General features: G+C 64.4%; 228 protein-coding genes, 3 tRNA genes, 1 other RNA gene and 1 pseudogene. 91 read left to right on the top strand and 142 right to left on the bottom strand.

Annotation, left to right across the window (positions count from 1 at the left end):
• Window positions 1-645: 645 nt before the first annotated feature.
• A complete protein-coding gene (locus ACTXGA_RS06940) occupies window positions 646-3,720 on the top strand; it encodes a valine--tRNA ligase (protein WP_443392408.1) in 3,075 nt (1,024 codons plus the stop codon).
• An 87-nt stretch (window positions 3,721-3,807) separates the two neighbouring features.
• Here the strand turns inward: ACTXGA_RS06940 and ACTXGA_RS06935 are convergent, their stop codons facing one another.
• Together ACTXGA_RS06935 and ACTXGA_RS06930 are read right to left on the bottom strand one after the other, a co-directional pair.
• On the bottom strand, window positions 3,808-4,491 hold the full coding sequence (locus tag ACTXGA_RS06935; protein WP_443392407.1) for a fumarylacetoacetate hydrolase family protein: 684 nt from the start codon (window positions 4,489-4,491) through the stop codon (window positions 3,808-3,810).
• A gap of 192 nt (window positions 4,492-4,683) precedes the next feature.
• Entirely contained in the window at window positions 4,684-5,364 is a 681-nt protein-coding gene (locus ACTXGA_RS06930) for a FadR/GntR family transcriptional regulator (protein WP_443392406.1), read from the bottom strand.
• 142 nt (window positions 5,365-5,506) lie between these two features.
• Between ACTXGA_RS06930 and ACTXGA_RS06925 the strand changes: the two genes are divergently transcribed.
• Genes ACTXGA_RS06925 through ACTXGA_RS06905 form a run of 5 tightly spaced genes read left to right on the top strand, consistent with a single transcriptional unit; the run spans window position 5,507 to window position 10,249 of the window.
• Window positions 5,507-6,427: a fumarylacetoacetate hydrolase family protein gene (locus ACTXGA_RS06925; protein ID WP_443392405.1), complete on the top strand. Its 921-nt coding sequence runs from the start codon at window positions 5,507-5,509 to the stop codon at window positions 6,425-6,427.
• A gap of 58 nt (window positions 6,428-6,485) precedes the next feature.
• Window positions 6,486-7,514, top strand: coding sequence for an ABC transporter substrate-binding protein (locus ACTXGA_RS06920; protein ID WP_443392404.1), 1,029 nt, complete (start codon window positions 6,486-6,488; stop codon window positions 7,512-7,514).
• Window positions 7,515-7,522: 8 nt separating this feature from the next.
• Window positions 7,523-8,320, top strand: a complete 798-nt coding sequence (locus ACTXGA_RS06915) for an ABC transporter ATP-binding protein (RefSeq protein WP_443392403.1) — start codon at window positions 7,523-7,525, stop codon at window positions 8,318-8,320.
• On the top strand, window positions 8,317-9,183 hold the full coding sequence (locus ACTXGA_RS06910; protein ID WP_443392402.1) for an ABC transporter permease: 867 nt from the start codon (window positions 8,317-8,319) through the stop codon (window positions 9,181-9,183). Before ACTXGA_RS06915 ends, ACTXGA_RS06910 begins: the two co-directional genes overlap by 4 nt.
• The gene (locus ACTXGA_RS06905; RefSeq protein ID WP_443392401.1) at window positions 9,176-10,249 is read left to right on the top strand and encodes an Ldh family oxidoreductase; all 1,074 of its coding nucleotides are present in this window, start codon (window positions 9,176-9,178) and stop codon (window positions 10,247-10,249) included. Before ACTXGA_RS06910 ends, ACTXGA_RS06905 begins: the two co-directional genes overlap by 8 nt.
• Before the next feature lie 39 nt (window positions 10,250-10,288).
• Here the strand turns inward: ACTXGA_RS06905 and ACTXGA_RS06900 are convergent, their stop codons facing one another.
• Complete coding sequence (locus ACTXGA_RS06900) at window positions 10,289-13,159, bottom strand: FAD-binding and (Fe-S)-binding domain-containing protein (protein ID WP_443392400.1); 2,871 nt, start codon at window positions 13,157-13,159, stop codon at window positions 10,289-10,291.
• 142 nt (window positions 13,160-13,301) lie between these two features.
• On the opposite strand from ACTXGA_RS06900, the gene ACTXGA_RS06895 reads away from it, so the two are divergent.
• From ACTXGA_RS06895 to ACTXGA_RS06885, 3 genes are all read left to right on the top strand, one after another.
• A complete protein-coding gene (locus ACTXGA_RS06895) occupies window positions 13,302-14,468 on the top strand; it encodes a pyridoxal-phosphate-dependent aminotransferase family protein (protein ID WP_443392399.1) in 1,167 nt (388 codons plus the stop codon).
• Window positions 14,469-14,652: 184 nt separating this feature from the next.
• The gene (locus tag ACTXGA_RS06890; protein ID WP_443392398.1) at window positions 14,653-15,249 is read left to right on the top strand and encodes a TetR/AcrR family transcriptional regulator; all 597 of its coding nucleotides are present in this window, start codon (window positions 14,653-14,655) and stop codon (window positions 15,247-15,249) included.
• A gap of 237 nt (window positions 15,250-15,486) precedes the next feature.
• Window positions 15,487-16,140 (top strand): VPLPA-CTERM sorting domain-containing protein, encoded by a 654-nt coding sequence (locus tag ACTXGA_RS06885; RefSeq protein WP_443392397.1) that lies wholly within the window; start codon window positions 15,487-15,489, stop codon window positions 16,138-16,140.
• Between the two features lie 287 nt (window positions 16,141-16,427).
• On the opposite strand, the gene ACTXGA_RS06880 is transcribed toward ACTXGA_RS06885, so the two are convergent.
• From ACTXGA_RS06880 to ACTXGA_RS06870, 3 genes are all read right to left on the bottom strand, one after another.
• Entirely contained in the window at window positions 16,428-17,144 is a 717-nt protein-coding gene (locus tag ACTXGA_RS06880) for an LrgB family protein (RefSeq protein WP_443392396.1), read from the bottom strand.
• Complete coding sequence (locus ACTXGA_RS06875) at window positions 17,141-17,494, bottom strand: CidA/LrgA family protein (protein ID WP_443392395.1); 354 nt, start codon at window positions 17,492-17,494, stop codon at window positions 17,141-17,143. Before ACTXGA_RS06875 ends, ACTXGA_RS06880 begins: the two co-directional genes overlap by 4 nt.
• Window positions 17,495-17,641: 147 nt before the next feature.
• The gene (locus ACTXGA_RS06870; RefSeq protein ID WP_443392394.1) at window positions 17,642-18,433 is read right to left on the bottom strand and encodes a lysophospholipid acyltransferase family protein; all 792 of its coding nucleotides are present in this window, start codon (window positions 18,431-18,433) and stop codon (window positions 17,642-17,644) included.
• Window positions 18,434-18,831: 398 nt separating this feature from the next.
• Here ACTXGA_RS06870 and ACTXGA_RS06865 point away from each other — a divergent pair, with 398 nt between their 5' ends.
• Window positions 18,832-19,293 (top strand): hypothetical protein, encoded by a 462-nt coding sequence (locus ACTXGA_RS06865; protein ID WP_443392393.1) that lies wholly within the window; start codon window positions 18,832-18,834, stop codon window positions 19,291-19,293.
• A gap of 218 nt (window positions 19,294-19,511) precedes the next feature.
• Entirely contained in the window at window positions 19,512-19,928 is a 417-nt protein-coding gene (locus ACTXGA_RS06860) for a VOC family protein (protein ID WP_443392392.1), read from the top strand.
• A gap of 111 nt (window positions 19,929-20,039) precedes the next feature.
• On the opposite strand, the gene ACTXGA_RS06855 is transcribed toward ACTXGA_RS06860, so the two are convergent.
• The 5 genes from ACTXGA_RS06855 to metZ all read right to left on the bottom strand — a co-directional run bounded on the left by ACTXGA_RS06855 (window position 20,040) and on the right by metZ (window position 26,049).
• Window positions 20,040-21,626: a 5-guanidino-2-oxopentanoate decarboxylase gene (locus tag ACTXGA_RS06855; protein ID WP_443392391.1), complete on the bottom strand. Its 1,587-nt coding sequence runs from the start codon at window positions 21,624-21,626 to the stop codon at window positions 20,040-20,042.
• Window positions 21,626-23,074, bottom strand: coding sequence for a TrkH family potassium uptake protein (locus tag ACTXGA_RS06850; protein WP_443392390.1), 1,449 nt, complete (start codon window positions 23,072-23,074; stop codon window positions 21,626-21,628). Before ACTXGA_RS06850 ends, ACTXGA_RS06855 begins: the two co-directional genes overlap by 1 nt.
• Before the next feature lie 162 nt (window positions 23,075-23,236).
• Window positions 23,237-23,464 (bottom strand): hypothetical protein, encoded by a 228-nt coding sequence (locus ACTXGA_RS06845; protein WP_443392389.1) that lies wholly within the window; start codon window positions 23,462-23,464, stop codon window positions 23,237-23,239.
• A gap of 153 nt (window positions 23,465-23,617) precedes the next feature.
• Window positions 23,618-24,718, bottom strand: a complete 1,101-nt coding sequence (folE2, locus tag ACTXGA_RS06840) for a GTP cyclohydrolase FolE2 (protein ID WP_443392388.1) — start codon at window positions 24,716-24,718, stop codon at window positions 23,618-23,620.
• A gap of 137 nt (window positions 24,719-24,855) precedes the next feature.
• A complete protein-coding gene (metZ, locus tag ACTXGA_RS06835; RefSeq protein ID WP_443392387.1) occupies window positions 24,856-26,049 on the bottom strand; it encodes an O-succinylhomoserine sulfhydrylase in 1,194 nt (397 codons plus the stop codon).
• Between the two features lie 247 nt (window positions 26,050-26,296).
• Between metZ and ACTXGA_RS06830 the strand changes: the two genes are divergently transcribed.
• Both ACTXGA_RS06830 and ACTXGA_RS06825 read left to right on the top strand, forming a co-directional pair.
• On the top strand, window positions 26,297-27,214 hold the full coding sequence (locus ACTXGA_RS06830) for an alpha/beta fold hydrolase (RefSeq protein WP_443392386.1): 918 nt from the start codon (window positions 26,297-26,299) through the stop codon (window positions 27,212-27,214).
• Window positions 27,215-27,333: 119 nt separating this feature from the next.
• Entirely contained in the window at window positions 27,334-29,199 is a 1,866-nt protein-coding gene (locus ACTXGA_RS06825) for a monovalent cation:proton antiporter-2 (CPA2) family protein (RefSeq protein WP_443392385.1), read from the top strand.
• Between the two features lie 88 nt (window positions 29,200-29,287).
• Here ACTXGA_RS06825 and ACTXGA_RS06820 read toward each other — a convergent pair whose 3' ends face one another.
• From ACTXGA_RS06820 to ACTXGA_RS06800, 5 genes are all read right to left on the bottom strand, one after another.
• Window positions 29,288-29,794, bottom strand: a complete 507-nt coding sequence (locus ACTXGA_RS06820; RefSeq protein ID WP_443392384.1) for a CarD family transcriptional regulator — start codon at window positions 29,792-29,794, stop codon at window positions 29,288-29,290.
• Window positions 29,795-30,068: 274 nt separating this feature from the next.
• A complete protein-coding gene (fdxA, locus tag ACTXGA_RS06815) occupies window positions 30,069-30,407 on the bottom strand; it encodes a ferredoxin FdxA (protein ID WP_443392383.1) in 339 nt (112 codons plus the stop codon).
• Between the two features lie 54 nt (window positions 30,408-30,461).
• Window positions 30,462-30,842 carry an RNA-binding S4 domain-containing protein gene (locus tag ACTXGA_RS06810; protein WP_443392382.1) on the bottom strand — a complete coding sequence of 127 codons (381 nt, stop codon included), beginning with the start codon at window positions 30,840-30,842 and terminating at the stop codon, window positions 30,462-30,464.
• Between the two features lies 1 nt (window position 30,843).
• A complete protein-coding gene (locus ACTXGA_RS06805) occupies window positions 30,844-33,804 on the bottom strand; it encodes a helicase-related protein (RefSeq protein WP_443392381.1) in 2,961 nt (986 codons plus the stop codon).
• 57 nt (window positions 33,805-33,861) lie between these two features.
• A complete protein-coding gene (locus tag ACTXGA_RS06800) occupies window positions 33,862-34,413 on the bottom strand; it encodes a tetratricopeptide repeat protein (RefSeq protein ID WP_443392380.1) in 552 nt (183 codons plus the stop codon).
• An 88-nt stretch (window positions 34,414-34,501) separates the two neighbouring features.
• Between ACTXGA_RS06800 and ACTXGA_RS06795 the strand changes: the two genes are divergently transcribed.
• The 10 genes from ACTXGA_RS06795 to ACTXGA_RS06750 all read left to right on the top strand — a co-directional run bounded on the left by ACTXGA_RS06795 (window position 34,502) and on the right by ACTXGA_RS06750 (window position 44,922).
• Entirely contained in the window at window positions 34,502-34,792 is a 291-nt protein-coding gene (locus tag ACTXGA_RS06795) for an SCP2 sterol-binding domain-containing protein (protein ID WP_443392379.1), read from the top strand.
• On the top strand, window positions 34,792-35,754 hold the full coding sequence (locus ACTXGA_RS06790; RefSeq protein ID WP_443392378.1) for an alpha/beta fold hydrolase: 963 nt from the start codon (window positions 34,792-34,794) through the stop codon (window positions 35,752-35,754). Before ACTXGA_RS06795 ends, ACTXGA_RS06790 begins: the two co-directional genes overlap by 1 nt.
• Window positions 35,755-35,808: 54 nt before the next feature.
• A complete protein-coding gene (locus ACTXGA_RS06785) occupies window positions 35,809-36,840 on the top strand; it encodes a ligase-associated DNA damage response exonuclease (protein ID WP_443392377.1) in 1,032 nt (343 codons plus the stop codon).
• Window positions 36,837-38,429: an ATP-dependent DNA ligase gene (locus ACTXGA_RS06780; RefSeq protein ID WP_443392376.1), complete on the top strand. Its 1,593-nt coding sequence runs from the start codon at window positions 36,837-36,839 to the stop codon at window positions 38,427-38,429. The genes ACTXGA_RS06785 and ACTXGA_RS06780 overlap by 4 nt, the downstream gene beginning before the upstream one ends.
• 102 nt (window positions 38,430-38,531) lie before the next feature.
• On the top strand, window positions 38,532-39,395 hold the full coding sequence (locus ACTXGA_RS06775; protein ID WP_443392375.1) for a hypothetical protein: 864 nt from the start codon (window positions 38,532-38,534) through the stop codon (window positions 39,393-39,395).
• Window positions 39,396-39,481: 86 nt separating this feature from the next.
• Window positions 39,482-41,299 carry a M3 family oligoendopeptidase gene (locus ACTXGA_RS06770; RefSeq protein WP_443392374.1) on the top strand — a complete coding sequence of 606 codons (1,818 nt, stop codon included), beginning with the start codon at window positions 39,482-39,484 and terminating at the stop codon, window positions 41,297-41,299.
• A gap of 283 nt (window positions 41,300-41,582) precedes the next feature.
• On the top strand, window positions 41,583-42,179 hold the full coding sequence (locus tag ACTXGA_RS06765; protein ID WP_443392373.1) for a VPLPA-CTERM sorting domain-containing protein: 597 nt from the start codon (window positions 41,583-41,585) through the stop codon (window positions 42,177-42,179).
• Between the two features lie 435 nt (window positions 42,180-42,614).
• Window positions 42,615-43,211, top strand: a complete 597-nt coding sequence (locus ACTXGA_RS06760) for a VPLPA-CTERM sorting domain-containing protein (protein ID WP_443392372.1) — start codon at window positions 42,615-42,617, stop codon at window positions 43,209-43,211.
• Between the two features lie 144 nt (window positions 43,212-43,355).
• Window positions 43,356-44,030 (top strand): DUF6639 family protein, encoded by a 675-nt coding sequence (locus tag ACTXGA_RS06755; RefSeq protein WP_443392371.1) that lies wholly within the window; start codon window positions 43,356-43,358, stop codon window positions 44,028-44,030.
• Between the two features lie 349 nt (window positions 44,031-44,379).
• Window positions 44,380-44,922 carry an aspartyl/asparaginyl beta-hydroxylase domain-containing protein gene (locus ACTXGA_RS06750; RefSeq protein WP_443392370.1) on the top strand — a complete coding sequence of 181 codons (543 nt, stop codon included), beginning with the start codon at window positions 44,380-44,382 and terminating at the stop codon, window positions 44,920-44,922.
• A 185-nt stretch (window positions 44,923-45,107) separates the two neighbouring features.
• On the opposite strand, the gene ACTXGA_RS06745 is transcribed toward ACTXGA_RS06750, so the two are convergent.
• On the bottom strand, window positions 45,108-45,410 hold the full coding sequence (locus ACTXGA_RS06745) for a DUF4389 domain-containing protein (protein WP_443392369.1): 303 nt from the start codon (window positions 45,408-45,410) through the stop codon (window positions 45,108-45,110).
• A gap of 193 nt (window positions 45,411-45,603) precedes the next feature.
• Here ACTXGA_RS06745 and ACTXGA_RS06740 point away from each other — a divergent pair, with 193 nt between their 5' ends.
• Window positions 45,604-46,665, top strand: coding sequence for a dipeptidase (locus tag ACTXGA_RS06740; protein WP_443392368.1), 1,062 nt, complete (start codon window positions 45,604-45,606; stop codon window positions 46,663-46,665).
• A gap of 7 nt (window positions 46,666-46,672) precedes the next feature.
• On the opposite strand, the gene ACTXGA_RS06735 is transcribed toward ACTXGA_RS06740, so the two are convergent.
• The gene (locus ACTXGA_RS06735) at window positions 46,673-46,942 is read right to left on the bottom strand and encodes a DksA/TraR family C4-type zinc finger protein (protein WP_443392367.1); all 270 of its coding nucleotides are present in this window, start codon (window positions 46,940-46,942) and stop codon (window positions 46,673-46,675) included.
• Between the two features lie 218 nt (window positions 46,943-47,160).
• Between ACTXGA_RS06735 and ACTXGA_RS06730 the strand changes: the two genes are divergently transcribed.
• Window positions 47,161-47,685 (top strand): glutathione peroxidase, encoded by a 525-nt coding sequence (locus tag ACTXGA_RS06730; protein WP_443392366.1) that lies wholly within the window; start codon window positions 47,161-47,163, stop codon window positions 47,683-47,685.
• A 55-nt stretch (window positions 47,686-47,740) separates the two neighbouring features.
• Here ACTXGA_RS06730 and ACTXGA_RS06725 read toward each other — a convergent pair whose 3' ends face one another.
• The 8 genes from ACTXGA_RS06725 to ACTXGA_RS06690 form a co-directional block, all read right to left on the bottom strand.
• Entirely contained in the window at window positions 47,741-47,977 is a 237-nt protein-coding gene (locus ACTXGA_RS06725; RefSeq protein WP_443392365.1) for an HP1242/YdcH family protein, read from the bottom strand.
• Window positions 47,978-48,078: 101 nt separating this feature from the next.
• On the bottom strand, window positions 48,079-48,705 hold the full coding sequence (locus ACTXGA_RS06720) for a thermonuclease family protein (protein WP_443392364.1): 627 nt from the start codon (window positions 48,703-48,705) through the stop codon (window positions 48,079-48,081).
• 144 nt (window positions 48,706-48,849) lie between these two features.
• A complete protein-coding gene (gene betA / locus ACTXGA_RS06715; protein WP_443392363.1) occupies window positions 48,850-50,502 on the bottom strand; it encodes a choline dehydrogenase in 1,653 nt (550 codons plus the stop codon).
• A gap of 151 nt (window positions 50,503-50,653) precedes the next feature.
• A complete protein-coding gene (gene betC / locus ACTXGA_RS06710) occupies window positions 50,654-52,162 on the bottom strand; it encodes a choline-sulfatase (RefSeq protein WP_443392362.1) in 1,509 nt (502 codons plus the stop codon).
• Window positions 52,159-52,725: a choline-binding transcriptional repressor BetI gene (gene betI, locus ACTXGA_RS06705; protein WP_443392361.1), complete on the bottom strand. Its 567-nt coding sequence runs from the start codon at window positions 52,723-52,725 to the stop codon at window positions 52,159-52,161. Before betI ends, betC begins: the two co-directional genes overlap by 4 nt.
• A 407-nt stretch (window positions 52,726-53,132) precedes the next feature.
• Window positions 53,133-53,312 carry a hypothetical protein gene (locus ACTXGA_RS06700; protein ID WP_443392360.1) on the bottom strand — a complete coding sequence of 60 codons (180 nt, stop codon included), beginning with the start codon at window positions 53,310-53,312 and terminating at the stop codon, window positions 53,133-53,135.
• A 127-nt stretch (window positions 53,313-53,439) separates the two neighbouring features.
• Entirely contained in the window at window positions 53,440-54,339 is a 900-nt protein-coding gene (locus ACTXGA_RS06695; protein WP_443392417.1) for a DMT family transporter, read from the bottom strand.
• A gap of 64 nt (window positions 54,340-54,403) precedes the next feature.
• The gene (locus ACTXGA_RS06690) at window positions 54,404-54,997 is read right to left on the bottom strand and encodes a LysE/ArgO family amino acid transporter (protein ID WP_443392359.1); all 594 of its coding nucleotides are present in this window, start codon (window positions 54,995-54,997) and stop codon (window positions 54,404-54,406) included.
• A gap of 118 nt (window positions 54,998-55,115) precedes the next feature.
• On the opposite strand from ACTXGA_RS06690, the gene ACTXGA_RS06685 reads away from it, so the two are divergent.
• Window positions 55,116-55,829, top strand: a complete 714-nt coding sequence (locus tag ACTXGA_RS06685; RefSeq protein WP_443392358.1) for a DUF5765 domain-containing protein — start codon at window positions 55,116-55,118, stop codon at window positions 55,827-55,829.
• 6 nt (window positions 55,830-55,835) lie between these two features.
• On the opposite strand, the gene ACTXGA_RS06680 is transcribed toward ACTXGA_RS06685, so the two are convergent.
• Window positions 55,836-56,579 (bottom strand): hypothetical protein, encoded by a 744-nt coding sequence (locus ACTXGA_RS06680; RefSeq protein WP_443392357.1) that lies wholly within the window; start codon window positions 56,577-56,579, stop codon window positions 55,836-55,838.
• Between the two features lie 366 nt (window positions 56,580-56,945).
• Here ACTXGA_RS06680 and ACTXGA_RS06675 point away from each other — a divergent pair, with 366 nt between their 5' ends.
• The gene (locus ACTXGA_RS06675; protein WP_443392356.1) at window positions 56,946-58,082 is read left to right on the top strand and encodes a hypothetical protein; all 1,137 of its coding nucleotides are present in this window, start codon (window positions 56,946-56,948) and stop codon (window positions 58,080-58,082) included.
• Between the two features lie 239 nt (window positions 58,083-58,321).
• Here the strand turns inward: ACTXGA_RS06675 and ACTXGA_RS06670 are convergent.
• A pseudogene (locus ACTXGA_RS06670) lies at window positions 58,322-58,426 on the bottom strand (YebC/PmpR family DNA-binding transcriptional regulator); the annotation flags it as partial.
• Between the two features lie 282 nt (window positions 58,427-58,708).
• On the opposite strand from ACTXGA_RS06670, the gene ACTXGA_RS06665 reads away from it, so the two are divergent.
• Window positions 58,709-59,476, top strand: a complete 768-nt coding sequence (locus ACTXGA_RS06665) for a VPLPA-CTERM sorting domain-containing protein (protein WP_443392355.1) — start codon at window positions 58,709-58,711, stop codon at window positions 59,474-59,476.
• 77 nt (window positions 59,477-59,553) lie between these two features.
• On the opposite strand, the gene ACTXGA_RS06660 is transcribed toward ACTXGA_RS06665, so the two are convergent.
• Window positions 59,554-60,303, bottom strand: a complete 750-nt coding sequence (locus ACTXGA_RS06660; protein ID WP_443392354.1) for a YebC/PmpR family DNA-binding transcriptional regulator — start codon at window positions 60,301-60,303, stop codon at window positions 59,554-59,556.
• 123 nt (window positions 60,304-60,426) lie between these two features.
• Here ACTXGA_RS06660 and ACTXGA_RS06655 point away from each other — a divergent pair, with 123 nt between their 5' ends.
• A complete protein-coding gene (locus ACTXGA_RS06655) occupies window positions 60,427-61,161 on the top strand; it encodes a glutamine amidotransferase (RefSeq protein WP_443392353.1) in 735 nt (244 codons plus the stop codon).
• A 48-nt stretch (window positions 61,162-61,209) separates the two neighbouring features.
• Here ACTXGA_RS06655 and ACTXGA_RS06650 read toward each other — a convergent pair whose 3' ends face one another.
• From ACTXGA_RS06650 to ACTXGA_RS06610, 9 genes are all read right to left on the bottom strand, one after another.
• Entirely contained in the window at window positions 61,210-61,503 is a 294-nt protein-coding gene (locus tag ACTXGA_RS06650) for a Dabb family protein (protein WP_443392352.1), read from the bottom strand.
• 85 nt (window positions 61,504-61,588) lie between these two features.
• Window positions 61,589-62,743, bottom strand: coding sequence for an MFS transporter (locus ACTXGA_RS06645; protein ID WP_443392351.1), 1,155 nt, complete (start codon window positions 62,741-62,743; stop codon window positions 61,589-61,591).
• On the bottom strand, window positions 62,736-63,491 hold the full coding sequence (locus ACTXGA_RS06640; protein ID WP_443392350.1) for a DeoR/GlpR family DNA-binding transcription regulator: 756 nt from the start codon (window positions 63,489-63,491) through the stop codon (window positions 62,736-62,738). The genes ACTXGA_RS06645 and ACTXGA_RS06640 overlap by 8 nt, the downstream gene beginning before the upstream one ends.
• A gap of 124 nt (window positions 63,492-63,615) precedes the next feature.
• Window positions 63,616-65,394 (bottom strand): SLC13 family permease, encoded by a 1,779-nt coding sequence (locus ACTXGA_RS06635; RefSeq protein ID WP_443392416.1) that lies wholly within the window; start codon window positions 65,392-65,394, stop codon window positions 63,616-63,618.
• Window positions 65,395-65,415: 21 nt separating this feature from the next.
• On the bottom strand, window positions 65,416-66,339 hold the full coding sequence (locus tag ACTXGA_RS06630) for a DMT family transporter (RefSeq protein WP_443392349.1): 924 nt from the start codon (window positions 66,337-66,339) through the stop codon (window positions 65,416-65,418).
• Window positions 66,336-67,148, bottom strand: a complete 813-nt coding sequence (locus ACTXGA_RS06625) for a TIGR00282 family metallophosphoesterase (RefSeq protein WP_443392348.1) — start codon at window positions 67,146-67,148, stop codon at window positions 66,336-66,338. Before ACTXGA_RS06625 ends, ACTXGA_RS06630 begins: the two co-directional genes overlap by 4 nt.
• Window positions 67,149-67,221: 73 nt before the next feature.
• Window positions 67,222-68,841, bottom strand: a complete 1,620-nt coding sequence (locus ACTXGA_RS06620) for an FAD/NAD(P)-binding protein (RefSeq protein ID WP_443392347.1) — start codon at window positions 68,839-68,841, stop codon at window positions 67,222-67,224.
• Between the two features lie 149 nt (window positions 68,842-68,990).
• Complete coding sequence (locus ACTXGA_RS06615; protein WP_443392346.1) at window positions 68,991-69,680, bottom strand: FG-GAP repeat domain-containing protein; 690 nt, start codon at window positions 69,678-69,680, stop codon at window positions 68,991-68,993.
• A 113-nt stretch (window positions 69,681-69,793) separates the two neighbouring features.
• Complete coding sequence (locus tag ACTXGA_RS06610; RefSeq protein WP_443392345.1) at window positions 69,794-70,117, bottom strand: 2Fe-2S iron-sulfur cluster-binding protein; 324 nt, start codon at window positions 70,115-70,117, stop codon at window positions 69,794-69,796.
• 201 nt (window positions 70,118-70,318) lie between these two features.
• Between ACTXGA_RS06610 and ACTXGA_RS06605 the strand changes: the two genes are divergently transcribed.
• Both ACTXGA_RS06605 and ACTXGA_RS06600 read left to right on the top strand, forming a co-directional pair.
• Window positions 70,319-70,651 (top strand): OB-fold nucleic acid binding domain-containing protein, encoded by a 333-nt coding sequence (locus ACTXGA_RS06605; RefSeq protein ID WP_443392344.1) that lies wholly within the window; start codon window positions 70,319-70,321, stop codon window positions 70,649-70,651.
• 109 nt (window positions 70,652-70,760) lie between these two features.
• On the top strand, window positions 70,761-71,303 hold the full coding sequence (locus ACTXGA_RS06600; RefSeq protein ID WP_443392343.1) for a peptidoglycan-binding domain-containing protein: 543 nt from the start codon (window positions 70,761-70,763) through the stop codon (window positions 71,301-71,303).
• A 94-nt stretch (window positions 71,304-71,397) separates the two neighbouring features.
• Here ACTXGA_RS06600 and ACTXGA_RS06595 read toward each other — a convergent pair whose 3' ends face one another.
• From ACTXGA_RS06595 to ACTXGA_RS06575, 5 genes are all read right to left on the bottom strand, one after another.
• A complete protein-coding gene (locus tag ACTXGA_RS06595; protein ID WP_443392342.1) occupies window positions 71,398-72,864 on the bottom strand; it encodes a DegQ family serine endoprotease in 1,467 nt (488 codons plus the stop codon).
• Window positions 72,865-73,179: 315 nt separating this feature from the next.
• Window positions 73,180-73,371 (bottom strand): DUF2065 domain-containing protein, encoded by a 192-nt coding sequence (locus tag ACTXGA_RS06590; protein ID WP_443392341.1) that lies wholly within the window; start codon window positions 73,369-73,371, stop codon window positions 73,180-73,182.
• Window positions 73,368-74,423, bottom strand: a complete 1,056-nt coding sequence (gene hflC / locus ACTXGA_RS06585) for a protease modulator HflC (RefSeq protein WP_443392340.1) — start codon at window positions 74,421-74,423, stop codon at window positions 73,368-73,370. Before hflC ends, ACTXGA_RS06590 begins: the two co-directional genes overlap by 4 nt.
• On the bottom strand, window positions 74,423-75,586 hold the full coding sequence (gene hflK, locus ACTXGA_RS06580) for an FtsH protease activity modulator HflK (RefSeq protein ID WP_443392339.1): 1,164 nt from the start codon (window positions 75,584-75,586) through the stop codon (window positions 74,423-74,425). Before hflK ends, hflC begins: the two co-directional genes overlap by 1 nt.
• An 89-nt stretch (window positions 75,587-75,675) precedes the next feature.
• The gene (locus ACTXGA_RS06575) at window positions 75,676-77,118 is read right to left on the bottom strand and encodes an FAD-dependent oxidoreductase (RefSeq protein WP_443392338.1); all 1,443 of its coding nucleotides are present in this window, start codon (window positions 77,116-77,118) and stop codon (window positions 75,676-75,678) included.
• A gap of 158 nt (window positions 77,119-77,276) precedes the next feature.
• Here ACTXGA_RS06575 and ACTXGA_RS06570 point away from each other — a divergent pair, with 158 nt between their 5' ends.
• Complete coding sequence (locus tag ACTXGA_RS06570; protein WP_443392337.1) at window positions 77,277-78,230, top strand: calcium/sodium antiporter; 954 nt, start codon at window positions 77,277-77,279, stop codon at window positions 78,228-78,230.
• 97 nt (window positions 78,231-78,327) lie between these two features.
• Window positions 78,328-79,590: a SulP family inorganic anion transporter gene (locus tag ACTXGA_RS06565; RefSeq protein WP_443392336.1), complete on the top strand. Its 1,263-nt coding sequence runs from the start codon at window positions 78,328-78,330 to the stop codon at window positions 79,588-79,590.
• Window positions 79,591-79,720: 130 nt separating this feature from the next.
• Here the strand turns inward: ACTXGA_RS06565 and rpiA are convergent, their stop codons facing one another.
• The 3 genes from rpiA to ACTXGA_RS06550 form a co-directional block, all read right to left on the bottom strand.
• Window positions 79,721-80,503, bottom strand: coding sequence for a ribose-5-phosphate isomerase RpiA (gene rpiA, locus ACTXGA_RS06560; protein ID WP_443392335.1), 783 nt, complete (start codon window positions 80,501-80,503; stop codon window positions 79,721-79,723).
• Between the two features lie 79 nt (window positions 80,504-80,582).
• Entirely contained in the window at window positions 80,583-81,266 is a 684-nt protein-coding gene (locus ACTXGA_RS06555; protein WP_443392334.1) for an anti-sigma factor, read from the bottom strand.
• Entirely contained in the window at window positions 81,263-81,814 is a 552-nt protein-coding gene (locus ACTXGA_RS06550) for a sigma-70 family RNA polymerase sigma factor (RefSeq protein ID WP_443392333.1), read from the bottom strand. Before ACTXGA_RS06550 ends, ACTXGA_RS06555 begins: the two co-directional genes overlap by 4 nt.
• 91 nt (window positions 81,815-81,905) lie before the next feature.
• On the opposite strand from ACTXGA_RS06550, the gene cobS reads away from it, so the two are divergent.
• From cobS to ACTXGA_RS06535, 3 genes are all read left to right on the top strand, one after another.
• Window positions 81,906-82,892, top strand: coding sequence for a cobaltochelatase subunit CobS (gene cobS / locus ACTXGA_RS06545; protein WP_443392332.1), 987 nt, complete (start codon window positions 81,906-81,908; stop codon window positions 82,890-82,892).
• A gap of 97 nt (window positions 82,893-82,989) precedes the next feature.
• The gene (locus tag ACTXGA_RS06540) at window positions 82,990-83,400 is read left to right on the top strand and encodes a hypothetical protein (RefSeq protein ID WP_443392331.1); all 411 of its coding nucleotides are present in this window, start codon (window positions 82,990-82,992) and stop codon (window positions 83,398-83,400) included.
• Between the two features lie 89 nt (window positions 83,401-83,489).
• Window positions 83,490-83,885, top strand: coding sequence for a hypothetical protein (locus ACTXGA_RS06535; RefSeq protein ID WP_443392330.1), 396 nt, complete (start codon window positions 83,490-83,492; stop codon window positions 83,883-83,885).
• Window positions 83,886-83,890: 5 nt separating this feature from the next.
• On the opposite strand, the gene ACTXGA_RS06530 is transcribed toward ACTXGA_RS06535, so the two are convergent.
• Window positions 83,891-84,925: a hypothetical protein gene (locus ACTXGA_RS06530; protein ID WP_443392329.1), complete on the bottom strand. Its 1,035-nt coding sequence runs from the start codon at window positions 84,923-84,925 to the stop codon at window positions 83,891-83,893.
• Between the two features lie 118 nt (window positions 84,926-85,043).
• Here ACTXGA_RS06530 and cobT point away from each other — a divergent pair, with 118 nt between their 5' ends.
• Window positions 85,044-86,921: a cobaltochelatase subunit CobT gene (gene cobT, locus ACTXGA_RS06525; protein WP_443392328.1), complete on the top strand. Its 1,878-nt coding sequence runs from the start codon at window positions 85,044-85,046 to the stop codon at window positions 86,919-86,921.
• 83 nt (window positions 86,922-87,004) lie between these two features.
• On the opposite strand, the gene ACTXGA_RS06520 is transcribed toward cobT, so the two are convergent.
• On the bottom strand, window positions 87,005-87,487 hold the full coding sequence (locus ACTXGA_RS06520) for a hypothetical protein (protein ID WP_443392327.1): 483 nt from the start codon (window positions 87,485-87,487) through the stop codon (window positions 87,005-87,007).
• Between the two features lie 107 nt (window positions 87,488-87,594).
• Window positions 87,595-88,047 carry a DUF6841 family protein gene (locus ACTXGA_RS06515; protein WP_443392326.1) on the bottom strand — a complete coding sequence of 151 codons (453 nt, stop codon included), beginning with the start codon at window positions 88,045-88,047 and terminating at the stop codon, window positions 87,595-87,597.
• A 131-nt stretch (window positions 88,048-88,178) separates the two neighbouring features.
• Here ACTXGA_RS06515 and ACTXGA_RS06510 point away from each other — a divergent pair, with 131 nt between their 5' ends.
• From ACTXGA_RS06510 to ACTXGA_RS06500, 3 genes are all read left to right on the top strand, one after another.
• Window positions 88,179-89,945 carry an aminopeptidase P family protein gene (locus ACTXGA_RS06510; RefSeq protein WP_443392325.1) on the top strand — a complete coding sequence of 589 codons (1,767 nt, stop codon included), beginning with the start codon at window positions 88,179-88,181 and terminating at the stop codon, window positions 89,943-89,945.
• Between the two features lie 58 nt (window positions 89,946-90,003).
• The gene (locus tag ACTXGA_RS06505) at window positions 90,004-90,345 is read left to right on the top strand and encodes a DUF427 domain-containing protein (RefSeq protein ID WP_443392324.1); all 342 of its coding nucleotides are present in this window, start codon (window positions 90,004-90,006) and stop codon (window positions 90,343-90,345) included.
• Between the two features lie 199 nt (window positions 90,346-90,544).
• Complete coding sequence (locus ACTXGA_RS06500) at window positions 90,545-91,756, top strand: SH3 domain-containing protein (RefSeq protein WP_443392323.1); 1,212 nt, start codon at window positions 90,545-90,547, stop codon at window positions 91,754-91,756.
• A gap of 51 nt (window positions 91,757-91,807) precedes the next feature.
• On the opposite strand, the gene ACTXGA_RS06495 is transcribed toward ACTXGA_RS06500, so the two are convergent.
• Window positions 91,808-93,478 (bottom strand): chloride channel protein, encoded by a 1,671-nt coding sequence (locus ACTXGA_RS06495; RefSeq protein ID WP_443392322.1) that lies wholly within the window; start codon window positions 93,476-93,478, stop codon window positions 91,808-91,810.
• Between the two features lie 79 nt (window positions 93,479-93,557).
• Here ACTXGA_RS06495 and ACTXGA_RS06490 point away from each other — a divergent pair, with 79 nt between their 5' ends.
• Window positions 93,558-94,931: an FAD-binding oxidoreductase gene (locus ACTXGA_RS06490; protein ID WP_443392321.1), complete on the top strand. Its 1,374-nt coding sequence runs from the start codon at window positions 93,558-93,560 to the stop codon at window positions 94,929-94,931.
• Window positions 94,932-94,950: 19 nt separating this feature from the next.
• Here ACTXGA_RS06490 and recN read toward each other — a convergent pair whose 3' ends face one another.
• From recN to ACTXGA_RS06420, 14 genes are all read right to left on the bottom strand, one after another.
• Window positions 94,951-96,603, bottom strand: coding sequence for a DNA repair protein RecN (recN, locus tag ACTXGA_RS06485; protein WP_443392320.1), 1,653 nt, complete (start codon window positions 96,601-96,603; stop codon window positions 94,951-94,953).
• A 33-nt stretch (window positions 96,604-96,636) separates the two neighbouring features.
• Window positions 96,637-97,491, bottom strand: a complete 855-nt coding sequence (locus ACTXGA_RS06480) for an outer membrane protein assembly factor BamD (protein ID WP_443392319.1) — start codon at window positions 97,489-97,491, stop codon at window positions 96,637-96,639.
• 133 nt (window positions 97,492-97,624) lie between these two features.
• The gene (gene lpxC / locus ACTXGA_RS06475; protein WP_443392318.1) at window positions 97,625-98,554 is read right to left on the bottom strand and encodes a UDP-3-O-acyl-N-acetylglucosamine deacetylase; all 930 of its coding nucleotides are present in this window, start codon (window positions 98,552-98,554) and stop codon (window positions 97,625-97,627) included.
• Between the two features lie 386 nt (window positions 98,555-98,940).
• Window positions 98,941-100,551, bottom strand: a complete 1,611-nt coding sequence (gene ftsZ, locus ACTXGA_RS06470; protein ID WP_443392317.1) for a cell division protein FtsZ — start codon at window positions 100,549-100,551, stop codon at window positions 98,941-98,943.
• Between the two features lie 482 nt (window positions 100,552-101,033).
• Complete coding sequence (gene ftsA / locus ACTXGA_RS06465) at window positions 101,034-102,362, bottom strand: cell division protein FtsA (RefSeq protein ID WP_443392316.1); 1,329 nt, start codon at window positions 102,360-102,362, stop codon at window positions 101,034-101,036.
• Complete coding sequence (locus tag ACTXGA_RS06460) at window positions 102,359-103,270, bottom strand: cell division protein FtsQ/DivIB (RefSeq protein ID WP_443392315.1); 912 nt, start codon at window positions 103,268-103,270, stop codon at window positions 102,359-102,361. The genes ftsA and ACTXGA_RS06460 overlap by 4 nt, the downstream gene beginning before the upstream one ends.
• Entirely contained in the window at window positions 103,258-104,172 is a 915-nt protein-coding gene (locus tag ACTXGA_RS06455) for a D-alanine--D-alanine ligase (RefSeq protein ID WP_443392314.1), read from the bottom strand. Before ACTXGA_RS06455 ends, ACTXGA_RS06460 begins: the two co-directional genes overlap by 13 nt.
• A 167-nt stretch (window positions 104,173-104,339) precedes the next feature.
• Window positions 104,340-105,266 carry a UDP-N-acetylmuramate dehydrogenase gene (gene murB, locus ACTXGA_RS06450; protein ID WP_443392313.1) on the bottom strand — a complete coding sequence of 309 codons (927 nt, stop codon included), beginning with the start codon at window positions 105,264-105,266 and terminating at the stop codon, window positions 104,340-104,342.
• A 42-nt stretch (window positions 105,267-105,308) separates the two neighbouring features.
• Complete coding sequence (locus ACTXGA_RS06445) at window positions 105,309-105,590, bottom strand: hypothetical protein (RefSeq protein ID WP_443392312.1); 282 nt, start codon at window positions 105,588-105,590, stop codon at window positions 105,309-105,311.
• Window positions 105,591-105,593: 3 nt separating this feature from the next.
• On the bottom strand, window positions 105,594-105,875 hold the full coding sequence (locus tag ACTXGA_RS06440) for a hypothetical protein (protein WP_443392311.1): 282 nt from the start codon (window positions 105,873-105,875) through the stop codon (window positions 105,594-105,596).
• A 104-nt stretch (window positions 105,876-105,979) separates the two neighbouring features.
• Complete coding sequence (locus ACTXGA_RS06435; RefSeq protein ID WP_443392310.1) at window positions 105,980-106,231, bottom strand: DUF2484 family protein; 252 nt, start codon at window positions 106,229-106,231, stop codon at window positions 105,980-105,982.
• Window positions 106,232-106,675: 444 nt separating this feature from the next.
• The gene (gene murC, locus ACTXGA_RS06430; protein WP_443392309.1) at window positions 106,676-108,082 is read right to left on the bottom strand and encodes a UDP-N-acetylmuramate--L-alanine ligase; all 1,407 of its coding nucleotides are present in this window, start codon (window positions 108,080-108,082) and stop codon (window positions 106,676-106,678) included.
• 13 nt (window positions 108,083-108,095) lie between these two features.
• Window positions 108,096-109,235: an undecaprenyldiphospho-muramoylpentapeptide beta-N-acetylglucosaminyltransferase gene (murG, locus tag ACTXGA_RS06425; protein ID WP_443392308.1), complete on the bottom strand. Its 1,140-nt coding sequence runs from the start codon at window positions 109,233-109,235 to the stop codon at window positions 108,096-108,098.
• A gap of 99 nt (window positions 109,236-109,334) precedes the next feature.
• Window positions 109,335-110,501, bottom strand: coding sequence for a peptidoglycan glycosyltransferase FtsW (locus ACTXGA_RS06420; protein ID WP_443392307.1), 1,167 nt, complete (start codon window positions 110,499-110,501; stop codon window positions 109,335-109,337).
• A 242-nt stretch (window positions 110,502-110,743) separates the two neighbouring features.
• Between ACTXGA_RS06420 and ACTXGA_RS06415 the strand changes: the two genes are divergently transcribed.
• Window positions 110,744-111,919, top strand: coding sequence for a BaiN/RdsA family NAD(P)/FAD-dependent oxidoreductase (locus ACTXGA_RS06415; protein ID WP_443392306.1), 1,176 nt, complete (start codon window positions 110,744-110,746; stop codon window positions 111,917-111,919).
• Between the two features lie 10 nt (window positions 111,920-111,929).
• On the opposite strand, the gene murD is transcribed toward ACTXGA_RS06415, so the two are convergent.
• Genes murD through ACTXGA_RS06375 form a run of 8 tightly spaced genes read right to left on the bottom strand, consistent with a single transcriptional unit; the run spans window position 111,930 to window position 121,108 of the window.
• On the bottom strand, window positions 111,930-113,333 hold the full coding sequence (gene murD / locus ACTXGA_RS06410) for a UDP-N-acetylmuramoyl-L-alanine--D-glutamate ligase (RefSeq protein ID WP_443392305.1): 1,404 nt from the start codon (window positions 113,331-113,333) through the stop codon (window positions 111,930-111,932).
• A gap of 44 nt (window positions 113,334-113,377) precedes the next feature.
• Window positions 113,378-114,460, bottom strand: a complete 1,083-nt coding sequence (gene mraY / locus ACTXGA_RS06405; protein WP_443392304.1) for a phospho-N-acetylmuramoyl-pentapeptide-transferase — start codon at window positions 114,458-114,460, stop codon at window positions 113,378-113,380.
• Between the two features lie 12 nt (window positions 114,461-114,472).
• Complete coding sequence (locus ACTXGA_RS06400) at window positions 114,473-115,915, bottom strand: UDP-N-acetylmuramoyl-tripeptide--D-alanyl-D-alanine ligase (RefSeq protein ID WP_443392303.1); 1,443 nt, start codon at window positions 115,913-115,915, stop codon at window positions 114,473-114,475.
• Window positions 115,912-117,405, bottom strand: a complete 1,494-nt coding sequence (locus ACTXGA_RS06395) for a UDP-N-acetylmuramoyl-L-alanyl-D-glutamate--2,6-diaminopimelate ligase (protein WP_443392302.1) — start codon at window positions 117,403-117,405, stop codon at window positions 115,912-115,914. Before ACTXGA_RS06395 ends, ACTXGA_RS06400 begins: the two co-directional genes overlap by 4 nt.
• A 43-nt stretch (window positions 117,406-117,448) precedes the next feature.
• The gene (locus tag ACTXGA_RS06390) at window positions 117,449-119,245 is read right to left on the bottom strand and encodes a peptidoglycan D,D-transpeptidase FtsI family protein (RefSeq protein WP_443392301.1); all 1,797 of its coding nucleotides are present in this window, start codon (window positions 119,243-119,245) and stop codon (window positions 117,449-117,451) included.
• The gene (gene ftsL, locus ACTXGA_RS06385; protein ID WP_443392300.1) at window positions 119,242-119,589 is read right to left on the bottom strand and encodes a cell division protein FtsL; all 348 of its coding nucleotides are present in this window, start codon (window positions 119,587-119,589) and stop codon (window positions 119,242-119,244) included. The genes ACTXGA_RS06390 and ftsL overlap by 4 nt, the downstream gene beginning before the upstream one ends.
• Window position 119,590: 1 nt before the next feature.
• A complete protein-coding gene (gene rsmH, locus ACTXGA_RS06380; protein ID WP_443392299.1) occupies window positions 119,591-120,595 on the bottom strand; it encodes a 16S rRNA (cytosine(1402)-N(4))-methyltransferase RsmH in 1,005 nt (334 codons plus the stop codon).
• Window positions 120,596-121,108: a division/cell wall cluster transcriptional repressor MraZ gene (locus ACTXGA_RS06375; protein WP_443392298.1), complete on the bottom strand. Its 513-nt coding sequence runs from the start codon at window positions 121,106-121,108 to the stop codon at window positions 120,596-120,598.
• A 730-nt stretch (window positions 121,109-121,838) separates the two neighbouring features.
• Here ACTXGA_RS06375 and ACTXGA_RS06370 point away from each other — a divergent pair.
• The 8 genes from ACTXGA_RS06370 to ACTXGA_RS06335 all read left to right on the top strand — a co-directional run bounded on the left by ACTXGA_RS06370 (window position 121,839) and on the right by ACTXGA_RS06335 (window position 128,186).
• The gene (locus ACTXGA_RS06370; RefSeq protein ID WP_443392297.1) at window positions 121,839-122,486 is read left to right on the top strand and encodes a MotA/TolQ/ExbB proton channel family protein; all 648 of its coding nucleotides are present in this window, start codon (window positions 121,839-121,841) and stop codon (window positions 122,484-122,486) included.
• Window positions 122,487-122,864, top strand: a complete 378-nt coding sequence (locus ACTXGA_RS06365) for an ExbD/TolR family protein (RefSeq protein ID WP_443392296.1) — start codon at window positions 122,487-122,489, stop codon at window positions 122,862-122,864. It abuts the gene before it with no gap.
• Between the two features lie 19 nt (window positions 122,865-122,883).
• A complete protein-coding gene (locus ACTXGA_RS06360; RefSeq protein ID WP_443392295.1) occupies window positions 122,884-123,270 on the top strand; it encodes an ExbD/TolR family protein in 387 nt (128 codons plus the stop codon).
• Entirely contained in the window at window positions 123,267-124,364 is a 1,098-nt protein-coding gene (locus ACTXGA_RS06355; protein WP_443392294.1) for a hypothetical protein, read from the top strand. Before ACTXGA_RS06360 ends, ACTXGA_RS06355 begins: the two co-directional genes overlap by 4 nt.
• A 213-nt stretch (window positions 124,365-124,577) precedes the next feature.
• Window positions 124,578-125,399, top strand: coding sequence for a TatD family hydrolase (locus tag ACTXGA_RS06350; protein WP_443392293.1), 822 nt, complete (start codon window positions 124,578-124,580; stop codon window positions 125,397-125,399).
• The gene (locus ACTXGA_RS06345) at window positions 125,396-126,196 is read left to right on the top strand and encodes an MBL fold metallo-hydrolase (protein ID WP_443392292.1); all 801 of its coding nucleotides are present in this window, start codon (window positions 125,396-125,398) and stop codon (window positions 126,194-126,196) included. The genes ACTXGA_RS06350 and ACTXGA_RS06345 overlap by 4 nt, the downstream gene beginning before the upstream one ends.
• Before the next feature lie 33 nt (window positions 126,197-126,229).
• The gene (locus tag ACTXGA_RS06340) at window positions 126,230-127,165 is read left to right on the top strand and encodes an AEC family transporter (protein WP_443392291.1); all 936 of its coding nucleotides are present in this window, start codon (window positions 126,230-126,232) and stop codon (window positions 127,163-127,165) included.
• A gap of 97 nt (window positions 127,166-127,262) precedes the next feature.
• On the top strand, window positions 127,263-128,186 hold the full coding sequence (locus ACTXGA_RS06335; RefSeq protein WP_443392290.1) for a DMT family transporter: 924 nt from the start codon (window positions 127,263-127,265) through the stop codon (window positions 128,184-128,186).
• Here the strand turns inward: ACTXGA_RS06335 and ACTXGA_RS06330 are convergent.
• The 3 genes from ACTXGA_RS06330 to nthA are packed head-to-tail and all read right to left on the bottom strand — an operon-like array spanning window position 128,183 to window position 129,794.
• The gene (locus ACTXGA_RS06330) at window positions 128,183-128,506 is read right to left on the bottom strand and encodes a nitrile hydratase accessory protein (RefSeq protein ID WP_443392289.1); all 324 of its coding nucleotides are present in this window, start codon (window positions 128,504-128,506) and stop codon (window positions 128,183-128,185) included. The two genes, ACTXGA_RS06335 and ACTXGA_RS06330, sit on opposite strands and share 4 nt — an antisense overlap.
• On the bottom strand, window positions 128,503-129,177 hold the full coding sequence (nthB, locus tag ACTXGA_RS06325; protein ID WP_443392288.1) for a nitrile hydratase subunit beta: 675 nt from the start codon (window positions 129,175-129,177) through the stop codon (window positions 128,503-128,505). The genes ACTXGA_RS06330 and nthB overlap by 4 nt, the downstream gene beginning before the upstream one ends.
• Window positions 129,174-129,794, bottom strand: a complete 621-nt coding sequence (gene nthA, locus ACTXGA_RS06320) for a nitrile hydratase subunit alpha (RefSeq protein WP_443392415.1) — start codon at window positions 129,792-129,794, stop codon at window positions 129,174-129,176. Before nthA ends, nthB begins: the two co-directional genes overlap by 4 nt.
• 131 nt (window positions 129,795-129,925) lie before the next feature.
• On the opposite strand from nthA, the gene secG reads away from it, so the two are divergent.
• The gene (gene secG / locus ACTXGA_RS06315; protein ID WP_443392287.1) at window positions 129,926-130,306 is read left to right on the top strand and encodes a preprotein translocase subunit SecG; all 381 of its coding nucleotides are present in this window, start codon (window positions 129,926-129,928) and stop codon (window positions 130,304-130,306) included.
• Window positions 130,307-130,379: 73 nt separating this feature from the next.
• Here secG and ACTXGA_RS06310 read toward each other — a convergent pair whose 3' ends face one another.
• Window positions 130,380-130,757: a hypothetical protein gene (locus tag ACTXGA_RS06310; RefSeq protein ID WP_443392286.1), complete on the bottom strand. Its 378-nt coding sequence runs from the start codon at window positions 130,755-130,757 to the stop codon at window positions 130,380-130,382.
• A 259-nt stretch (window positions 130,758-131,016) separates the two neighbouring features.
• Between ACTXGA_RS06310 and pyrG the strand changes: the two genes are divergently transcribed.
• Window positions 131,017-132,660 carry a CTP synthase gene (pyrG, locus tag ACTXGA_RS06305; RefSeq protein WP_443392285.1) on the top strand — a complete coding sequence of 548 codons (1,644 nt, stop codon included), beginning with the start codon at window positions 131,017-131,019 and terminating at the stop codon, window positions 132,658-132,660.
• A gap of 98 nt (window positions 132,661-132,758) precedes the next feature.
• Here the strand turns inward: pyrG and ACTXGA_RS06300 are convergent, their stop codons facing one another.
• On the bottom strand, window positions 132,759-133,484 hold the full coding sequence (locus tag ACTXGA_RS06300) for a hypothetical protein (RefSeq protein WP_443392284.1): 726 nt from the start codon (window positions 133,482-133,484) through the stop codon (window positions 132,759-132,761).
• A 581-nt stretch (window positions 133,485-134,065) separates the two neighbouring features.
• On the opposite strand from ACTXGA_RS06300, the gene rlmJ reads away from it, so the two are divergent.
• The 5 genes from rlmJ to ACTXGA_RS06275 all read left to right on the top strand — a co-directional run bounded on the left by rlmJ (window position 134,066) and on the right by ACTXGA_RS06275 (window position 137,426).
• Window positions 134,066-134,857, top strand: coding sequence for a 23S rRNA (adenine(2030)-N(6))-methyltransferase RlmJ (rlmJ, locus tag ACTXGA_RS06295; RefSeq protein WP_443392283.1), 792 nt, complete (start codon window positions 134,066-134,068; stop codon window positions 134,855-134,857).
• A 51-nt stretch (window positions 134,858-134,908) separates the two neighbouring features.
• Window positions 134,909-135,352 (top strand): tellurite resistance TerB family protein, encoded by a 444-nt coding sequence (locus ACTXGA_RS06290; RefSeq protein ID WP_443392282.1) that lies wholly within the window; start codon window positions 134,909-134,911, stop codon window positions 135,350-135,352.
• Between the two features lie 38 nt (window positions 135,353-135,390).
• Window positions 135,391-135,831: a tellurite resistance TerB family protein gene (locus ACTXGA_RS06285; protein ID WP_443392281.1), complete on the top strand. Its 441-nt coding sequence runs from the start codon at window positions 135,391-135,393 to the stop codon at window positions 135,829-135,831.
• Entirely contained in the window at window positions 135,828-136,553 is a 726-nt protein-coding gene (locus ACTXGA_RS06280) for a PhnD/SsuA/transferrin family substrate-binding protein (protein WP_443392280.1), read from the top strand. Before ACTXGA_RS06285 ends, ACTXGA_RS06280 begins: the two co-directional genes overlap by 4 nt.
• Window positions 136,554-136,640: 87 nt before the next feature.
• Window positions 136,641-137,426, top strand: coding sequence for an ABC transporter ATP-binding protein (locus ACTXGA_RS06275; RefSeq protein ID WP_443392279.1), 786 nt, complete (start codon window positions 136,641-136,643; stop codon window positions 137,424-137,426).
• On the opposite strand, the gene ACTXGA_RS06270 is transcribed toward ACTXGA_RS06275, so the two are convergent.
• On the bottom strand, window positions 137,391-137,975 hold the full coding sequence (locus ACTXGA_RS06270; RefSeq protein ID WP_443392278.1) for a CBU_0592 family membrane protein: 585 nt from the start codon (window positions 137,973-137,975) through the stop codon (window positions 137,391-137,393). The two genes, ACTXGA_RS06275 and ACTXGA_RS06270, sit on opposite strands and share 36 nt — an antisense overlap.
• Here ACTXGA_RS06270 and ACTXGA_RS06265 point away from each other — a divergent pair.
• The 9 genes from ACTXGA_RS06265 to ACTXGA_RS06225 all read left to right on the top strand — a co-directional run bounded on the left by ACTXGA_RS06265 (window position 137,953) and on the right by ACTXGA_RS06225 (window position 147,543).
• Window positions 137,953-138,678, top strand: a complete 726-nt coding sequence (locus tag ACTXGA_RS06265) for a transporter substrate-binding domain-containing protein (RefSeq protein WP_443392277.1) — start codon at window positions 137,953-137,955, stop codon at window positions 138,676-138,678. The two genes, ACTXGA_RS06270 and ACTXGA_RS06265, sit on opposite strands and share 23 nt — an antisense overlap.
• 45 nt (window positions 138,679-138,723) lie before the next feature.
• On the top strand, window positions 138,724-139,605 hold the full coding sequence (locus ACTXGA_RS06260; protein WP_443392276.1) for an ABC transporter permease: 882 nt from the start codon (window positions 138,724-138,726) through the stop codon (window positions 139,603-139,605).
• Window positions 139,602-140,408 (top strand): ABC transporter permease, encoded by an 807-nt coding sequence (locus ACTXGA_RS06255; protein ID WP_443392275.1) that lies wholly within the window; start codon window positions 139,602-139,604, stop codon window positions 140,406-140,408. Before ACTXGA_RS06260 ends, ACTXGA_RS06255 begins: the two co-directional genes overlap by 4 nt.
• A gap of 148 nt (window positions 140,409-140,556) precedes the next feature.
• Window positions 140,557-140,976 carry an acyl-CoA thioesterase gene (locus ACTXGA_RS06250; protein ID WP_443392274.1) on the top strand — a complete coding sequence of 140 codons (420 nt, stop codon included), beginning with the start codon at window positions 140,557-140,559 and terminating at the stop codon, window positions 140,974-140,976.
• 140 nt (window positions 140,977-141,116) lie between these two features.
• Window positions 141,117-142,463, top strand: a complete 1,347-nt coding sequence (locus tag ACTXGA_RS06245; RefSeq protein ID WP_443392273.1) for a glutamine synthetase family protein — start codon at window positions 141,117-141,119, stop codon at window positions 142,461-142,463.
• Window positions 142,464-142,516: 53 nt separating this feature from the next.
• A complete protein-coding gene (locus ACTXGA_RS06240; RefSeq protein WP_443392272.1) occupies window positions 142,517-143,215 on the top strand; it encodes a type 1 glutamine amidotransferase in 699 nt (232 codons plus the stop codon).
• An 18-nt stretch (window positions 143,216-143,233) separates the two neighbouring features.
• The gene (locus ACTXGA_RS06235) at window positions 143,234-144,607 is read left to right on the top strand and encodes a glutamine synthetase family protein (protein WP_443392271.1); all 1,374 of its coding nucleotides are present in this window, start codon (window positions 143,234-143,236) and stop codon (window positions 144,605-144,607) included.
• Window positions 144,608-144,710: 103 nt separating this feature from the next.
• Entirely contained in the window at window positions 144,711-146,012 is a 1,302-nt protein-coding gene (locus ACTXGA_RS06230) for an NAD(P)/FAD-dependent oxidoreductase (RefSeq protein WP_443392414.1), read from the top strand.
• Between the two features lie 325 nt (window positions 146,013-146,337).
• Window positions 146,338-147,543, top strand: a complete 1,206-nt coding sequence (locus ACTXGA_RS06225; RefSeq protein ID WP_443392270.1) for a DegT/DnrJ/EryC1/StrS family aminotransferase — start codon at window positions 146,338-146,340, stop codon at window positions 147,541-147,543.
• Window positions 147,544-147,607: 64 nt separating this feature from the next.
• Here ACTXGA_RS06225 and phaR read toward each other — a convergent pair whose 3' ends face one another.
• Window positions 147,608-148,141 carry a polyhydroxyalkanoate synthesis repressor PhaR gene (gene phaR, locus ACTXGA_RS06220; RefSeq protein ID WP_443392269.1) on the bottom strand — a complete coding sequence of 178 codons (534 nt, stop codon included), beginning with the start codon at window positions 148,139-148,141 and terminating at the stop codon, window positions 147,608-147,610.
• A 102-nt stretch (window positions 148,142-148,243) separates the two neighbouring features.
• Entirely contained in the window at window positions 148,244-149,785 is a 1,542-nt protein-coding gene (gene xseA, locus ACTXGA_RS06215) for an exodeoxyribonuclease VII large subunit (RefSeq protein ID WP_443392268.1), read from the bottom strand.
• Between the two features lie 141 nt (window positions 149,786-149,926).
• Between xseA and purD the strand changes: the two genes are divergently transcribed.
• Complete coding sequence (gene purD / locus ACTXGA_RS06210; protein WP_443392267.1) at window positions 149,927-151,192, top strand: phosphoribosylamine--glycine ligase; 1,266 nt, start codon at window positions 149,927-149,929, stop codon at window positions 151,190-151,192.
• A gap of 168 nt (window positions 151,193-151,360) precedes the next feature.
• Here the strand turns inward: purD and guaD are convergent, their stop codons facing one another.
• Window positions 151,361-152,647 (bottom strand): guanine deaminase, encoded by a 1,287-nt coding sequence (gene guaD, locus ACTXGA_RS06205; protein ID WP_443392266.1) that lies wholly within the window; start codon window positions 152,645-152,647, stop codon window positions 151,361-151,363.
• A gap of 105 nt (window positions 152,648-152,752) precedes the next feature.
• On the opposite strand from guaD, the gene mgtE reads away from it, so the two are divergent.
• Both mgtE and ACTXGA_RS06195 read left to right on the top strand, forming a co-directional pair.
• Complete coding sequence (gene mgtE / locus ACTXGA_RS06200) at window positions 152,753-154,147, top strand: magnesium transporter (RefSeq protein ID WP_443392265.1); 1,395 nt, start codon at window positions 152,753-152,755, stop codon at window positions 154,145-154,147.
• Window positions 154,144-154,704 (top strand): 5-formyltetrahydrofolate cyclo-ligase, encoded by a 561-nt coding sequence (locus ACTXGA_RS06195; RefSeq protein WP_443392264.1) that lies wholly within the window; start codon window positions 154,144-154,146, stop codon window positions 154,702-154,704. Before mgtE ends, ACTXGA_RS06195 begins: the two co-directional genes overlap by 4 nt.
• 4 nt (window positions 154,705-154,708) lie before the next feature.
• Here ACTXGA_RS06195 and ACTXGA_RS06190 read toward each other — a convergent pair whose 3' ends face one another.
• The 4 genes from ACTXGA_RS06190 to ACTXGA_RS06175 form a co-directional block, all read right to left on the bottom strand.
• Entirely contained in the window at window positions 154,709-155,230 is a 522-nt protein-coding gene (locus tag ACTXGA_RS06190; protein ID WP_443392263.1) for a CAP domain-containing protein, read from the bottom strand.
• 24 nt (window positions 155,231-155,254) lie between these two features.
• Window positions 155,255-156,601: an 8-oxoguanine deaminase gene (locus ACTXGA_RS06185; protein ID WP_443392262.1), complete on the bottom strand. Its 1,347-nt coding sequence runs from the start codon at window positions 156,599-156,601 to the stop codon at window positions 155,255-155,257.
• Between the two features lie 87 nt (window positions 156,602-156,688).
• Entirely contained in the window at window positions 156,689-157,498 is an 810-nt protein-coding gene (gene hisN, locus ACTXGA_RS06180; protein WP_443392261.1) for a histidinol-phosphatase, read from the bottom strand.
• A 52-nt stretch (window positions 157,499-157,550) separates the two neighbouring features.
• Window positions 157,551-157,922 (bottom strand): helix-turn-helix domain-containing protein, encoded by a 372-nt coding sequence (locus ACTXGA_RS06175; protein WP_443392260.1) that lies wholly within the window; start codon window positions 157,920-157,922, stop codon window positions 157,551-157,553.
• A 286-nt stretch (window positions 157,923-158,208) separates the two neighbouring features.
• On the opposite strand from ACTXGA_RS06175, the gene ACTXGA_RS06170 reads away from it, so the two are divergent.
• Complete coding sequence (locus ACTXGA_RS06170) at window positions 158,209-159,177, top strand: NADPH:quinone oxidoreductase family protein (protein WP_443392259.1); 969 nt, start codon at window positions 158,209-158,211, stop codon at window positions 159,175-159,177.
• A gap of 81 nt (window positions 159,178-159,258) precedes the next feature.
• On the opposite strand, the gene ACTXGA_RS06165 is transcribed toward ACTXGA_RS06170, so the two are convergent.
• Window positions 159,259-160,236 carry a Gfo/Idh/MocA family protein gene (locus ACTXGA_RS06165; protein WP_443392258.1) on the bottom strand — a complete coding sequence of 326 codons (978 nt, stop codon included), beginning with the start codon at window positions 160,234-160,236 and terminating at the stop codon, window positions 159,259-159,261.
• Window positions 160,237-160,388: 152 nt separating this feature from the next.
• On the bottom strand, window positions 160,389-161,285 hold the full coding sequence (rpoH, locus tag ACTXGA_RS06160) for an RNA polymerase sigma factor RpoH (RefSeq protein WP_443392257.1): 897 nt from the start codon (window positions 161,283-161,285) through the stop codon (window positions 160,389-160,391).
• Between the two features lie 300 nt (window positions 161,286-161,585).
• On the opposite strand from rpoH, the gene ACTXGA_RS06155 reads away from it, so the two are divergent.
• Window positions 161,586-162,227 carry a DUF4386 domain-containing protein gene (locus tag ACTXGA_RS06155; RefSeq protein WP_443392256.1) on the top strand — a complete coding sequence of 214 codons (642 nt, stop codon included), beginning with the start codon at window positions 161,586-161,588 and terminating at the stop codon, window positions 162,225-162,227.
• Window positions 162,228-162,279: 52 nt separating this feature from the next.
• Here ACTXGA_RS06155 and ACTXGA_RS06150 read toward each other — a convergent pair whose 3' ends face one another.
• Window positions 162,280-163,302 carry an RluA family pseudouridine synthase gene (locus ACTXGA_RS06150; protein WP_443392255.1) on the bottom strand — a complete coding sequence of 341 codons (1,023 nt, stop codon included), beginning with the start codon at window positions 163,300-163,302 and terminating at the stop codon, window positions 162,280-162,282.
• Here ACTXGA_RS06150 and ACTXGA_RS06145 point away from each other — a divergent pair.
• A complete protein-coding gene (locus tag ACTXGA_RS06145; protein ID WP_443392254.1) occupies window positions 163,301-163,612 on the top strand; it encodes a DUF6476 family protein in 312 nt (103 codons plus the stop codon). The two genes, ACTXGA_RS06150 and ACTXGA_RS06145, sit on opposite strands and share 2 nt — an antisense overlap.
• Window positions 163,613-163,727: 115 nt before the next feature.
• Here the strand turns inward: ACTXGA_RS06145 and hpaH are convergent, their stop codons facing one another.
• From hpaH to ACTXGA_RS06115, 6 genes are all read right to left on the bottom strand, one after another.
• Window positions 163,728-164,525, bottom strand: a complete 798-nt coding sequence (gene hpaH / locus ACTXGA_RS06140) for a 2-oxo-hept-4-ene-1,7-dioate hydratase (protein WP_443392253.1) — start codon at window positions 164,523-164,525, stop codon at window positions 163,728-163,730.
• Complete coding sequence (locus tag ACTXGA_RS06135) at window positions 164,522-165,385, bottom strand: fumarylacetoacetate hydrolase family protein (protein ID WP_443392413.1); 864 nt, start codon at window positions 165,383-165,385, stop codon at window positions 164,522-164,524. The genes hpaH and ACTXGA_RS06135 overlap by 4 nt, the downstream gene beginning before the upstream one ends.
• Window positions 165,385-166,782, bottom strand: a complete 1,398-nt coding sequence (locus ACTXGA_RS06130) for a pyridoxal phosphate-dependent decarboxylase family protein (protein ID WP_443392252.1) — start codon at window positions 166,780-166,782, stop codon at window positions 165,385-165,387. Before ACTXGA_RS06130 ends, ACTXGA_RS06135 begins: the two co-directional genes overlap by 1 nt.
• 111 nt (window positions 166,783-166,893) lie before the next feature.
• Window positions 166,894-167,874: a 3,4-dihydroxyphenylacetate 2,3-dioxygenase gene (gene hpaD, locus ACTXGA_RS06125; protein WP_443392251.1), complete on the bottom strand. Its 981-nt coding sequence runs from the start codon at window positions 167,872-167,874 to the stop codon at window positions 166,894-166,896.
• Between the two features lie 178 nt (window positions 167,875-168,052).
• On the bottom strand, window positions 168,053-169,564 hold the full coding sequence (gene hpaE / locus ACTXGA_RS06120; protein WP_443392250.1) for a 5-carboxymethyl-2-hydroxymuconate semialdehyde dehydrogenase: 1,512 nt from the start codon (window positions 169,562-169,564) through the stop codon (window positions 168,053-168,055).
• A 9-nt stretch (window positions 169,565-169,573) separates the two neighbouring features.
• Window positions 169,574-169,963 (bottom strand): 5-carboxymethyl-2-hydroxymuconate Delta-isomerase, encoded by a 390-nt coding sequence (locus ACTXGA_RS06115; RefSeq protein ID WP_443392249.1) that lies wholly within the window; start codon window positions 169,961-169,963, stop codon window positions 169,574-169,576.
• A gap of 65 nt (window positions 169,964-170,028) precedes the next feature.
• On the opposite strand from ACTXGA_RS06115, the gene hpaR reads away from it, so the two are divergent.
• On the top strand, window positions 170,029-170,493 hold the full coding sequence (gene hpaR / locus ACTXGA_RS06110; RefSeq protein WP_443392248.1) for a homoprotocatechuate degradation operon regulator HpaR: 465 nt from the start codon (window positions 170,029-170,031) through the stop codon (window positions 170,491-170,493).
• A gap of 74 nt (window positions 170,494-170,567) precedes the next feature.
• Here the strand turns inward: hpaR and ACTXGA_RS06105 are convergent.
• From ACTXGA_RS06105 to ACTXGA_RS06085, 5 genes are all read right to left on the bottom strand, one after another.
• Window positions 170,568-170,644, bottom strand: a tRNA-His gene (locus tag ACTXGA_RS06105).
• 125 nt (window positions 170,645-170,769) lie between these two features.
• Window positions 170,770-171,699 (bottom strand): 3,5-dioxohexanoate:acetyl-CoA acetone transferase, encoded by a 930-nt coding sequence (kce, locus tag ACTXGA_RS06100; RefSeq protein ID WP_443392247.1) that lies wholly within the window; start codon window positions 171,697-171,699, stop codon window positions 170,770-170,772.
• Between the two features lie 5 nt (window positions 171,700-171,704).
• Window positions 171,705-172,601, bottom strand: coding sequence for an HpcH/HpaI aldolase/citrate lyase family protein (locus tag ACTXGA_RS06095; protein ID WP_443392246.1), 897 nt, complete (start codon window positions 172,599-172,601; stop codon window positions 171,705-171,707).
• The gene (locus ACTXGA_RS06090) at window positions 172,598-173,056 is read right to left on the bottom strand and encodes a MaoC family dehydratase (protein WP_443392245.1); all 459 of its coding nucleotides are present in this window, start codon (window positions 173,054-173,056) and stop codon (window positions 172,598-172,600) included. Before ACTXGA_RS06090 ends, ACTXGA_RS06095 begins: the two co-directional genes overlap by 4 nt.
• A 112-nt stretch (window positions 173,057-173,168) precedes the next feature.
• Entirely contained in the window at window positions 173,169-173,657 is a 489-nt protein-coding gene (locus ACTXGA_RS06085; RefSeq protein ID WP_443392412.1) for a GNAT family N-acetyltransferase, read from the bottom strand.
• A 90-nt stretch (window positions 173,658-173,747) separates the two neighbouring features.
• On the opposite strand from ACTXGA_RS06085, the gene ACTXGA_RS06080 reads away from it, so the two are divergent.
• Complete coding sequence (locus tag ACTXGA_RS06080) at window positions 173,748-173,939, top strand: DUF6324 family protein (protein WP_443392244.1); 192 nt, start codon at window positions 173,748-173,750, stop codon at window positions 173,937-173,939.
• Between the two features lies 1 nt (window position 173,940).
• Here ACTXGA_RS06080 and ACTXGA_RS06075 read toward each other — a convergent pair whose 3' ends face one another.
• The 3 genes from ACTXGA_RS06075 to ACTXGA_RS06065 form a co-directional block, all read right to left on the bottom strand.
• Window positions 173,941-174,327, bottom strand: a complete 387-nt coding sequence (locus ACTXGA_RS06075; protein WP_443392243.1) for a VOC family protein — start codon at window positions 174,325-174,327, stop codon at window positions 173,941-173,943.
• 71 nt (window positions 174,328-174,398) lie between these two features.
• Window positions 174,399-174,860, bottom strand: coding sequence for a hypothetical protein (locus ACTXGA_RS06070; RefSeq protein ID WP_443392242.1), 462 nt, complete (start codon window positions 174,858-174,860; stop codon window positions 174,399-174,401).
• A gap of 11 nt (window positions 174,861-174,871) precedes the next feature.
• Complete coding sequence (locus tag ACTXGA_RS06065; protein ID WP_443392241.1) at window positions 174,872-175,330, bottom strand: MmcB family DNA repair protein; 459 nt, start codon at window positions 175,328-175,330, stop codon at window positions 174,872-174,874.
• 110 nt (window positions 175,331-175,440) lie between these two features.
• On the opposite strand from ACTXGA_RS06065, the gene ACTXGA_RS06060 reads away from it, so the two are divergent.
• The 3 genes from ACTXGA_RS06060 (at window position 175,441) to ssrS (ending at window position 177,793) form a co-directional block, all read left to right on the top strand.
• Complete coding sequence (locus tag ACTXGA_RS06060) at window positions 175,441-176,769, top strand: hypothetical protein (RefSeq protein ID WP_443392240.1); 1,329 nt, start codon at window positions 175,441-175,443, stop codon at window positions 176,767-176,769.
• Between the two features lie 45 nt (window positions 176,770-176,814).
• Window positions 176,815-177,555, top strand: coding sequence for a COG3904 family protein (locus tag ACTXGA_RS06055; RefSeq protein ID WP_443392239.1), 741 nt, complete (start codon window positions 176,815-176,817; stop codon window positions 177,553-177,555).
• An 82-nt stretch (window positions 177,556-177,637) separates the two neighbouring features.
• A non-coding RNA gene (gene ssrS, locus ACTXGA_RS06050) (6S RNA) lies at window positions 177,638-177,793 on the top strand.
• Between the two features lie 99 nt (window positions 177,794-177,892).
• Here ssrS and ACTXGA_RS06045 read toward each other — a convergent pair.
• The 6 genes from ACTXGA_RS06045 to rlmB form a co-directional block, all read right to left on the bottom strand.
• Window positions 177,893-178,228, bottom strand: a complete 336-nt coding sequence (locus ACTXGA_RS06045) for a hypothetical protein (protein WP_443392238.1) — start codon at window positions 178,226-178,228, stop codon at window positions 177,893-177,895.
• A gap of 123 nt (window positions 178,229-178,351) precedes the next feature.
• A complete protein-coding gene (gene nusB, locus ACTXGA_RS06040; RefSeq protein ID WP_443392237.1) occupies window positions 178,352-178,825 on the bottom strand; it encodes a transcription antitermination factor NusB in 474 nt (157 codons plus the stop codon).
• On the bottom strand, window positions 178,822-179,373 hold the full coding sequence (locus tag ACTXGA_RS06035) for a 6,7-dimethyl-8-ribityllumazine synthase (RefSeq protein ID WP_443392236.1): 552 nt from the start codon (window positions 179,371-179,373) through the stop codon (window positions 178,822-178,824). The genes nusB and ACTXGA_RS06035 overlap by 4 nt, the downstream gene beginning before the upstream one ends.
• Complete coding sequence (ribB, locus tag ACTXGA_RS06030) at window positions 179,373-180,500, bottom strand: 3,4-dihydroxy-2-butanone-4-phosphate synthase (RefSeq protein WP_443392235.1); 1,128 nt, start codon at window positions 180,498-180,500, stop codon at window positions 179,373-179,375. Before ribB ends, ACTXGA_RS06035 begins: the two co-directional genes overlap by 1 nt.
• Before the next feature lie 109 nt (window positions 180,501-180,609).
• Entirely contained in the window at window positions 180,610-180,933 is a 324-nt protein-coding gene (locus ACTXGA_RS06025; protein WP_443392234.1) for a hypothetical protein, read from the bottom strand.
• Window positions 180,934-181,027: 94 nt separating this feature from the next.
• Entirely contained in the window at window positions 181,028-181,810 is a 783-nt protein-coding gene (rlmB, locus tag ACTXGA_RS06020) for a 23S rRNA (guanosine(2251)-2'-O)-methyltransferase RlmB (RefSeq protein ID WP_443392233.1), read from the bottom strand.
• 130 nt (window positions 181,811-181,940) lie between these two features.
• Between rlmB and ACTXGA_RS06015 the strand changes: the two genes are divergently transcribed.
• A tRNA-Tyr gene (locus tag ACTXGA_RS06015) sits at window positions 181,941-182,024 on the top strand.
• 46 nt (window positions 182,025-182,070) lie between these two features.
• On the opposite strand, the gene ACTXGA_RS06010 is transcribed toward ACTXGA_RS06015, so the two are convergent.
• The 4 genes from ACTXGA_RS06010 to ACTXGA_RS05995 form a co-directional block, all read right to left on the bottom strand.
• The gene (locus tag ACTXGA_RS06010; protein ID WP_443392232.1) at window positions 182,071-183,417 is read right to left on the bottom strand and encodes a hypothetical protein; all 1,347 of its coding nucleotides are present in this window, start codon (window positions 183,415-183,417) and stop codon (window positions 182,071-182,073) included.
• A gap of 144 nt (window positions 183,418-183,561) precedes the next feature.
• Window positions 183,562-184,362, bottom strand: coding sequence for a metal ABC transporter permease (locus ACTXGA_RS06005; RefSeq protein ID WP_443392411.1), 801 nt, complete (start codon window positions 184,360-184,362; stop codon window positions 183,562-183,564).
• On the bottom strand, window positions 184,352-185,128 hold the full coding sequence (locus ACTXGA_RS06000; protein WP_443392231.1) for a metal ABC transporter ATP-binding protein: 777 nt from the start codon (window positions 185,126-185,128) through the stop codon (window positions 184,352-184,354). The genes ACTXGA_RS06005 and ACTXGA_RS06000 overlap by 11 nt, the downstream gene beginning before the upstream one ends.
• Window positions 185,125-185,604 carry a Fur family transcriptional regulator gene (locus tag ACTXGA_RS05995; RefSeq protein ID WP_443392230.1) on the bottom strand — a complete coding sequence of 160 codons (480 nt, stop codon included), beginning with the start codon at window positions 185,602-185,604 and terminating at the stop codon, window positions 185,125-185,127. Before ACTXGA_RS05995 ends, ACTXGA_RS06000 begins: the two co-directional genes overlap by 4 nt.
• A 93-nt stretch (window positions 185,605-185,697) precedes the next feature.
• Here ACTXGA_RS05995 and ACTXGA_RS05990 point away from each other — a divergent pair, with 93 nt between their 5' ends.
• Entirely contained in the window at window positions 185,698-186,627 is a 930-nt protein-coding gene (locus ACTXGA_RS05990; protein WP_443392229.1) for a zinc ABC transporter substrate-binding protein, read from the top strand.
• 6 nt (window positions 186,628-186,633) lie between these two features.
• Here the strand turns inward: ACTXGA_RS05990 and ACTXGA_RS05985 are convergent, their stop codons facing one another.
• The 18 genes from ACTXGA_RS05985 to ACTXGA_RS05900 all read right to left on the bottom strand — a co-directional run bounded on the left by ACTXGA_RS05985 (window position 186,634) and on the right by ACTXGA_RS05900 (window position 200,201).
• The gene (locus ACTXGA_RS05985; RefSeq protein ID WP_443392228.1) at window positions 186,634-187,419 is read right to left on the bottom strand and encodes a LamB/YcsF family protein; all 786 of its coding nucleotides are present in this window, start codon (window positions 187,417-187,419) and stop codon (window positions 186,634-186,636) included.
• The gene (locus tag ACTXGA_RS05980) at window positions 187,416-188,423 is read right to left on the bottom strand and encodes a 5-oxoprolinase subunit C family protein (RefSeq protein WP_443392227.1); all 1,008 of its coding nucleotides are present in this window, start codon (window positions 188,421-188,423) and stop codon (window positions 187,416-187,418) included. Before ACTXGA_RS05980 ends, ACTXGA_RS05985 begins: the two co-directional genes overlap by 4 nt.
• Window positions 188,420-189,163 carry a 5-oxoprolinase subunit B family protein gene (locus ACTXGA_RS05975; protein WP_443392226.1) on the bottom strand — a complete coding sequence of 248 codons (744 nt, stop codon included), beginning with the start codon at window positions 189,161-189,163 and terminating at the stop codon, window positions 188,420-188,422. The genes ACTXGA_RS05980 and ACTXGA_RS05975 overlap by 4 nt, the downstream gene beginning before the upstream one ends.
• Before the next feature lie 122 nt (window positions 189,164-189,285).
• Window positions 189,286-190,530, bottom strand: coding sequence for an aminotransferase class V-fold PLP-dependent enzyme (locus ACTXGA_RS05970; protein WP_443392225.1), 1,245 nt, complete (start codon window positions 190,528-190,530; stop codon window positions 189,286-189,288).
• Window positions 190,530-190,718: a DNA gyrase inhibitor YacG gene (locus tag ACTXGA_RS05965; RefSeq protein WP_443392224.1), complete on the bottom strand. Its 189-nt coding sequence runs from the start codon at window positions 190,716-190,718 to the stop codon at window positions 190,530-190,532. The genes ACTXGA_RS05970 and ACTXGA_RS05965 overlap by 1 nt, the downstream gene beginning before the upstream one ends.
• A complete protein-coding gene (locus ACTXGA_RS05960) occupies window positions 190,715-191,746 on the bottom strand; it encodes a ribonuclease E/G (RefSeq protein ID WP_443392223.1) in 1,032 nt (343 codons plus the stop codon). Before ACTXGA_RS05960 ends, ACTXGA_RS05965 begins: the two co-directional genes overlap by 4 nt.
• Entirely contained in the window at window positions 191,743-192,333 is a 591-nt protein-coding gene (locus tag ACTXGA_RS05955; protein ID WP_443392222.1) for a Maf family protein, read from the bottom strand. The genes ACTXGA_RS05960 and ACTXGA_RS05955 overlap by 4 nt, the downstream gene beginning before the upstream one ends.
• Window positions 192,334-192,518: 185 nt before the next feature.
• Complete coding sequence (infA, locus tag ACTXGA_RS05950; RefSeq protein WP_023849011.1) at window positions 192,519-192,737, bottom strand: translation initiation factor IF-1; 219 nt, start codon at window positions 192,735-192,737, stop codon at window positions 192,519-192,521.
• Between the two features lie 126 nt (window positions 192,738-192,863).
• Window positions 192,864-193,748, bottom strand: a complete 885-nt coding sequence (locus tag ACTXGA_RS05945) for a carbon-nitrogen hydrolase family protein (RefSeq protein WP_443392221.1) — start codon at window positions 193,746-193,748, stop codon at window positions 192,864-192,866.
• Between the two features lie 9 nt (window positions 193,749-193,757).
• Complete coding sequence (locus ACTXGA_RS05940) at window positions 193,758-194,339, bottom strand: GNAT family N-acetyltransferase (protein ID WP_443392220.1); 582 nt, start codon at window positions 194,337-194,339, stop codon at window positions 193,758-193,760.
• Window positions 194,339-194,740, bottom strand: coding sequence for a ketosteroid isomerase-related protein (locus ACTXGA_RS05935; protein WP_443392219.1), 402 nt, complete (start codon window positions 194,738-194,740; stop codon window positions 194,339-194,341). Before ACTXGA_RS05935 ends, ACTXGA_RS05940 begins: the two co-directional genes overlap by 1 nt.
• Window positions 194,741-194,795: 55 nt before the next feature.
• On the bottom strand, window positions 194,796-195,239 hold the full coding sequence (locus tag ACTXGA_RS05930; RefSeq protein WP_443392218.1) for an arsenate-mycothiol transferase ArsC: 444 nt from the start codon (window positions 195,237-195,239) through the stop codon (window positions 194,796-194,798).
• 1 nt (window position 195,240) lies between these two features.
• Window positions 195,241-195,720, bottom strand: coding sequence for a UPF0262 family protein (locus ACTXGA_RS05925; RefSeq protein ID WP_443392217.1), 480 nt, complete (start codon window positions 195,718-195,720; stop codon window positions 195,241-195,243).
• A 168-nt stretch (window positions 195,721-195,888) separates the two neighbouring features.
• On the bottom strand, window positions 195,889-196,236 hold the full coding sequence (gene arsC / locus ACTXGA_RS05920) for an arsenate reductase (glutaredoxin) (RefSeq protein ID WP_443392216.1): 348 nt from the start codon (window positions 196,234-196,236) through the stop codon (window positions 195,889-195,891).
• Between the two features lie 9 nt (window positions 196,237-196,245).
• The gene (gene hisD / locus ACTXGA_RS05915) at window positions 196,246-197,547 is read right to left on the bottom strand and encodes a histidinol dehydrogenase (protein WP_443392215.1); all 1,302 of its coding nucleotides are present in this window, start codon (window positions 197,545-197,547) and stop codon (window positions 196,246-196,248) included.
• Between the two features lie 668 nt (window positions 197,548-198,215).
• Window positions 198,216-198,695, bottom strand: a complete 480-nt coding sequence (locus ACTXGA_RS05910) for a DUF2948 family protein (protein ID WP_443392214.1) — start codon at window positions 198,693-198,695, stop codon at window positions 198,216-198,218.
• On the bottom strand, window positions 198,692-199,963 hold the full coding sequence (murA, locus tag ACTXGA_RS05905; RefSeq protein ID WP_443392213.1) for a UDP-N-acetylglucosamine 1-carboxyvinyltransferase: 1,272 nt from the start codon (window positions 199,961-199,963) through the stop codon (window positions 198,692-198,694). Before murA ends, ACTXGA_RS05910 begins: the two co-directional genes overlap by 4 nt.
• Window positions 199,964-199,970: 7 nt before the next feature.
• Window positions 199,971-200,201 carry a hypothetical protein gene (locus tag ACTXGA_RS05900; RefSeq protein WP_443392212.1) on the bottom strand — a complete coding sequence of 77 codons (231 nt, stop codon included), beginning with the start codon at window positions 200,199-200,201 and terminating at the stop codon, window positions 199,971-199,973.
• A gap of 67 nt (window positions 200,202-200,268) precedes the next feature.
• Here ACTXGA_RS05900 and ACTXGA_RS05895 point away from each other — a divergent pair.
• Window positions 200,269-200,343, top strand: a tRNA-Thr gene (locus ACTXGA_RS05895).
• Window positions 200,344-200,472: 129 nt separating this feature from the next.
• Here ACTXGA_RS05895 and ACTXGA_RS05890 read toward each other — a convergent pair.
• The 4 genes from ACTXGA_RS05890 to ACTXGA_RS05875 all read right to left on the bottom strand — a co-directional run bounded on the left by ACTXGA_RS05890 (window position 200,473) and on the right by ACTXGA_RS05875 (window position 204,659).
• Window positions 200,473-201,144, bottom strand: coding sequence for an ATP-binding cassette domain-containing protein (locus ACTXGA_RS05890; protein WP_443392211.1), 672 nt, complete (start codon window positions 201,142-201,144; stop codon window positions 200,473-200,475).
• Window positions 201,137-202,771, bottom strand: a complete 1,635-nt coding sequence (locus tag ACTXGA_RS05885) for an ABC transporter permease (RefSeq protein WP_443392210.1) — start codon at window positions 202,769-202,771, stop codon at window positions 201,137-201,139. The genes ACTXGA_RS05890 and ACTXGA_RS05885 overlap by 8 nt, the downstream gene beginning before the upstream one ends.
• A gap of 67 nt (window positions 202,772-202,838) precedes the next feature.
• Window positions 202,839-204,035 carry an ABC transporter substrate-binding protein gene (locus ACTXGA_RS05880; RefSeq protein ID WP_443392209.1) on the bottom strand — a complete coding sequence of 399 codons (1,197 nt, stop codon included), beginning with the start codon at window positions 204,033-204,035 and terminating at the stop codon, window positions 202,839-202,841.
• 15 nt (window positions 204,036-204,050) lie between these two features.
• The gene (locus tag ACTXGA_RS05875) at window positions 204,051-204,659 is read right to left on the bottom strand and encodes a CDP-alcohol phosphatidyltransferase family protein (RefSeq protein WP_443392208.1); all 609 of its coding nucleotides are present in this window, start codon (window positions 204,657-204,659) and stop codon (window positions 204,051-204,053) included.
• A 175-nt stretch (window positions 204,660-204,834) separates the two neighbouring features.
• Here ACTXGA_RS05875 and ACTXGA_RS05870 point away from each other — a divergent pair, with 175 nt between their 5' ends.
• Complete coding sequence (locus ACTXGA_RS05870) at window positions 204,835-205,794, top strand: endonuclease/exonuclease/phosphatase family protein (protein WP_443392207.1); 960 nt, start codon at window positions 204,835-204,837, stop codon at window positions 205,792-205,794.
• Window positions 205,795-206,025: 231 nt separating this feature from the next.
• On the opposite strand, the gene ACTXGA_RS05865 is transcribed toward ACTXGA_RS05870, so the two are convergent.
• The 6 genes from ACTXGA_RS05865 to ACTXGA_RS05840 all read right to left on the bottom strand — a co-directional run bounded on the left by ACTXGA_RS05865 (window position 206,026) and on the right by ACTXGA_RS05840 (window position 211,783).
• Window positions 206,026-206,727, bottom strand: a complete 702-nt coding sequence (locus ACTXGA_RS05865) for an SDR family oxidoreductase (protein ID WP_443392206.1) — start codon at window positions 206,725-206,727, stop codon at window positions 206,026-206,028.
• Window positions 206,728-207,101: 374 nt separating this feature from the next.
• Entirely contained in the window at window positions 207,102-208,004 is a 903-nt protein-coding gene (locus tag ACTXGA_RS05860; RefSeq protein WP_443392410.1) for a 5-dehydro-4-deoxyglucarate dehydratase, read from the bottom strand.
• Window positions 208,005-208,033: 29 nt separating this feature from the next.
• On the bottom strand, window positions 208,034-208,846 hold the full coding sequence (locus ACTXGA_RS05855) for an NAD-dependent epimerase/dehydratase family protein (protein ID WP_443392205.1): 813 nt from the start codon (window positions 208,844-208,846) through the stop codon (window positions 208,034-208,036).
• A gap of 145 nt (window positions 208,847-208,991) precedes the next feature.
• The gene (locus tag ACTXGA_RS05850; protein WP_443392204.1) at window positions 208,992-210,170 is read right to left on the bottom strand and encodes a mandelate racemase/muconate lactonizing enzyme family protein; all 1,179 of its coding nucleotides are present in this window, start codon (window positions 210,168-210,170) and stop codon (window positions 208,992-208,994) included.
• A 4-nt stretch (window positions 210,171-210,174) separates the two neighbouring features.
• Window positions 210,175-211,056: an SMP-30/gluconolactonase/LRE family protein gene (locus ACTXGA_RS05845; RefSeq protein ID WP_443392203.1), complete on the bottom strand. Its 882-nt coding sequence runs from the start codon at window positions 211,054-211,056 to the stop codon at window positions 210,175-210,177.
• On the bottom strand, window positions 211,046-211,783 hold the full coding sequence (locus ACTXGA_RS05840) for a FadR/GntR family transcriptional regulator (RefSeq protein WP_443392202.1): 738 nt from the start codon (window positions 211,781-211,783) through the stop codon (window positions 211,046-211,048). The genes ACTXGA_RS05845 and ACTXGA_RS05840 overlap by 11 nt, the downstream gene beginning before the upstream one ends.
• 194 nt (window positions 211,784-211,977) lie before the next feature.
• Between ACTXGA_RS05840 and ACTXGA_RS05835 the strand changes: the two genes are divergently transcribed.
• From ACTXGA_RS05835 to ACTXGA_RS05795, 9 genes are all read left to right on the top strand, one after another.
• Entirely contained in the window at window positions 211,978-213,201 is a 1,224-nt protein-coding gene (locus ACTXGA_RS05835) for a 3-deoxy-D-manno-octulosonic acid transferase (protein WP_443392201.1), read from the top strand.
• Between the two features lie 62 nt (window positions 213,202-213,263).
• On the top strand, window positions 213,264-213,686 hold the full coding sequence (locus ACTXGA_RS05830) for a DUF1178 family protein (protein ID WP_443392200.1): 423 nt from the start codon (window positions 213,264-213,266) through the stop codon (window positions 213,684-213,686).
• 56 nt (window positions 213,687-213,742) lie between these two features.
• Window positions 213,743-214,387: an SDR family NAD(P)-dependent oxidoreductase gene (locus tag ACTXGA_RS05825; RefSeq protein WP_443392199.1), complete on the top strand. Its 645-nt coding sequence runs from the start codon at window positions 213,743-213,745 to the stop codon at window positions 214,385-214,387.
• The gene (locus tag ACTXGA_RS05820; RefSeq protein WP_443392198.1) at window positions 214,371-214,850 is read left to right on the top strand and encodes an SgcJ/EcaC family oxidoreductase; all 480 of its coding nucleotides are present in this window, start codon (window positions 214,371-214,373) and stop codon (window positions 214,848-214,850) included. The genes ACTXGA_RS05825 and ACTXGA_RS05820 overlap by 17 nt, the downstream gene beginning before the upstream one ends.
• Window positions 214,851-214,964: 114 nt before the next feature.
• Entirely contained in the window at window positions 214,965-216,203 is a 1,239-nt protein-coding gene (locus ACTXGA_RS05815; protein ID WP_443392197.1) for an aspartate kinase, read from the top strand.
• A gap of 316 nt (window positions 216,204-216,519) precedes the next feature.
• Window positions 216,520-218,760 (top strand): phosphoenolpyruvate--protein phosphotransferase, encoded by a 2,241-nt coding sequence (gene ptsP / locus ACTXGA_RS05810; protein ID WP_443392196.1) that lies wholly within the window; start codon window positions 216,520-216,522, stop codon window positions 218,758-218,760.
• Between the two features lie 94 nt (window positions 218,761-218,854).
• Complete coding sequence (locus ACTXGA_RS05805; RefSeq protein WP_443392195.1) at window positions 218,855-219,289, top strand: c-type cytochrome; 435 nt, start codon at window positions 218,855-218,857, stop codon at window positions 219,287-219,289.
• A gap of 7 nt (window positions 219,290-219,296) precedes the next feature.
• Entirely contained in the window at window positions 219,297-220,616 is a 1,320-nt protein-coding gene (locus ACTXGA_RS05800; protein ID WP_443392194.1) for a multicopper oxidase family protein, read from the top strand.
• The gene (locus tag ACTXGA_RS05795) at window positions 220,613-221,041 is read left to right on the top strand and encodes a c-type cytochrome (protein WP_443392193.1); all 429 of its coding nucleotides are present in this window, start codon (window positions 220,613-220,615) and stop codon (window positions 221,039-221,041) included. Before ACTXGA_RS05800 ends, ACTXGA_RS05795 begins: the two co-directional genes overlap by 4 nt.
• Window positions 221,042-221,297: 256 nt before the next feature.
• On the opposite strand, the gene ACTXGA_RS05790 is transcribed toward ACTXGA_RS05795, so the two are convergent.
• Window positions 221,298-222,062 (bottom strand): EcsC family protein, encoded by a 765-nt coding sequence (locus ACTXGA_RS05790; protein ID WP_443392192.1) that lies wholly within the window; start codon window positions 222,060-222,062, stop codon window positions 221,298-221,300.
• Between the two features lie 51 nt (window positions 222,063-222,113).
• A complete protein-coding gene (locus tag ACTXGA_RS05785; RefSeq protein WP_443392191.1) occupies window positions 222,114-222,599 on the bottom strand; it encodes a GNAT family N-acetyltransferase in 486 nt (161 codons plus the stop codon).
• A 93-nt stretch (window positions 222,600-222,692) separates the two neighbouring features.
• Between ACTXGA_RS05785 and ACTXGA_RS05780 the strand changes: the two genes are divergently transcribed.
• Window positions 222,693-223,298 carry a flavin reductase family protein gene (locus tag ACTXGA_RS05780; RefSeq protein WP_443392190.1) on the top strand — a complete coding sequence of 202 codons (606 nt, stop codon included), beginning with the start codon at window positions 222,693-222,695 and terminating at the stop codon, window positions 223,296-223,298.
• Window positions 223,299-223,417 lie beyond the last annotated feature (119 nt).

Here is a 223,417-nt window from a genome sequence, read left to right as displayed (position 1 = left end):
CCAAGTTTCCGGGGCAAACGCCCCAACAGAATGTCGGGCCCCTCTCCTCCTCCCTGGGGTCTTGCATAAGCGGCGGCACCTCTCCTCCTCCCTGGTGTCGCCGCACACCTAATCGGTTCGGGGCCCCTCTCCTCCTCCCTGGGGTCTCGTAGACTCAGCCCGCGGTGCCCGTCACCGCGGGCTTTTTTCACGTCGCCCGCGTCCCAGCGCGGGCGACGGGTGGGCAGGGGCATGTTTCTGCAAGAAACGTGACCGCCCACATCCTCACAAATCTGGATGCCCCCCTTGTCCCGCGTCCCATCGCGGACGACGGGTGGGCAGGGTCATGTTTCTGCAAGAAACGTGACCGCCCACATCCTCACAAATCTGGATGCCCCCCTTGTCCCGCGTCCCATCGCGGACGACGGGTGGAGATGGTGTCTTTGCGCAGCAAAGGTCACCCGCCACACCCCGCCAATCAAAGCGCCTCATTCCGCCCGGCGTCCCATCGCGGGCTCCGCCCCCGAGCCACGCCCAAGGGATGGTGGGTGGGGCGATCTGCGTCAGCAGGAGCGTCTTGCCGAAGGCAAGCCCACACACCGTCCCCCTTCCCCTTGGCGCGCCCTTGGCGTAGACCCTCCGCCAACAAGGACGAGGACAAAACCGATGCCGCTGGAAAAGAGCTTCAACGCCGCCGAGGCCGAACCGCGCCTGACCGAAAAATGGATGTCCGAAGGCGCATTTCGTGCTGGCGCAAACAAAAGCCGTGACGACAGTTTCACCATCATGATCCCGCCGCCGAACGTGACCGGCGCGCTTCATGTAGGCCATGCCTTCAACAACACCCTGCAGGACATCCTGATCCGCTGGCACCGGATGCGCGGCTTCGACACGCTCTGGCAGCCCGGACAGGACCACGCGGGCATCGCGACCCAGCTTCAGGTCGAGAAAAAGCTGAAAGCCGAAAGCAACCTGCGCCGCACCGACCTGACGCGGCAGGAATTCCTCGACAAGGTCTGGGAATGGAAGGGCCAGTACGGCGGCACCATCGTCAACCAGCTCCAGCGCCTCGGCTGTTCCTGCGACTGGGACCGCAACGCCTTCACCATGGCCGGCGCCCCGGGTGACCCGAAGACGGGGCATGAAAACAGCCCCAACTTCCACGACGCGGTCATCAAGGTCTTTGTCGATATGTACGAAAAGGGCCTGATCTACCGCGGCAAGCGCCTCGTGAACTGGGACCCGCACTTCGAGACCGCGATTTCCGACCTCGAGGTCGAGAACGTCGAGGTCGCGGGCCACATGTGGCACTTCAAGTACCCGCTCGCGGATGGCGTCACCTATATGTACGAGGAAAAGGACGAAGAGGGCAAAACCGTCTTCTCCGAAGAGCGCGACTATATTTCCATCGCCACCACCCGCCCGGAAACCATGCTGGGCGACGGCGCGGTCGCGGTGCATCCCGATGACGAACGTTATGCCCCCATCGTCGGCAAGCTCTGCGAAATCCCGGTCGGCCCGAAAGAGCACCGCCGCCTCATCCCGATCATCACCGACGAATACCCCGATCCCACCTTCGGCTCGGGCGCGGTCAAGATCACCGGCGCGCATGACTTCAACGACTACCAGGTCGCCAAGCGCGGCGGCATTCCCATGTACCGCCTGATGGACGTGGCCGGAAACATGCGCGACGACGGCGCGCCCTATGCCGAGGCCGCCAAAACCGCCATGCAGGTCGCCAAGGGTCACCGCACCCTCAGCGAATCCGAGGCTGACAGCATCAACCTCGTCCCCGATCACCTGCGCGGTCTGGACCGTTTCGAAGCGCGCGAAAAGGTGGTTGCCGAAATCACCGCCGAAGGTCTGGCCGTCATGACCACCTCGGACGATGCGCGCCTTGGTCCCAAACCCAAGCTGAAGAAGGGCGAGGAAGAACCGCCCGTGACGCAGGTTCCGCTGGTCGAGGCCAAGCCGATCATGCAGCCCTTCGGCGACCGGTCGAAGGTGGTCATCGAACCGATGCTGACCGACCAGTGGTTCGTCGACGCTGAAAAGGTCGTTGGCCCGGCGCTGGATGCCGTCCGCAACGGCGACATCACCATCATGCCGGAATCGGGCGAAAAGACCTATTATCACTGGCTCGAAAACATCGAACCCTGGTGCATCTCGCGCCAACTGTGGTGGGGTCACCAGATCCCCGTCTGGTACATTCCGGGCGAAGAAGACTGGTATCCGATCTGCGCCGCGACAGAGGAAGAGGCACTGGAAAAGGCGCGTGCCATTTCCGTCGACGGCACCGAATTCCGCATCGTGGACAACGCGCAGGAGGCCTCGGAGGTGCTCGAGGATATCCGCGAACACCTGCACCTGCGCACAGAGGGCCGCATCCGCACCGCCGACAGCCCCGCGCAGTTGCCCATGTTCCGCGACCCTGACGTGCTGGACACGTGGTTTTCCTCCGGTCTCTGGCCGATCGGCACGCTGGGCTGGCCCGAGGACACGGAGGAACTGAAACGCTACTTCCCGACCTCGGTCCTTGTCACCGGCTTTGACATCCTCTTCTTCTGGGTTGCCCGGATGATCATGATGCAGCTGGCCGTCGTCGATCAGATCCCCTTCCACACCGTCTACCTGCACCAGCTCGTCCGCGACGAGAAGGGCAAGAAGATGTCCAAGACCACCGGAAACGTCATCGACCCACTTGAAATCGTTGACGAATACGGCGCCGACGCGCTGCGGTTCACCAATGCTTCGATGGCCTCCATCGGCGGCGTGCTGAAACTCTCGGTCGACCGCATCGCCGGTTACCGCAACTTCGGCACGAAACTCTGGAACGCCTGCCGCTTTGCCGAGATGAACGGCGTATTCGAGGGCCACGCCACCAGTGCCGACGCCCCGCAGGCGACGCAAACCGTGAACAAGTGGATCATCGGAGAAACCGCCCGCGTGCGCGAAACCGTCGATCTGGCGCTGTCGGAATACCGCTTCAACGATGCGGCAAACGCGCTTTATGCCTTCACTTGGGGCAAGGTCTGCGACTGGTACGTGGAATTCGCCAAGCCGCTGTTCGACGCGCAGGATGCGGCAGTCGTGGCCGAGACGCGCCAGACAATGGCATGGGTGCTGGACCAGTGCCTGATCCTGCTGCACCCGATCATGCCCTTCATCACAGAGGAACTGTGGGACACGCTGGGGGACCGCTCCAAGCTTCTGGTTCACGCTGACTGGCCGACCTACGCGGCCTCTGACCTCGTGGACCCCGCCGCCGACGCGGAAATGTCCTGGGTCATCGCCCTGATCGAAGGCGTGCGTTCGGCGCGCGCGCAGATGCACGTGCCTGCCGGGCTTTACGTCCCGATGCTGGTCACCGGCATCTCCGCCGATGAACAGGCCGCGTGGGACCGCAATGAGGTGCTGATCAAGCGTCTGGCGCGGATCGAGGGGCTGGAGAGCGTCGCCGACTTCCCCAAGGGCTGCATCACCGTCCCCGTGGGCAACGCCACCTTTGGCCTGCCGCTGGCCGATATCATCGACGTGGGCGAGGAAAAGGCCCGTCTGGAAAAGACCCTTGGCAAGCTGGGCAAGGAAATCGGCGGACTTAAAGGCCGGTTGAACAACCCCAAGTTCGCCGAATCCGCCCCGCCGGAAGTGGTCGAAGAGGCGCAGGAAAACCTCCGCCTGCGCGAAGGCGAAGAGGCCAAGCTGAAAGAGGCGCTGGCCCGTCTGGCCGAAATCGGCTGACACCGGCAGCAGAAACGAAAAGGCCGGGCACCCTGCCCGGCCTTTTCTGTTTCACCCCCTGCGCACCTATGCGCAGCAGCAAAAGAATCAGACGACCTTGACCGTCAGCGTCCCTACGCCTTCGATCTCGGCCTCCATGACGTCGCCCCGCTCAATCGCGTTCACGCCCGAGGGGGTGCCCGCCATGATGACGTCGCCAGCCTGAAGCTCGAAATACTCGGACAGGTAGGAAATCATTTCCGGAACCTTCCAGATCATCTGGTTCAGGTCGCCCTCCTGCCGCGTTTCGCCGTTCACGCCCAAAGCAATGCGCCCCTGATCGGGATGGCCCACGTCCGACACAGGCCGCAGCGGCCCAACCGGACCCGACCGTTCAAAGGCTTTGCCGATCTCCCACGGGCGACCCATCTTCTTCATCTCGCCCTGCAGATCGCGCCGCGTCATGTCCAGCGACACCCCATAGCCCCAGACGTGATTCAGCGCCTCTTCCACCGGGATGTTCACGCCACCGGATTTGAGGGCGACCAGCAGTTCCACTTCGTGGTGGACGTCCTTGGAATGCGGCGGATAGGGAAACTCGCCCGACGGATCCAGATTGTTCGGGTTCTTCTGGAAAAAGAACGGCGGCTCACGGTTCGGATCATGGCCCATCTCCACGGCGTGCGCGGCAAAGTTGCGGCCGATGCAATAGACCCGCCGGACAGGGAAATCGCCGCCGCCGCTCACCGGGATGACGGGCGCCTGTGGCGCGGGAATGACATGTTCGGGCATTGCTTTCCTCCTCAGCAAGTTGGCGCCAAAGTTCCATTTCGGCTTGTCGGCTTCAATACATCCCCTGTCCGCCGCGGCAAAGCCGGGCGCGGACAGCGTGGGTGTAATCACGGTGTTTTGGTCAAGTTATGCAAGCAATTCGGCCCGGCCCGCCACAACCATTTGCCGAATTGGTTCAATTGCAGACGGGTGTCAGCGTCGGGCCGTCACGCTTTCGGGCAAGACGCGCGAATAGACCGATCTCAGATGCACATACATCGCATGCGCGGCAAGATCCCCGTCACCGGCGGTGATCGCCGACACGATCAGGTCGTGCTCCTTGAAACTGGAGTAGTCGTCGGGCGGTTTGCGCGTCTCGCGCGGTTGCCCCCAGACGATGGACCGCCGGACCGAATTGAGCGTTTCAAAGAAATACTGGAACAACTGGTTGCGCGTTGCGCGCGCGATGGCGTGGTGCAGGTTGTTGTCCCAGGCCTCGTAGCTCCGCCAGTCTTCGGCGGTCTTGCACTTGTCCGAGCATAGCTTCATCTGCTCACAATCCGCCCGGGTCGCCTGCGAGGCGGCCAGCCGGCACAGTTCCGGCTCGATCGTGAACCGCACCTCCACCACCTGCGCGGGTCTGATCTGATCGCGCAGATAGGTCACGTCCTTGAGATTGAGCACGGGCCGCGATCCCACAAAGGTCCCTCGCCCCACGTGCCGCCAGATCCGGCCCTGTGCCTCCAGTTCAGCCAAGGCCTTGCGCAACTGGTTCCTGTTCGTGCCCAGCCGTTCGCACAGCTCACGTTCGGGCGGAACCCGGTCGTTGTGCCGGTACCCGGCGTTATCGATCAGGTCTCGCAGTCGCTGGATGAGATCGGTGTTGTCGGTCATGGGTCCGCCCAATTCGGTGATTGGTTGGTTGATTGGGACCCTAACTAGGCCAAAACTGCAAGTGAAGAGGCGTCATGACGCAGCACCTGAGTGCGAGGGGCCCATACAGCACTGAAATATATACACGAGGGAGGAGAGCCTAGTGCGACTTGCAACCATTTCCGTTGCCGGAAACGCGGTCTGCGTTGTTATTCTTGACGACGGGCGCATGTTGGATATTGCACGGGCCGCCGCCAACCGGCCGGACAGCGCCGCCCTACAAGGCGCCTCCATGCTATCCGTCATAGAGGGCGGTGCCAAAGCCCTGTCCACCCTGCAGGCACTTGTCGCCGATGCCAAGGCGGGCAAGCTCGATGACGCGATCTTTGCCGAAGGCGCGCCGCTGATGGCGCCGATCCCCGTGCCACGCAAGAACGCATTCTGCGTCGGACGCAATTATGCCGAACATATCGCAGAGGGCGACCGCGCGCAGAAACAAAACGTCGGCGTGACCCAACACCCTGTGTACTTTACCAAACCGCCAACGGCCATCGTCGCGCCGGAAGGCGAAATTCTGATCTTCCCCTCGGTGTCAGAGGCGATCGATTATGAGGTCGAACTGGCCGTGGTGATCGGCAAGCCCGGTCGCAACATTGCCAAGGCCGATGCCTATGATCACATTTTCGGCTATACTATTCTCAACGACATCTCGGCGCGCGACGTTCAACGCCGCCACGGCGGCCAATACTTCAAGGGCAAGGGCATGGACGGCTCCTGCCCGCTTGGCCCGTGGATCGTGACCGCCGACTCGATTTCCGACCCACACGCGCTGTCGATCGGCCTGAAGGTCAACGGCGAACAGCGTCAGGACGGAAATACCAGGGACATGATCTTCGACATACCGACGCTGATTGCGTCCCTGTCCGAAGGTCTGACCCTGGAACCCGGTGACATCATTGCCACCGGAACGCCCTCGGGCGTTGGCTACGCGATGGACCCGCCGAAGTTCCTCAAAGAAGGCGACACGGTGGTTTGCGAAATAGCCGAAATCGGCACGCTCCGGAACACGGTGCGCGCTGTCTAAAGCCTCGTTCGCGGTCCAAGGCGGCCAAGGGGCGAAACATTCTCGGGAGGAGAAAAACATGATCAACAGAAGAGCATTTACAGCCTCATTGCTTTCATCCGTGCCGGCGGTCAGCCTGCTGGGGACAAAGGCGTTCGCCCAAAGCATGCGCGACATCACCTTCGTGCAGCCCAGCCCGTCGGCGATCAACTCGTTCCCGGTCTTTGTCGCCATCGGCGAGGGCTACTTCAAGGAAGAGGGGCTGAACGTCACCGTCGAGGCCATCAACGGCTCTGGTGCGGTCCTGCAGGCCCTGTCGGCCGGTCAGGCGCATTTCGGACGCCCCGGCCCCGGTCCGCTGATCGCGGCCCGCTCACGTGGGGTCAACGCCGTGCACATCTACAACGTGGCCGCGCGCAGCAACTTCGGCATCGCGGTACAGGAAGACTCTGAGTACCAGAGCGTCGAGGACCTGCGCGGCAAGGTGATCGGCACCGGGACCGCGGATGGCGCCGAGGTCGGCTTTGCCCGCAACGTGCTGACCGGCGCCGGCATGACGGAAGGCGAAGACTATGAATTCCTCACCGTCGGTGACGGCGGTCCCGCAACCGCTGCTTTCCTGAACGGCGAGATTTCCGCCTATTCGGCCTCGACGGCGGATACCGCCATCCTGAACCAGCGCGGCATGAAGGTGCGTGATATCACCCCCGCCGAATTCGGCCGCTTCTTCGGCAATGGCATCGCGACGATGGCCGACACGATCGCCAATGACCGCGGATTGGTCGAAGGCTGGAGCCGCGCCTTCGCCCGTGGTCACGCCTTTGCACTGGACGACGCGAACCGCGACGCCGTGCTCAAGCACCTTGCGGACGGCAACCCGCAGGAAGGCGAGGACAAGGAGTTCCAGTCGGCCCTCTTCGACGCGGTCCGCTCCAAGACGATCCCGCCAGAAGGCAGCCCGCATCTCGGCTGGTATCCTGCCGAAGTCTGGGCCGAGTGGCAGGACGCGCTTGTGGCCGGTGGCGAAATCTCGGGCCCGCTGGACGATCTGAGCGCCGCCTGGACCAATGAGTTCGCCGCCCTTGGCAGCGAGGCTGTCGGCGGATGAACTCAGCCGTGCCAGAAACATTTACCGGCGCACCCACGGGTGCGCCGGTTTATGAATTGACCCGTGTCAGCAAGACCTACGCCCGCAACCTTGTCGTTGCCCTCGAGGATGTCAGCCTGACCCTGCACAAGGGCAGCTTTACCTCCGTCATCGGGTCCAGCGGATGCGGAAAGTCGACGCTGCTCAAGATCATGGCGGGCCTGATCCCGCCCACCAAGGGACGGGTGATCCTGCAGGGTCAGCCGGTGACCGGACCGCGCCGCGATATCGGGATGATGTTTCAACAGGCGACGCTGTTCCCCTGGAAGACGGCGGTGGAAAACATCGTGCTTCCGATCGAAATCCGCGACGGCAAGGCCGCCGCCAAAAAGGCCAAGGAAAAGGCCCACGAACTGTTGGATATCGTCGGCCTGACCGGGTTCGAGAACGTCTACCCCAACGAACTGTCGGGCGGCATGGCGCAACGGGCCTCGATCTGCCGGATGCTGATCACCGAACCGGCTGTTCTGCTGCTGGACGAGCCTTTCAGCGCGCTCGACGAGCTGTCACGCGACATGATGAACATGGAACTTCAGCGGATTTGTCGGGAACAGAACGCCACGGCCTTCCTTGTGACCCACTCCATCCAGGAGGCCGTGATCTTGTCCGACCAGATCGTCGTGATGAAACCGCGCCCCGGCCGCATCGCCGAGATCGTGGAGGTGGATCTGCCACGGCCGCGCACGCTCGACATGATGACGACGCCGAAATTCGGTGAAATCGTGGACCACATCCGCGGTATGCTGGACAAGGGAGAGGACATGTGACCGAGGTGCAGACCAATCATCCCACGGACAACGCGGACGGGCCGGACACCGTCTGGGTGCAGGAAGTCGCCTTCATCGATTCCATCCCGCGCTGGATCGCGATGACCTTTGTCTTCGTCGTCTTCATCGGCACCTGGGACATTGTCACCCGGCTGGAGCTCGTCTCGCCGATCATCCTGCCGACCCCTTGGGAAACGCTTGAGGACATGATCTTCGTCGGCAAGAACCTCCTGTCCGGCGGCTACATGCTTGCGGCTCTCTGGATCACCATCAAAGAGGTGTTCTACGGCTTCGCGCTGGCCATCGCGATTGGTTTCTCGCTTGGCGTGCTCGTGGGAGAGACCGCTTTCGGCGAAAAGGCCGTGATGCCCTATCTCGTCGCCATCGACACCATGCCAAAGGTCGCCTTTGCGCCCCTCTTCGTGGCCTGGCTGGGGTTCGACATCGATTCCAAAGTGGCCCTTGCGGCCTTTATCGCGACCTTCCCCATCGTGGTGGGAACTGCGGCGGGGCTGCACGCGGCGGATGAAAACGCGCGCATGTTGTTCAAGACGATGGGCGCCAGCCGGATGCAGACGCTGATCAAGATGAAACTGCCCACCGGATTGCCGCAGATCTTCACCGGGCTCAAGATCGGCGCGGTCGGCGTCATGGCCGGGGCGATCACCGGCGAATTCCTTGGCGGCGGCAAGGGCTTCGGAGAGCTGATCCGGGTCGCGGCCTCTCAGCTCAACACGCCGCGCGTCTTCTCTCTGATCCTCTATCTCAGCCTCGTGGGGCTTGCCCTCTACCTCGCGGTCCAGTGGACACAGCGCAAGGTCGTGTTCTGGCAAAAGGAGAGCGTGGGCGCATACGATGGCTGACGGCACCCTGATCTCCACCGCCGACCTGCGCCAGTTCGTGTCTGACGCTCTGCGCGCAAAAGGGGTAAGGGCGGGCGACGCAGACAAGGTCGCCGCCCTGATGGTCGAGGCCGATGTCTACGGCTACGGCACGCATGGTGTCTTTCGCCTGCGGCAGTACCTCGCCCGGCTGGCGGGCGGCGGATGCAACCCCACACCTTCGGTAAGCGTGGCCCATGAAACCGTAGCCACCGCCGTGATCGACGGCGACAACGGACTTGGCCATCTGGCCATGGCCGCCGCCCGGGATCTGGCCATCGAAAAGGCGCGCACGGTGGGGATCGGCTGGGTCGGCGTACGGCGGGGCAACCACGCGGGCCCCCTTGCCCTCTATGTCCGCCCGCAGGCAGAGGCCGGGCTGCTGGGCATGGCGGCGGCGGTCGGCAGCGCCAATCACGTCCCGCCCTATGGCGGATCGGACCTTCTCATTGGCACCAACCCCATCGCCTTTTCCGCCCCGGTCAGCGGGGCCGATCCCTTCGTATTCGACATGGCAACCACCGTCGCCGCCATGGGCAAGATCAAGACGCTACTGCAACAGGGTCAGCCCATGCCCGAAGGCTGGATGGTCGGGCGTGACGGCAAGCCGCTCACCGATCCGGCCCGCAAGTCCGAAGGGTTTCTCCTGCCCATCGGCGGCCCGAAGGGGTTCGGCCTCTCCGTGGCCATCGGCCTGATGGCCGGCGTCCTGAACGGCGCGGCCTTTGGCTCGGACGTGGTCGATTTTACCAAGGACACCACATCCGAAACCAACACCGGGCAGTTCGTCATGGCGCTGAATCCCGAGGCTTTCGGTATCGGTGACGGTTTTGCTGAACAGGCTGCCCGCATCTTCGACGAAATGCGCGCTTCCGAACCGCTGCCGGGCCATGACCCGGTGCGCCTGCCCGGCGAGGGCAAGACCGCCTTCGCCGAGGCGCGCCGCCAGACCGGCCTGCCCCTCAATCCGGCCCTGCGGCGGGATCTGAATGCACTGGCTGCCGATTGCGGGCTGGAACCGCCGTTCCCGAATGAGGCAGCAGGCTGACCACAGCGCCGGCCGGCACACCGCCAGCCGGTCGCCCCCTCACCCGATCAACTCATCCAGCAGCCGCGCCACATGGATCGCGCGTCGGGCCGTCCCCTCCGCGATCTGGTGACGGCAGGACGTGCCGTCCGCCACGATGATCGCCTGATCCGGCGCGGCCTCCAAGGCCGGAAACAGATCCAGATTGGCCATCTTCAAAGAGACATCAATCGTATCGGGCGCATACCCGAACGCGCCCGCCATTCCGCAACAACCGCTGTCGATCAGCGTGACCTCCGCCCCCGGTATCCGCCTCAGCAGATCAAGCATCGGCGTCACCGCGTCATGGGCCTTCTGATGACAATGGCCGTGCACATGGATCGGCCGCGAAACCGGCTTCAGCGGCAGATCGGGCAAGGGGGCCAGAAACTCTTCGAAGGTGAGCGCCGCCTTGGACAGGGCCTCTGCCTCCGGTCCGGGACAGAGTGCCAGAAACTCATCCCGGAACGTCAGGATCGACGACGGCTCCAGCCCGACGACGCGAACGCCCTTGGCGACGGCCCCTTTCGTGGCCTCGATCACGCGCCGCGCCTCAATACGGGCCTCGTCCACGCAACCCACCGCCAACAGCGTCCGCCCACAGTCCAGCGCGCGGCCCGTGCCATCCCCTGCAACCCCCACGCGCAGCCCCGCAGCGCGCAGGACCCGGATGGCCGCGCGCAGGTTGTCGGGTTCAAAGTAGCGGTTGAAAACATCGGCAAAAAGCAGCACCTGCGGATCGCTATCCTGCGCCTCATCATCGCGAAACGGCTTCGCCGACCACTGCGGCAGGTCGCGGCGATGGGAAATCCCTGTCACCCCTTCGGTCAGTTTCCGCGCCGGACCGACCCGGTTGCGCAGGTTCATCAGCCACGGCACCTTGGCCGCCGTCGGGGCGTAGCGCGGCAGATAGCCGATCAGTTTGTCGGCAAATGTCAGGCCAGTGTCCCGACGCCGGGCCGCCAGCACTTCGATCTTCATGCGCGCCATGTCGACGCCCGTGGGGCATTCGCGGCGGCAGGCCTTGCAGGAAACGCAGTGCTTCATCGTCTCCGCCATCGCGTCAGAGGTCAGACCGCCCGGGATCTGCCCGCTGATGGCGAGGCGCAGGGTATTGGCCCGCCCGCGCGTCACATCACGCTCATTGCGCATGGCGCGAAAGGACGGACACATCACGCCGCCCTTCAGCTTTCGACAGGCGCCGTTGTTGTTGCACATCTCCACCGCGCCCTGAAAGCCGCCACCGGCCCCGGGCCAGGCGGACCAATCCAACGCGGTCTCGAAGTCTGGCACCGTGTAGTCCGGGCCGTACCGAAACAACCGGCGATCATCCATGGCGGGCGCATGAACGATCTTTCCGGGGTTCATCAGGCCCTTTTTATCAAAGCGGGCCTTGACCTCTTCAAAGGAGCGCACGATGCGCGGGCCGAACATCTTTTCATGAAATTCCGACCGCACGATCCCGTCGCCATGTTCGCCGGAATGCGATCCCTTGTAGCGCCTGACCAGATCAAAGGCCTCTTCCGCGATGGCCCGCATGGTCCTGACGTCCTTGTCCTGCCGCATGTTCAGCACCGGACGGACATGCAGACACCCGACAGAGGCATGGGCATACCATGTCCCCTTGGTCCCGTGCCCCGCAAAGATATCGGTCAGACCTTGGGTATATTCGGCCAGATCGGGCAGTGCGACGGCGCAATCCTCGACGAAAGAGATCGGCTTGCCCGCCTCCTTCATCGACATCATGATATTCAGTCCGGCCTTGCGATACTCGGCAATGGCGCCCTGCAAGGCATTGTCCGTGACGGGCACAACCCCGCCCCACCGGTCCCCCGCCCCGTCAAAGGCAAACCCCAGATCCCCGATCATCTGCGACAGGTCCGACAGCTTGGCTGCATTGGCCCCGGCGCTGCCCTCTGCGAATTCGACCAGCAGCAATGCCGCCGGTTCGCCCCGGACAAAGGCATCGATCGTCTTGCGGAACAGCGGGATGTCACGCCCCAGCGCGATCATCGTATCATCGACCAGTTCAACCGCCTGCGGGTTCAGCGTCACCAGATGCTGCGCGGCCTCCATCGCGGCGTAGAAGTTCGGGAAATGGCAGACGCCCGTGACCTTTTCGCCGGGCAGATGCGCAAGGCTCAGCTCCAATTCGGTGAAATAGGCCAGCGTCCCTTCGGACCCGACAAGCAGATGCGCCATATTCGCATCCTCGCCGGTCAGGGCGTCGATGTTGTAACCACCCACCCGGCGCAGCACCTTGGGAAACCGCGCTGCGATCTCCTCCGCCTCGCGCCGACCCAAGGCCCGCATATCCGCCACAAGATCCGCATAGGCCCCCGGCCCGGGATCGGCGCCGTCAAAGCGCGCCTTGCTGCCGTCGGGCAGAATGGCGGAAATGGCCCGGACATTGTCGCGCATGATCCCGTAGCGCAGCGACTTACCCCCCGAGGAGTTGTTGGCCGCCATACCGCCCAGCGTGCACCGCGACGCGGTAGAAGGATCCACCGGGAACCACAGCCCGTGCGGTTTCAAGGCCCGGTTCAATTCGTCAAGCACAAGACCCGGCTCCACCCGCGCCGTCAAACCCTCCGCATCGATCTCCAGAATCCGGTTCAGGTGGCGCGCATTGTCCAGCACGACGGCACGGTTCACGGTCTGCCCGCACTGCGAGGTCCCGCCGCCGCGCGGCAGGATCGGACAGCCCTCTTCGCGCGCCACGCTCATGGCCGCTTCGACATCCTGCACCGAGCGCGGAACAACCACCGCCTCGGGCATCATCTGGTAGATGGAGGCATCGGTGGCATAGCGCCCGCAAGAGGCAGGGTCAGCCATGACCTCGCCGGAAACCGCGGCCTTCAGCCTGTTGAAAAGACGGGTATTTTCACGCATCGTCCTTCGCCCCCCTGCCAGCGCCCTCCACCTCCGGACGGGCACCGAACGCGGTTTGGTGATCGAACCTTGTATTCATAGGGCCGCTTTGACAACATGATATCCAACCCACAACAGATCGCCCGGAAAAGGACTGCACCACATGCGTCAGGCAGGCAGACACTTCTTGCAAATCCCCGGGCCCAGCGCCGTCCCCGACCGCATCCTCCGGTCCATCGGCCAACAGACCATCGACCACCGCGGCCCCGATTTCGCAGAGGTCGGATTGAAGGCCCTCAGCGGCATGAAGACGATCTTCCAGACCGATCAGCATGTCTTCATCTATCCGTCTTCCGGCACCGGCGCATGGGAAGCGGCGCTGGTGAACACGCTGTCATCCGGGGACAAGGCGCTGATGTTCGAAACCGGGCATTTCGCGGCGATGTGGCACAAACTGGCGCGCAAGATCGGGCTGCAGCCAGAGTTCCTCGAAGGCGACTGGCGCGGCGGGGCCGAACCGGACCGCATAGAGGCGCGACTGCGCGCAGACACACAGCATGAGATCAAGGCCGTCTGCGTGGTGCACAATGAGACCTCGACCGGATCCGTGTCGCCGATTGCCGAAGTGCGCAAGGCGATCGATGCGGCGGGCCACCCTGCCCTGCTCATGGTCGACTCGATCTCCGGGCTTGCCTCGATCGATTTCCGGTTTGACGACTGGGGCGTGGATGTCTGTGTTTCCGGCTCGCAAAAGGGGCTGATGCTGCCCCCCGGTCTCAGCTTCAACGCCGTCAGCGCGCGCGCGCTGGAACATGCGAAAACCGTCACCATGCCGCGCAGTTACTGGGACTGGCACGACATGGTCGGCCCGAACCAGAGCGGGTATTTTCCTTACACGCCGGGCACCAACCTGCTCTACGGGCTGAACGAAGCCATCGACATGCTGCATGAGGAAGGGCTGGACAATGTCTTTGCCCGCCACGCCCGCCACGGGGCCGCCACACGCGCCGCCGTCCGCGCCTGGGGGCTGGAGGTTCTCTGCGCCAAGCAGGGGCAGGAATCCGGCGTCCTGACTGCCGTCATGGTGCCCAAAGACCATTCGGCGGACGCCTTCCGCGCCACGACGCTGAAACATTACGACATTTCCCTCGGCAATGGCCTGTCAAAGGTCGCGGACAAGGTGTTCCGGATCGGTCACCTCGGCGATTTCAACGACCTGATGCTGATGGCCACCCTCTCCGGCGTCGAAATGGGACTGGCCAAAGCCGGCATCCCCCACACCCCGGGCGGCGCACAGGCGGCAATGGAGCACCTCAAGAACACGTCCTGATCGCCCGGACAGAGGGGCCAAGGTCCGAGACGGCGCTTGACTCGCCGCCTGTTGATAAGTTGTTTTTGACAAGCAGCTTTTGAAACAAGGCGCGAGTTCGCGAAACAATCGCGCATGCCACTCGGATCTACGAATGTGATTTTTCATGAACGGCCCCAAAAGTAACGATACCACAAACAGGATCTTGGACAGCACATTGCTGGCGTTGCAGAAGCATGGATTGCCTCCGATTTCCTACGACTTGATCGCTGCGGAAACCGGTCTGTCGCGGCAATTGGTTCGCTATCACTACCCGGACGCCGATGACCTGATGGTCGCAGTCTGCGACCGGTTGGCAGCAGTGTATCGGCAGTTGCTGGTGACCAATGCCGCCCGGCTGGAAGGGCCAGGGCGGCTTGAAATGTTTCTGGATTTCTACTTTGACCTTCTGGACGGCACGCCCAAGCCGCGTGACGATCGGGTCTATGACGCCATGATGTCGCTCAGCGCCTCCTCGGGCGCTGTACGCGAAAACCTTCGTGGGCAGTACAAGCTGCTGGGGCAGGTGATCTCCCACGAGATCAACACGGCCCATCCCGAGATGCCCGCACGCGCGACCGAGGAACTGGCCTACATCTTCGTCTGCTTGATGTATGGCCACTGGAAGATGGTCGCCTCGCTCGGCGTCTCTGACGCGCACAAAAAGGTATCGCGTGCCGCGATGGATCGGCTGATTCGCAGCTATGTCGATGGAGGCAAGCCTTTGGACGATGTCGGCCAGATTTGGGGTGTCGGCACTTGATCAGCTTTTTTCATTTCGGAAAAATCGGTATTTGTTGACACATCGGAAACAGACAACCCCCCTGTCGCAAAAGGGTTAATCCGGTTCTGATCGTTACCACCGGACACAGGCATATGCGTGGCCCCTTTCATCCTGAAAGGAGCCACAAGAACGGTTTGATTGGAATTTTGGCTGCGGTGCAATCTGTAACGGTTGGTCCGGTCCGCCGGATGAAATTTTTGCTTGCAGGGGAAGAGAATGACTCAAAAGCTTTTTGTAACGACCGCGTTAGCATTGGCATTGGCCACTTCGGCCTCTGGTGCCACACTGTTGTCGAACGGTGATTTCGAGGCAGGAAACACTGGTTTCACATCAGGGTTCACTTACATCCCAGGCGGTAATTTCAACCCCGCCGAATACACCGTGGGCACCAATCCGCAGGCCTTCAATGGAGGTTTCGTTGCGCTAGGGGATCACACCAGCGGCGCGGGCAACATGATGATCATTAACGGTTCGACCACTGCAGGGGATCTGGTCTGGTCAGAGACTGTCAGCGTCACCGCCTCCAGCAGCTATACCTTCTCAGGCTGGATCGCGGACCTCTTTTCGGGTCAGAGCGCGGTTTCATTCGCTGTCAACGGAACCATTCTGGGCAATGTCACCGCACCTGCGGCGACGGCAGTCTGGGACTCTTTCAGTTTCAACTGGTCTTCGGGCTCCGCGACCAGCGCCACGTTAAGCCTGTTGCAGCAGACCACGGCCTTTGGCGGCAACGACTTCGCGCTGGACGATCTGTCTTTCACTGGCGGCAAGACACCACCTTCGCCGATTCCCCTGCCTGCGTCGGCGTTGCTCTTGCTCGGCGGCCTGGCCGGACTGGCAGGATTTGGACGCCGCCGCGCCGCGACCTGACAAGAATTGAACGAACACACATTGCCCCGCGGCCGGCCCTTACCGGCATGGGGCAATGCCGTTTCTCCGCGGCGCATGCATGATCTGCAGTCTTGCGCCACGGCGCAAAGACAGTTCGCAAGTGACCTCTTTGATCAGGAATTCCGGACAAACGGTTTTGCGCGGCGCGGAACCGGACTTTGGCTGCGACGCAAACCATCCACCGCATCGCTGCGGCAAGACAAGGCCCGGAACCGGCCTGCGCCCTGCAAAGCCGAACCACGTTCCCCCGAATTCAAACGGCCCCCTCAGATGAGCCAGCGCACCAGGACCGGGACGATCAGGCTTGTCAGCAAAGCGTTCAGGGCCATGGCGATGCCCGCATAGGCCCCTGCCACGGGGTTTACCTGAAATGCGCGGGCCGTCCCAATGCCATGCGCGGCGACACCGACGGCAAAACCGCGCGCCCGCCAATCGGCGATCCGCAGCAGGTTCATCAAGGGTGTCACCGTCACAGCCCCGATGATACCCGTCAAAATGACCAAAACTGCTGTCAGCGCCGGAATCCCTCCGATGGCCTCGGAAATGCCAAGGGCCACGGGCGCGGTGGTGGACTTTGGCGCCAACGACAGCAGGACCTCTATCGGCAGATCAAATGCACGCGCCAGCAAGATGGCCGAGCCTGCCGCGACGATCGACCCCGCCAGCAATGCCAGCCCGATCGGAACGACCGAGGTCCGGATCGTGTCCCGATTATCCCAAAGCGGCAAAGCCAATGCCACGGTCGCGGGACCGAGAAGGAAATGGATGAATTGGGCACCCTCGAAATAGGTCGTGTAATCCGTCTGCGTCAGCCACAGCACCGGCGCAACCAGAAGGACGGACAGAAGCACAGGATTGGCCCATGGTGGATTGCCCAGCTTTCGCGCCATCCCATCCGCCAGAAGATAGGCAAGGATCGTCGTGGTGAGCCAGATCAGCGGCGAGGTCGCCAGATAGCTCCAGAGACTTGCGACGTCAGTCATTTCGCCAAAAGTTCGGTTGCGTGCCGAACTCCAATGAACGTTCCAACCGCCGCCAGCATGGAAAGCACCGTCGAAACGATCAGCACAATCAAGAGCGCAATCCCGTCTTCCGACAGCACCTCGAAGTTGCCAATCACACCAACCCCCGCAGGCACGAAGAGGAAAGACAAGTTCGCCAAGATAACCGTGGTGGTCGGCCTGAGCCTTTCAGCAAGGGTTGGCATTACGCCAAGAAACAGCACAAGCAGGGCAAGACCCAGAACCGGTCCGGGCATGGCAAGCCCAATGCCCCGAACGGTTATCTCTCCCAGCAACTGGCAGCCCAACAGAAGCCCAAGTGACTGAAGCATAACCGTTCTCTCCCGAAGCATTCGTCACCGCCATCCTGACGCCAAATACACTTCGGAACCATGGAAATCTCGCCGGAGGCAGATCGGGAAAGCCGCGCTGCGCAGACAGACAGGACAACAAAGGTCGGCCAAGCGCCCTCCTCATCCTCAGCGGGCAGACATTGCGCACCCGTTGTCGAAGGCCTCGGCCATCACGCCTCGCAGGCGGGCGACATCGTCATCTACGGACGCGCTCAGGTCGCACACGAAGGGCGGCAGCACTTCCAGTCTGATGGTCCCGCTCTTGGGCACGAACCGCCCCCGGGGAAGCAGCCGGTCGGACCCGTGAATCACGATCGGGCGAATGGTTCGCCCCGTCTCGCGCGCCGTCAGGACCGCCCCGGCCTTGAACGCGCCAAGAGAGCTGGTCCGCGCGCGCGTCCCTTCCGGAAACAGGACCACCGACCGCCGCGCCGCCATCTGCCCCACGGCCTCGCGGAGCGTTTCCATGGCGCGTTTGCCGCTTTCTCGGTCGATCTCCACCAGCCCCGCTCCGATGAATCCGGTGCGCAGCAATGGCGTATCGAACAGCTCTTTCTTGGCGGCGAAGGTGAACCATTTCTGGTCCGGCACAGTGTCCATCAAGGTGAACCCGTCGAGATGACTGCGGTGGTTGATCACGATGATGCTGCCGGTATCAGTGCGCAGTGCCTGTTTGTCGGCCTCGGTCATATCCGCCCGAATGCTCAACAACCGCAAAAGCCGTGAGCATGCCCGCTTTACAAGCCGCCAATACCAGCCACCAAACCCTTTCCGCTTCGCACAGAGCAACGGCACCAATGCAATGAAACCGAAGTAAATGGGCCCCAGCAGAACCAGCACGGTCCGTTTGACAAGCCTGACCGGAAAGGGGTCGATGGCCACCGTTTCCGCGTCGCCTGTGTTCATGGTGTTCTTCATGGTGCCACTCCCATTTGGCCGTCCCTTCGATGGCCATGGGCAGGGAATGCCGATCGCATTCCCTTCAGTGGCTTGGCGTCAAGACATGATCTACATGCACCCGTTGCATCCAGAACCGACCCGTCCCTGTGGGGCAAATGCGGCAACAAATCAACGCTTTTCCCGCGTCATGCACCCGGACAAGCCCCATGCCGGTCTGGCAGACGACGCCCCCACCCGCCGAAATCAGCACCAGCCCCTCCGGCCCTGCCCGCCCGCCCGCCGGAGAACTGCAGGAACACCCCCGCCTTCGTCACCCGCCCCAAGGGCGACAGCGGCAGACGTCTGACGGCACGCTCTGGCGGCAGATGCCTAAATTTTGCCAAACCTGTTTTTTATCAAACTCACTGGAACGGCGAATGAGTGACGTGATGGAAGACGCAATCGAAGAGCGACCCGCGAAATTTGGCTTGGTTGGGGCCATGTTGGCTATTGCAAGCCTTGTGGTAATCCTCATCCAGCTTTCGGCGGTTTTTGAACCGCAGGGCAGCAGTGTCGGTTCTGTCATCGGCGAGATTGCAGCAGACATAAAGCAGTCAGTCGCCCGTGCATGGGCAGGAAAGCCCGCCCCGGACCCCACTCCGCAGCCCCGGGACTACGGCCAATTCATCACGATTGCCGCGCTCTGCGTGGCGGGTGTCGGGATCTTGCTAGGCGGCATAGGACTGTACCGCAATGAAGCATATCAGCTTTCATATCTGGCCGTTGCGATCGGCGTGTCAGCATTCGCCCTGCAGTATGTGTTCTGGGTGGCACTCTTGCTATGCGGCGTGGCCCTCCTGATCAGCATTATCGAAAATCTCGATAGTATTTTCGGCTAGCCCCGGAACCACTCACCAACAAGTCAGACCTTCGCCATCCGAAAACTGGCGGACGCTGCGTCCCGCACACGTTCGCCGCTCATGGGAAACTCCAAACACTGCACGCTCAATATCGGCCCCTTGATCCGCTCCAAGGCGCCAATATTGAGCCGATTGCCTTGTTGGCCTACAGTCTGCTCTCGATAGACGACCCAAACTCCCGGAAAGCAGGGCACCGCATGATTGCCTATGTCACGGTCGGCGCTGACGACATTGCCGGCGCAAAACGGTTTTACTCGGCCTTCCTGCCCGCCCTTGGCTACGGCCTGAAAGAAGGTCCAGAGGGATTGAGCTATGCGCTGCCCGTACCGCCGGGCCAGTCTCCCGTGCTGCCGGATTTCTACGTCAAACCGACTTTCGATGGACGCCCCGCCTCGGCCGGGAACGGCTGCATGGTCGCCTTCGAGGCGCGCAGTCAACGCGAGGTCCGCCAGTTGCACGCCGCAGCGCTCGCCGCAGGTGGCAGTGACGAAGGCCCGCCGGGGTTTCGCGCGGCCTATGGGCCGCATTTTTTCGTCGGCTACCTGCGCGATCCACAGGGCAACAAGATCGCCCTGTTCTCCAGCAATCCGGCCGAACCCGGTCGTGATGGATAACGCCCCATAGGCCCCAGCGGCAGGGGCCCATTCCTAAGAAAGGGTTAAAACGCCGCTGTAACCCCTTGATTCTGCATTCCCCCTAAGCTGTCCACGCGTGGACAGCCCCGCTCAGACCAGCGCCGGGGTCATCCGGATCAGGGTCGGCCCATCCGCCGCAAAGGCCCGGATCAGCGCCTGCTGCAACCCCTCCAGATCCGCAGGCTCCTCCGCCCCTGCCCCATAGGCCCGCGCGAGGGCCAGGAAATCCGGATTGCGGGCCACCACGGCATTGGGCGCGATCTGGGCGCCCACCATCGCGTCCCTGATCTCTCCCAGCTGGGCATTGTCCCAGACAAGGATCGGCAGGGGCAGGCCCAGTTCCACCGCTGTCCCAAGTTCCGGCAGAGTATATTGCAGGCCATAATCGCCAAGGATCGCACAGGTCGGCAGCCCCGGCCGCGCCACCGCCCCGCCAATCGCCGCCGGCAGCGCATAGCCCAGCGTCCCGAACCCGCACGGATGATGCCAATGCCCCGCCCGCGGCATGTCCCAGACCTCCTTGGCCCCATAGGCAAACTGAGTCATGTCCGAATAGATCATCGCCTCCTCGGGCATCACCGCCCGCAGCGCCTCGGCCACCTCGACGATGCCTGGCCGTTCCGCCATGACCTCAGCCCGCCAACGCGCCCGCGTCGATGCCACCCGCTCGGCGTCCCAACAGGCGGGACGGTCATCATTACGGGCCGGGATCGCGATGATCATCGCCCGGACCAGCGCTGCCACATCGCCGACAAACCCCTCATCCCCTGCCCGCAGCCCGGCCAGCACCTCCGGGTCCAGATCGACGCGGATCATCTTGCCCCTGTGGCCTAACTCGTCCCGCCAGAGATCGACTTCGGACAATTCCGTGCCCAAGGCCACCACCAGATCCGCCTCCGCCGCCACTTCCGCGCTGTCCGGCCGGGCAAGGAAGGACCCGTAGTGCAAGGGCGTATCCGGCGGCACGATCCCCCGCCCGGCATAGGTGGTGAAGCTGGCCGCGCCCGTCTGACGCAAAAGCGTGGGCACATCGCCCGCCGCCCCAACGGCCCCGCCGCCAAAGACGAACAGCGGCTTTTCCGCCTCGGACAAGGCATCGATCACGCGATAGATCTCGGCATGGCTCATTTTCGGCCGTGCGACGGGCGCCGGCGGCTGGGGTGCCGGCTCTGCCCGCGCGCCCAGCGCCGCGATCGGTACATGCAGCGCCCTTGGCCGCGGTCGCGCGGACCGGAACTCTCCCAGCGCCCGGTCCAGAAGAGTATAAACAGCCCGAGGGTCAGAGGCGCTCTCGGACCAGGCGCAGACGGTTTCGCCCGCCGCGCGCTGATCGCGCATCTGGTGCAACTGCCCACGCCGCGCCGCCGTCTCATCAAGGCAGGAGGCCAGCGCCAGAACCGGCACGCTGTCGGAATAGGCCTGCCCCAGCGCCGTCATTGCATTCACGAACCCCGGCCCGGTGATCAGGTAACACACGCCCGGGCGCCCGGTCGCCCGCGCATACCCATCCGCCATGAAGCCCGCGCCCTGTTCGTGACGGGTCAGAACGTGGGTGATCCCCGCCTCCTCGATACCACGATACATCTCGATGTTATGGACGCCAGGGATGCCAAAGATCACATCGACCCCGCGTGCCTTGAGGGCATGCGATATCTGCGCGCCGAGCGGTTTCTGCATCAGCTTCTCCAAAAGCGAATTGTGAACAGGGCAAAGACAACCATCAGTTCCAACCGTCCGACCAGCATGGCAAAGCTGAGGATCCACTTCGCGGTATCGCTCAGGTCGCCGAAATGGCCCGCAGGCCCGATCTGATCGCCCAGACCGGGGCCGATATTGGCAATGGCTGTCGCCGCGCCGGACACGGACGTGATGAAATCAAGGCCGGTCAGGCTGAGCGCCACGGACAACACGCCAAGGGACACGACGAAAAAGACGAAGAAACTCATGACAGAGCTCATGACGTCGTTCCCCACCGGTCGCCCCTGATAGCGCGGGATGAACACGCCATGCGGGGTGCGGATGCGGCGCAGTTGAACCCGGACCGAGGCAATCAATAGCTGATAGCGGAAGATCTTGACCGAACAGGCGGTCGACCCGGCACAGCCGCCGATCAGCCCGATGAAGAAGAACATCGCAATCAGGAACGGCCCCCATGTCATGTAGTTGACGCTGGAATAGCCGGTGCCGGTCATGATCGAGGTGATGTTGAACAGCGCCTCGCGCACCGCCTGTTCCGGATGGTGCGGGAAAATCGAAAGCAGCGTGATGGCCGTGACCACGGAAAGAATCCCGATGATGCTGACAAAGGCGATCACCTGGCTGTCACGGAACAGCGCCGTGTGATGGCCCGCGACCATCTGGACAAAGCGCACGAACGGCAGCGCGGCCAGCACCATGAAGACAGAGGCGACATATTCCGCCGGTCCCGCAAACGTGCCGAAACTGGCGTCATAATTGGCGAACCCACCGGTCGAGACAGTCGTCATCGCGTGCACAGTGGCGTCAAAGGCGTTCATGCCGCACAGCAGATAGCCCACCGTACAGGCCAGCGTCAGGCTGATGTAGATCGAAGAGATCGAGGACGAAATCTGTGTCGCCCGGGGCAGGATCTTGCCCATGGTGTCAAAGGCCTCGGACCGAAAGATCTGCATGCCGCCGACGCGCAATTCCGGCAGAAAGACCATGGCAACCACGATGATCCCCACGCCGCCCAGCCATTGCAGCAGACCGCGCCACAGCAACAGCCCCTTGGGCAGGTCGTCCAGCCCGGTGAACACGGTCGATCCGGTTGTGGTCAGTCCGGACATGGCCTCGAAATAGGCATCCGTGTAGCTGGCGTTGGTCTCGCCAAAGATAAAAGGCAAGGCGCCGAAGATCGGCAGGCAGGCCCAGACGCCCGTGGTCAGCAGAAAGGTCTGCTGCAGGGTCAGCCCCTCTTTCACCGCGTTGGAGCAGGAAAGCGCCGTCAGACCGCCCGCAAGGATGGTGATGACCGCCGATTCCAGGAATACGGGCCATTCACCCCGCCCTTCGGCGAGGTCGATGATGAGCGGCAAAAGCATGGTTCCGCCCAGACAGGCCACCAGCAATCCGATCACATAAGCGACAGGGCGGATATCGAACATGGATAGGAGCGTTGGCGCGGCTTCGTGGCACTGTCAAGCACGCCGCGACGCCGCTTAGCGGATACAGTCCCGGCCTCCGCCCTGACGGCGACGCCCGCGAAAAGCCGGCGGCCAAGGATTAGCCGCCGGCATGGAGATGGCGAAACGGGGTCTTATCCGGCGTCAGGCCGCCAGAAGATCCCGAAAAACAAAGGGGAGAATCTGGTCCCGGTCGATGCCGATCCCGGCAAGTTCCGCGTCACTGGCCGATTCGAGGGCGATGATCTGCCTCATCCGGGACCGTTTCAGCGTGGCCGGGTTCACCCCGAATCCCACTTCGGTCAGGTAGATATCGATCTTGCGCTTGAGGGAGGTGTGCCCCATCCCGATCTTCACGTTGTCTCGTGTCATTTCCGGAAACCTTTCCTGCTCTGGTCGGTTTCCTCCCTGCGCACAGCCTCTCACAAAATGGGTGACCAAGCCATGAACGCGGCGCGCAGGGGCGGCAGCCGGATCACGTCGCCCAATTATCGGGCAAAGTTTCGCCGGCTTCCGCCTGTGTTATCAGCCGACGTGAAACAGGGTCGAGAACAGCTTGGGGTCAAGGCTTTCCGCGGCGAAGAGGTCCCCTTCTGTCAGGACCGACACCGCGTCGTGGCTGTGCAGGCTTTCCTGATGGCTGGCCACCACGCGGAAATCACCGACACGCGGATCGGCCAGCAACTGCTCGGCGAACAGCCGCGCCGCATCCTCCACAAAGATCGGATTGGCGGCGTTCAGCTCGGCAAAGGCCTGTTCATCCTCACGCTTGACCATGACTTGCGTTTCGGTCGGCACGGCACTTCGGCACATGTCGACCAGATCCTCGAACCACAGGCACTTGCCCTCAGTCAATTCGACGGAAATCCGCGCGACAGAGCGCTGCGAATGCGGCGTCGCCAACTGCCCGCGCTCACGCCGGGCATGTTCCGACAGTTCCAGCGAACAGGGGCAGGTCGAGGAATAGACGTAATCAAGGTGCATGACCTTGCGGCGCACGCCGCCTGCCTCGACCAGCTCCAGCGCGATGTCGTAATACTGATAGCCCGACAGCCCAGAGCGCAGGCTGTCCACTTTCATCGGAAAGGAAAACCGCATGTTGATCCGCGCGTCAAAACTTTCGAGGTCGGACTTGTAGTCGTCCAGCGCCGCCTCGATCACTTCAAAGCTGAAGGTCTTTTCGGCATGGACATAGAAGGACCGCATGATGCGGCTCATGTTGATGCCCTTCTTGTCCGCCTTAAGGCTGACCGTCCCGGTGACAGAGGTTTCCAGCCTCAGATCGCCGTTGTCGCGTGTATGGTACTGGATCGGCAGGCGAAAATTCGAGATGCCGACATGCTGGATCATCCGGTTTTCACCCCGGATCAGCGAGGACGGGCCGTTCTGAAGATCCGGCAGCGTCGCCTTGTACCCCTCATCGACGGTGAAATCCGTGGGGTAATCGCGTGAAAGGATCGGGTAGCTGTCCGGCTTCGCATCCGGGGCAAGACGCGCCAGAGCGGGTTCGATGGCGTCGATTTCCGCATCCTGCGCCTTGGAGGTCCAGCGCCGCAGCAGCGCCAGCGCCTCACGGACCTCATCCACGCTGGGTTTGCGATCAATCTCAGGCGTATGGATATTCATGGCGGGTTTCCCCCCTCGCGCGTCATTGCTTGTAGTCACGTAGGAACGCCCCGGCTTGATTCCAATCTTTTCCTACAACTCAAGCATTATACGCCGAAGATCCCTAACCGGATCATACCACAACGGCATCGACATGCTCAGACCGACTCCAGCGCGGTCAGCAGATCCCGCACCAGATCCTCCGGGTCCTCGATCCCGACCGACAGTCGCACCATGCCCTCGCCGATGCCAAGGCTGGCGCGCTGCTCCGGTTTCAGACGCTGATGCGTCGTTGTGGCCGGATGCGTCGCGATGCTTCTCGCATCCCCCAGATTGTTGGACATGATGATGACCTGCAGCGCGTTCAGGAACCTGAACGCCGCCTCCTTGCCGCCCTCGACTTCGAAAGAGACAAGCGTTCCGCCCGCGCCCAACTGGCGTTGCGCCAGCGCGTGATGCGGGTGGCTGGCATGTCCGGGGTAGATCATCCGCGCAAGTTTGGGGTGATCGGCCAGCGCCTCTGCCACGGCAATCGCACCCTCGGTCTGCGCCTTCACCCGCAGCTTCAGCGTCTCCAGCCCCTTCAGCATGACCCACGCGTTGAACGGGCTCATGGAACCGCCGGTATGCTTCATGTAGGGCTCGACAACACCGCGGATATGCTCGCGCGTGCCAAGGATGATGCCGCCCAGGCAGCGGCCTTGCCCGTCCACGTGCTTTGTTGTCGAATAAACAACAATATCAGCACCTTGCACGATGGCCTTGGAGTAGATCGGCGTGGAAAACACGTTATCCACGATCACGGTGGCGCCATGCCGGTGCGCGACCTTGGAAACCCCTTCGATATCAACGAGTTGCAGCGTGGGGTTCGACATGGATTCGAAGAAAACCGCCTTGGTGTCCGGACGGATCGCCGCCTCCCACTGCGACAGGTCCTCGCCGTCGACAAACGTCACCTCGACCCCGAAACGGGTCAGCACGTCCTCAAGCACGTAAAGGCAGGACCCGAACAGCGCGCGCGCAGACACGACGTGATCCCCCGCCTTCAGCATCGAGGTCAGCGCACCGCTGACCGCCGCCATGCCCGACGCGCAGGCAAAGCCGTCCTCGGCCCCCTCCAGCAGCGCCATGCGCTCTTCGAACATTGCCACGGTCGGGTTGCCGTAACGGGCATAGATGAACTCATCCTCGCCCGCCTTGAGAAAGCGCGCCTCAGCCGCCTCGGCGGTGTCGTACACGAACCCCTGGGTGAGAAAGATCGCCTCGCTCACCTCGCCCCAATGGCTGCGTTTGGTGCCGCCGTGCACAAGGTTCGTGGCCTTGCCGCGTGCCGTAAAATCATTGCTGTTCATGGGTCTCTCCCCAACAAAAAAGCCCCGATCGCGGTCAAGCGAAAGGAGCCTTCCGTCTGACCTCTTTAGCGGATTTTGCCGAGTCGCTGCCCGACGTGGCCCGCAATCCGGTTACAAATCGCCACGGCGCTTGCCATAGAGCCGTTAAGAACACATTGCAAGAGCGTCACCGCATTGTAACCGGACCTTCACGAATTCGTCGCAGGCTTGGCTTAGGCCCACACACAAGATGTAGTGGAACGCTGCTATGCCATTGCTACGCATCACGGTTAACAAAGATCAGGCGCAGGTGCACGGAACAGGCCGCGCTCTGGCCCCGGTTCTGCGGAACGCTCTCCGACAGGAAGGCGGCCCTGTCACCATCATGGTGCACGGCTACAAATACCTGCCCGGCCATCCGGTTCATTGCCCTCATGGGTCGCTCCTGTCACACAAACCCCGGCAGGACGACTGGAAGATTATCAGCTGGCCCGGTCAACTTGGCCTTGGATCGGGCTGCGGAGAGGGGCTGGGCATTTCATTCGGCTGGTCCGCCCGTGGCTCGATCTGGGCGGCCCACAAGCGGGCAAAAGAGGCAGGCCACGCCCTTGCCGACCTGATCGCGCAGATCCGCGCTGCGGCCCCCACCCGCCCCATCAGCATCGTCGCCCATTCGCTGGGGGCCCGCGTTGCCCTGACCGCCATCCGCAACAGCGCGCCAGAGGCGGTTCGCCGCGCCATCCTGCTGGCCGCCGCCGAGTATGGCGCAAGCGCCCGTGCGGCGCTGGACAACTCCCACTGCGAGATGCTCAACGTCACCACCCGCGAAAACGACCTTTTCGATTTCCTGCTGGAACGGCTGATCGCCCCACCCGAACGCGGCGATCGCATGTTGGGGCACGGAGGCCTCAACCACGCGCGCCTCGTCACGCTGCAGATCGACGATCCGGCCAGCCTGACGGCGCTGCGCCGCGCGGGTTATCCCGTTGCCGCGCCCGAACGGCTGATCTGTCACTGGTCGCCCTACCTGCGGCAAGGGGTCTTTCCGCTGTATCGGGCCGTGCTGGGCGGGGATCTGTCCCTTGACGCCCTGCGCGACCTGCTGCCGGACCACTGCGCCCCCCGCTGGTCGCGCCTGCGTCCGCGCCTGCCCCGCGTGCAACCGCCGCTGCTTCCTGCGGAATAGGCGCGATCCCCCCGGCGGGCGGAATTTCGTGGACCACGCCGCCCGGCACATCATGTCACCTGTTGCCACCGGGGCGAGCGCACGCGCAATATGTAGCCGTCAAAACCCATGGGGCCGCGGTGGATTCGTTTCTCTTTCAAAGTTCTGTCCTGCTTCTGGCCGCCGTCGTCGCGGTGCCGCTGGCGGCCCGTCTCGGGCTTGGCTCGGTGCTGGGCTATCTCATGGCCGGCCTGATCATCGGACCCGGCCTCGGCCTCGTGGCCAATACCACCGACCTGCAGCACTTTGCCGAATTCGGCGTCGTCATGATGCTGTTCCTGATCGGGCTGGAGCTTGAACCGCGCGCGCTGTGGGACATGCGACACCGGCTGATCGGTCTGGGCGGGTTGCAGATAGCGCTGACCACCGGGCTGATCATGGTCACGGCGCAGATGCTGGGCCTTGCCTGGCAGACGGCGCTGGCCGTCGGTCTGGCGCTGGCACTGTCCTCGACCGCGATCGTGCTGCAGACCCTGAACGAAAAGAAACTGATGCAGACGAACGGCGGGCGCTCTGCCTTTTCCGTGCTGTTGACGCAGGACATCGCGGTGATCCCGATGCTGGTGATCTTTCCGCTGCTGGCGATCAGCGCATTTGTCAGCCCCAGCCGTTTCCTGACCGACCACTCCGATGACGCCCACCACGCCAGCATGTCGCTGGTCGAAGGGCTGCCGGGCTGGGGTGCCGCGCTGGTGACGCTGGGCGTCATCGCCGCGATCATAGTCGCGGGTGTCTACGGCGCACGGCCCCTGTTTCGCTACATCCACGCCGCCCGCCTGCCGGAGATGTTCACCGCCGTCGCCCTGCTGATCGTGATCGGCATCGCCTTTCTGATGACCCTGATCGGCCTTTCGCCGGCGCTCGGGACCTTTCTGGCCGGTGTGGTGCTGGCCAACTCGGAATTCCGGCATGAGCTTGAATCCGATATCGAACCTTTCAAGGGTCTGTTGCTGGGCCTGTTCTTCATCACCGTGGGCGCCGGTATCGACGTCGACGGGTTCATGGAGGCGCCGCTGGACATCATGGGCCTTGCGATTCTCGTGATCCTGCTGAAAGGCCTTGTTCTTTACGTCCTCGGACGCGCCTTTGGCCTGCGAAAGCGAGGTCTGTGGCTGTTCACCCTCGGGCTGGCACAGGCCGGGGAATTCGGTTTTGTCCTGATCTCCTTCGGCCGCCAGCAGAGCGTCTTTGACCAGGCGCTGGGGGATCAGCTCTTGCTCGTGATCGCACTGACCATGCTGATCACCCCCCTGCTCTTTCTGGTCTTCGATTTCCTGCGCAAGCGGTTCGAAGAAGACGGCGCGCCGCAAGAGCCCGACCAGATTGACGAAGAAGGTCCCGTCATCATCGCGGGCATCGGGCGGTTTGGCCAGATCGTCAACCGGCTGGTGCGGTCGACCGGGAACCGCACCGTGGTTCTGGATCATGACATGAAAACGATCCAGCTGATGCGCCGCTTTGGGGTCAAGGGTTTCTTCGGGGATCCGACCCGGCCGGAACTGCTGCACGCGGCCGGCATCGAAGGGGCGCGGGTTCTGGTGGCCGCGCTGGACGATCCCAAGGCCAATACCAAGCTGGTCGCCTATGCACGCCGCATCCGGCCCGACCTGCACATCGTGGCGCGCGCCAAGGACCGCAACCACACCTACGCTCTGTATCAGGCCGGGGCCAATGACATCGTGCGCGAGATGTTCGACAGCAGCCTGCGCGCCGGACGGTATGTTCTGGAAAACGTAGGCATGAGCGAATTCGAAGCGGCGATTGCCGAAGAGACCTTTTATCACCACGACCGCAAGACCATTCAGGAACTTGCCGAACTCTGGGACCCCTCGGTGCCGCCCGGTGAGAACGCCGCCTATGTGGCGCGGTCAAAAGAGCTGGAACGGGAGTTGGAGACCGAGCTGTATACGGCCCTGACCGAGCGCGGAAAGCAGGACGCGGCCTGAAAAGCGGTCAACAAAAGCGGCCGAACATCGGCAACAAAAAACCGCGCCCCGAAAGGCGCGGTCAGTCAAGTCTTACTGGGTCCGGGCGTTACGCCGCGCGCAACCCCAGAACATCGTCCACCTGCTTGGCCGCGGCGGCCTCGTCGCCGGACACGGCGGCGATTTCGCGGGTCAGACGTTCCAGAGCCGCCTCGTACAGCTGACGCTCAGAGTAGGACTGTTCGCGCTGATCGTCGGCGCGGTGCAGGTCACGCACCACTTCGGCGATGGCGATCAGGTCACCAGAGTTGATCTTCTGTTCGTATTCCTGGGCACGACGCGACCACATCGCGCGCTTGACCTTCGCCTTGCCCTTCAGCGTGCGCATGGCCTCGTTCACCACGTCCGGAGACGACAGCGAACGCATTCCGACTTCGGTCGCCTTGTGCGTCGGAACGCGCAGGGTCATCTTGTCCTTCTCGAAGGAGATCACGAAGAGTTCCAGGTTGATACCGGCGATCTCTTGTTTTTCGATCGACACGATCTGACCGACGCCATGCGCCGGATAAACCACGTATTCGTTCGGACGGAAGTCGTTTTTCTTGGTCTTGGTCATATAAGTCTTTCCTCGCAACTCAAGGTCGACAGGCGACAAAAAAGACGATCGGGGATCGCATGATTCCCGGTCATCTTGTTTCGGTCGGTGTGGTTACGCGCCGTAAGGCGCACGGGCAGGCTGCCCAGCGCATGCAGTCTTCATTTGAACAACGTTTATAACACAAAATGAGACGGCCTCCTAGCGGTCATCAAAATACGGAATAAAATTCCGTATTTCATAGACTTAGAAGGTCATGCTGCCGCCATGCATCAGCCTGCGGCGCGAATCGTTCTTATCCGCCTTCGCCGGGCGCCTCGCTGAAGTACTTGTCCAGCTTGTCGGTCTCGCCGTCACGCTCTTCTGCCTCGGGCAGCGGGTCTTTCTTGGTGATGATGACGGGCCACAGCTCTGCATACTTGCGGTTGAACTCGACCCATTTGTCCATGTCCGGCTCGGTGTCCGGGCGGATCGCGTCCGCCGGGCATTCCGGTTCGCAGACACCGCAGTCGATGCACTCGTCGGGGTGGATCACCAGCGCGTTCTCACCTTCGTAAAAGCAATCCACCGGGCAGACCTCTACACAATCGGTGTATTTGCAGGCGATGCAGTTGTCGGTGACGACGTAGGTCATGGGCTTTCAGTCCTGGGAAACGCGTTCTGGGGCTACCTAATCCAGCCCTCCGGATCATTCAAGCGCCGAGGGCCGTGCCTTGTCCAATTGTCGCCGGTCCTTTTTGGTCGGACGGCCCCCACCCTCGTACTTTGGCGCTTCGGGTTCGCGTTCACGCGGTTTGGGCGGGTCCAGATCCTCGTACAAGGCCTGCGCCTCGGGTGCGGGTCCGCGCCGGTCCCCGGGCGCGACCATGCGGATCACCCGCACATCCCGCATCTGCGGAAAGGTCAGCACGTCCCCGGAGTTGATCATATAGGCAGGTTTGGCGACGGGCACGCCGTTCACACGGCAATGCCCGGCCTGCACGACCTTGGCCGCCAGCGTGCGCGTCTTGAAGAAACGCGCATGCCACAGCCATTTGTCGAGACGGATCTTTGCACCCGCCTCAACCAAGTCAGGTCTTGTCCTTCAGCCCCATCAGGGCCGCCGCAAAGGGGTTGTCCGGATCGATGGGCTTTTCCTTGCGGGGCGGACGCGCCTCAAAGGTCTTGGCACCACCACCGGGCTTGCCGCCCTTGCCCTTGCCGCCGGGCTTGCCACCCTTGCCGCGCGGGCGGTCGCCCTTGTCACCGCGGTTCGGACGATCCTTGCGGTCGCCGCGCGGGGCATCGCCACCGCGCGCCTCGCGGCGCGGCTTGCCGGCACCGCGGCGGTTGTTGCCGCGGTTGCCACCCCAGGTGAAGGTAAAGAAGACCTCCATCTCCGGACCGGCCAGCGCCTCGTCCGGGGCCTGCCCCGGCTCCAGCTCTTCTTCCGGCGTCGCGGGAATCGGTGCCTCGGGTTGCGCCTCGGCGGGTTCAGCCGCGACAGGCGCCTCGCCCTCGTCGGGCAGCTTGGCGACCGGGTCGGCCACATCGGCGGGCGCAGGCGTTTCCGCCGCATCCGGCAACTGGCCGTCCGGCGTGGCATCGGCCACGTCCATCACCGGCACATCGCCCTCGGGGGTTGCGGTCTCGGCCACCACGGCATCCACCGGTTTGGCCTTGGCGCGCTCTGCCTTCTCGGCCTTGTAGCCCAGCCCTTCCATCAGGTCGGCGAACTGTTCCAGCGTCATGCCGGTGATCGACAGCATGTCCGCCTTGGCCTCAAAGCCCGCGCGGCTGTCCTCGGCCCGCAGCATGTCGGCCAGACGTTCCAGCATGTCGATGCGGATCGCCCGCGACCCGGCCTTGCGATAGCCCGCCAGCGTGTAATGCTGTGCCGGAACCGCGTCGATGTTCGGCACGGTGACCAGACCCGGCGGCGGCGCCTCGGGGAATTCGTCCAGCCCGCTGGACAGCGACCACAGCACCAGACGCAGCCGCGTCGGTGCCGGCTTCAGCAACAGCGGCATGAAGATCGTGTACTGACCAAAGCGCACGCCATGTTTGCGCAGCGATCCGCGCGCGTCCTGGTCCAGCGCCTTGACCTCATCGGCCACCTCGGAGCGCGGGATCACGCCCATCGACTCGACCATGCGGAAGGCAAACCCACGCGCCAGTCCGGTCAGCGCCTCGTCGCTCTGGATCTTCACCAGCGGCTCGAACAGCGCGGCGATCTTTCGATCCATGAAATGCTGCAAGCGGCGCTCGACCTTGCTGGCCACGTCCGCCCCGGCCTCGTCGTCGACAAAGGCCACGACGCGCGGCTTCAACGGGTCATCGCCCTTCGCCAGCTTGCCAACCGCCTGATCGCCCCACATCAACCCACCCTGCTCGGTAAAGTCGATCTCGGTATCGGGCGCGTTGTAAAAACGGTCCGCGCGCAGGTGGAAATGCGGCGTCAACGCCTGCAGCGATGCCTGCCGCAGCGTCTTGGCCTCCTGACCGGTCGCCTCTTTGTCCTGACGGAACCGGAACCCTTCGAGCCGCCCGACGAGATGACCCTCGACGGTGACTTCCCCTTGATCGTTCACTTCGGCCAAAAGGGCCTCCTTCTGCTTCAACCGGCGCAAAAGCACAGAGGTGCGCCGGTCTACAAATCTTTGAGTCAGCCGCTCGTGCAGGGCGTCCGACAGGGCGTCTTCTACAGCGCGAGTGCGCCCGCGCCAATGGTCTTCATCCGCAACCCAGCCCTTTCGTTGCGCGACATATGTCCATGTGCGGATATACGCCAGTCGTTTCGACAATGTGTCAATGTCGCCATCGGTCCGGTCGATCCGATTGACCTGTCGGCCCAGAAAATCGTCCGGAACGCTGCCGCGCTGGTGCAGATGCCCAAAGATAACGCTCAACAGGCCCGCGTGTTCCGCCGGAGAAATCCCCCGAAAATCGGGGATTCGGCAGACGTCCCACAACAGCTGCACCGACGGCCCGTCACTGGCGCGCGCCGCCACCTCCGCCTCGGCCGCCAATGTCCGCAGCGCGCGCAGGTCATCGGCCTCGCGCGCCTTGGTCAGCACCTCGTGGTCCGGGCTGGCGTCCAGACTGGTCTCCAGCGCCTTGATCGACCCGAACCGCAATTCCGCGCCGCGCCAGTTCAGTTTCTTCAGCGGCGTGAATTGGTGATTGCAGATCGCCTGCGCCCAATCCTCGGGGATCGGGCCCGCCTCTCCGGTGACGCCGAACGTGCCATGCGACATGCCGCGCCCGGCCCGCCCGGCGATCTGCGCCAACTCGTTGGGCTGCAGCGGGCGCATCCGGCGGCCGTCGAATTTCGTGAGCGAGGAAAAGGCCACATGGTCGATATCAAGGTTCAGACCCATGCCGATGGCATCCGTCGCCACCAGAAAATCGACCTCGCCGTTCTGATAAAGATCGACCTGCGCATTGCGGGTGCGCGGGCTCAGCGCCCCCATCACCACCGCCGCGCCGCCCTTTTGCCGCTTCAGCAGTTCGGCGATGGCATAGACGTTGTCGACCGAAAACCCGACGATGGCGGTGCGCGCCGGCAACCGGCTGATCTTTTTCGACCCCGTGTAGGACAGCTGGCTCATCCGTTCGCGACGGACAAATTCCACCCCCGGCACCAGCGCCGCAATCGGCCCGCGCATGGTGTCGGACCCCATGAACAGGGTCTCATGCGTGCCGCGCATGCGCAGCAGCCGGTCGGTGAAAACATGGCCGCGCTCGGGATCGGCGCACAGCTGGATCTCGTCCACCCCGACAAAATCCGCGCCCATGCCCTCTGGCATGGCCTCGACCGTGCAGACCCAGTACTGGGCGCGCGGCGGCACGATGCGTTCCTCGCCCGTGACCAGCGCCACCACCGATGGCCCGCGAATGGCAACGATCTTGTCATAGACTTCGCGCGCCAAAAGGCGCAGCGGCAAGCCGATCACCCCGGTGCGATAGCCCAGCATCCGCTCGATGGCGTAGTGGGTCTTGCCTGTATTGGTCGGGCCAAGGATGGCCGCGATCCGGGGTCTCTGGGCCATGGGCCGCCTATCCTGCGGGCTGTCCGCCCGCCGCGGTCCTGCCCGTACTTCCTGTGCTTACAAGGTGATGCCGATGGCCTCACGCTCCAGCCGCTGCATTGCCTTTTCGACTTCGGTGTCATGCGGCCTGAGTTCAAGTACCTTCTCGTAGGCGCGATAGGCAAGACCGGTCTTGCCGACCCGCTCGTTGATCGCCCCCACCCCGCGCAGCGCCCCGAAATGATCGGGGTTCAGCGCCAGAACCCGTTCCAGCGCATCCATCGCCGGGCCGAACCTTTCCAACGCGAAATAGGCCAGCGCCATCCCGTGCCAACCTTCGGCGAATTCCGGCGCATGGTCCGTCAGCGCGTGAAAATGCTCCAGCGCCTTGCCCGGGTCGTTGACTTCCATCGCGTCGCGCCCGCGCTTCAGCAGCAGGTCCATGCTGGCCGAACCGGTCTTGGACCACTCCGCCATGATCTGATTCTCAAGCCGTTGCGCAGCGGTTTCGCTCTCGGCGCCTTTCAGCTCCAGCATCAAGCCCGTGACATCGCCCTGAGCCGTCCCGAGGGAAGGTAGGGAAATCATGACTAGGGTGAAAAATGCCGCGAGGGTACGTTTGTAATTCATAAGTGCCGTCCTCATAACTTACGGTGAGTTTAGCGCCTGATCTCAGGTAAACCACCGCACGATTATGCGAGCAAGTCGAGGAGCAGAAATGAGCGACACAGTCAACGCGGCCGTCGCGGCCCTGAACGAAAAGATGGGCGGCGATGGATTTGACGGCACCGCGAAAATGACGATCGAGGACGAAGGCAGCCTGATCATCGATGAAAACGGCGCCCACGCCGGCGATGAGGCGGCAGATGTCACCCTGACCGCCGACGCAGACACCTTCCGGTCCATCCTCGAAGGCGACCTGGATCCGACCTCGGCCTTCATGTCGGGCAAGCTGTCGATTGACGGCGACATGTCCGCGGCCATGCGTCTGGCGCAGGTGCTGGCCTGATGTCCCCCGTCCCCGCTCCGTTCCATGCCGACCTTGCTGAAGGTCCGGCAGATTCCCGCGCCTGGTGGATGGAAACATCCGACGGGCTGCGGGTGCGCATCGCGCATTACGGCAGTTCGGGGACACGCGGTACGGTCCTGATGTTTCCGGGCCGCACCGAATATGTCGAGAAATACGGCCGCGTGGCCCGCACCCTGTCGGATGCGGGCTATCACACCTTGGCCATCGACTGGCGCGGTCAGGGTCTGGCCGACCGGATGCTGGACGAACGCCGCACCGGCCATGTCCATGTATTCGAGGATTATCAACGTGATGTGGCCGCCATGCTGGCCCTTTCGGACCATCTGGACATCCCGCAGACCAAACACATGATCGCCCATTCCATGGGCGGCTGCATCGGGTTGCGCGCGCTGAACGACGGCCTGCCCGTCGCCTCTTGCGTCTTTACCGGCCCGATGTGGGGCATCCGCATCTCGGACCCCGTGCGCCCCGCCGCATGGGCGATTTCGCGCGTGTCGAAATCCGTGGGCCTTGGCCATCTCTTTGCGCCCGGCACCGGGGCGGACAGCTACGTCGCCTCCAATGCCTTTGACGACAACCTGCTGACCACCGACGCCGAGGCATGGGACTACATGCGCCGTCAGGTGCTGGCGATTCCGGAACTGCAACTGGGCGGCCCCTCGCTGCACTGGCTGCATGAGGCCCTCGCCGAAACCCGCCGCCTTGCCCGTGCCCCCTCTCCGGAGCAGCCCTGCATCTGTTACTGCGGCACCAATGAACGCATCGTCGACGTCGACCGCATCCGCGCGCGCATGTCGCGCTGGTCCAATGGCCGGCTGGACATGGTCGAAAGCGGCGAACACGAAATCCTGATGGAAGCGCCGAAAAAGCGTGAGCGTATCCTCTCCGAAATCGCCGCGCATTTCGACAGCGCCAGCGAAGAGACCGCCCTGCGCGCCTGATCCCCTGACGTCACAGCACTGGCCAAGCGGCGATTTCCGCCTATCGTCCGGGACATGGCCGATCCTGTCCTGACCTTCACAGACCGTGGCATCTATTGCTCTGCCGGGGATTTCTTCATCGACCCGTGGCGCCCCGTGCCGCGTGCGCTGATCACCCACGGCCATGCCGACCATGCCCGCCCCGGGCATGGCTCCTACCTTGCCACCGATGCCGCGCTGCCGGTGATCCGCCACCGTCTGGGCGAGATCACGGCAGAGGCCATTCCCTATGCTGAACCCCGCCGGATCGGCGGCGCCTCCGTTTCCTTCCACCCCGCAGGACACCTGCCCGGCTCGGCCCAGATCCGGGTCGAGGTCGGCGGACAGGTCTGGGTGGTGTCGGGCGATTACAAGACGACGCCGGACGGGCTCTGCGAGCCGTTCGAACCCGTTCGCTGCCATGCCTTCATCACCGAATGCACCTTTGGCCTGCCGGTCTTCACCTGGCCCTCGCAGGCCGAAGTCGCGGCAGAGATCAACGCGTGGTGGGCCGCCAATGCCGCCGCCGGGCGCGCCTCTCTGCTGGGGGCTTATTCACTGGGCAAGGCGCAGCGCCTGCTGTCGCTGCTGGACCCGCAGGGCCCCATCCTGACCCATGGCGCGGTGGAAAACACCAATGCCGTGCTGCGCGCGCAGGGCTACGATCTGCCCGCAACCCTGCAGGTCACCCCGGACATGGACGTCAAGGCGCACAAGGGCGCGCTGGTCCTTGCGCCGCCCTCGGCGCTTGGCAGCACTTGGGCGCGGCGGTTCGGCCCGGCCTCCACCGGGTTTGCCTCTGGCTGGATGCGGGTGCGCGGCATCCGCCGCCGCCGCGCGATGGATCGCGGCTTTGTCCTGTCGGACCATGCCGACTGGCCCGGCCTGCAAGAGGCCATCGCCGCCACCGGCGCAGAAACCATATACGCCACACATGGTTACACGGACATCTTCGCGCGCTGGCTCCGGGATCAGGGCTATGACGCCCATGTTGTCCCGACCGAATTCGGGGGTGAGGACGGGGCCGACGACGGCACAGATGGCGGCACCGGTGAGGCCGCGCAATGAAACGCTTTGCCACCCTCTTCAACGCCATCGACCAGTCCACCAAAACCACCGTGAAAACAAAGGCCTTGGCCGAGTATTTCACGCAAGCGCCGGATGAGGACAAACTCTGGTGCATCGCGCTGTTTTCCGGCCGCCGTCCGAAACGCGCCGTGACCACAACCGCCCTGCGCGAATGGGCGGCGGAACGCGCGGGCATCCCGCTCTGGCTGTTCGAAGAGGCCTATCCCATCGTCGGCGATCTGGCCGAAACCATCGCCCTTGTCCTGCCGCCCGCCGACAGGACTTCGGATCACAGTCTTTCCCATTGGATCAATACCTTGCAGGCTCTTCATGACATCCCGTCCGAGGACCGCAAACCGCATATCCTGAGCGCATGGGACCAGCTCGACACCACCGAACGCTTTCTGTTCAACAAGCTGATCACTGGCGGTTTTCGCATCGGTGTCAGCCGCAAGCTGATGACCCGCTCATTGGCGCAGGCCACCGGGCAAGATGAGGCGGTGCTGGCGCACAAGCTGATGGGCAGCTGGACACCGCAGACCACCACCTATCACGACCTGATCGAAACCGACGACCCCGCCGCCGACCAAAGCCGCCCCTATCCCTTTTACCTCGCCTACCAACTGGAGGACGTGCCAGAGGCGCTTGGCGAACCGTCCGACTGGCAAGCGGAATGGAAATGGGACGGCATCCGCGGCCAGTTGATCCTGCGCGACCGCGATCACCACGTCTGGTCCCGTGGCGAGGAACTGATGACCGACCGGTTCCCCGAATTTGCCCGCGCCGCCGATTTCCTGCCGCCCGGCACGGTGCTGGACGGTGAAATCCTCACTTGGGACGGCACTCAGCCGCTGCCCTTCAACACCCTGCAACCTCGCATCACCCGCAAGACCGTGCCAAAGAAACTGCTGCGCGAGGCGCCGGTGATCATGCTCGCCTATGATCTTCTCGAAAAAGACGGCAAGGACCTGCGCGAACACCCCCTGTCAGCCCGGCGCGCCGCGCTTGACACGCTGCTGGCAGACCTCCCCGATGACGCCCCTGTCCGGCCTTCCCCCACCGTCGCCTTCGACACATGGCAGGATCTGGCCACCATCCGCGCCACCGCCCGCGATCAGCGCGCCGAGGGGCTGATGCTGAAACACCGCGCCGCGCCCTACCGCGAAGGCCGCAAGAAAGGCGACTGGTGGAAATGGAAGCTGGACCCCCTGACCGTCGACGCGGTGATGATCTATGCCCAACAGGGCCACGGCCGCCGCGCCAACCTGTTCACCGATTTCACCTTTGCCGTCTGGCAGGGCAACGAACTGGTCCCCTTTACCAAGGCCTACTCGGGCCTGACCGACAAGGAATTCAACCAGATCACCGCATGGGTGCGCAAGAATACGCTGCAACGCTTTGGCCCGGTGCGTCAGGTGCGCCCGGAACATGTCTTTGAAATCGCCTTCGAGGGCATTCAGGAAAGCCCCCGCCACAAGTCCGGCATCGCCCTGCGTTTTCCGCGTATGTCCCGCTGGCGACACGACAAATCCCCGCAAGAGGCGAACACGCTGGATGACCTGCGCGCCCTCCTGTTGAGCAATTCTTGAGCATGACTTCACGTTTTTGACAGGGTCGGGTTTCTCGCACTGGCCCTCGGCCACCCACCGTGTGTATCTACGCGGGTCTTCCATTACCGGCCTTATCTCAAAATGCTTCGTTCGCTCCTCCTTTCCCTCGGCCTGATCGGTCCCCTTGCCGCCTCGGCCCAGTCGCTGTCCTTCGAGGGCACGCTTGCCGTCGGCCTGACCGATATTGGCGACCGTGACACCGTCGGCTTTGTCGACGCGACGCTGGCCGTGCCCATGGGCCTCGGCGCACTCAGCTTTGAGCTTGGCGGGTATCTCTACGCGCTCGACGGCAAGCGCCCGCATGAGACCTACGCCGCCTTCGCTTGGGACGACACATGGCGCATCGGCGTCGTGCGCCCGGCCTATGACGCGGTTCTGCCCTCCGTCTTTCAGCGCACCGCCCCCTACCTGTCCTACCTGCGGACCGAATATAACCGCTCACACACCACGCTGGAGGCGATGCGCCGCACTGCCGTGCCGTGGGGCGCGTCGTGGCAGCAGAGCTTTGGACAGACGGATCTGGCCTTTTCCGCGCATGACGCCTCCAAGGGCGGGTTCAGCGCCGCCTCGCTTTCGGTCGCGCATCACGGGAACGGCTGGATGCTGGCGGGCGCGATCGAAACGGTCTGGTCCCCGCATGACGGCCACGAAGGCATCAACGCCAAGGTCGGCGCACAATTCGATATCCAGCAGGCCAAAGTCGGCATCGCCTGGCTGCACCCCGAGGCGAATGACCGCGACGAAGCGCTCTCGCTCGATCTTGCCATCCCGGTCACGCCGAAATTCGATGTCCTTGCCTTTGGCGAGTTCACCGAAAGCGGCAAGGATGACGCCTATGGCATCGCCGTCGATTTCAAGATCCGCCCCGATACCAGCCTGCTGCTGGCGGGCACCGACGGCGCCATCGGCCCCGGCGCGCACCTGACGCTGGAACGCCGGTTCTGATCCGCACGGCCATTTCTTGCCCGACCGCTTGCCTTTCCGCGGTGTCGGCCCCTATGTGAAGGGAACACGAAAACAGAGGCCGCATGATGTTCGACAAGACACGTTTCTTTGACGCCAACGCCAACGCCGGGGGCAAGGATCTGGGCGATCTGCCCGAATGGGACCTGACCGATCTCTACGCCTCCGCCGACGCTCCGGAACTGAAACGCGATCTGGACTGGCTCGAAGAGGCCTGCCGCAGCTTCGCCGCCGATTACGAGGGCAAGCTGGACACGCTCACGCCCGATGAATTCCTGACGCTGGTCAAGCGGCATGAGAAACTGGAAACCGTCGGCGGGCGCATCATGTCCTTTGCCGGCCTGCGCTATTACCAGGTGACCACCGACGCCGAACGGACCAAGTTCCTGTCCGACTGCCAGGAAAAGCTGACCAATTACACCACCCCGCTGGTCTTCTTCTCGCTGGAAATGAACCGGCTGGACGATGACCGCTACGCCGCCCTCTTCGAAGGCAACGCAGAACTGGCCCGCTACCGCCGCGCCTTTGACCGCATGCGCGCGATGAAACCCTATCAACTGTCCGATGAGCTGGAAAAATTCCTGCACGATCTGGGCGTTGTGGGCGACGCCTGGGAACGGATGTTTGATGAGACCATCGCCGGGCTGACCTTTGAGGTCGACGGCGAAGAGCTGAACATCGAGGGCACGCTGAACCTGCTGACCGAACAGGATCGGTCCAAGCGTGAGGCCGCCACCCGCGAACTGGCCCGCGTCTTTGCCGACAACATCCGCACCTTTGCTCGCGTCCACAACACGCAGACCAAGGAAAAGGAAATCCTCGACCGCTGGCGCGGGATGCCCACGGCGCAGACCGGCCGTCACCTGTCGAACGACGTCGAACCAGAGGTGGTCGAGGCGCTGCGCAACGCCGTTGTCGCCGCCTATCCGCGCCTCAGCCACCGCTACTACGCGCTCAAGCGCAAGTGGCTGGGACTCGACACCATGCAGGTCTGGGACCGCAACGCGCCCCTGCCGATGGAAACCACCCGCACCGTGACATGGGACGAAGCCCGCGAAACGGTGATGAGCGCCTACAACGCCTTTGACCCGCGCATGGGCGAAATCGCCACGCCGTTTTTCGAAAAGGGCTGGATCGACGCCGCCGTGAAACCGGGCAAGGCCCCCGGCGCCTTTGCCCACCCCACGGTGACAGAGGTGCATCCCTACGTGATGCTCAACTACCTCGGCAAACCGCGCGACGTGATGACGCTGGCGCATGAACTGGGCCACGGCGTGCATCAGGTTCTGGCCGCCGGTCAGGGCGAAATGCTGGCCTCCACCCCGCTGACCCTGGCCGAAACCGCCTCTGTCTTTGGCGAGATGCTGACCTTCCAGAAGATGCTGGAGGGCGCCAAGGACCAGAACGAGCGCAAGGTGCTGCTGGCGGGCAAGGTCGAGGACATGATCAACACGGTCGTGCGCCAGATCGCCTTCTACGACTTCGAATGCAAACTGCACGAGGCGCGCCGCAGCGGAGAGCTGACCCCGGACGACATCAACGCCCTGTGGATGTCGGTGCAGGCCGAAAGCCTTGGCCCGGTGTTCGAGTTCACCGAAGGCTATGAAACCTTCTGGTGCTACATCCCGCACTTCGTCCACTCGCCCTTCTACGTCTACGCCTATGCCTTTGGCGATGGCCTCGTGAACGCGCTTTATGCCGCCTACAAGGACGCGCCCGAGGGGTTCCAGGACAAGTATTTCGAGATGCTCAAGGCGGGCGGATCGAAGCACCACAAGGACCTGCTGGCCCCCTTCGGCCTCGACGCCTCTGACCCCGCGTTCTGGGACAAGGGGCTGAGCATGATCAAAGGCTTCATCGACGAATTGGAGGCGATGGAAGCTTGATTCGCGGTATTTTGCAGTTCTGCGTCCAGCTCAGCCAGCTGGATGCAAACTTGCCTCTGATCGTCAGCTCTTCAGACATCACCATTGGTCTGAGAAAGCAGGGCAATGATCCGAAGTAACATCCATTGTTCGTGAACCGTGTGCATACATTCAGTCAACCTTGACTTGTGTGCACTGCCCAAAAGATGGTTACCGCACGGCCCGTTCAATTTCCCGTGAACTAAAGGTTTGTTTAGACCTCGGGTGTTGATGTGGCACGATGGAACAGCACGGGGCTCGAGTAATGAAACATCTGATGGCTGCGGCCGTTGTCTTAACAATTTCCGCGACATCCGCGACCTCTGCGGTTGTAGATTTCGAAGGCATCCTAGCACCCGGCATAGAGATGGCCGGCAATCCGATCCTTCCCTACGTAGAGGACGGGTTCTTGGTCGTCGATGGCAACAGCGGGGGACGAAACGCCATTTTCGGACCGACGCACTATACCAATGACAATGGCAGCGCAGTTCTGGGTTGGGTTTCCAATTCGACAATTGCGATCTGCTCTGTCAGTGGTGGCGTTTTCGACTTCCTTGGGTTTGACGGAACAAACCTAACCCCCGGCGGTCCCGTTGGGCACTTCAAGGTAACAGGTTTTTTCTCCGGCGGCGGAAGCATTACCGAGACCTTTGCGAACACGGTCGATGCATTTTCCACCTTTAATGTGTCTGGCTTCACAGGATTGATTGCAGTGCACATCCGCAATGCGGAAATGTACGATGGCGCAGTGGACAACCTGCGTTTTGGGCCCTCTCCGGTCCCGATTCCGGCCTCCATCCCCCTACTCGCCCTCGCCCTTGGATCGCTAGGCGTCGTTGCCAGCCGCCGAAAGACAGGCTGATACTATCATCCTAAGCGCTCAACGCAGGTGTTCGAAGCACCACAAGGACCTGCTCGCCCCCTTCGGCCTCGACGCCTCCGACCCCGCGTTCTGGGACAAGGGGCTGAGCATGATCGAAGGCTTCATCGACGAATTGGAGGCGATGGAAGCCTGATCCACAGGCCCCACGCAACCAACGCACGAAACCCAAGGGCAACCGCAACTATAACCGGGCAAGAAATTGCCCGGTTTTCGTCGCTATTGAGCCCGTTTCCCGGTCAATGATGCAGTCAAACGACCACTGATTGCTGAAACATGCCGCCATCCGATCAACCTGGAATTGTGTCCATGGCCCGAAAGATGGTTAACGCGTGCCCCGCCAAGGACCGGAGAACCGCTGGCTCGGTTCACCCCGGTTTCTGACAGGGCACGGCACAAAACGAACGGGTTCGAGCGATGAAAAAGCTGACGGCTGCGGCCGCTGTCCTGATACTGTCCGCCACCTCCGCGTGGTCCGCGGTGGTGGATTTCGAAGACGTCCTTGCGCCGGGCGCGATTGTGGCTGGCGATCCGATCTTTCCCTATGTCGAAGACGGCTTTGTGTTCACCGATGTCAGCAGCGGTGGCAGAAACGCCATCTTCGATGCATCGGCCTCTTGGAATGACAATGGCACGGCGGTGCTGGGCTGGGTGTCCAATTCCACCTTCGCGGTCGCCTCGGCCAGCGGCCGGGTGTTCGATTTTCTAGGCTTCGACGGCACCAACCTGACCCCGGGCGGGGCAGTCGGACAATTCGAGGTGACGGGCTTTTTCGCCAGCGGCGGCAGCATCTCGGCGATCCTTGCCCATACGCTCGACCGCTTTGCCACCTATGACCTGTCAGGCTTCACCGGGCTCACCTCGGTGCAAATCCGCAACGCGGGCATGTACGACGGGGCGGTGGACAACCTCAGGCTCACCCCCACCCCGGTCCCGATCCCGGCCTCCATCCCCCTGCTCGCATTGGCGCTTGGCAGCCTGGGACTCGTGGCCCGCCGCCGAAAGTCGGGCTGAGGGTAGAACCGCTCCGAAACGGCAAATGTGTGCGGCCAAGGCTGCATTCAATGCGCTCAGGTCGGCAGCCCTCAGACACCCCAAGACCCTTTCGCCCCTGCGACAGATGAATTCTCGACCGGATCGGTCTAAGCTGAAACGGTTATGAAAGGTTGCGTCCTCTCAATCGCGCTAACACTGCTCGGCGTTGGGGTTTCAAGTGCCGAGGAAAGCTTCAGCTGCGCCGATTCAAAAGCGACCGTTCTGTCCACAGACAAAGAGCTGTCGTCCCGAATTTGCGAGGTTGTTTCGCGGTCGCTTCCGGTGCTCCGAAATTGCCACCTCGTGGCACGACGCCCGCTGGTCATCCGGGTCTCGCAGCAATTGCATGGGACGGGTTACATTGCGCGTTTCGCCCCTCATCGGCAAGAAATCCTCCTGCCCGCGCCACAGGATCTTGGCAATCACTTTGCGGCCGACAGCGCCTTTCTCACGGTGCCAAAGCGAGACCTCTTTGAAAGCATCATCGTGCACGAAATGGTGCATGCCTTATTTAGCAGCACCATCTGCGGGCGCGAAACCTGTCTGGCGGGGCACGAATACCTCGCCTATGCGTTGCAAATAGACGCTCTCCCAAAACAGTCCCGCGATCAACTGCTTACGGCGTTTCCCGAGGTAAAACCGCAGGGTTTGGAATGGTTCGACAACCGGACCCTCACAGAGACACCAGAGCTTTTTGCCGTGACCGCATGGCGGCATTTCAATCAGCCTGCACACGGCTGTGACTTGGTCTCAGGACTGGTAACGGGGAAGACCGTCTTTCCTTCCGATCAGGAATGATGCCCGCGCTTTTAACCCCTTGATCTGGCATTCCACCTAAGCTGCCCACGCGTGAACAGCCTCAATCCAGATCCGTTCAGGGCCGGGGCTTCACCGCGCTTGCCCCGGTCCGAAACCGCCCTGCCTTGGCCCTCCAGATGCCCAGATCCGTGCCGGATGCGACCGGCCCCTCCTTGGGCCCCGATTGTCGACCAGCAGCACGATCAGCCACGGCTCAGTTGCCCACGTGGAAACCCTCCGGTGAAAAATCGCGCGGGCGTCCCGGGCAAGACTGTGTGCGATATCGCTGTCCATTGCTTGACCATCCAGACAGACCGCCGGTAATCTTTTCGTGTTTGAGAGGGGTATCATGATACAGGCCGAAGACCGCATTAAATTGCCTATGCACTACGACGCCCCGCGCATGTTGGATGAGATTGCCAAGGATCTTTCCAGGCCATTTCTGTATTACTCCGTGGTCATGCTGGCTGTGCCCAAGGACATGAGCAAGCATACCGGAGCGTCGCGAGCGCCCTCGAAAGACAACGGAGACCTCAGCGACATTCCCTATATCAAGTCGATCATCGACGAGTTTCGGGCGCACACAGTGGTGACATTGGCGCGGTTGCTGCGGCTTGAAGGCGGAGCCGAGGTCAAGGAACACACCGATCCGACCCTGGGCCTTGACGTGCCCGACAGTGTCGTTCGCCTGACGATCCCCATCACGCCAACGGATGACGTGGACTTCCTGCTGAACGGCGCGCCTGTCCCGATGCAGCCGGGTGAGTGCTGGTACATGAAGCTGAACGATCCCCACCAGGTGCTGCACCATGGCATGGCCGAGCGGGTCAATCTGACAATCGACGTGGTCCCGAACGACTGGGTGCTGGATCAACTGGGCCTCGCGGCCTGACCACGGTCAGCCGCTTGGATCCTGCTGAGCGGAAGGCTGCGCTCGGGATCGGCCCGTCGTGCCTGCAGGGGCGGATGACGGTCCTGTCGACTCTGCGGTCGGCTCCAAATGTTGAGAGACCGTTAAAACGCCCCTGTAACCCCTTGATTCTGCATTCCCCCTAAGCTGTCCACGCGTGGACAGCCTCAATCCAGATCTGTCCAGGGCCAGGGTTTCACCTCGCTCGCCCCGGTCTGAAACCGCGCCGCCTTGGCCATCCAGATGCCCAGATCCGTGCCGAAATCGGCCAGCCTTTCGTTCGGCTCACGATTGTTCACCAGCATCACGATCAACTGCACCACCGTGGTCAGGGTCAGCACCGTCTGGGCAAGGCTCAGCATCAGCCAGATCAGCACCATGTGCAGCATCCGCATCGGCATGGCCTCGGCCTTTACCTTGGGTTGCTCCCCATGCATCCGCCCTTCGATATTGTCCTCATCCTGCGCCATATCCAAACCCTCATGACATGCCTGCCCGAACACTACCCACGCAGGGCCCACCCGCCAAGAGCCGCCGCCCCCCATTGCCCCCCAAAGCACGCAAATTCCGGCCGCCCCCGGTGCCACCGGCCATGACATTTCCCTTGCACCGGGCCGGGGGCGCAGGGTCTGATGCAGGCAACGCCCCAAAAAGGAGCCGCCCGTGACCGCCCCCATCCCCTTCTTCGACGGCCATAACGATTTCCTGCTGCGCCTGATGAAATCCCCGGCCCCACGAGAAGAGACATGGCTTGGCACCTCTGGCGGGCACCTCGACCTGAACCGCATGAAACAGGCCGGCTTCGCGGGCGGCCTCTTCGCCATCTTCGTGCCGCCGATCTCCAGCGGGCCGCCGCCGGACTTCAGGACGCTGATGGCCGACCCGCCCTACAGCCTGCCCTTCCCGCCGGAAATGGACCACACGACCGCACAGCCCACCGCCCTGACCATGGCGGGCCTGTTGCACTGGTTGGCCCGCGCCGCACCGGACGACTTCGCCCTTTGCCGCTCCACCGCCGAAATCCGCACCGCGATGGACACCAAACGCATCGCCGGGGTCATGCATATGGAGGGAGCAGAGGCCATCGGCCCCGACCTCGACGCGCTCTACCTGTTCCACGACATGGGCCTGCGCTCGCTCGGCCCGGTCTGGAGCCGCCCGACCGTCTTCGGTCACGGCGCGCCCATGGCGTTTCCCGGCGGACCCGATACCGGCCCCGGCCTGACGGACAAGGGCCGCGATCTGATCCGCCTTTGCAATACGCTAAAAATCATGGTCGACCTCTCGCACATGAACGAGGCCGGCTTTGACGAGGTCGCCAAACTGTCGACCGCGCCGCTGGTCGCCACCCATTCCAACGTGCACGCCCTCTGCGCCTCTCCCCGCAACCTGACGGATCGGCAGTTGCATGTGATCCGCGCCAGCGGCGGCATGGTCGGGTTCAACTTCGCCAGCTTCTACCTGAACGGCAATGGCACCGCCGATACCGGCACGTCGTGGGAGGTGATGCTGCGCCACCTCGACCACCTGATCGACACGCTGGGCGAGGATCACGTGGGCCTCGGCTCCGATTTCGACGGCTGTGTCCTGCCTGACCTGATCGGCGACGTGACCGGCGTGCCAAGGCTGTTCGACGCGATGGCGGCGCATGGTTATGACGACACGCTGATCGCAAGACTGGCGCGCGACAACTGGCTGGCCTGCCTCGACCGGACGTGGGGCTAGGCCGCGCCTACTTCAGCTGGCTGTCCTTCGATCCGCGCCGGTTGATGCCGCCACGGCGGGCGGCGCGCCCGTCCCGTTCGCTGGCGCAGTCGATGCACAGCTTGACGCCGGGGATCGCCAGTCGCCGCTTTTCGGGGATCTCTTCGCCACAGTCCGCGCATTCCGTCAGGCTTTCCCCGACCGGCGCGCGGCGCAGCTTCATCCGCTCCAGTTCCTCGGCAATGCTGGCCTCGATCTGTTCGCTGACCGCGCCGTCCTTGCTCCAACCGCCTGCCATATCCGCTGTCCGTTGCCACCGTCGATCCCGACAGTGCAGCACACCCGGCGGGCGCAATGCAAGCACCCGGCGCAATGACATGACTTATGGCCGCCGCGCCTGCCAAACCGCACAAGCGCGCCCGGCTCCGCGGGGTGGGCGGGCGGGAGAGGCGCCGGGCGCGCGCCCTTGACGCCGGGCCATCGGCCCTACTTCTCTTACAGACAGGAGTGTTCCCGATGCCCCATCTCGCCCGTATCCTGAGCCTGATTGCCCTGCTGCTGGCGGTTCCCGCCACCGCCGCGCCCGGCTTTACCTTCACCAACATCGACGGCGGCACGCTTTCGCTGGACGATTGGCAGGGCCGCCCGGTCCTTGTGGTGAACACCGCCTCGCAATGCGGCTACACCCCGCAATACAACGGGCTACAGGCGCTTTATGACCGTTACCGCGACCGGGGCCTGATCGTTCTGGCGGTGCCTTCCGATGATTTCCGGCAAGAGCTGTCCAGCGCCGCAGAGGTCAAGGAATTCTGCGCCGTCAACTTCGACCTCACCCTGCCCATGACCGATATCACCCATGTGCGTGGCCCGCAGGCGCATCCCTTTTATCAATGGGTGGCGCGGCAGAGCGGCTTCGCCCCAAACTGGAACTTCAACAAGGTCCTGATCGACAGGGATGGCAATGTTGCGGCAACCTTCGGCGCCTCCACCCGCCCGCTGTCGGGCAAACTGACACGCGCCGTCGAGGCGGCACTGAAATAGCAAAACGCCCCGGATCATCGTCCGGGGCGCCCTGCATTTCCGACAATCCGTGGGGTCAGGCCCGCAGGATCGTGTAGATCTGATCCTTCAGCGCGGCCCGCTGCTTGCGCAGCTGTTCTTCGGCCAACTGTTCCATCGGCTCCACGTTGGTTTCGGCCCGATGCACCTGCCGGTTGATTTCGTGATATTCATCGGCAAGCTTGGCGAAATGCGCGTCCGAGGTTTTCAGATCGTGCATCTTCTGTGCGAATTCCGGGAATTCATCGGCGAGCTCGTGCGGGGTATGCGACATGGGCGTTTCCTCCATTTTGTCTTGTTCGAAACTCACATGACAGGATATGGCGGGCGTCCACTTTGACCCGTGTCAAACCGCAGAAAAAATCACAGGTTTTTTCACCGCGCCGCGCGCTGCCAACCAGCAGCCCGCGCCTCTTCCTCTGAACAGAACCAACGCTCTCCCCGGGTGGCGGTAATCTTTGTCTTTGCGTACCAGTCCTGCCCCGGCAGATGATAGATCCGGCGCCCGCTGTTCTGGGAAATGTTACCCTTGATGACGCAGCCCTCCGGGGCCGATGCCATGATCCGCGCGGACCTGACATCGCGCTTCAGCGCACGGAAGGAAGCCGGCGAATGCACCCCCGTCGCATGTAACCCGGCCTTGCGCTGCGCCGCGCGCCGTTCCTGCGGCACATAGGCCTCGGAATACTTGCGATAGGCAAAGGCCAGCCCGCTTTCGACAAGCGCCGCCCCCATATCATCCCCACCGACCGAACAGCGCGCCACAACGCGCCCGTAATGATCCGTGTCCAGCGCCACGCAGCGGGTCCACCGCCCCTCATATCGCGCGCGCACCTCTCCCGTTACCCACGCTCCGCAGGGCCAGAGATAGCCGCCCTTGCCGCCGCACATCTGGTCGCGCTCCAGTGCGTCGATCCCGTGCAGACGGATGCGCGTATCACCTACGACCAAGGTATCGCCATCGACAACCCGAAGAGGTCCGGCGATGTCGGCAGCCGCCACACCCGCCGTCAGAGAGAGAACAAGAGCGAAACAGAGTCTTAACATACCGTTAAGATCGGCCGCTCCGTCTCGCATTTCAAGTCAAAGATTAACGAAAGGTAAACGTGAACCAAACGTGGTTAACACAAGTTAACCCCACAAACCTCAGCGTTGCGCCACCTGCCAGTTCGGGTGCACCCAGGGTTCCGCATTATCCGCAGGCAACCGCCGCTGCAGGATATGGTCGGCGATCTTCTCCCCCACCATTATCGACGGGGCGTTGAGATTGCCATTGGTGATGCGCGGAAAGATCGAGCTGTCCGCCACCCGCAGCCCGTCCACACCGATCACCCGCCCCTCGGGATCGACCACGGATCGCGGATCGTCCGTCCGGCCCATCCGGCAGGTGCCGCAGGGGTGATAGGCGCTTTCGGCATGTTCGCGGATAACCGCGTCCAGATCCTCGTCCGTCTGGGCCGCCGCTCCCGGCTGCAATTCCTTGCCGCGATACGGGGCAAAGGCCTCCTGCTGAAAGATCTCCCGCGTCAGCCGGATACAGCGGCGGAAATCCTGCCAGTCCTGATCCGTGCTCATGTAGTTGAAGAAGATCCGCGGTGCCTCGTCCGGGTCGCCGGACCGCAGCGTGACTTCCCCGCGCGACGGTGACCGCATCGGCCCCACATGCGCCTGAAACCCGTGCCCCTCTGGCGCCACCTGCCCGTCATAGCGCACCGCGATCGGCAGGAAATGGTACTGGATATCCGGATAGGGAACGCCCGCCTGCGACCGGATGAACCCACAGCTTTCGAACTGGTTCGATGCCCCCGGCCCGCTCCGTGCCAGCAGCCATTGCGCCCCGACCCAGGCCTTGCCCACAAGGCTCCAGTATTTCGCAAGGCTCACCGGCTGCGTCGCCGCCATCTGCACGTATAGCTCAAGGTGATCCTGCAGGTTCTGCCCCACACCGGGCCGGTCCGCCTGCACCGCGATCCCATGCTCCGCCAGATGCGCCCCCGGCCCGATCCCTGAAAGCATCAAAAGCTTGGGCGAGTTGATGGCACTTGCGGCAAGGATCACCTCGGCCCGCGCGCGGATCACCTCGGTCTTGCCACCGCGCAGGACTTCCACGCCCACCGCGCGTCCGTCCTCGAACACCACCCGCCGTGCCAGCGCCTGCACCAGTTCCGCGCCCTGCTTCAGCGCGGGCCGCAAATAGGCCTTGGCCGCCGACCACCGCTCACCTTGCCAGACGGTCATGTCAAAGGCGCCAAAGCCCTCCTGCTGCGCGCCGTTGTAGTCGCCCGTGACCGGATAGCCCGCCTGCCCGCCCGCCTCGACAAAGGCCTGCACCAGCGGATTGTCCCGCTTGCCCCGGGTCACATGCAGCGGCCCGCCCTGCCCACGCCACGCCGGATCCCCACCGTGGCCGCCGTCATGCCAATCCTCCATCCGCTTGAAATAGGGCAGTACGTCCGCATAGCCCCAGCCCTCGCAGCCCTCATCGCGCCAGTGGTCATAATCCATCGCATGGCCGCGCACATAGATCATGCCGTTGATCGAAGAGGACCCGCCGATCACCTTGCCGCGCGGACAGACCAGCCGCCGACCGCCCAGATGCGGCTCCGGCTCCGTCTTGTAGCCCCAGTCATAGCGCGCCATGTTCATCGGGTAGCTCAGCGCCCCCGGCATGTTGATGAAGGGCCCCCAGTCGCTGCCACCGTGTTCGATCACGATCACCGAATGCCCTGCCTCGGTCAGCCGCCCCGTCACCGCGCAGCCGCCAGAGCCCGCGCCCACCACCACGTAATCCGCTTCCATCACATCCCTCGAAACTGTCAGACGGGCGCCGCCGCAGGCGCCATATGTCGTTCTTTGCCGGTCAAGGCGTAGCCCCCATGCCTGTGCACGCGGTGCGCCGGTTTTGCGCACCGGGGTGGGCGGGCGGGAGGTGTGCAAAACCGGCGCACCCTCATTCGCCCCGCGGGAACCGCTGGTTGTCTTCCACCACGTTCAGATCCATGTGGTTGCGCATATAGCGCTCGCTGGCCTTCTGCAGCGGCTGGAAATCCCAGGGGTAATATCCCCCCTCGCGCAGGGCCTCGTAGACCACCCAGCGCCGCGCCTGGCTCTGCCGCACCTCGGCATCGAACTGGCCCAGATCCCACCGCCGCGCCGCCGCCACCCGGAACTGTTCCAACACCTCGGCCATGTCCTTTTGCCCGGCAAGGTTCACCATCTCATGCGGATCGCTCTCCATGTCGAACAGCTGTTCCGGGTCCAGTGCGCAATCGGTGTATTTCCACTTGCCATGCCGCAGGCAGATCAGCGGCGCATAAGAGGCCTCGGCGGCGTATTCCATCGCCACCGGCGACCGCCGCTCACCGCCTTGCATCAGCGGCACAAGGCTCTCGCCCTCGGTCCAGGGCATCACCTCGGACATATCGACCCCGGCCAGATCACAAAGCGTCGGACAGATGTCGATGTTCGACACCGGCGCCTCCACGCGCCGCCCCTCGCCGCCCGGCACGGCGATCATCATCGGCACCCGGGCGGAACCTTCGTAAAAGCACATCTTGAACCACAGCCCACGCTCGCCCAGCATGTCGCCGTGGTCGCTGACAAAGACCACGATCGCCTCCTGCCGCGTGTCTTCCAGCACCTGCAGCAGTCCCCCGATCTTGTCGTCGAGGTAAGAGATATTGGCGAAATAGGCGCGGCGCGACCGGCGGATATCCTCTTCGGTGATGTCGAAACTGCGCCAGTCGTTGGCGTCGAAAATCCGCTGCGCGTGGGGGTCGTGATCCTCGTAGGCCATCGCCGGGACCTGCGGCAGCAGGTGCTCGCAGCCCTCATACAGATCCCAGTATTTCCGCCGCGCCACATAGGGGTCATGTGGATGGGTGAACGACACCGTCAGGCACCACGGACGGTCATCCTGCCCCCGCGCCAGATCGTAGATCTTGCGCTCGGCGTGATAGGCGACCTCGTCGTCGTATTCCATCTGGTTGGAGATCTCGGCCACACCGGCGCCCGTCACCGACCCCATGTTGTGATACCACCAGTCGATCCGCTCTCCCGGCTTGCGGTAATCCGGGGTCCAGCCGAAATCGGCGGGGTAGATATCCGTGGTCAGCCGTTCCTCGAACCCGTGCATCTGGTCCGGCCCGACGAAATGCATCTTGCCCGACAGGCAGGTCTGATACCCCGCCCGGCGCAGGTGATGCGCATAGGTCGGGATGTCGCTCGCGAACTCGGCGGCATTGTCATAGACGCGCGTCATGCTGGGCAATTGCCCGGACATGAAACTCGCCCGCCCCGGCGCGCACAGCGGCGAGGCCGTGTAGGCGGTGGGAAACCGCACCGACCGCTTTGCCAGCGCCTTCAGGTTCGGCGCGTGCAGCCACTCCGCCGGGCCGTCCGGGAACAGCGTGCCGTTCAACTGGTCGACCATGACGATCAGGATGTTGGGTTTGCTCATCGTGTCCTCATCAGGGCATAGGCGGTGTCGGTGACCCGGGCTGCGGCATCGCCGATCCCGCCATCGGACAGGGCCGCGCGCAGATAGACCCCGTCGATCAGCGCCGCGATCCTCTGCGCCACCTCTTCGGGCTGCGCCGTGCGCCCGCGCAGGGCATGCACAAGGTTCGTGTGCAGACGCCGCTGATAGACATGCAGCAACCGCGCCGCTTCGGGCTCTCGCTGCGCCAACACGTAAAAGTTCAACCAGGCAGCGATGGTCGCGGGCTGAAACACGCTTTCAGTAAAGTTCGCGGCGATCAGCGTTTCCAACCGCTGGCCCTTCGGCGCAGCGGCCAGCGCCGCGCGCACCTCTCCGGCATAATCGGTCAGCACCTGCCGCATGGCCGCCAGAAAGATCTGCGCCTTGCCGCCGAAATAGTGGTGCGCCAGCGCGCTCGACATACCGGCGCGCTTTGCGATCCGCGATACGGTCACGTCCAGCGATCCGGTCTCGCCGATCTCGGCCACCGTCGCCTGCAGCAGCGCCGCGCGCCGTTTGGGTTCCTGTCCAATCTTGGGCATGGGCGCAGGATCATTTTTATTGACTGACGAGTCAATCAAGAACTGCGCAAAGGACATCGTCTCGCAAAGGCCCAACACGGGCGCGGCCGACATATGCCGCTTGCCGGGGCGCCCCGACGCAGACGGCAAGCCCGGTTTACGGCCTTCAAAATGAATGAAAGATGCTGATTGCGCGTCGCTGCGTGATCTCGGATGCCCTGACCCGCATCTGAACGGCCAAGCAGACCGCGACCGCCCCACAGCTTTTGGCGGCTCATGTGCCGGGACCGCTACCGGATGACATCACCCGCGCGCAAATTGGTCCGGACCTGCGCTTCGGCGCTCACCTCGCCAAGACAGGTCTCCCGCGTCCCCGCGCAGACATCCGACAGGTCGAACCGCGCCCCTGTCGGGCAGTTTTCGTCCGGTTACAGCGGCAGCGTGCAGAGAACGGTGTTCTGCGGCAGCCGTGCCACTTCGACACCGCTATCGGTCCGCCGAAGATTGTAGCCGTAGCCGCGCATCCGGAACCGCCATTCGGCCTCTGACAGTGATTTCTGCCGCTCGCGCACCAGGAAATCCTGGATCTCGTCCATATCGTCGGTCATTCGAAACTCCGTAAACATCCCTTATCCTCCCAATGCTGCCCCTGAATGCTTGCAGCATCGTTAACGATTCCGGCCGCATTGCGCCCGGATTGGGGATTTTTTGGAACCGTGGATAATCAGTCCGAAATCAGTTTTTTGTTTCCGAAACCACCGGAGTCACGCGCCGTTTCAGCTGCGCCTCGCGCAGGGTGATATAGACGACAGAGGCCATGATCACTGTCCCGCCCGCAATCACCCAGGGGTCCACCGCCTCGCCAAAGGCCACCGCGCCCAGCAGCACGGACCAGACCAGTTGCAGAAAGGTGATCGGCTGCGTGACCGTCACAGGTGCGGCGGCAAAGGACAGCGTCATGGCATAATGCCCCGCCGTGGCAAAGAACGCGACGCCGAAGAGGATGGTCACCTCCCACGCCGTCGGCCAGACCCAGACCGCCAGCGCCAGAGGCGCCAGCCCGATCGTCACCCCCAACGACATCATCCCCACCACCACCGCCGCACTCAACTCGCCCGACAGGATCTTGGCCAAGAGGTAGGACCCCGCAAACAAAAGCGCCGTGAACAGCATGGCGATATGGCCCGGGTCCAGTTCCCGGAACCCCGGCCGCAGGATCAGCATCGCCCCGACCAGCGCCGCACAGATCGCCAGAATGCGCCGCAGCGCCAGCCGCTCGCCCAGGAAAAACACGGCCAGAACGGTGACATATACCGGGTTGAGGTAGTTCATGGCCGTCACCTCGGCCAGCGGGATGCGGGTCATGGCATAGAACCACAGCGCCACGCCCCCGGTGTGAAACAGCGCCCGCAGGGAAAACAGCCGCCACTGCCGCCCGCTCAGCCGCACCGCCACCAGTTGCCGCGCCATCGGGATCAGGAACACCAGCCCCAGCAGATAGCGCAGAAAGGCGGATTCCGCCGCCGGAATGCGCGGGCCAAGGTATTTCACCAACGCCGTGACCGCGACAAAGCAAAAGCCCGTCACGACCATCCAGAAGACACCCCGCGCGGGGCTAGCCGAGTCTGTCACCATGCCCAAGGGATTACCCGATCCAACCGCAGGTTCAAGACCGGCAGGCACATGGCCCGCCCCTGCCTCACATCAGCAAGAGCTTGACCGCGATGGCCCACATGGTCAGCCCCACCAGAACGTCCAGCACCTGCCACGACTTGGGCCGCGCAAAGACCGGCGCCAGCGCCCGCGCGCCAAAGCCCAGACCGAAGAAAAACACAAAGGAGGCCGTCATCGCCCCGGTGGCAAAGTACACCGGCGCATTGTACTGCGCCGACACCGCACCCAACAGCACGACCGTGTCCAGATAGACATGCGGGTTCAGCCATGTCAGCGCCAGACAGGTCAGCACCGCCGCCTTCAGGGTCTGCGCACCTTCCCCCGCCTGCAGGGTCTCTCCGCCCTTCCAGGCCGAACGCAGCGTGCGGAACCCGTACCAGATCAAAAAGGCCGCCCCGAACAGCCGCATCCCCCATTCCAGCCCGGGGATCGCCTCGGCCAGCGCGCCGAACCCGGCCACTCCGGCGGCAATCAGCAAGGCGTCCGAAATCGCGCAGACCAGAACCACCGGCAGCACATGCATCCGCCGCAGTCCCTGCCGCAGCACAAAGGCATTCTGCGCCCCGATCGCAAGGATCAGGCTGAACCCCAAGGCAAATCCCGCAATTACCGCCTGCATGTCCATCCTCCTGTCGCCTTGCCGCGCCATACCCCCGAACGCAGGGCAAAGACCACCCCCGTTGACCTCTGCCCCGCCCCCCGCCCAATATGACGGCAGAACCGCAGGGAGACCCCGCATGTGCTGGAGTGAAGCCGCCACATGGACCATGGTCGGTATCGGCAGCGCCGGTGCGGCGCTGGCATGGCATCGCGACGAACCGGCGGCGATCTGGGGCACCATCGGGTTTTTCACGGGCATGGAGGCGCTGCAGGTCTGGGGCTACCAGGTGCTGGACCAATGCGGCGCGGCGCCCAACAGCGCTGTGACCCTGCTCAGTTACCTGCACATCACCCTGCAACCCCTTGTCATCAACATCTTCTGCATGGCGGTGGTCGGCTCCGTCGTCACGCCCCGGATGCGCAGGATCGTTCTGGCCCTGTCGGCACTGGCCAGTCTGATGCTGCTGGCGCGGCTGATCCCGGCGCCGTGGCTGGGCCAATGCCCGCCCAACGTGCCGCTCTGCGGGGCGCAGCTTTGCACCATTTCCGGCACATGGCACCTTGGCTGGACGGTGCCGCTCAACAACCTGTTCAGCCTGCAGCCGTTGCTGGGGCCGATGGGGCAATTCCCCGATTACATGCTGGCGGCCTTCCTGCTGCCCTGCCTCTACGGCGCATGGCGCTTTGCACTGTTCAATATGGCGATGGGGCCGGGCCTGTCCTCGATCCTGACCGACAACCCGCATGAAATGCCCGCCGTCTGGTGCTTTTTGTCGATCGGGATCGTGCTGATCGGGATCAGCCCCGCCTTCCGGCGTCAACTGCAGGGCCCGCCGCCCGCCACGGCCTGAGCGCGCTCACTTTCGCCCCGGCGGATGAAACAGGTATTCCGCAAGGATGCCCAGCTTGAAGGGCAGCCGCCCCTTGCGTTCGACCAGTTGTTTCAACGTCATGCGCCGCCGCCGCACGATCTGCCGCGCGATGCGGAACTCGGTCCGCCGTTTCCACTCTAGAACCGGCTTGGGCAAGAGCCGCCGAATGAACTTCCACAGCCAAGACAGCTGGAAGAAAGCCACCGCCTTGAACACCATCTTCTCGACGCTCTTGGACATCACCTTGATCGTCGCACTGGCCGTAGCGACCAGCCACAGCGGCAGCTGCACCGAGAACAGGATCAACCACAGCCCCAGTGAGGTCACAGACAGCGCCAGCGTGGCAAACAGGATCACCAGCCACGCCACCGCGCGTTCCACCCGGCTGAGGCTGTTGAACCAGTCGATCAGCCGGTCATAGCGCTGCCGCACGATGTCCAGATAGCCCTGAATCCTCAGTTGAATGCGCCGCAGGATCGCCTTGCCCACCATCAGGGGCACGACCGATGTCATGAGCCACTTCTTGAGGATCTCGAACCGGAAAAAGGCCGCGGCCTGTGTCTTGAGCCAGACAAGGAAAACCGGCAGTTCGATCCCCGCCAGCTTTTTCATCAGGACCTTGAGCTGCGTCAGGATCAGGCCAATCGCAACCAGCACTTCGTGCCCGAAAAAAAGGGTCGCAAAGACCGAGGCCGTGACGAAGACCGCCAGCAAAAGAAGTGCACGCAAGAGCATGAAACCGGATTAGGCGGTTTTTCGGTTGGCCCGCAAGGCAGGCATACCCTGCCCGCCCAAGCGCCCGGCAAAAGAAGCACATTTTTTTCCCCAAGCGCCGTTTCAGGACAAACCACCATATCGTTCTACGCCGCCCCCCAGTAGGCGTCATTGGCGCATTTTTCGGTGGCTTCTACGCAGGCGTAAAACATCCAGCGGTATTCAATTGGCTTCAGCGGGCAATCTCCGGCATGCGCGCGTCCGCGCCCCCGCTCTGCGCTCGGCGGCATCGACAGGGGCCCCCGCACCCGCCATACTGGACGCCTTCCACCCGCAAATGGCGGGCAGCGGTCAGGCTTTCTGACCAAAGGCGACGGATCTATGGGCACCGTGCTCAGACTTACCTTGCTTTGCTATAGCTTGCTGCTTGCACAAGCGGCCCAGGCGGAACGGGAGGTTCATGTCCTCGCCGTCGGCCACGGTCAGCCCTCGCAGGATCTCTATGCTCTTCCCGAGGCCCATGTTCTTGTGGATCGCCCGGGCCGGGAAGTCGGCCTCGTCCTGCTTGATGGTGGCACGCTGCGTTGGCACGTCGAGGCAACAGATGGCACCCACGTTACCGAAATCATCCGCAGTGGTCCCGGCCCCGAAGACAGCGAGGTCCTCTTTTCCGGGATTCCCATGGTCGGGGTGCAGGTTCAGGACCTGCCGCTGGTTTTTCGCCCCCGGGGGCGTGATTTCCGCCTTTTGGTAGATCTGCTCGCCGACAGGATGGGAACGCAGCGCATTGACAGCTTCCAGGGACGGAACCAATTCCACGGCCGGTCTTTCACGGTGGATCGGGTCGACACCCAGACGCCCGGACTTGCGCAGGACTATCTCGCGCATAGCCTGGGCGTGACCGAGGATCTTCCGGCGGCCCTTCGCACCTGGCTGGAATCGGACCGGACAGAGGGCGCGCATACCGTCGATTTCGATGAAACGGGGCTTACCCTGAACGGCCCGAACGGCACGCGCAGCTTTCCAGTGCCGCCTGATGTTCCCCCGGTCCTGCTGCCTGTCGCTGCCGTCTATGCGCCCGGCGAAGAGATGATCTACGGCCTCACCTACGGAGGCGAAGGTTACCTTTACGCGGTCGATGTTCAAACCGGAGACTGGGAGGTTGTTGCCAGCCTGCGCGAGTACGATGCCGCCGGTCTTCTTTACGTGGCAGACGAACGATTGCTCATCCTGACCGGCGCTTTCTCCCGGCCCGGTGACATCAGGGGAGTTTGGCTGGATGGCCGCCGCTTCGCCAGCTTCACCCCCACAATTGCCTTTCCCGGATTGTCCGACCTTTTCGACTATGGCAACGAGCACGGCCCGCCCCTGATCCCCCAGGCCTACGCCGATGGCTGGCTGCTCGTCGAAGCACTTGGCGAAGGCTTCGGGACGGTCCCGGACAGCGGACCGGATCGCATCTACGCGGTGCGCACCGACACCGGCGAGGTCCGCTTGCTGAGCTACCGAAACAACTGACCTTCGAAGCGGCTTCAACGGTCCGACACGGGATCGCCGCCAGACCCCGCTCTCCGGGTTCGGAAACGGGCCGTCGCCCTGCCGCGAAGACCCTCAACTCTTAAGACTTGGTAAATCCGTCCCTGTAACCCCTTGATCCGGCATTCCCCCTAACGTGTCCACGCGTGGACACCCGCCTGGCGCCAACGAAAAACCCCCGCCGAGGCGGGGGTTTCTTCTCGTTGCCAAGGCGCCGGAAATCAGGCGTTTTCCAGCTGTTCCATGACCTCATCCGAGGCCTCGAAATTCGCCGTCACCCGCTGGATATCGTCGTCATCTTCCAACGCCTCGATCAGCCGCCTCAGGCTAGACAGCCCCGTCAGGAACGGAACGTTGCCACGTCTTGACGGAATCCAGAGTGTTTCAAAGGCAGCACAACCGCGAATGAAGACCTGCGCCGTGAAACGGCTGAAGGATTGACGTCAAAGATGGGCGCACATCGTCCAACAGCAACCTTCAATTGGCCCAGCCTAAAGACGCGAAATCATAGGTTGAAAAAACCTGGTCGACGTAGGACAGGCCTCATTCTTGCCAATTTGTCTCGATAGCGAGTGCGTAATAATTGACACTTATTGGAGAAAGAAAATATGAAACGTTCCTTGATTGCGATTTGCGCCGGTGTTCTGTCACTGGCCAGCGTGCAGTCCGCAGATGCCGCCTCCATCCTCAGATACTTCGATTCCTACGGCGGGGTCAGTGACGGTGTTGTCGGCACGGCTCTCAGCGATCTGGGCGAAACTGCAACGGCCGCGAGCCATTCCGACCTTGCAACCAGCTTGTCGTCCCAAGCCTGGGACCTGCTGATCATCGACATCCCGGGCAGCAACATCAGTGCAGCCAATGCGGCGGCGATTGACAGCTTCATCTCGGGTGGCGGCTCGGCAATCCTCAGCTACTGGAACCTCGACACCCTGCCTGCGCTGGCATCGTCCTTCGACGTCTCCGTAGCCTCGTCCTTCAATTCCGTGCAGAGCGTTTTTGCCTGGGACACGGGGTCGCCCGCTGCCGGAAACCTGCTTGCAGGCATCGATTTCACTGACCAAGCCGGTGACAACGGCGACATGCTCGACGCCATCAATGGCGCCACCGCCGTCGCAGGATACTCACCGGTACCGGCACCCGGCCAAGGAGCCATCGTAATCGGTAACGGCGGTCGGACCATCGCCAACGGCTTTTTGTTCTGGGACATGGGCACTTCGCCGACATCGGCAAGCGTGGCTCTGGTCAAGGGCCAGATCGACAGCCTCCTCTCCGGCACCAGCGTTTCACCTGTTCCGGTCCCGGCATCGCTGCCGCTGCTGTTGGGTGGCCTTGCCGCATTCGGCATGATCCGCCGCAAGCGAAAGACGGCCTGACCCGCCAATCAACTCCTCACCAAATCAAAAAAGCCCGCTGTGATCAGCGGGCTTTTTCATGTTTCAAGACCTGAAACTCAGGCGTTTTCCAGCTGTTCCATGACCTCGTCCGAGGCCTCAAAATTCGCCGTCACCCGCTGGATATCGTCGTCGTCTTCCAGCGCCTCGATCAGCCGCATCAGGGACGTCATCCCGTCCAGATCCAGCTCCGTCGTGGTGGTCGGCTTCCAGATCAGCTTGGTCGATTCCGACTCGCCCAGCTCTGCTTCCAGCGCGGTCGACACCTCGTTCAGATCGGTGTCCGCACAATAGATCGTGTGCCCGTCCTCCGAGCTTTCCACGTCCTCGGCACCGGCCTCGATGGCCGCCATCATCACGTCATCCGCATCGCCCGCAGAGGCCGGGTAGACGATCTCTCCCTTGCGCTCGAACATGAAGCCGACAGAGCCGGTCTCGCCCAGATTGCCGCCGTTCTTGGTAAAGGTCGAGCGCACGGTCGAGGCGGTCCGGTTGCGGTTGTCGGTCATCGCCTCGACGATCACCGCCACGCCACCCGGGCCATAGCCCTCATAGCGGATTTCCTCATAGTCCTCGGCATCGCCGCCGATCGCCTTCTTGATGGCGCGTTCGATGTTGTCCTTGGGCATCGACTGGCCCTTGGCTTCCTTCACGGCCAGACGCAGGCGCGGGTTCTTGTCCGGGTCGGGATCGCCCATCTTGGCGGCGATGGTGATCTCCTTCGAAAGTTTCGAGAAGATCTTGGCCCGGATCTTGTCCTGACGGCCCTTGCGGTGCTGGATGTTTGCCCATTTGGAATGGCCGGCCATGGTGGTGAACCTCTTTTCGGGTGCCTCGTAAATCCGCGCCTCTATAATCCAGTGCGCCCCTGCTTGCCAAGGGCGCGCGGTCATACGTTGCGCGCCCGGCCCGGCTGAGGTAGCGATCAGGGCATGAGCCGATTTCTCCTCCTTCAGCTTCGCCCCGAAAAAGAGGCGAGCGATTCCGAGTACCGCGCCATGCTGGACAAGTCCGGTCTGGACGAGGCCCGCGTCCTGCGTATCCGACTGGATCAGGAACCCCTGCCCGCAAATCTCGACCCGGTGGATTACGCCGGCATCATCGTCGGTGGCGGGCCGGGCTGTGTCAGCGATCCGGTACAGACCAAGGACCCGATAGAGGCGCATATCGAACATACGATCCTGTCCCTGATGCCGCGCATCACGGCGCAGGACGTGCCCTTCATGGGCTGCTGCTATGGCATCGGTATCCTTGCGCATCACCTTGGCGCCGAGGTGTCCAAGAAACGCTTTGGCGAACCGGTGGGGCCGGTCACCTGCTACACCACAGAGGACGGCGCAGAGGATCCGCTGACCTCGACCATGCCGGCGCAGTTCGAGGCGCTGGTGGGCCACAAGGAAGCGGTGCAGAACCTGCCCAAAGGCGCGGTGCACCTGATCTCTTCGGGCCCCTGCCCTTACCAGATGATCCGCTACGGGCAGAACGTCTACGCGACCCAGTTCCACCCCGAGGCAGACGGCGCGGAGTTCGAAACCCGCATCCACATCTACCGCCACCGGGGCTACTTTGACCCCGAAGAGGCCGACCGCCTGATCGAACAGGTGCACGCCGCCGCGGTCACGGAACCGGCGCGCATCCTCGAAGGCTTTGTCGCGCGCTACGGGTAGAGGCCGACAGGCCCGTTTCCGGCGGCGCTGTCAGCGCGGCCTGTGCCGTCACAACTCATGCTGAATGGCGGCCAGCTTTTCCACCACATGCCGCGCATGGTTCATCACATAGTCCTTGTGCCGCGCGCCATCGACATACTGCTTGAACGATTTGTAGTCTTTGAAATCCGCCACCAGCGCCGTGTCATGGTGGTTCGGGCCACTGCCAACATTTGTGCCAAAGGTGTAGGACAGAACCTCCGGAGACTCCTCGCACATCGCGATCAAGTCGGCGCGCCAGTCCGCGCGCTGTTTCGGCGTCGCCTCAGGTTTGATGGTCACAAGGACGATGTGGCGCAGCATGATTTCCCCCCGTGGCAAGGGACAAACGGTGGCCGATGGAGCAATCGGCTGTCAATAGGCCCCGCCCTGCACAGGGCCTCGGCGTTCACCCTGCGGCCAGTACCCGGCTCCGCCCCAGCGCCGGGGCAAACGCCGCGATCAGCAGGGCAAGGCCCCCGACCATCACGAAGGACAGGCGCAGCGAGGTCGCCTCGGCGATGAATCCGATGGCAGGCGGCCCCAGCAACATCGCGCCATAGCCCAACGTCGCGACAGAGGCGATGGCCTGCCCGGCGGGCACCTCGGGATCATGGGCGGCCCGCGAAAAGGCCATGGGGATGACCGCCGCATAGCCCATGCCCATCAGCACGAACCCGATCAGCGCCACGGGCAAGGCATCGGTCAGAACGCAGAGGAAAAAGCCGCTGGCCGCCAGCACACCCGCCACCCGCGCCACCGCCTGCGGGCCAAACCGGGTGATGATCCGATCGACGCTGAGGCGCATGATCACCATGGTCACCGAAAAGGCCGCATAGCCCAGCGTCGCCTGCGACTCGGGCCGGCCCAACACGTCGCGCAGGTAGACCGCCGACCAATCCGCCGCTGCCCCCTCGCCCAGCCCGGCGGCCAGCGCCATAAAGCCGACAAGGATCAGCGCGCCGTGCGGAAAGGCAAAGATCGGCGCCTTGACCGGCGTCTGCCGGATGCGTGACGTCCAGGGGGCCTGCAGGAACGGCCAGAACACCATCCCCGCAACCACCGCCGCAATCAGGAAATGCGGCCCCGTCCCCGCGCCGATGCTGGTCGCCAGATAGCCGCCGCCCGCGCCCAGCCCGGCGCCAAGGCTCCACATCGCGTGAAACGAGGACATGACAGAGCGGCCCATGTGTTTCTCGACCTCGGTCGCCCAGCTGTTCATCGCCACGTCCATCGACCCGTGAAAGACGCCGAACAGGAACAGCGCCAGCCCAAGGAAACCGACAGAGGGCGCAAAGCCTACGGCAACCACGGACAAGAGATAGACCGCCCCGGTCCAGCGCGTGACCCTGACCGCCCCGTGCCGGTCGGACAGGCTGCCCGCCAGCGGGAAAGAGATCAGCGCGCCCACACCCATCAACAGCAACAGGACACCCAGCATCCCTTCGGACAGCGCCAGCCGGTCCACAAAGGTCGGCACGCGCGAGGCCCAACAGCCCAACAGCACGCCATTCAGAGCAAAAGCGGCGGAAACGCTGCGCCAAGGGGTCCGGATCCTAGACATTGCGCACCTCCAGCCCGGCCTCGGAAAAGCCTGCCGTTGTCCGGGTCGCCGCATCGGTGATCATCAGGTCCAACTCCTCGCAGGGGCAGACGCGGTGCCGGGCCCGGCGGTTCAGCTTGGCCGCGCCGGTCACGGCCACCGCGCGGTGGCTGGCGGAGATCATGGCGCGCTTCACATCCGCCTCGTCCCGATCATCGGCGCTGAACCCGAACCCGGGGTCGATGCCGCAGACGCCCAGAAAGACCAGATCGGCAGCGATGTCCTCCAACTCCCGCACCGCCGCATGTCCAACAGTGATCGCGCCCGAGGGGGACAGCCTGCCGCCGATCAGTTGCGTTTTCACACCGGCGGCAAGGCAGGCCAGCGCCACGGCGGGCGCGGGCGTCACCACAAGGCAATCCGGCAGCGCCGGCATGACCTGCGCCAGCGCCAGCACCGTCGCCCCGCCGTCCATCATCAGGACCATGCCATCCTCGATCAGCGGCAGGGCTGCCGCCGCCAGCGCCTCGTTCCGCGCGCCAGAGGTGGCCACCCGCGTCAGGGCGTCCGGCCCCGGACGGCTGACCGGCATCGCGCCACCGCGCACACAGCGCGCAACCCCCTGCGATTGCAGCAGTTTCAGATCGCGCCGCACCGTGTCGATGGACACGCCGAATTCAGAGGCAAGCGCCTGCACCTCCAACGGAAGACCGCGTTGCAAACGGGCGCGCAGCAGGCTTTGCCGCGCTTCGGGAACATTGCTGGACATGGATTACTCGACGGTTTCGAATCCGCATCATGCGGCACCTTGCTGCCTTTTGCCGCAAAATGCAGCGTAACGCAAGGGTCTACAAAGAGCCGCGCCTCCACAAGGACGCGGCATCACCCGCGGACTACAGCGGCCAGAAAAACGGGATCAACAACGAGGCCAGAACACCGATCAACAGGTTCATCCCAAGGCCGATGCGCGTGAAATCCGTGAACCGGTATCCGCCGGGACCATAGACCAGCGTATTTGTCTGGTATCCGATCGGCGTCGCAAATGCGCAGGAGGCGGCGATCATCACCGCCACCACAAGCGGGCGCGGGTCCACTCCGATTGCCTGCGCAAGACCGATGGCCACCGGCGTCACCACAACGGCAACCGCATTGTTGCTCACCGCCTCTGTCAGGGCCGAGGTCAGGAAGAAGACCGATGCCACCAACAAGACCGGCGGCAAATCCATCAGGTATGGCGCGATGGCCTCAACCAGCAGTTTCACGGCGCCCGACGCCTCCAGCGCCGCGCCGATCGCCAGCATGGAGAAGATCAGCGCCAGCAACTGGCCCTCGACAAAAGAAAACGCCTCATCCGAGTCGATACAGCGGGTCAACAGCACCACAGCGACCGCGATTACCGCCAGCGCCAGAATAGGCGCAATCCCCAGCGCCGACAGCACCACGATGGCCGCAAGCGCGCCGATGGCAACCGGCGCGTGACCGCGCCGGAACGCCCGGACCGTGGGATGCGCCACGTCGACCAGTTCCATTTCGTTGGCCAGCCGCTTGATATCGTCGGGACTGCCTTCCAGCAGCAGCGTATCGCCCACGCGCACCACCAGATCGTCCAGCTGACGACCGATGTTCTGGTTCCGGCGGTGCACGGCCAGCGGATAGACACCGAACCGGCGGCGCAGGCGCAGCGCGCCAAGGCTGCGGCCCACCATCTTGCAGCCCGGCGTGATCAGCACCTCGACCGTCGATGTTTCCTTGGCCGAAACCTGATCGACGCGCTTCAATTCCTTGTTGCGCTGCAGAGACAGCAGTTCCGTCATCTGCGTGCGCAACACCACCCGGTCGCCCACCTGCAGTTCAACCCCCTGCAGGTTGCGGCGCAGCGATTCATCGCCCCGGATCACGTCGATCAGCCGCACCCCGTCGCGCTTGAACAGCTGCACGCCCAGAACATCGCGCCCGACAAGGTTGGATTCCGGGGGAATCACCGCCTCGGTGAAAAACTTCATCCGGCTCCGGTCCGACAGCATCCCCGCCATCGAGGTCCGCTCTGGCAGCAGGAACGGCCCGGCGACCAGCACGAACAGCATGCCCGCAACCGCCAGAATGGCGGCAAGGGGCGTGACCTCGAAAATCGTGAAAGGCTCCAACCCGGCAGAACGCGCAACACCGTCCACCAGCAGGTTCGTCGAGGTGCCGATCAGCGTGGTCGTGCCGCCAAGGATCGCGGCATAACTGAGCGGAATCAACAGCTTCGACGGCGCTATGCCCAGAGATTTCGCGATCTGAACGAAGATCGGCAGCATCACCACCACCACCGGCGTGTTGTTCATAAAGGCCGATGCCACGACCACCAGCAGCAGGATCCCCCCCACCGCAAGCCGGGGATTGGTCGCAACCGCCGACTGCGCAAGGTTGGTTATGGCATCCAGCGCCCCGGTTCGCACCAGCGCCCCCATGACCACGAACATCGCCGCAATGGTCCAGGGGGCCGGGTTGGACAGCACGCCCAGCGCCGCCTCATAGGGCAGCACCCCCATGAACAACAAGACCGCGACTCCGCCGATGGCTGTCACCTCGGTCGGATAAGCCTCGCTCACAAAGAGCACGAACATGACGAAAACGACGCCGAGCGCCACAATTGCCTGACCCGATTGGCCCAGTTCCATCGCCAACATTTGTTGCATGTCCGCCTGCTCTCAACCCGCCGCATTCTGGCCCGGCGCGGGGGCCGGTACAAGCAGTTTGACCCGCCGCGGTTGCACCAAAACCATACCGCCCATCATCAAGGCAGTCGCGGCCCAGACCCAGCCGGTATAGGCCTCGTCCAGAAACAGCATCGCCCAGCCCAGCCCGAACAGCGTCACCAGATAGCTGACCTGAGCGGCAAAGACGGATCCCGCCCGCCCCACCAGCCAGACATAAGAAGAATAGGCAAAGGCGTGCAGGAATCCACTGGCGATCACCGCCTTGTCCGGGACGGTCAAAGGCAAGGCGGGGGTGATGAATTGCCCGCTGAACGCGGCCAGCGGCAGGCTCAGCACAACGCCCATGACAGAGGCCCCCGCCAGCACCTGCACCGCATCCAGCCCCGCCGTGCCCCAGCGGGCCACCACGTTGCCCTCGACCGCGTAACACAGCGAAGAAATCAGCGCGACGCCGATCCACAGCGCCTTGACGCCCTCGGGCAGGCTCGCCTCCGGCAGCACCAACAGCGCCACCCCGCCAAGACCAAGGAGCAGGCCCAGAACCCGTGCAGGCTCCAGCCGCTCGATGCCCAGCATCAGGGCCACGGGCAGCGCGAACATCGGCACCGAACTCAACAGGATCGACAATACGCCGGACGGCAGATGCACCGCCGCCTGATAGCCGGCGATCCCCGGCAACAGCGTGCCCACCAGCGCCACGAACAGGTATAGCTGCAGCGCCCGGCCGTGCAGCGGCAGGCGCTTGCCCTTAAGCAGCGTCAGCGCCCCAAGGATCAGCGACAGCAGCACGGTCTGCCAAAAGATCAGCCCGAAATGCTTGTAGCCTTCGGAAACGGCGACCTTGGTCAGCGGTTGCGTCGCCCCCCAGGCCGCGCCGGTCACGACCAGCGTGGCAAAGGGCAGCAGTCGGTTCACGGTCCCGCCGGTGCCAGCCGTCCGCCCTGCCGCACCATCTCGACCCGGCGCGCCTTGCCGGTCATGTCGTCGGTCTCGACATAGACGCCGGACAGCGTTGCCTCACCCAGCGCCGGGTTGAACCGGCCCTTGGCCATGCCGTTGACAAAGCGGCGCAGCGGTTCCGCCGGTTCCATCCCGATGACGGAATTGTAGTCGCCGCACATGCCCGCGTCCGACTGGAACGCCGTCCCGCCCGGCAGGATCTGGGTGTCCGAGGTCGGCACATGGGTATGGGTGCCCACCACAAGGCTTGCCCGCCCGTCGCAGAAATGGCCCATGCCCATCTTCTCCGAGGTGGCCTCGCAATGGATATCGATCACGATGGCCTGCGCCTGTCCGCCCAGCGGATGGCGTTTCAGGGTCTCGTCCACCGCGACAAAGGGGCTGTCATAGGCGCGGCTCATGAACACCTGCCCCAGCGCCTGCACCACCAGCACCTTGCGCCCGCGCGCGTCCTTGTACAGCGCCGCGCCCCGTCCCGGCGCCTGCCGGGCAAAGTTCAGCGGACGGATGATACGGTTTTCGCCCTCGATATGGGTCAGCATTTCCTTCTGGTCAAAGGCGTGATCGCCCAGCGTGATCACATCCGCCCCGGCCTCGAAGATGGCCTTTGCATGTTCTGCTGACAGCCCATGTCCGTTCGTGGCGTTTTCCGCGTTCACGATCACGAAATCCAAACGCCAATCCGCGCGCAAACCGGGCAAGCGATCCGTGATCGCCTGCCGCCCGGCGCGGCCCATTACATCACCAAGAAAGAGTATTTTCATGGGCGCCATGGGTAATTCGCGCCGCCGCGAAAGCAAAGCCCCTATCTTGCCTGTTCCGGCCCGCCAATTCCGGTCAGCCAGTGCGCTTGATCACTCCCTCGGCCCAGCGTTGGCCAGAGGCCCCGAAACAGTCGTGCAGGGAGTCCGACGCCACCACGCTGCCCAAGGCCAGCCGCCCCAGCAGACACAGCCCGGGCACCGCCTGCCCGTCCGCCCCGATCAAGGTGCCATCCGCCGCCGTCCGCGCCGCCAGCCCCTCGGCCAGCACGCTCATCCGTCCGTCCTTCACCAGCCCCGCCACCGGCTCGGCCGTCACGGCCTCCGGATCGGGCGAAGGCATCACGCCGTCGATCATGACCCTGGCCACCTCTGTCCGGCCGTTCAGGGTCAGTGCCCAGCCCTTATCCACCATCTCGATCCCGGGATCGGCGGACAGGTCCAGATCGACCAGCCCGGCCTCGATCAGCGCCGCAAGCTCGACACTGGCGGACAGGGGCGGCCCGTAGGAATAGCGTTTCAGCCCCTCGTCGAAGTCTATGATCTTCTGCGCGGTCTCCGGCGGGGTCTCGGCGGGGTTGTACCCGATCCGCAAGGGATCCTGCCATTTCCGCCAGACCTGCCCGACCACATATCCGATGGTGGGCTCAGCCTGCCCGGCGGCCATCGCGATCCCGTCCTGCAAGGTCTCGACGGGTCCGCCGCCCTCCTGCGCGCCCGGTGTTTCCCACTCCGTCGCCAGCCAGTCCTCTACCTGCGCCGCACCGGCATCCGGCAGGATACGCGCCACCACCGGCACAAGCGCAGAGGTGATCAGCGGCGCCACCTCCTCTGCCGACCCACTCGCCGCCTTGCCAATGGCCCGTTCGAACACTGCGGTTTCCTCGTCCAGAGGCGCAAACCGCGCGTCCAGCGCCTCGGTCCCCGGCTTCGGAAAGGGCGGCTTGCCGTCCAGCGAAAACGGAACGACCCGCGCGGGCTCCCGCCCCGAGGCGTGATAGCGCCCGCCGTCAAACCGCCCGCCCTGCGCCGTGGTCAACGCCCGCAGCACGTCAAAGGCCGAGAGAGCCAGCCCCCGGATCGCCACCGTTTGCCCTGCCCAATCCGCCGCTGCGGCCGCAAGATCCCGCGCCGGATAAGCCTGCATCAGCCTGCCCGATGAGTGCCCACTGTGCGCCTGCCAATCCGTCAATTGCGGATCGGGGCGCACCTCCGGCTGGCCCGGCGTCAGCAGCACTTCGGCATAGGGGCCATACCGCTGCCCCTCCGCCTGCAGCACCCATCCCCCGGACACCCGCTGGACGGCCTCCACCCGCACCGCCCGGAGCGTCAGCGCCAGCAATCCAAGGTCCGTCAGATCGGACCAGCGCGCCTCAAGGTATCGGCCCAGATCGGCACGGGCCGGAAAGACGTCCGGACCGGGCGCATCCTCCAGCCAGTCGGCAAAGCCGCCCACCCGGGTGAAGCCCGGCGGCCGGATCGCAATGTCCCGCATGGGGATGTTCAACAGGCAGAACCGGCTTTCGTCCGGATCGAAATTCGGCCCGGCCCCGCAGGCGGGCAGCGCGTCGAAGACATCCACCGACAGCGACACATCCGCCTGACGCACCTGCGCGGCCAGCGACTCCAAGGCGCCCAGCCCGCGCGGGCCCAATCCGATGACGGCGATTTTCGGGGGGGTGGTCCTGGGGGCCATTGTTGCGCTTTCCTGCTGGCCTCGACCCATCGCCGAGGGCGGCCTGTCGCCGCCGGGGTGCCGACAACAGCCAACAGGTTATCTCGTGAAAGCGGAATTGGTTCCCTGTTGGGCGCAAGGTTTTCAGGCGGGCAGCAGGGAAACCCGCCTCAGCGGCACGCCAGCGCCGCGTCGATCCGGCCCCTGTCATAGGCCCCAAGATCGCGCGTGCTCAACTCGCCGTCATACCTTACCGCCACGATCCGCGCCCAGTCTCCGCTGGCCAGAATCATCTCCGGTCCCGCGTCACAGCTCCGCAGCCCGCCGACGATGTAGTCCCAGCCGATGCGATGGTTGGTGACGCCGGGCAGCGCCGCAACCTCGCGCAGCGCGCCATCCGCATAGCGCCAGACGCGCAGGGTCTTGGCCAGATGCGGGCGGTCGACATAGGCGATCTCGATCGCGCCATCGCCATCCAGATCCGCCGCCCCCACAGGCGCCAGCCAGCGGAACCGCTGTCCGATGAACGGTGTCGCCGCCAGCGGCGCAAGATCCCCGTCAGACACCGACCAGATCGCCAGCCGCGCGCCCCGCGCCGCATGGCTTTCCACGGTCACGATCTCCGGCACCCCGTCCCCGGTCACGTCCCAGAGACGCGGCGCCACATCTTCGAACACCAGCGGTGCCTCCCAGCGGCGCCGCAGGACGCGCCCATCCGACAGGGTCACCGCCAGCGTGTCATATTCGATCTCGTCCCCCAGCACGCCATGCGGGTAACGCGTCACCTCGCCTTCATAGCGGGCAGAGACCGCCTCCTGCGCCACGGCGGGCGCAAGCGACGTTGCCAAAAAGAACGACATCAGCCACGCGCCGCGGACGCAACGGTCCAACAGACGCAATGGCCGACGCGGCGCCTGAGCGGCATTTCCACCAAGCGAAGCGATCCTCGCCGACCCGGGAAATGCCCGCGCCATCAGATCTGCTTTTCCGGCATCTGCACCACCAGACCGTCCAACTCGTCGGTCACGCGCAACTGGCAAGTCAGGCGGGACCGCTTGGGATCCGGCTCATAGGCGAAATCGAGCATGTCCTCTTCCATGTCCTCGCGCCCGGGCAGCTTCTCGACCCAGTCCTCCGCCACGTAGACGTGGCAGGTGGAACAGGCGCAAGCGCCGCCGCAGTCCGCCTCGATTCCGGGGATATTGTTGTCCCGCGCGCCTTCCATCACGGTCAGCCCGTTGGGGACGTCGACGACATGTTCCGTGCCGTTGTGCTCGATGTAGGTGATCTTCGCCATTCCACCGCTCCTGAATTCTGATCAGCGCCATACCTAGTCGGCTCCCGCGCCGCCTTCCAGCCTCCTTTGCGTCATTTTCCCGGCGTTCCGCGTCAGACCGGCCCGGTTTCCGCACCGAATTGCCGCAGGCCGCCCGCACGCGCCCAAAATTCGCGCGGCGGCGGCTTGGCGCGGTGCGGCAGATGTTCTACATTCGTTCTCATGACATGGCCCCGCCCGCCCTCCTGCATTCCCGCCAACCGTCTGGGTGAGCCGCCCAACGGCGCGCGCGTCACCGTCGCCGGGATCGTCATCCTGCGGCAGCGCCCCGGCACCGCCAAGGGCGTCATCTTCATCACGCTGGAGGATGAAACCGGCGTCGTGAACATCATCGTCTGGCGCAAGATGTATGAGGCGTTCCGCCGCGCGGTGATCGCCGGACGGATGCTGCGGGTCACCGGCCGCGTGCAGCGCGACAATGGCGTGACCCATGTGATCTCCGAACAGATCGAGGATATCTCCCCCCTGCTCGACCGGCTCCTCGACGCACCCTAGGCGGCACTTGGGCAACAAGGCGCGCGCCCGCGTCCGGCAATCTAGGCAGATCGCAGCCAATCGGCTATTGTGCCGCCAACAAAAAGGCACACCAGAGGCCCGAGCAGTCATGTCCCGTTCCCGATCCACCGCAGCCCGCGGCATCGCGCCGTTCTGTGCGCTTGTCCTGCTGTCCGCCTGCGACACCCCGCAGGCCGTCTCGCGTGAGGCGCAGGGCCCCGAAGGCCCGCCCCCGCCCGCCGAACAGATGGCCGACGGCACCTGCCGCGCCCGCGACGTCACACCGGCGATCTACGAACAGGTCATGGGTCAGGTGCAGGTGGTGCAGGCCGAGATCGCAGAGGACGGCACCATGATCCGCCCGCCGATCTACCGCAAGGGTCCGGTGCCGCGCGTGGTTCAGGAACGCTCCGAAATCACCTTCGCGGCCCCCTGCCCGCACCAGATGACCCCAGAGTTCATCGCCTCGCTCCAGCGGGCGCTGGCGGCGCGCGGCTATTTCGCGGGCAATGTCACCGGCGCGCTGGACGCCCCCACCACCGCCGCCATCCGCAAATACCAGTCAGAGCGCGGCCTCACCAGCGCGCAGCTTTCGCTGGAAACCGCCCGCGCGCTCGGCCTCGTCGCGATCGACCTCACCGAACCGCTATAAGGCACCACAGGCGCACGACCACGCAGGCGACGGAAATCAAAAAGGGCGGCCCCGCGGGACCGCCCTCTTTTCTTGTCTGGCGTCGAAAACCCGATCAGCCCTGATCGAGCGACAGCGCCACGAACCGCGGGTCGCCGTTGCGGCGCACCAGCAGCAGGATCGACTTGCGGCCCTCGTCACGCGCCTCGGCGATCCGGTCTTCCAGATCCTCGATGCTTGTCACGGCGTTCTGGCCGGCCTCGGTCACGATGTCCCCCGCGCGCAGCCCCTTTTCATAGGCCTCCGCCGTGGTGTCCACATCCATGACCGCCAGACCCTGCGTGCCATCGGCAAGGCTCAACTCGCTGCGGATCTCATCCGTCAGCGGGCTCAGCGTCAGGCCCAGCACCTGCACCTCGTCCGGGGTGTCCGGCACCGCCGGTGCCGCTGCCGGAACCGCGCCCTGCGCCTCTTCGCGACGGCCCAGCGTCACCTTCAGCGTCTGCGTGGCGCCGTCGCGGTTGACCACCACGCGCACCGCCTTGCCGACGGGCGTATTGGCGACCACACGCACCAGCTGCCGGGTGTCCTGCACGTCGACCCCGTCGAAGGACACGATCACGTCACCGGCCAGCATCCCGGCCTCTTTCGCCGGACCTTCGGGAACGTCGGACACCAGCGCGCCCTTGGCTTCGGCAAGGCCCAGCGCCTCGGCCACGTCGTCACCGACGTCCTGGATGCGCACGCCCAGCCAGCCACGGCGCGTCTCGCCGAATTCCTTCAGCTGGTCGATCACATTGACCACCACGTTCGACGCCATCGAAAAGCCGATGCCGATCGACCCGCCGTTGGGCGACAGGATCGCGGTGTTCACGCCGATCACGTCGCCGTCCATGTTGAACAGCGGCCCACCAGAGTTGCCGCGGTTGATGGCGGCATCGGTCTGGATGTAATCGTCATAGGTGCCGCTCAGCGCCCGGTTGCGGGCTGAAACGATCCCGGCCGAGACCGAAAAGCCCTGCCCAAGCGGGTTGCCCATGGCCATGACCCAGTCGCCGACACGCATGGTGTTGCTGTCGCCGAACTTGACGTATTTCAGCGGCTCATCCGCCTCGACCTTCAGCAGGGCGATGTCGGTGTTCGGGTCGGTGCCGATCAGCGTCGCCGGCAGCTCGAACCCTTCGAAGAACTCGATGGTGATCTCGTCGGCGCCTTCGATGACGTGGTTGTTGGTGACGATGAACCCGTCTTCGGAAATCACAAAGCCGGAGCCCAGCGCCGAGGACCGGCGCGGACGGCTCGGCCCGCCGCGATCCTGGAATTCACGAAAGAAATCCTCGAAGGGAGAGCCATCGGGCACGATGCCCTGCGGCCCCGTGCGCCCGGCCACCGTGGTCGAGGTGGTGATGTTGACGACGGCGGGACTGATCCGCTCGGCGAGATCGGCAAAGCTTTCGGGCACGCCGCGCGCCTGCGCCATGAGGGATTGCGATACGATCAGGACCATCGACAGCGTCGCAAGCCAGAACAGCCGCAACGGTGTCGCATTCTCCCGAGTCAGAGCGAGGGATTGAGGTTTCAAAGGGATCTCCTTGTCTCTGCCAGCCAGCAGCCGCGCAGGCCACGCGCTACCGCCTGCCTCCTGTAGTTCACTGTGACAAACATAGGTGCGCGCGCGCAACACCAAAGACCCTAATCCGCGATCTCACGAGGGCGTGACTCGCTTTTGGCGAAAATCAGCTTGTTTCGGCGGTCTGTTCCGCGCCCGGCCCTTGAAAACCGCCCCGCACGGCCACCCGGAACAGGCGCGCCCGGCCTTCTTTGGGCTTTCAAATACCTCGGGGGCGTCGACCGCAGGGAGACGGAGGCAGAGCCCCCGCCACGCCCACATGGGGCGTCACCCCTTGGCGATCCACAGAACCGCGACACCGCTGACCACGGACAACAGCCCGATCATGCGCCTTTGCTCCAACGGCAAGATGCGCAGCGCCTCCAGCAGGCGCTCCACAAGCGAAGGGGCCAGTGCATAGACCAGCCCCTCGATGACGAGGACCATTCCGATCCCCAGTATGATGTCCGACCCGGTCAATTGTCGGTGGGCGTCGCGTCGGGTTCAGGCGCGTCCGGAGCCGGGGCGGGTTCGGTCGGCGCGGGCGCCGGATCCGCCGGGGCGGGTGTCGCCGGGGCGGGGTCCGTGCCCGGATCCGCCGTCGGTGCCGCCGGGGCCACCGTGCTGGCACGCGGCACGGCCTGGCTCAGCGGTTCGCCAATCGCCACCTCGTTCTTGAAGTAGTCGAAGAACTGGCTGTCCGGCGTCATGACCATGGTCGAATTTTCGCCTTTCAGCGAATTTTCGTAGGCCTGCAGCGACCGGTAAAAGGCAAAGAACTCCGGGTCCGCGCCATAGGCTTCGGCAAAGATCCGGTTCCGCTCGGCATCCGCCTCACCGCGGATCACGTTGGCTTCGCGTTCCGCCTCAGACAGGGTCTCGACCACGGTACGATCGGCCAAGGCGCGCACGCGCTGCGCCGCTTCGTTACCACGGGCACGTTCGTCCGCCGCCTCACGTTCACGCTCTGCCCGCATCCGGTCAAAGGTGGCGTCAAGGTTCTGCGCCGGCAGGTTGGTCTGCTTCAGTCGCACGTCGACCACGTCCAGCCCCAGCGAGCGCGCTTCTTCGCGGGCGCTGTCACGGATGCGGTTCATTAGCTCACGACGGTCGACGGACAGGATCCGGTCGGAGGTGACCTGATCGGCACCCAGAACCTCACGGATCTGCGCGGTCAGAATGCCGCCCAGACGGTCCTCTGCGACGCGGATGCCGCCGATGCCCACGGCCTGCCGGAACTGGACCACGTCGGCGATCCGGTAACGAGCAAAGGCGTCGACCACCAAGCGGCGGTCATCTGAAGGCGTGACTTCGATGGTCTGCGTGTCCAGCGACAGGATACGGTCGTCGTAGCGGACCACTTCCTGAATGAGCGGGATCTTGAACGCCAGTCCCGGGTCTTCCTTGACCGCGCGGATCTGACCGAACTGCAGCACCAGCGCCTTTTCGCGTTCGTCGACGACAAAGATCGACGACAGGAACACGACGATGCCCACCACGAGAACGGGCAAAAGATAGGTTGTCTTGCGCATCACTGGTCACCTCCGCTGCTGCGGCGAAGTTCATTGAGCGGCAGGTAGGGCACAACACCGCCCCCGGCCCCGCCGCCACTGGTCACCGAATTGTCGAGGATCATCTTGTCGACCGATCCCAGCACGCTTTCCATCGTTTCGATATAAAGACGGCGGCGGGTCACTTCCGGGGCCAGCGCGTATTCCTGCTGAACGGAAGTAAAGCGCGCCGCCTGACCCAGCGCCTGGTTCACCACCTGCGCGCGATAGCCTTCGGCCTCTTCGCGCACCTGAGCGGCGGCACCACGGGCCTCGGCCACGACACGGTTGGCATAGGCATCCGCCTGACGCTCCAGCCGGTCACGTTCCTGTTCCGCGGCCTGAACGGCGCGGAAGGCGTCGATCACCTCGGCGGGCGGGTCGGCGGTATCAAGGTTGATCCGGACGATGCTGATGCCGGACTCGTATTCGTCCAGCGTCGCCTGGATCTGCTCACGCGCGCTGTCGGCGATGGCGCCACGGTCACGGTTGAGGATCGGGGCAAGGTTCGAGGCCGCGATGATCTCGCGCATGACCGATTCAGACACCGCCTGAACGGTCAGCTGCGGGTCGCGGATATTGAACAACAGCTTGGACGGATCCGCGATGTTCCAGACCACCTGGAAATCGATGTCGACGATGTTCGCGTCGGTGGTCAGCATCAGACCGTCATTGCCGCCGCGTCCGCCACCGATGGTTTCGGTCCGTTCCGAGGTCACGTTGACCACCTCGTAGGTGACCAGCGGCCAGGGGGCAAAGTTCAGACCCGGGTTGCCGGTGTCCGAATAGCTACCAAGGAACAGTTCCACCGACTGCTCTTCGGGCCGGACCGTGTAGAACGATCCAAAGGCCCAAAGCGCGACCAGCCCGATGACGCCCAGCGCCACGGTGCCGCGCGTCAGACCGGGACCGCCCGGACCGCCGCCGCCACCGGAGCCGTTCTTGCCGCCGTTGCCGCCACGGCCGCCCATCAGGACGCGCAGCCGTTCCTGGCCCTTTTTCATCAGCTCGTCGATTTCGGGGATCTGGCCTTCCTCCGGACGGCGTCCGCCGCCCCCGCCGCCACTCGGCGGGCGCTGGCCGTTTCCGCCGCCGTTCTGGTTGCCACCGCCGCCCCCCCAGGGGCCGCCGCTGTTACCTGCCATGAACTCGGTTCCTTCCTCGTCTCTCGGATTGCTTTTCTACCTGTGCGCGCGGCCCGCAATTTCAAGCGTTCCGCTGCATTCTGCCGCTATCAGGAACGGCGGATCGGGTTGCGCATGGTCACGATTTCCTCAGACATGGTGGGGTGTACCGCCACCGTCCTGTCAAAGTCTTCCTTGGTCGCGCCCATCTTGATCGCGATCCCGGCAAGCTGGATCATTTCGCCCGCCCCCGGCGCCACGATATGACAGCCCAGCACCTTGCGCGTCTCGCAGCTGACGATCAGCTTCATCAGCACCCGGTCGGGCTGATCGGCAAAGGCGGTCTGCATCGGCCGGAATGAGGTGCAGTAGACCTCGATCTCTTCACGGTCGCGCGCGTCCTCTTCGCTCAGGCCCACGGTGCCCATCTCGGGCTGCGTAAAGACCGCCGAGGGGATCAACTCGTGATCCACCGGCGTCGGCTTGCCCCGGAACACCGTGTCAACAAAGGCCATGCCCTCGCGGATCGCCACCGGCGTCAGGTTCACCCGGTCGGTCACATCGCCGATGGCATAGATCGAGGGAACCTTGCTCTGGCTGTACTCGTCCACCTCGATGGCGCCGTTGCGGGTCAGGGTCACGCCCGCCTCTTCCAGCCCCATGTCCCCGGTGTTGGGCTTGCGGCCAGTGGCGAACAGCACCGCGTCGAACTCGCGGATATTGCCATTGGTTGCCTTGACCCGGATCAACCCGTCGCTGGGGCCAGCGTGATCGTCGCCACCGTATTGCTTGGCCTCGACCGGGGCGGCGTCCAGCCCCTCTTCGCGCGGATCACCCGCGCGGTGCATCTCGACGATGTTGGTGCCGGTGTGCAGGTCGATCCCGCGTTCCTTCATCGCATCCGCGATCAGCCCCCGCGCCTCTTCGTCAAAGCCGCGCAGGATCTGCGCGCCGCGGTAATACTGCGTCACCTCCACGCCCAGCCCATGCAGGATGCAGGCGAATTCGCAGGCGATATAGCCGCCCCCCACGATCAGGATGGATTTCGGCAACCGTTCCATGTGGAAGATGTCATCCGACACCATGCCCAGCTCGGCATTCGGCAGGTCGGGCCGCACCGGGTGTCCGCCGCTGGCAATCAGGATATGTTTCGCCGTCTTCACCTCGCCGGTGGACAGCTCGACCGTATGCGCGTCCTTGACCCGCGCGCGGGCATCGAAACTCTCCACGCTGGAACCGGACAGCAGCTTGCGATAGACGCCCTCCAGCCGGTCCAATTCCTCGTTCAGTTTGCCGCGAAAGGCCGTCCAGTCAAAGGCCCCGTCCCCGATGTCCCAGCCATAGGCGCGCGCCTCGGCGGGCATCCCGGCGTATTCGCTGGCAAAGACCATCAGCTTTTTCGGCACGCATCCCCGGATCACGCAGGTGCCGCCATAACGGTCCATTTCGGCCAGAGCCACCTTTGCCCCGGTTTCCCCCGCCGCAACGCGCGCCGCACGCACGCCGCCGGACCCGCCGCCGATGACAAAGAGATCATAGTCGAAATCGCTCATGCGTGGCTCCCAGATTGCTTCACCGTTGTATTTCACATGCCTCCTGCGAAGGCCAGACGGCGAATGCCCTCCGGACGCACCGCCCGGCCCTTGACCTTGGCCACGGCACTCCCACATCCTGCCTGCTCCAGCTTCGGAGCATCTGAGGAACTTCTTTCATGGACATCCTGTTCGTTCTGCTCGGGCTGGCGGCGCTGGTCGCGGGCGGCGATTTTCTGGTGCGCGGCGCGGTCGCCGTGGCACGCGGTCTGAACGTGCCGCCGATGGTGATCGGCCTGACGCTTGTCGGCTTCGGCACCTCGGCGCCGGAACTGGTCACCAGCCTGCAGGCAGCCCTCAGCGGCGCACCCGGCATCGCGGTGGGCAACGTGGTGGGAAGCAATATCGGCAACGTGCTGCTGATCCTCGGGTTGGCGGCGCTCTTGCGGTCCATCGCCGTGGACCGCCGCGCGCTGATCCGCGACGGCGGCATGCTGGTCGTGGCCACCGGCTTCGGCGTCTTCGCCCTGCTGCAGGGAGAGGTCGGCCGCCTGACCGGCATCTTCTTTCTGGTCACCCTCGCGGCCTATCTGACCGGCACGCTGATCGCCGAAAGGCGCAGCAGCACCGCCGCCGCAGCGGTCTACGAGGGAGAGGCGGACCTTCTGCCCGTGCGCCCGGCCCGCATGCTGCCCTCTGCCCTGCTGGCGCTGGCGGGGCTGGCGCTGACGATCCTCGGGGCGCGCTTTCTTGTCATCGGCGCGGTCAACCTTGCCGCCGCGGCCGGCGTGTCGGAGACGCTGATCGGGCTGACCATCGTCGCCATCGGCACCTCGATGCCGGAACTCGTGACCTCGGTCATGGCGGTCCGGCGGGGCGAAGGAGACGTGGCCTTTGGCAATATCATCGGCAGCAACATCTTCAACTTGCTGGGTATTCTTGGCGTCACCGCCCTTGTCACCCCCATTGCCGTCCCGGCAGAGGTCATGGCGCTGGATGTCTGGGTCATGTCGGCGACCACGCTTGTCCTCTTGGTCTTTGCCACCACCGGCGCGCGGATCTCGCGCCGGGAGGCGGGCGCACTTTTGGCAGGCTATGGCCTCTACCTCGGGTGGCTGATTGCGCAGGCCTGATCAAAGCTTACGCAAATCCTGATCAAATCCGGGTGGCCACAAACCTGCGACGTTGCGTCATTTGCGACGCGCGCCGCAGAGGCGTAGCGATATCCTCATGACACCCAAACTTCTGACCACCCTGCCCGGTTACACCGGCGACGCGCTCCTGCGCGATACGCTGGCCGGGATTACCGTTGCCATGGTGGCGCTGCCCCTCAGCCTTGCCATCGCCATCGCCTCTGGCGCGGATCCGGCGGCAGGTCTGGTGACGGCGATCGTGGGCGGCTTCCTCGTTTCCCTGCTGGGCGGCAGCCGGGTGCAGATCGGGGGACCGACCGGGGCCTTCATCGTGGTGGTCTATGACGTCATCGTCACCCACGGCTATGACGGGCTGGTCATGGCGACGCTGATGGCGGGGGTCATCCTGCTGATCGCGGGCGCGCTGCGCGCCGGGCGGCTGATCGCGCTTGTGCCGGAACCGGTGATCAACGGATTCACCATCGGCATCGCCATCATCATCGCCACCAGTCAGCTCAAGGACCTCTTCGGCCTGCAGATGGCAGAGGTGCCTGCCGATTTCCTGCCAAAGGTGGCCGCCTATTGGGAGGCGCGCGACAGCCTCAGCCCCGAATCGCTGGGCGCCGGTCTGATGACGATGATCATGATCGTTCTGCTGCGCCGCGCATGGCCGCAGTTTCCGGGGCTGATCCTTGCCGTGGGCGCGGTCTCCGCGCTGATCGCGATCTTCGCCCTGCCGGTGGACAGCATCCAGTCGCGCTTTGGCGCGTTGCCCCGTGGCCTGCCGATGCCTGCCCTGCCCGCCTTCACGCTGGAACGGATGACGGAACTGCTGCCCTCCGCCTTTGTGATCGCCTTCCTTGCCGGGGTCGAATCCCTGCTGTCGGCCATGGTGGCCGACCGGATGATCGAAGGTAAGCACCGCCCCAACGCCGAAATGCTGGCGCAGGGCGCGGCCAATATCGGCTCCGCGCTCTTTGCCGGGCTGCCCGTCACCGGGGCCATCGCCCGCACCGCAACCAACGTCCGCGCCGGGGGCCGGACGCCCGTGGCCGGGCTGGTCCATGCCGGTACGATCCTGATCGTGATGCTGGTCGCCGCGCCTCTGGCCGGGTTCATGGCCATGCCCGCGCTTGCGGGCCTGCTGATCCTCACAGCCTGGAACATGAGCGAGCCGCACAAATGGCGGACCTACGCCTCCGAGCGGCCCTCGGACCTTGTCCTGTTGTTGCTGACGCTGGTGCTGACGGTGGTGGCCGATCTGACCGTGGCGATTGCAATGGGCGTGGCGCTTGGCCTTGCCCTGCGGCTCTCCCGGCGCGGCGTGCCGCCGGCGGATTGGGACCCCCGCGACTACTGAATTCGCCGGGGCCAAGACAGGTTTCTGCAGGCCTCTGGAACCTGCGCAAATCCTAAGAGAGGGTTAAACCACCCCTCCTAAGCCCTTGATTCTGCATTCCCCCTAAGCTGTCCACGCGTGGACAGCCTTTTCAGACGTCGCTGAAAATGTTGTCATCCTCGACAAATTCCAGCCGCGTCTCGCTGACCGTGCCCTCATTGATATCCCGCGTCTCCACGCGGCCATCGCCGTGGCCGATGATCACCTTGTCGCAGATATCGATGAACAGCCCATTCTCCACCACGCCGGGGATCTGGTTCAGCACCATGGCCAGTTGCCGGGCATTGCCGATCCGCCCCAGATGCAGGTCTAGGATATGGTTGCCCTCATCGGTATAGAACGGCTTGTCCCCGTTCATCCGCAGCGTCGTCTGACGCCCCATCACATCCATCGACACCAGGGTCTCTTCGATCAGCGCCTGAGAGGTCTGCAGCCCGAAGGGGATGACCTCGACTGGCAGCGGAAAGGCCCCCAGCCGCTCGACCTCCTTGGCCGCGTCGGCGATGACAACCATCTGGTCGCTGGCCGTGGCCACGATCTTTTCCTGCAACAGTGCCCCGCCGCCGCCCTTGATCAGGTTCAGGTCGCCGTCGAACTCATCCGCGCCGTCGATGGTGATATCCAGCCAGCGCGCCTCATCGAGCGAGATCACCTCGATCCCCACATCCCGCGCCAGTTCAGCGGTGCGGGTCGAGGTCGGCACGCCGCGGAACCGCAGCCCCTCCTCGCGCACCATCTCACCCAGGCACCGCACCAGCCATGCCGCGGTCGAGCCGGTGCCCAGCCCCACACGCATGCCAGATTCCACGAGGCTCGCAGCCTGTTTCGCGGCGGCAAACTTGGCCTTGTCGATGGGGGACAGCTCTCCGGTCATGGGGTTCTCCTTGGCGCTGGGGATGGCAGACGGCGCCCTTATAGGGCCAGCCTGCGGGCGGGGCGAGGCCAAATCGCCCCTAGTTTGCCTCAAGCCGCCCTTCGGCGCGGGCCGCACCCGAAGGCGCGCCATCCGGCGCACCGCCCGCCGGTTCCTCGCTGACCATCAGCCGCGCGCCGTCCAGTTGCGTCAGCATGACGGGCGGCACCGCCACCAAAGTCTCTGCCGACCGCAGCAGCGCCAGGGACACCGGCGCGCCCTCCTCGGGCAGCAGCCAGAGTTCCAGCACCCGCCCCTCCTGAGGCGCATCCGACAGGCGGTCCAATGTCAGCACCCCGGTTTCCGGATCGAAGCGCGCCGACAGGGTCAACTCCGCCGCCCCGGTCAGCTCCGCCTGCAACGTCGGGCGCGCAGGCTGCAGCATCCCGGAGGTGAAAACGATCCACGCAATAACAACCCCCGCCACCGCACCGACGAGGTAAGGCAGAACCTGCCGCCACACCGATGGCACGCTGGCGGCGTTGCCAAAGATCCGCGACTCGATCCGGCGCAGAACCTGCGGCGGCGGCGCGACCTGAGGGACAGGGTCGGTGAAGGTCGCAAAGTACTCGGTCCAGGCCGCGACGTCCTGTTGCAGGTCGATGTCCCCGGCCAGCCGCGTCTCGAACGCCTCGATCTCTTCTTTGGGCATCAGGCCCAGAGCGTATTCCGCCGCCGCAGCCTCAAAGCCGCCGGGCAAGGTAATGTTCTTCTGCGTGCTCATTTGCTCAGACAGTCGCGCAGGTGGATCAGATCGCCGCGCAGAACCCGGCGCAGGCTGGACACGCTGGCCCCCGCGCCCCGGGCAAGGTCAGCATAGGTTGCGCCGTAGAGGTACGCCTGCCGCAGCATCTGCGCCCGCTCGCGCGGCAATTCGCGCATGCAGGCGTCCAGCACCCGGGCCTCTTCACGCTGCCCCTCCACATCGCCTTGCGACGGGCGCGGCGGGTAGAGACGCTCGGTGATGTCCAAGGGGCCTGCGGCACGACCAGAGGCACGTTCCGCCGCAAGACGCGTGATCGCGGCATCCCGCGTGATCGTCACCAGCCATGTCAACGGAGACGCCATCGCCGGCCGGTACTGACCCGCGCGCTCCCAGACAGAGGCATAGACCTCTTCCAGAATATCCTCAGCCAGGGTTTCGTCGCGCAGGATCTGCAGCGCGAGGCCGTAGAGACGCGGCGAGGTCGCCGAATAAAGCTTGCGGAAAGCGCCCCGGTCGCCGCGCGCCACGCGGCCCAGCAGGGCCTCCATGTCTTGTTGCGCCGTCATGCGTTGTGACTCACCACTTCCCCTTGCCCCTCTCAGCAATATGTTGCACGTAACGCCAGACATACAGATTGGATAGAGGGACGCGGGCACAATGGCGGACGGCATGATCGATATCAACGCGAAACCGACCGAGGAAATCTCTGTCCGTGAGGTGTTCGGCATCGACACCGACATGATCGTGCACGGTTTTCCGGACCGGTCCGACCGCGTGCCGGACATTGATTCGACCTACAAGTTCGATCCCGACACGACGCTGGCGATCCTTGCGGGCTTTCGCAACAACCGCCGCGTGATGATTCAGGGCTATCACGGCACCGGCAAATCGACGCATATCGAACAGGTCGCCTCGCGCCTGAACTGGCCCGCCGTGCGCGTCAACCTCGACAGCCACATCAGCCGGATCGACCTGATCGGCAAGGACGCCATCAAACTGGTCGACGGCAAGCAGGTCACCCAGTTCCAGGAAGGTATCCTGCCCTGGGCGCTGCGCAACCCCACCGCCATCGTCTTTGACGAATACGACGCAGGCCGCGCCGACGTGATGTTCGTGATTCAGCGTGTGCTGGAAACCGACGGCAAGCTGACCCTGCTGGACCAGAACGAGGTCATCACCCCGCACAAGTACTTCCGCATCTTCGCCACAGCGAACACCGTGGGCCTTGGCGACACGACGGGCCTGTATCACGGCACCCAGCAGATCAACCAGGGCCAGATGGACCGGTGGTCACTGGTGGCGACGCTGAACTACCTGTCGATCGACGCGGAAACCGCCATCGTTCTCAGCAAGGCGCCGCATTACAACAATGAAAAGGGCCGCAAGACCATCCGCCAGATGGTGACCGTGGCCGATTTCAGCCGCCGCGCTTTCATGAACGGCGAGTTGTCGACCGTCATGTCGCCCCGGACCGTGATCGCCTGGGCGCAGAACGCCGAGATTTTTCGCGACGTCGGCTATGCCTTCCGCGTGTCCTTCCTGAACAAATGCGACGAGCTGGAGCGCCAGACCGTGGCCGAGTTCTACCAGCGCTGTTTCGACGAAGAACTGCCGGAAAGCGCGGCCAGCATCAGCCTGGGATGATGCCTTTCTGACCGGCTCACGGGCCGGTCGCCCCCCACCGAACGCTGTTCCAACCGCCTGTTAACCAATCAGGCGTAGCGTTCGGTGCATGAACGGATTGCGAAGATATCTCGCAACGCTCCTCCTGTTCCTTGGATCAGCGCTGCCAGCGGCAGAAAATGCCGCCCCCTCGGATGAGGCGCTGATGCTCTCCGCCTGCCGGGGACGGTATACCGCCCTGCTGGAACATGCCTGGCTGATGCAGGACAATATCGAGGCGGTCAGGATGCGCCGCGATCTATTCGCCGCTATGCAGACCGCCCTCTTGCGCGACGCGCCGGAACAGTTCCGCATGGAACGCGCGCTGTTATCCTTTCGCATCGCCCAGAAACGCGTGGCGGCAAATCTGCTGAACACCGCGCGGTTCCACACGGACCAGCGCCGCGCGCGCTATGCGCTTGGCCAGATCACCCAGCAACTGAAGCAGTGTGATCGGCTGGTGATCGGGCTTGCCCCGTTGGGCGCGTGACCCGGCGGATCGTGTCGTCGCGGCACCCGTCGCAAAAGTTTTCATTTCGCACAGTTTTTATGCCATAATTCGGGTGTAAAGTCGCATTCATGAGCAAAATGAAAGCTCTTCTTCTCGCGCTCTCTCTTCTGTCCGGGCTTGCCGGGCCGCTTGCCGCGCTCAGCCCGGAACCAAGGGAACGCACGCAGATCTTTGCCTCCTGCCTTGGCCGCTATTCCGCCATCATGGAACACAACTGGCTGATGGGTGAGGACTCCGCTGACGCGGTATCGCACCGCGAGGTGTTCGAGATGCTGCTGTTCGATGTCGCCCCGGCCTCTGGCCTCAGCGGGCCAGAGATCCTCGATATGCGCATCCGGGCCAAGATGGCCCATGCCCACCTGCTGCAAACCTCGACTTTTCACCGGGATCCGACACGCAAGCAACTGGCCACCGCCAACCTGCGCCGCGCCATACGTCCCTGTGAAATGCTGATCCTCGCCTGACCGGCTCAGCGAATACTCGGGCAGAAACCATCGCTTGCCTCGGCAATCCGCTGCATCGCCCCGCGCACCTCGTCGGAACTGGTGAAACCGATGAAACCTTCCATGAAGTCCTTCATCTCCTGCCGCATCCGGTCGCGTGTCTCCTCATCCACGGCCGCGCGCATCTCGCGTGCCAACCGCTCACGCCGCATCCCCTCAGCGATGAAACGAAAGACCAACCGTTTCACCCCGTCCATACCGTCATCGCCAAGCGCATCGACAAAGGGCCCTTCGCCATCCGATATCTGGTGCGTGAGACAATCGAAATTCCGCGATTGGCTGAGTTCGAACACCGCCACCACACCGAGCGCCAGTTCCGCCGCCCCCGGCGCGACCCGCGTGTAGGTCTGAACGTAGTCAAGTTGCTTCCGTGAGGCCGGATCGCGCAGCGCGCCCTCCAGCACCAGAACATCGCCCGCAAGACGCAACTCCAACGGCAGTTCGAAATGGTTCATCTTTGTCTTGACTTCAAGGTCATGCGACCGCTGGAACTCTAGCTGTAGGCCGCTGTAGCGCACGGGTTGCTCATCAAAGCGCGGGACGACGAACGCGCCCCCCGGGTCCCGTTCCAGCACCGCCTCCGCCATCAGCCCGAGGTATTCGCCATCCTCGGACCAGAGCGGGTTTGCGGCTGGCGCCACCGCCTTCATCCAGTATTGCCGGACTTCCAGTGTGCCCGGCTCCTTCCCCGGCGCAAAGACCAGGAGTTCCTGTCCCGGAACGACCGCACCAACCACGAATTGCAGCACCAGATCACCCAGCCAGACGCCGTGCAGGTCTGACAAATCCCCGACCGGCTCCGCCTCGGCCACCGCGTTTATGTTATAGATGAACATCTGCAGAGCTTCCCGCGAACAGCCCAGCGGCCCCCCCGGATCTTCGGAAACGCCAGAGGGCGGCGGGGGCACCCGAAAGGCGGCCTGTATCTCGGCACAGGTGGCATCTGCCCGGACGACCCCCGGAAGCAGCAGAAAGCCGGCAACAATCAAACGCATCATCATGAGAGTTCCTTCGCTGGAAAACAAATCCGATCAATACGGCAACCTACCCCGAAAGTGCCTGCCGACCAAGCGTGCTCCCCCCTTGCGGGGAGCGGCCAAAGGGCGGATAACAAGCGCCATGAACAAGCCCAGCGACAACCCCGCCGATCCGTTCAAGAAGGCCCTCGCCGAAGCCACCAAGGTGATGGCCGACGACCCGGAGCTTTCGGTCAGCTATACCGTCGATCCGGCCGGTGTGTCGGGTGAGGCGATGCGCCTGCCGCAGGTCAGCCGCCGCATGACCCGCGATGAGGTCATGCTGGCCCGTGGCACTGCGGATGCGCTGGCGCTCTATCACCGTTATCACGACGCGGGGACGCACTCGCGTTACATGCCACAGGGCGACATGGCCCGCGATCTGTACGAGGCGATGGAAACCGCCCGCTGCGAGGCGATGGGCGCGCGTGACATGCCCGGCACCGCTGGCAATATCGACGCCAAGATCGCTGCCGATGCCGCCCGCCGTGGCTATGGCCAGATCCGCGAGGCGGCCGAAGCACCGCTGCCGATGGCCGCCAACTACCTGATCCGCCACCTTGCCACGGGCCGTGACCTGCCCCCCGATGCAGCCAACGTCATGGAACTGTGGCGCGGGTTCATGGAAAATCAGGCCGCCGGCACGCTGGACCGTCTGGATGAAACGCTGTCCGACCAAGGCGCCTTTGCCAGGTTCGCCCGCCAGATCATCACCGATCTGGGTTACGGCGATCAACTGGGCGACGATCCCGATCTGGACGACGACTCCGATGAGGAAGGCGTCGACGACAATCAGGACGATCAGCAGGAACCGGATTCCACCGGCGACGACGACGATGATGGCGAAGAGGCCGATGCCTCGCCCGAACAGTCGCAGGAGGAAACGCAGGATCCCTCTCAGGCACAGGTCACCATGGACGACATGGCCGACCAGGAGCTTGGCGAAGAGGCCGAGATGCCCGAGGGCGAGGCCCCGCTGGAACCCCCTGCCCCGCAGCCGTTTTCCGAGGCGGACCCGGATTACACCGTCTACGCGACTGAACATGACGAGGAAATCGCGGCCGAGGATCTGGCAGAGCCGATCGAGTTGGAGCGCCTGCGTGCCTACCTCGATCAGCAGCTGGAACCGCTCAAGGGCGCGGTGTCCCGCCTTGCCAACAAGCTGCAGCGCCGCCTGCAGGCGCAGCAGAACCGCAGCTGGGAATTCGACCGCGAGGAAGGCATCCTTGACGCCGGGCGTCTGGCGCGTGTGGTTGCCAACCCGACGACACCGCTGTCTTTCAAGGTCGAAAAGGACATGGAATTCCGCGACACGGTCGTGACGCTGCTGCTGGACAACTCCGGTTCCATGCGCGGCCGTCCGATCAGCATTGCGGCGATCTGCGCCGATGTTCTGGCACGTACGCTGGAACGCTGCTCGGTCAAGGTGGAAATCCTTGGCTTTACCACCCGCGCGTGGAAAGGCGGCCTGTCGCGTGAGGACTGGCTGAACGCGGGCCGCGAACAGCAGCCCGGCCGCCTGAACGACCTGCGCCACATCATCTACAAACACGCCGATGCGCCGTGGCGGCGGACGCGCGACAACCTTGGCCTGATGATGAAAGAGGGCCTGCTGAAGGAAAACATCGACGGCGAGGCGCTGGAATGGGCGCATCGCCGGATGGTGCACCGCTCCGAGGCGCGCAAGATCCTGATGGTGATTTCAGACGGCGCGCCGGTGGACGATTCCACGCTGTCGGTGAACCCGGCCAATTATCTGGAAAAGCACCTGCGCGACGTGATCGCCATGGTCGAACGCAAGAAGCAGGTCGAACTTCTGGCCATCGGCATCGGCCACGACGTGACCCGCTATTACGACCGCGCGGTGACGATCACCGATGTCGAACAGCTGGCCGGGGCCATGACAGAGCAACTGGCCGCCCTGTTCGACAGCGACCCACGCGCCCGGGCGCGGTTCATGGGTCTCAAGCGCGCATCCTGAGTACCACGATGGTGGGCTGGCGGCCGCCTGGATAGCCCCGCATCTCGTGCGCAGGGGCGCGCCACCCGGCGCGGCCCTCGCTCTTACCCGTCCGAATCCTTGGTAGTCACCGGGCGATCGCTGGTCGCCAGCATCGACCGGCGCATCGCCGAGTTCAACGGATTCCGCCCGTCCACCGTGAACTGCGCCAGATGGACCTTCCAGCAATCGGGATAGCGGTGCAGGATCGAAAAGGCCTGATGCGGCGTGCCGCTCAGGACGGTGCCGTGGTAGATATAGCGCGTTTCATGCGTGGCCCAGATCGTGTCCGGATCCTTGAATTCCGCATGGGTCACGCGCCGCACCATATGTGTGATGCTCTGTTCCCGCTGCCGCGCGATGACCTCTTCGAACAGCGCGCGTGTCTCCGCCTCTGTGTTCAGGACGCGACGGCCCTCAAGGCTGTCGACCGTATTGGGAACCGCGAACCAGCGCAGCAGGGCCGGCATGTCGCCCGACAGCATCGCCTCGCCACATCGGTCCAGCATGTCCTGAAAGAGTTCACAGGCTTCCGGATCATTGCCCACTGCCGTCCCCGCTTTTCTCAGTTTTGTTTATTTATCCGAGATGGGGTAGCAGGCGGCTCGTCCCGCAGACAATGCGACCAGTTGCACCGGCCGGGAGCGCGGTTTTCTCAGCTCACGTCGCGCGTTGTACGCACCTGCTCAAGGGTCGCGTTCACCGGGTTGTCGCCGGTCACGGCGAATTGCATCGTGCTGATCTTCCACCGATCCTGCCGGTGTTTCAGGATGACAAAACTGACATAGGGCTCTTCGGCGCGAAATCCGCCGGCACTGACATACCGGGTCTCATAGGTTGCCCAGATGGTTTCCTCGTCCTTGAAACTGGCCTCAAGACAGCGGCGGACCATGTGGGAAAACTGCCGGGACTTGAGGTTCTGGATGAAGGACATACAGATCGCCCGCATTTCCGCCTCTGTCGTGACGACGGTCCGGCCCTCCATGCTGTCCAGCGTGCAGGGCAGATCACACCAGGCCAAGGTCGCCTCGACATCCCCGGAAATGGTCGCCTCTCCCTGGCGGTCCAGAAAATCCTGGGCAATAACTCTCGCCGTTTCAGACCCCATGCGAATTTCTGCTTTCCAAAATACGTTCCGCTCTACTTTTACAGTCTCCAGGCGCAATAAAGAAATCCTTTCTGCCCGGCCCCTTGCCACCCGGCGGCCTTTGGCTAACCTGCGCGCGAAAGGAGACCCCGATGTTTCAGACCTTTGCCGAAACCGCCTCTCCGGATCAGGGGCCGCCGCGCCTTGCCGCGTTGCGCGGACAGTTGTTTGCCGCCGATCTGGACGGGTTCATTGTCCCGCGCGCTGATGCGCATCAGGGCGAATACGTCGCCCCCCGCGACGACCGGCTGGCCTGGCTGACAGGGTTCACCGGCTCGGCCGGCTGGTGTGTCGCGCTCAAGGATCGCGCGGCGGTCTTTGTGGACGGGCGTTACCGTGTGCAGGTCAAGGCACAGGTGGATGAGATTTTCGAAAAGGTCGACTGGCCGGAAACCTCGCTGTCGGACTGGATTGGTCGCGTGCTGCCCAAGGGGCGCATCGGCTTTGATCCGTGGCTGCTGAGTGTCGCGCAACTCCGCAGTCTCAGCGCGAAACTGCCGGATGTGACGCTGTCCGCGACCGACAACCTCATCGACGCCGTCTGGCCCGATCAGCCCGAACCGCCACAGGGCGCGGTCTTTGCCCAGCCGCTGGAACTGGCCGGAGAGGCGCATGGCGAAAAGATCGCGCGCCTTGCCAAGGATCTGCAGGCCCCCGCCGCCGTCATCACGCTGCCCGACAGCATCGCATGGCTGCTGAACATCCGGGGCAGCGACATTCCCCGCAACCCGGTGCCGCATGGGTTTGCCGTGCTGCACGGCGATGCGCGCGTGACGCTCTATATGGACGCGGCCAAGCTTACGGATCTGGGCGACCATCTTGGCGGCAATGTCACCCTGCGCGCCCCCGCTGACCTGTTGCCGGACCTCAAGGCGCTATCGACCCCCGTGCAGATCGACCCGGCCACCTGCCCCGTCGCCGTGGCCGAGGCCTGCGCCGAAACGGTCGAGGCCCCCGATCCCTGCCTGATGCCCAAGGCGCGCAAGAACGCCGCCGAACTGGACGGCACCCGCGCCGCGCATCACCGCGACGCGCTGGCCATGGTGCGCTTTCTGGCCTGGCTTGATGCACAACCGGCGGACAGCCTGACTGAAATCGACGTGGTCAAACGTCTGGAAGAGGAACGCCGCGCCACCAACGCCCTGCGCGACATCTCGTTCGAGACGATTTCCGGCAGCGGGCCGAACGGGGCCATCGTCCACTACCGCGTGACCGAAGCGACCGACCGCAAGGTCGGCGACGGCGAACTGCTGCTGGTCGACTCGGGCGGTCAATACGTCGACGGCACCACCGATATCACCCGCACCATCGCCATCGGCGAACCGGGGGCCGAGGAAAGAGAGGCCTTCACGCGCGTCCTCAAGGGCATGATCACCCTGTCCCGGATGCGCTTTCCCAAGGGGCTGGCCGGGCGCGATCTCGATCCCTTTGCCCGCGCCGCGCTGTGGGAGGCGGGGCTGGACTATGGCCACGGTACCGGCCACGGCGTCGGCGTCTATCTCGCCGTGCACGAGGGACCGCAGCGCCTTGCCCGCACCGGCACCGTGCCGCTGGAAACCGGCATGATCCTGTCAAACGAGCCCGGTTTCTACCGCGAAGGGGCCTATGGGATCCGGATCGAGAACCTGATTGCGGTCGAACCCGCGCCCAAGCTCTACGGGCAGACCGTGGCCGAGATGCTGCAATTCGAAACCCTGACATGGGTGCCCATCGACACACGCCTGATCGATCCACACCTGTTGACGGAAACTGAGCGCAACTGGCTGAACGACTACCACCGGCGCGTGCATGAGATGCTCGCCCCACATCTGGATGCGGCAACGGGGCAGTGGCTCTCGGACGCATGTTCTGCCATCTGACATATCAACGTTACAAAACCCGTGTCTGTGATGCGGGCAAAGACTGGGGAGCGAAGACATGAGCACTATTACGATCACGCCTGCCACAGGCACCTGGGTTGTGCGCGCCGGCGGCGCGGTGCTGGCTGAATCCACCGAGGCCCTGAAACTGCAGGAAGACGGCCATGCGCCGGTGATCTACTTCCCGCGCGGCGATATCGCCATGGCCTTCCTTGACGCCACCGATCACAGCACCACCTGCCCGCACAAGGGAAAGGCCAGCTATTTCTCGATCGCGTCGAAATCCAAGACCTATCAGAACGCCGCATGGTCCTATGAGGACCCCAAGGAGGCGGTCGCCGCCATCAAGGGACACATCGCCTTTTACGAACAGGACGGCGTCAACGTCGAAAACGTCTGACAATCGCCGTTCCACCCCCTTGTTGCGGGGCCGGATCACCTGTCAGGGCCGCCTTCGGGCGGCCTTTGCCGTTTCAAAAACCTCCCGACAAGCCGTTGAAAACAAAGGATGCTATTGTCTAACAGGGCCCCGATATTGCTCTGCGCAGGGGGCTTGACCCATGTCTGGTCCATCGCTTCAGGCAAAAAGGACCAGATCCATGCTTCGACTGCTCACCTTCCTTTCGGCAATGTTCCTTGCCACCGCCGCGGCGGCCACGACCCTTTGGGTCGATGCCCCCCGCGACGGGTATCTGAACCTGCGAACCGGCCCCTCGGTGCAATATCACGTGCTGGGCAAGATGCCCCATGGCAGCAAGGTCAAGCTGCTGAACGCCCCGGGCAAATGGGTCAAGGTACGGCACCAGTCCGGCCTCGTCGGCTGGGCGCATGGCGGTTTTCTCAGCCAGACCCAACCCAAACTCGGCCATGACCGCGATTATGGTGGCCATGTCGACAAGTACCGGGATGGCACGCGCTACTGGGTCAACGCCCCGCGGTACGGGTTTCTGAACCTGCGCGCCGGTCCGTCGCGTCACGACCGCGTCATCGACAAGCTGACGCATGGCAGCGAGGTCCGCGTGATCCGCAAGCACGGCAAATGGTACAAATTGCGGGTCGATAGCATGACCGGCTGGGCGCACAGCGGCTTTCTGACGGAACACAGGGTCAAGGCGCAGGTTCAGGGCGACCCTTATTGGGTCAACACGCCCCACCGCGGCTTTCTGAACATGCGGGCGGGTCCGTCGCGCAACTATCACACCGTCACCCAGATCCCCCATGCCGCCAAGGTGCATGTGCTCCACAAGCAGGACCAGTGGTACAAACTGCGCTACGACGGTCAGACCGGCTGGGCCAACCAACGCTTTCTGTCGGCGAACAAGATCCACACCGGCGGTCATACGGGCGGATATCAGGGCCAGCCCACCGGTCATGACTACTGGGTCTACGCGCCGGGCTATGGCGGCCTGAACCTGCGGACCGGCCCCGGCACCACCTATGATGTCATCGTCACCATGCAGCAGCGCGACAAGGTTCAGGAACTGGGCCGTCAGGGTGACTGGTTCCTGCTGCGCCACAGCTCCGGCGCGACCGGCTGGGCGCATGGCGACTACCTGGTCAAGCAGGATCCGGGTTTCGTTCCTGCGCCCAACAAGGGCTACAAACAGGGCGGCCATGACAAGGGCAAGGATAAGAACAAGGACTTTGGTGGCGTGCCGTGGAACAACCACAAGACCGATCCGCCCCATGGAAAGAAAGCCCAGAACCTTGCACAGGCGCTCATGTTCTGCGCCACGCGGGATGGTCGGTTCTTTGAGCGATGCCTCCAGAACCAGTTGGGCTACCTGCCGCAGGGCTACGCCCGCCGTTAAGCCAGCGGACAACCTGAAACCGCGATCGGCGCCCCCCCGGATGGAGGGGCGTCAGCTGTGTTCTTCGGCCGCCGTCGCCGCAAGCGCGCGGTTATACGCCTTCAGCGCGTCGACGTGGAACAGCGCGCCCTGCAGGACCGGCTCTCCATCTTCCAGTGTCACCACCGGCAGATAGGCCACCCCGGACTTGTCGAACCGGGGCAGCGCGGTTTCCAGTGTCGCACTGGCCTGCACATACAGCCCCTGTTCGATCATCCGCAGGCAGGCCTCTTCGTCCGCCGCCTTCTCATGTGTCGGCTTGCGCATCACCCCCTGCACACGGAACATCGCCAACAGATAGGCCTGCGGCCCCGCCGCAAGGCTGACGTTCCGCCGCTTCAACTGGGTCAGAAAGAATGACCGGTTGACCAGACGGCTGCCGACAGCCGTCGACATGGACACGGACACCATCACCGCCAGCCCGGTCTGCCAGTCCCCCGTCAGTTCGAACACGATCAGCGTGGTCGAAATCGGCGCCCCCAGCACCGCCGCCGCCACAGCCCCCATCCCCGCAAGGGCGTAAAGCGTAAAGGCCGAGGACATATCCGGTGCCAGCCCGGTTGCAATATGGCCGAATGTCAGCCCGGTCAGCGCCCCCACCATCAGCGAGGGCGAAAAGATCCCGCCGCCCATGCGCCCCGCAATCGTGATCGACACAGCCGCCACCTTGATGATGCAAAAGATCAGCGCCTCGTGCATCAGCAGACCGCCGGTCAACGCGCGTGAGGTCGTCTCGTACCCGACGCCGATGATATGCGGGAAAAAGATCGCAATCGCGCCCAGCAACAGCCCCGCCACCGCAGGGCGCAGCCAATAGGGCAGCCCCAGTTTCTTTTGCAGCTTGGTTTCCACGTCGTCGGCAAAGAACACCGACCGCATCATGATCACCGACACCAGCCCGCAGACCAGCCCAAGGATGAAAAACGCGGGCAGCTCCAGATAGAATTCAACCGTCGTCGTGCCCGGCAGCACGAATTCGGTCACATCGCCATAGACCAGCCGGTTGATCACCGTGCCCGCCGCGCTGGCCACCACGATGGGCGCAAAGGCGTGCAGGGCAAAGTGCCGCAGGACCACCTCCAGCGCGAACAGCGCCCCGGCAATCGGCGCGTTGAAGCTGGCAGAGACCGCCGCCGCCACCGCACAGCCCAGCAGGTCGCGCCCGGTGATGCCATCCACCTTCAGCGCATTGGCGACCCAGCTGGAGATCAGCGCCGCGATATGCACCACAGGCCCTTCCCGGCCCGTGCTGCCCCCGGTCGACAGGGTGATCCATGAACACAGGACAGAGGCGATGCCCGCCTTGCTTTCGACCCGTCCGTCGTTCAGCGCCGCCCCCTCGATCACATCCGCAACCGCGCGCACCCGCCCGTCCGGTGTCGAAATATGCAGGATGATCCCCACCACGATGCCGCCGATCGCCGGGATCAGCAGCACCCAGACCCACGGCAGCCCCTCGGCAAAGCTGTGCAGCGTGTTCACGTCCGGCGTGCCGTAGACCCAGGTCTGCAGCGTCTCGATGGCAAACCGAAAGGCGATGGCCGCGAGGCCAGAGGCGATGCCGATCCCCAGCGCGATGAACCAGAAGGTCACCTGCCCCGGCCCCTTGTGCCGCAACAGGTCCCAACTGCGCCCACAGGCCGCCCGTATGCTGTTCACCTGATCGGTCAGGACCTTCGACACGAACAACTCCTTCGATCCTTTGGCTTCCCCGCACCGCGCGCTGTGGATATGGTTAACGCGCACGACAGCGGAGTTCCTCATGCCCATCGCTCAGGCGATCGACGATCTAAAGACCCTCCTAGGCGAACGCATCAGCATGTCCAAGTCCGTTCTGGACGCACATGGCGCGTCCGAATCCTATTTCCCGACCACCCCGCCCGATGCGGTGGTCTTTCCCGAAACCGCGGAAGAGGTCCGCCAGATCGTCGAGATTTGCTCTGACAATGCCGTGCCGCTGATCGGCTGGGGCGCCGGCACCTCGCTGGAGGGGCACACGCAGCCGGTGCAGGGCGGCGTCACCGTCGATTTCCAGCGCATGAACAAGGTGCTGGAAATCCGTTCCGCCGACATGGACGTGACCGTCCAGCCCGGCGTCACGCGTGAGGCCCTGAACGAGGAACTGCGTGCCACCGGCCTGTTTTTCCCGGTCGATCCCGGCGCCAATGCATCCATCGGCGGGATGGCGATGACCCGCGCCTCGGGCACCACGGCGGTACGCTACGGCACCATGCGCGACAATGTTCTGGGGATGGAGGTGGTGCTGGCCGACGGACGGCAGATCCGCACCGGCACCCGCGCGCGCAAATCCGCAGCGGGCTATGACCTGACCGCGCTGATGGTCGGTTCCGAAGGGACGCTTGGCCTTGTGACCGAACTGACCCTGCGCCTGCACGGCCAGCCGGAATCGGTCAGCGCGGGGATCTGCGCCTTTCCCGACATGGGCAGCGCCACGCAGGCGGTGATGGAAACGATCCAGATGGGCCTGCCCCTTGCGCGGATCGAATTTGCCTGCGCCGATACCGCCCGCGCCTTCAACGCCTATGCGGGCCTCGACATGGAAGAGGCCCCGCACCTGATGGTGGAATTCCACGGCAGCCCGGAAAGCGCCGCGCAGGACGCCGAACGCTTTGGCGATATCGTGGCCGATCACGGCGGCAGCCCGTTCCGCTGGTCCGTGCGCGAGGAAGAGCGCCGCGCGCTCTGGTCTCTGCGGCACAACGGCTATTACGCGATCCTCGCCTCGCGCCCCGGCGCGCGCGCCATCGTCACCGACATCTGCGTACCGATCTCGCGGCTGGCGCAGGCGGTCGAACAGACGCAGGCCGATATCGCCGCCAGCCCGATCACCGGCCCCATCCTCGGCCATGTGGGCGACGGCAATTTCCACGCCGTCCTGCTGATCGACCCGGATCAGCCATCAGACCTCGAAGCGGCCAAGCGCCTTGCCGGGCGCATGGTCGAACGCGCCCTGCTGCTGGGCGGCACCTGTACGGGGGAACACGGCATCGGCTTTGGCAAGCTGCCGTTCATGCAGGCCGAACATGGAGAGGCATGGGCGGTCATGGGGGCCGTGAAACGCGCGCTGGACCCGCAGAACATCATGAACCCCGGCAAGGTGGTGCCGGGCAACTGACCGGCCCGCGAAACGCGGCTCAGCCGTTCAAAAGGGCCCGTGCCGCCGCGCGGGCCTCTTTCGTGACCACGTCGCCGGACAGCATTCGCGCGATCTCGTCCTCGCGCTCTCCCGCTTGCAGCGGAACAACCTCGGACAGGGTCACACCATCCTGCACCCGCTTGGCCACCTGCCAGTGATGCCCGCCAAGTGCTGCCACCTGCGGCGAATGCGTGACCACCAGAACCTGACCGCCTTCGGACAGGGCCTTCAGCCGCCGGCCAACGGCATCCGCCGTGGCCCCGCCAACGCCCCTGTCGATCTCGTCAAAGATCATTGTCGCCCCCCTGCCCTGCGCCTCGGTCAGGCAGACCTTCAGCGCCAGCAGGAACCGCGACAATTCCCCGCCAGAGGCGATCTTGTTCAAGGGGCCCGCAGGCGCACCGGGGTTCGTGGCCACGGTAAAGCTGACCGCGTCGCGCCCCTCTGGCCCATCGGGCACCTCTGTCATCGCCGTGTGGAAAACCGCGCGCTCCATCTTCAGCGGGGCCAGTTCCGCGGCCACCGCCGCGTCCAGCCGGACCGCCGCCGCCTTGCGCAATTCGGTCAGACCACTGGCCGCCGCGTCGTAATCCGCCTCTGCCGCGCGAATGGCGCGCTTCAGATCGTCCAGCCGCGCCTCTCCGGCATCCAGGGCCTCCAGCCGCTCCGACAGGGTCTCGGCCAATCCGGGCAATTCGTCCGGCGGCACCGAATGTTTGCGCGCCAATCCCCGGATCGCGAACAACCGCTCTTCGGCGTCTTCCAGTTCCATCGGATTGAATTCCAGCGCCTCCAGACAATCGGCCACGCCGCGCGCGGCCTCGTCCAGTTCCGCCATCGCCCGCGTCAGTGCACCGATCGGCGCGTCCAGACGGCCATCGGCCTTGTCCGCCACCCCGTCCAGCCAGCGCAGCGCATTGGCCATCGCCCCTTCGGCCCCGTCATAGCCTAGCGCCGAGGATGCCTGCGCGATGTCATCGCGGATCTTCTCCGCCGACTGCATCATGCGCCGCCGGGTGTCCAATTCCGCCTCTTCGCCCTCGACCGGGCCAAGCTGCTTCAGTTCGGCAACCGCGTGGCGCAGGAAATCCTCTTCAGCCCTGACCGCCTCCAGCGCCTTCTCCGCCTCGGTCAGCGCCTTGCGCGCGCCGGACAGGGCGCGCCAGGTCCGGCGGACCTCGGCCTGCGCCGCCTCCGCCCCGGCAAAGGCATCCAGAATGGCGCGATGGCCACGCGGGTCCAGCAGGCCGCGGTCGTCATGCTGCCCGTGCAGTTCCACCAGCGTTTCGGACAAGCGCCGCAGCACCTCGCCCGAAACCCGCCGGTCGTTGACCCATCCGGTCTTGCGCCCGTCCTTGGTGTTCACCCGCCGCAGGATCAATTCGTCCGACACCGGCAACCCGGCCTCTTCCAGCACCGCCCAGGCCGCGTGATCCCCCGGCAGGTCGAATTCGGCCACAACCTCGCCCTGCTCGGCCCCGCCGCGCACCAATTCGGCCCGGCCACGCCAGCCCAGCACGAACCCCAATGAATCAAGAAGGATGGATTTGCCCGCCCCGGTTTCCCCGGTCAAAACGTTCAACCCCGGCTGGAACTCCAGTTCCAGCCGTTCGATGATAAGCATATCCCGGATTTCAAGTGCGCGCAGCATGATCGCCAGAGGCCTACAAGGCCTCGCCGTCCCTTACAACCACTCGCCCTTGATCATCTGTCGGTAGATCGCGGAAAGCCAGTTGTCGCCAATCGCCTGGGCCTCCAGCCCCTGACGGGTCAGCAGTTTGTAGCCGTCCTCATACCATTCGCTGGACTGGTAGTTGTAGCCAAGGATGGCCCCCGCCGTCTGCGCCTCGTCCAGAAGGCCCAGCGAGATGTAACATTCGATCAGGCGATACAGCGCCTCCGGCGTGTGCGTCGTGGTCTGGAAATCCTCGACCACAACACGGAACCGGCTGATCGCCGCGCCAAAGTGATCCCGCTTGAGATAGTAGCGGCCCACCTCCATCTCCTTGCCCGCAAGGTGATCAAAGGCGAGGTCGAATTTCAGGATCGACGACCGGGCGTATTCGCTGTCCGGATACCGCTCGATCACCGCCCGCAGCGATTGCAGCGCCTGAAAGGTCAGACCCTGATCCCGGCCCACCAGTTCGATCTGGTCGTAGTAGGACAGCGCCAGCAGGTAGGCCGCATAGGCGGCATCGTCATCGGCCGGATAGAAATCGATGAAACGCTGCGCCGAGGAACGCGCGTTTTCATAGTCCTTGTTCTCATGGTGGGCATAGGCCTGCATGATCAGGGCCCGCTTGGCCCAGTCGGAATAGGGATAAAGCCGCTCGACCTCACCAAAGTAGAAGGCCGCGTCCTCGGGATCCTTGCGCTGCAGCTCGTATTCGCCGCGCTCGAATATCTGTTTGGCGGTGTAGGATTCGAGGGGGGTGTTGCCCGGGCCGACATCGCGACGCTGCAATTCTCCGCAACCGGCCAGCAGCAGCGCTGCGGCTGTTACACCGAACATCAGTTTGCGCGATCCGCCCACAGTCATGCTCGACCGTCCTCTGTTTTCCTTGGCAGCCCCAGCGGCGCTACCCATTGGCAGGGGTCTAGCACAGATAATTCCGGGGCAAAATGTCTTAAGAGCCGAATATTGCGCGTCTTGCCGCGCATGTGACATCAGGTCAGGCGACAGCCGGAATCTCGTGCCGTTCCACCCCTGCGCCCGGCAAGCGCGCGGCCCGAACTTCGTCAACCAGAACAATGCGATAGGCATCGGGCTGGGCAAAGAGCGCGCGCAACAGCGCGTTGGTCATGGCGTGCCCGGCCTTGTAGCCTTCGTAGTGGCCAAGGATCGGCGCACCGGCCAGCGCGAGGTCGCCAAGCGCATCCAGCATCTTGTGGCGCACGGCCTCATCCGCGTGGCGCAGACCACCCGGCGACAGAACCTTGTCCCCATCGACGACAACCGCGTTTTCATAGGTCCCGCCAAGGGCCTTGCCCGCGGCGCGCATCGCATCCACGTCCGCCGCACGGCAGAAAGTACGGCTGTCGCACAGTTCCCGCACAAAAGTGCCATTGGCAAGGTTCAGGCGCTTGGACTGCGTGCCGATGGCCGCATCCGCAAAGCTGATGTGGAACTGCATCGTAAGCCCCTCGCCCGGCTCTCCGGGCAGCAGCCGTGCGCCGCCTGCCTCGGTCTCAACGGAGACCGGCTTGAGGATTTCGATGGCCCGGATCGGGGCGCTCAGGGCGCGCAGGCCACGGGACAGGATACCGCGCACGAAAGGCACCGACGACCCGTCGAGGATGGGGGCCTCGGGTCCGTCGATCTCGATCAATGCGTTGTGGATGCCGCAGCCCGCAAGGGCCGCCATCACATGTTCCACGGTCGACACAGAGGCGCCCGCACGGTTGACGATCTTGGTACACAGCGGCGACGCCTCGACGGCCTCCCAATGGGCCGGGATCATCGTATCGCCAAGGCGGATGTCGGTGCGCTTGAACCAGATGCCGTAATCGGCGCTGGCCGGGCGAATGGTCAGACGTGCCGGGGCGCCGGAATGAAGTCCGACACCGGTAAAGGTGATCTGCGATCTGATCGTTGTCTGCACGGTTCTGCCTCTACGGTTGCACACGTCCCCCCAACCTGGACGCGGCTTTGATAGTGGGCATATTGGACCGCTGGCCGCCTCTCAAATCAAAGATTGTAACCGTGTGAAACATGTACGGAGGCGGGTCGGCGGAACCCTGCCGCACGCGGATGCTAGCGCGCTTAACCGACTGAAATATCGTATAAAATTACCGCGCAAAACCGCTGTTTTCTGGCGTTCGAATCAGGCCGAATTCCCCGGTTTTTGAACGAGTGTTGCGAATTGTTAACACTGCGTGACCTATCCCTGAAACGCGAAACCGCCCCTTGCCGGGGGCAAGAGGCGATCTCACGAGGTATTCAGTTTCGGGCAGGATGGGTGTCCCCTGCCCTTTTCCGGTCCTGGCCTCAGTTGGCCTGACGGCGCAGGAAGGCCGGGATTTCGATCCGGTCATCTTCGGCATCTACGTCCTGGTCATGAACCGGGGCCGGTGCCGGACGATGCGACTGAACCGGCGGCGCGGCGCGGCGCTGTTGCGCCGGAGCGGCGGGCTCGCCGTGGCCGGTCATGCGACCGATCAGGGAGTTCACGCTGAACCGCGGCTTTTCCTCTGCCTGCGGGGCCGGCGCGGGCTGCTGCTGCTGCACATCCTCACGGGTGCGCGCGGCGGCGGCCTTCAGCCGGTCCAGCGTTGCGGGGCTGGGCGTGCCGGGCGCCGGGGCGCGCGGCGCGACAAAGTCCTGCGGATCCGCTTCGATGGTGTCGGGCGCCGGGCGGAACTCGGCAACCTGCGGGCGATAGGCCGGCGGCGGCAGGCCGTCGTCGTCCTGCGTGTCCTCGATCACCTCGTCATAGTCGCGCGACATGACCGGCTCGTTGGCATCCGGATCCATCTGGCCGAACAGCGACGGCTCGGTCTCGGGCGCCTTCTCGGCGACAACGGGCTCTGCCTTCGGCGCGGGGGCCGCTTCCGGGGCCGGAGCCGCAGCGGCGGAAGAACCAAGCGGCTTGGACAGCGGACGGCGCGGCACGGGCATGTCGCCCACGTTTTCCGAGGCGTCGATGCCGGTTGCAACGACGGAGACGCGCATCGTCCCGCCCATGCTTTCGTCCATGGTCGAACCGACGATGATGTTGGCGTCGGCGTCCACTTCCTCGCGGATGCGGTTGGCCGCCTCGTCCAGTTCGAACAGGGTCAGGTCGTGACCGCCGGTGATGTTGATCAGGACACCTTTGGCGCCCTTCAGGCTGATTTCGTCCAGCAGCGGGTTGGCAATCGCCTTCTCGGCGGCCTGGATCGCGCGATCCTCGCCCTCGCCCTCGCCGGTGCCCATCATGGCCTTGCCCATCTCGTCCATCACCGCGCGCACGTCGGCAAAGTCGAGGTTGATGAGGCCCGGGCGGACCATCAGATCCGTCACACCCTTCACGCCCTGATACAGCACGTCATCCGCAAGGCTGAACGCCTCGGTAAAGGTGGTCTTTTCGTTCGCAAGGCGGAACAGGTTCTGGTTCGGGATGATGATCAGCGTATCCACGACCTTCTGCAGGCTGTCCACGCCCGCTTCGGCCTGCTTCATCCGCTTGGCACCTTCGAACTGGAAGGGCTTGGTCACTACACCGACGGTCAGAACACCCAGCTCACGCGCGGCCTGCGCGATGATCGGCGCGGCCCCTGTCCCGGTGCCCCCGCCCATGCCTGCGGTGATGAAACACATATGTGCGCCGGCAAGGTGATCGACGATCTGCTCGATGCTTTCCTCGGCCGCCGCCGCGCCCACGCTGGCGCGCGCCCCGGCGCCCAGTCCCTCGGTCACCTTGACGCCCAACTGAACGCGGCTCTGAGACATGCTCTGTGCCAGCGCCTGCGCGTCGGTGTTCGCGACGACAAAGTCGACGCCCTCGAGGTTCTTCTCGATCATGTTGTTGACAGCGTTGCCGCCCGCACCGCCCACGCCAAAGACCGTGATCCGTGGTCTAAGCTCCTCGTGGCCGGGCATCGAAAGGTTGAGTGCCATGATGTCGTCCGCCTGTTTCTTTTCCGGTTTCAGGCCTGTTTCACAGCCTGTTCCCGACAATCCTACCGATTGAGGCATGGCCCGTCACGCAAAAAACGCAAAATAACCACCAAATATGGCCGAAATATCCGCCATTTTTCGCCGATATCGGCGTTATCCACATATCTGGTATTATCCGAGGTGATCGACACAAAAAACAATCGGGCGCGCGATGCCAAATCACCGCGCGAAACCGAATGACCATCTCTGAAACGGAAAGCCTGCCCGACCCTCCTGATGCCTCTTATCCACGGGCACCTGTGGGTAACCTAACCGGCCCCATCCGGCCTGTCACCCGCGAAAACGCCCGCCAAAGGCTTTGGGCGCAGATTTTTTTGCCCGTTCTTTTGCCCGTTCATTTTCCAGCCCCAAAGCGGCAAAAAAGGGCGCCAGTTGGCGCCCGATTTCAGCTCGACCCATCTGGCCCCCGACACCCGGTGTCGTCACCAGTTGTCGCGGAACCATTGCACGGCGCGCTTGAACGACCGGGCCGGATAGCGGTCCACCGGGATCTCGAAATCCCACCATTCGTCCTGCGGATGCGCCGCGAACAGGCACAGACCGACTGCGGTGGCAAACCCCGGCCCCGTCGCCGCCTGCGGCAGACCATGCACGCGCAAGGGGCGGCCCAGACGCACCTGCTGGCCAAGGATCTTGGACGCCAGCCCGTCCAGTCCGGGGATCTGGCTGGCCGCGCCCGTCAGCACGATCTGCTGCGACGGCAGGTGATCGAACCCCGCCGCATCCAGCCGCACCCGCGCCTCTTCAAGAATTTCCTCGACCCGCGGCCGCATGATGCCGATCAGTTCGGCGCGGCTGACGGTGCGACGGTCATGTTCCCAATCGCCGGTGTCGCCGCCGATCTCGATCATTTCGCGGTCGTCCATGCCGGTGGCCACGACCCCGCCATAGAATGTCTTGATCCGCTCGGCGGTCGCCATCGGCACCTGCAGCCCCATCGAGATGTCAGAGGTCACGTGATCCCCGCCCATCCGCACGCTGTCGGCATAGATCATGTGCTTCTTGATGAAGATCGACAGGCCCGTCGCGCCGCCGCCCATATCAATGCAGGCCGCGCCCAATTCCTGTTCATCCTCGACCAGCGCCGCAACGCCGCTGACATAGGCCGAAGAGGCCAGACCGGCCAGTTCCAGATCACAGCGCTTGACGCAATGGGCCAGGTTCTGGATCGCCTGGGACTCGACCGTCAGCATATGCATGTCGCAGGACAGTTCGTTGCCGATCTGCCCGCGCGGATCGATCAGGCCAGAGCGGTGATCCAGCACAAAGTTCACCGGCTGGGCGTGCAGCACCTCGCGCCCGTGGCCGAAATCCGGCACGTCGCAGGCCGACAGCACCCGCGCCACGTCCTGCTCATCCACTGTCGTGCCCAGCACATCAGCGGTCCCGGCCAGCCCGTAAGAGCGCGGCTCCGCGCCAGAAAAGGCCGCGATCACGTGGTCGACCCGGATACCGGCCATCTTCTGCGCCGCCTGAACGGCGGTGCGGATGGCGCGCTCGGTTTCTCCCATGGCGTGGATCTCGCCAAAGCGGACACCGCGGGACCGCGTGGTTGCCGCGCCGATCACCCGGAACCCGGACTGCCCGGCCAGCGATCCGATCCCTTCGTCCGATGGGTCAGACCCATCAAAGCGCAGGACAAGGCAGGCGATCTTGGACGATCCAACGTCAAGGATCGCCACCACCCCGCGCTGCATGGCCGCGCGGCGCATGTTCCGCATTGCTCGCTGGGTTTCATATAGCTCGATCATTGTGTAACGTCCTTACCCGCCTCAATCGCCTTGATCCGCCACATCTGTTGTGTGGCCTCATCCGTCATTCGTATCGTCGGCCGCCGGGGCAGCCGCAAATCCACCGCCACCAGGTCGCGTGACAACAGGTCCACCGTCGGCGCAAGCGCCATGGCAATCGCCTGCTGCAGCGCCTGTTCCGCGCCGCGTTCGGGCAGCATGATGCGCTGATCCCGGTCCAGAACCACGTCCCAGCGCCGCGCGCCCATGCGTTCGAACCCGCGCAGCCGCGCCCGGATCGGCCCGGTCAGCGCATAAAGCCGCAGCGCCTCTTCCACGGCCAGTTCCGCCTCTTCTCCGGCAATCACCGGCAAATCGGAAAACTCGGACCGCGCCCTCGCCGGGCCCACGAAAATGCCCTCTTCGTCCAAAAGGTGCAGGCCTTCGGAATGCCGCCACAGCACCACCGGCTGCCGCTGCACCACGTCCACCTGCAACACGCCGCCCTGCCGCACCCGCAGGTCCGAGGATTTGACCGCGTCCAGCGCCGCCACCTTCTGTTGCATCTCTTCCAGATCCAGATCGAAGGAGGAGACCGGGAAATCGATCGGCAACTCGCGCCGGATCGCCTCGGCCACCTCCGGCCCTGCCCCGTCGATCGCCATCACCTTGACCTGGAATTCGGGCCGGTTTTCCACCGCTGCCCTCACGTCGCTCAGCATCAGGTTAAAGGCGGTGCGGTTTTCATCCACCGCAAACCACGCCAGACCCGCGCCGAAACACAGGCCAACCGGCAAGAGCACCCGCAGGGTAAAGCGAAAGAGCGGCGTCAGCATCAGCCGCTCGATCCGGTATTTCAGCTTGGATGCGCGCGGGTCCAGCCGCGCCATCTGCGGATCATCCCCGTCGTAGGCGTCTAGCGGTCGCATGAGGCATCCTCCACCATCCAGGCACAGAACTGGCCAAAGCTCATCTCTGCCAGCCCCGCATGTTCCGGCGACAGCGAAGTCGGCGTCATGCCCGGCTGGGTGTTCGTCTCCAGCAGGATCAGCCCGTTCAGCCCCTTCGCCTCGTCCCAGCGAAAATCGGTCCGGGTCACACCCCGGCACCCCAGCGCCTGATGCGCGCGCAGGGCATAGTCCAGACAAGCCTGATAGATCTCGGTTGGCACTTCCGCCGGGCAGACATGCCGCGACCCGCCCGCCTTGTACTTGGCGTCGTAGTCGTACCAGCCGTCCGTCACGATATCGGTCACACCCAGCGCCCGGTCGCCCATGACCGTCGCGGTCAGCTCACGCCCCGGCACAAAGGCCTCGACCATGACGACCTCGGGCATGCTTTTGTCCAGCACCGGCGGGCCATTGGCCTCTTCGGGCACAAGGTAGACCCCCACCGAAGAGCCCTCGTTATAGGGCTTCACCACGTAGGGCGGCGCCAGGACATGGCCGCCCATGACCTCGGCCTTGGAGGCAAGACGGCTCTCCGCCACCGGCAGCCCGGCGGCGCGGTAAACTTCCTTGGTCTTTTCCTTGTCCATGGCAAGGGCAGAGGCCAGAACCCCGGAATGCGTATAGGGAATGCGCAGCCATTCCAGCATCCCCTGCACACAGCCATCCTCGCCCCACCGCCCGTGCAGCGCGTTGAACACGACATCAGGCGCGGTCTCCCCCAGCCGTTCGGCCAGGTCCGCGCCAGCGTCCAGTTCTGTAACCTTGTAACCTTCGCCCCTCAAAGCGGCGGCGCATTCGCGTCCGGAGACAAGCGACACCTCGCGCTCTGCCGAGGGTCCGCCTTTCAACACCACCACTTTCGGGAGTGTCCTGCTCGACATTCCCAAATCGCCTCAACTGTCCAGAGGGGTTTACCCCCTCGTTCCCGTGGGAATGCCAATGCGCCCCACGCTTGCCCTTTATACGGCGGTTTTGCCCGCCTTGATCGTGATGCAACCTGCCTGTGGTCGCGGGGCCCCTGCTCTGTTTTGTATCTTGATACGGGGCCTTAGTCGCGCGTCGGTTCACCGACCCGCATGATTTCCCAGTGTAACTCTATTCCAGACTCTTGGAAAACCCTTTTTCTCACCTCTTCGCCCAGACCTTCCAGATCGGCCGCCGTGGCGCCGCCCGTATTGACCAGAAAGTTGGAATGTTTGGGCGACATCTGCGCACCGCCCTGCACGGCCCCGCGCATCCCGGCGTCGTCGATCACCTTCCACGCTTTCAGCTCATGGGTATCATCCGCCTTCCCGGTCGAGGAAAACCCCGCCGGATTGCGAAAGGTGCTGCCCGCGGTGCGGTCCTTGGTCGGCTGCGTCTCGTCGCGCTTCTTCAGCTGCGCCTCCATCCGCGCGGCCAGTTCCTCGGGATCGCCCGCTGCGCCCTCGAACAGCGCCTCCACCAGAACCCATCCGTCGGGCAGATCGCTTTGCCGATAGCGCAGGTTCAATTCCGCCGCGGGCAGCGTGACCACCTCGCCCGCGCGGGTCACCGCCGTCACCTCGATTAGGTGATCGGCCACATATGACCCATAGCAGCCCGCGTTCATCCGCACCGCGCCGCCAATGCTGCCGGGGATGGTGCGCAAAAAGGTCAGGTCCACCCCGCCCTCCGCCGCGCGCTTGGCCACATGCGCGTCCAGCGCCGCCGCCCCGGCCCGCACCCGCGTGCCTTCGACCGTGATCCCGTTGAACCCGCGCCCCAAACGGATCACCAGCGCGCGGATCCCGCCATCGCGCACGATCAGGTTCGATCCGACGCCCATGGGGAAGACCGGCACATCGCCCGGCAACTCCGCCAGAAAGGCGCACAGATCGTCCCGATCCGCCGGCTGGAACAGCCAGTCCGCCGGTCCGCCAACGCGCAGCCATGTCAGGTCATTCAGGGGGCGGTCCGGGGTCAGCCGTCCGCGTGGAGTGGGCAAATCTGTCATGCGCCGGTTGCTAGGGCCCCGGCGCGTTTCCTGCAAGGGGGTTCATGCCGCCTCTGCTGTCCTCCGCCGGATCCGCCGCCAATGTCCGATGCCCGATCCGACGCCCAAGCCCAACAGCGCGGGCATCAGCATCAGGAACCAGATCAGCGCATAGGTCAGCCCATCCAGCCCGGTCGCGGCCTCTTGTTCGATGACCATCCACAGGATACCCGCGACCAGCATCAGCGCCAGCAACGCCGCCACGATCCCCCGGCCCATCCGCAGGGCGATCCATCCGGCACCCAGACCGATCGACAGGGCTACGACGGGGATCAGGAAAACCACGGTTCAGGCCTCGGCCCGCAGGGGCACGCGGTCCCCTTCGGCCCAGCCCAGCAGCGCGCCCATCCCGCTGGCGATCACCGCAGGCAGGGCCGCGCCCCAAAAGGCCAGCGTATAGACAAAGACATCGAGGCCCACGGTAAAACTCTCGCGCCACAGCAGGTAAAGCGCGCCGCCGCTCAAAAGCAGCATCAGGCTCAGCGCGGCCTCGGGACCGGCGCGGCGCATGGTGGCATGGCCCAGGATCAGGCCGATCAGAAAGCTCGAAAACGGAATGGCAAGCAGCATGACATTTCCCCTTTGGGTATAGGGAAATTCTGCGGCATTGGCGGCAGGCGTCACAGTCCGGAATCCCGGACCCGCTAATTCTGGAAAAGCCCCGCGCGGCGCGCTCAGGCCCGCGTCACCGAATGGCGCAGCCAGCGCAACAGGTAGCGCAGCGGCCAGCGCAACACGCTCATCCCCGCGAACAGCACGAACAGCCCGACCCAGGGGCCGTTTTCATAGGTCACATAGCCCACAAGCGGGATGCCCAATGCGATCAGCACATAGGCGCGCGTCCAGTGATTGTCGCGGGAGGGAAGCATGGCCAAAAGGTTCGCAAGAACCGCCCAGGCACAGGCCAGTATCAGGGATATCGTCATCGTTTCGCCCTCCGTGCCCCCCAGAGGTGGCAATATCCTGCGCCCAAAAGCCTTTTCAGACAAGCCCTCAATGAATGCAATTGCAGAAAAGCGGGGAGGACGGCCCATTCCAAGCCCGTGGATGGGGCATGCTGATCACAGGGAAAAGGGGGCGCTGCCCCCGCCGCGCGTGCGGTCGACTCCCCCGAGGGTATTTGGAAGCCCGAAGAAGGCAAACGCTTGCCCAGGGGTTCTTTGGTTTTCCAAATACCTCGGGGGTATCGCGCCTCGCGCGATGGGGGTCATGCTGAAAGCATGCCTCTGGCATAACGTCCCCCATCCCCCAACAAAAAAGCCGGCCCCAAAGGGGGCCGACCGTTAACAGACAGTAAAACCGTCCTTGTAACCCATTGATCTGGCATTCCCCCTAAGCTGTCCACGCGTGGACAGCCCGTAGGGCGGGGTTCACCCCGCCGCCTTTTCCAGCCGCGCCGGCAGCCCGTTGGCCCAGGTCGAAATCGTCCCCGCCCCAAGGCAGACCACCATATCGCCCGGCTGCGCCTGCTCGCGGACCAGCCGCTCCAGATCGTCCTCGTCGCGGATCGCCCGCGCATGACGGTGGCCATGCCGCACCAGCCCCGCCACCAGGTCATCCCGCGACGCGCCCGGAATGGGCTCTTCACCGGCGGCAAAGACCTCGGCAATCGCCACAACATCCGCCTCGTTGAAGCACGAGCAGAATTCCTCGAAGTGATGCGACAAGCGCGAATACCTGTGCGGCTGATGCACCGCGATCACCCGCCCCTCGCTGGCCTGCCGCGCGGCCTTGAGCACGGCGGCGATCTCCACCGGGTGGTGGCCGTAATCGTCGATGATGGTGACGCCGTTCACCTCACCCACCTTGGTAAAGCGCCGGTTCACGCCGCCGAACTTGGCCAGCGCCTCGCGGATCTCATCCCCCGCCATGCCAAGGTGGCGCGCCACGGCGATGGCCGACAGGGCGTTGGACACGTTGTGATCACCCGGCATCGGCAGGGTCATGCCCTCGATCACCTCGCCGGTCTGCTGGAACACCACGTCGAAATGCGCCACGCCCGCCTTGTAGGTCAGCCCCACGGCCCGCACGTCCGCCTGCGCGTTGAACCCGTAGGTCACCACGCGGCGGTCGGTCACCCGACCGACCAGCGCCTGCACCTCAGGGTGGTCGGTGCAGCAGACCGCCAGCCCGTAAAAGGGGATGTTCGACACGAAATCATAGAACCCCTTGCGCAGGTTCTCGATCGAGCCCCAATGTTCCATGTGCTCGGGGTCGATGTTGGTCACGATGGCCACGGTTGCGGGCAGCCGGTTGAAGGTGCCGTCACTTTCGTCGGCCTCCACCACCATCCATTCACCCTGCCCCATCCGCGCGTTGGAGCCATAGGCATGGATGATGCCGCCGTTCACCACGGTCGGGTCGAACTCACCGGCGTCCAGCAGCGTGGCGACCATCGTGGTGGTGGTCGTCTTGCCATGGGTGCCTGCCACCGCCACGTTGGATTTCAGCCGCATCAGCTCGGCCAGCATCTCGGCCCGGCGCACCACCGGCAGACCGCGCCGACGCGCTTCGTCCAGTTCCGGGTTGCCCGGTTTGATCGCGGAGGAAATCACCACCACGTCGGCGCCTTCGAGGTTCTCGGCCCGCTGGCCCTCGTGGACAAGCGCGCCCAGATCCGTCAGCCGCTGGGTAATCTTCGAGGCCTTCAGGTCAGATCCCTGCACCTTGTAGCCGTGGTTCAGCAGCACCTCGGCGATGCCCGACATGCCGATACCGCCAATGCCCACAAAATGGATCGCGCCCACGTCGCCGGGCAGTTTCGTCGCTCCGGTCATGCAGGCGCTCCGCTCAATCGCCAGGTCCTTCATCCGCCAGTCCCTCTTCTTGTTTTGTTGTTCGTCCCGCCAGTTCTTCGACCAGCGCCGCCAGATGCTGGGCCGCTTCCGGCTTGCCGACCCGCAGCGCCGCCTGCGCCATGCGGATCCCACCCGTTTCGTTCGACAACACGGCATGGATTGCCGCAGTCAGCTCTTCGATTGTCAGCCTGCTTTCCGGCATCCGGATCGCCGCGCCCGCATCCACCAGCGCCTGAGCATTCACCGTCTGGTGGTCGCCCGTGGCATGGGGATAGGGGATCAGGATGCTGGGCCGCCCGATCACCGCGATATCCGCGACCGAGGAGGCGCCCGCGCGCGAAATCACCAGCTGTGCCTCGCTCATCCGCGCGGGCACATCGTGGAAAAACGGCTGCACATCCGCGTCCAGCCCATGTTCGGCGTAATAGGTGGCCACCCGCTCCACGTCTTCTTCGCGGGCCTGATGGCTGACCCGCAGGTTGCCGACCATGTCCAGCGGCAAGGCGGCAATCGCAGGCGGCACCACGTCCGACAAGGCGCGCGCGCCCTGCGACCCACCAATCACGAGGATCGACATCGGATAGGGCCCCGGCGCGATATACCCCGCGCCCGCCCGGTCCCAGACCGCCTGACGCACCGGGTTGCCGGTATGCACGCCCTCGACCCCTTCGGGCAATTCGGTCGGCCATGTGCCGCAGGCCATCACATCGACCTTGGGCGCGAACCATGTGTTCACCCGGCCCAAGACGCCGTTCTGTTCATGGATCATCCGCGGAAGTTTCAGCAACCAGGCCGCGGTCAGGGCCGGAACGCTGGGATAGCCGCCAAAGCCCACCACCACATCCGGCTTGTCGCGCCGCATGCCAAAGATCGCGGACATCACCCCCGAGGTCAGCCGGAACGGCACCGCCGCCTTGGCCAGCACTCCTCCCCGGTCAAAGGTGGCCGAAGCGACCGTTTCGATCTCGACCCCTTCGGGAAAGGCACCGGTGTACCGTGCGCCGCGCGCATCGGTCGACAGCTTCACCCGCCAGCCGCGCGCCAGCATGATTTCGGCAAGCGCCTGCGCGGGGAACATATGTCCCCCGGTGCCACCCGCCGCCATCACCAGCAAAGGCTTGCGCTCGCCCATTTACCCACTCCGTCACAGATCCACGCGCCGATATACCATCCCCGCGCAACCGTCCATCACTAGGGGAAAGCCGGCAGGTTATCGCGCACGGATCATGGCTCAACGGCCACGGCCGCGCAGGATGTCACGAATGTCTCCCTGCGGCCGGACACGTGTAAAGGCCAGCAACATCCCCACGGCGATCCCGCCCGCGATCAGGGATGATCCACCATAGCTGACAAACGGCAGCGTCATGCCCTTGGCCGGCAGCAACCGCACCGCGACGCCCATGTTGATCATCGCCTGCACGCCGAACATCGCCGCAAGCCCGGTGCCCGCCAGACGGATGAACGGATCACGTTCCCGCATCAGCCGCATGAAACAGCGCATGACGATGGTCGCGTAAAGCGCCAGAACCGCCATCACCATGATCAGCCCGTATTCCTCGGCCGCCACCGCGATGATGAAATCCGTATGTGCGTCCGGCAGGCTCCATTTCACCGTGCCTTCACCCACGCCGACCCCCAGAAACCCGCCTTCGCGGATCGCGTTTTCCGCATAACCCAGTTGCGAGGTCGGATCGACTTCGGGGTTCAGAAAGCCGTCGAACCGGCGCTGAAAGTGTTCTGAGTTGTTGTAGGCGAACATCCCGCCCAACACGACCAGCCCCGCCAGCCCAACCAGCAACAGCATCGGCGCGCCGCCGACGAACCACATGACACCCCAGCCAAACAGCACCAGCGCCGCCTGACCAAAGTCTGGTTGAAAGGCCAGCATCAGCACGATCGAGATCATCAGCACAAAGGAATAGAGCCGCCCCGGAGGCCCGGCCAGTTCCTGCCCTGCCGCCATCAGCCAGGCCGCGACGATCACGAAGACTGGTTTCAGGAATTCCGACGGCTGCACGCTGGCGAACCCAAGGCTGTACCAGCGCACCGCCCCCTTGCCGAAGTCGGTGCCCAGCACCGGCAACAGCGCCAGCGCGACAAACGCCACCACAAAGCCCAGCACCGCCGCGCGGCGCACCATGACCGGCGTCATCATCGAGGTGAGGATCATCGCCACCATCGCCAGCCCGCCGAAAAACGCCTGCCGCTGCACATAGTAGAACGGTGGCAATCCGATCCGCTCCGCCAGCGGCGGCGAGGCCGCCAGCCCCAGCAGCAAACCAATACTGAAAAGCATGAGAATGCAGGACAAGGTCCACTTGTCCACCGTCCGCCACCACTTGGGCAGGACAGGCTCGCCGCCCGCAACGGGCACCGTGCCATACACCATCTCTGTCATCTAAACACCGCTCTACTGCCTCGAACCGCCCGTTTTCCGGGTCTGTTGATCAGTCTACCGCGAATTTGTCTGCTGCGCCAAAGAATTCGCCGTCCCTGATGGCCGTTGTGTTTCCCGCGCAACGCCCCGCGACGGCGGGAACAGGCAGGATTGCTTTTCACGGCGTTTTCAGGCGCTGGCCGATCCGCAACCTGCCGCCAAACCGCTGGTCAAATCCCCGGATTGGCCCTATTGCGCGGCCCATGCACGTCTCAACCCTGATCCTTGGCGCCGGTGCCGCCGGCATGATGGCCGCCGCCCACGCGGGGCCGGATACCCTTGTTATCGACCACGCGAAAAAGCCCGGCGAAAAGATCCGCATCTCCGGCGGCGGGCGCTGCAACTTCACGAATATGCATTGCGATCCCAATGCCTTCCTGTCGCAGAACCCGCATTTCATGAAATCCGCGCTGGCGCGTTACACGCAGTGGGATTTCCTCGATCTTGTCGGGCGATACGGCATTGCCTGGCATGAAAAGACGCTTGGCCAACTGTTCTGTGACGGGAAATCCACGCAGATCGTCGATATGCTCCTGAAGGAGATGGAGAAATCCGGCGCGCAGCTCTGGCTGCAAACCACGTTCAACTCCGTCCGCCATGCCGATGGGTTGTTCCGCACCCGCGTTGAACGCAATGGCGAGCCGGTTGAGATCACATCCAAAAACCTGATCCTCGCCACCGGCGGCAAATCCATCCCCAAGATGGGCGCCACCGGCCTTGCCTATGACATCGCCCGACAGTTCGGCCACCAGATCACCGATACCCGCCCCGCCCTCGTGCCGCTGACCTTTGGCGACCGCTTTGCACCGCTAGCGGGGGTCTCGACCGACACCCTGATTTCGAACGACAAGGCCAGCTTTCCCGAGGCGCTGCTGTTCACCCATCGCGGCCTGTCCGGCCCGGCGATCCTGCAGATCTCCAGCTATTGGCGCGAGGGTGAGGAGATCACCGTCAACCTGCTGCCGCAGACGGATTTTCCAGGCAGCCTCAGGCAGATGCGGCAGACCGAGGGCCGTCAGGCGCTGACCACAGCCCTTGCCCAGCACCTGCCCTCCCGCCTTGTCACCTTCCTCGCGCAGGACTTTGATCTCAAAGGGAATGTCGCGGATCTGTCGGACGCGCGGATAGATGCCCTGACAGAGCAACTCACCCATTGGCACCTGAAACCGACCGGATCCGAGGGCTATCGCACGGCAGAGGTCACGCTGGGCGGGGTCAGCACGGACGGCTTGGATTCCAAAACCATGATGTCAAAGCATCTTCCGGGCCTCTACGTGATCGGCGAGGCCGTCGATGTCACCGGCTGGCTGGGCGGCTACAATTTTCAATGGGCTTGGTCGTCCGCCGTGGCCGCCGGACGCCACATCGCAAGCACCTAAACGCGCGGGATTATTCCGCGCCGATCTCTGATCTGACGCAGGCGATGAAATCCTCCCCGCGTTTCTCGAAATTGTCATACTGATCGAAACTGGCCGCCGCCGGGGCCAGCAGGACCACGTCACCGGACTCCGCGTCAGCACTGGCCCGCGCCACGGCCGTGGCCATGTCGGTGCAGATTTCCGCCTCGATACCGGGCAGTTGCAGGGCAAAGCTTTCGGCCTCACGTCCGATCACATAAGCCCGCACCACATGGGACAGACCCGGCTCCAAGGCCTCCAGCCCGCCCTCTTTCATCAACCCGCCGCAGACCCAGCGGATCTTGGCAAAGGCTTGCAGTGCCTTCAGGGCGGAATCAACGTTTGTCGCCTTTGAATCATTGACATAGGTGACGCCCTTCATCTCTGCCACGCGCTGGCTGCGATGCGGCAGACCGGCAAAGCTGCGCATCCCGGCCTCGATCTCGCGCGGGCCAAGGCCAAGGCTCCGGCAGGCGGCATAGGCGGCGCAGGCGTTCTGATGGTTGTGCGCCCCCGGCAGGCCCCCGATCTCACGCAGGTCGATGGCGCCCATCTGCCGCCCCTTGCGCCATTCCGCCAGAAACCCCTTGCGGGCAAAGACATACCATCCCGGACCCGCCAGCTTCGAACCGCTGGAAACCCGGATCACCCGGTCATCCGCCCGCCCTTCGGACAGTTGCCCGGCCAGGAACTGCCCCTCGACCTCATCCACCCCGATCACGGCCCGGTCCGGCCCGCCCTCGGCGAACAGCCGACGCTTGGCCGCAAAATAGCCGCCCAGCCCCGCGTGCCGGTCCAGATGATCGGCGGAAAAATTCGTGAAAACAGCCACGTCCGGGGTCAGGCTGCGGGCAAGTTCGGTCTGGTAGCTGGACAGTTCCAGCACCACCACCCCGCCATCCTCGGGCGGGTCAATGTCCAGCACGCCGCGCCCGATGTTGCCCGCCAACTGGCTGGACCGACCGGCGGCGGTCAGCATATGATGGATCAGGGCAGAGGTCGTGGATTTGCCGTTCGACCCGGTGACCGCAATCACCTTTGGCGGCACGTCATAGGCGTCCCAGCCCTCCCCCAAACTCTTGAAAAACAGCCCGATGTCATTGTCTACCGGCACGCCCGCCCGCAGCGCTGCCGCGATCACGGCATTGGGCTGCGGATAGAGATGCGGGATACCGGGAGAGGTCACAAGGCAGGCGACATCGTCAAAGGCCTCTGGCCGGTCCAGCCGCCGCGCCTCGAACCCCTCAGCCTCGGCCCGGTCCCGCGCAGAGGGCGTGTCGTCCCAGACCACGACCTGCGCGCCGCCCTCACGCAGCGCCCGCGCCGCCGACAGGCCGGACCGGCCCAGCCCAAGAACCGCCACAACCGCACCGTCAAACCCGCGCACAGGGATCATGGCCCCTCTCCCGTCACTTCAGAATGGCGGCACAAGCCGCTGATTTACCGGACTTTCAGCGTCGCCAGACCGATGATCGCAAGGATCAGCGAGATGATCCAGAAGCGGATCACGATGGTCGGCTCGGCCCAGCCCTTTTTCTCATAGTGGTGGTGGATCGGCGCCATCAGGAACACGCGTTTCCCCGTCCGCTTGAAATACAGCACCTGGATGATGACTGACAGCGCCTCGACCACGAACAGCCCGCCGACGATGGCCAGCACGATCTCGTGCTTGGTCGCCACCGCAATCGCGCCAAGGGCACCGCCAAGGGCCAGCGACCCGGTATCGCCCATGAACACCGCCGCGGGGGGCGCGTTGTACCACAAAAAGCCCAGACCGCCGCCCGCAACACCGGCCGCAAAGATCAGGATTTCGCCGGTGCCGGGCACATAATGCACGTCCAGATATTCCGAAAAATCGACCCGGCCCACCGCATAGGCGATCACGCCCAGCGTCGAGGTGGCGATCATCACCGGCATGATGGCCAGCCCGTCCAGCCCGTCGGTCAGGTTCACCGCATTGGCCGCGCCCACGATCACGATCATCGCAAAGGGGATGAAGAAGAACCCAAGGTACAGCAGCGCATCCTTGAAGATCGGGAAGGCCAGCGAGTACGACAGCTCATCGGGGTGATAGAGCGAGGACCAGTAGCCCGCGATCCCCGCGATGATGAAGCCCAGCAAAAGCCGCACCTTACCCGACACACCTGCGGTGTTCTGCTTGCTCACCTTGGCGTAATCGTCGGCAAAACCGATGGCCGCATAGGCGATGGTCACGAACAGCACGATCCAGACAAAGGGATTGTCCAACCGCGCCCACAGCAGGGTCGAGGTCACAAGCGCGCCGATGATCAGCAGGCCGCCCATCGTCGGCGTTCCCGCCTTGACGAAATGCCCCTCGGGGCCGTCGTCACGGATCGGCTGGCCCTTGCCCTGCCGCTTGCGCAGCACGTTGATCAGCGGACGGCCAAAGAGGAACCCAAAGACCAGCGCGGTCAGAAAGGCCCCACCGGCACGGAAGGTGATATAGCGAAAGAGGTTGAAGACGTCGCCGCCGTCGCTGAGCTCTGTCAGCCAGAAAAGCATGTTTTACCCTCTCTACCCCTCAAGGTCCGGTGTCGCTTGGCGCAATTTCCGGATCGCGTCAACCACGCGCCCCACGCCCATCGACAACGATCCCTTGGCTAACACCACGTCACCCGCGTCCAGATCCCGCGCCACACGCTGGGCCATCTTGTCCGCTGTTTCGGTCCAGTGACCGCGTTTCTCGGTCGGCAGATCCTGCCAGAGGTGCCGCATCAGCGGGCCGATGCAATGCACGATGTCGATGTGTTCGATCGCGGGCACCTGCGCCACGGCACGGTGCAGTGCAACCTCCTGAGACCCCAGCTCTTTCATATCGCCAAGGTAGGCGATGCGGCGGCCCCGTTCGACCCGGCCGACACCGTTGCGCGGCTCTGCTGCGGCCAGCACCTCCAAAGAGGCGGCCAGTGAGGCGGGATTGGCATTGTAGGCATCGTCGATCAGTTCGACGCTTTTGCGTGCGTCCACCGGATCAAGCACGATCTGCTCTCTCTGGCCCCGGCCCGCGCCCGCGTGCCACTGGCCCAGCCCGATCACCGTCAGCGCCGGGTCCAGCCCCAGCGCATCCGCCACCGCCAGCACGCCCATGGCGTTGACGGCAAAGTGCCGGCCCGGCGCCATCACCTTGAACAGGCGCGATTCAACTCCGGCACGGCCCCGCGCCACGGTACAGTCGTCGCGGATCGTGGCGATCACCAGCCGGTACTGGTTACAGGCCTTCTCGCCAAAGCCCACGGCCCAGCGCCGCCCCTCCTGCGCTTTGTCGCGCAGGATATGGCTGACCGGCAGGTCACCATTGAAAACGGCGGTGCCATAGGCCGCCAGCCCGTCAAAGATGGATGCCTTCTCATGCGCGATGCCTTCGAGGTTTTCAAAGGCCGCAAGATGCGCGGGCGCCACGGTTGTCACCATCGCCACGTCGGGCCGCGTCATGCGGGCCAGGGGCGCGATTTCCCCGGGGTGGTTCATGCCGATCTCGATCACCGCGAAATCCACGTCGCGCGGCATCCGGGCCAGCGTCAGCGGCACACCCCAGTGGTTGTTATAGCTCTTTTCGGCGGCATGAACGCTGCCCTGCCCCGCCAGAACCGTGCGCAGCATCTCCTTGGTCGAGGTCTTGCCGACCGATCCGGTCACGGCAACCACCTTGGCCCGCGTGCGCCTGCGCGCCGCCTCTCCCAGTGCTTCAAGCCCGGCCTGCACGTCCTCGACCAGCAAGAGCGGCGCGGAGGGGTCCACCCCCTCGGGCACATGCGACACAAGTGCTGCCGCCGCGCCCTTGTCCAGCGCCTGCTGCACAAAGTCATGGCCATCGCGCGCCGCCTTCAGCGCCACGAACAGGTCGCCGGGTTCAAGGGTGCGCGTGTCGATGGAGACGCCGTTGGCCTGCCAGTCACAGGGTGTCGTGCCGCCGGTGGCGGCAACCGCCTCGGCAGAGGTCCAGAGAGGGTCGCTCATAGGCCCTTCCCGTCCAGCGCCGCCACCGCCACACTGGCCTGTTCCACATCGTCGAAGGGATAGACCGTGTCGCCGACGATCTGCCCGGTCTCATGGCCCTTGCCGCAGATCAGCAGCGCATCGCCCGGCCCCAGCCCGTCGACACCGCGCAGGATCGCCTCGGCGCGGTCCGCTACTTCCAGCGCCTCGGGGGCGCCGTTAATGACCGCGCGACGGATCGTGGCCGGGTCTTCGGTCCGCGGGTTGTCGTCGGTGACGATCACGCTGTCCGCATGTTCCGCCGCCGCCATGCCCATCAGCGGGCGCTTGCCCTTGTCCCGGTCGCCGCCCGCGCCGACAATGGCGATCAGGCGGCCCATCACATGCGGACGCAGCGCCTGACAGGCGGTTGCGACGGCATCCGGCGTATGGGCGTAATCGACAAAGACCGCCGCACCGTTGTCGCGTTTCGCGGCCAGCTGCATCCGCCCACGCACCGTGCCCAGCAGGGGCAGCACGTCGAACACATCCTCCGGATCGCCGCCACAGGCAATCACCAGCCCGGCGGCCACAAGGATGTTCTCGGCCTGGAATCCACCGATCAGCGGCAACCGTTCCTGCCGCACAAGCCCTTCGAAACTCAGCCGGATTTCCTGACCCGTGGCGTCAAAGCGCTGCGCCTCAAGGCACAGGTCCGCCGCTTCGCGGCCCACGGTCATCACTTCCTGCCCTCGCGCCCGCGCAATGGCCAGCATGTCCACGCCGCGCGGATCGTCGATGTTGATCACGGCCACGCCATCCTCTGGCAGCACCCGCGCGAAAAGCCCCGCCTTGGCGGCGAAATACTCGTCAAAGCTTTCGTGGTAATCTAGGTGATCCTGCGTGAAGTTGGTAAAGCCAGCCGCTGCCAGCGTCACACCGTCCAGCCGACGCTGTGCCAATCCGTGGGACGATGCCTCCATCGCGGCATGGGTCACCCCGGCCTGCGCCGCGCCCGACAGCATCCGGTGCAGGGTGATCGGCTCCGGCGTGGTGTGCTGCAGCGGCGCCTGCCAGTCGCCCTCGACGCCGGTGGTGCCAAGGTTGATCGCCCGCAGGCCCAGCTCCTGCCAGATCTGCCGGGTAAAGGTCGCCACCGATGTCTTGCCATTGGTGCCGGTGACCGCAACCACCGTATCGGGCTGCCCGCCGAACCACAGCGCGGCGGTATAGGCCAGCGCCTGACGCGGATCTTCGGCAATGATCAGCGCGGCGTCAGACCCGGCCAGTTCATCTTCGGCGATCTTGGCGCCCACCGCATCGGTCAGCACGGCCCCGGCCCCCATCCGCAGCGCATACTGGATGAACTCACCGCCATGCACGCGGGTACCCGGCAGCGCGGCAAAGAGGAAGCCGTCCTTTACCTCGCGGCTGTCCACGGCCAGCCCGGTCACGGTCGCCTCGCGGCCGCCCCGCGCCCTCAGGCCCAGTTCCGACAGGCTCTTGCTGATGATCTTGCGCTCCGCAGCCATAGTGTGTCGCCCCCCAGCGATCCGGTCACATACCTCACACGCCTCAGTCGGAGGCGGTCGTCGACGTCTTCAAATGCCTCTGATCGTAGGAGGGACGCAAGCCCAGAAGCGGCGCAATCCGTTCGATCATCTGGGCGGCCACCGGAACGGCGGTCCAACCGGCGGTCCTGCGCGGCTTCTTGCCGGAGGTTTCCACCGGCTCGTCCAGCGTCACGATCAGCACGTATTGCGGGTCATGGGCCGGGAACAGCGCGGCGAAGGTGGCGATCACCTTGTCGTCGTAATAACCGCCCCCGCGTTCCTTGGGTTTGTCTGCCGTGCCGGTCTTGCCGCCCACGTGATAGCCCGCCACCTCGGCAAAGCTGGCGGTGCCCTTGGGATCGTTCACCACCTTGCGCAGCATGTCGCGCGATACCGCCGCCACGTTGTCGCGCACCAGCTTGTCACCCAACAGCGGCTTGTCCCGTTTCAACAGGGTCGGTTCCACAACATGCCCGCCATTGCCCAGCATCGCATAGGCCGCAGCCAGATGTACCGGCGTCACCGAAATCCCGTGACCATAGGAAATCGTCACCGCAGACAGATCGGTCCAGCGCGCGGGGATCAGCGGCTTGCCCCCCTTCGCCTCGACAATCTCCAGCGTCGGCGCATCGAACATGCCAAGGTTCTTCAGAAAGCTCTGCTGCCGCTCGCGCCCGATCATCAGCGCCAGCTTTCCGGTGCCCCGGTTGGAGCTGCGCACGATCACATCCTCGACCGACAGCGTGCCGTAATTCTTGTTGTTGAACTCGCCGATCTTGTGGCCGCCCACCTTGAACGGGGGCGCGGTGTCGATCATCGTGTCCTTGTTCACCAGACCCAGCTGGATCGCCTGCGCGGCGGTCAGGATCTTGAAGGTCGAGCCAAGCTCATAGACCCCCTGCACCGCCCGGTTGAACAACGGGCTGTCGCTGGGGTTGCCTTCGGTCGGGGGGCGCGGACGGTCGTTCGGGTCGAAATCCGGCAGCGAGGCAACGGCGATCACCTCGCCGGTATAGACATCCATCAGCACGCTGGCCGCGCCTTTGGCGTTCAAGAGCTTCATGCCCGCGTCCAGCACTTCTTCGGTCGCGGCCTGAATGGACAGGTCGATGGACAGTTGCAGCGGCGCGCCCTGGCGGGCCGGATCCTGCAATTCGGTATCGAAATACTTCTCGATGCCCGCGGTGCCGACCACCTCGGCCGATGCGACGCCCTGCTTGCCAAAGCGTGCGCCGCCCAGCACATGCGCCGCCAGCGCACCGTTGGGATAAAGCCGCATTTCGCGCGGACCGAACAACAGGCCCGGCTCACCGATGTCATGCACCGCCTGCATCTGTTCCGGGCTGAGTTTCTGCTTCACCCAGATGAACTTGCGCTTGGGGTCGGTGAACCGCTTGACCAGTTTCTCCACTTCCATCTCGGGAAAGATCTTGGCCAGCGCCTTGGCCGCCCCGACCGGATCAACCATCTGGTGCGGATGCGCATACAGGCTGTGGGTCGACATGTTGGTGGCCAGCACCCGCCCCTGCCGGTCGATGATATCGGCACGGGTCGAGATGATTGAGGCGCCGGTCGCATGGCCGCGCGGTTCTTCCGGCTCAGAGGCCGACAGCATCCCCATCTTGGCCCCGATCAGCCCATAGGCGCAGACGAACATCACCGCCAGCACCAGCAGACGGCCCTCGGCGCGCAGGCGCAGGCGGTCGCGCATGTCCTCGTGCCGCAGGCGCAGGTTTTCACGTTCGATGTTGTCGGGGTTCTCGCCGTTCTGGCGGGCCTCCAGGATGCGTGCCAGCGGGCGCAGGGGAATGCGTGTCATGGGTTCGTCGCTCCGTAGGAGGTGACGTCGATCGGCTGTGTCAGGTCGTAGACCTCAGGCTGCGGATAGGCGATCTGATCGATACCGGCGAACTGGTCCGGGCGCAGCGGCAACAGGCCCAGACGGCCGAAATTCAGCACCGTCAGGTCCTGCAGGCGGTCAGGGCGGTTCAGATAGGCCCATTCGGCACGCAGGATGGCAAGGCGTTCGCGCGCCGCGCCGATTTCGCGCCGCAGGTCGTCCACGTTGTCCAGTTCCGCCTGCGTGCGATAGTTTTCGTGATAGGCCCAGTAGCCGGACCCGATGACCGCGAGGGCCGAGAGCAGGAACAACAGGCTGCGCATCTCAACGTTTCCTTGTGGTCTTGGTGGATTTCGCCGCCATCTGCGGCATTGACAGCTCCGCCGCCTCGACGGGCCGCGCGGGCACATCCGTCCGGCGCCCGACGCGCAGCTTGGCCGAACGCGACCGGGGGTTGACCTTCAGCTCTTCGGCGTCCGGACCAACGGCCTTGCGCGTCAGCACCTCAAAGGGTTCCGTCGCCTCGACGGCGTCGGTGGCATAGCGGTTGACGTGGGTCTTCTTGTCGCCATGCAACTGGAAAAAGCGTTTCACCATGCGGTCTTCGACCGAATGGAAGGTCACGACCGCCAGCCGCCCGCCGGGTTTGAGCACCCGCTCGGCGGCCATCAGCCCCTGCCACAGCGCGTCGTATTCGCCGTTCACCGCAATCCGCAGCGCCTGAAAGCTGCGGGTGGCCGCATGGGCCTGCCCCGGCTTGGTGCGCCCGATCGCCCGCTCGATCAACTCGGCCAGTGGCAGGGTGCGGTCAAAGGGACGGTCCTGCACGATGGCGCGCGCGATCCGGCGCGATTGCCGCTCTTCACCGTATATATACAGGATATTGGCCAGTTCGGCCTCATCGACCGAATTCACCAGATCCGCCGCCGACGGCCCCGCCTGCCCCATCCGCATGTCCAGCGGCCCGTCCTTCATGAAGGAAAAGCCGCGCTCGGCCCGGTCCAGCTGCATCGACGACACGCCAAGGTCCAGCACCACGCCGTCCACGGCCTCTGCCGCCTCATCCATCTGTGCGAAATTGCACTGCCACAGGGCCAGCCGGTCGCCGTATTCTGCGCCCCACTCCCGCGCCATCTCATGCGCCAGCGGATCACGGTCGATCCCGATCACCCGATCGGCGCCCGCCTCCAGCAACCCGCGCGTGTAGCCGCCCGCGCCCAGCGTGCCATCGATCCAGACGCCTTCAACCGGCGCCACCAGCTCCAGCAAGGGACGCAGCAGCACCGGGACATGAGGCGCGCCGCCGGGGTCCGCCGCCGGCCCAGCCACTTAAAGATCCTCCAGGGAGTCCAGCAGTTCCATCGGGTCGTCCGGCAGGTCGACCGGCAGATCCACTTCTTCGATGGCGTCGGTCGGCACGTAGCGGTCCGCGCTCCAGATCTGGAACTTGTTCAGGCTGGCCACGGCCCAGGCCTCGGTTCCGATGGCAAACCGCTCACGGAACCGCGCGGGCAGCACGATGCGCCCGGTGTCATCGACGGCGGCATAGGTCGCGCCGGCCGAGTAGACCTTGGTCAGATAGGCTTTTTCGGGTCCCGCCTTCAGCTTTTCGATCCGCGCTTCGATGCGCTCGATCTCTTCGACGGTATAGACTTCCAGATGGTCCAGCTTGGGATTGCCGGACACCATCACGAGGAAGGGATTGGCGTTTTCCTTGGACTCGGGGTTCCAGTCGGGGTCACCAGCTTCGAGGACACGGCGAAACGAGGCGGGAATAGACATCCGCCCCTTGCTATCGACCTTCAGTCGATGTTCACCTCTGAACCTCAGCCTGCGGCTCACTGCCCACGGCCCCTCATTCCCCCGGTTTGAAACGAAATACGGCGGGTTGATCAGCTGCCATTGATCAACCCGCCGCCTGACCCGCTGAGCGGGTGTCTCCGACTGCGCGCGCCACCTGGGGGGATGTCTGCTCGCCCGCGCGCCGGATCCTTGTTTTCACGATGAGAGCGGACGCCTGTATGAAACCTGCTCTTATTGTTTTTATGAGTTCGGTGTGTGGGGTCTTGGTGCCCCGTGTCCGTTCTCATCGTGTGACATAGGGATGCCATGGGATTACATGGGGATCAACTGTTTTTTGCGGGAATTCGCCACTTCTTGGTGTGGCCAGACCCAGAAAAATAAGGCAAAATCACCCTCAAAGATTAAAACGCGCGCAAACCTAGCGGAACTATGCAAAGCAGCACACAAGATATAGACGGGAGCATTGGGGCAAAAAACTTCCCATCCAATCCCAGAAAAACCCCGCGAACCGCCTGCCCTCCCCACGATACCGGCGCTGACAGACCTGATCTAACCCGAATCCACCCCACGAATCACGCTGGATTCGGCAAATGACCCGGGATTCGGCAGGGATTCGCCATCTCGGCCCATCCAGTCCCATACTCCGTCCCATAAAATCCCACACGGAACCGGCAAAGCCTCGCCCGCCCGGCCCGTCACGGGTGCAAAACGTGGGAATTCATGCCATCACATCCCAAGGCCCCGACCGGCCCAATCCGAAGGCACACCCATGCTGAGCACCATTCCTGAGTTCCTCGACCGCGGCGGCCCGGCGCTCTGGGCCATCTTCGGGCTGTCGATCTTTACCCTGACGCTGATCCTGTGGAAGCTGCTGCAACTCCTGCGCCTCAGCACCTGGAAACGCGCCAATGCCGAAACCGCCCTGCGGTTCTGGGGACAGGGGCAGACCACGCTGGCGCTCTCGCATATCTCCTTCGATCCCTCCCCGCGCTGCCGCGTGGTGCAGGCGGCCATGCAGGCGCGCCTGTCGATCCCCGAGGATGACGCGCGCGAGGAATCTGCCCGTCAGGCCCGCATGGTCCTGAACGAGACGCGCATCGGCCTGCGCCTGCTGGATCTCATCGTGACCATCGCGCCGCTGCTGGGCCTGCTGGGCACCGTGTTGGGCATGATCGACGCCTTTCAGGCGCTGCAGGACAGCGGCCAGCAGGCCGACCCGGCCAGCCTTGCAGGCGGCATCTGGGAGGCGCTGCTGACCACCGCCGCCGGCATGGCCGTCGCCATCCCCGCCAGCGTCGCGCTGGCCTTCTTCGACGGCATCGCCGATCAGCTGGCCCTCGATCTGGAGGATCTGGTCACCCGTGTCTTCACCACCCCCTGGGCCTATACAGAGGAAGCAGAGGCCGAGGCCGAGTAGATGCTGAACCTGCCCGTCTCTCCGCGCCGCAGACGGCCCAGCCTGACGCCGATGATCGACGTGGTCTTTCTGTTGCTGGTCTTCTTCATGCTGGTGGCGCGTTTTGGCGGCGGTGAGGGCATTTCCCTGCTGCTGGCCGCGCCCGGCGGACAAACGCCCTATTCCGGCCCGCCGCGCCTTGTGACCGTGCTGCCCGATGCCTTTCGCCTGAACGGCCAGCCCGTCGCCGACCTGCCAGCGGCCCTCGCCCCCCTGATGCAATCGGACAGCGACCTGATCCTGCTGCGCCCCGCCCTCGGCACGGACATCGACCGCATGGTTGCCGTGATGGCCGGTCTCAAGGAGGCTGGACTGACGCGGCTGGCCGTGGTGGAGTGATCCCATGGGGCCTGTCCGCATGCGCAAACCCACACGTTTCTGGCCCGGTCCGCTGAAACCCCGGGCCGAACCCATCGTGCCCATGATCAACGTCGTCTTTCTGATGCTGATGTTCTTCATGCTGGCTGCGCATTTTTCCGATCCCGCTGCGGGGACGACCCGCGCGCTTGCCACCGGGGACGCGCCGCAAACACCGCCGCGCGTGTTGATCCTTGCCCGCTCCGGCACGCTGACCTTTGGCGCCCTGACCGGGCCAGAGGCGATCAGCGCCGCCATCGCCGCCGGTCCCGTGCGGCTGCAGGCCGAAGGCGGGACAGAGGCGCAGCACCTTGCCCGCGCCCTGAACGCCCTTGCGCTTGCCGGGGGTGCGCGGGTCGATGTGGTCATGGCCGGAGCCGCAAAATGAGAGTGCGCGCCTTTGACATCATCGCCTGCCTGACCCTTGCGGTCGCCGCGCATGCGGGCCTGTTGCTGTTCATCTCCCTGCCGGGGGGCGATACCTCCGGCCCCGGCCTCTCGCTGGCCCCGGTCTCTGCCGATCTGGCCGCCTTGGTCACCGCTTGGGACAGCCCGCCGGAAACCGCCATGCCAGAGGCCTCGACCGCGCCGCGCGCCGATTCCGCGCCGCTCCCGCCACAGGCAGAGGCGCTGACGCCCGTGCGCACGCCCATTCCGCGCGCGCCCGCCACGCCCACAGCCCCCGTCGCGCCGCCCGCGCCGGACGCCACGCCGCGACAGCGCCCCACGGTGGAGGCGCCGCAGATCGCCGCCCTGCCCGCGCCGACCGGGCCAACCGCCGCGCCCGCCTTTGCGCCCGCCGCACTGACCGTCGCCCCCGACGCTCCGCGTCAGCCCGCGCCGCGCTTTGCCGCGCTGGCCGCAGAGCCCCTGCCCAACGTCGACCCGCGCCCGGCCGCGCCGCCGCCCCGCCCGCCAAAGCCGATTGACAGTTCCGCCCCTGCGCCGATTGCGCCTGCGCCCCAAACAGGCTCCGCGCCGGACCTGCTGGCGCAGGTTGATCCGGTCCCGGCCAGCCCCGCGCCCGCGCCACTGCCTGCGCCACTTGCCGCGCCTTCGGCACCCGCACCGCAGCCCGATCCGGCCCCGCCGATCCCGCAGCCTGCGCCGACCCCGGAACCAAAGCCGGAACCAGAGCCGCAACCAGCCGCACAGCCGGACCCCACCCCGGCCCCCGATCCACAGCCCGCGCCAGAGCCGCAGCCAGAACCAGAGCCGGAGCCACAGCCTGACCCGCAGCCAGACCCGGAGCCACAGCCTGCCCCGACAGCCGACGGCACAACCGCGCCCGACCCGGTCGATCCCGCCGCACTGGCCGAGGTCTTGGAGGCTCTTCAGCCCGATCCGCTCGACGGCATCGGCCCGCCCACCGCGCAGGCCCCGGAAATCTCGCCCCGGCCCAACGGGCGGCCCGCGGGCTTTCGCCCCGGCCCCTTTGCCATCCGCCCAACCGCCCGCCCGGCGGACCTTGCCACGCGCTGAACGGCAGCCGGATTTTCAACCGGCTCCCGGCCCCGCCCGGATCGGCCAAATCCTGACAAAACGTAAATTCGCCTCTGGAAGCCCTTGATGTCGTTGCGTCAACCTGGGCGCCACGCGTGGACACGTCCTTTTCCGCCCTGACATTTCGGCCCCTGTGCCCGCCTTGACCCTCCCGGCCCCATCCTAGATACCAAGGCCAACCAAGGAGCCATTATGCCCGTGCCCGCCATCACCGACAGCCATTGCCACCTCGATTTCCCCGACTTCGAAACCGAGCGCCCAGAGGTCGTTACCCGCGCGCTGGAGGCCGGGGTGCATCGCATGGTCACCATCTGCACCCGCCTTCGCAATGAACCGCAGGTCCGCGCCATCGCAGAGGCGCATGCCCCCGTCTTCTACGCCGCGGGCACCCATCCCATGTCCGCCGCCGAAGAGCCGCTGACCTCGGTCGATGAACTGGTGATGCTTTCCAAGCATCCGAAATTCGTGGGCATCGGCGAAACCGGGCTGGACTATCACTATACCGCCGACAGCGCCGAGGTTCAGAAGCAAAGCCTGCGCATCCATATCGAGGCGGCGCAGGAAACCGGCCTGCCGCTGATCATCCACGCCCGCGACGCAGATGACGACATGGCCCGCATCCTGACCGAAGGCTACAAGGCGCAGCCCTACAGCTGTGTCATGCACTGCTTTTCCTCCACCGCCGAACTGGCCCGCGCCGCGCTGGACCTCGGGTTCTACCTGTCCATGTCCGGCATCGCCGCCTTCCCGAAATCGCAGGAACTGCGCGACATCTTTGCCGCCGCCCCGCTGGACCGCATCCTCGTGGAAACCGACAGCCCCTACCTCGCCCCGCCGCCCTATCGCGGCAAACGCAATGAGCCCGCCTACGTGGCCCATACCGCCCGCAAGGGGGCCGAGGTCTTTGGCCTCGCCTATGAGGACTTCGCCGCCGCGACAGAGGCGAATTTCGACCGCCTCTTTGCCAAGGCCGCCGCATGGGCCCCTGCCACGCAACAAGAGGCGCGTGCATGAACGGCGAGCTGCGCTTTACCATCCTTGGTTGCGGATCGTCCGGCGGCGTCCCGCGCCTTGGCAACAACTGGGGCGACTGCGACCCCACGAACCCCAAGAACACCCGCCGCCGCTGCTCCCTGCTGGTCGAGCGTGAGACGAAACACGGCACAACCACGGTCCTGATCGACACCACGCCCGACATGCGCGCGCAGCTTCTGGATGCGGGTATCGGGCGGCTGGACGCTGTGGTCTGGACCCATGCCCATGCCGACCATACCCACGGGCTGGACGACCTGCGCCAGATCGTCTTCAACACGCGTGAGCGGCTGAACGTCTGGGCTGACGGCGACACCCAGTCCGACCTCCTGTCGCGCTTTGCCTACGCCTTTGTGCAGCCCGAAGGCTCTCCCTATCCGCCGATCCTGAACCTGCACACCATCAAGGGTCCCTTCAGCATCGACGGCGCGGGCGGCAAGATCACCCTCACCCCGTTCGAGGTCGACCACGGCAGCATCGAGGCGCTTGGCTTTCGCATCGGCGATCTGGCCTACCTGCCGGACGTGGCCACGATCCCGGACGCCGCATGGGCGCATCTGCAGGACCTCGACTGCTGGATCCTCGACGCGCTGCGCCGCACACCGCACCCGACCCACGCGCATCTTGACCTTGCGCTGGAATGGATCGACCGCGCCAAACCGCGCCGCGCCGTGCTGACCAACATGCACATCGATCTGGACTATGCCCAGGTCGAGGCCGAAACCGCAGACCACATCACCCCCGCCTATGACGGCATGGTCCTGCGCTATGCGCTTTGACCACCGCCCCGATCCAAAACGGAAAGCCCATCGATGCAGGCGCTGATCGACGTCATCCTGCCGGTCTTTCTGGTGATCGGCGCGGGCTATCTGGCGGTCTGGCGCCGGGTCATCACCGACAGCACCGTCGACGGGCTGATGAGTTTCACCCAGAACATCGCCATCCCCTGCCTGCTGTTCCGCGCGCTCTGGACGCTGGATATCGGCGCCGGGTTTGACCCCTGGATCCTCGTCAGCTTCTACACCGGCTCGGCCAGCGGCTTTACCGCCGGGCTCTTGGGCGCACGATACCTCTTCAAACGCGACTGGGAGGATTCGGTTGCCATCGGCTTTTGCTGCCTCTTCGCCAATTCCGTCCTGATCGGCCTTGCCGTCACCGAACGCGCCTACGGCACCTCGGCGCTAGAGGCGAACTACCTGATCGTCGCGATGCATTCGCCCTTCTGCTATGGCCTCGGCATCACCGCGATGGAAATCGCCCGTGCCCGGTCGGCGGGCATCTCCAACCGCGCCCTGCCGGCCAAGGTCGCGCGCGCCATGTTCCGCAATGCGCTGGTGATCGGCATCGTGCTGGGCCTGACCGCCAACGTGACCGGCCTGACCCTGCCCACCGCCGCGACCGACGCGCTGGACCTGATCATTCGCACCGCCCTGCCCGCCGCCCTGTTTGGCATGGGCGGCGTGCTGTTCCGCTACCGCCCGCAGGGCGATGGCCGGGTGATCGCCTATATCTGCGCGGTCTCGCTGTTCCTGCACCCCTTCATCACATGGACGCTGGGCAAGGCCACCGGCCTCAGCACCGAGGCCTTCCGCTCCGCCGTCCTGACCGCCGCCATGGCGCCCGGCATCAACACCTATCTCTTTGCCAACATGTACGGCCGCGCCCGCCGCGTCGCCGCCTCCGGTGTGCTGATCTCGACCGCGCTGTCGGTGCTGACCGTCTGGATGTGGCTGTCGCTGCTGCCCTGAAACCGGCCGGACCTTCGCTGAGGCCGAAAGGTCGCTTTCGGACAAGACGCCCCGCCGCGCCGCCGCTTTGGTGCGCCCAGACCAACGCAGAGGCCCCATGACCCAGCCGCCAGAACGCACCACCCTCGGCATTCTCTTCATGCTGGCCTTCTGCGCCTTTGCGCCGGTGATGGACGCCTTTGCCAAGGCCACGCCAGAGGTGGTGCCAGTGCCGCAGATCCTCGCCTTCCGCTTTGGCATTCAGGTGGCGATCCTGCTGCCGCTGGCCCTGCTCATGGGCTACAGCCAGCGGGCCAGCCTGCGCGACATCGCCCTGCATGTCGGACGCGCCTTTGCCCTGCTGGCGGCCACGGGCTGCTTCTTTACCGCGTTGCGCTACATGCCCATCGCCGATGCGATCTCGATCTTCTTCGTGGAGCCCTTCGTGCTGATCCTGATGGGCGCACTGTTCCTTGGTGAGCCCGTGGGCTGGCGTCGCCTGACCGCCTGCGCGGTGGGCTTTGGCGGCGCGATGCTGGTGATCCGGCCCAGCTTTGCGGACCTCGGGCCGGTCGCCTTTCTGCCGCTTGGCACGGCGGCGCTGTTTTCCGTCTACATGCTGATGACGCGGGCGATGGCCCGCCGCTTGCACCCGCTGGTCCTGCAGGGGCACACGGCACTGGCCGCCACCCTACTGATTCTGCCGCCGCTGTTCTGGTATCAGGGCACCGGCAACGCGCTCTTCGATCCGGTCTGGCCAGAGGGGCGCGCGGTCTGGACATTGCTCGGCGTCGGCGTGGTGGCGACCATCTCGCACCTGTTCCTGACCTTTGCCCTGCGGCTGGCCCCGGCGGGCACGGTTGCGCCGTTGCAATACCTTGAAATCGTGGGCGCCACGGTGATCGGTTATCTGGCATTCGGCGATTTCCCGACACCGCTGACATGGGTCGGGATTGCGATCATCGTCGCCTCCGGCCTCTACGTCTTTGAACGGGAACGGCGGCTGGAATTGCGGGCCAAGATGCCCCCGCCGCCGCCCTAATGCCCCGTATCGCCCAGGCGTACCGGCGCACCGTGCGGCGTGGACAAATAGGCCGCTTCCCAGGCCCCTTTCAGAACCGCCAGATCCGCACCCCCGGCCAGCCCCTTCTCGGCGCAGATCCGTTCCAGCGCCGCGACCCAGGCGCGGAAATAATCATCCCCGCCGTCAAGCTCCCGCGCCTGCCCCTGTTCCGCCAGAACCGCGCCGAAACAGGTCGTCCACTCGGGCCATGAAAACGCCCCCTGCGCCTCCAGCGCCACGGCAAGGGCAAAGGCCTCGGCGTGCCACGGCGCCTCGAACACCGGCTGCGGCGTGCTCATGAGACAGGCTCCAGATAGCTTTCCCACAGGTCGCAGGTCACGGTATCGCCCGGCTTCTCCGCCTGCCCCCAGACCTCCGCCGCATCAAAGACGACCGTGTATAGCGGCTGCGGCTCCTCGCCCAAGCCATGCGCATTGGTGTCGGGAAAGACGTGACAGCCGTGTACCAATTCCACCCGCCCGGTCAGACCGGCGGCATAGCCCGGCAAGCGCGTATGCCCACCCGCCACCTGCAGGTTGCGCGCGGGCCGCCGCGTGCGCACCCGGTCCCCGATGGCAAATCGCGGCTGCGGCCCTTGTCGTGTGACCGGCGCACCCTGGGCCAGCCCCGGCGCAACGCGTGCGGCCTGCAACCGCCGCTCTGCCAGCGGCGATGGCACAGGCTCCGCCCCGGCCAGTTCATCGCGTGACACCACGCCCTGCGCCACCAACAACTCCGCCAGCCCCGCCAGCCATTTTTCATAGTAGGAAAACGCCATGTAATCGGCGGGCAACAGGCTCTCGCGGGCAAAACGTGACCGGTCCAGCGTCCATTGCCCCAAGGCCCCCGCCGCCAATGTCAGCGCCAGCGCCCGCGCGTGCCAGTCCTGTGCAAAAACCGGGGCGCCTTCGGCATCCGGTCTCACCGGCCCGTCGCCCAACCGCCCGCCCATGTCATGCACCCGGCTCATTGCGGCGGCTCCACAAGGGCGGTGCCGATCATCGCATCCCGGCTGACCAGCGCGGCCAATTCCGCCTCGCTCAATCCATCACTCGCCTGCGGGCGCATCGGCACCACCAGATACCGCACCTCGGCGGTCGAATCCCAGACGCGCACCCGCTGCCCCTCTGGCAGGGTCACGCCGAAATCGGCCAGCACCCGGCGCGGTTCCCGCACCGCCCGCGCGCGATAGGCGTCGGATTTGTACCAGCCCGGCGGAATTCCCAACAGCGGCCAAGGGTAACAAGAGCACAGGGTGCAGACGACCATGTTGTGCTGCTCCGGCGTGTTCTCCACCGCAACGATATGCTCCCCCTGCCGCCCGGTGAATCCCATCTCCGCCACCGCCGAGGTCGCATCCTCCAACAGCCGCGCCCGAAACCCCGCATCGGTCCAGGCCCGCGCCACAACCGCCGCGCCATTCTTCGGCCCGACCTTATGGGCATAGGTCTCGATGATCTCATCCAGTGCCGCCGGGTCGATCAGCCCCTTGCGCGTCAACAGGGTTTCCAGCGCCTTGACCCGCAGGGCAGGTTCCGGCGGCAACAGGCTGTGGGGCGGGGCGTCATCGGGATGATCATGGGGCATGGGCGAACAATGCCCGCCGTCGCCGATCAAGGCAAGAACGGCCTCCACCCACCACCCCCGGCTTTCCCTGCTTGCACCACGCGGGCGCATGACATACATGACCCCGAAACCAGACCAAAGGCGCAGGCCCCATGGAAAACGTCATCCTCATTGTCCATCTCTTTCTGGCGCTCGGCCTGATCGGCGTCGTGCTCCTGCAGCGCAGCGAAGGCGGCGGTCTCGGGATCGGCGGTGGCGGCGGCGCCATGAGCCAGCGCGCCCCCCTTACCGCACTGGGCAAGCTGACCTGGATCCTGGCCATTGCCTTCATCATCACGTCGATCTCGCTGACGGTGATCGCTGCGCGCAACGCATCGGGCAGCTCGATCCTCGACCGGCTCGGCACCTCGGCCCCGGCAGAATCGCCCACACCCGCACCGGGCCTTGGCGACCTGAACCCCGCCGACCTGCTGCCGCCGCCCTCGGCGGACGGCGCAGATGCCGACGCGCCGCTGGTGCCCAAAGCCGACTGATCCCGGCCGCCTGCAGGCAAGCCAAAAGGCGGCCCTCGTGGCCGCCTTCTCATTTCGTGGAACCGGACACCTCTCAGAAAAGGCCGTCTTCGCCCCAATGGAATCCCATGTCCTGATCCTCGTCGTCGCCGAACCGACGCACCGCCACATAGCGCCACTCCGGGTCCGAACTGACCGCCGTGCGGCCGGGATCGCCCTCGCTGGGGTTGCTCCATTCCGGCGTATGCGCCCCGCCACGGGCCTCGGCCACCGTCACCTCGGCGCCCAGCCCCGAGACATCGGAAAATCCGCCGTCCCCTGCCGCGCCGCCGCTGCGAAACTCGAAACCGTCGGCGCCTTCGGACACCGCCTGCACCAGCTCCCCGTCAGAGCGCAGCCCGGCCTCCCGGACCACCTCCTGCGCGGCAGCCCCGTCCTGATGCGACATGAAAATCGGGCTTTGACCAAACATGATAATCTCTCCTTGAAAATATCCCCCGCACCTTTGGGGGCCTCCTCAGACTGGCACAGACTTGGGCGGGACATCAGTCCGGAAAACCCGCCAAACCGCCCCCACTAGGGGTTGCATGACCCACGGGAACCCCCCGCATCATCTAGAGCTCGTATGGACAAACCGTCCCGAATCCTCTATTAGCGAACTCCCGTGATACCGCGTCCCAGCGACCGGAACTTGAAACGAAAAAACAGGCAAATTCACGGGGTTACACCACATGGCACGCTTTATCTTCATCACCGGTGGTGTGGTTTCTTCGCTGGGCAAGGGCCTTGCGTCCGCCGCTTTGGGCGCTCTCTTGCAGGCGCGCGGCTTTTCCGTCCGCCTGCGCAAGCTGGATCCCTACCTGAACGTCGACCCCGGCACCATGTCCCCGTTCGAGCATGGTGAGGTCTTTGTCACCGACGACGGCGCAGAGACGGATCTGGATCTCGGCCACTACGAACGCTTCACCGGCGTTGCCGCGCGGCAGACCGATTCCATCTCCTCGGGCCGCATCTACACCAACGTGCTGGAAAAAGAGCGCCGCGGCGACTACCTCGGCAAGACAATCCAGGTGATCCCGCACGTTACCAATGAAATCAAGGACTTCATCTCGATCGGAGAGGATGAGGTCGACTTCATGCTCTGTGAGATCGGCGGCACCGTCGGCGATATCGAGGGCCTGCCCTTTTTCGAGGCGATCCGCCAGTTTTCACAGGACAAGCCGCGCGGCCAGTGCATCTTCATGCACCTGACCCTGCTGCCCTACATCAAGGCCTCGGGCGAGTTGAAGACCAAGCCGACCCAGCACTCCGTCAAGGAATTGCGCTCCATCGGCCTTGCCCCCGACATCCTCGTCTGCCGCTCCGAAGGGCCGATCCCGCAGAAAGAGCGCGAAAAACTCGCCCTCTTCTGCAACGTGCGCCCCGATGCGGTGATTGCCGCGCAGGACCTGTCGTCGATCTACGACGCCCCGCTGGCCTACCACCGCGAAGGCATGGATCAGGCCGTGCTCGACGCCTTTCAGATCAGCCCCGCGCCCAAGCCCGACCTGACCAAGTGGGAAGACGTCTCCGACCGCATCCACAACCCCGAGGGGGACGTGACCGTCGCCATCGTCGGGAAATACGTCCAGCTTGAAGACGCCTACAAGAGCATCGCAGAGGCGCTGACCCACGGCGGCATGGCCAACCGGGTCAAGGTCAACGTGGAATGGGTGGACGCCGAAACCTTCGAGGGCGAAGACCCCACCCCCTACCTTGAGAAATTCGACGCCATCCTGGTGCCCGGCGGCTTTGGTGAGCGCGGCACAGAGGGCAAGATCAAGGCCGCGCAATTCGCCCGCGAACACAAGGTGCCCTACCTCGGCATCTGTCTGGGCATGCAGATGGCGGTGATCGAGGCGGCGCGCAACGTCGCCGGCGTGAAAAAGGCCGGGTCCGAGGAATTTGACCACGAGGCCGGGGAAAAGCGTTTCGAACCGGTGGTTTACCACCTCAAGGAATGGGTACAGGGCAACGAAAAGGTCAACCGCCGTCCCGATGACGCCAAGGGCGGCACCATGCGCCTTGGGGCCTATGACGCGGTGCTGAAAGAGGGATCCAAGGTCGCCAAGGTCTATGGCACGCTGGCCATCGACGAACGCCACCGCCACCGCTACGAGGTGGACATCGCCTACCGCAAACAGCTGGAAACCAGCGGGCTGGTCTTCTCTGGCATGTCGCCCGACGGCAAACTGCCCGAGATCGTGGAATGGCCCGACCACCCGTGGTTCATCGGCGTGCAATTCCACCCCGAACTGAAGTCAAAACCCTTTGACCCGCATCCGCTTTTCAGGGATTTTGTGCGGGCGGCGAAGGATGTGTCGAGGTTGGTGTGAGGAAGAACACACGTTCTTTCACAGAGTATCGGCAAGAATATTCGGGACAACTGCGCTGAGCAGTGCCGCAAAAAAGCTCATTCTAATATCCGCTTCGGTCAAAGAGAATGTGATATAGTCGAAATAATCATCTGTTCGCAGCCTTTTATGAACTCTTCGGCCAATGACCTAATCGTTGCGTCTACGGCGCCTTGGATCGGTCGATAAGGGGGCAAAACGTGCGGCGCAATAGCGCCAGAACGTGGAATCTTGTCGACGAAATGGAACTTCACTTCTCCTAATACCAACGCGATTCCACCGCCCATCGTTTGACACCACTTGAGACGGGGGTGCCCTTCATCAAAAAATGCCTTGTATCCTATGTCGGTAATCTGCGCATCAAAATGACCGATGCCTTCCTTATTACGAATAGTCACCAAAAGCTTCCTACACTTCAAAACCTCGTCGCCATAAATATAGACATTTCGCTTAAGCCAATCGGAAAGACTTACGCAGGCTTTAAGAGAGCCAACCATATTTGCACGGTTGGCAGCGTGTGGCTCTGTCCCTGATGGCACTTGCACGGAGATTAATGGGATCTCCTTAAACTTTTCTGGCACACTCAGAAGATTCGGCAATCTAACAGATTCCGAAATTCCAATTAACTTCAGATAAGAAACCTGCTTACCTTGAGTTACGGTGAACAAATACAAACTACCTGCGATTTTCTTTGCAGCATGCCAACGTTCACGATAGTTCGAAACGTCAATCTCATCGTAACGTTTGATGTAGCCTTTCAGGTCTCGCAGCTCTCCGAAAGCGGCTTGCGCCAGCCGGGTATCCATAGATGACAATCCTCCCAAAAATATTCTTCACAAAGTATCGCTACACCAAGGCCATTCCAGAACTCGATTACCACACATATTTGCGTTCTTTCTACATCCGCAAAATTCGAAGAGTTCGGCAAGAAGTAGGCTGCGTGCTCGCGCGCCCCATCCACGCCCAACGTCCCACCGACTGCGCCAGGACAAGCGCCCTCGTCGCATATGGCCTTGCCCAACGTCACAAGTGTTCTGTTGCAGATGAACTGGCAGCATGTGGTCTTTCTCCACGTCAGGGGCCGCACCCGTGGCACAAATCGTCCAAGGTAGGGTGCGCATTCATTGCGCACCACCAACGTTGCCCTTCAAACATACGGCGCGCTTGAATGCGCACCCTACGTCAATTCCCCATTCAATATCCGACCGAAAACACCCCCGTTTCCTAACAAGCCGTAAAATCGCCCCTGTAACCCCTTGAATCTACATTCCCCCTAAGCTGTCCACGCGTGGACACCCTCTCGCACCCTACCCTTATTCTCCTGCCCAAAGCCCTCCCGAACGCGGCTCCTCTTGCCTGCCCGCTCGAACAGCCTTACCCCCCTGACATGCTGTCCTATCAACACGCCTATCACGCCGGAAATCTGGCTGACGTCCACAAACACGCCGCACTGGCCTGGGTGCTGGACTACCTGACCCAAAAGCCCAAACCGCTGAGCTATATCGAAACCCACGCCGGGCGCGGGCTCTATGATCTGTCCGGCGCGGAGGCGGCCAAGACCGGCGAGGCCGCGCAGGGCATCGCCCGGGCCCGCGACTGGTTCGGCGCGGATCACCCCTACGCCCGCGCGCTGACCGCCGTGCAAGAGGCCCACGGCCCGCACGCCTATCCCGGCTCCCCCCTGATCGCCCAAAGCCTGCTGCGCCCCGAGGATCAGATCCATCTGGCCGAATTGCATCCGCAGGAGAACGCCGCCCTGCGCGCCGCCCTGCGCGCGCCCAACGTGACTATCTACCGGCAGGACGGCTTTGACCTCGCCCAAAGCCTCTGCCCGCCGGACCCGCGCCGGGGCCTGCTGCTGGTCGATCCCAGCTGGGAGGTGAAGACGGACTACACCGATGTGACCCGCTTCTTTGCCCAGATCGCCCGCAAATGGAACGTCGGCGTGCTGATGCTCTGGTACCCGCTGCTGACCGACGCGCCGCATGCGCCGATGCTGAAGGCGCTGCAGGATACATTCCCCGACGGCCTGCGGCACGAGGTCCGCTTTCCCCCCGCCCGCAAGGGCCACCGCATGATCGGCTCCGGCCTGTTCACCGTGAACCCGCCCTGGGGCATGGGTGACGCAGTTGCCACGCTGTCCGACCGTTTTGCATCGCTGACGCCCGGGCGGGCATAGCGGGCCGAAATTGCCTGTGCTACGCAGGGCAAAACAAATCGGGGGCAGGCCATGTTCGAGCGTCTGAAAGCCTTTTTCCATCACGGGCCAAAGCAGCCCGAGCCGCTGCCGGAGCCGGATGCCAAGCTGGCGCTTGGCACGCTTCTGGTGCGCGTGGCCCGGGCGGATAACACCTATCTGTTCGAGGAAATCAGCCAGATCGACCGCATTCTGGTCAAGGCCTTCGACCTGAACCCGGTCGAGGCCGCCAAGATGCGCGCCACCTGCGAAAAGCTGGCCAATACCATCACCGACAACGCCAAGATGGCGGCGCTGATCCGCGACAACGTGGACTATGCCCACCGGATCGAAACGGTGCAGGCCATGTGGCAGGTGGTCTGGGCCGATGGCATCACCGATGCGCGCGAGGCGGCGATGGTCGCGCTGATCGAGGAATGGCTGGGCGTCGAGGCGCATGACAACGAAGCCGCCCGCGCCGCCGCAGTGATCCCCTGAGGGTTTTCCCCGCCCATCCGAAGGCCTATATCGCCCTCATGTTTGCAGATTTCCTCAAGCGCCTGACGGCGACAGAGCCCGCCCCCCTGCCCGACGCCGACGCCCGGCTGGCGCTGACCGCCCTCTTGGTGCGGGTCGCGCGGTCTGACGGCACGTTCGACGATGTCGAGCGCGCCCGGATCGACCGGATCCTGACGGCACGCTACGGCCTATCGCCTTTCGAGGCGGTCAAATTGCGCAGCGACGGCGAGGCGCTGGAAGCAGAGGCCCCCGATACCGTCCGCTTTACCCGCGCGATCAAGGATGCCGTTCCTTACGAAGACCGTATTGGCGTGATCGAGGCGCTGTGGCAGGTGGTTCTGGCCGACGGCGTGCGCGAAGCCGAAGAGGACGCCCTGCTGCGGTTGGTGTCCAACCTGTTGGGTGTGAATGACCGTGACAGCGCGCTGGCGCGGCAAAGGGTTTCCAAAGACACATGACTGCAAGCCTTCCCATGTACTGGTGGCCGGAGAATGCTTCGGCCTGGACGCGTTTCTGGGCCGATCTGCGTGCCCGCCTGCCGCACCTGCCGCCTGTCACCCCGCCCGAGGCCCTGCCTGCCGATTGGTACGCGCATTGGGGTTCACCGGATCTGAAGCTGTCCCATGTCTGCGGCCTGCCCTTTGCCACCGCTTTCATCAACCGGGTGAGCTATGTCGCCTCCATCGACTTTGACCTGCCCGACACGCCGCCGGGCTGGTATCACTCCGTCATCGTGACCCGGCCGGGAGAGACGCGTCCGCCAGAGGCGCTGAGGCTGGCCTTCAATTCCCGCGACAGCCAGTCCGGGTTCGGCAGCACACGTGGGCAAGCCTTTGCCGGATACATCGAAACCGGGTCGCACCGAGGGTCCGCCGCGGCCGTGGCCGAAGGCCGCGCAGATGTCGCCTATATCGACGCGGTGACATGGCGGATCATGCACCTGGCGCATCCCGGGGTGGCCACAGCGCTGCATGAGTTTGGCCGGACCGATCCGACGCCGGCTCTGGCCCTGATCGCTGCGCAGGGGACAGACCCGGCCCCGCTGCGCACCGCCTTTGCCGCCGCGCTGGATGCACTGGACACCGAAGACCGCCGCCAGATGGGCGGCCCTGTCGGGTTGGCGGTCGTGGATCTGAGAGATTACCGCAGTCTGCCCATCCCCGCGCCGACCCCGGCCTGACCACGGGTCATCGGGGCTGTTTTTGCGCCCGCCCCCTTGCCAAGCGGGGCCGTTTCCGCGTTGATACCCGCCAGTCCGAAAGTCTGAATGAGCCTCACCTTGTCCGAAGCGCCCGTCATCGAGATCCGCAACCTGCACAAGGCCTATGGGTCTCTGGAGGTGCTCAAGGGCGTGGATGTCACCGCGCAAAAAGGCAGCGTGATTTCCCTGATCGGCTCTTCCGGCTCGGGTAAATCGACGCTGCTGCGCTGCTGCAACCTGCTCGAAGACAGCCAGCAGGGCGAGATCCTGTTCAAGGGCGAACCGCTCAAATGGAAGGGCCAGGGCCACAACAGGCGCCCCGCCGACCCCAAGCAGGTGCTGCGCATCCGCACGAACCTGTCGATGGTGTTTCAGCAGTTCAATCTGTGGGCGCACATGACGATCCTGCAAAACGTCATGGAGGCGCCCGTGACCGTGCTGGGCCGCGACCGGGCGCAGGTCGAACAGGCCGCGCGCGGCTATCTGGACAAGGTCGGCATCGGGGACAAGTGCGACGTCTACCCGGCACAGCTGTCAGGCGGCCAGCAGCAGCGCGCCGCCATCGCCCGCGCCCTCTGCATGGAACCGGAGGCGCTGTTGTTCGACGAACCGACCAGCGCGCTGGACCCTGAACTGGAACAGGAAGTCGTCAAGGTGATCAAGGCGCTGGCCGAGGAAGGCCGGACCATGCTAATCGTCACCCATGACATGAAAATGGCCTCTGACGTGAGCGATCACGTCATCTTTCTGCATCAGGGGCTGATCGAGGAACAGGGCCCACCAGAAACCCTGTTCGGCGCGCCGAAGTCCGAACGGCTACAGGGCTTTCTCCGGTCCACCGTCCACGCCTGAAGGCGTTTTGGCCGGGCGGTGCGGGCGCAGGTGGCGCGTAATCCCGATCAGAGACACCAGCACAAAGAACCCCTGAACAATCGCTGCGGCCATGTTGAACTGGGTCATCAGACTGACCATGACCAGCGACGCCCCGGTCAACTGAAGCAGGTAATACAGGGGACTGCGGCTTGTCAGGCGATCCATTGCAAGCATGAGATAGTTGCAGATGTAAGTCGCGGCCCCTGCCAGCCCGGCAATCTCCGTGCCGTGATCAACAATCATTTCCGGAAATCCCGTCACAATACACCCCAGAGAAATCATAAAAGCCCGAAAAAACTTGGTCCTCTGTGCACCGTAGGCGCGCGCCCGCCGGGCCGAAATGGTGCAAAACCTTACCCTGAGTTGTGTCCATCGCCATTTGTTGCCGCTTTCCACGCCCCGCCGTAGCGTCAACACCTCGCTGGCCCTTGCCTCTGGACTGATTTTCGCAGACTTTTCCCGGCAGGCGCGAAAGCGCAAAGAAAAACCGATCAGGGAGTCACAAATGAAAAAGATGATGCTTGCCACCGTGGCACTGGCGATGCTGGCCGGTCCGGCGCTTGCAGGAAGCCATTCGGTCGTGCGCATGGGCACCGAAGGCGCCTATCCTCCGTACAACTATCTTGACGACAACGGCCAGGTTGCCGGCTTCGAACGGGATCTGGGCGACGAGCTGTGCAAACGCGCCGAACTGACCTGCGAATGGGTCACGAACGAGTGGGATTCCATCATCCCGAACCTCGTGTCGGGCAACTACGACACCATCATCGCAGGCATGTCGATCACCGACGAACGCGACGAGGTCATCGACTTTACCCAGAACTACACGCAGCCGGATCCCTCGGCCTTCCTCGCCATGAACGGCACCGAACTGGACATGGAAGGCGGCGTTTTTGCTGCGCAGGCGGGCACCATTCAGGCCTCCTACATCGCCGAAATGGGCGCAACCCTGCTGGAATTCGCGACCCCCGACGAAACCATCGCCGCCGTGCGCAATGGTGAGGTCGACGCGGTTCTGGCGGACAAGGCCTTCCTTTCGCCAATCGCCGAAGAGGATGCCGAACTGGAGTTTGTCGGCGATGACATCCTGATCGGCGGCGGCATCGGCATGGGCCTGCGCGAAAGCGATGGCGAGCTGCGTGCAAAATTCGACGCGGCGATCCAGTCCATGAAGGATGATGGCACGCTGAACGCCTTGATCGAGAAATGGGAGGTCGGCGAGACCTTCTGATAAATCGGTGGGGCGGGGTAGATCCCCGCCCTCCCCCTGTCCGCGATGTTCGGTTTCTGCACAGACCCTGATACGCTCTCCGATCTCAGCTGGATGGCCTGCTACCTGACCACGGGCAAGCATATGGCGATCTACTGGTCGGTGGGCACCGTCCTTTTGCTGCTGGCGATCACGGCCCCCGTGGCGCTGGCTTTTGGCTTTGCCGGGGCCTCTGCCGCGCGCTCGACCTTTCTGCCGGTCAGCCTGCTGGGCCGGACCTATATCGCCATCGTGCGCGGTGTGCCGGACATCGCCTTTTTCCTGTTCTTCGTGATCGCGCTGGACCAGTTCTTTGAATGGATCCGGCATGAGGTGAAATGCCCCGACTGGGATCAGCCGATCCGACAGGGCAATGATTTCGTGGTCTGCGCCGAGGCCAAGCTGCCCTTGGGCAACGCGGCACAGTGGGTGCACGAAACCTACGGCTTTTTTCTGGCCGTGCTGACCTTTGCCATCGTCTTTGGAGCCTTTGCCGCCAACGTGCTTTTCGGGGCAATGCGCGCCGTGCCACGTGCTCAGATGGAGACGGCAGAGGCCTATGGCATGACACAGCGCCAGTGTTTCTGGCGCATCCTCGTGCCGCAGATGTGGGTCTATGCCCTGCCCGGCCTGTCGAACCTGTGGATGGTCCTGATCAAGGCGACGCCGCTGCTGTTCCTGCTGGGGGTCGAGGATATCGTCTATTGGGCGCGCGAATTGGGCGGGTCCAAGACCGCGCGCTTTACCGACTACCCGCATGGCGACTGGCGCATGTGGTACTTCCTTGCGCTGCTGGTGTTCTACCTTGCCTTCACACGCGTGTCCGAACTGGTCCTTGACCGGATCATGAAACGGCTGACCCACGGGCAGGCCACCACCGGCGGCGAAGCGCAGAGGAAGGCGGCATGAGTTGCTGGGAGACCATCGGCCTCTACGCGCTGCGCTCCATCGGGATCGGTGAGCGGCTGCTGCCGCGCGAGGATTTCACGCTGTGCCAGCAATTCACCCTGATCGGCTCGGGGATGATCTGGAACGTCTACTTCGGGCTGATCGCCCTGTTGACCGGCTTTTTTCTGGCGACCGCCGTGGCGATGGGCAAGGCCTCGGCCAACCCGCTGACGCGCAAGCCGTCGGAGTGGTTCATCTTTGTCTTTCGGGGCAGCCCGCTCTTTATCCAGTTCTTCTTTGCCTATTTCGCCTTTCTGAGCCTCAAGCAACTCTCCCCCGCCTTCGATGCCTTCAGCTCGGCCTGGCTGGGCGCGGCGATCGTGCTGTTTCTGAACACCGCCGCCTATTCGGGCGAGATTTTCTACGGCGCGCTGCAGTCGATCCCGAAGGGGGACATGGAGGCGGCGGATGCCTACGGGTTTTCGGGCTGGAAGAAGTTCCGCAAGATCACCTGGCCGACGATGCTCCGGCTGGCGTGGCCGGCCTATACCAACGAGGCGATCTTTCTGTTCCATGCCACCACGCTGGTATTTCTGTCAGGCTTTCCGGCCCGGCAGCAGAAAGGTGACGCCCTCTATTACGCGAATTATTTCGCCGACAAGACATTCAACCCTTTCGTGCCCTACCCGATCCTGGCGGGGTATTTCATCCTTGTGACGCTGGTGGTCATCACAGGATTCGGGCTGATGAACCGGCGGCTGAACCGGCACCTGCCGCAGGATGTTCGGGGGCGGATCAGGTTGCGGATGAAGCTGCTGCGCTGAGGGGTGTCCACGCGTGGACAGCTTAGGGGGAATGCAGGATCAATGGGTTACAAGGGCGATTTAACCCGCTGTTAGGAAACCTCGGCGTTTTGCGACCGCCCGACAAGGCCGCCGCCGCATGTGTTGACCACCTCGGAAGGAGCCTGAAATGCCTGCCATGACCACCTATCGCGCCATCGTGGACCCGTCGCATTGCGACTTTCTGGGGCACATGAATGTCTCGCGCTACTTCGCGGCCTGCTCGGATGCGGTCATGGCCTTGCAGGCGGAACTGGGCCTGACCTCCGAGGACGTCCGCAGCGGGCGGCAGTTGTCCTTTGCGGTGGTCCATGCGGACAGCGATTTCCGCGCGGAACTGCGCGCGGGCGACGTGCTGCGGATGGAGTCCGAGGTGGTGGAGATCGGAACCAAGACGATGACCTTTCGGCACCGGCTGTACCGATGCCCGGATGAGACGCTGTCCTTTGAGACCACCTTCAAGGGGGTGCTGCTGTCGCTGGAGACGCGGCGCGCGGTGGAAGTGCCGCAGGACGTGCGGACACGGGCCGAGGCATTCATGGCGGAATGACCGGACGGCGCATCGCACTGTAGCTGCGCAGAAAATGCGCACCCTTTTCCACCGCGACGGCCCTGTCCCTACGCGCCCCCTTGCCGGATCGACCCGGCTGGCATATGAATTTGATCAAATTTCAAACACACGAGTCTCAAATGACCGCCCCCAGCGCCGACTGGCTGCACGACCGCCCGCAAATCCGCACCATCCGAGCCGCCGCCTGTGACGTGAATGGCGTCGCCCGTGGCAAGCGGATGCCCATCCCCAGCGCCATCAAGATGCTCAAGGACGGCACCCGTTTCCCCTTTTCGGCGCTGAACGTCGATATCTGGGGAGAGGATATCGCCGACAGCCCGCTGGTATTCGATTCAGGCGACCGCGACGCGATCCTGTTCCCGACAGAGCGCGGCTTTGTCCCGATGCCCTGGCTGGAAGCCCCCAGCGCGCTGATCCCGATCTGGATGTTCCACGAGGATGGCCGCCCCTACGAGGGCGACCCGCGCCATGCGCTGGCCTTTGTGCAGAAACGCTTTGCCGAAAAGGGGCTGACGCCCGTGGTGGCGGTGGAGTTGGAATTCTACCTGATCGACGACAGCCGCCGCCAGCTGCAGGTGCCGATCAGCCCCCGGTCGGGCAAGCGGCGCGATGCGGCAGAGGTGCTGTCGATCCGGGCGCTGGACGCCTTCGACACCTTCTTTACCGACCTCTACGAAGCCTGCGAGGTGATGGACATCCCCGCCGATACGCTGATTTCGGAGGCGGGGATCGGCCAGTTCGAGGTCAACCTGATGCACCAGCCCGATCCGCTGAAGGCGGCGGACGATGCATGGCTGTTCAAGATGCTGGTCAAGGGACTGGCACGGAAACACGGCTTTGCCGCCAGTTTCATGGCCAAGCCCTATGAGGATTATTCCGGCAACGGGATGCATGCGCATTTCTCCGTTCTGGACAAGGACGGCACCAACATCTTTGACAATGGCGGCCCGGAAGGGACGGACGCCCTGCGCCATGCCATTGCCGGATGCCTTGCGGCGCTGTCGGACAGCACGCTGATCTATGCGCCGCATCTGAACAGCTTTGAACGGCTGGTGCCGGATGCGCACGCGCCCTCTGCGATCTGCTGGGCCTATGACAACCGCACGGCGGCGGTGCGGGTGCCTTCGGGCGCGCCTGCCGCGCGGCGGATCGAACACCGGGTCGCGGGCGGGGATGTGAACCCCTACCTTGCGCTGGCGGCGATCCTTGGCGCGGCGCTGATGGGTCTGGAAGATGGTCTGGAACCGCCCGCGCAGATCACCGGCAACGCCTATGATCAGGACCTGCCGCAGATGCCCGGCGATTGGGGCAGCGCGATCGACGCCTTTGCCGACAGCCCCGTGATGGCGCGCATCTTTCCGCAGGAATTGATCCGCAACTTTGTCCTGACCAAGCGGCAGGAATTGCGCGACATGGACGATCTGGACAAGCATGAGCAAATGGAACTGTATCTGGATACGGTGTGATCTTGCAGGGGGTTGGGCCAGCGCCTAGCTTTTGTTCAGACAATGGGTGTGTGATGAAAATCGGCATTTTGCAGACCGGCATCGTGGTGCCTGAACTGGCCGAAACCTATGGCCAGTACCCGGATATGTTCATCGACAGGCTGGCGGCCGCGGGGTTCGAGTTTCAGACCTTTGCCGTGGTGAACGGAGAGTTTCCCTCTGGCCCCGAGGCCGCTGACGGCTGGCTGATCACCGGCTCACGTCACGGGGTCTATGAGGATCATGACTGGCTGCCGCCGCTGGAAGAGCTGGTGCGGCAGATCCATGCCTCAGAGCGGCCCCTGGTGGGGATCTGTTTTGGCCATCAGGTCATTGCGCAGGCGCTGGGAGGCCGGGTGGCGAAATTCGACGGCGGATGGTCCATCGGGCCGCAGGTCTATGACTTTGACGGGCGCGGGCCGAAGACGGTGATCGCCTGGCATCAGGATCAGGTGCTGGAGCCGCCCACGGGGGCCGAGACCGTCGCCCACAGCGATTTCTGCGCCCATGCGGCGCTGCTGTATCCCGGCCACGCCTATACGGTGCAGCCGCACCCGGAATTTGCCCCCGATTTCACCGGTGGGCTGATCGACAAGCGCGGCCCCGGCGTGGTGCCCGACCCGCTGTTGCAGGCGGCCAAGGCCGATCTGGACCGGCCGCTGGACAGCCCCGAGATGATCGACGACCTGATTTATTTCCTGAAACACAAGCGGTTGCCGGAGCGCGCCGCCTGAAACACAAAGGACATCCCCGTGGACCAGAGCGCCCAGACTGACTGGACCGACACCCTGCCCGAATCGGCGCGCGCCTTCCTGGAGGGGCGGCGGCTGGACGAGGTGGAATGCATCATCTCTGACCTGCCGGGGATTGCGCGGGGCAAGGCGGTGCCGGCGTCGAAATTCGCGCGGCAGGGCTATTTCCACCTGCCGGATTCGATCTTTTACCAGACCATCACCGGCGACTGGGGAGAGGCCGCGGGCGACGACGGGTTCATCGAGCGTGACATGGTGCTGCGCCCGGACATGACCACCGCCACGGCGGCCCCCTGGACCGGGGACTGGACGCTGCAGGTGATCCACGACGCCTTTGACCGGCATGGGGTGCCGGTGCCCTGCAGCCCGCGCAACGTGCTGAAACAGGTTGTGGCGCTGTACGAGGCGCAGGGCTGGAAGCCGGTGGTGGCGCCGGAGATGGAATTTTTTCTGGTGGCGCGCAACATCGACCCTGCCAAGGACATCCAGCCGATGATGGGCCGGTCAGGACGGCCCGCCGCCGCGCGGCAGGCCTATTCCATGACGGCGGTGGATGAATTCGGTCCGGTGATCGACGACATCTATGATTTCGCCGAGGCGCAGGGGTTCGAGATCGACGGCATCACGCAGGAGGGCGGCGCCGGGCAGCTGGAGATCAACCTGCGGCATGGCCATCCGGTCAAGCTGGCCGATGAGGTGTTCTACTTCAAACGGCTGATCCGCGAGGCGGCGCTGCGGCATGACTGTTTCGCGACCTTCATGGCAAAACCGATCGCGGATGAGCCGGGAAGCGCGATGCATATCCACCATTCGGTTCTGGATCTGGAAACCGGGCAGAACCTGTTTTCCGGCCCGCAGGGCGGCGAGACGGATGCGTTTTTCCACTTCATCGGCGGGTTGCAGACGCATCTGCCCTCGGCCATCGCGGTGCTGGCGCCCTATGTGAACAGCTATCGCCGCTACGTGAAGGATCACGCGGCGCCGATCAACCTTGAATGGGGGCGCGACAACCGCACCACCGGCATTCGCATCCCGCTGTCGGGACCGGAGGCGCGGCGGGTGGAAAACCGGCTGGCGGGGATGGATTGCAACCCCTACCTCGGCATCGCGGCCTCGCTGGCCTGCGGTTACCTGGGGATGATGGAAGAGCGCTGGCCGTCGAAGCAGTTCAAGGGCGACGCCTATGAGGGCGACGGGGACATTCCCCGCGTGTTGGGGCAGGCGCTGGACCTGTTCGACGAGGCGAAGGCGCTGCACGGGGTCCTGGGGCCGGAATTCGCGCGGGTCTATTCCATCGTGAAGCGCACCGAATACGAGGAATTCCTGCAGGTGATCTCTCCCTGGGAGCGCGAACACCTGCTGTTGAACGTCTGATCCGGCGGAGCGCGCTGACGCGCGCGCAGGGTTTGTGCGTTTGGGGGCGCTGCCCCCAATCCCCCGAGGGTATTTGCAGCCCGAAGAAACGATGAGGTGGGCCTTGGATCTGCTGTTTTCGAATGACCGGCGCGGGGAATATCCGGACAGCTGGTATGCGGCAGTTACGCCGCCGCTGGCGCCGTTTCCGGTGCTGATGGGCACGGTCAAGGCGGATGTCTGCGTGGTGGGCGGCGGCTATACCGGGTTGTCGGCGGCGTTGCATCTGGCGGAAGCCGGCCTGTCGGTGGTGCTGGTCGAGGCGCATCGCGTGGGCTTTGGCGCCTCTGGCCGGAACGGTGGGCAGTTGGGATCCGGGCAGCGACAGGACCAGTTGACGCTGGAAAAGATGCTGGGGCGCGAAGACGCGCGGCGGATGTGGGATCTGGGCGAAGAGGCCAAGGCGCTGGTGCGCGGGCTGATCGCGCGGCACGGGATCGACTGCGACCTGCGCGAGGGCATCGCCTGGGCCGGATCCTCGGCGGGATCGGTGCGTGATCTGCACGGCTATGCCGACCATATGGCGCGGCATTATGATTACCCGCTGGAGGTGATGGAGGCGCAGCGGTTTGCGCAACTTTGTCCATCGCCCACCTATCGCGGCGGGGTTGTCGACCGTGGTGCGGCGCATCTGAACCCGCTGAAGCTGTCCCTTGGGCTGGCACGGGCGGCGGCGGGGGCCGGGGCGCAGATCTATGAGCGCAGCCTTGTGCACCATATCGAACCGGGCAAGCGCGTGGTGGTGCAGACCGAAGCCGGACGGGTGGAGGCCGATCACCTGATCCTTGGCTGCAATGGTTATTTGCGCGGGCTAAACCGGACAGTGGCCGCGCGGGTCATGCCGATCAACAACTTTGTCGTGGCGACAGAGCCGCTGGGAGACCGCGCCGCCGAGGTACTGACCGAGGACGTGGCGGTGGCGGATGACCGGTTTGTCGTGAACTACTTTCGCCTGTCCCCGGACAAGCGCCTGCTGTTCGGGGGCGGCGAGAGTTATGGTTATCGTTTTCCGCAGGACATTCGCGCAGTGGTCCGCAAACCCCTGCTGGAGATCTTTCCGGGGCTGAAGGACGTGGCGCTGGAGCACGCCTGGGGCGGGACGCTGGCAATCACCATGAAACGCCTGCCGCATTTGGCGCGGGTCGCGCCGAATATCCTGAGCGCCTCGGGGTATTCCGGCCACGGGGTCGGCAACGCGGTGCAGGCCGGGATGCTGATGGCCGAGGCGGTGCGCGGCACCTCGGCGGGGTTCGAAGCCTATGCCGCCCTGCCCTGCCCGGCCTTTCCCGGCGGTTCTGCGCTGCGCTCTCCCCTGCTGGTTCTGGCGATGAGCTGGTTTGCCATGCGCGACCGGCTGGGGATCTGACCGGGCTTTTTCACACTTCCGGACTCACCAAGGAACAAGCGCCGCCTGTTCTGCGCAGCCCTCCATCGCGGATTGATGCCTGAGGCACGCACGCGCCACCTGCAAGGACAAGCCGCGCTGTCGCGCGGTGCGTGCCGCATCCCTGCAGGCGGCCCGCGCGCACCTCTATTTCGGCATCAGCGATGGACGGCTCCGAAGAACAGGCTTTGGCCCAGGGATCTGCGGCGGGATCGTGCCAAAGGGGCGCGCGGGTCGCTTTGGGGCTTTTCCGCCCGGCGCATTTGTTTTACCTTTTTGAAAACATCAGTTCAGGATTTCGAAAACCATGCTTCCGAACATGCACGACGCCGAACCGATCCCCGCCGAGGCCCGGGCCGAGATCGACCGCCTTTTGCAGTCCGGCGATCTGTTCCGCTACACCGCCCCCCAGGACGCGCCGGTGGCGCTGTTGGAACGGGAATTCGCCGCCTTCATGGGCGCGAAATATGCGCTGGCGGTGTCAAGCTGTTCCGCAGCCCTGTTCCTGTCGCTGGAGGCGCTGGCGCTGCCGCGCGGCGCGCGGGTGATGATCCCCGGTTTCACCTTTGCGGCGGTGCCCTCGTCCATCGTGCATGCCGGGCTGGTGCCGGTGCTCTGCGAGGTGGGTGAGGATTACCGCATCGACATCAAGGACTTTGCCGCCCGTCTGCCGGATGTGCAGGCGGTCATCGTCAGCCATATGCGCGGCCATACCTCTGACATGGATGCAATCCTTGCGCTTTGTACCGAGGCGGATGTGCCGGTGATCGAGGATGCGGCGCATTCGCTGGGCACCACGTGGCATGGGCGCAAGATCGGCACATTGGGCCGGATCGGCTGTTTCAGCTTCCAGAGTTACAAGCTGGTGAATGCGGGCGAAGGCGGCATTCTGATCACCGACGATGCCGATCTGGTGGCCCGCGCCGTGATCCTGTCGGGGGCCTATGAACACGCCTGGCAAAAGCACCTGTCGGCGGAGGCGGACAGCGCCGAGCTGGAAGCGGCTTTTGCCCGCTGGCAGAACAAGCTGCCGCTCTACAATCTGCGCATGTCGAACCTGTCGGCGGCGGTGATCCGTCCGCAGATCGCCCATATCGACCGCCGTGTCGCGGACGGGCGGCGCAACCATGAACACGTGGCGGCGCAGATCGACCGCAGCCCCTGGATCAGCGTGCCGGCCAAGCTGTCGCCTGAGCAACGCGCGCCGGATTCGCTGCAGTTCAACCTGACCGGCATGACGGATGATGAGGTACAGGCCTTTGCCGAGGCCGCCGCCGCGCTGGGGGTCAAGGTGCAGGTCTTTGGCCAGAGCCGCGACAACGCCCGCGCCTATTGGAACTGGCAGTTCCTGCCGGAGATGCCAGAGCTGCCGCGCACCCGCGCCATGCTGATGCGGGCCTGCGACACGCGCCTGCCCGCCCGCCTGACACTCACGGATTGCGATGCCGTGGCGGCCGCGCTGATTTCAGCGGCGGAACAGGTCAAAGCGCCGCTGAAGGCCTATGGCACCTGACAGGACGTGAAAAAACCGGCCCTCTTGCGGGGGCCGGTTCCGGGCGTCCGGAATTTCCGGGAAATTATTTGTCCAGTTTGGACAGTTGCGCCTGCAGTTCGGACAGCTGGCGCTTTATCGCGTCCAGATCATCCTTGCTTTCACCGCCGGAGGCGCGTTCCCCTCCCTCTGACTTGCCGGTCATGGCCTTTAGAAAGGCCTCCTGCTGGGCCTGCATCGCCTCGAAGCCCTTTGCCATCGGGTTGATCGAGTTGACGTTCTGGAACCACTTGGACTGGCTGTCGCGGAACATCTCGAAGCTGGCCGCGAGGAACTGCGGCACCACGCTGGTGGCCTGCGTGGTATAGCTGCGCACCAGATCGGTCAGCACGTTCACGGGCAGGACGCTTTGGCCCTTGCTTTCGTGTTCGGCCACGATCTGCAGAAGATACTGGCGCGTCAGGTCATCGCCGGACTTGAGGTCGACGATCTGCACGTCGCGCCCGTCCCGGATGAAGCCTGCGATATCCTCCAGCGTGACGTAGTCGGAGGTTTCGGTGTTGTAGAGCCGCCGGCTGGCGTATCGCTTGATCAGAAGCGGCTTTTCACTCTCGGCCACTGGCTCCCTCCCCTTACCTTGATGCATTGCAGCGAATCCTATGCGAGCGCAGAACAAAAGGAAAGCCTGCGGGTGGTTATGCTGCGGTTTTCATGCGCGCCTTCAGAACAGGCTGCCCTGTTCGGGTGGTTTCGGCTTGTCCGATTTGCGGGATGAGCTTCGCCCGCCAAGCCGCAGCACCCCATCGGCAAATTCGATTTCCAGCCCGGTGGCGTCCTCGGCGGCGGACCGGGTGGTGACAACCTTGCCATCGCCGCGCACCACGGCATAGCCGCGGCGCAGCGTTTCGCGGTAGCCCAGCGTCTCGAACAGGCGGCCCAGGGCGTCGAGGCGGCGGTCGGTTTCGGTGAGGCGTTGGCGCTGTGCCTCTTGCAGGCGGCGGGTCAGCGCCTCCAGCCGGTCGGATTGCGCGGCAATCTCGCGCCGCAGGGGGCGCGGGTCCAGCCGGTCGGCGCGGCGGGCCAGCGCCTCGCGCCGGGTGGCGACCAGCCGGGTCAGCGCGGGGCCAAGGCGCTCGGCGCGGTCGGCCACGCGAGCGCGTTCGACGGCAACGGCCCGGGAGAGCATGGCGGGGCGCAGGCTGCCGGCGGTTTCCGACAGGGACAGACGCCGCCGATCCACCAACCGGGTCAGGGCCTGTGGCAGGCGTTCGCCCATAACGTCCAGCCGCTGGCGCGGGCCGTCCAGCAGTTCATCGGGGCGCGGCAAGGCGCGCGACAGATCGCGCAGGCGCTGGCCGCGCATTTCGACCCGCTGGCTCATGGCACGGGCCATACGGGTGCCGTATTCGCTGACCAGCCCCATCAGGTCCAGCCGCACGGGGACCGCAAGTTCTGCCGCCGCTGTGGGCGTGGGCGCGCGCCGGTCCGAGACGAAATCGATCAGCGTGGTGTCGGTTTCATGCCCCACAGCAGAGATCAGCGGGATCTCCGAGGCTGCCGCCGCGCGGGCGACCACTTCCTCGTTAAAGCCCCAGAGATCCTCGACCGAGCCGCCGCCGCGGGCCACGATCAGCAGATCGGGACGCGGCAAAGCCCCGCCCCGCGTCATGCGGTTGAAGCCTTCGATGGCGCGCGCCACCTCGGGCGCGCAATTCGCGCCCTGAACGGCCACCGGCCAGATCAGCACCTTGCGCGGAAAGCGGTCCCGCAGGCGATGCAGGATGTCGCGGATCACCGCGCCGGAGGGAGAGGTCACGACCCCGATGATTTCAGGAAGGTAGGGCAGCGGCTTCTTGCGGGAGGCGTCGAACAGCCCCTCGGCCTGCAGCATCGCCTTGCGCTTTTCCAGCATCGCCATCAGCGCGCCTGCGCCTGCGGGGCGGATGTCCTCGATCACGATCTGGTACTTGGACTGGCCCGGAAAGGTTGTCAGACGACCCGTCGCGATCACCTCCATCCCCTCTTCGGGTTGGGTCTGCAGGCGCGCGGCAACCCCTTTCCACATGACGCCGGAAATCACCGAGCGGTCATCCTTGAGGTCAAGGTAGACGTGCCCCGACCGTGGGCGGCTGACGCGCCCCACCTCTCCCCGCACGCGGACATGGCCGAATTCCCCCTCGATCACGCGTTTCACCGCGCCGGAGAGTTCCGACACGGAAAACTCGGGCGTGTTGCCCTCTGGTCCGTCGTCGATCAGGTCCATGCCGCCTCGCTTGCTCTTGCCTGCGGAGGACCTTAAACGACGCTCAACCGCCGGAAAAGCCGCCCTTGGCTTTCTCTTGCTCAAATTTCCAAGTTGGACTGACCGTCCCCAGAATGCCCCCGCCAGACAAGGAGCGCGCCCATGAACATCCTCATCCTCGGCAGCGGCGGCCGTGAACACAGCCTTGCATGGGCCACCCTTCAAAACCCCAAATGCGACAAGCTGATCGTGGCGCCGGGCAATGCGGGCATCGAACTGATCGCCGAATGCGCCAGCCTGAACATCGAGGATGGCGGCGCGGTGACCGAATTTGCCGGGGAAAACGCCATTGACCTGGTGATCATCGGCCCCGAGGCGCCGCTGGCCGCCGGTGTGGCCGACCGCCTGCGCGAGGCAGGTTTCCTCGTGTTCGGCCCCTCGGCGGCGGCGGCGCGGCTGGAGGCGTCGAAAAGCTTTACCAAGGAAATCTGCGCGGCGGTCGATGCGCCGACGGCAGGCTATGGCCATTTCACCGATGCCGAAGCCGCCAAGGCGCATATCCGGGCCGAGGGCGCGCCTATCGTCGTCAAGGCAGACGGTCTGGCCGCGGGCAAGGGTGTCATCATCGCCGAAACGGTCGAGGATGCCTGCGCGGCGGTGGATGACATGTTCGGCGGCATCTTTGGCGGCGCGGGCGCCGAGGTGGTGATCGAGGAGTTCATGACCGGCGAAGAGGCGTCTTTCTTCGTGCTGGTCGACGGGGACACCTGCCTGCCCATCGGCACCGCACAGGACCACAAGCGCATCGGTGAGGGCGACACCGGCCCCAACACCGGCGGCATGGGCGCCTATTCCCCCGCCCCCATCATGACCGACGCGGTCACGCAAAAGGCGCTGGACGAGATCGTGCGCCCCACCATGTCAGAAATGGTGCGGCGCGGGATGCCCTATCAGGGCGTGCTGTACGTCGGGCTGATGATCGAGAACGGCCAGCCGCGGCTGGTGGAATACAACGCCCGTTTCGGCGACCCGGAGTGCCAGGTTCTGATGCTGCGGCTTGGCGCGCAGGCGCTGGACCTGATGCACGCCTGCGCCGAGGGACGGCTGGCCGAGGCGCAGGTCACATGGGCCGACGACCACGCCATGACCGTGGTCATGGCCGCCGAGGGCTATCCCGGCAGCTATGCCAAGGGAACAGAGATCCGTGGGCTGGACGCCCTGCCCGAAGACAGCTTTCACATGATGTTCCACGCGGGCACGAAATCCGAGGGCGGCAAGGTGCTGGCCAATGGCGGGCGGGTGCTGAACGCCACGGCGCGCGGTGCCACGCTGAAAGAGGCGCGTGACCGGGCCTATGCCATGGTCGAAGGTGTCGACTGGCCCGAGGGTATCTGTCGCCGCGATATCGGCTGGCGGGCGCTTGGCTGAGGTTTGCAGGCTGCGGCCCGCCCCCTGGCGCGGGCCGCAGAATTGGCGGCTGAACTTGATGGGGCCCGACGGGCGGCGTATCGGGCGCTGTGTCTGGACCCGCTGCAAAGGCCGAATGCGCGGAACCCGGACCTGCCGGTCACGCCGAAGGATACGGGCGCCAGAGGTTTAGGCGGCTTTTTGTCCTGCCACGTAGGTCGCTGAAATCGCGCGATCATCACCCATCATGATGGTGGGAAACAGCGCCTCCCAGATGTCGCCCGCCCGCGCGCTGCGCTGCGCGATGGCGGGGGTCGAGGCAAGATCCAGCGCGATGAAATCGGCCTCATGGCCCGGTTCCAGCGCGCCGATGACCCCGTCCAACCCAAGCGCCTGCGCAGAGCCCGCCGTCGCCAGCCAGAGCAGATCCGCCGGGTGCAGCGCCCGCCCGCGCAGTTGCGCAATCTCATAAGCCGCCGCCATGCTGCGCAGCATGGAAAAGCTGGAGCCGCCGCCGGTGTCCGTGGCCAGCCCGACGCGATGGCCCTCACGTGTCAGCCCGTCCATGTCGAACAGGCCCGACCCGATAAAGGTGTTCGAGGTCGGACAATGGATCAGCGCCGCGCCGACCTCGCGCAGGCGATCGCGCTCTCTCGGTTCGAGGTGGATGGCGTGGCCGTACAGGCCCCGCGCACCCAGCAGGCCGAAGGCCTCGTAGGTGTCGAGGTAATCGCGCGCCTCGGGGAACAGCGATTTGACCCATGCGATCTCATCCGTCTGCTCGCTGAGATGGGTCTGCATCAGGCAATCCGGATGTTCCGCCCAGAGCGCCCCCAGCGCCTGCAACTGATCCGGCGTGGACGTGGGCGAAAACCGTGGCGTGATCACGTAGGAGGCCCGCCCCTGCCCGTGCCAGCGCTGCAGCAGCGCCTTGCTGTCGTCATAGGCGCTTTGCGCGCTGTCCAGCAGGCCTGCGGGCGCGTTGCGGTCCATGCAGGTCTTGCCGCCCAGCACGCGCATGCCCCGTGCCTCTGCCGCCGCAAAGTAGGCATCGACCGAAGCCGGGTGGATCGTGCAATAGCTGCAGACCGTCGTCGTGCCCTGCGCCAGCAGCAGGTCAAGGTAGCGCCCGGCGATCTCTGCCGCATAGGCGGGATCGGCGAACTTCATCTCCTCGGGGAAGGTGTAGGTGTTCAGCCAGTCGATCAGCCGCTTGCCCCAGCTGGCGATCATGGCGGTCTGCGGGTAATGCGCGTGGGCGTCGATGAACCCCGGCAGCAACAGTGCCTGCCCGTGATCGGTGATCGAGGCATAGTCGTCATCCCGCAGCGCGCGGGCCGATCCGACCTGTGTGATGCACCCGTTGTCGACCACAATCGCGCCCGCAGAATCGTGGACCGCCGCCGCAGGCCCGGCGTCGAAGGGGCTGTCGGTGAATCGCAGGGTCTGGCCAAGGTGAAGGTGACGTTTGCTCATGCAGAAAATCCTAGGCGCGGCGGTTGGAAAGGTAAATCGCTCTTGCCCCCTGTTGCCCGGCAAAGGCATGTCCTAATCTCGCGACGAACAGGCGGAGGACAGCGCATGGCAGAAGAAATGCAGGCAGAAGCCACCGAAACGGCAGAGCGCGAAGATTCCTATGCGCTGGACCGCAAGGCAGTCGCGAGCATCCTCTACGCCGTCGACGTGGACGACCGCGAGCAGCTGATCGAGCTGATGGAGCCGCTGCACGCGGCCGACATCGCCGACCTTCTGGAACAGATCAACGCCTATGACCGGATGCGCCTGATCCGGCTTTATGGGCAGGAGTTCGACGGCGACATCCTGTCCGAACTGGACGAGACGCTGCGCGAAGAGGTCATCGGCGCACTGCACCCCGAGGTGCTGGCCGAGGCGGTGCGCGAGCTGGACACCGACGACGTCGTTGACCTTGTCGAAGACCTCGACCAACCGCAGCAGGACGCCATTCTTGGCGCGCTGGAGGCCGGGGATGCCGCAGCGGTCCGCCAGTCGCTGAGCTATCCGGAATTCTCCGCCGGGCGCCTGATGCAGAGCGAAGTGGTGATGGCGCCCGAACACTGGAGTGTGGGCGACGCCATTGATTTCATGCGCAATTCCGACCACCTGCCGGAACAGTTCTACCATGTGGTCATGGTTGACCCGAAACTGCGGCCGGTCGGCAACGTGACCCTGGGCAAGATCATGTCCTCGCGCCGCGACGTGCTGTTGAAGAAGATCATGGAAGAGACCTTTCACACCATTCCGGTCACGCGGGATGAAGGAGAGGTCGCCTATGCCTTTAACCAGTATCACCTGATTTCCGCGCCCGTGGTCGATGAAAACGACCGTTTGGTGGGTGTGATCACGATCGACGACGCCATGGCCGTTCTGGATGAGGAAAACGAGGAAGACATCCTGCGCCTTGCCGGTGTGGACGGCGAAAGCCGCCTGTCGGACAAGGTGATCGAAACCACCAAGCGGCGGTTCCCGTGGCTGGCGGTGAACCTTGTGACTGCCGTCATGGCCAGCCTTGTGATCTCGCAGTTCGAAGAGGCGATCACGCAGGTTGTTGCGCTGGCGGTGCTGATGCCCATCGTCGCCTCGATGGGCGGCAACGCGGGCACGCAGTCGCTGACCGTGGCGGTGCGCGCGCTGGCGACCAAGGACCTCACCGGCGCGAACCTCTGGCGGGTGATCCGGCGAGAGGTCATCGTGGGCCTGATCAACGGGCTGGCCTTTGCGGTGATCATGGGGATCGTGGGCATCCTCTGGTTCGGCTCCGCGCAACTGGGCGGGGTGATCGCAACGGCGATGGTCATCAACCTTGTGGTGGCCGGTCTGGCCGGGATCGTGATTCCGGTCATTTTGGAAAAGGCCGGGGTGGACCCGGCGCTGGCCTCTGGTGCCTTTGTGACGACGGTAACAGATGTGGTTGGCTTCTTCGCCTTTCTGGGTCTTGCCGTCGTGGTGTTGCTATGAGCCTGGACGACCGCAAGAAAGCCGCCCGCAAGGCCGCATTCACGCGCCGCAAGACGGCCTTTGACACACAGCCCCCCGGCGCTGCGGGCAAGCTGAGCGAGGTTTTGGCGGGCTATCGTGGCGTGCCGCTGTCCGGTTTCCTGCCGATCCGGACAGAGATCGACCCGGTGCCTGCCATGTCCGAGGCGGCGGCGCATGGGCCGGTCGGCGTGCCGGTGATCATCGCCAAGGGCCAGCCGCTGAAATTCGCCCGGTGGGAGCCGGAGATGCCACTGGTCGAAGGCGCTTTCGGCGCGATGATCCCCGCCGAGCCGGAGTTCTTTGAACCGGAATTGCTGATCGTGCCGCTGGTCGCCTTTACCCGGAAAGGCGGGCGGCTGGGCTATGGCGGCGGGTTCTATGACCGGACGCTGGAGTTGCTGCGGGCCAAGCGGCCCACGCTGGCCGTGGGGTTTGCCTTTGCCGCGCAGGAGGATCCCGACCTGCCGTTGGAAGCGACCGATCAGCCGCTGGACATGGTCGTGACGGAAAACGGTGTGATCACGCCAGCAAGCTAGGGCCTCAGCAGCCGCGTCCCAGCACCATCACCCAGTTGTCGCCCGCGCCGCGCACCAATGCGAATTCCGCGGCGCCGGCGCTGAGCATGTTGCGACGGTGGCCCGGCGAATTGGCCCAGCCTGCCATAACCTCTGACAGCGACCGCTGACCGCGCGCGATGTTTTCCGAGACATAGCAGGGGCTGTAGCCCGCACGCTGCACCCGCACCATCGGATCGCTGCCATCCGATCCCCGGTGATCGAAGATCCCGCGGCGTGCCATATCCCGCGCATGGGCCAGCGCCGCACTTTCAAGCTGTGGATTGGTTGTCAGCGGGCCCAGCCCGTTTTCGGCGCGAAAGGCATTCAGGGCCTGCCGGGCGCTGGCGGCGCTGAGGGGGGCGGCGGGGCCTGCCACCGGGCTGACCTCTGCGCGGCTGATCTGTGACCGTGGGAAAGGCTGCCATCCGCCCCGATCCTGAGACCGCCACCCGCCGCAAGAGGCAAGAAGCGCGCAAAGCGCCACCAGTGAAACCAGCCGCATCATCCTGTGTTCTCCCCCGTCGGACCGTCAGACCTGTTCGGACAGGCACCGCGCCAGCCGGTTCTGCGTGGCAATGGCACGCTCCAGATCGAAGCTGACCATCTGCCCGTCCTCGACCACCATGCGGCCCTCGACCAAAAGGTACCGCACCCGCTGCGGTCCGGCCAGAAGCAGGGCCGCCGGGTCCCAACTACCGGCGCTTTCCAGCCCACTCACGTCCCAGAGCGCGATGTCCGCCCGTTTGCCCACGGCGATCTGGCCGCAGTCGGTACGGCCCAGCACCTCTGCCCCGCCACGGGTGGCGATGCGCAGCGCCTCGCGTGCGCTCATGGCGTCGGCGCCGCGCGTGACGCGCTGCAACAACATGGCCTGACGCGCCTCGCCGATCAGGGAGCTGCTGTCGTTGCTGGCGGATCCGTCGACCCCCAGCCCCACCCGGACGCCCGCATCGCGCATGGCCCGCACCGGGGCAATGCCGCTGCCAAGGCGGCAGTTGGAACAGGGGCAATGGGCGACCCCGGTTTTCGTGCGGGCGAAGAGGTCGATCTCTTGCCCGTCCAGCTTCACGCAATGCGCATGCCAGACATCCGCGCCGGTCCAGCCCAGATCCTCGGCATATTGGCCGGGGCGGCAGCCGAACTGCGCCAGGGAATAGGCGATATCCTCATCGTTTTCGGCCAGATGGGTGTGCAGCATCACGCCCTTGTCGCGGGCCAGCAGCGCGGCATCCCGCATCAAGTCCCGGCTGACCGAAAAGGGCGAACAGGGGGCGACGCCGACACGCACCATCGCGCCCTCGCGCGGATCATGAAAGGCGTCGATCACCCGGATGCAATCGTCGAGGATCGCCGCCTCACGTTCGACCAGGCTGTCGGGCGGCAGGCCGCCATCGCTGACACCGATGCTCATGGCGCCGCGCGTGGGATGAAAGCGCAAGCCCACCTCCTGCGCGGCGGCGATGGTGTCGTCCAGCCGCGCGCCATTGGGGTAGAGGTACAGGTGGTCGGATGTCAGGGTGCAGCCCGACAGCGCCAGCTCCGCCAGACCGATCTGGGCCGAGGTGAAAACCTCTTCGGGGCCAAAGCGCGCCCAGATCGGGTAGAGAGTCTGCAGCCAGCCGAAGAGCAACGCATCCTGACCGCCGGGAACGGCGCGGGTCAGCGTCTGGAACAGGTGATGATGCGTGTTCACGAGGCCCGGCGTGACCACGCAAGTCGCGGCGTCGATTACGCGGCCCGGGGTCGTCAGACCCTGCCCGACCTCGGCAATCACACCGTTTCGGACGCAGATGTCCGCGTTGGCCATTTCGGTATGCGCGTCGTCCATTGTCAGGACACATTGCGCATTGCGGATAAGGATTTCGGTGTCAGACATGCCAGCCCCTCACAAGAGCCCTTTTCGGTGAGAGACAGGCGCAGCCGCGCCAGAAAAGGGAAAGGACGCGCGGAAGGCGCGAGGACTTTAACCGCGCTTGGCCAACAGGTCCAGAGCGGCGGCATGCAGCTGCGGGTTGGCCGCTGCCACGGCGCGCCCGCCGTCATGCACCGGGCCGCCCTCCCAGTTGGTGACAACGCCGCCTGCGGCCTCGATCACCGCGATGGGCGCGAGGATGTCATAGGCTTGCAAGCCTGCCTCGATCACAAGGTCGATCTGCCCCGCCGCCAGCAGGGCGTAGGCGTAACAATCCATCCCGTAACGCACCAGCCGCACCTGTTCTGCCACCCGTTCGAACCCGGCTCGGTCCTCCGGGGTGCCAATCTCAGGGAAGGTGGTGAAAAGGATCGCATCCTCCAGCGCGGGGGTGGCGCGGGTGCGGGAGGCGCCGCCGCCGTGCGGCCCGCTCCAGTCCGCAAGGCCAAGACCGCCGCGAAAGCGTTCCTGCATATAGGGTTGGTCGATCAGGCCAAGGATCGGGCCATCCGCGTCCCGCAGGCCGATCAGCACGCCCCAGGTCGGGGTGCCGGCCAGAAAGGCGCGGGTGCCGTCGATGGGATCCAGCACCCAGGTCAAGCCGCTGTCGCCGCTCTGCGTGCCGTATTCCTCGCCAAGGATCGCATCCTGCGGGCGGCGCTCTGCCAGAACGGCGCGCATCGCCTGTTCGGCGGCGCGGTCCGCCACGGTCACGGGGTCAAACGCACCGGCGCCTGCCTTGTTCTCGGCCGACAGGCCGGAGCTGCGGAAATGGGGGAGGATCGCCAGACGAGCCGCATCGGCCAATGCTTCGGCCGTTGCGATCAGATCGTCGGTATTCTGGGTAGAACGTCCGGTCATGCGTCCCTCCTGATGCGTCCGGAAACCGGGCTACAGGAGGGAAGTCAAAGGCTCAAGCCACGTCGGACAGAACGCGGGCCAGTTCGAACAGGCGGCGACGCTGGTTTTCCGGGATCGCGTAGTAGGACCGGACGAGATCCAGGGCCTCTTTGTCACCCATGATGTCTGCAGGGACGTTTTCGCTTGCCGCGGCATCCGCAGACTCGGTCTCGATCCCCTCGAAGAAGAAGCTGACCGGGACGTCCAGAGCGTCGGCAATATCCCAAAGCCGTGAGGCACTGACGCGGTTTGCGCCGGTCTCATATTTCTGGATTTGCTGGAACTTGATACCGACACGTTCCGCAAGCTGCTGCTGGGTCATACCCACCAGCCAGCGGCGGTGCCGAATACGCTTGCCGACATGTACGTCAACGGGATGCGCCATCTGTGTCTTCCTGTACTATGTTTGTGACCAGATGTACCGGGTTCCATATCCCTGCCCCAGAGCCAGCATCATCCTGCACGTCTACAATCAAAAGTGCTACATCATAACGGTTCCAAAAATCAAGCCGCTCAACCACCCAGTGATGGTAAAACAATCTATGAAACACGACAAAGTTGAAACGGACAAGTAAGCTTTTGTATACAGTTGACGCCAATCAGCGTCAGTCATTGATCTTTGCCTCGGCCCTCAAACTTAGGTAGGCAAAGGGAAAATGCCGGAGACAGCGATGCGCGCCTACCAAGTGACCGACCACGAAACACCCCCCGCCCTGACCGAGATTGACGTTGCGGCACCCGCTCCGGGGGAAATCCGTCTTGATATTGCCACTTGCGGTCTGAACTTCGCCGATCTGCTGATGCAGAAGGGCACCTATCAGGACACGCCCGCCCTGCCTTTCGTGCTGGGCATGGAGGTGGCGGGCGTCGTCGAATCGCTGGGCGAAGGGGTCGAGGGATTTGCCCCGGGCGACCGTGTGGCGGTGTTTGGCGGCCAAGGCGGACTGGCGGAAAAGGGTTGTTTTTCAGCAGTTCGCGCGGTGAAGCTGCCTGACAGCATGAGCTGGACCGACGCTGCGGCCTTTCAAATCGCCTATGGCACCAGCCACGTGGCGCTGGACCACCGCGCCCGCCTGCAACCGGGCGAGACCTTGCTGGTTCTTGGGGCGGCTGGCGGGGTCGGTCTGACCGCCGTTGAAATCGGCAAATTGATGGGGGCTACGGTGGTCGCCTGCGCCCGCGGCGCGGACAAGCTCGCCGCCGCCAAAGCGGCGGGCGCCGACCATCTGATCGACGCCTCGACGCAGGATATCCGCACCGAAATGAAGGCGCTTGGCGGCGCGGACGTGGTCTATGACCCGGTCGGGGGCGAGCAGTTCACCGCCGCATTCCGCTCCTGCAAGCCAGAGGCGCGCATTCTGCCCATCGGCTTTGCCAGCGGCGAAGTGCCTCAGATCAAGGCCAACCATCTGCTGGTGAAAAACATATCAGTTCTCGGGCTTTACTGGGGCGGCTACCTTGACTTCAACCCCAAGGTGCTGACCGATTCGCTGCAGCAACTGATGACCTGGCACGCCGAGGGGCGGATCAAACCCCATGTCAGCCATGTGCTGCCGCTGGTCCGGGCCGCCGAGGGCATGGAGCTGCTGCGTACGCGCAAGAGCACCGGCAAGGTGGTGATCTCCATCGCCGATCTCTGACAGGGAATCTTCGGGCGCTGGATGGAGGGCGGGCCGCTGCGGGACGAATGTCCCGCAGTCGGGGCGTCCGGAGGCCGCGCCTCAGCCGCCTTTTTCCATGGCCCAGACCATGTCGATCATCGCCTGCGTGCCCTTGCTGAACTCCAGCGGACAAGGATACGCCGCGCCGTCCAGCACGGCCGCGTTGAAATTCGCAACCTGGTGGACGTAGTGATTGTCCGCAGGAAAGCGATAGACTGTTTCCACCAGATCCCGGGACTGCAGCGCCACCCGCGCCTCTCCGTAGACCTGCGCATTGAAGGGCGCGGTCAGCTTCATGACACCCTCTTCGCCGTGGAACACCATCTCCTGCCAGGGGGCCATGCGCATGGAGACGACGCCGGTGTAATGGAACGACGGGAAATCCGCGGTGATATGCGTCCAGACGTCCACCCCGTTTTCGCGCACCACCCGGGCCGACAGGATTTCTGACGGCTCCTCGCCGGTGACAAAGCGGGTCGAGCCATAGATGTAAACGCCAATGTCCGGCACCGCGCCGCCCCCGGTGTCGGGCCGGTTGCGGATGTTGTCGGTATCGCTTCGATTGTCATAGGAAAAGGCCGCAGATACCCGCACCAGCTTGCCGATCGCGCCTGCCTCATAGAGGGCCTTGGCCTTTTGCCACTGGGGGTGATGCACGATCATGTAGGCCTCTGCCGCCAGCAGACCGGTTTCGTCACGCTTGGCGATCACGGCATCGAAGGCGTCCGCCTGCATCGCCAGCGGCTTTTCGACCAGCACATGTTTGCCCGCCTCCAGCGTCTTGAGCGCCCAATCCAAGTGCAGATGATTGGGCAGCGGGATATAGACCGCGTCGATGTCCGGATCTGCAAGCAGCGCGTCATAGCTGCCGTGCACCGTCAGGCCCGGCGCAAACTCAGAAAAGGCAGCCGCCTTGTCCGGGGATGAGGTTGCAAGTGCCGCAAGGCGGCCGCGCGGGGCGGCGTGGATTGCCGGCCCCATGTGTTCACGGGCGAATTTCGCCGCCCCCAGGATGCCCCAGCGCAGGTGATCAGTCATGTCGTCCTCCCGTTTGCGCCAACATGACGGCATGGCCCGGGCATCGCAAGCATTGCCGTAGTCCCCTCTGCACGCGTCCGACTGAACAAAAAAACACCCCCGGGGGGAGGAGCCCGGGGGTGTTTCGACAGACGCGGCGGGAGGAGGCCGCGTCAGGAGGCGGGCAGCATGCCCTGCTCCTTGGCAAGGTCGCGCATGCGCTTTTGCAGCTTTTCAAAGGCGCGCACCTCGATCTGGCGGATCCGTTCGCGGCTGACATCGTACTGGCCCGACAACTCTTCGAGTGTGACTGTCTGATCGGACAGGCGCCGCTGGGTCAGGATGTCCTTTTCGCGGTCGTTCAGCACATCCATCGCCTCGGCCAGCAGGGCGCGCCGCGCTTCCAGCTCATCACGTTCGGCGTAGTCACCGGCCTGATCGGCGTCTTCGTCTTCAAGCCAGTCCTGCCATTGCATGGTGCCTTCGCCTTCGGAGCCAACCGTGGCGTTCAGCGAGGCATCGCCGCCCGACAGGCGCCGGTTCATGCTGATCACCTCGTCCTGGGTAACGCCGAGGTCGGTTGCGATCTTCTCGACATGTTCCGGGCGCAGGTCGCCGTCTTCCAACGCGCCGATGCGGCTCTTGGCCTTGCGCAGGTTGAAGAACAGCTTTTTCTGCGCGCTGGTCGTGCCCAGCTTCACAAGGCTCCACGAACGCAGGATGTATTCCTGGATCGAGGCGCGGATCCACCACATGGCGTAGGTCGCCAAACGAAAGCCCTTTTCAGGGTCGAACCGTTTCACCGCCTGCATCAAACCGACGTTGGCCTCGGAAATCACCTCGGCCTGCGGAAGGCCGTATCCGCGGTAGCCCATGGCGATCTTGGCGGCCAGGCGCAGGTGCGACGTCACCATCTTGTGCGCGGCCTCGGTGTCTTCCTGTTCGACCCACGCCTTGGCCAGCATGTATTCCTCTTCAGGCTCCAGCAGGGGGAACTTGCGGATTTCCTGAAGATACCGGCTGAGGCCCGCTTCGGGCGACGGTGCCGGAAGATTTGCGTAATTGGTCATGCTCGGTCCCTCCGTTTAGACCCGCATGTAACGGGCCTTAACATTCATTTAATAACTGAACTGCCCGGTTCAAGACCCGGTGGGTTCATCTACTTGTACGCACCTAGGCAGATTTTCCGTCGGTGTCAGTCTTTGTGTCACAAGCGTCACGAAGACGTGCAGGTTCCGCGCCTGCCTGAAATAATCGGGCCATACCCTTAATCCATGCAATATTGCATTAATATACTGCAATTTTGGCCAATTATCAAATCATTTCGCATAGGTTACCACCCCATCAATTCCTGCCCGAAAGGAGCCGCCATGCAAGCCCGAGATTCCTTACCCTCCCTGACCCGTAGTGCCGGTGCGCTTTATCTTGTGATCATCCTCTGCGGTTTGACGGCTGAACTGGCCCTGCGCGGGCCGCTTTTGCAGGGCTCCCCCGAACAGGTTGCCGCAGCGCTCTCCCTTGGTCTGCCGCGACTGCGTCTCAGCTTGCTGGCCGATGTGGTCATGCTGCTGGCGGATATCTTGCTGGCGCTGGTGTTCTTCACGCTGTTACGCGACAGGTCAGAGGCCCTGGCCCGCGCCGCGATGGTGTTTCGGCTTGGACAGGCGGTGTTGATCGGCGCCAGCCTGATCGCGCTGGCCTCTGCCCCCGCGCTGCTGGCGGACGCGCCGCGCATGGCGGTCCACATGACCCAGATGCACAGCCTTGGCTATGACATCGGCTTGATCCTGTTCGGCGTGAACAGCCTGATCATGGCCCGCCTGTTGTGGCTTGGGACCGTGCCGCGACTACTGACCTTCGGCATCGCCGCAGCGGGGCTTGTCTACCTCACCGGCGGGCTGTTGCGCCTTGCCGCACCCATGGCATTCGACCTTTTTCAGCCCGCCTACCTTGTCTGCATCCTGGCCGAAAGCGCGCTCTGCCTCTGGCTGCTGATCACGGCGCGGGTCTGAACCCCGGGGCAATCGAACTGCACGATCACGCAGTCGAAATCCTGATTGCTGGTCACGCGACGCGCAGTGCCGCCAGCAACTCCGCCATGTCCTGCGGCAACGGACTGTGGAACATCAGCGGCTCACCGGTCACCGGGTGGTCAAATCCCAGTTCGGCGGCGTGCAGCGCTTGCCGGTCAAAGGCGCGCGCGGTGGCATACGCCGCGCCCAGCGCCTTTTCCGACAGTTTCCGACGCCCGCCATAGACCGGATCGCCAAGCAGCGCATGGCCGACATGGGCCATATGCACCCGGATCTGGTGAGTGCGCCCGGTCTCCAGTCGGCATTCTACCAAGGACAGGCTGGGCGGTGTGCCAAAGCGTTCCAGCAGCTTCACATGGGTGATCGCATGCCGCCCCTGCCCGTCGAAATAGACGGCCTGCCGCTGCCGTTCGGTCCGGTGGCGGGCCAACCCGCTGGTGATCGTCACCACGCCATCCGCCCCGGCAGAGACGCCGCGCGTGTTGGTCAAACGCGGATCGGCAAGGTCCGGCACGCCGTGCGCAATGGCCAGATAGGCGCGGCGCGCCGTATGTTTCTCGAACTGCGCGGCCAGCCCGTGATGGGCGCGGTCGGATTTTGCCACCACCAAAAGGCCGGATGTGTCCTTGTCGATGCGGTGCACGATGCCGGGCCGCTTTTCGCCGCCCACACCGGACAGGTCGCCACCGAAATGGTGCAACAGCGCGTTGACCAGTGTGCCATCCGGCGTGCCAGGTGCAGGATGCACCACCATCCCGGCGGGTTTGTCGATCACGATCAGGTCGGCATCTTCCCAGATCACCTGCAAGGGGATGTCCTGCGCCACCACGTCATAGTCTTCCGCCGGGGGCACCCCGATTTCGACCACATCGCCCTCGGTGACCTTGGCCTTGGGATCGGTCATCACCGTTCCATCCCGAGACACGGCGCCCTGGGCAATCAGACGCGCCAACCGCGTGCGCGACAGTGCAGCGGCCTCTGGCACATCGCGGGCCAGCGCCTTATCAAGACGCGGCGGCGGGTCAGCCGCAATCGTGATGCGAAGGATCTCCATGGCTACTCCCGATGCCGAAGACAATCTGCCCGAACCGCCCTCGCTGCGCTTTCTGCGCATTCTGGTGACGGTTCTCACGGCGGTGATGATTGCCGGGATCCTCGGGATCCTCGGCCTGATCTGGAACCGCTATAGCAACGCCAGCGCGCCGCTGCCAGAGGTGATCACCCTGCCGTCGGGCACAAAGGCCAGCACCTTCACGCAAGGACCGGACTGGTACGCGGTGGTGACCACGGACGATCAGATCCTGATCTTTGACCGCGCCACCGGAAAATTGCGCCAGACCCTGCAGATCGTCCCGGCAGACTAGACCGCAATTTCCGAACCCGGAAGCAGAGCAACGCTCCCAAGGCGCGCATTACGGGACGGTGGGCGGGGCGATATCGGGGCCGCAGGCCCCGAGGAGCGCCGTCCCAACGTCCCGCTCATTCAAAACTGATCGCCACCTGGCCGAAATCCCCGAAATCCGCCTCGATCAGCGAACCCGAGGGGCATTCCACCGGCCGGATGAACGACCCGGACAAGACCACCTGCCCGGCTTCGATCCGCTGTCCATAGGCCGCCAACCGCTCGGTCAACCAGACGATGCCCATCACCGGATCATTCAACACCCCTGCCCCCAGCCCGGTCTCCTCGACCACGCCGTCCCGCGCCACGATTGCCCCGATCCAGCGCAGATCCACCAGCCGTGGGTTCAACCGCCGCTCGGCCAGCACGATCCCCGCATTGGCCGCATTGTCGGCAATCGTGTCACAGACCGTGCGCGCCCGCCCGGTCTGTGGATCGGCCCGCAGGATACGCGTGTCGAGGACCTCCAGCGACGCGCAGACATGTTCCGTGGCGGCGACGACCTCCTCGCGTGAGACGGTACCCGATAAGGGCGCCTTCATGACAAAGGCAATCTCCGCCTCCACGCGCGGCTGGATGAACCGCCCCCTGGGCACCACACCGCCGCTCTCGAAAACCATGTCGTCCAGCAGCACGCCGCTGTCCGGCGTCTCGATCCGCAGCGCGTCCTGCATCGCGCGCGAGGTCAGGCCGATCTTCCACCCCACCTGCCGCCGCCCCTGCGCCAGACGCGCCGTCACATAGGCGGCCTGCACGGCATAGGCCTCATCCAGCGTCATGTCGGGATGCGCCAGCGACAGCAGTCCGATCTGCTCCCGCGCGGCCTCTGCCGTCACCAGGGACCGCGCGGCGGCAAGGATATCCTCTTCGGTCACGCCTCGTCCTCCACCCCGTTGCGCAGGATCCCGATGCCCTCGGCCTCCACCTCGACCACGTCGCCCGGTTTCAGCCAGACCGGCGGATCCAGCCGCGCCCCCGCGCCGGTGGGTGTGCCGCAGATCAGCACATCCCCCGGCACCAGCGTGCAGAACGTCGAGACATAGGAAACGATGTAGCGGAAATCGTAGTTCATGCGCGAGGTCCGGTCGCTCTGCCGCACCTCCCCGTTCACGCGGGTTTCCAACGCGATATCATCCAGTTGCGCCGCATTTGTGAATGGCACCAGCCACGGCCCCAAGGCCCCGGAGCGGTCCCAATTCTTGCCCTGCGTCACGTTGAACTTGGCGTGCCGCACCCAATCGCGGATCGTGCCTTCATTGCACAATGTCAGGCCCGCCACATGATCATAGGCCTCCTCGCGCGTGATCCGTCGCCCGCCCTTGCCGATCACGATGACAATCTCACCCTCGTAGTCCAGTTGCTCACTCTCCGGCGGCCGCACCAGGTTTTCCCCATGGCCAACGAAACTGCGCGGAAACCTGATGAACAGGGAGGGCTTCGACGGCGCCGCCTGCCCGTCCTTGTACTCGGCATTGCGGTCCGGATAGTTCACCCCGACGCAGATGATCTTCTCCGGCGCGGGGATCGGCGGCTCCAGCGTCACCGCCTCCAGCGCATGATCCGCGCCGCGTCCCGCCGCCTGCAGGAAAATCTCCTTCAACGCACCCGCCGCAATCACCTCGCGCAAACTGGGCCATTGCGGATTGGCAGAGGACAGGTCGATGACCCCTTCTCCTGTATGCACGCCATAGAACAACCGCCCCTCAAAGCGGTAGGAAACGAAATGCGGCACCATCATGCCCGGCCTCCGGAAATCTCCGCGATGACATCCACCGCCATCATTACATCGTCACGGGTACAGTCGAACTGCCCGACCTGAAATCGGATCACCTTGCGGCCTGCGTGCAGGCCTTGGGTGACATAGATCCGTCCATCCGCATTGATCGCATCCACCAGCGCCTGCTGGGCCGTATCATCCCCCAGCCCGCGAAAGGTGAACAGCGACAGGATCGGCTCGGTCACGATCTCAAAGCCCCGCGCACGCAACGCCTCACAGACCTCCCCGGCCCAGGTGACATGGTTGCGCAACCGCGCACGCAGCCCCTCCAACCCGTAATAGCGCAGGAGGAACCACAGCTTCAGCGCCCGGAAGCGCCGCCCCAGCGGGATCGTCCATTCCGAGTAATTCACCACCTCCGATCCGGAGGTCTTCAGGTATTCCGGCTCGATCTTCAGCGTATCGATCTGCTGTTTCGGATCCTTGAGGAACTGCACAGAACAGTCGAACTGCGCGCCCAGCCACTTGTGCGGGTTGAACACCACGCTGTCGCACATCTCCACTCCCGGCCAGAACTGCGCGCGAAACTCCGGACAGATCATCGCCGATCCGGCCCATGCCGCATCCAGATGCAGATACAATCCCTCGTCCCGCGCCACCTGCGCCACGTCGGTCAGCATGTCCCACGCCCCCACACCCGTGGCCCCGGTCACCGCGATGATCCCCGCGGGCACATGCCCCTCCGCGCGATCCTCGGCGATCCGGGCGCGCAAGGCCGCCACATCCACGCCAAATCCCGGCGCGCCCGTGGTGCCGATCTTCACAAGGTTCTCCTGCCCGATTCCTGCCACCCAGCAGGCCCGGTCGATCGAGGAATGCACCTGGTCCGAACAATAGACCCGCAACTGCCCCTTGCCCGACAGCCCCTCGCGGTTCCCGGTCCAGCCCGTCGCCCGCTCCCGCATGGTCAGCACCGCCGACAGGGTCGCCGAAGAGGCGGAATCCTGGATCACCCCGGACCAGCCGTCGGGCAGGCCCATGGCCTGCCGCAACCAGTCGATCATGACGCCTTCCATCTCGGTCGCCATGGGCGAGGTCTGCCACAACATGCACTGCGGCGCGAGCGTACTCACCAGCATCTCGGCCAGCATGGACACCGGCGCGGCATTGGCCGGGAAATAGGCAAAGAAGCGCGGATGTTGCCAATGGGTCAGCCCGTCCGGCACGATCCGCTCGAAATCGGTCCAGATCGCCTCCATCGCCGCGCCGTTTTCCGGCGGCGCGGCCGCCAGCAAGGCCGCACACTCCCCTGGCGCAACATCCGGCCGCACGGGGCGGTCCCTCAGCCCCTTGTGATAGCTGGCGCCAAAATCGCCGGCCCGCGCCGCCCAACGGGCAAATTCGTCCCAATCCATCACGCTCACTCCAGCAGCCCGTTTCTTTTGGCCTTCAAATACCTCGGGGGAGGCTCGCAGAGCCGGGGGCAGAGCCCCCTGCCGCGCCACAGGCGCGACCGCCCGGCAACCTCAAGGCGCCACGATCGGCGTTGCATTCAACACCGCCGCAACCGGTTCGACCCCGTCGAAGACGGAGCCTTCCTCGAACCAGGACCGCGGCGCGGGCGCCCCCCACAGCGTCTGGCGCTGCGGGTCCTTCAGGTCCCATTTGATCGGTTCCAGATCCGGATCCACGGTCTGGTAGTCCGAACAGTAGATCTCGATCCGGTGCCCGTCCGGGTCACGTATATAGAGGAAGAAGGCGTTGGAAATCCCGTGCCGCCCGGGCCCCCGCTCGATATTCGCGAGGTAGCCGGTGGTCGACATCAGGTCCAGCAGGTCGATGATGTTGAGCGGCGTCGGCACCCAGAACGCCGTATGGTGCAGGCGCGGCCCCGTGCCATTGGTGAAGGCCACGTCATGCACGCCGCCCTTGCGATGCATCCAGGCCGCCCAGAGCCGCTTGCTCACATCGTCCTCGGTATATTCCGTCACTCGAAAGCCAAGCTGCCCGTAAAAGGCCACGGCCTTGTCCACATCCGGTACGAAACAGTTGAAGTGGTCGATCCTCAGCGGCTTGACGCCGTGGTACAGGCGATATTCCTGATGGATCGGCGGCAAGCGGTCCATGCGGAAATAGAACTCCATCGGCGCGCCGAAACAGTCATGCGTCCGCAGCGTCCGTCCCTGATGGCTGCGTTCGACCCAGTCGACCGCATGTCCCTGCGCGGCAAACCAGTCATGCGCCCGGTCCAGATCCGCCTCGGAATAGACCTTGTAGGACAGATACCGCACCGATGCCGCATCGGCCCGGCGCAGCACCATGCAATGATGCCCGCGCTCCTCCATCGCGCGCAGGCACAGGGTGTCTGCGGTCTCTTCCGTCACCTGCAGGCCCAAAGTGTCGACATAGAAGGCCCGGCTGGCGGCCAGATCGGTCACGCCGTATTCCACATGGCTCAGCCGCACGATGTCGAAGGGCGGATAGAGGGTCGGCTCAGGGATCGGCATCACGCGCCCTCCGGTTTAGGGATGTCATTGCCCCGCCTGCGGAAGAGTAGTGGCAGCCCGATCAGCCCTGTCGCACAGGTTGCTGGGCACAAAACCTGTTTTCCCATGTTCCCCTCCCCCACGATTTCGCGCGGCTCATTCTTCTTGGTCACTTTTCCGAAACGCCTGCAGGGCCCTCTCAGCCACCCAGTTTCGGGATCTTGTGCGCGCCGGTGGCAAAGCTGACGTTCACCGTCTCCATGTAGAAATCAAAGGACCAGTCGCCGCCGTCGCGCCCGATGCCACTGGCCTTGACCCCGCCAAAGGGCGTCGGCAAATGCCGCACATTCTCTGAATTCACCCACATCATCCCGGCCTCCAGCCTTTCGGTCATCCGCAGGGCGCGGGTCAGGTCGTTGGTCCAGAGATAGGCGGTCAACCCGTACTCCGTGTCATTGGCGATCCGCATCGCCTCCCCTTCGTCGGCAAAGGGGATGGCGGTCAGGACGGGGCCAAAGATCTCTTCCCGGGCAATGGCCATCTCGTTCGTCGCGTTGGTGAACAGCGTCGGCGCCACGTAACAGCCCGCATCCCCCACCTTTACGCCACCGCAGGCGATGTCCGCGCCCTCGGCCCGCGCCTTGTCGAAGTAGGACAGCACCTTCTTTTCATGCACTGGGTGGATCAGCGGGCCGACCACGGTTTCCGGGTCCAGCGGATGGCCCACCCTGATCCGTGCCGCCCGCTCGGCGACTTTGGCGCAGAAATCCTCATAGATCGTGTCCTGCACCAACAGGCGCGAGGACGAGGTACAACGCTCTCCGTTCAGCGAGTAGATCATGAAAACCGCCGCATCCAGCGCCCGGTCCAGATCCGCATCGTCAAAGACGATCACCGGGTTCTTGCCGCCCAGTTCGAAATGCACGCGTTTCAGGGTCTCCGCCCCCTGCCGCATGATCATCGAGCCGGTCCGCCCCTCACCCACGAAGGCAACCGCCTTTATGCCGGGATGTTCGGTCAGTGCCTTGCCCGCTTCCTCGCCCAGCCCGTTGACCACGTTCAGGACACCGGGTGGCAGCCCCGCTTCCTCGGCAATCTCGACCAGCAATTTCGCCGTCATGGGCGAAAACTCCGCCGGTTTCTGCACCACGGTGCAGCCCGCGGCGAGCGCCGGGGCAATCTTCCACGTCGACAGCATGAAAGGCGTGTTCCACGGCGTGATCACGCCCACCGGGCCAATGGGCCGGCGCGAGGTCATGTTGATCTGACCCGGCGCATGCAGGGTCTGGCCGTCGCGCGCCTCTGGTGCCTTGTCCGCGAAAAAGCGGAAATTCTCCGCCCCGCGGATTGCCGCCTTGGACATGAAGCGGATGGCCTGTCCGGTATCCATGCTCTCGACCAGCGCGATTTCCTCAGCCCGGGCCACGATGCCGTCCGCCACCCGGTGCAGGATCGCCCGGCGGTCCTTGCCCGGCATGTCGCGCCAGTCGGCAAAGGCGGATTGGGCCGCGCGTACCGCCGCATCCACGTCCTCGTCCCCGCCCCGCGCGACCTGCGCCAGCGTGCTGCCATCCACGGGGGACAGCGTTTCGACCGTTGCGCCGGAGGCCGCCAACCGCTGTTCGCCGCCGATGTGGTGCAACACGCCCTCACGCCGAAAGCGGGCCAGGTAGGCCTCCACGCGCGACAGGTTTTCATCCAGCTTGTTCATCTCTGCCCCTTACGCCCCGGATTTCATCCGGTCATGGATCGGGTTGGCCTTCCAGTTCAGGTCCGGATCAATTTCCCTGATCTCCATCGCCAGAGCGAAATGCCCACCTTCCAGCAAGGGTGCCAAAGAGGATTTGGCCACGTCAAAGATCGCCTCCCCCGCCTTGGTCAGCACCACCTTGGGACGCCCCGATCCCACGGAGAGCTCAAGCCCGACAAAGTGGTTTTCCGGGTGTCGGTCCGCCATGCGCCAATAGTCACAACGGATCGCCTTGACCCGCACCCCGGCCGCCGGAAACACGCCGGTGCTCACCATGGCCGCGTGCAGCGCCCCGCAGAGCGCATCGAGATCGGTCATGTCCTCGACCCCGGGCGAATACTCCAACCTCAGATGCGGCAAACTCGGCTCCTCCCTTTGACATTTAACATGTTAAATAATACTCTGCCTGTCAACAGGAGAGTTCCATGCCCAGATCCCCGGACGCCCCCGCCGCCTTTCCGCTGTCAGCAACCCAGCGCACCCTGCCCATCGCCCTGTTGCGGGCGCGTGAGGCGGTGATGGAGCGTTTCCGACCCATGCTGCGGGAGATCGACATCACCGAACAGCAATGGCGCGTCTTGCGGGTGGTGCAGGAGGTGGAAGAGATCGACGCCACGCAACTGGCGCGCACCGCCTGCGTGCTGGCCCCTTCTCTGACTCGCATTCTCAAGGCTCTGGAGGCGCGGGACCTGATCGAATTGCGCCGGGATTCGGCGGACCGCCGACGCGCGCTGGTTCGCCTGACCCCAACCGGAACCGCCCTGCTGCACGCGGCAGCACAGGACAGCGCCAGAATCTATGCCGGAATCGAAGAACGTCTGGGCGCGGATCGCATCGCCGATCTGCTGGACGCGCTTGAAGCGGTCACCGAAGAGCTGGGCCGGACCTGAGAGCCCGCAACCAGAGCACGATCAAGCGGCGCAGATCCTGCGGTATTCGTCTGTCATGCTGTTGTGAGGGAGAGTGGTACCGCCTTCCCGGTTCGAACGGGAGACCTCTTGATCCACAATCAAGCGCTCTAACCTACTGAGCTAAGGCGGCACGTTTACCGGGGCAATTTGGTGTCCGCCCCGGACGTGCGGCTTGTTAGCAGCACGAAACCCGGGACGCAAGCAGCAAGACGCGCAGTTTCACGTCCAAATCCTTGCCCCTGTGGCCGCCCGGGATCAGAAATTCACCCGGTCCCCGCCCTTCAACTGCAACATCTCGCGCGCCTCATCCGGCGTGGCGATCTCTCCGCCCAGATCCTCGACGATGCGGCGAATCTTTTCCACCTGCTGCGCGTTCGACACCGCCAGTTCGCCGCGCCGAATATAAAGCGAATCCTCAAGGCCGACTCGCACATTGCCGCCCATCTGCGCCGCTGCCGCCGCCAGCGACATCTGTGCCGCCCCCGCCCCCAGCACGGACCAACGATACCGGTCGCCGAACAGCTTGTCGGCGGTGCGCTTCATGAATACGAGGTTTTCAACATCCGCGCCGATTCCGCCCAGAATGCCCATCACGAACTGCAGAAAGATCTGTGCCTTAAACAGCCCGATGTCCATGCAGTATTTCAGGTTATAGAGGTGGCCGACGTCATAGATCTCATGCTCGAACTTGACGTTATGCGGCGCCATCGTCTCTGCCGCCTCGCGCAGATCGGCAAAGGTGTTGCGGAAGATGTTGGATTCCGACCCTTCGATATAGGGCTTTTCCCAATCGTAGCGGAAGGACTCGTAGCGCTCGGCCAGCGGATGAAAGGCGAAGTTCATCGACCCCATGTTGAGCGAGCACATCTCGGGGCTGAACTGGGCCGCCGCCTGCAGGCGTTCCGTGATCCGCATCGTGGGCGCGCCGCCCGTGGTCAGGTTGACCACCGCCCCCGTCGCCTGTTTCACCCGGCTGAGGATCGGCGAATAGTGTTCTGGCGCGACCGAGGGGCGGAAATCCTCTGGATCGCGGGTGTGCAGGTGCAGGATTGCCGCGCCCGCCTCTGCCGCGTCGATGGCCTGCCGGGCGATATCCTCTGCCGTCAGCGGCAGGTGGTCCGACATGGTCGGCGTGTGGATCGCTCCGGTGACGGCGCAGGTGATGATGACCTTTTCGCGTGCCATATCCGTCAGCTCCAGGCCAGATAGGCGTCGCGCAGGGCAAGCACCTTTTGCGCCTGCACCAGATGCGGGCGGTCATACATGCGCCCGTCGATGCCGATGGTGCCCACGTCCGGATCGGCGGCAAAGGCCGCGACCACCTTTTCGGCCAGCGCGATATCCTCGGCGCTGGGGCTGAAGGCGGTGTTCATCGGCTCGATCTGCGCGGGGTGAATCGCCAGCCCGCCAGAGAACCCCTCACGCCGCGCGCCATTCAGGGTCTCGCTCAGCACATCTAGATTGCGGAAGTCGGGATAGGCGGTTTCAAGCGCCTGCACCCCGGCCGCCTTGGCCCCCAACAGCATGTTGGAGCGCGCCATGCGGTAGGTCAGCGACAACCGCCCATCCGCATCCTTGTTGGTCGAGGCGCCCAGATCCGCGCTCAGATCCTCTGCCCCCCATGTCAGACCATAAAGACGCGGCAGATCGGACTTGCGATAGCGGCCCAGCGCAAAGGTCGCCGCCGCTGTTTCCGTCGCCACGGCAATGATCTCGATCGACCCGCGCGCCACCCCTTCGCGGGTTTCCAGCACATCGAGATAGTGGCTGAGGCGCTGCAGGTCCTCAGGCCCCTCACATTTCGGCAGCATGATTCCGTTTGGCGCGGCCCGCACCACCGCCGCCAGATCGTCCAGCGCATGCGGCCCGCTCAGCGGGTTGATCCGCACCCACAGCTCCATCCCCTTGCGGGTCTTGCCGCCCTCCAGATGCGCCGTGACCATGGCCCGCGCCAGCGGCTTGCGCGCGTCGGCCACGGAATCCTCAAGGTCGAAAACCAGCGCATCCGCCGCGCTGTCGACCGTCTTTTCCATCTTCTTCTCGCTGTCGCCGGGAACAAAGAGAATGGATCGCAGGGGGAGTCTCATGCCGCGGGCCTCCCCATCATCAGGGCTGCACGGGTGCATTCCGCCACCAGATCGCCTTTTTGATTGTAGGCGCGGTGATGAAAGGTCACGATCCCCTGCCCCGGCCGCGATTTGGAGGCACGGATATCAACCACCTCTGTCTCTGCCCGGAGGGTGTCGCCGTGGAACACCGGCTTGGGGAATTTGACCCCGTCCATGCCCAGATTGCCGACCGTGGTGCCCAGCGTGGTATCGCCGACCGACAGGCCGATCAGCAGGCCAAGGGTGAAAATGCTGTTGACGATCCGGGTGCCGAATTCGGTGTTCTTCTGGCAGTAATCCTCATCCAGATGCAGCGCGGCGGGGTTGCAAGTGGCAACGGAAAACCACGTGTTGTCCGCCTCAGTAACGGTGCGTCGCATGGCATGGGTGAACACCTGCCCCACCTCGAACTCCTCGAAATACAATCCCGGCATGTGATCCTCCTCCTGCATGTGGGCCGCGCCCTTTGGCGGTCATTACTACGCCCTTCCCCTGTGGCGGCAAGGGGCACACCCCGGCACAGGGCAACGGGCGGGACAGGCGCGGTCAGGCAGCGATCAGATCGATTTCCCACCCCTGCTCGACCACATCGACACCAAAGCTGTGCGCCGGTTCGGTGCGGACCAGGCGCCACCCGCTCTTTTCATACAGGGCACAAGCGGCGCGATGGCTTTCATGGGTCCACAGCACCATGCGGCGATAGCCGCAGGCGCGGGCGAACCCCATGCATTCCGTCAGCAGCCGCTTTCCCAACCCCTTGCCGCGCGCCTGGGGCATCAAAAGGAACAGGCGCAACTTGGCCGTCTCGGCATCCGCACGGACGCAAAAGATGCTGCCCAGCCGCTGATCCCCCTCCCATGCGATGAAGGCGCGCTCGCAGGACGGGTCCTGTTCAACGGCGAAGGTTTCCAAGATCTCGCGCACAAGGGCCGGAAAGCTCTCGTCAAAGCCTTCGTCGCGCGCATAGAGCCAGCCGTGCATCTCGACCAGCCAGTCGACATCTCCGGGCCCAAGGTCTTTCAGGTCAATCGTCATACCCACAGCAAAGCCGCCCGCCGCTTGCAAATCAAGTCTTTCGCCGCTACCTCACGGCGATCTTTCCGGGCATCTAAAAAGGGGCCAAGCATGGGCATCAACGACGAACGCGAGATCGAGGCGAACCTTCAGATCGGCCCGACGGATCAGGGCATGGTCCGCCTGTTCATCTACGCCGACGGGCTGGAAATCCCGATGGATTTCGAACCGGCCGAGGCCGAGGAAATCGCCGAGGAACTGCGCGCTGCCGCAACGGCCGCCAAAGCGCGCAAGAAACGCTGAATTACACCTTGGGCGCGGGCACGTGCTGGTCGATGAAGACGCGGTTGCCGTCCGGATCGACCAGCGAGATATGCCCCGGCCCCTCACCGTCCTCCGGCGTCCCCTTTTCGATGTCGACCCCGGCATCCCGCAGCCGGGCCTGAATGGCCCGGATATCGTCAAACTGCAGCGCCTCGTCGCCCCCGGCGGTCCAGCCGGGATTGAACGTCAGCATGTTGCCCTCGAACATCCCCTGAAACAGGCCCAGCGTGCAGCTGCCGTTGCGCAGGATCAGCCAGCCTTCCGGGGCCGCTCCTCCGACCGGCTCGAATCCCAGCTTGCCATAAAACGCCTGAGACGCGGCCAGATCCTTGACCGACAGGCTGACGGAAAACGCTCCAAGTTCCATGATCCTTCCCCCTGTTGATTGCGCGCAGCGCGCCCTGCGCCCGGTCTAACACGGCAACCGCCGCGCGTCCTCTACTCGATCAGCGCAATCTTGTCGGGCAAGCCGCGCCCGTCGTTCCACCACCGGTTCGGATTGTCGCGGGTCGGATCATAGGCCGCCCGGCTGACCCAATCCTCGCGCACGAAAATCACCGGCTCTTCGTAGTGATGCACCGCGATGACCGCGTCCATGACCCGTTCCAGCACTGTCAGATCACGCACCACCGAGATTTTCAGCTCCACCATCGGATAGGTCTCCGTCGCGCCCGGCGAGAAGCCCTCGACATGGGTATGCGTGGTCGATCCCGGCTCTGGCTGCGCGGTTTCCTTGCCCACGGCGGAAACGCTGGCATTGCGCTGATAACGACCATATGACAGCGGATAGACCGCCATCACAGCGTCCAGGATACGATCCACATCCCTTGGCAGGGTCTGGATTTCAAGCGTCCAGACCGGCTCCAGCCTCCCGGATGCTGCCCTGTAGCCTTCCAGCATCTTCGCCCCCCTTACCAGCCTTGCAGATTCGCCCCCGGATCGCGCAGCCCCTGCAACCGGCGGGCCGCGTGAAAGCCGAACTTGCGGATCAGCTTGTTGCGGCGGGCGGCGGCCAGCTTGTCCTCGGGCCCCATGCGCAGGATCTCGGCGTCATAGCTGTCGGCGATGATCAGCCCCGTACCCTCCGGCAGAAGGTCAGTCGGAAATTCCTGATCCACGGCCCAGAAATAGCGGTCACACCATTCCAGATAGCCCTGCCATTTGGCATCCCCCAGGAAATCCGCGCGGCTGGACTTGCACTCCACCACCCAGATCTCTCCCTTCGGGCCAAGCCCCATCACATCCACCCGCAGCCCCCGGTCGGGCACGAATTCCTCGACCACGGCAAAGCCGTGCCCGGCAAGGTGGCGGCACACACCCCGCGCCAGCATCTGGCCGGGCATCAGATCATTTGCGACAGGCAATTCCATGCCCAAAGTGTTGAACAATACGTGAACAAATGCAACCCCGCCGCGCCCCGCCTTCCCTCTCCCGGCAAAAAGATTAGGCTCACACGGGTGTTTGCAATTAAGGCCGCCCAATGACTCAGCCCCCCGGTTCCGATCACCACCTGACCCGTGCAGAGGCGCGCGGCGTCCGCGCCGCCCGCGAACTGGAGGGGCACCTGACGTGGCTCGACACCTTTTCGGGCACGGCTCTGGGCGTTCTTTCGGTCGCCTCCGGCATCTATACCTATCTCGGGGTCTCTTCGCTGCTGGACGAAGATGGCGCCATGTCGGTCTTTGCCGCCATCGCCTATTCCACCGCCGTCTCTGTCGGCATCTTCGTCTTCTGGTCCTACATGCTACGCTTGTTTCCGGCGGTGCGCACGGCCCGCGCCCGCGCCGGACTGATGGCCGCCATGGGTTTGGGCAGCCTTGCCATCGTCGCCATGTCCTCGTGGCTGAACGCCGCCGCGCTGGCCGGATCGGCGGCGGTGGAACAACACCTTGCCAAGACCGTGCAGGACTATCAGGTGGCCCTGGAACGGGCGCATGAGATCGCCCTGACCGGGCAGGCGCTGGAACGGGATGTCGCCCGCGTGCGCCAGTCGTTCGAGGATCTGTCAGAGCAGGAGGCCGCGGGCTCGCTCTCCGGGCTCGCCGGGCGCGGCGCGGTGTTCCGCGTGTTGCGCCAGAAATCCGCCGAACTGACGGCGCTGGAAACCCAGATCGCGGCCCAGACGCCGCTGGTGGACACCGCCTTTACCGAGGGCAACACCATTCTCAGCCGGATGCGCGCCCTGACCGTCGAACCGGGCAGCGTCGAGGCCCGCTCGGTCGAGTTTTCCGAAGCCGCTGTGCGCCTGCAGGGCCTCATCACCCAGCTGCGGCAACTCTCGGTCGCCCCGCTGGTCGAACGCGCGGCGCAGGATCTCGCGGCCTCTGTCGTCCTGCCTGAACTGGACAGCTCCACCGCCGCGGGCCGCGCCGATCAGTCGGCGACGATCACTTCCGTCCTGGAAGTGCTGGCACAGCGGGCCACGACGCTGCAGAAGGCCGCGCAGAACGTGCAGGCGCTGCAACAACCCACCGACGTGACCTATACCCCGATCTCTGCCGCCGACGCTGTGATCCTCTATGCGCGCAACTTCGTGCCCTCATGGGCGGGGGCAATCGCCATCGACCTGCTGCCCGCGGTGCTGGTGTTCATTCTGGCCATCACCCATGCCGCCATCCGTCAGGGCCGCGAGGGCGCCGGCGTCGAGGACACGCTGACACTGGCCGAACTGCGCGCCGCCGTCACCGCCCTGCGCGAGGTCGAAGCCGTCGCCGCCCAACAGCCCGCGACACCAACCGCCCCGGCGGCGGCCGCCAGCCCGCGCCCTGACAGCGATGAGGTGACACCGCTCAAGGGCAAATCGGCCTGACCAAATGACCGATACAGCAGCTTCTCACGCCTCAAAGGCCCGCCCATGAACCGCTCTGTTGCCCGCACCCTCTCCGCGGTGCTGATCTTTCAGCTGGGGATCGGCGCGCTTTTGATCCTTGGCGACCTCCGCGATGGCGCCATGACCCTGCCCAGCTTTCGCACCGACGCCCCGCGCCTGTCGGAACCGGTGCGTCCCGGCGATCAGCGCCGCCTGTTCAACCCGGGCCGCGACCGTCCGATCCTTGGGCCCGAACGTGACCCCGGCCAACTGCCGGACCGGCTGACGCTGACCTTTGCGGGCGGCGTCTGGCGGCTCGAAGGGGCCATCGCCGACGGGGACGCCCAGCGCCTGATCCCGCAGATCGACCGCGCCGATCCGCCGATCGAGACCCTGATCCTGCAATCCGAAGGCGGCTCCGTCCGCGACGCGCTGGACCTTGGCCGCCACCTGCGCGCCTCCGGGATCGGAACGCGGATGCTGTCGGGCGAATTCTGCTATTCCGCTTGCCCCTACCTCTTTGCGGGCGGATCAACGCGAGAAGCCGCCGCCTCCGCCTCGCTTGGCGTCCATCAGCACTATTTCGGGGAAAACACCCTTTTGCCCGCCTTCATCGCGGTCGAGGATATCCAGCGCGGTCAGGCCGAGGTCATGATCTACCTCGCCGAGATGGGCATTGACCCGCTGGTCATGCAGCACGCCCTCGCGACACCGCCGGATGAGATTTACATTCTGCTGCCAGAAGAGGTGACAAGCTTCGGGTTTGTCACCAAACCCGACTCCTGATCCCGATCCGGTCCGGACTTTCCGAAGAAAACACAGCCCTCCCCTTGTCATGGTCCCCGCGCCGCCTTAACTCAGGCGCTGGCGGGTTCTGCCCTTCTCGTAAACGGGTTCATTCCGGTGGCCTTAAGCAAATCCGAGGGAGCTGGCTCTGGTCAGGCCGTGGTCTGATTACCTGGCGCCCACCTGTATATACAGGTCCTCGGGAATGCACGACCCACACGGTTGGTGTGGTTCCCGCCGCATACCACATGCCCACCCCCTCTCCGGGAAGTGGATGGAGGGTGGGCCGCTGAGCCGCAAGGCTCAGTCGGGGCGCCCGGAAGCCTTCCCGCAGGGCTCAGTGACCGTTGAACACCCGCATCACCCGCGATTTTCGTGCCTCTGCGGCAACTGCAATCGGCTCTGCCCGCACGGCGGGGCCTGGCTGGCGTTTGCCGCCACCCGTATCATCATCGTCGCCCATGCGCATGATCGAGATGCCGAATTGAACACCGGCGAACACGATGCCGTTGAACACCCACAGCATCGCCACCGCGACAAGGCCCACGTCGCTGCCCGAAATCAGATGCCACAGGTTCGCCACGTTGAACCAGAGCAGCGCGCCGACGAAAACCGCCGACAGGCCAAAGCCGGTCAGAACCTGCGTGATGTAAAGGCGGATGAGCTTGGGCATGGGGCGACTCCTTCGCATTCCATAATCAGAATACAATTTAGAGCGTCGACCACAAGTGGCAAGTGCGTCCGATTGCCCGGCGACTCTGGCCGGACCGGGCCTCAGAACGCCTCCGGCTTGGCCTCAGAACGCCTCGGGCTTGGCCTCGCGCGCCATGTGATCCAGCACGGCATTGACGAATTTGGTCTCTTTCCCGTCCGGGAAAAAGGCGGCCGCCACCTCGACGAATTCGACGATCACAACCCGCGGCGGTGTTTCCATCGCCACCAGCTCCGCGCCCGCCGCGCGGAACAGCGCCCGCAGGGTCGGGTCGATCCGGGCAATCGGCCATTTCGCCACCAGCGCGCGGTCGGTCATCTGGTCGATCTTGCTCTGCCAGTTCACCGCCTGCTCGACCAGCTTGACGAAGAAATTGACGTCACCGTCGATCATCTCCGTCCCTTCCTCGATCTCGGCACCAAACCGGAATTCGAGGAATTCCTGTTTGACCTTGTCCAAGGTCGAGTCCGACTGCTCCATCTGAAACAGTGCCTGAACGGCATATAGCCGCGAAGCGCTGCGCATCTTGCGCTTCTGATTGCCCGAAATCTGGGTCATGCGGTGGTGGGGCCCTTGCTGTCGCCTGCGATCTGGATCTCGTCGCTCAGGGGGACGAATCCCACCCCCTTGCGAGAGCCGCCCCACTTACGTTCCAGCGCCAGCAGATGCAAGGCCGCTGCGGCCGCGCCGCCCCCCTTGTTCTGGCCCTTGGCCTCGGCCCGCACGCGGGCCTGTTCGTGGTTCTCCACCGTCAGGATGCCGTTTCCGATGCACAGCCCCTGCAGGCCCAGCAGTTGCAGCGCACGCGAACTGTCGTTGCAGACCGTTTCGTAATGCGTGGTCTCGCCCCGGATCACGCAACCCAGCGCGACATAGGCATCGAAATTCGACAGCCGTTCGGCGATGCCGATGGCGGTCGGCACTTCCAGCGCACCGGGCACCTCGATGGTCTCATGCCAGCCCCCACAGGCCTCGATCTCGGCCTCGGCCCCGGCCACCAGTTGATCCGCAATATCCTTGTAGTAGGGCGCCACCACGATGAGCACCTTGACCGGTTTGTCAAAGGTGGGACGCTCCAGCACGTAATGCGTTTCGTTCGATGCCATCAGCCCAACTCCGAGATCTTGCGCGTTCCAGTAATTTCAAGCCCGTAGGCGTCCAGCCCCACCACCTTTGGCGTCGGCGAATTGGTCAACAGGATCAACTTCGACAGGCCCAGCGACGACAGGATCTGTGCCCCCAGCCCGTATTGCCGCAGCGTGGTGGGCGAAACACCTTCGCTGACGTTCAGCTTCATCGAGGTGTCGCGCAGCAGAACAACGACGCCACGGCCTTCCTCGGCCACCGCCTCCATCGCGTGCTGGAACTCATGCGCCCGGCCGCGCGGCCCGGTGCCCACGACATCCAGCATCGGATCCAGCGCATGCATCCGCACCAGAACCGGCTCCGGTGTGGAAATATCGCCTTTCATCAGGACGATATGCTCATCCCCGTGGGTTTCGTCGGTGTAGATGCGCATCTTCCACTCACCGCCGAATTCCGACTGCAGGGTTTCCTCGGTCCGCACCTTCACCAGGTTGTCGTGGCGGCGACGATAGGCGATCAGGTCGCTGATGGTGCCGATCTTCAGCCCGTGTTTCTGGGCAAAGGCCACCAGCTCCGGCAGCCGCGACATGGTCCCGTCCTCGTTCATGATCTCACAGATCACGCCCGCCGCGTTCAGCCCCGCCAGCCGCGACACGTCCACAGCGGCCTCTGTATGGCCCGCACGCACCAACACCCCGCCCTTGCGCGCACGCAGCGGGAAGACGTGACCCGGCGTGGCGATATCCGCCGCCCCCCGGCTTGAATCGATTGCAACCTGAATCGTGCGCGCCCGGTCCGCCGCCGAAATCCCCGTGGTCACCCCCTCGCGGGCCTCGATGGAGGTGGTGAATGCCGTCTCATGCCGCGACGAATTGTTCGTCGACATCAGCGATAGGCCCAATTCCTCGATCCGGTCCGAGGTCATCGCAAGACAGATCAGGCCACGGCCATACAGCGCCATGAAATTGATCGCGTCGGGCGTCGCCCATTGCGCGGGAATCACAAGGTCACCCTCGTTTTCGCGGTCTTCGTGATCAACCAGAATGAACATCCGCCCGTTGCGGGCATCTTCGATGATTTCCTCGACCGAGGAGATCGCATCGGACCAGTCCTGTTCGACCTGGCCGGGGTTTTCGTAATGGGGCATCGGGTCTCTCTCCAACCTGTCTCAGGCGGGATACTTGACAGACCCGTCAAAGGCCAGAGGCAAGCAGGGCGACGTATTGTGCATTCAACAAGACACGCTGTGCGGGATCTCAGTCAAAGATGTCCTCCAGCAGATCCAGCGCCTCGTCGAACAGCCGATATCCGATGCTCTTCTTGCGCTTCTTTTTCGACGAACGGACAGGGTGGTGCACCGGATGGCGCGTCGCCTGGGTCAGGTCCGGGGCCCAGTCGGCCTTGCGCTTCTTGGGCGTCGATTTCTTGCCCGTCGCACCCGCATCGGCCTTCAGGTGCTTCATGTTGTGAAGGGGCGCGCCACAGGCCGAACAGGTCAGTTCGTGCCGGACGTCACCGCGCAGGACAAGCGCGGCGCGGGTGCCGCAGTAACAACAGGTTGCGATCTTTGTGTGGCTCATGCAGCGGATTTAGGGATAGTTGCCCCGCGATACAACGCTGTCCCCTCTCCACGGCTTTCCACGGTGTCTCAGGAGCGCGCTTCGCGCCCAAGCCTCAGCCGCGCGCCGCGTACAGCGCCACCGCCGCCGCGTTCGACACGTTGAGCGAGCCGAAGTTGCCCGCAAAGTCGATCCGCACCAGCCCGTCCACCGTATCTTTCGTCTTGGGCCGCAGGCCGGGCCCCTCGGCCCCCAGAACCAAAGCCACCGGCTGATCCCGCCGCCCCTCCAGCGCCTCTTCGATGGTCTGTTCCGCTTCGCCGTCCAGACCCAGCACGATGTATCCGATGTTCTGCAGCGCAACGATGGTATCCGCAAGGTTACGCTCGCGCAGATAGGGCTGCCGCTCCAATGCGCCGCTGGCGGTCTTGGCCAGTGCGCCGGTTTCCGGCGCGGCATGGTGGCGCGTGCCGACCACCGCCTGCGCGCCAAAGACTTCGGCAGACCGCAGGATCGCCCCCACGTTATGCGGATCGGTCACCCGGTCCAGCAGCACCAGACGCAGTGGCCTGTCGCTGTCAGAGGTCACCGCCACATCTTCCAGCCGCCCCCAGTCCAGCGGCTTGACCTCCAGCGCGGCCCCCTGATGCACCGACCCGGGATCAATCGGCACGCTGAACCGGCGCGGGTCCTGAATTTCCGGCTCCATGCCAGAGTCGGCGACCGCCTCGGCCAGCTTGTCCGCCGCATTCGGCGTCAGCACCAGCCGCAGTTTCTCGCGCCGCGGATTCATCAGCGCGTCGCGCACTGCATGCAGGCCGAACAGCCAGACGGTTTCCGCCGCCGAGGCCCTGCGCGCCTGTTCCTTCTCGATCACCCACTTCGGTTTCTTCGCCATGCCGAGCCCCTCTGCCTGAGGCCCACAGCCATTGCACCGCCACGCGTGCTTTGCCAAGGGAATTTCCTGTTGACGGGGGTTTGGGGCAGTTGTAATCAGCCCCCCACGCCGGGTTGGCCCGGTGTTCGGTGGGCGACAGGCCGCAAGGTGTGGCAGGGGACTGTAACTCCCTCGCGGAGACGCACGCTTGGTTCGATTCCAAGGTCGCCCACCATCTCCTCTCTCAGATGCAACACCTTGTCAGGCGGCGCTTTCGCGCCCTAGCCGATGACAAAGGCGTAGATCAGCACCCAGACGGACAGCAGGGCGGCAAGCACCGCCACATACATCCCGTTCCAGCGCAATCCGACGTGCAAGGCGCTGACATTGCCGAAGGAACCGATCAGCAGCGTCGTCGCCGTGAACGGAGAACAGATGCCGCTGATCGCCCAGCCCGCCGCGATGGCCGCCACCACCGCCGATGGCGTCACGCCAAGCACCGCCGCCTCCGGGATGATCGGCGCGCAGAGCGTCACCGCAAGGATCGGGTTCATCCCCAACTGCCCCAGGACCGGCACCAGCCAGACCAGGAACAACAGGACCGCCCATGTCGGCAGGGCCGCAAGATCTATCCCCGCACCGGCAACCAGAGGCCCCAACAGCGGGCCGCCAACCGTCCCGATATAACCCGCCATCATCAGCAGAGTGACTTCATTGCGATTCGCGGGCAGTTCGGTCGAGACGTAGCGCGCCAGACGGGTGCGCAGCGAATACGCCAGCACCCCGCTCCGGTGCTGGATCACCGCCCAGGCCAGCGACAGCAGCGGCACGACCAGCATCACGATGCCGACGATCCGGATGCCGGTGTTGCTGTAGAGGACGGACACCGTCCCGCTCAGGATCACCAGCAGCACAAGCAGCGGCTGCAACAGACGCAACGTCCCCGTCGCGGGCGCACGCGGTGGCGCGGGCACAGACAGCCGTGGCTTGAAAATCGTGTCCAGCGCCCAGCCCGTCAGCAACAGGATCGCCGCGCTGACAAATCCGGCCTGCACCGAATCCGCCCAGCGCGCGCCGGGAATCAGCGCATTCGTGATCGCCATCGAAAAGCCCAGCGGCGACCACGGCAGCGAGGAAACGAACCCGCGCTGAATAGCCAGCAGCATCCGCCTTGTGCGGTGGCGGCGGATCTCGGCGTTGGCCTCGCGCCCGGCGCTTTGCGTGGCAAGATTGCCCAGCAAGGAAATCGCCCCGTAATTCAGCAAGAGCGCAAACAGGTGGCTGCCAACCGTCAGCGCCGCATAGCGCCGTCCCGGCGGCTGTTCGGCAAGATAGGTTCCGGCGGCACGGATCGCCGGAGAGGATTCGGCCACGTTGCGCAGGGTGGTCAGGGCCGCGAAAAACGCCGCGATGAAGGCCGCCGATCCCAAGGCGCGCAGAACCACGGCCTGCCAGACCGGCAAAAAGACATAGGCGCAGCCGGTCAGGATCAGGCCGACCAGAACAAACCCCTGCCGCGACCGGCGCACCTGCGGGGTCAGCAGGACCAGTACAAGAATCACGACCCCCGGCAACAGGACCGGAAAGGTCGCCGCGCCCCATTCCTCCAGGCAGACCAGCACGGTCACGCAGACCAAAAGCAGCCCCGTCGCCAGATCGAATCTCTTGCCTATGCCTGCCGGAAGAATGGCCCGCGCTCCAAATACTGTGCCGCCCTGCCCCTGTCCTAGCGTGCCGCGGGACAAGAGGGTAGCGGCAAAGGAGGAGTCCGGTCAGGCCGGGCGCCCGCCGGACAGCCGTTCAACCAGCGTGCTCAGCGCAAACAGGGCTGCAGCGGCGCAGACGATGCTGGGCCCTGCGGGTGTGTCCAGATGCCATGCCGCCCACAGCCCGCCCAGCGCCGACAGAACGCCAAGGCCCGCCGCCCTGACCAGCATCCCTTCGGGCGTTGCGGACAGGGGCCGCGCCGCCGCTGCCGGAATGATCAGCAGCGCACCGATCAACAGCGCACCGACCACCTTCAGGGCCACGGCGACCACCAGCGCCAGCGCCAGCATCAGCACCACGCGTTCGCGCTCCGGGTCGATCCCTGACGCCACGGCCAGATCGGGCGAGACGGTCGCCGTCAACAGCGCGTTCCAGCGCCAGCCGATCAGCGCCGCCACCGCCGCGCCGCCGCCCCAGATCACCGCCAGATCCGTGTGGCTGACCGCAAGGATGTCGCCGAACAGATAGGCCTCAAGGTCCAGCCGTGGCCCCTGCACGAAAGAGGCCGCCACAAGGCCAAGCGCCAGCGCCGCATGCGCCGCCACACCCAACACCATGTCCGCGCCATAGCCCCGGCCCGACAGGCGCGCCACGCCAAATGCCACGCCCAGCGCCACCACCAGAGTCCCGGCAAAGACCGGCACGGAAAAGGCCAGCGCCAAGGCCACCCCCAAAACCGCCGCATGGGCCGTGGCATCCCCGAAATAGGCCATCCGCCGCCAGACCACGAAGACGCCCAGCGGCGCCGCCGCCAGTGCCGCCCCGACCGCCGCCAGAACGGCGCGCACAAGGAAATCATCCAGCATGTTCGTGCTCCGGCGCTGTGTGGTCATGATCATGGTCATGCCCGTGGTCATGATCATGGCGATGGCTGTGTTCGTGCCGGTACAGGGCCAGCGCGCCCTTGGTCCCGGTGCCGAACAGCGCGCGGTATTCCTCGGCCTGCGCGACCACCTCGGGGTGGCCTTCGCAACAGACATGACCGTTCAGACAGATGACCCGGTCGCTTGCGCTCATGACCACATGCAATTCATGGCTGACCATCAAAACCGCGATCCCCAATTCGTCCCGCAGCTTTTCCAGGCGGAGGTAAAAACTGGCCTGCGCGGGCTGGTCCAGCCCCGTGGTCGGCTCATCCAAAATCAGCAACTGCGGATCATCCAGCAGCGCCCGCGCCAGCAGGACCCGCTGGAACTGCCCGCCCGACAGCGCCGCCAACTGGCGCTCTGTCAGGTCCGCCGCCCCCGCCTCTTCCAGCGCCCTGTGCCGCGCCTCGGCGCTGGATTTTCTGGGCAGGTCCAGAAACCGCGCCACCGTCATCGGCAACGACGGATCCAGCCGCAGCCCCTGCGGCACATAGCCCAGCCGCAATCCGGGCTGCCGGATGACCTTGCCCCGCGCCGGGCGAATGGCGCCGATCAATCCCCGCAACAGGGTCGACTTGCCGGAGCCATTGGGGCCCACCACCGTTACGATCTCGCCGGGGCGGATGGCAAAATCCACGTCGCGCAGGACCTCTCTGGCCCCCTGCCGGATCGCCATGCCTCGCGCCTGGATCAGCGCATCGCTCATGCCGCTTGCTCGGTACAGGACGGGCACAGCCCCTCGGCCTCGATCGCCACCCGTTCGACCACAAAGCCAAGCTCCGCCGCCGATTCGCGCAACGCCTGCGAGGCGCGGCGTCCGGGCGTTTCCGCCACGGCGGAACAGGACCGGCAGATCAGGAAACAGGGGGCATGCCGCTCTCCCGGGGCCGCGCAGGCGACAAAGGCATTCAGCCGCTCGATCCGATGCGCAAACCCGTTTGCGACCAGGAAATCCAGCGCCCGATAGGCCACCGGCGGCTGCGAGCCGCGTCCCTCGTTGCGCAGATGATCCAGCACCTCGTATGCCCCCATCGCGCGGTGTTCGGACAACAGGAGTTCCAGCACCCGCCGACGAATGGGCGTCAGCTGCAACCCCTGTGCCGAGCAGGTCTCTTCGACCGTGCTCAGCGAGGTCGCGATGCAGTGGTGATGGTCGTGGCTTTCAAAGCCCTTGATCTCCATGGCGGTGCCTCCGAACGATTCAGGGGTTGATATGGTATAACATTCAATCGTACAAGACGGGTCAACGTGATAATATAACACATGAAGGCCCCGATGCTGCGCCCCCTCTTCCTTTCGCTTTGCCTTGCCCTGCCACACGCCGCCCTGTCCGACGCCCCGCGCGTCGTGACCGACATTGGCCCGGTGTCCAGCCTAGTCGCTATGGTCACCGGTGAGGTGACATCGCCCGAAGGGCTGCTGCCGCCCGGCGCCTCGCCGCATGAAATGGCCCTGCGCCCCAGCCAGGCGCGGGCACTGTCCAACGCGGATCTGGTGGTCTGGGTCGGCCCGGCGCTGACGCCCGGCCTTGACCATCAGATCGAAATGCTGGCGCCCAAGGCGCGCAAGCTTGCCCTGCAAGAGGTCGACGGCACGCACCATCTGCAAACGCGCGACACCGGCCTGTTCGAACACGAGCACGACGACCATGACGACCACACGCCCGATGAGGACCACCATGAGGACCACGCCGACGGGATCGACCCGCATCTCTGGCTGGACCCGGACAACGCCACCCTCTGGCTGAGTGCCATAGCAGAGGCTCTGTCAGAGAAAGATCCAGAGAATGCAGAAGCTTACCGCGCAAACGCACAGGCAGGCGCGGCGGCAATCTCCGCAGCCAGCGCCGAGGCAGAGGCGCTGCTGAAAGACGGCAAGACCGGCCCCTTCGCGGCGGCGCACGATGCCTTCCAATACTTCGAGGCGCGCTTTGGCCTGCGTGTTTCCGGTGCCCTGTCAGACGCGGAGGCCACCCCGTCCGGGCCCGCACGCCTTGCGGCGCTGCGCGACGCTCTGGCCGCCCAACCGCCAGCCTGCGTCTTTATCGAACCGGGCACGGACCTGCGCCTTGTCGCCTCCATCGTCGGGGATGTTCCGGTGGCGGAACTCGACGCGCTCGGCAGCAGCCTGCCGCAGGGTGCCGCGCTCTATCCCGCGCTGATCCGGGATTTCGCCCAGCGCATTGCCGCTTGCGGGACAGGCTAAGACCAATCAGCCTCCGGAATAGGCCCCGCGCCGCCCGCTGAACGCCGCGACCGTCAATCCGGCCTCCTCCAGCGCGGCGCGCACAGCCCGCGCCATCGGCAGCGCCGTCGCCCCATCGCCATGCAGGCAGATCGTGTCGATGGCGGCGGGGATGGGCTCACCCTCTTCGGGCAAAATCGCGCCCGCCTGCACCATCTTCACGATGCGCGGCGCGGTGGTCTGCGGATCATGCAGCACTGCCCCCGGTAACCGCCGATCCACCAGCGTGGCATCGGCATTATAAGCCCGGTCGGCAAAAATCTCACCGGCCCAGAGGCACCCCAACCGCTCGACCACGCGCTGCTGCGCCGTCGCGGCCAGCACCATCACGATGATCTCCGGCGCGATTTCCAGCGCCGCGCCATAACAGGCCTCGGCCAGCGCCGCGTCTTCGGAGGCCATGTTGGACAGCGCACCGTGCAGCTTCAGGTGCCGCACCTCGGCTCCGCAGGCCCGCGCCATGCCCAGCGCCGCGCCCAGCTGATACTGCACCATGTGGCGCAGGCTCTTTTCCGGCAGATGCATCCGCCGCCGGCCAAATCCCTGCAGATCCGCAAAACCGGGATGCGCCCCGATGCCGACACCCCGCGCCTGCGCCGTGGCCATCGTCTCGGCCATCACGTCCCAGTCGCCCGCATGGAAGCCGCAGGCCACATTGGCAGAACTCACCACCTCCAGCAGCGCCGCGTCCTGCCCCATCACCCAGGGGCCAAAGCTTTCCCCCATATCCGCGTTCAGATCGACCGATGTCATGACAGTTCCTCCCCGGCGGTGACGCCGCTGATCAGTGAATAGGACAGCAGGTCCGGCATCCGCGCCGGATCGCGCAAAAGCGGCTTTGCCATGCCCGGCAACGCCGTGAGCATCTGCCGGTGTTTCTTCTCGGCCTCCAGCGCCTCATCCCGCGTGACAAAGCGAAAGCGCAGTTCCGCCCCCGGCCCGGCCTGCGCCACGCGCGGCAGATCCGCCGGGATCACCGTGCCGATGCGCGGATAGCCCCCCGTCGTCTGGCATTCGCTCATCAGCACATAGGGCGCACCATCGCCGGGGATCTGGATATCGCCGGGGGTGATCACCTCTGACAGGATGCTCTGGCCGGTGGGCAGCCCGTATCCCTCTGCCGGGGGCATGACGCGCACACCCATCCGGTTGCCGCGCCTGTCGCGGGTAAAGGTCTCGCTCTCGAACCGCGCCCGCATTTCTTCGGGGAATAGCGCGGTCTGAAGGCTGGGCAGGACCCGCAACAGCCCGCCGCCGAACCGATCGCCCGGCGTCAGGATCAGGCCGGTTGCCGTGCCCGCATCCTGCGACAGCGGCAGCCGATCCCCCGCCGCCAGAACGCGCCCCAGCCCCGCGGCCAGATGCGCCGACTGCGCGCCCAGAACCTGCGGCGCGGCAATGCCGCCGCCGATGGTCAGATAGCCATAAACGCCGGAAAGCGCCCCGCCGATTTCCAGCACGGCACCGGCCTCCAGCCTGTGGCTGGCGTTCCAGACCAGCGGCACGCCCTCTACCGTGGCCCGCATCTCGGCCCCGGTCAGCGCGATGCGACAGGGCGCATCCACCCGGAACCGCCCGCCGAACCCCGCCATTTCCACCGCAACGCCAACGGGTTGCCGCAACAGCGCCGCCCCTTCGGTCATCGCGACAGGATCCGCCGCCCCGCCCCGCGACAGCCCCAGCGCCAGATAGCCGGTGCGCCCGCGATCCTGCAGGGTCACCCCCGGCCCGGCCTGAAATACCTCCAACGCGGTCATTGCAGCGCCTCCATCACGATCCCGCCTTTCGGGTCCGCCTCCAACCGTCCCCAGCTGTCGGCCGGGACGGCGTCAAAGATCACCTCATCCCCCGGACGCAGCCGAAAGGGCGTGTCGCTGTCCGGCCGGAACAGCGGTGCCGCCGTCCGGCCCACCTGCCGCCACCCGGTCGGCGAGGTCACGGAAAACAGCACGAACTGACGGATCGCCACCACCAGCGCCCCTTCGGGCACCTTGGGCGTCAGCCCGGTCTGGCGGGGAATGTCCCATGGCTCGGGCAATGTCCCGAGATAGGGTTGCCCGGGCGCAAAACCAATCGCATTGACCCGCACCCGCGCCCCGGTCAGGGATTTCACCGCCTCAGCGGCGCTCATCCCAGCCAGTTGCGCCGCCTCGTCCAGCTGCGGGCCAAAATCGCCGCCATAGACAGTCGGGATGCGGATCAGCCGCCGCCCCTCTGGCAAGGGTTTGGCGTACCAGTCCTCGGCCTTCAGCAAGTGGTCCAACTGCCCGGCAAGCCGGTCAAACGGCATGGCAAGCGGATCGAATCGCACATAGGCCGAAACCAGAGAGGTTGCACATTCCTCAACCCCGTCGGGCGCTTCACGCTCCATCGCGGCACAAAAGGCCAGCGCGGCGCGATTGGCAGGCTCTGACAGGCTGTCACCGAACCGCACCAACACGCCGTCCAGCCCGATGGGATCAATCCGTGGGAATTTCTGTTCAGAGGGGGATGTCATGTGGCAAGTCTCCTCGGCGCAGACCAGCATGCCCCGGCAGGTTTGTCCATGAATCACGGACCAAACCGCGGCTCAGGTCCCCCTCGTGTGCGTATCACCCGGGCAAGCGGCGCAGCGCACCTTTACCCCAGCAGGTCCTGCATCACGGTCAGAAAGGCGCGCACCTCGTCCGGGGAATTGTAATGCGCCAGGGACACCCGCACGCAGTCCGCCTGCCCCAGCGGTTTCAGGATATTGCCCGAGTAATGATCCGCCTTGCGGGTATGGGTGCGAATCCCCTGTGCGTTCAGCGCCTCGACCACCTCGGCAGAGGGACGCCCCTCGACCCAGAAACCCACCAGCCCTTCGCGCGCCGGGTTGTCGGCCCCGCCGACGATCACCACACCCGGCAGATCGGCCAGCCCGGGCAGGTTGCCCACCCCGTGGACCATCATCCGCGTCAGCCCCGCCTCATGCGCATGGATCGCATCGCGCGCCGCCGTCAGCTGCGCCTTGGGGTCTGTCGCGTCGCTGACCTGCGCGCCCAGCCACTCGAAATACCGCAGCACGTCGGAAAAGGTCGCATAGGCCCCGGTGTCCCGTGTGCCCAGTTCCCAGTTGCCCGACGGCCCGCCGATCAGCGCGTCATGCGCCAGCGCCGTCAACCGGTCCGAGGCCCAGGCCACGCCATAACCATGACGCGAGAACATCTTGTAGGGTGAGACCACGTAGCCATCGCCCCCCGCCGCCGCCACGTCGATATGACCGTGGCAGGCGTGCTGAATGCCGTCGACGATGATGAAGCATTGCGGCGCAACCGCCCGGATCGCCGCCGCGATGGCGGGCAGGTCCATGCCCATCCCCGTCACCGGCGATGTATGCAGGATGGTCGCCACCGCCGTATCCGGCGAGACATGCTCGGCATAGGCCTCGGCCGTCACCACCCCGGCCGCATCGTCATGCGGGATCAGCACATGGTCGCGCCCGCTTTCCATCGCCCAGCGCGCGCAGGCGCTGCGCGAGGCCGGATGTTCCACGGTCGAGCCCAGAACCGGCCCGCTGTCCGCCCCAAGGCAGGCGTCGCGGATCAGCCGGAACAGCAGTTCGGTGCCGCTCTCGCCAAAGATCACGGCCCCGCTCTCAGCCCCGACAAACCCCTTCACATCGGCCCGCGCCCGCGTGATCACATCGACCAGCGCCTTTGACGCCGGATTGTCGCGCCCCTGATTGTCCGGGATCGCCGCAAACCGGGCCGAGGTTTCGACCACCGATTTCAGCGTCAGCGCACCGCCCGCATTCTCGAAAAAGATTCGTTTCCCGGTGAACGGGCAGTCCTCGACATGGGCAAAGCGCCCCCGGATCTCTGCCAAAAGCGCGTCATCGAACATCAGTGCGGTTTCCTGTCTTCCTCGACGGCCGCCGCTGCCTGCGCGGCCTCTTCCATGTCTTCGGGATCGTCCGAGGGAATGGCATAACTGCCGCCCAGCCACTTGGCCAGATCCACGTCGGCGCAGCGCTTCGAACAGAACGGACGAAACTGCGGGTCGCTCTTGCGGCTACAGATCGGGCAGGTCACAGCACCTCCTTCAGCACCACGCGGTCCCGCTTGCGCTGCAGTTCCAGCAGGCCCAGCGTCGTCCAGCCCGCCACCACGGTTTCCGTGCGATCCGTCTTCAGCGCGGCCTTCAGCACGCTTTCCAACTGCCGCCGCTCCTTCTTGGCCACCGGGGCCGGATCGACAACGATCTGCCCGCCCAGCCCGCGCAGCCGCAGCTGGCGCGGCAATTCGCGAAAGGCCGCGATATTCGCCTTCAGCCCCGCGGCGGGAGAGGTATCGCCGCCGGTGTTCACATCCACCGCCACCAGCGCGGTCACCGGCTCGATCATCATGCTGCCACCGCCGGGCAGACCCACGCGCGCCGCTTTCAGCGCCTCGATCATCCCCGCCACCTCGTGCCGGTCAAAGCCGCCCGGCTCTGCATCGACCTCTGCGGCAGAGGACCACTCGCGCCAGGCCAGCGCATGCGGCCCGTCCCCCTCGACCAGCAGTTCCGGTCCGCCCTGATCATCCGCCAGCACGGCCAAGGCCAACTGCCCCATCGCCAGAATGTCGTCAAAGATCGCATCGGCATCCTCGGCCCGGCAATTGGACCGCAGGATCAGCCCCGCCCCTTCGGGCAGCGGATGTTCGGCCAGCGCCTCATGCGCGATTTCCCGCAGGCTGTCCCGCTGGTCATCATCGCGGATCTGCCGCGAGACGTTGATCCCCGGCGCCCCCGGCGTGACGATGGCATAGCGCGATTTGAACAACAGCCGCGTCGTCACCGGCAACGCCTTGCCCGGCTCGGCATAGCCCGTCACCTGCACCAGCAGCGATTCCCCCGGGCTCAACCCCTTGACCTGGCGCAGAAAGGCCGGTCCATCCGGGGTTTTCAGGAACATGCCGCCCTGCCCCTTCATCGGACGTTCGGCCACCGCGCGGTAAATCGACCCGGGACGCGGCAGATCGCTGTCGATCAGCACGTCGTCCAGTTGCCCGTCGACCAGCAGGGCGGCAGCTTCACGCTCGCCCCAGTGGTCCAGAATGATGGTCGTGCCCTTCATGACTGATCCTTGTAAAGCGGATAACCCGCCGCTTGAAGCAGATTTGCCGTCTCGGCCAGAGGCAATCCGACGACCGCCGTGAACGATCCGCCGATCCACGGGATAAAGGCCCCCGCCATCCCCTGAATGCCATAGCCGCCCGCCTTACCGCGCCAGTCCTCGCTGGCCAGATAGGCGTTCAACTCGTCGTTCGACAGCATCTTCATCTTGACCTGCGTGACCACGTCGCGTTCCCACAGGCTTTCCCCCCGCCGCACGGCCACTGCCGTGATCACACGGTGACGCCGCCCGGACAGCTTGGTCAGAAAGGCCGCCGCCTCCTTGGCATTCTCGGGCTTGCCCAGAATGCGGCGCCCCAGCGCCACGGTGGTATCCGCCGACAGCACGATCTCATCCCCGTCCGAAGGAATCGCCAGCGCCTTTTCCCGGGCCAGCCGCACGCAATAGGGACGCGGCAATTCCCCTTTGCGGGGATCCTCGTCGATGTCGGGGGGCCGGATATCATCGGCGGTCACGCCGAGATGAGACAGCAACTCGCGGCGGCGCGGGCTGCCGGATCCGAGGATCAGACGGGGGCGATCGGTCATTGTGGGTGCTCACGAATGGTTTGCGCCGGAACACCAGACTTGTCGCCGGGAATCAAGGGGCCACGGCAATCGGGAACAACCTTGGGTCCCGGCAGCCGCGATCCTTGATGAATTGGCAGGGCCGTCACGTCTCCCACGGAAACATGACATTGCCCACCAGTGGTTTTCGCCGGAACGAAAACGACTTACTTGAACCGGTAGTTGATCCGGCCCTTTGTCAGGTCGTAGGGTGTCATTTCCACCTGAACCCGGTCTCCCGCGAGGACACGGATGCGGTTCTTGCGCATCTTGCCTGCCGTATGTGCGATGATCTCATGGCCGTTGTCGAGCTCGACCCGGAACGTCGCATTCGGCAGGAGTTCCTTCACGACACCGGGAAATTCGAGCGTATCTTCCTTGGCCATGGTCTCTCCTGAATCGAAAACCGCGCACAGAGCGCGGCGCGCGGCAATATGAGGCCCAAGCGCGGGATTTTCAAGTCACAACTTGCTGCAGCGCCGCAATCAGCGCCGCGACAGGTTCCGCGCTGTTCAACTCAGGCGCAGAACCTCCGGCGCGCCGTCGCGCCCGGCCTGATCATCCCAATGCCTGCGATTGAGGACGACGCCATCCCGGCGCACCTGCGCCACCGCCGCCAGATCGATCTCCGCATAGGTCCAGCCGGGCTGGTTCAGCACCCCGTCCGCCAGCACCCCGGTCGGCGGAAAGCCCACGTCCGGCGGGCCAAAGACCGCACCCCGCCCGGTGCTGGTGTCGATCGCTTCGCTCCAGTCCGCCTCCCCCACCAGCGAGGACATGACCGCCACGCATTGCGCCTCCAGCGCGCGGGCCGCCGTCCCGATCCGCACCCGGCTGTGCCCCGACAGCGCCTCCGTCACCGAAGGCACCAGCAGGATATCCACATCCGACAGCGCCCGCCCCAGCAGCGGAAATTCGGAATCGTAGCAGATCAACACGCCGATCCGGCCCAGAACGGTGTCGAAAACCCGCAACGGCCCACCGGCGGCGACGCCCCAGACCTCGCGTTCGAAGCGGGTCATGATCTGCTTGTCCTGCACCCCCATCGACCCGCTCGGCGCAAAGAACCGCGCCCGGTTCACCGGCCTTGGGCCGATCACGTCGTCAAAGACCGGGGCCGAGGCTGCAAGGATGTGCACCCCGAACCGTTTCGCCAGCGCCGCATGCAGGGCATCGGTCGCCGGCACCCGGTCCGACACCGCGTGCAGGCTCGCCTCAAGATCCAGCGCCACCTCGCGCCCCGCCAGCGTGGCCAATTCCATTGCACCGTATTCGGGAAAGACCAGCAGCTCTGCCCCCTCGCCCGCCGCCTCGCTCACCCAACGGGTGATCTTGTCCTCGTAAGCCTGCCAACTGTCCAGGAAATCCGCCGGATAGGCCGCCGCTGCCACTTTCATCTCACCGCCTCACAATCTCCGCATCCAGAACTGAAGCGATTTTTCCGTCTCGCTGTCCTGATCGATATCTTTCCACCGGAACCGCGCGACGGCGCCTTCCACCGGCGCATAGCCACGCTTGCGCCAAAACGCATCCAGCGGCGCATGATCCGCCGGACGCAAGGGATGCTCCTCCGGGCGCACCACACCGCAAAAGGCGCTGTACCGCCGCCCCAGCGCCCGCGCATGCCCCTCCCGCAGGTCAAAGAACCGGTGCCCGATGCCCCGCCCGCGATACTCCGGCATCAGGACCGACTCGGCACAGTAAAAGATCTCCGACAGATCATATCCGCGCGCCACGAACGCCGCACCGAAATCCTCGGCGTGATCCTCCATCGGCGTCCCGGTCGCCGCCCCCACCAGCGTGCCCCCGTCAAAGGCCCCCACCAGAACCGCGCCGGGACTGTCCCGGTAGGTCTGCAGATACCGCCGCTCATAGTCAAAATCGCCGTCATAGAGATAGGGAAAGGCCCGAAAGACCGCGATCCGCAGCCGCGCCACATCATCCAGCGCCGCCTCCAGCGCCGCCCCGGTCAGAACCTCGACCCGCATCACGACACCTGCCGGACCCAATCCGCAAGATTGTAATAGGTCACCACACGGCTGATCTTGCCGTCCTTCAAAGAAAAGAACGACCCGGCGGGCAGGCAATAGCTCTGCCCTGCGGCCTCCGGCAATCCCTCATCCGTTTCCAGATAGGTGCCGTTCACCACATATTCCGCCGCCGCCCGCGTGCCATCCGCACTGGCAAAGATCACCATCTCGGTCAGCTCCTCGCGGTAGCAGCGGCTCATGTGCCGGCAGAACGCCTCGAACAGCGGCTTGCCCACGCGCACCTGCCCTTCGTTCACGTGATGCGCCACGTCCTCGGACAGACAGTCCAGCATCCCCGGCACGTCGCCCGCGTTGAATGCCTCGAAATACCGCGCCACGATCTCCCGCGCTTCAGCCATGCGCACCCCCCTGCTTCTTCTCTTTGAAAATACGCAAAAAAGGCCCGCAGGGCCGTCACGCCTCCCAGGCCTCCTGCAACCGCGTGACCAGCTGGTCGCGGGTCTGCCGGTAGGCATTCAACTTCTGTTCCCGCGTCTCGCCAATCCCCGTCGGATCCATCACGGGCCAGTATTCCACCTTCAGGTGATAATAGCGCGTCAGTTCCAGCGCCCGCCGCTGCGAGGCCGGCGACAGCGTCACGATCACGTCGAAGCCGGACAAGGCCTCGCCCATCTGCTCCATCTCTTCAAAGCTGCGCGACCGGTGCCGTTCCAGCTCCACCCCGATCTCCTTGCAGGCGGCGATGGCGAATCCGTCGATCTCCAGATCGTTCATCACGCCAACCGACTGCACATAGGTCTCGGTGCCGAACAGCTTCTTCATGATGCCCTCGGCCATGGGCGAGCGCACCGCGTTGTGATCGCAGGCAAAGAGCACCGATTGCGGCAGTGCGCTCACGTCATCCCCCGAAATGCAGCACGCAGACCAGGGTAAAAAGACGCCGCGCGGTGGCGTCGTCAAGCTCCACCTTGCCCTCCAGCCGCTCCTGCAGGATGCGTGCGCCCTCGTTGTGGATGCCGCGCCGGGCCATGTCGATGGTCTCGATCTGGCTGGGCGGCAGTGTCTTGACCGCATCGAAATAGCTTTTGCAGATCTGAAAGTAATCCTTGACCACCTGCCGGAAGGGCGACAGCGACAGGTGAAATTCCGCCGCCTTTTCATGGCCTTCGGTGGATACGTCAAAGACCAGCCGCTTGTCCCGGATCGACAGGCCCACGGTATAGGGGCCCGGTGGCACCTCCCGGTCGTCCCGCGCGGGCAAGACAAAGGTGTTCTCTTCCATCAGGTCGAACATGGCGACGCGCCGTTCCTGTTCGATTTCCGGCGTGGGCGGCGGCAGGTTGGCGTCGTCCAACTCGATATGCGCGATGCGTGTCATGGGGGGCATCCTGAATGTTCGCCTCGGCTTACCGCGCCCGGCGCGCCGGGGCAATGGCACCAAAAGGTGCATTGGTCCCTGTCAGGGCCGGGACAGGCACAGGCGCTGAAACGCGCGGCACACCTGCTGTCGGTCCGGTCATTTTGACCACCGGACAGACCCCGCGCGCTACAGCAGGTCGCGCACCAATTCCGGCGGACGGCACAGCCGCACCCCCTTGGCAGAGCAGACGATCGGCCGCTCTACCAGTTCCGGATGGGCGACCATCGCGTCCAGGATCGCCGCCTCGGGGATCCCGTCCTCCAACAGCCCAAGGTCCTTGGCCTGCCCGCGCGCGGTGCGCAGCGCCTCGCGCGCGGTGATCCCGGCCACCGCAAACAACGCCTGCAACTGCGGCTTGGTCCAGCCGGTCTTCAGATACGGCACGACAACCGGCTCGGCCCCGGTCTCCCGGATCAGGTCCAGCGCGGCGCGGGACTTGGAACAGTTCGGGTTGTGAAAGATGACAACGGTCATGGGTTCCCCTCAGCGATTGAGCTTGTCCAGACGCGCGGTCACGCTCAGCCCGTGCGCCTCAAGGCTCTCGGAGGTGGCCAGCACCTCGGCCGCCGGGCCAATGGCGCGCAGCGCTTCGGGCGTCATCTTGGCCATGGTCGTGCGTTTGAGGAAATCCATCACCGACAGGCCAGAGGAGAACCGGGCAGAGCGCGCCGTGGGCAGCACGTGGTTCGGCCCGCCGACGTAATCGCCAATCGCCTCCGGCGTCCACTGGCCCAGGAAAATCGCCCCTGCGTGGATGCATTTCGCGGCCAGCGCTTCGGGGTCGGCGACGCAGAGTTCAAGGTGCTCCGGCGCAATCCGGTTCGACAGCGCCGCCGCCTCGTCCAGATCGGCCACCGTGATCACGGCCCCGAAATCCCGCCATGACACCCCGGCAATGGCCCGCCGTTCCAGCGTTTCCAGCCGCTTGTCCACCGCCGCCGCCACCGCGCGGCCAAACTCCGCATCCGTGGTGATCAGCAGCGATTGCGCGCTTTCGTCGTGCTCGGCCTGGCTCATCAGGTCCAGCGCGATCCAGTCCGGGTCGTTTTCGCCGTCAGCGATCACAAGGATCTCCGAGGGCCCGGCAATCATGTCGATGCCGACCTTGCCGAACACCCGCCGCTTGGCCGCCGCCACAAAGGCGTTGCCCGGCCCGGTGATCTTGTCCACCGGCGCGATGCTGTCGGTCCCATAGGCAAGGGCCGCAATCGCCTGCGCGCCGCCGATGCGGTAAATCTCATCCACCCCGGCAATCCGCGCCGCCAGCAAGACCAGCGGGTTGACCACGCCATCCGGCGTCGGCACGCAGATCGCCAGCCGCTCGACCCCGGCCACCTTGGCCGGAATCGCATTCATCAAGACAGACGAGGGGTAGCTGGCCAGCCCGCCAGGCACATAAAGGCCCGCCGCGGTGACCGCCGACCAGCGCCAGCCCAGCGTCGCCCCGTCCGGATCGGTCCAGCTCTGATCCTGCGGCATCTGGCGCACGTGATAGGCACGGATGCGTTCGGCCGCCGTCTCCAGCGCCTGCCGCTCGGTCTCCGTCACCTCGGCACAATGCGCCGCGATCTCGCTTTCGGAAAACCGCAGCCCGGAGGCCTCCAGCTCCAACCGGTCGAATTTCGCGGTCAGCTCCAGCACCGCCGCATCGCCGCGCGCCCGCACATCCGCGATGATCCCGGCGACCACATGATCCACATCCGGGCTGTCCTCACGCTTGGCGCCCAGAAGCGTGGCAAACGCGGTTTCGAAATCGTCCTGACGGCTGTCGAGATATACGGGCATGGGTCCCTCCGAGATGCCCCCGTCCCATATCCCGCACGCGCCCGGGCCTCAAGCACCCCACCGTCACGCTTTGACCCCTGCACCCCCCTGCGCACCTCACCGCGCCGCCGGAGAGTTGGCCAAGCGATGCCCGGACCGGCGCTCCCTACGGGCCCGGGCTCCGCCCCTGCGCACCTCAGGGCTCCGCCCGTTCGCAGTTCGATCTCTCCACTGGAGAGATCGTCGACCCAAGGGCCGAACCACTGTTCACTCCCCCGGAGAGTTTGCCGGCCTGCGGCCGGATCGGCGCTCAGCCTGTTCGCCGGAGCCATCCCTTGCTGATGCCGAAAAGAGACGGACGCGCGGGCAAGGCAAGGGGGCGCAGCCCCGCGCAAAGCGCGGCTTGCCCTTGCCTTGCACGGGCGGCTGTCTCAGGCATCAATCGGCAAGGGAGGGGTCTGGCGGGCAGGCGTGCCTGTTCACGGGTGAATCCTGAAGCGAAAACCTCACCCTCGAAAGGGTCGGCGGGTGGGCGATGCGGCCCAAAGGGCCGCGAGTCCCGTCCCCGATCCGCAGAGCTCAAAGGTTAGCAAAGGGTAAAATCGCCCTCGTAACCCCTTGATCCTGCATTCCCCCTAAGCTGTCCACGCGTGGACACACCCTTCAGGCCCGCCTTTCAGGCCAGCATTTCAGGCCCCGTGATCAGGCAGCTTTCCCGACGGCGCCAGATAGGGCCGCGTCACGTCCCGCAGGCCAACCTCCAGCGCCTCGACCCGCGCCCGCAGGGCGCCGTCCCCGGCCAGCGTCAGCTCCACGAATCCCTCGGGCTCCTCGCCCGGCTCGAAACTCACCGCCAGGATCTGCAGGATCATGTCCTTGTCCGACCGGTCCACACCCTGACTGGCCACGCCCAGAACGTTCTCGATCACCAACAGGCACTGCACCCGCTCCACCGGGCGCCCCTGCCGTTTCGCCGGCTCCACGTCTTCCCAGCGGATCCGGTTCACCAACAGCCCCAGCCGCCGCTTCGAGGCCTGCCACGTTATCTCCGTCACCGGCAGGACCGCGTCCTGTACCAGACTGGAAATCACCTTGAGATCCTCGACGTCCAGAGCGCCAAGGTTCAACGGCCGTGCGCCGCCATCCTCGAAACGGGCGTCTTCGCTCATGACCCGGCGACCCTCTCGATCTTGGCGCCCAGCGCCGACAGTTTTTGCTCGACGTTCTCATAGCCACGGTCGAGGTGATAGACCCGGTTCACCATCGTCTCCCCCTCGGCCGCCAGACCGGCAAGGATCAGCGAAACGCTGGCCCGCAGGTCCGTCGCCATGACCGGCGCGCCGCGCAACCGCGCGACCCCGGTGACCTTGGCCGTCCCGCCATGCACATCGATCTGCGCGCCCATCCGCATCAGCTCCGGTGCGTGCATGAAACGGTTCTCGAAAATCTTCTCTTCCAGCACCGAGGTCCCCTCTGCCGTGCAGAGCAGCGCCATCATCTGCGCCTGCAGATCGGTCGGGAATCCGGGGAAAGGTTCTGTCGTGACATCCACGGCTTGAATGCGATCGCTGCGGCGAGCCACCTTCAGCCCCTTGTCCGTCTCCTCGACCGAAATCCCCGCCGCGTCCAGCTTTTCGCAGAATGCCTCGACCAGAGAAATCTTCCCGCCAAGGCAGGTAACCTCGCCGCCGCAAATCGCAGGCGCCAGCATGTAGGTGCCCAGTTCGATCCGGTCCGTCACCACCGCATGGGTCGCCCCGCCAAGGCGATCCACGCCCTGAATGGTGATCGTGGAGGTGCCTTCGCCCTCGATCTGCGCGCCCATCTTGCGCAGGCACTGCGCAAGATCGACGATCTCGGGTTCCCGCGCCGCGTTTTCCACCACCGTGGTGCCCTTGGCCAGCGTGGCGGCCAGAAGGACGTTTTCGGTCGCCCCGACCGATACGAATGGAAACACCACCCGCCCGCCGCGCAGGCCGCCCGCCGGGGCCTTGGCATGCACATAGCCGTCCCGCAGGTCCATCTCCGCGCCCAAGGCCTCCAGCGCCTTGAGGTGCAGGTCCACGGGCCGTGCGCCGATGGCACAGCCTCCGGGCAGCGAAACCTCTGCATAGCCTTCGCGCGCCAGAAGCGGCCCCAGCACGAGGATCGAGGCCCGCATCTTGCGCACGATGTCATATTCCGCACGCTGCGTGGTCAGCCCGTGTGAGGACAGCGCCAGAACCTTGCCATCAGCCAGCCGCGACACTTCGGCCCCCAGCGACTGCAGCAGGGTCGTCATGGTGCGGATGTCGGACAGACGCGGCGCATTGGTCAGCGTCAACGGCTCTTCGCTGAGCAGCGTCGCGGGCATCAGGGTCAGGCAGGCGTTCTTGGCGCCTGCGATGGGGATATCCCCGTTCAACGGGCCATTGCCCGTTACCAAGATCGAATCCATGCCTGTCCTAGTCCTCGTTACCCGTCTTATTGTCTGTCGGCGCAGCTGTCGCGGCCTCTTCGGAACGGGCACGGGCCTGCGCCTTGCGGCGTGCAAGGTTCGACTTCAACGCAGCCTTGAGCCGCGCATCACGCGCTGCGGCCCTGTCCTGCCCGTTCTGTTTGCCTTTCCGCTCCATGGCGCGGGTGTACCGCAGGGTCGATACCGGGTCCAGAGCAGCCCGCACGCCCATCAGCATGATCGGCGGATTTTTCCATTCTGCCCCTTGCGCGGTCCGAAAATAGGGTCTAATAGCCCCGCCACACGCTGCTGTAGCTCAGAGGTAGAGCACTCCCTTGGTAAGGGAGAGGTCGAGAGTTCAATTCTCTCCAGCAGCACCACCTCCCTCAGGAAAACCGGTAAAACCAGCGTATTGAGCATCTTAGGATGCACCTTTTGTTATGCCTTTTTTGGCGCACGAGAGGCCGCCGGAGCATTTCACCCGGACAAACGCCGCGGCACATAGTTTTCTACCGCGATGCACATCCCGCAGAGGATGCCTGTTTCCGCCCCGACAGGTTGATGGTCTCACCCCCTGCAGCGATGGCGTCTTCCTTGTCATGGGTGACAAGCAGGACCGGCAGGCCCGCTGCCTTGGACCGTTCAAAGACGAGTTTGCGCACGCGGTCCCGCAGTTCGGTATCCAGCCGCGAAAAGGGTTCATCCAGCAGCAGCGCCTCGGGCTCTGACAGCAGCATCCGCATCAGGGCGACCCGCGCGCGCTGCCCGCCTGACAGGGTCGCCGGATCACGCGGGCCGAACCCCTCCATACCGATCTCTGCCAGCGCGGCCTCTACGCGGGCGCGGCGCTCCTTGCGCGACGTATGAAGGCCGAATGCAAGGTTTTCGCCGACGGACAGATGCGGAAACAGCAGGTGATCCTGAAGCAGCACACCGACGCGCCGCCGCTGGGTGGGCAAAGAGCGCAGATCGCGACCGTTCAGCCGTATATCCCCGTGCACGTGAAACGGTGGCATCAAGGTGCCGGTGATCGCCGCAAGCAAAGTGGACTTGCCGACCCCCGATGGCCCCATGACGGTCAGCGTCTCGCCGGGCGCGACCGATGCGGTCAACTCGTGCAACAGGGCATCCCGCCCCTTGCAGATCGTCAGGCCAGTCAGGTGCAATCCGGTTTCAGGCATCCAACACCCCCCGTCGGTTTCGATAGACCCACCGCGGGACAAGGACAGCCACCGCAAAAGGCGCCCATGCCGCCAAAGTCAGCGTGGTGGCCCAGACCCCTATGGCGCGCCGGTCCCCGCCGGATGCGATGGAAAGCGCTTCGGTCGTCAAGGTCGTGAAACGTCCGCCAGATGCCAGCAGTGTTGGCAAGTACTGCCCAAGCGACACCGCGACCCCCACCGCCAGAGCCGTCAGGAGTGGACGTGTCAGCATCGGCATCCGGACGCGCCACAACACGCCCAACGGGCTGGCGCCCAGCGCCAAGGCCGCGATGCCGAAACGCGCGTCCCACGCGCGAAACGCCCCGGCCAGCGACAGGAAAACGTAAGGCAGGACAAAGACCAGATGCATCAGGATGACAGGCAATACGCCCTGATCAGCACCTGCAGTCAGCAGCAGGATCTGCAAGCCCGGCAAAAAAGTGATCTGCGGCAGGATGAGCGGAAGATACAGGACCGCCAGACCGCCTGCACCCAGACTGCGGCCCCAGCGGTATTCGTTTTCCAGACAGCCGATGACAAGGATCAGTGCGACCGCCGCGACCGTCAGGGCGAGCGCCAGGGTGCCCGCAGCGGTTTCCAGTACCTCGGGCCCCTGCTGCATCCAGGCTCTGGTCTTGAACGTGTCGGGCAGCCCCTGCGGGAACCGCCAACGACCGGCAAAGGACCACAGGAGATTGGCAATCAGACCGCCAAACAGGGCCAGCGCAACGATCGCCGCCGCCCCAAGGCCAAGCCACCGCGCCACCGGATCGACAAAGCTTGCGCCACGCACACCGCGCCACAACGCCATACAGCCAAGCCGGGCCACCAAACGCTCGCTCAGACGCCAGAGCACCAGCACGCCCACCACAAGCGCCAACTGCAGCAACGCGGCTGCCGCCGCCGGGGCGCGCAGCGTCAGGTCCGGGTCCGTCATCCAGTCGAGAATGAGAACCGCAAGCGTCGGCGGCGTCGACGGTCCAAGGACCATCGCCATGTCCACGTTGGACATGGCATAGGCCAGCGCCGCATAGATCGGCATCCGCATTTGCGTGTAGACGCCTGGAAATACCGCCAATGCAAACCCGACGATGCGCCCATACCCGGTGGCTTGGGCGATCTTCATGCGTTCGACCGGGGCAGCCTGCGGCAAGGCGGCCAGCTGCATCAGCAGCAGAAAGGGAATTTCCTTGGCCACAAGACCGGCGATCAGGCTCCACCCGCCGGGATCCTGAACGATCAGCAGGTCAGCCGGGCGCTCCAACCCCGTCAGCCACGGCGACAACAGCCGAAATCCCCAGCCCGACGGCGCGATCAGAAAGGCCAGCGCAAGCGCCGCCGTCACGTGCGGCACCGCCAGCAGCGGCGACAGCGCCTGTTCGATGACGCGGAAGAACCGCGTGCCATACCAGCCTGCGACAAGCAGGAAACTCAGGACAACAGCGCCGAAGGTGGCAATCACACCGGTCTTGACCGACAACCAGATCGACCGTTCGATCCCCGGAGCGGCGAGCACGTCCTGCCACGGGACAAGGCTAAAGCCGCCCTCCCCGCCCGGCCGCAGCCCACCGAATGCGGGGATCACCGCGCCCATGAGCCCAGCCACCGCCGGACCCAGCAAAAGCACAATGGTGAGGATGGGGAAGGCCCCCCACCCGCTTGCCCGCGGCGCGTCAGTCACCGGCGCCGAAACGCGTCTGCCAATCCGCCTCGATCGCCGTGGCCCAGCTTGGGTGCGGTTCCGGCAGGGTTTGTCCCAACTCGTCCGGGGCAAGCGTGGCGATACCCAATTTTAGCGCATCAAAGGCGGCACGATCCGCTTTCGGCAAGGCATCAAGGTCAAGCACGGTCCCGTAGCCAAGGATATCCGGTGTTTGCGCGCGCAGCTGCGCCTCTGGGCTCAGCAGGAAATTCGCGACGACCATCGCACCGGCTTTGGCATTGGCGTTGTAGGGAATGGTGACGAAACTGGCGTTGCCCAACGTGCCGCCGTCCAGAACGAAGGTGCGAACGCTTTCGGGCAGCTGGTCGTTGGCGATGGCCGCAGATGCCTCTCCCGGGGAAAAGCTGATCGCCAGATCGACCTCACCGTCGTTGATTAACTGCAACTGACGCGGACCGGACTGCGGATAGGCCTTGCCCGACCGCCAGAGCGACGGTGTCGCCGTATCGAGCCATTGCCAGAGCGGCGCCGTGACCTCGACATAGTCGTCCCCGACCGGGTGCTGCAGGGCTTCGGGGTCGTCAACCAATTCGATCAGCATCTGCTTTAGAAAGGTGGTGCCCAGAAAATCTGGTGGCTGCGGATAGGTGAACCGCCCGGGATTGGCCTTGATCCACTCCAGAAGCGCCTCGGCGCTTTTCGGCGGTTCCGGCAGTGTTTCGCTGTCGTAGATGAATACCACCTGCGCCATCGCCCAAGGGCTTTCGTATCCACCGGTTGGCACGGTGAAATCGGTCTCGACCGTTTTGCCCGCAACATCGACGTACTGCCAGTTCGGCAGCGAGGCCGCGAATGGTCCGAACAGCAATCCGGCGTCCTTCATCGCGGCAAAATTCGCCCCGTTTATCCAGATCATGTCGACAGCACCGCCCGCGTCCTTTCCGGCCGCCTGCTCTGCCACGACGCGGTTGACCGCATCGGCGGTGTCGGTGAGCTTCACATGCTCCAGCGTCACACCAAAATCGTCGGACACCCGCTCACCGACCCAGGCGATGAATTCATTGGTATTGGTCGCGCCGCCCCATGCGTGCCAAAACACCGTCTGGCCCTGTGCTTCTTCGAGCACCGCCTCCCATTGGGCTGGGTCAGGTTCGGCAAAGGCCGGTGCGGCCAAGGTCAGCATGGCCGCAAGCAGGTGTCGTTTCATTCCAGGTCCTTTCGGTCAGTTCGAGAATACCTGCCGCGCAAGCAGGACGCGCGACACTGCCGTTACGAAACACAAAGCCCCGAACAGCCAAGCCATTGGCACGAAATAGGCCGGGAACAGGCAGAGCAAGACGAAAAATCCGATCGTTTCCGTGCCTTCAAGCAAGCCGCCGGTGAAATACAGCGATTTCGACCCGCGTGCGGAGGTTTCCAATCCGTGCCGTTCCGCCATGATGGCATAGCCAAGGAAAGTCGCGCCGTTGAAATAGAAACTCGCCAGCAGCCACGCCCCGGCAATGCCGTTCTGCGTGGGCTCGGCGATCACGAAGGCCAAAGGCACCAGTCCGTAGAAGAGAAAGTCACAGGTTATGTCGAGAAACCCGCCGAAATCCGTCGATTTGCTGGCGCGCGCCACGGCCCCGTCAAGACCGTCAGCAAGGCGTGAGATCACGATCAGCAGCAGTCCCAACCCATAGGCCTGCACAGCGATGGCCACGGCGGACGCCACACCGGCTGTGAGCCCGATCAGTGTCACCAGGTTGGCGGTCACCCCGGCCTGCGCCGCCTTTTGCCCGACGGCATCAAGAGCGGGGTCGATCAGGGGGCGTATCTGAGCATCGAACATGAGGAAAACCTGTACAGAGTGACGACCGAAGTACCTTTGCCCGCCCGGGCAGGCAACAAAGCCTACATAGTTGTGACCACTTGTGTGATTTGGGGATGTATTATTACAGCCGTGTCGCGGATAGGACGAGGGCCGCGAAACCGAGCGATGGCTTGCTCAGAGCAAAGGACCAACCGTGTCTCGATCGACCGTGGAAAACGCCGGGCGCCCGCCTTTCCTGAAACGTCTCGCCCGTGGGTTCGGTGGCTTTTTCAGTCTGGGCGCTGCCGCGCTTGGCGTGCAGGTCTACACCAATTCCGGCGATCAGCCGCTGCCCGAACGCGTATCGGACAGCCTGCGGATCGCCACGTACAACGTGCATTACATCGTGGTTCAGCAGGAAAACGGCCCTTGGTCCCGGAGCGGTTGGGACGCCCGCAAATCCTCGTTGAGTTCGGCTGTGCAGCATGTGGATGCCGACCTGATCGCCTTTCAGGAGATGGAAAGCTTTGCCAGAGGCGTGGTTGCTCAGGAGAACCTCGCGCTGAACTGGTTGCTGCAGAACAACCCCGATTATGCGGCTGCCGCGGTCGGCGATCCGGAGGTCTTTCCCTCGACACAGCCGATCTTTTACCGGACCGATCGTCTGGAGGTGCTGGATGAGGGTTGGTTCTTTTTCTCCGAAACGCCGGATGTGATATATTCCCGCACGTTCAACGGCTCTTATCCGGCGTTTGCGTCATGGGCGCAATTTCAGGATCGCACCACGGGCGCGGTGATGCGCGTGATCAACATCCACACCGATTTCTCAAGCCGAAGCAATCGCTTGCGTTCTCTCGATCTTGTCGCGGAGCGCATCGCCCCTTGGCAAAAGGCGGGCGAGTCACTTTTGGTCATGGGGGACATGAACGCGCGGATCGGGGACAAGAGCCTGCGGATCCTACAAGAGGCGGGTGTGCAGTTCACGCCGGTCAAGGGCGCGACCTATCATTTCAACCGCGGTTTGAACCTGTTTGGCGCCATCGATCATGTAGGTGTGATCGGGGCTCTGCGCTTTGACGGCACACCTGCCGTGGTCCGGCGCAGGTTTGAGGGTCGCTGGCCGACAGATCACTATCCGGTCGTCGTCGATGTCCTGCACGGTGATGCGGGATGAACGGCCTTTTCGGAAGAAGCCATCCCGCAGCTTTTTCATCCATTCAGACGTGCGTGATCACCCGCCCCAAGTATCGGAGAGGGTGAACCCCTGCGGGAAGGGGGGCACTCGGATCGAGTGCCGACTTACCACATCCCCAAAACACCGTCCGCGCGGCGGCGTAGGCGTCGACCCGAATTGCGCTCAATATTTCGGTCGCGCATTCGCCGCCAATGACTGAACGCGAGGTGATTACATATGCCGGGTAACGCCGCCGTCGACGCGCAGCGATTGTCCGGTGATGTAGCTGCTGTCATCCGTCAGCAAAAAGGCCGCCGCCTTTGCCTGTTCCTCGGCCCGGGCAAGGCGGCCAAGAGCCGACATGTCAGCGAACTTCTGCGGCAGGTCGAGGCTATCGGTAAAGCCGGGCAGCAGGCAGTTCATCCGGATGTTTGCCGGGCCATAGCGGTCAGAGAACAGCTTGGTAAAGCTCGACACCCCAACGCGGTACACTGACGAGGTCGGGAATGTGAGCGAGGGCTCAAAGGCCGAAAAGGTCGTGATGTTCACAATCGATCCCCCGCCCTGCGCTTCCATCACCGGGTTCAAGAGCTTGGCCATGCGAATGACCGGCTTCAGCACCATGTTGTTGGCCTTGTCCCAATCCTCTTCGCTGATCTCAAGCAGATCGCCCTTGGGCGGGCCGCCCACGTGGATCAGGCACGCGTCGATCCGGCCATAGGTTTCCATCGCAAGGTCAAAGATCGCCTGCGTGTCCTCGGCGTTTTCCGCCTTGCCCCGGCGCGCTACGCCGCCCAGTTCCGCAGCCAGTTCCTCGCAGGACTCAGAGGGGGACATCAGCGCCAGCTTGTAGCCGCGTGCGTGCATCTCGCGGGCGGTTGCCGCGCCCATGCCGCGGCCTCCACCGATGATCAGGCAGGTCTTGTCGGTCATTAAAGCTCTCCTTGTCGGAATCTGTCGATGCGATAGCGGGTCATATCCGCCAGCGGACTTGCCCCGGTGATCAAGCCCCCCGATAGTTTGGCGGTCGTGGCCCGGCAGGTCAGGACAAGGTGGCTGTGGCCGGTGGCAAAGTAAACTCCTGACACCTGACATAACTGGACCATTCAAGTGGGGCTGATCAGCGCCATGTGGGCATGTTTCACGGTGATCCCGGCCATACGCAAGCCGACGCAGACCTGAAGATGATGGAACGCGCCTTTAACCGCGTCTGCGCGGCCGATGACCATCCAGCGACGTCCGCCTGCCCCGGAATGCCTGTAAGCCCGCCCTGATCCGGGCGGGTCTATGTCTTTATCGCTGTGGCCTTACTTCCGGTCCCCGATGACCGTCTGCAACATCTCGCGTTCTTCGCCGGTCAGGTCTGTCAGTGGTGTCCGGACCGGTCCGGTGTCGAAACCGCGCAGGCTGACCCCCGCCTTGATCGCCGAAACTGCATAGCCGGTCTTGCGGTCGCGCACCTTGGCGAAAGGATAGTAGAAGTCGCGCAGCATCTGTTCACAGGTCGCGTTGTCGCCCGCCGAAAAGGCCGCGTGGAATTGCAGCGCCGTTTCCGGAACAAAGTTGAAGACGGCGGAGGAATAGGTATCCACCCCCGCACCGCGAAACGCCTGAGCGAACAACTCATGCGTGGGCATCCCGCCGATATAGGCCAGGCGGTCGCCCAGACCCACGGTAATCCGTTTGACCGTGTCGATGTCGCCGGTGCCATCCTTGAAGCCGATCAGGTTGGGGCAATCCTCAACCAGCCGGGCAAGCGTTTCGGCGGAGACGACAGACTGCCCCCGGTTGTAGACGATGACCCCCATGTTGGTCGATTGGCAGACCTTGCGGATGTGCGCTTCTATCCCGTCCTGCGGCGCGCCGATCAGGTAGTGCGGCAACAACAGGATGCCGTCGCCGCCCGCCTCTTCGATGGACTTTGCCATGTCGCAGGCCATCCGGGTGCCATAGCCGCAGCCCGCGATCACCGGCTGGTCCGGCTGCGCAGCGCGGGCGGTGCGCACCACCTCGACAACCTCTGTCGGCGTCAGAGAGAACAATTCACCGGTGCCCCCGGCGACGATCAGCCCGGCGATCTTGTGCGGGCTGAGCCATTCCAGATGGGCAGAAAAGGCGGTGGGGTTGAAGGCATCGTCCGCGTCAAAGGGCGTGACCGGAAAGGACAACAGGCCAGAGCGGATGATGTCGCGCAGCGCGAGTGGGTCGATCATTGCAGGTTTCCTCAAATCGCTGACGGTCAGGATTTTTCTTCGTGAATGCCATCGGCGCAAAAGTCGCCGCCCTGGTAGACTGCCGCCGGTTGATCCGCTGCGGGCGGGTCCATCGCGGCATCCAGCTTGGCGCGGAACTGTTCGGAATTGTCCTTGGGGTTCCAGCCGATATAGGCCACCTCGCGGTTGTCCCACCAGCTGGCCTCATTCGCCGAGGCCCCGTAGATGATCGGGCAGCCCAGACGCGGAACCATGAAGATGCGTTCGATCAGCAGGACAAAATCGTCATGGCTCATCCATGTGGACAGCATCCGGTGGTTGGCCGGTTCGGGAAAGCAGGAACCGATGCGGACGGATGCGGTTTCGATGCCGAACTTGTCGTAATACATTGAGGCCAGCGCCTCACCGAACACCTTCGACACGCCGTAAAGGCCATCCGGCCGGGTCACGGATTTCGCATCCAGCCGTTCGGTCTGTTTGTGGAAACCGATGGCATGGTTCGACGAGGCAAAGATGATACGCGGTTTGACAGAGGCGTTGCGCGCCGCCTCATAGAGGTTGAACATGCCGTCGATATTGGCGTTGAGGATCACCGACCACGGCGCCTCGACCGACTGGCCGCCCATGTGGACGATGCCGTCACAGCCTTCGACCAATTCCGCGACGGCCGCCTTGTCCCCCAGATCGCAATAGACGATTTCTTCGTTCTCGCGGGCATCACCCAGCCCCTTGCGGGCCGAAATGCGGAGCGTTTCCGCCAGATGGCCAAGCCGGTCCCGGCAGACGGCCCCCAGATTGCCGTTGGCACCAGTGATCAGCAGTTTCTTCAGTTTGGGCATGGAAGGTCTCCTTGAGGATGCGCTTCGGCACAGCCGAAGACGCGAAGTATGGTTGTCGGTGGATAGACGGTCGGCCCGGCGAGGTTTGAGTGGTGGCGATCCACGCCCCCGCCGACAACCTGCGCTATGAAACCGGACGTAGTGTTCATGTATATCCCGTTGACCCGTCGGGCCGCATGGGCAGCTTGCGTTCCCAATGGATGTAACGGTCTGTCTTGAGGTATTCCTCATCGATCTCGACACCCCAGCCCGGGCGATCCGGGCGCAGTTCCAGGTAGCCATCGACCGGCAGGTAAGGATCCTCAACATAAGCGGCACGATCCTCCGGCGGGGCAAGGTCCCGCCCCAGATAGGCGACGGTGCCCGGCAAACGGTATTCGAGGATCTTGAAATTCGGGCAGGCGGCGGCGAAATGCAGATTAACCGCCGTCGCCAGCGGTCCCATCGGGTTGTGCGGCGCCACCGGAACATAGAACGCCTCTGCAATGGCTGCGATCTTGCGCATTTCCAGCAACCCGCCGACGACGCAGATATCCGGCTGGATGATATCGGCCCCGCCACACTGCAAAAGGCGCAAGAATTCGAACCGGGAATACAGGCTTTCGCCAGTCGCCAGCGGCACCTTCAGCTCCGCCTTCAACCGCCCCCAGGCCTCGATGTTTTCGGGGCGCATGGGCTCTTCGTAGAACAGCGGATGGAAAGGTGCCAAGGCGTTGCCCAGTTCCGCCGCCTGCCAAGGCTCGAACAGGCGGGCGTGGGCGTCAAAGGCGAATTCGAAATCCGGGCACAGATTGACCAGATCGCTGAGCCACTCCGTGGTGGTCTTGATTACCCTGCCCCAAGGCGCGTCATGGATATCCTCCCGATAGGGCGACAGTTTGAAGGCCGTGAAGCCATGCGCCGCCTGCATCTCCGCGCAATGGTCGCGAACCTGCTCCGCCTCCGGCGCGGAATAGACGCCAAGGTAGACGCGCACCCGGTCCCGCACATGCCCGCCCAGCAGCATGTAGACTGGCAACCCCACAGCCTTGGCCGAAATATCCCACAGCGCATGATCGATGGCCGAAATCGCGGCAAGACCCAGCGCGCCGGGTGGAAACCGGCTTTGCTGCAGCAGTTTGAGGATCAGCGCCTCAATCCGGCGCGGATCCTCGCCCGCGATCTGCAAGTAGAGGTAGTCCAGCAGCGGCGGCAGGGCACGGTCAGGCCCGTGGTTGTAACACTCGCCCCAGCCGGTGATCCCTTCATCCGTGTCTATCGCCACAATGACGCGCGGGCGGTTGCCGTCGCGGGACATGAAACTGCGCAATCCGGTGATTTTCATAGGCCTACCCCGGAAACCGGGTCTGTGGGACGCCCGTGACACCCAACCCGGTGATCGCGAACAGCCCGCCGGCCTGCGGCTGCGGACGCCCCTCCTCCAGACCGACCCCCAGCGAGGTCACGTACAGAACATCCAGATCCGGCCCGCCGAACATCGGCTTGCTGGGCTTTTCGACCGGCATATCGATCGTCAACAGCACCTCGCCTTCGGGCGACAGGCGATAGATCTGCCAGCCGGACACCCCCGCCTGCCAGTAACAGCCCTCTGCATCCACGGTGCCGCCATCCGGCCGCCCGGCAACGGCGCGCGTGTCAAAGAACGGTTCCGGCGTGCCGGGTGTGCCTGTGGCCACGTCATAGTCACAGCACCAGATCCGCCGCACCTCGGCATAGGAGTCCGAGAAGTACATGCGCGATCCGTCCGGCGAAAAGGCCAAACCATTGGTGGTATAAAACCCGGATTTCCAAAGCGTCACGCTGCCATCCGGATCCAGACGGTAAAAGCTGCCCAAAGGTTCCGGCGTACCGCCATCCTTCATGCTGCCCGCCCAGAAGCGGCCCTGTGCGTCCGTGGCACCATCGTTAAACCGGTTATCGGGCAGATGCGCCTCCGGGTCGTGGATGGCCTCGCGTGCACCTGTCTCCGGATCGTAGAACCAAAAGCCAGATTTCGTCGCCAGCACCAGACCGCCGCTGGCACGCAGCGCCAGACAGCCGACGGGCTCGCCGATATCATGGGTCCGGTTCTCTCCGCTTTTCGGGTCAAGGCGGTGGACAAACCCCGCCGGGATATCCACCCACCACAGGCACTTTGCGCGGTCGTCCCAGACCGCGCCTTCACCAACCAGGCTGTGCGTGTCCGCCACGCAAGTGATCTCAATCGCCATCCGTCCGCCCCTTGAAAACCCGCCGTTCCGATCCGTCGATATGGGCCAGCATGGCCTCCCGCGCGCGCCCTTCATCGCCCGCCGCAATGGCGTCGATGATGGCGCGATGTTCACTGATCATCCGCTCTCCGGTGCGCGCTCCAGCCCGCCCGAGGCTGTTGACGAAATTGCCGATAAACGACCAATTCGGCCCCAGCATGTCGACCGTCTCGCGGATGAACCGGCTGCCGGACAGCTCCGCGATCGTGGCATGAAACCGGATATCCTCGCCAACCGTGTCGCCACCGTCCGCCAGCAGCGTCTGCATCGTGTCATTGATCGCGCGTAGGCGATCCGCCCCCTCTGCACGGGCATTCTGTGCCGCGCGCGCGGCAGACTCCGCCTCGATCAGCCGCCGGAAACGAAAGAGTTCGGCAATATCCTCGATGCTGCCCAGCGCCGCGTACCCCGCGACGCCGCTGGCCATTCCGTTGCTGACGTAGGACCCGGCGCCCTGCCGCGACACGATCAGCCCGGAGTCCCGCAGCCGCGACAGGGCTGCCCGCACAACCGGGCGCGACACGCCGTGCTCTTCGGACAGTTCTTTTTCGCTTGGCAGTTTTTGACCAAGCGACAGGGTACCAAAGCGTATCTGATCAAGCAGTTGCCGATAGACCTGTGTTTCCAGCCGGTCACCTGACGACGGCTGCAGATTCGCAATTTCGTCGATTTGCCGCTCGCTGGACACGATCACCCCCGGACTTTCACTTGCCATACAACATGGCGAAATTTGTTTTACAAGTAAAAAGTGATGCGCATGGCACCCCCAGCCTACGCCGCCGGTGCTTGCCCCCTGCAGATCCGTCTGATGCAAAAGCCTTGCAAAATCCCCGCCCCGCGGCCTATCCGCTCCAAACACCGTCCGCCGGGAACCCGCCGCACATGCTCCTTTATCGCCTGCTCATCAGCCTGTTTTCCGCCGCCACGCTGCTGCGCGCGTTGCGCGAAGGTGGCGTTGCAGGCGCCCGCGCGCGCGTGTCGCTTGGCCAGCCCCCCCGGCAAACACCGCATATCTGGCTGCATGGTGCATCGAACGGCGAACTCGCCTCGGTCCGGCCTGTTCTGGAACCGCTGATCGCCGCGCGACCCGATCTGCACTGGTTGATCACCGCCAATACAAAGACGGGCCTGCGCCTCGCCGACAGCTGGGACCTTCCGCGCACGACGGTCCGCCTTGCACCGCTGGACCTGCGCCGCCCCACCCGCCGGGTCATGCAGGAGTGGCAGGTGCGCGCCCATATCGTGCTGGAGTCCGAACTCTGGCCAAACCGGCTGCTCAGTTGTCCGGGGCCGGTGCTGCTGCTGGGTGCGCGGATGAGTACCGGTTCGGCGCGCATGTGGTCCCGCCTGCCCCGGCTCGCCCGCCGCCTGCTGTCGCGCATCCGCTATGCCTCGGCACAGGATCCCGGCTCTGCCCGGCGTCTGACCGAACTGGGCCTTTCGGCGTCGGCCCTTGGCCCCGTCATCGACCTCAAGGCGCTGTACCAACCACCCGCAGCCATGGCGGACGCGTCGCTGGATTCTGCCCTTCCCCGGGGGACCACATGGCTGGCCGCCTCGACCCACGAAGGTGACGAAGAGATCGCGCTAGAGGCCCATGCCTTACTGCTGACCTCCGACCCGGATCAGCGCCTGATCCTCGCGCCCCGCCATCCGCGCCGGGCCGATGTGATCGCCGCCGAGGCTGTGCGCCGGAACCTGACCGTCGCCCGCCGCGGTCTTGGCGAGGCCCCGGAAACCGCGCAGGTCTATCTTGCCGACACGATGGGAGAGATGCCGCTCTGGTACGCGCGCGCGGGCCGCGTCTTTATCGGCGGCACCCTGTCGGATCGCGGCGGTCACACGCCTTATGAACCCGCGGCCTTTGGCGCGGCGCTGCTGCACGGCCCAGACACCCGCAATTTTTCGACCGCCTTCGACCGGCTGCGCAAGGCCGGTGCATCCTTCGAAATCCGCGATGCGCAATCGCTTGCGCAGGCCTTGCAGGCGCTCAACGCACCGGCCGAACAAGCTGCGAAGGGCGACGCTGCCGCAGCAGCCCTGCGGCAGGATGGAAATCTGGACGGATTGCTTTCGGATCTTCTACAGGCGCTGACCGATCCTTGAGGAAACTTGAACAGTCGCCGGATATCCTTATCTTTCCCTGATCGACATAGCGGAGCCTGGAGATGATCCAGTACAGCCTCAAATGCACCGACGGTCACCAGTTCGACAGCTGGTTCCAGTCGGCTGCGGCCTTTGACAAGCTGCAAGCCGCGGGCCACGTGGCCTGCGCCGTCTGCGGCTCTGCCGAGGTGGAAAAGGCGCTGATGGCCCCGCGCGTGACGAATGGCGAACAGGCCCAACCGAAATCGCTCGCCAAGGCGGCCAATCCGGTCGAGGTGGCGCTTTCAGCCCTGCGCAAACATGTCGAGGAAAACTCGGATTACGTCGGCAACCGCTTTGCCAAGGAGGCCCGCGCCATGCACTTGGGCGAGGCACCGGAACGCCCGATCTGGGGCGAGGCGCGCAAGGAAGAGGCCAAGGCCCTGATCGATGACGGCATTCAGGTCGCCCCCCTGCCTTTCACCCCCACCCGCAAGAGCAACTGAGCGTTGCAGCCCCGGGCCACCCGACGCTAGGATGCGGCCAAAGACCGGAGCCCAGAATGCAGATTCTCATCACCGGCGCCAATCGCGGCATCGGCGCGGCGCTGGACGCCGCTTTCACCAAACGCGGCGACGCGGTCAACGGCACCGCCCGCAACCACCCCGAATACCTCCCGCTGGAGGTGACTGAGCCTGCATCTCATCAGGCGTTGGCAGAGCGGCTCTCGGGCTATCCGCTGGATGCGCTGATCTGCAATGCGGGCGTCTACCTAGACAAGGGACAATCGCTGGCGGACGGTTACCCGGCCGAGATGTGGGCGCAGAGCTTTGCAGTCAATGTCACCGGCGTCTTCCTCGCCGTTCAAGCGCTCCTTCCCAATCTGCAACTGGCCAGCAATCCACGCATCGCGATCATCTCTTCGCAAATGGCCTCGCACACACGCGCGCCGGGCGGCAGCTATATCTACCGCGCCTCCAAGGCGGCGGCGCTGAACCTCGGGCGCAACCTCGCGGCCGATCTGAAACCGCTCGGGATCGCCGTGGGCATCTATCACCCCGGCTGGGTGCGGACGGACATGGGCGGCAGCTCAGCAGACATCGGCGTCGAGGAAGCGGCGCAGGGCCTGATGGCCCGCATCGACGAACTGTCGCTGGACAAGACCGGCTGCTTCGAAACTTGGGACGGCCGTGCCCATCCGTTCTGACCCGATCACAAAGCCGGATGACTTCCCGGATGCTCTTGCGCGCGCGTGGAATCGCCATTGCGGGCAATCCATCGCCGCGCTTTTTGCTGAAGACGCGGATTTCGTGAACGTTTCGGGTCTTTGGTGGCAGGGCCGTGAGGCCATTGCCAAGCCGCACGACAAACTCTTGCAGACGGCGGCCTATGGCCAGACCACCCTGACGCTTGACAGGACCCGAACGCGTTATCTGACCGAATGTATGGCGCAGGTCTTGTGCCAGTTTACGCTGTCCGGGCGATTGCACAGGGACGGATCTCCCAGAGGAATCCAACTGTGGATGGTCTCGGCGCTGTTGCAACGCCAACAGGCGAATGGATGGCTGGCGCTCAACGCCCAGTGCACAGGCATCACCGCCGGAAGAGAGGCCCTGATCGCCATGGGAAAGATCACGCGCCCCGACAATATCACCCCTCGCGATCTCTAGACGTTCCCAAGCCCGCGCAGCATCACCGACACACCGCTGGGCCTGCGGCCAAAGCGCCCTTGCACGCGTCTGAAACGCAGCGTAAACGCCCTGCGATCTGGAAGGGGAACGCCCATGCCCGTGCTCGTGATGAAATTCGGCGGCACATCCGTCGCCACGCTGGACCGCATCCGCCGCGCCGCCAAACGCGTCGGCGTCGAGGTGTCCAAAGGCTATGACGTGATCGTCATCGTCTCTGCCATGTCGGGCGAGACCAACAAGCTGGTCGGCTATGTCGAGGAAACCTCGCCTCTGTTCGACGCGCGGGAATACGATGCCGTGGTATCTTCAGGCGAGAACGTGACCGCCGGCCTGATGGCGCTGACGCTGCAGGAAATGGACGTGCCTGCGCGCAGCTGGCAGGGCTGGCAGGTGCCGGTGAAAACCTCCTCTGCCCATGCCTCCGCCCGGATCGAGGAAATCCCGACCGACAACATCACCGCCAAGTTCGGCGAGGGCATGAAAGTCGCCGTGGTGGCCGGTTTCCAGGGGATTTCGCCCGAGGGGCGGATCACCACGCTGGGCCGGGGTGGATCGGACACCACCGCCGTGGCCTTTGCCGCCGCCTTTGGCGCTGAGCGTTGCGATATCTACACCGACGTCGACGGCGTCTATACCACCGACCCGCGCATCTGCGAAAAGGCGCGCAAGCTGGACCGCATTGCCTTTGAGGAGATGCTGGAACTGGCCAGCCTTGGTGCCAAGGTGCTGCAGACCCGTTCCGTGGAACTGGCGATGCGCTACAAGGTGAAACTGCGGGTTCTGTCGAGTTTCGAGGAAATGGACGACGCGGCGGGAACGCTCGTGTGCGACGAGGAGGACATCATGGAAAGCAATGTTGTGGCCGGTGTGGCCCATTCCCGCGACGAAGCGAAGATGACCCTCGTCTCCGTCGCGGACCGTCCCGGCATCGCTGCGGCGATCTTTACGCCCCTGTCCGAGGCCGGGGTCAACGTGGACATGATCGTGCAGAACATCTCGGAGGAGGGTCGCACCGACATGACCTTCTCCTGCCCCACGAACCAGGTGGCGCGCGCCGAGAAGGCGATGGAAGAGGCCAAGGCCAAGGGCGAGATCAACTTCCACGGCATCGTGGCGGATACGGATGTCTGCAAGGTTTCCGTCGTGGGCATCGGCATGCGCAGCCATGCAGGCGTCGCCGCCAAGATGTTCAAGGTTCTGGCCAACGAGGGCATCAACATTCAGGTCATCACCACCTCCGAGATCAAGATCTCTGTGCTGGTGGCCCGCAAATACATGGAACTGGCGGTTCAGGCGCTGCATGACGCCTTTGAACTGGACAAGGCCAGCTGAGCCTGTCCACGCGTGGACAGGCCTACGCCCTAACAGGATCAATGGGTTACAGAGGCGTTTTCAGAAACGCTTAACCTTTGCCGCCTCTGCGGGGGTGCATTCGGCCCCCTATTGCCCTGCCCGTTCGGGCCCCGCGGGTTGGTGACTGCGACCGCCCGTTTTCGACCGGAATGATCGGTATAGGAAAATTCCGGCCCAGAAAAATTCCCGCATAACGGGAACAACCCCTGCTGACGGGCGAAAAGCGGTTTCCCTTGTCAGCCCGAATGCTCTATTCCTGCGGGCCGCATCCAAGGGGGACGCACGGGGTCAGTCCATGCCGACAAACACCGAATCGGAAAGCCGCAAGCTGCTTGGCCGCCTGCGGGACACCATGGCCGAAGACGCCGCCGGTCAGGCGCGTCTGGACAAGATCACCCATCTGACCGCCGACAGCATGGGCACAGAGGTCTGTTCGATCTACCTGTTCCGCGATGCGGAGACGCTGGAACTCTGCGCCTCGCAGGGCCTGAAGGCCGAGGCGGTGCACCAGACCCGCATGAAACTGGGCGAAGGTCTGGTCGGTCGCGTCGCGCGTACCGGCAAGATGATCAACACCGCCGACGCGCCCAAGGAACGCGGGTTCCGCTACATGCCGGAAACCGGCGAAGAGATCTATTCCAGCTTCCTCGGTGTGCCGATTCAGCGTCTGGGGTCAAAGCTGGGCGTGCTGGTCGTGCAGTCCAAGCAAGAGCGCGAATTCTCTGCCGATGAGATCTACGCGCTCGAAGTGGTTGCGATGGTTCTGGCCGAAATGACAGAGCTTGGCGCCTTTGTTGGCGAAGGCGCCGCGCTGAAGGCGCGCCATACCCAATCGATGCTGTTCCGGGGCGGCACCGGGCAGGAAGGCAACGCCATGGGCCATGCCTGGCTGCACGAACCGCGCGTCGTGGTGACAAACCCGGTGGCCGACGACCCCGACAAGGAACTCAAACGTCTGCACGAGGCGGTGGATGCATTGCGCATCTCTGTCGACGAGATGCTGGCCGGTGCGCCCGGTCAGGGCGAGCACGCAGAGGTGCTGGAAGCCTACCGCATGTTCGCGAATTCCAAGGGCTGGATGCGGCGGATGGAAGAGGACATCGCCCGCGGCCTGTCCGCCGAGGCGGCGGTGGAAAAGGAACAGAGCACGGCGCGAGCGCGCATGAGTCAGGTCACGGACCCCTACCTGCGCGAACGCCTGCACGACCTTGACGACCTGTCCAACCGGCTGCTGCGCATCCTGACCGGCCAGGGACGGGAAACCGGCGCGGAATTGCCCGAAAACCCGATCCTGATCGCCCGCAACATCGGCCCCGGAGAACTGCTGGAATACAACCGCAAGCTCAAGGGCGTGGTGCTGGAAGAAGGCTCTGTCGGCAGCCATGCTGCCATCGTCGCCCGCGCGTTGGCGATTCCGCTGGTCATCCACGCCGACCGTATCACCAACGAGGCGCTGAACGGCGATCTGGTCCTTGTGGACGGCGATCAGGGTGTCGTGCACCTGCGCCCCGATGAATCCGTCGTTGCCGCCTTTCGTGACAAGATGGCGATGCAGGCCCAGGCGCAGGAACGCTATACCTCGATCCGGGATACCGAGTGTATCAGCCCGGATGGTCAGCGCGTCCACCTGATGATGAACGCAGGTCTGATGGCGGACCTGCCGTCGCTCGAAGGGTCTGGCGCCGAAGGTGTGGGCCTGTTTCGGACCGAACTGCAGTTCCTGATCCGCAACAAGATGCCCCAGCGGACCGAACTGGCCGACATCTATGCCAAGGTGCTGGACGCCGCAGGTGGCAAGCGGGTGATCTTTCGCACGCTGGATATCGGGTCGGACAAGGTCCTGCCCTATATGAAGGCACTGGATGAACCCAACCCGGCGCTTGGCTGGCGGGCGATCCGCGTGGCGCTGGACCGTCCGGGCGTGATGCGGATGCAGTTGCAGGCGCTTGTCCGCGCGGCCAATGGCCGCCCGCTGTCGATCATGTTCCCCTTCATCGCGCAGTACGACGAATACGCCCGCGCCCGCGAAGAGGTGGACAAGGTGCTGGCCCGCGAGCGCAAGCTGGGCCACCCGGTTCCCGAAAAGCTCGAAGTGGGGACGATGCTTGAGACGCCCTCGCTTGCCTATGCTTCGAAACGGTTTTTCGACGAGGTCGAATTCCTGTCGATCGGCGGCAACGATCTGAAGCAGTTCTTCTTTGCGGCCGACCGCGAAAACGAACTGGTGCGGCGGCGCTACGATACGCTGAACGTGTCCTTCCTGACCTTTCTGGAAAACATCGTGGAACGCTGCGCCCTGTCGGGCACCCCGCTCAGTTTCTGCGGCGAGGATGCGGGCCGCCCGATTGAGGCGCTGTGCCTTGCGGCCATCGGGTTGCGATCCCTGTCAATGCGCCCGGCCTCTGTTGGTCCGGTCAAGAGCCTGATCATGCGCTATTCGCTGAAGGAGGTGCGCGACGTGATCGAAGAGGCGAAGGCACGAAACGAACAATCGGTGCGGCAGGCCGTGATGGAATACCTTCGCGACAATTCCTGATCGGTTTCGGCTCACGCCATTGTTGGGGGGATTGGCTTGACTTGTTCCGGCGCTGCCCGAACTCTGGACAGAGAAAAAAAGGGATGAGGGATCCATGCGCAAAACCGTTCTCGCCGTCGTGCTTGCCTGCACTGCCGCTGCCGCCTTTGCGCATGGGGGCGTCAAGAACGCCGCCGTTCTCGCCCGGATGGAAGGCATGAAATCCATCGGGGACGCCATGAAGGTGCTGGGCACCATGGCCAAGGGACAGGCCCCCTTTGCCGCCGATCCCGCGCAACAGGCCGCAGCCACGATTGCCCGCCATGCGGCCCAGACGCCGGCGCTGTTCAAGGCGCCGGAAACCGATCCGAAGTCCGAAGCGCGGGCCCGCATCTGGAAGGATTTCCAGGATTTCACCGAACAGGCAATGGCGATGGAACAGGCTGCCATCAGGGCGCAGTCCCTGCTCGTCAGCAAGACGGGTCTCAAACCCGCCGTCCAGAGCATCGGCGCAACCTGCAAGTCCTGCCACGAACTCTATCGCAAGTGACCCGCCCATGACCGGTATCTCACCTTCGCCCCGTCTCACCCGCCGCGGTCTTCTGTTTACGACGGTCGCCGCCGTGGCGCTTCCGCGCGTTGCGCTGGCGGCGCCTGCCTCCCTGCTGCGGGCCGAACCTGTCGTCGCGCAGATCCTTGACCCCGGAGATGGGGCGACCCCGATGCTGGGTTTCAACGGGTCCACCCCGGGGCCGGAACTGCGTGTGGTTGAGGGAGAGCGCCTGCAGGTCGCATTCGAGAACGCGCTGGATGCGCCAACGGCCGTACACTGGCATGGCATCCGCATCGACAATGCCATGGACGGGGTGCCGGGGCTGACGCAATCGGCCATCGCGCCCGGTGAGGGATTTGACTACGATTTCGTGGCGCCCGACGCGGGCACCTTCTGGTATCACTCGCACCACCAGAGCTGGGAACAGGTGGCGCGCGGCCTGTATGGCCCGCTGATCGTCGAAGAGGCCACGCCGCCGGATGTGGATCACGATGTGACCGTGATCCTGCATGACTGGCGGCTGGAGGCCACGGGCGAGATGATGGGCGGCTTTGGCAACATGCATGACTTTGCCCACGGCGGTCGCATGGGCAATTTCGCCAAGGTGATCCTGTCCCGCACAACCGCCCGCAAGGGCGACCGCCTGCGCCTGCGGCTGATCAACACCGCCACCGCGCGGATCTTTCCGGTCCAGTTGGAAGGCCTTGAGGGCCGCGTGGTCGCGCTGGACGGGCGCCCCCTGCCCGCGCCGAGAGAGATCGGAACGCTGGCGCTGGCCCCGGCGCAGCGCGTTGACGTGATCGGCGACGTGACGGACACCCTGCGCTTTCTCTTTCCCACGCGGGACGAGGCCTTTGAAATGGGCAAGATCACCGTCGACGGTGCGCGTGACCCGCGCGGCACCCCGGTCGCCGCCCTGCCCGCAGGCCATCGCCCAGAGCCGGGGACAGAGCCGCGTGCCCTGACCCTGCGGATGGAGGGCGGCGCCATGGGGGGACGCCACGCGGGTGATGACATCTGGGCCTTCAACGGGGTTTCCGGTCTGACGGATGCCCCCTTTGCCCAATTTGACAGGGGCGAAACCGCGCGACTGCGCCTCATCAACGACACCGCCTTTCCGCACGGCATCCACCTGCACGGCCACCACTTTTACGAAGTAAGCGAGGATGACACGCCGGGCGACCTGCGCGATACCACGCTGCTGATGCCGGATGAGACGCGCGAGATCCTCGTCGTATTTGACAATCCCGGCAAATGGCTGCTGCATTGCCACATGCTGGGGCATCAGGCCTCTGGAATGAAAACATGGGTCGAGGTTGCATGAGGTCGCTTGTTCTGTTCGCCCTGCTGTTGCCCTTGCAAGCCTTGGCAGGTCACGAGTTTGCCAACCGCGACACCGCACGCGGCGCGGCGCTATACGCGGAGAACTGCGCCGCCTGCCATGGCGCGCAAATGGAGGGGCAGCCGGACTGGCAGACACCGGGGGCCGATGGCATCTACCCTGCGCCGCCGCATGACGCGGGCGGCCACACATGGCACCATTCCAACAGCGATCTGTTCGACTACACCAAGTCGGGCGGAGCGGAGATCGTCAAACGACTGGGGCTGAAGTCCTTCAAGAGCGGGATGCCTGGATTTGGCGAAACCCTGAGCGACGAGGATATCTGGAACGTGCTTGCCTACATCCGCTCGACCTGGCCTGAGCGGGAGCAGGAAATTCAGGCCGGGCGCAACCCGCCGCACGACTAGACGGCCCCGCGAAAGCGGGCATGAAAAAACCCCGTCGCAGCCTTCGGCGTACGACCGGGTCCAGGGATCATCAGACGAATCCGCCCCTACCATTCTGGCCAGAGCGCCGCCCCGCATTCTGCGTGGGTCGGTCCCCCTGCCCCTTCGTCCGGCACCGCCAGCCCCGCAGGCAAGGCCGGGCGCCGATGTCGTCTCAGGACAGGTTCTTCGCTACGGGGCTTTATGCCCCGATACGACTCACCTAACAGCGTTAAGCCTAATTCCGCGTTAACCGCGGTGCCTCCATCGCCTCGCGCAGTTCAGCCACCAGCTTTTCCCGCGGCAGGCCGCTGCGCCGGGCCAGATCCATCAGGCCGAAATGCACATGCGCCATCTGCTGGTAGTAGCCGGTATAGGCGTAGTTGGTCGCCGCTCCTGCCACCGCGCCCAGCACGGGCACCGTCTGGGCCGCCAGTTTCTGGCCCAGCACTGTCGACAGGCGTGGCGCAATCCGCGCGATCAACCCATGCAGGGTGGTCCCGGTCACCGTGACGCGTGCCGCCATGAATCCGGTTTCTGCGCCATCATCGTCCTCCAGCGGCCCGGCGGAGGCAAAGACGATCAGGCATTCGCGCGCCACCTCGGGTTCGTTCGGGTCAAAGCCGTATTCCGCCGCGATCCCCTGAATCGCGCGCAGCAGCACCGTGACCGTGACCGGGATTTCCGCCAGCGCCGAAGGCACGCCTCCCGCGCCGCCGACGGCGCCCATGGCCGTTGCCAGCGCCGTGTTGGCCCATGTCTTCTGATCCGGCACCTTGCCGCGCGAATGCCGCGCCGCCATGAAGGCAAGGGTCAGCGCGCGTTTCGTCGCCTCGTCCAGACCGGCACGGGCCGGAGCGGGCAGCCGCTGCAACAGTGTCTCGGCCTTGCCGCCGATCAGCGACAAAATCTGCATGCCCAGCGAATTGGCGCCCTTGTAGCGCCGCGCCAAGGCAGCGATTTCCGCGTCATGGGAACGAACGGGAAGCTGTGTGTCAGTCAATGGCGAACCCTCCTCGGTCGCCCTAAGACATGGGCGCGCAGGCGGCCGCGATCAAGCGGCGCGGGTCACGGTTCCGGTCACGCCGTCCCATGCGCCGGGTTGCAGCGCCAGTCCAAGCACCCGGTCCGGGTTGGTCGGCGGCGGCATTTCGACCCCGTCGAGACGGGTGAACCCGAACTTGCCATAATAGGGCGCATCGCCCACCAGCAAGACCCGCGCATAGCCCTGTTCCGCCGCACGCGCCAGCGTGTCGCGGATCAATGCAGCCCCCAACCCTTCGCCCTGTGCCGTGGGGTGAACCGCAACGGGGCCCAGCAACAGGATGTCATGATCGCCAATCTTCGCGGGCCAATAGCGGATCGCCCCGCCGACATTGCCGGTCTCATCGCGGGCTACCCGGCTGAGCGAGGCCACCGGCGGCACCTCATCCCGCAGCCGGTACGAGGACAAAGCCATCCGCCCCGGTGCAAAGGCGAGGTCATAGAGCGCCTCGACCTCCCACCAATCCTCTGGGCATTCCTGTGCAAGCGTGAACAACGGCCCTGATCTCCCGCAGTCCCGGATCCCGTGCATTCCGGTGAAAAGCCGCGTATCACGCTGAAAACCCATGCGCAAACAGGAGCAGCACCCTTGTTCTATCGCCCCGAAGACGGCCACGGCCTGCCACACAATCCCTTCAACGCCATCGTCACCCCGCGCCCCATCGGCTGGATTTCCACGCGCGGGACGGACGGGCATGACAACCTTGCCCCCTATTCGTTTTTCAACGCCGTGGCCTATGTGCCGCCGCAGGTGATGTTTTCCTCCACCTCGGCAAAACCGGACCGGGGCGACACCAAGGACAGCGTCGCGCAGATCCGTGAAACCGGCGTGTTCTGTGTCAATGTCGTGGAATACGCGATGAAGGATGTGATGAACGCCACATCCGGCGCGTGGGAGCGGGACGTGGATGAATTTGAACTGGCGGGGATCGAAAAGGCAGCCTGTGAAACCATCGATTGCGCCCGCGTGGCGGCGGCCCCGGCGAACCTCGAATGCAAGCTGACGCAGATCGTGCAACTGCCGGGAGCGGCGAATTTCGCGATCTTCGGAGAGGTGACGGGCGTGCATATCCGCGACAATTGCCTGAAGGACGGGATCTTCGACGTGCTGAGCTACAATCCGTTGTCGCGCATGGGCTACCGCGACTACACGGTCGTGCGCGACAAATTCGAGCTGAAACGCCCGGGCGAGTAAGGCGCCCACGTCCCAGCGTGGGCGACCAGTGGGCAAAGGTGCCTTTCCAAAGGAAAGGTCACTGCCCACCCCCTCGCCAATCTGGATGCAACGCCTCCCCCACGTCCCAGCGTGGGCGA

Origin of the sequence: Antarctobacter jejuensis, from assembly GCF_052266595.1 — a bacterium.
GTDB lineage: Bacteria > Pseudomonadota > Alphaproteobacteria > Rhodobacterales > Rhodobacteraceae > Antarctobacter > Antarctobacter jejuensis.
The sequence above is the reverse complement of the archived record's forward strand: the minus strand, read 5'-3'. Positions and strand labels throughout refer to the sequence as shown.

Bases quoted from the DNA above. Each gene is read 5' to 3' on its own strand.
- ACTXGA_RS06865 (WP_443392393.1), top strand. From the start codon at position 18,832: ATGAGTGACGTGATGGAAGACGCAATCGAAGAGCGACCCGCGAAATTT.
- ACTXGA_RS06640 (WP_443392350.1), bottom strand. From the start codon at position 63,491: ATGTCCAGCAATGTTCCCGAAGCGCGGCAAAGCCTGCTGCGCGCCCGT.
- ACTXGA_RS06195 (WP_443392264.1), top strand. From the start codon at position 154,144: ATGAGCCTGGACGACCGCAAGAAAGCCGCCCGCAAGGCCGCATTCACG.
- hflK (WP_443392339.1), bottom strand. From the start codon at position 75,586: ATGGCAGGTAACAGCGGCGGCCCCTGGGGGGGCGGCGGTGGCAACCAG.
- ACTXGA_RS06400 (WP_443392303.1), bottom strand. From the start codon at position 115,915: ATGAGCGACCCTCTCTGGACCTCTGCCGAGGCGGTTGCCGCCACCGGC.
- ACTXGA_RS06735 (WP_443392367.1), bottom strand. From the start codon at position 46,942: ATGGCAGGCGGTTGGAGCAAGGACGGCGCGGTCAGCGAACAGATCGAG.
- ACTXGA_RS06065 (WP_443392241.1), bottom strand. From the start codon at position 175,330: ATGGAATTGCCTGTCGCAAATGATCTGATGCCCGGCCAGATGCTGGCG.
- mraY (WP_443392304.1), bottom strand. From the start codon at position 114,460: ATGCTTTTCTGGCTGACAGAGCTCAGCGACGGCGGCGACGTCTTCAAC.
- rpoH (WP_443392257.1), bottom strand. From the start codon at position 161,285: ATGACCAATTACGCAAATCTTCCGGCACCGTCGCCCGAAGCGGGCCTC.
- ACTXGA_RS06645 (WP_443392351.1), bottom strand. From the start codon at position 62,743: ATGTCTAGGATCCGGACCCCTTGGCGCAGCGTTTCCGCCGCTTTTGCT.
- ACTXGA_RS06775 (WP_443392375.1), top strand. From the start codon at position 38,532: ATGCTTCGTTCGCTCCTCCTTTCCCTCGGCCTGATCGGTCCCCTTGCC.
- ACTXGA_RS06500 (WP_443392323.1), top strand. From the start codon at position 90,545: ATGCTTCGACTGCTCACCTTCCTTTCGGCAATGTTCCTTGCCACCGCC.
- xseA (WP_443392268.1), bottom strand. From the start codon at position 149,785: ATGGACCTGATCGACGACGGACCAGAGGGCAACACGCCCGAGTTTTCC.
- nthA (WP_443392415.1), bottom strand. From the start codon at position 129,794: ATGCCCCATGATCATCCCGATGACGCCCCGCCCCACAGCCTGTTGCCG.
- ACTXGA_RS06310 (WP_443392286.1), bottom strand. From the start codon at position 130,757: ATGTTTGGTCAAAGCCCGATTTTCATGTCGCATCAGGACGGGGCTGCC.
- hisN (WP_443392261.1), bottom strand. From the start codon at position 157,498: ATGACCGGACGTTCTACCCAGAATACCGACGATCTGATCGCAACGGCC.
- ACTXGA_RS06240 (WP_443392272.1), top strand. From the start codon at position 142,517: ATGAAAATCGGCATTTTGCAGACCGGCATCGTGGTGCCTGAACTGGCC.
- kce (WP_443392247.1), bottom strand. From the start codon at position 171,699: ATGGCACGCGAAAAGGTCATCATCACCTGCGCCGTCACCGGAGCGATC.
- ACTXGA_RS06185 (WP_443392262.1), bottom strand. From the start codon at position 156,601: ATGTCTGACACCGAAATCCTTATCCGCAATGCGCAATGTGTCCTGACA.
- ACTXGA_RS06750 (WP_443392370.1), top strand. From the start codon at position 44,380: ATGATACAGGCCGAAGACCGCATTAAATTGCCTATGCACTACGACGCC.
- ACTXGA_RS06095 (WP_443392246.1), bottom strand. From the start codon at position 172,601: ATGAGACTCCCCCTGCGATCCATTCTCTTTGTTCCCGGCGACAGCGAG.
- ACTXGA_RS06635 (WP_443392416.1), bottom strand. From the start codon at position 65,394: ATGTTGGCGATGGAACTGGGCCAATCGGGTCAGGCAATTGTGGCGCTC.
- ACTXGA_RS06725 (WP_443392365.1), bottom strand. From the start codon at position 47,977: ATGTCGCATACCCCGCACGAGCTCGCCGATGAATTCCCGGAATTCGCA.
- ACTXGA_RS05850 (WP_443392204.1), bottom strand. From the start codon at position 210,170: ATGAAAATCACCGGATTGCGCAGTTTCATGTCCCGCGACGGCAACCGC.
- ACTXGA_RS06070 (WP_443392242.1), bottom strand. From the start codon at position 174,860: ATGCTGGAAGGCTACAGGGCAGCATCCGGGAGGCTGGAGCCGGTCTGG.
- ACTXGA_RS06055 (WP_443392239.1), top strand. From the start codon at position 176,815: ATGAACCGCTCTGTTGCCCGCACCCTCTCCGCGGTGCTGATCTTTCAG.
- ACTXGA_RS06570 (WP_443392337.1), top strand. From the start codon at position 77,277: ATGGACATCCTGTTCGTTCTGCTCGGGCTGGCGGCGCTGGTCGCGGGC.
- murD (WP_443392305.1), bottom strand. From the start codon at position 113,333: ATGATCCCTGTGCGCGGGTTTGACGGTGCGGTTGTGGCGGTTCTTGGG.
- ACTXGA_RS06845 (WP_443392389.1), bottom strand. From the start codon at position 23,464: ATGACACGAGACAACGTGAAGATCGGGATGGGGCACACCTCCCTCAAG.
- ACTXGA_RS06360 (WP_443392295.1), top strand. From the start codon at position 122,884: ATGCGCAAACCCACACGTTTCTGGCCCGGTCCGCTGAAACCCCGGGCC.
- purD (WP_443392267.1), top strand. From the start codon at position 149,927: ATGAACATCCTCATCCTCGGCAGCGGCGGCCGTGAACACAGCCTTGCA.
- ACTXGA_RS06700 (WP_443392360.1), bottom strand. From the start codon at position 53,312: ATGACCGACGATATGGACGAGATCCAGGATTTCCTGGTGCGCGAGCGG.
- ACTXGA_RS06860 (WP_443392392.1), top strand. From the start codon at position 19,512: ATGATTGCCTATGTCACGGTCGGCGCTGACGACATTGCCGGCGCAAAA.
- ACTXGA_RS06655 (WP_443392353.1), top strand. From the start codon at position 60,427: ATGAGCCGATTTCTCCTCCTTCAGCTTCGCCCCGAAAAAGAGGCGAGC.
- ACTXGA_RS06275 (WP_443392279.1), top strand. From the start codon at position 136,641: ATGAGCCTCACCTTGTCCGAAGCGCCCGTCATCGAGATCCGCAACCTG.
- ACTXGA_RS06435 (WP_443392310.1), bottom strand. From the start codon at position 106,231: ATGACGATATCCCTGATACTGGCCTGTGCCTGGGCGGTTCTTGCGAAC.
- ACTXGA_RS06695 (WP_443392417.1), bottom strand. From the start codon at position 54,339: ATGGTGACAGACTCGGCTAGCCCCGCGCGGGGTGTCTTCTGGATGGTC.
- ACTXGA_RS06515 (WP_443392326.1), bottom strand. From the start codon at position 88,047: ATGGGGTCTGAAACGGCGAGAGTTATTGCCCAGGATTTTCTGGACCGC.
- ACTXGA_RS06850 (WP_443392390.1), bottom strand. From the start codon at position 23,074: ATGTTCGATATCCGCCCTGTCGCTTATGTGATCGGATTGCTGGTGGCC.
- ACTXGA_RS06390 (WP_443392301.1), bottom strand. From the start codon at position 119,245: ATGACACGCATTCCCCTGCGCCCGCTGGCACGCATCCTGGAGGCCCGC.
- ACTXGA_RS06265 (WP_443392277.1), top strand. From the start codon at position 137,953: ATGAAAAAGATGATGCTTGCCACCGTGGCACTGGCGATGCTGGCCGGT.
- ACTXGA_RS06795 (WP_443392379.1), top strand. From the start codon at position 34,502: ATGAGCGACACAGTCAACGCGGCCGTCGCGGCCCTGAACGAAAAGATG.
- ACTXGA_RS06685 (WP_443392358.1), top strand. From the start codon at position 55,116: ATGTGCTGGAGTGAAGCCGCCACATGGACCATGGTCGGTATCGGCAGC.
- murA (WP_443392213.1), bottom strand. From the start codon at position 199,963: ATGGATTCGATCTTGGTAACGGGCAATGGCCCGTTGAACGGGGATATC.
- ACTXGA_RS06575 (WP_443392338.1), bottom strand. From the start codon at position 77,118: ATGAGCGATTTCGACTATGATCTCTTTGTCATCGGCGGCGGGTCCGGC.
- ACTXGA_RS06460 (WP_443392315.1), bottom strand. From the start codon at position 103,270: ATGCGACCGCTAGACGCCTACGACGGGGATGATCCGCAGATGGCGCGG.
- ACTXGA_RS06045 (WP_443392238.1), bottom strand. From the start codon at position 178,228: ATGCCCAAGCTCATCCGCCTTTACATCACGCAGGTTCTGACCGGCTTT.
- ACTXGA_RS06900 (WP_443392400.1), bottom strand. From the start codon at position 13,159: ATGCGTGAAAATACCCGTCTTTTCAACAGGCTGAAGGCCGCGGTTTCC.
- ACTXGA_RS06490 (WP_443392321.1), top strand. From the start codon at position 93,558: ATGCCCATCGCTCAGGCGATCGACGATCTAAAGACCCTCCTAGGCGAA.
- ACTXGA_RS06480 (WP_443392319.1), bottom strand. From the start codon at position 97,491: ATGACTGTGGGCGGATCGCGCAAACTGATGTTCGGTGTAACAGCCGCA.
- ACTXGA_RS06510 (WP_443392325.1), top strand. From the start codon at position 88,179: ATGTTTCAGACCTTTGCCGAAACCGCCTCTCCGGATCAGGGGCCGCCG.
- ACTXGA_RS06920 (WP_443392404.1), top strand. From the start codon at position 6,486: ATGATCAACAGAAGAGCATTTACAGCCTCATTGCTTTCATCCGTGCCG.
- ACTXGA_RS06365 (WP_443392296.1), top strand. From the start codon at position 122,487: ATGCTGAACCTGCCCGTCTCTCCGCGCCGCAGACGGCCCAGCCTGACG.
- ACTXGA_RS05910 (WP_443392214.1), bottom strand. From the start codon at position 198,695: ATGAGCGAAGACGCCCGTTTCGAGGATGGCGGCGCACGGCCGTTGAAC.
- ftsL (WP_443392300.1), bottom strand. From the start codon at position 119,589: ATGCGCAGCCTGTTGTTCCTGCTCTCGGCCCTCGCGGTCATCGGGTCC.
- ACTXGA_RS06290 (WP_443392282.1), top strand. From the start codon at position 134,909: ATGTTCGAGCGTCTGAAAGCCTTTTTCCATCACGGGCCAAAGCAGCCC.
- ACTXGA_RS06625 (WP_443392348.1), bottom strand. From the start codon at position 67,148: ATGAAAATACTCTTTCTTGGTGATGTAATGGGCCGCGCCGGGCGGCAG.
- ACTXGA_RS06875 (WP_443392395.1), bottom strand. From the start codon at position 17,494: ATGCTTCAGTCACTTGGGCTTCTGTTGGGCTGCCAGTTGCTGGGAGAG.
- ACTXGA_RS05800 (WP_443392194.1), top strand. From the start codon at position 219,297: ATGACCGGTATCTCACCTTCGCCCCGTCTCACCCGCCGCGGTCTTCTG.
- ACTXGA_RS05845 (WP_443392203.1), bottom strand. From the start codon at position 211,056: ATGGCGATTGAGATCACTTGCGTGGCGGACACGCACAGCCTGGTTGGT.
- ACTXGA_RS05985 (WP_443392228.1), bottom strand. From the start codon at position 187,419: ATGACATCGGTCGATCTGAACGCGGATATGGGGGAAAGCTTTGGCCCC.
- ACTXGA_RS06800 (WP_443392380.1), bottom strand. From the start codon at position 34,413: ATGAATTACAAACGTACCCTCGCGGCATTTTTCACCCTAGTCATGATT.
- ACTXGA_RS05970 (WP_443392225.1), bottom strand. From the start codon at position 190,530: ATGTTCGATGACGCGCTTTTGGCAGAGATCCGGGGGCGCTTTGCCCAT.
- secG (WP_443392287.1), top strand. From the start codon at position 129,926: ATGGAAAACGTCATCCTCATTGTCCATCTCTTTCTGGCGCTCGGCCTG.
- ACTXGA_RS06035 (WP_443392236.1), bottom strand. From the start codon at position 179,373: ATGGCATCGAACGAAACGCATTACGTGCTGGAGCGTCCCACCTTTGAC.
- ACTXGA_RS06745 (WP_443392369.1), bottom strand. From the start codon at position 45,410: ATGGCGCAGGATGAGGACAATATCGAAGGGCGGATGCATGGGGAGCAA.
- ACTXGA_RS06245 (WP_443392273.1), top strand. From the start codon at position 141,117: ATGACCGCCCCCAGCGCCGACTGGCTGCACGACCGCCCGCAAATCCGC.
- ACTXGA_RS06730 (WP_443392366.1), top strand. From the start codon at position 47,161: ATGCCCCATCTCGCCCGTATCCTGAGCCTGATTGCCCTGCTGCTGGCG.
- ACTXGA_RS06145 (WP_443392254.1), top strand. From the start codon at position 163,301: ATGGCTACTCCCGATGCCGAAGACAATCTGCCCGAACCGCCCTCGCTG.
- ACTXGA_RS06190 (WP_443392263.1), bottom strand. From the start codon at position 155,230: ATGATGCGGCTGGTTTCACTGGTGGCGCTTTGCGCGCTTCTTGCCTCT.
- ACTXGA_RS06005 (WP_443392411.1), bottom strand. From the start codon at position 184,362: ATGCTGGATGATTTCCTTGTGCGCGCCGTTCTGGCGGCGGTCGGGGCG.
- ACTXGA_RS06565 (WP_443392336.1), top strand. From the start codon at position 78,328: ATGACACCCAAACTTCTGACCACCCTGCCCGGTTACACCGGCGACGCG.
- recN (WP_443392320.1), bottom strand. From the start codon at position 96,603: ATGCTGCGCGCACTTGAAATCCGGGATATGCTTATCATCGAACGGCTG.
- ACTXGA_RS06555 (WP_443392334.1), bottom strand. From the start codon at position 81,266: ATGAGCACGCAGAAGAACATTACCTTGCCCGGCGGCTTTGAGGCTGCG.
- ACTXGA_RS06250 (WP_443392274.1), top strand. From the start codon at position 140,557: ATGCCTGCCATGACCACCTATCGCGCCATCGTGGACCCGTCGCATTGC.
- ACTXGA_RS06905 (WP_443392401.1), top strand. From the start codon at position 9,176: ATGGCTGACGGCACCCTGATCTCCACCGCCGACCTGCGCCAGTTCGTG.
- ACTXGA_RS06170 (WP_443392259.1), top strand. From the start codon at position 158,209: ATGCGCGCCTACCAAGTGACCGACCACGAAACACCCCCCGCCCTGACC.
- ACTXGA_RS06340 (WP_443392291.1), top strand. From the start codon at position 126,230: ATGCAGGCGCTGATCGACGTCATCCTGCCGGTCTTTCTGGTGATCGGC.
- murG (WP_443392308.1), bottom strand. From the start codon at position 109,235: ATGGGCGAGCGCAAGCCTTTGCTGGTGATGGCGGCGGGTGGCACCGGG.
- ACTXGA_RS06225 (WP_443392270.1), top strand. From the start codon at position 146,338: ATGCTTCCGAACATGCACGACGCCGAACCGATCCCCGCCGAGGCCCGG.
- ACTXGA_RS06455 (WP_443392314.1), bottom strand. From the start codon at position 104,172: ATGTCGAGCAGGACACTCCCGAAAGTGGTGGTGTTGAAAGGCGGACCC.
- metZ (WP_443392387.1), bottom strand. From the start codon at position 26,049: ATGAACAGCAATGATTTTACGGCACGCGGCAAGGCCACGAACCTTGTG.
- ACTXGA_RS06930 (WP_443392406.1), bottom strand. From the start codon at position 5,364: ATGACCGACAACACCGATCTCATCCAGCGACTGCGAGACCTGATCGAT.
- ACTXGA_RS06155 (WP_443392256.1), top strand. From the start codon at position 161,586: ATGCAAGCCCGAGATTCCTTACCCTCCCTGACCCGTAGTGCCGGTGCG.
- ACTXGA_RS06280 (WP_443392280.1), top strand. From the start codon at position 135,828: ATGACTGCAAGCCTTCCCATGTACTGGTGGCCGGAGAATGCTTCGGCC.
- ACTXGA_RS06620 (WP_443392347.1), bottom strand. From the start codon at position 68,841: ATGGCCCCCAGGACCACCCCCCCGAAAATCGCCGTCATCGGATTGGGC.
- cobS (WP_443392332.1), top strand. From the start codon at position 81,906: ATGGCGGACGGCATGATCGATATCAACGCGAAACCGACCGAGGAAATC.
- ACTXGA_RS05855 (WP_443392205.1), bottom strand. From the start codon at position 208,846: ATGCCCAAACTGAAGAAACTGCTGATCACTGGTGCCAACGGCAATCTG.
- ACTXGA_RS06060 (WP_443392240.1), top strand. From the start codon at position 175,441: ATGACTCAGCCCCCCGGTTCCGATCACCACCTGACCCGTGCAGAGGCG.
- ACTXGA_RS06150 (WP_443392255.1), bottom strand. From the start codon at position 163,302: ATGGAGATCCTTCGCATCACGATTGCGGCTGACCCGCCGCCGCGTCTT.
- ACTXGA_RS05890 (WP_443392211.1), bottom strand. From the start codon at position 201,144: ATGCCTGAAACCGGATTGCACCTGACTGGCCTGACGATCTGCAAGGGG.
- ACTXGA_RS06080 (WP_443392244.1), top strand. From the start codon at position 173,748: ATGGGCATCAACGACGAACGCGAGATCGAGGCGAACCTTCAGATCGGC.
- ACTXGA_RS06090 (WP_443392245.1), bottom strand. From the start codon at position 173,056: ATGCCGGGATTGTATTTCGAGGAGTTCGAGGTGGGGCAGGTGTTCACC.
- ptsP (WP_443392196.1), top strand. From the start codon at position 216,520: ATGCCGACAAACACCGAATCGGAAAGCCGCAAGCTGCTTGGCCGCCTG.
- ACTXGA_RS06760 (WP_443392372.1), top strand. From the start codon at position 42,615: ATGAAAAAGCTGACGGCTGCGGCCGCTGTCCTGATACTGTCCGCCACC.
- ACTXGA_RS05875 (WP_443392208.1), bottom strand. From the start codon at position 204,659: ATGTTCGATGCTCAGATACGCCCCCTGATCGACCCCGCTCTTGATGCC.
- murB (WP_443392313.1), bottom strand. From the start codon at position 105,266: ATGACAGATTTGCCCACTCCACGCGGACGGCTGACCCCGGACCGCCCC.
- ACTXGA_RS06940 (WP_443392408.1), top strand. From the start codon at position 646: ATGCCGCTGGAAAAGAGCTTCAACGCCGCCGAGGCCGAACCGCGCCTG.
- ACTXGA_RS06755 (WP_443392371.1), top strand. From the start codon at position 43,356: ATGAAAGGTTGCGTCCTCTCAATCGCGCTAACACTGCTCGGCGTTGGG.
- ACTXGA_RS06550 (WP_443392333.1), bottom strand. From the start codon at position 81,814: ATGACGGCGCAACAAGACATGGAGGCCCTGCTGGGCCGCGTGGCGCGC.
- nusB (WP_443392237.1), bottom strand. From the start codon at position 178,825: ATGACCCAGATTTCGGGCAATCAGAAGCGCAAGATGCGCAGCGCTTCG.
- ribB (WP_443392235.1), bottom strand. From the start codon at position 180,500: ATGCCCCATTACGAAAACCCCGGCCAGGTCGAACAGGACTGGTCCGAT.
- hpaR (WP_443392248.1), top strand. From the start codon at position 170,029: ATGCCCAGATCCCCGGACGCCCCCGCCGCCTTTCCGCTGTCAGCAACC.
- ACTXGA_RS05990 (WP_443392229.1), top strand. From the start codon at position 185,698: ATGCTGCGCCCCCTCTTCCTTTCGCTTTGCCTTGCCCTGCCACACGCC.
- hflC (WP_443392340.1), bottom strand. From the start codon at position 74,423: ATGCGCAAGACAACCTATCTTTTGCCCGTTCTCGTGGTGGGCATCGTC.
- ACTXGA_RS05795 (WP_443392193.1), top strand. From the start codon at position 220,613: ATGAGGTCGCTTGTTCTGTTCGCCCTGCTGTTGCCCTTGCAAGCCTTG.
- ACTXGA_RS06350 (WP_443392293.1), top strand. From the start codon at position 124,578: ATGCCCGTGCCCGCCATCACCGACAGCCATTGCCACCTCGATTTCCCC.
- ACTXGA_RS06345 (WP_443392292.1), top strand. From the start codon at position 125,396: ATGAACGGCGAGCTGCGCTTTACCATCCTTGGTTGCGGATCGTCCGGC.
- ACTXGA_RS05955 (WP_443392222.1), bottom strand. From the start codon at position 192,333: ATGACCGATCGCCCCCGTCTGATCCTCGGATCCGGCAGCCCGCGCCGC.
- ACTXGA_RS06135 (WP_443392413.1), bottom strand. From the start codon at position 165,385: ATGGTGCCGCATTTCGTTTCCTACCGCTTTGAGGGGCGGTTGTTCTAT.
- ACTXGA_RS06650 (WP_443392352.1), bottom strand. From the start codon at position 61,503: ATGCTGCGCCACATCGTCCTTGTGACCATCAAACCTGAGGCGACGCCG.
- ACTXGA_RS05880 (WP_443392209.1), bottom strand. From the start codon at position 204,035: ATGAAACGACACCTGCTTGCGGCCATGCTGACCTTGGCCGCACCGGCC.
- ACTXGA_RS06370 (WP_443392297.1), top strand. From the start codon at position 121,839: ATGCTGAGCACCATTCCTGAGTTCCTCGACCGCGGCGGCCCGGCGCTC.
- ACTXGA_RS06420 (WP_443392307.1), bottom strand. From the start codon at position 110,501: ATGACAGAGATGGTGTATGGCACGGTGCCCGTTGCGGGCGGCGAGCCT.
- ACTXGA_RS06075 (WP_443392243.1), bottom strand. From the start codon at position 174,327: ATGGAACTTGGAGCGTTTTCCGTCAGCCTGTCGGTCAAGGATCTGGCC.
- ACTXGA_RS05940 (WP_443392220.1), bottom strand. From the start codon at position 194,339: ATGCGGGTCGAGGTTCTGACCGGGGCGGCGCTGGAGGCGGCGCTGGAT.
- ACTXGA_RS06870 (WP_443392394.1), bottom strand. From the start codon at position 18,433: ATGAAGAACACCATGAACACAGGCGACGCGGAAACGGTGGCCATCGAC.
- folE2 (WP_443392388.1), bottom strand. From the start codon at position 24,718: ATGAATATCCATACGCCTGAGATTGATCGCAAACCCAGCGTGGATGAG.
- ACTXGA_RS06820 (WP_443392384.1), bottom strand. From the start codon at position 29,794: ATGACCAAGACCAAGAAAAACGACTTCCGTCCGAACGAATACGTGGTT.
- ACTXGA_RS06000 (WP_443392231.1), bottom strand. From the start codon at position 185,128: ATGAGCGATGCGCTGATCCAGGCGCGAGGCATGGCGATCCGGCAGGGG.
- ACTXGA_RS06355 (WP_443392294.1), top strand. From the start codon at position 123,267: ATGAGAGTGCGCGCCTTTGACATCATCGCCTGCCTGACCCTTGCGGTC.
- ACTXGA_RS06415 (WP_443392306.1), top strand. From the start codon at position 110,744: ATGCACGTCTCAACCCTGATCCTTGGCGCCGGTGCCGCCGGCATGATG.
- ACTXGA_RS05815 (WP_443392197.1), top strand. From the start codon at position 214,965: ATGCCCGTGCTCGTGATGAAATTCGGCGGCACATCCGTCGCCACGCTG.
- rlmJ (WP_443392283.1), top strand. From the start codon at position 134,066: ATGCTGTCCTATCAACACGCCTATCACGCCGGAAATCTGGCTGACGTC.
- ACTXGA_RS06285 (WP_443392281.1), top strand. From the start codon at position 135,391: ATGTTTGCAGATTTCCTCAAGCGCCTGACGGCGACAGAGCCCGCCCCC.
- ACTXGA_RS06530 (WP_443392329.1), bottom strand. From the start codon at position 84,925: ATGATGATGCGTTTGATTGTTGCCGGCTTTCTGCTGCTTCCGGGGGTC.
- ACTXGA_RS06765 (WP_443392373.1), top strand. From the start codon at position 41,583: ATGAAACATCTGATGGCTGCGGCCGTTGTCTTAACAATTTCCGCGACA.
- ACTXGA_RS06600 (WP_443392343.1), top strand. From the start codon at position 70,761: ATGTCCCGTTCCCGATCCACCGCAGCCCGCGGCATCGCGCCGTTCTGT.
- betC (WP_443392362.1), bottom strand. From the start codon at position 52,162: ATGAGCAAACCCAACATCCTGATCGTCATGGTCGACCAGTTGAACGGC.
- ACTXGA_RS06605 (WP_443392344.1), top strand. From the start codon at position 70,319: ATGACATGGCCCCGCCCGCCCTCCTGCATTCCCGCCAACCGTCTGGGT.
- ACTXGA_RS06830 (WP_443392386.1), top strand. From the start codon at position 26,297: ATGCCATTGCTACGCATCACGGTTAACAAAGATCAGGCGCAGGTGCAC.
- ACTXGA_RS05900 (WP_443392212.1), bottom strand. From the start codon at position 200,201: ATGCTGATGGGCGTGCGGGCTGCTCTGGACCCGGTATCGACCCTGCGG.
- ACTXGA_RS05995 (WP_443392230.1), bottom strand. From the start codon at position 185,604: ATGGAGATCAAGGGCTTTGAAAGCCACGACCATCACCACTGCATCGCG.
- cobT (WP_443392328.1), top strand. From the start codon at position 85,044: ATGAACAAGCCCAGCGACAACCCCGCCGATCCGTTCAAGAAGGCCCTC.
- arsC (WP_443392216.1), bottom strand. From the start codon at position 196,236: ATGACCGTTGTCATCTTTCACAACCCGAACTGTTCCAAGTCCCGCGCC.
- ACTXGA_RS06535 (WP_443392330.1), top strand. From the start codon at position 83,490: ATGAGCAAAATGAAAGCTCTTCTTCTCGCGCTCTCTCTTCTGTCCGGG.
- ACTXGA_RS06780 (WP_443392376.1), top strand. From the start codon at position 36,837: ATGAAACGCTTTGCCACCCTCTTCAACGCCATCGACCAGTCCACCAAA.
- ACTXGA_RS06610 (WP_443392345.1), bottom strand. From the start codon at position 70,117: ATGGCGAAGATCACCTACATCGAGCACAACGGCACGGAACATGTCGTC.
- nthB (WP_443392288.1), bottom strand. From the start codon at position 129,177: ATGAGCCGGGTGCATGACATGGGCGGGCGGTTGGGCGACGGGCCGGTG.
- ACTXGA_RS05805 (WP_443392195.1), top strand. From the start codon at position 218,855: ATGCGCAAAACCGTTCTCGCCGTCGTGCTTGCCTGCACTGCCGCTGCC.
- ACTXGA_RS06025 (WP_443392234.1), bottom strand. From the start codon at position 180,933: ATGAGCCACACAAAGATCGCAACCTGTTGTTACTGCGGCACCCGCGCC.
- rlmB (WP_443392233.1), bottom strand. From the start codon at position 181,810: ATGGCGAAGAAACCGAAGTGGGTGATCGAGAAGGAACAGGCGCGCAGG.
- ACTXGA_RS06300 (WP_443392284.1), bottom strand. From the start codon at position 133,484: ATGGATACCCGGCTGGCGCAAGCCGCTTTCGGAGAGCTGCGAGACCTG.
- ACTXGA_RS06335 (WP_443392290.1), top strand. From the start codon at position 127,263: ATGACCCAGCCGCCAGAACGCACCACCCTCGGCATTCTCTTCATGCTG.
- ACTXGA_RS06330 (WP_443392289.1), bottom strand. From the start codon at position 128,506: ATGAGCACGCCGCAGCCGGTGTTCGAGGCGCCGTGGCACGCCGAGGCC.
- betI (WP_443392361.1), bottom strand. From the start codon at position 52,725: ATGCCCAAGATTGGACAGGAACCCAAACGGCGCGCGGCGCTGCTGCAG.
- ACTXGA_RS06935 (WP_443392407.1), bottom strand. From the start codon at position 4,491: ATGCCCGAACATGTCATTCCCGCGCCACAGGCGCCCGTCATCCCGGTG.
- ACTXGA_RS06660 (WP_443392354.1), bottom strand. From the start codon at position 60,303: ATGGCCGGCCATTCCAAATGGGCAAACATCCAGCACCGCAAGGGCCGT.
- rpiA (WP_443392335.1), bottom strand. From the start codon at position 80,503: ATGACCGGAGAGCTGTCCCCCATCGACAAGGCCAAGTTTGCCGCCGCG.
- fdxA (WP_443392383.1), bottom strand. From the start codon at position 30,407: ATGACCTACGTCGTCACCGACAACTGCATCGCCTGCAAATACACCGAT.
- ACTXGA_RS06085 (WP_443392412.1), bottom strand. From the start codon at position 173,657: ATGACGATTGACCTGAAAGACCTTGGGCCCGGAGATGTCGACTGGCTG.
- ACTXGA_RS05935 (WP_443392219.1), bottom strand. From the start codon at position 194,740: ATGGCTGAAGCGCGGGAGATCGTGGCGCGGTATTTCGAGGCATTCAAC.
- ACTXGA_RS06440 (WP_443392311.1), bottom strand. From the start codon at position 105,875: ATGCTGCTTGCCATTCCGTTTTCGAGCTTTCTGATCGGCCTGATCCTG.
- ACTXGA_RS06880 (WP_443392396.1), bottom strand. From the start codon at position 17,144: ATGACTGACGTCGCAAGTCTCTGGAGCTATCTGGCGACCTCGCCGCTG.
- ACTXGA_RS06165 (WP_443392258.1), bottom strand. From the start codon at position 160,236: ATGACTGATCACCTGCGCTGGGGCATCCTGGGGGCGGCGAAATTCGCC.
- ACTXGA_RS05865 (WP_443392206.1), bottom strand. From the start codon at position 206,727: ATGACCGACAAGACCTGCCTGATCATCGGTGGAGGCCGCGGCATGGGC.
- ACTXGA_RS06690 (WP_443392359.1), bottom strand. From the start codon at position 54,997: ATGCAGGCGGTAATTGCGGGATTTGCCTTGGGGTTCAGCCTGATCCTT.
- ACTXGA_RS05975 (WP_443392226.1), bottom strand. From the start codon at position 189,163: ATGACATCCCCCTCTGAACAGAAATTCCCACGGATTGATCCCATCGGG.
- ACTXGA_RS06260 (WP_443392276.1), top strand. From the start codon at position 138,724: ATGTTCGGTTTCTGCACAGACCCTGATACGCTCTCCGATCTCAGCTGG.
- ACTXGA_RS06805 (WP_443392381.1), bottom strand. From the start codon at position 33,804: ATGGCCCAGAGACCCCGGATCGCGGCCATCCTTGGCCCGACCAATACA.
- ACTXGA_RS06895 (WP_443392399.1), top strand. From the start codon at position 13,302: ATGCGTCAGGCAGGCAGACACTTCTTGCAAATCCCCGGGCCCAGCGCC.
- hpaD (WP_443392251.1), bottom strand. From the start codon at position 167,874: ATGCCGATCCCTGAGCCGACCCTCTATCCGCCCTTCGACATCGTGCGG.
- mgtE (WP_443392265.1), top strand. From the start codon at position 152,753: ATGGCAGAAGAAATGCAGGCAGAAGCCACCGAAACGGCAGAGCGCGAA.
- betA (WP_443392363.1), bottom strand. From the start codon at position 50,502: ATGGAAGCGGATTACGTGGTGGTGGGCGCGGGCTCTGGCGGCTGCGCG.
- ACTXGA_RS05960 (WP_443392223.1), bottom strand. From the start codon at position 191,746: ATGAAGGGCACGACCATCATTCTGGACCACTGGGGCGAGCGTGAAGCT.
- ACTXGA_RS06175 (WP_443392260.1), bottom strand. From the start codon at position 157,922: ATGGCGCATCCCGTTGACGTACATGTCGGCAAGCGTATTCGGCACCGC.
- ACTXGA_RS05830 (WP_443392200.1), top strand. From the start codon at position 213,264: ATGATCCAGTACAGCCTCAAATGCACCGACGGTCACCAGTTCGACAGC.
- ACTXGA_RS06885 (WP_443392397.1), top strand. From the start codon at position 15,487: ATGACTCAAAAGCTTTTTGTAACGACCGCGTTAGCATTGGCATTGGCC.
- ACTXGA_RS06505 (WP_443392324.1), top strand. From the start codon at position 90,004: ATGAGCACTATTACGATCACGCCTGCCACAGGCACCTGGGTTGTGCGC.
- ACTXGA_RS06675 (WP_443392356.1), top strand. From the start codon at position 56,946: ATGGGCACCGTGCTCAGACTTACCTTGCTTTGCTATAGCTTGCTGCTT.
- hpaE (WP_443392250.1), bottom strand. From the start codon at position 169,564: ATGAACAAGCTGGATGAAAACCTGTCGCGCGTGGAGGCCTACCTGGCC.
- ACTXGA_RS05835 (WP_443392201.1), top strand. From the start codon at position 211,978: ATGCTCCTTTATCGCCTGCTCATCAGCCTGTTTTCCGCCGCCACGCTG.
- ftsA (WP_443392316.1), bottom strand. From the start codon at position 102,362: ATGATCGAGCTATATGAAACCCAGCGAGCAATGCGGAACATGCGCCGC.
- hisD (WP_443392215.1), bottom strand. From the start codon at position 197,547: ATGCCCGTATATCTCGACAGCCGTCAGGACGATTTCGAAACCGCGTTT.
- ACTXGA_RS06130 (WP_443392252.1), bottom strand. From the start codon at position 166,782: ATGGATTGGGACGAATTTGCCCGTTGGGCGGCGCGGGCCGGCGATTTT.
- murC (WP_443392309.1), bottom strand. From the start codon at position 108,082: ATGACCGGAGCGACGAAACTGCCCGGCGACGTGGGCGCGATCCATTTT.
- ACTXGA_RS05925 (WP_443392217.1), bottom strand. From the start codon at position 195,720: ATGACACGCATCGCGCATATCGAGTTGGACGACGCCAACCTGCCGCCG.
- ACTXGA_RS06770 (WP_443392374.1), top strand. From the start codon at position 39,482: ATGTTCGACAAGACACGTTTCTTTGACGCCAACGCCAACGCCGGGGGC.
- ACTXGA_RS06395 (WP_443392302.1), bottom strand. From the start codon at position 117,405: ATGGCTGCGGAGCGCAAGATCATCAGCAAGAGCCTGTCGGAACTGGGC.
- ACTXGA_RS06785 (WP_443392377.1), top strand. From the start codon at position 35,809: ATGGCCGATCCTGTCCTGACCTTCACAGACCGTGGCATCTATTGCTCT.
- ACTXGA_RS05945 (WP_443392221.1), bottom strand. From the start codon at position 193,748: ATGAAAGTGGCAGCGGCGGCCTATCCGGCGGATTTCCTGGACAGTTGG.
- ftsZ (WP_443392317.1), bottom strand. From the start codon at position 100,551: ATGGCACTCAACCTTTCGATGCCCGGCCACGAGGAGCTTAGACCACGG.
- guaD (WP_443392266.1), bottom strand. From the start codon at position 152,647: ATGAGCAAACGTCACCTTCACCTTGGCCAGACCCTGCGATTCACCGAC.
- ACTXGA_RS05825 (WP_443392199.1), top strand. From the start codon at position 213,743: ATGCAGATTCTCATCACCGGCGCCAATCGCGGCATCGGCGCGGCGCTG.
- ACTXGA_RS06665 (WP_443392355.1), top strand. From the start codon at position 58,709: ATGAAACGTTCCTTGATTGCGATTTGCGCCGGTGTTCTGTCACTGGCC.
- ACTXGA_RS06615 (WP_443392346.1), bottom strand. From the start codon at position 69,680: ATGTCGTTCTTTTTGGCAACGTCGCTTGCGCCCGCCGTGGCGCAGGAG.
- pyrG (WP_443392285.1), top strand. From the start codon at position 131,017: ATGGCACGCTTTATCTTCATCACCGGTGGTGTGGTTTCTTCGCTGGGC.
- infA (WP_023849011.1), bottom strand. From the start codon at position 192,737: ATGGCCAAGGAAGATACGCTCGAATTTCCCGGTGTCGTGAAGGAACTC.
- ACTXGA_RS06855 (WP_443392391.1), bottom strand. From the start codon at position 21,626: ATGCAGAAACCGCTCGGCGCGCAGATATCGCATGCCCTCAAGGCACGC.
- ACTXGA_RS06255 (WP_443392275.1), top strand. From the start codon at position 139,602: ATGAGTTGCTGGGAGACCATCGGCCTCTACGCGCTGCGCTCCATCGGG.
- ACTXGA_RS06790 (WP_443392378.1), top strand. From the start codon at position 34,792: ATGTCCCCCGTCCCCGCTCCGTTCCATGCCGACCTTGCTGAAGGTCCG.
- ACTXGA_RS05980 (WP_443392227.1), bottom strand. From the start codon at position 188,423: ATGACCGCGTTGGAGGTATTTCAGGCCGGGCCGGGGGTGACCCTGCAG.